The sequence below is a fragment of the Dietzia sp. CH92 genome (genome assembly GCF_032248695.1).
Lineage (GTDB): Bacteria > Actinomycetota > Actinomycetes > Mycobacteriales > Mycobacteriaceae > Dietzia.
The window spans coordinates 1-228,952 of sequence record NZ_JAVHXC010000007.1; the positions used below are offsets into that span (position 1 = coordinate 1).

Here is a 228,952-nt window from a genome sequence, read left to right on the forward strand (position 1 = left end):
ACGCCGTAGGCGGCGACGATCTCGGCGCAGGCGATGTGGAACGGGTCGATGACGGCGTGCTGGGGTTTCAGGTCGAGTTGGGGGTCGTAGCCGGCGGCCAGGTCGCGGCGCAGTTGTTCGTCCTCGCAAACCGAGTACAGCTCGTAGCAGGCGCGTAGCCGGGCGGCGGCGGCGATGTTCTCGGCGTGCAGGGCCCGGACCGCGGCGGCTCCGGCCGCGGCGATCAGCGGAGAGTCCACGGCCGCGGCACCGGCGTCAAGGGCAGGGCCGGGATCGGTGCCGGGTTCGGTGCCGGGTTCGGTGCCGCTGTCGGACTGTGGTGCCTGGCCCATCGCCATCCCCCGTTCGCGCATCGGATGGGGCGCCGCCCGGCGACGCCTCTCGCTCGTGTGTTCGATCAAGTGAACAGTAGCAACGAGATACGACACAATGGGGTCCGACGCCCATGACCAGCGGAGATGCGCGACATCGAGCGGGCTAGCGGGCGCCTCAACAAGCGCCGGGTCTAACCGCCCAGCAGGGCCCGGTAATGCTCGGACAGCCCGGGGTAGTAATCGGGGGAGAAGCGGACCGCCTCCGGATCCCGGCCCGCCTCGGCCTCGACCAACCGATCCATGTAGAAGTCCCACCCGGGACCGATCGAGGCTGCGGACTCGGCGTCCGGAATGTCCTGTTCCAGGGAGATGACGACCTCGTCGTCGTCGCCCTCGATACGGACGGTGAGCACCCACCCGTCGGGGGCGGTGGAGACGACGACGAGGTGAGGCGCCTCGCACCGCACGATCCCCACCGGCACGACGGGCGCGCCGTCCTCGGCGATCATCGTCAGCTCCACGGTGCCCGTCGCCGGGTCGCCCGACCACGGGCCGATCCACGGCGCGGTGCGGGCCGGATCGGTGACCGCGGCCCACCCCTCCTCGACGGACAGCGGCAGGCGTCGCGGGAACACGACCGACCCTGTGGGGGAGAGGTATCCGGAGGCCTTCGGCGTGGTGGGCATGGCGACTCCTCGCGGGGGTGGAGGCGCCGCGGCGGTCAGCGCAGCGCCGGCATCAGCGTATCGCGCATCGGGGCCACGAAACGGCCGAAATTGTCCCAGTTGTGCAGGCCGGTGGGCAGGTAGTCGATCCGCGCGTCGATGCCGAGCTCGTCGAGCCGCCGGTCCATCTCCACGGTGCACGCGTGGGTCGCCATCTCCAGGCCCGCGCCCTGGGTGAAGCGCAGGAGATCGCGGCCGTTGCGGTCCCACTCGGAGGCGTCGGGCATACCGGTGGCGGTGGCGAAGTACAGGGCCTTGCCCTCGAGCTTGTCGGCGTTGAGGAGGCCGTCGTTGGCGAGGTAGTCGGGGTCGGTGCGCGGGCCCCACATGTTGGCGATGTTGCCGCCGCGGGTCTCGGCGACGATCTTGGCGAGGATGAACCCCAGGTCGTCGCGCGCGGTGTAGCAGCCGGCGATCGCTCCCACCGCCTCGTACAGGTCCGGGCGACGCTCGGCGATCGTCACCGCACTGGCCGCGCCCATCGAGAGTCCGGCCATGCCGCGCTTGCCGTTGAAGGGGATGGCCCCGGACTCGAGCAAGGGCGGCAGCTCCTCGGTGAGGAAGGTCTGCCACTTGTTGCGGCTGAGGACCGGGTCGTCCTGCTGCCAGTCGGCGTGGAGCGAGCCGTCGGCGCGGGCGGGCATGACCAGCGTGACGTGCTCGTCCGCGAAGATGCGGTCGACGCCGCCGGGCAGTAGCCAGCCGCTGGGTGAGGGCGAGTCGACGCCGTCGAGCAGGTAGAGCATCGGCGCAGGGGCGGTCGAGGCCGTCCTCCAGATCTCCACCGGCAGAACGCGGTTCATGGACTCCGATGCGACCCACCAGCGCTCGAAGCGGGGGTCGCCGCCGGCCACCAGCGGGTCGCCGACCTCGATCTCGCGTACCTCGGATTCCGTGACGGGCTCGGCCTCCATCCCGATCGGCGGGGTGGCGGAGGTGTTCTGCGAGCCGGTGCCCAGCGGCGGGAGGGTGCCCGAACCGACGAGCGAATCCGTTCCGGTGGAGCCGGTGGAGCCGACGGTCGCCGAACCGGCGGCTGCGCTCGACGGGTCGACGCTGCCTCCCAGCGAGCCCATCACCGACCCGATGTCCGGGCCGGCCGACCCGGGCAGTGACTGCGCACCGGCCGGGGCCACGGCCCCGGCGATCAGGGTCGCGGCCAGCGCGGGCACGAGGAGGGGCAGGGCGAGCGGCGAGCGATGTCGGGGCACCGCTCAACGATAGACGGCGGGCCCCGGCCCCGGAAGGCTCACTCTCTGGTGTCGCGGGGCAGGGTGGGGCCCGACAGGTCCTCGGGGCCGGGCTGGTCGGTGGCCTCGTCGGGGTCGCGCGGGGCCGCGGGATCCGCCTGGTCGGGCGCCCCCGCCGGCTCGGCTCGGTCCGCCTGGCCGGCCTGCCCGTCGGCCTGACCACCTTGCGCGCCGGCCTGGCCGCCCTGACCGCCGGCCTGGCCGTCCTGCCCGCCGGCCCCGCCGCCGTCGGTCAGCTGGCGATCCGCGCCGGCGTCGGACCCGGACGACAGGCCCATCGAGGCGCGGATCTGCTCGAGCTTGGACCGGCCCTCCGACTCGCGCGTGAACGCGGCGGCGTCGAGCTGCGCGGTCGACGGGGCGCCGGTCGCCTCCGCGAGCTCCTGCTTCCCGAGCGCGGTAGTGTAGCGGCCCTCGATCTTGGCGCGGATCTCGTCGAAGGTCGGGGAGTTGCCGCCGCCCGCGCCCTGGAGGGCGGACATCGACTCGGAGGTGCGGTGCTGCATCTCGGCCTGGGTGGCCTGCAGCAGCAGCTGGTCCTCCTGGGCCAGCGTCTCGCGCAGGCGGTGCTCGGACTCCTTGACGGCCTGCTTGGCCTGCTCGGCGGCCTGGACGGCCTGGCCGTGGAGCTGGCGGGTGTTCTCCAGGTCCTGCTCGATAGAGACGAGTCGACCCGCGAGCTGCTCGGCCTGGGACTCGAACTGCTGGGCCCGGGCGGCGTCGCCCTCGGCGCGCGCCTGCTCGGCGACCTGGAGGGTCTGGCGGATCTGGCCCTGCACCTCGTCGAGCTGGCGGGCCTTGGTGCCCATGGCGATCTCGAGCTGCTTGGCGTTGCCGATCACCGCGGCGGCCTGGTCGGCGACGGACTTGTGCTGCTGCCGCGCGTTGTTCATGGCCTGGTGGACGAGCACCTTGGGGTCCGCGTTGTCGTCGACCGACTTGTCCAGCGAGGCCTTGAGGTAGTTCCAGCCTTTGGAGAAGGGGTTCGGCATGGCGGGGTCCTTTTGTCGGCGACGGCGAAGGTGCGTTTCTACCTCTTGACGGTACCGATCAGCGCGGCCACGGGCAGGGCGGTCCGGGGAAGGTACGGCTGACGCCACAGGCCGCCGGACGCGGCGCCGGAGGACTCGTGCTGCCACTGGACGTCGACCTGCGGGCGGCCCACGTTGAGGTCGTGGACCATCAGTGCGGCGAGGAGGGCGGAGGAGGTGTCGGGTTCGAAGATCTCGATGCCGAACGCGTAGGCGCCCTTGTAGGTGCTGGCGAGGATCTTGTTCTTGGTGACCGAGTAGGTGTCGGTGGCGGGCGCGACGTTGACGGAGACGGTGTGGCCGTCGGCGAACGCGGTGGTCGCACGCCAGCGTTGGACGCGCTTGGCGAGTGTGTAGTTGGGGCCCTGCTGGGGGACGAGCGCGTCGTGGACGGCGGGTCCCTGTCCGGCGGGGTAGTTGCGGCAGAACACCTTGTGGCGGGTGAGTGCGCCGACGACTCGCTTGACGTCGGTGATCTTCCGGGAGGCGAGGGCCGCCGTGGCGGCCTCGCGGACGTCGGCGGGGACGACGAAGGTGTCCATCGGGGTGGCGAGGTAGGCCAGCGCGGTGGCCGTGTTGTCGCCCAGGAGGTCGACGACGAGGGCGTCGGCCGCGGACGAGAGCTGGACGTGGGTTCCGCCGTCGGCGTAGAAGTAGCTGCCCACGGTGAGGGGCGCGGGGGCGGCGGCCCGGGCCCACGCGGCCAGTTCGGGGAGCTGGGTGAGCAGGTCGATGCCGGGGCGGCCCTCGGCGTCGGTGGGGATGTGCAGGCGTCCGGCGAAGGTGGCGGATGCGGAGCGGAAGCGGTCCCATGCGGGGCTGGAGGGCAGGTCCACGCCCAGGACGTCGGCGCCCCACTGCAGGAGGCGTCGGGCGGGGCCCATCTCGGATCCGAGGCCCAGAACGAGCATGGCGCGGCCGGGGAGGGACAGCCATTCGGGGTTGTCCTGCACGAGCTTGAGGGCGTCGGCGCAGCTGGGCTCGATGACGCCGGCCGCGACCCAGGTGTCGAGGCGGGCGCGGAGGAGGTCGCCGGTCAGTTCTTCGCCGCGGAAGGGGATGGAGAGTTCGCGGACGGGGGTCGCCGTGCCCTGGATGGTCTCGGTTCCGGGCGTGGAGGTGGGGGCGACGACGGCGAGGTAGTCCGTCATCGGGGTCTCCACGAGTCGGCCGTCCTCCTCGTGGACGCCGACCATGCGGGACTGCAGTGACTGGAGGGCGGCCCGTGCGACGCCGTCCCAGGCGGCGGGGTCGGAGACGCCGACCCGGACGAGTTCGGTGAAGGGCCCGATGTAGCCCTTGCGCCAGTCCTTGATCCGGTGGACGCGCTCGGCCGCGGTGGGGTCGACGGTGGCGAGTGCGTCGGCGACGACCTGCTTGGCCAGCCGGCCCGTGGAGCGGTTTCCGTCGGAATCGGTGGGGAAGAGGACTCCGGTCGTGCTCGGTGCCATGACGCTCCTGGTTCTCGGGGACAGCAATACGAGGTTAACCTCAACTTTCGATGCCGTGGGGGCGGGCTCGAGGACTGGCGCAGGCTATGTGACCCCCGGGGGGTGAAAGAGTGAGGAAATTCACCCAACGAGTTGCACAGCGGCTAAATAAGCGCTATCTCACTTATCAGGTTAAACATAAGTCGAGGTAGACGGCCGAGAACCGTTGTGGCACAACCCCGGGCGCCCCTACCAGCGGAGCAGCTTTACTGGTCCCCATCACCGGCCGGGTGTTCCAACCAAGGGTTCCCTGTAACACGACTTTGAATTGCCCCGATAGAGTGACGACACGATCCGAAGGTGGTGGCCAAGGCCACATGCCGGACCGGGTGGCGTGGGGGAGTCAGAACTCGTCGCCGGGTCGTCAACGACAAAGGAAGGCAATTCCTATGAAGAACTCGAAGCGGATGCTCGCCGTCATCGCGGCCACCGGTCTCGCCCTCGGCGCCATGCCGGGTGTCGCCAACGCGCAGGAGGGTAGCGCCCTCCTCGACCTCGATCTCGGCACCGACCTCATCGGTGGTTCGATCGATCTCGGCCTGGACCTCTTCGTCGGCTCGACCGGCGCGGAGAGCCCGCTCACGGCTTCGCTCGAGGGCATCGGCGGCGAGGGCTCGTCGGAGCTGCCGACCGATTCGCTGGGTGAGGGTTCCTCGGAGCTGCCGACCGATTCGCTGGGCGAGGGCTCGTCGGAGCTGCCGACCGATTCGCTGGGCGAGGGCTCGTCGGAGCTGCCGACCGATTCGCTGGGTGAGGGTTCCTCCGAGCTGCCGACCGATTCGCTGGGTGAGGGTTCCTCCGAGCTGCCTGCCGGTTCGCTGACCAACATCACCGGTTCGCTGACCGAGCTGCCCGCCGGCTCTGACGACCTCGGCGGTTCGCTCGAGGAGTTCGGCACCGAGTCCCTCGGCGAGGGCTCCTCCGACCTGGACCTCGGCTCGGTCACCGAGGGCTCCTCCGACCTGGACCTCGGTTCGGTCACCGAGGGTTCCTCCGATCTGGACTTCGGTTCGGTCACCGAGGGATCCTCCGATCTGGACTTCGGTTCGGTCACCGAGGGATCCTCCGATCTGGACTTCGGTTCGGTCACCGAGGGTTCCTCCGATCTGGACTTCGGTTCGGTCACCGAGGGCTCGTCTGACCTCGACTTCGGTTCGGTCACCGAGGGCTCCTCGGAACTCCCGGGCGCCGGCTCGCTCGACAGCATCCTCGAGGCCATCGAGACCGGGTCGTCCAACGTCGGCTCCGGCGACATCATTGTCGAGGGCTCGCTGGGCGAGGGCGGCTCCGTCGACTCCGAGGACATCATGACCCTCGGCTCGCTGGCCGCCGTCAGCATCGGCATCGGCCTGGCGGTCTCGGGCGGCGTCAACCTGCCCGCCCTTCCCGAGGTCAACCTCGGCTTCGTCTGCCAGTTCCCGCAGGAGGCCATCGACTTCCTGAAGAACAACGGCTCCATGGAGCGCGACGAGTGCCTGCCCGAGGATCAGCAGAACTGATCTTCTGCCCCGCGCTGACTGAGTCAGTGACCGGATAGCACTTCACGGATCCCCCGCCGACCACACGGTCGGCGGGGGATCCGTCGTTTCACCCGCCCGTCTCCGCGGCCGATACGCTCACCGACATGGCCACCCCCGACTTCGTCCTCGAGCTCCGCACGCACGTCGGAAACGCGCCCCTCTGGCTCACCGGGGCCACCGCCGTCATCCGCGACCCCGCCCACGAGCGGGTCCTGCTCGTCCGACGCAGCGACAACGGCTGGTGGACCCCCGTCACCGGCATCGTCGACCCCGGCGAGCACCCGGCCCACACGGCCGTGCGAGAGGCACGCGAAGAGGCCGCCGTGGACATCCGCGTCGACCGCCTCGCCTCCCTCGGCGTCTCCCGCATGGTCACGTACGCCAACGGGGACCGGGCGCAGTACATCGACCACACCTTCGCCTGCACCTATCTCGGCGGCGACCCCCACCCGGCCGACGGCGAGAACACCGACGTCCGCTGGTTCGCGATCGACGACCTCCCGGACATGCGACCCCACATGCTCGAGCGCATCGAGGCGGGCCTGGCCGACGAGGAGCGCACGCGCCTCGCGACCACCACCGAGGGCGCGACCACCGGATAAGGGAACTGTCGTAGTGCCCGCCTAGGATCGGGGTATGCCCGCCGACCGCACCCGCAACGAGGTCCCACCCGCGGTGACCGCGGTCGTGGGCATCGTGGTCGCGCTGGTCAGCGCCGTCTTCGGCATCAGCGCCCACGGCCTCGCCGCGGGCGTCGCGGCGGGCCCGCCCACCGCGGGTCAGATCTTCATGGTCGCCGCCGCCAGCGCCGGGATCGGCGCCGTCACCGCCGCGACGGCCCGGGAGCGCTCGCCGATCCTCACCTCCGGGGCCGGCCTCCTCGCGGGGCAGGGACTCGTCCACCTCGTGCTGGCCTCTGGACACTCGCACGGCGCGGCCGGCCCGCTCGGCCACCACGCGACTGATCCCGCGGCCGTGCGGGCCGCGATGGACGGAGCCGGCCTCCGCCCCGCGGCCTCTGCGGCGGCGCTGCTCACCCCGTCGATGCTGGGCGCCCACCTCGCCGCGATCGTCGTCACGGTCGCTCTGGTGGCGGTCCTCGCCGGGGCGCTGTCCTGGCTGGCCGCCCGGGTGCTGCCCACGCCGGAGACGGCCCACCTCGTCGTCGTCGCCCGACTGCTGTCCTCCTACGACGCCGACGCCCCGCGCGGACGGTTCCTCCTCGCCCGCGGAGGCACCCGGGCGCCACCCGTGGCTGTGTGATCCCACCTCACGCACCGGCGCGCCCCCGCGCTGCCGGGCGCTCACCCACACCACCAAGGACACACACATGCGTACCCACACCCGTGCCGCCTTCGCCGCGGCCACCGCCCTCGCGCTCGCCCTCACCACCGCCTGCGGCACCGACGAGCCCGACACCGGCGACGCGGCCGCCGAGCCCGGCGCCGGCACCACCCTGGTGACCTTCGACGACGGCTGGGCCAAGGCCACCGACACCGAGATGTCCGGCGTCTTCGGGACCATCCGCAACCCCGGGGACGCCGACCTGCACCTCACCGGCGTCGACGGCGACCTCGGCGGCGGCACCGAGCTCCACGAGACCGTCCCCGGCGCGAGCGGCATGATGATGCAGGAACGCGAGGACGGCTTCGTCATCCCCGCCGGTGGCGAGCTCGTCCTGGAGCCCGGCGGCAACCACATCATGCTCATGGACCTCGACGAGCCCATCACCACCGGCCAGCCGATCACGCTGACCCTCGAGTTCGGCGACGCCGAACAGGGCGTCACCGTCTCCGCCCGCGACTTCCAGGGCGGTGAGGAGGAGTACGTCGGCGGCGGCCACGGCGGCCACGGCGGCTCCGGCGGCTCCGGCCATGAGGCGGGCGGAGGCATGAATCACGATGGCTGACCAGGCCCGACGCGGTCTGCCACGGCGTGGTCTGTCCCGGCGGTCGGTGCTCACCGGCGGCGTCGCGGCCGTCGTGGGTGGCGGCGTCATCGGAGGCGCCGCGGGCTACGGGGGGCGGGGGATCGTCGACGACGACGAGGGGGTCACCGACTGGAAGGCCCTCGCCGACTCGCGGATCGTGGGGGCGGCGACCGAACCGTTCCACGGCCCGCGCCAGGCCGGCATCACCACGGTGCCGCAATCGCACGCCGCCTTCGTGGCGTTCGACATCGTCCCCGGAGCGACACGCACCGAGATCCAGGGCGTCCTGCGAGCCTGGTCCCAGGACGCCGCCCGGCTCACCCGGGGCCACGGCGGGCTGGCCGACCTCGAACCCGAACTCGCCGCCGACCCCGCGCGGCTCACCGTGACCATCGGGCTCGGGCCGGGCTTCTTCGACGCCGCCGGGATGCCGGAGAAGCGCCCGTCGTGGCTCGCGCAGCTGCCGGCATTCCCGCAGATCGACCAGCTCGAGGACCGCTGGTCGGAGGGCGACCTGCTCCTGCAGATCTGCGCTGACGACCCGCTGATCGTCTCGCACGCCGCCCGGATCCTCGCCTCCGGAGTGAGGGGGGTCGCCCGGCAGAGGTGGGCGCAACGCGGCTTCCGCAAGGCCGTCGGGACCGACCCCAGCGGCCAGACGCAACGGAATCTGTTCGGACAGATCGACGGCACGGAGAACCCGCGGCCGGACGACATCGACTTCGACCAGATCCTGTTCTCCGACGGCAGCGACCAACGCTGGATGCGGGGCGGATCCTCGCTCGTGCTCCGGCGCATCCGCATGACGATGGACACCTGGGAGGAGATCGACCGCACGTCCCGCGAACTCAGCGTGGGCCGCAGGCTCGACACCGGTGCCCCGCTGACCGGCCGGGACGAACGCGATCCGGCCGACTTCGAGGCGATCGACGACACCGGCCTGCCCGTGATACCGCCGGAATCGCACATCGCGCGGGCCCGCCAGCGGAACCGGGGGGAGGCCATGCTGCGGAGGCCGTACAACTACGACGACCCTCCGGAGGGGGGCGAGATCAGCAACTCCGGGCTGCTGTTCACCGCCTACCAGGCCGACCCGGTACGCACGTACATCCCGGTCCAACAGCGGCTCGCCGAGCAGGACGCGCTCAACACGTGGACGATCCCCATCGGGTCCGCGGTGTTCGCACTGCCGCCCGGCGCACCCGAGGGCGGGTACGTGGGGCAGGGGTTGTTCGAGGGCTGACGCCGAGAGGGGCGCCGTCGCCGGTGAGTCGGCGACGGCGCCCCGTCACGTCGGGCGATCGGCCCCCACGCGCCCGCGCCTCCCTCCACAGCCGCTCCCGGCGATGGCGTCTCGCTCGCGCCTCCCTCCGCAGCCGCTCCCGGCGATGGCGTCTCGCCCGCCCCGCGGAGCGCGCGAGACGCCATCGACAGGGGCGGCTGCAGGGTGGATTGGGAGTGGCTGCGGACTTGGCTGGAGTGGGCGGGCCGGTGCAGCCTCGTCAGAGCGCAGCGGCGATGGCGTCCGCCATGGCCTGCTGGCCGAGTGCGGTGGGGTGGAACGACGCGGCGTTGTTCTCCGAACCGTCGAGGAACACGACCCACCGTTCACTCGCCGGGGCGCAGCCGCTGCGGTCGGTGCTGTCGACGGGGAGTGCCGAGACATGGCCGTTGCGGCGGGCCGCCTCATCGACCGCATCGTTGATCGCCTGCGTGATCTCGCGGGCCCATTCCAGGTTCTCCGTGCCGATGAACTGTGTGAACTGGCAGCCGGCCGCATCGGTGGCGGGCATCAGCGGCAGGTACTGGGTGGCGATCACGGTCGCGCCGGGGGAGCGCTCGGCGATCTCGGCGTAGATTTCGTCGACCGCGCCGTCCTCGCCGTACACGTCAGCGATGAGACCGCTCACCGTCGATCCGAGCTCGCTCTCGCAGTCGCGGGGCGAGCCCGGCGCGCCACCGGTGATGCACCCGACGATCGAACCGAAGCCCACGTCGTTGCCGCCGATGGACAGGGTCACCAGATCGGTGTCCTCGTCGAGGGCCTCGAGCTGGGGGGCGACGCCCGGGTGCTGGGCCTCGAACATATCCGAGGTCACCGCCCCACCGCAGGTCACATCGGTGAGCTCACCGACAGCCGGGCTCTCATCGAGCTGGCCGGGGTAGTTGCTCGCGCTCCTGGCACAGGGGGCCGCCACGTCTGACTGGTCGCCGAAGGCCGCGTACGAATCGCCGAGCGCGACGTACTCGGCATAGGCGGGCTCGGCCAGCGAGCCGAGCGACCCGGCGACGCTGCCGGGGATCTCGTTCGTCGCGCCCAGGGAGCTGACGGCGATCGCGCCATCCGGCTGGGCTGTGGACTGGGCGGAGGCGACGGGCGCCGCGGCCAGCGTGACCGCGGCGGCCAGGGCGAGGGACGTGGTGAGGGGGCCGCGACGGCGGCGATGAGGAGTCGACATCTGCTCAGTGTCTCCTCATCGGCGCCGGTGAGTGGGCGATTCGCCCACGTCCGCCCGAGAATCGGCGGGCGGCGTCAGACGGTGTGGGCGACGTAGACGTCGCAGTTGGCGTGCGCGGTGACGTCGCGGGCGACGCTGCCGAGGACCCGGGTCAGGCCCTGCGCGCGCTTGTTGCCGACGATGATGAGATCCGCTCGCAGGAAATCCGCCAAGCGGACCAGCGCCTCGCCCGGCTTGCCCTCCTCGGCGTCGGCCTTCATCCGGGCGGAGGGGAACTCGGCGCGCAGCCGGTTGACCACGGACCCGGCGACGGAGCGGGCGTCGTCCTCGGTCGAGAGGACGAAGGTCTCCCCGCCGAGCGTGACCGTCTCCCGCTCGAACTTGCCGAACGCGGTCATGACGGTGAGTTCGGCGCCGAGCGCACTCGCCAGCTCGGCTGCGCGATGGGCGGCCGCGAACGCGGTGTCGCTCGAGTCGACCCCGACTACAATCTGCTTGATCATCTACAGGACCTTCTCGGTGTGGTTGGCGCTCGCGGGCGGCACTCTCTATACAGTTCGACCCGGACGCTATACGTCAGAGTTCGCCTCATGCGAGCGCAGACCGCCGAGATCAGCCCCGTTCGGGGCTGGCGGAGCGTCAGGCGTCGCCGCGTCAGTCGTCGCCGAGGGCGGCCAGCACCCGATCCGCGACGTGGGCGTGCCCGGCCGTCGTCGGGTGCACCGGAACGACGCCGGTCTCCAGCCCGGTGAAGTCGACCCAGCGGCGCTCGGGCGCCTCACACATGGAGTGGCCCGGCTCGTCCGGGATGACCACCGCGACATCGTTGCGCTCGGCGGCGTCGCGCACCACGCGGTTGATGCCGTCCTGGAAGCCACGGACCTTGGCGCGCTCCTCGGCGCTGATCCCCATGAACGGCGCGCACGACGGGGACTGCCGGATGATCGCGTCGTCCTCGGGGACGGCCGCCAAGTACCCGACGGTCACGACGCGGGCGTCCGGCGCGCGCCGGGCGATCTCCGCGTAGACCCCGTCCAGGCGCTGGTCGAGCCGCTCCAGGGCCTCGGCGGCCTGGCGGTCGATGACATCCGAGCAGCCGGTCGTGGGATCGAAACCCCGCGACAGGTTCCCGGTGGCGCCGTCGACGAGCGGCAACAGTTCGGGCGCGGTGTTGGGTCGCACCGCACACGCCACGATCACGGCCGCGAAGCCCACATCGTTACCGCCGATGGTCACCGACACCAGGTCCGTGTCGGCGTCCAGGGCGTCGAACTGGGGCGGGGCGCCCGTCCGGCCGACCGCGCTGAAGTCGTCCACCACGGCACCGCCGCAGGTCGCGTTGACGAACGTGCCCACGCCGAGCTCGCGGGCCACCACGGTCGGGTACGCGTCGGAGGTGCGCACACACGCCACCGGACCCGCGCCCCACGCGCCCGGCGCGATCCGGCCGACGGCGGCGTAGGAGTCGCCGAGCGCCACGTACTTCGACGGGCCGGTGCCGGGGCCGGCGAGAACCGACGGGCCCATCCCGGTCCCGGTGACCTGCCCGGCGATGTTCGCGCCGAGGGTCTGCACCGAACCCCCGGCCACCTCGAGCGGCCCCGTCTCCGGGGTGATCGGCGCCGGGATCGCGGGAGCGGGCACGGCACCCGCGGGGGCGGCCAGCACGGGGGACAGCAGGACGGCGGCGGCCGCGGCGGCACCGGACATCAGTCGGCGCGCGGAGCGGCGGGGAAGGGACGTGTGCATGCGTTCAGCGTCTCATGAACACGTGTCTAGATGGGCGCCCTCCCGGGCGCGCCACGAGGGGTCTCGCGGGGCCGGGGAGGGCGCGGGTCGAGCGGGGGAACGCGTCAGCTGGCGGGCGGGGCCGCGGGCAGACGGACCACCTGGCCGGCGTAGGACAGGCCCGCGCCGAAGCCGATGCACAGGGCGATGTCGCCCTCCTTGGCCTGGCCCTCGCGCAGCATGGTCTCCATCGCCAGCGGGATCGAGGCGGCCGAGGTGTTGCCGGTCTGCTCGATGTCGTTGGCGATCGCCACCGTGTCCGGCAGGCCGAGGTGCTTGGCCATCGCGGAGTTGATGCGGCCGTTGGCCTGGTGGGGGATGAAAGCCTGGATCTGGTCGGCCGTCACGCCGGCGGACTCCAGCGTCTCCGCGCACACCTTGGACACCTGCACGGCGGCCCAACGGAACACCTTGGAGCCGTCCATGGTGAGGAACGGCTGGACGACGGCCTCCTCGCCGAGGCCCCGCCCGTCGACCTCGTCGACGTACTGCTTGAAGTCCTTGGTCTGGCGGATGGCCTCGCCCTTCTCGCCGTCCGAACCCCACACGACCGGGCTGATGTCGTTGGTCTCCGACGGGCCCACCACCACGGCGCCGGCGCCGTCGCCGAAGATGAACGCGGTGTTGCGGTCCGTGTAGTCCAGTCCGTCGCTGAGCTTCTCCACGCCCACCACCACCACGTAGCGGGCGCCGCCGCCTCGGATCATGTTGGTGGCCACGGCGAGGCCGTAGCCGAAGCCCGCGCACCCGGCGGTGAGGTCGAACGCCGCGATGCCGTTGCGGCCGAGGGCGGTGGCGACCTGCGGGGCCGCGTGCGGGACCTGGGTCCAGTTGGTGGACGTGCACACGATGAGCGCGTCGATCAGTTCCACGTCGATGCCGGCCGAGGCCACGGCGGCGCGGGCCGCCTCGATCGACATGGACACGATGCCCTCGTCCGGGCCGGCCACGCGGCGGTTGAGGATGCCGGAGCGCTCGTAGATCCACTCCGAGGTGGAGTCGATCTTCTCGCAGATCTCCTCGTTGCTCACGATCCGACTGGGGCGGTACGCCCCGATCCCGAGGAGGGTCGTGCCGGTGGCGCCCTCGCCGGTCGCGATGGTCACGGTCTCGTTGGAATCCGCCATTGGCGATCTCGCTCCTCGTCGGTGGACGGCGCCTCGACGGCGCGCGTGTCATAACTCCCCGCCACCCTACTGCGGTCACAGGGAAGATCGCCCTACCGTACCGCCGCGTTTCCACCACCACCCCCGGCAGCCCCCGGAGTGCCGCCCATGGGCGTAACCGCAGGTCCGGCGCCCGCTAATGCGCCCGCCGGTGCCCCCGCAGGTCAGTCCGCGAGCAGCCCGTCGAGCCAGGAGCGCCAGCGCGGGGCGTCCCACGTGGGCGTGACATCGACCGCCGCGGCACCCAGCGGGCGGCCGTCCCCGCCGGGCGCGTCGACGTACTCGTACACCCGCAACGCCAGCGCCGCACGGCCCGCCGCGTCCTCGTGCGTCTCCCCGGCCGGGAAGGCGAACAACTCGAGCATCCCGTCCACCGGCGCCGACAGGATGAGCGTGCGCGACGCCTCCGACTCGGTCACCACGATGCCGCCGACCTCGCCCGAGCGCGCGACGACGCCGCTGTTGCCCGAACCGCCCCCCGGGCCCCCGGCCGGGTTGTGGCCGGCACCCGCCGCGGGCGCGATGAGCCGCGACGTCACCCGGGCCCACAGCTCGGGCACCGTCTGCCGCACGGGATCGGTGGCCGCGTCCACGGTCACCACCCCGTCGGCCGGGCGATGGGTCAGCCGGTGGGCCAGCACCGTCAGCGCCTGCGCCCACCCGTCGACACTGCCCGACACCGACTGTTCCGCCAGATCCCCGACGGAGGCGAACCCCGACCGCAGGGTGAGCAGGCTGCCGCCCTCGTCGTCGTCGACCACCTCACACGACGTCTCCCACGGCGGCACGGGCACGCCCTCGCCCATCCAGTCCCGCTCCACGTACGCGAACCGGCCCGGCGCGCCCGCGGCGGGCGGCGTGTACTCGGTGATCTCCCCGACGGTCGCGGTGAGCATCGCCTCGGCCGCCGCCTCCGGCCCGGTCGTGGGGTCCGGCGCGCCCGGGTCGGCGAACTGGACGATCCGCCCGCCCACCCGCGGTTCCATCGCGCACGAGACGAACCACGACGCGATGCCCTCCGCGGTGGCCACGGCGTCCCACACGACCTCCGGCGCCACCGGCAGCGGCACGCCGCACACGACCCGGGTGCTGCCGTCGTCCGTCCGGACCTCCGCCGTCACGTCGTACATGTTGCGCTCCCGCCCGTCGGTCGACTCCACGCGCACAACGCTACCGCCGGCCCCCGCGCCGTACCCTGGCGGGCGTGACCTCGACGAGCGCGCCCCACGACGCGGATCGTGCCCGCGGCGTCCGGGGGCCGATCGCCGCGACCGCCCTGCTCTTCGCGGCGAACGGAGCCGTCTTCGGCGCGATCGTGCCCCGCCTGCCCGACCTCAAGGACGCGCTCGACCTGGGCGCCGGCGGGTTCGGTCTGGCGATGGCCTGCTACCCGGCCGGCGCGCTGGTCGGGGGACTGCTCACACCCGTCCTCATGCGGCGCCGCTCCGACGGGGCCGTGGCCGTGGCGATGATGATCGCCGCGTCCGTGGTGGCGGCGCTGGTCGGCTTCTCGCCGGTCGTGGCCGTGTTCGCCGCGCTGCTGCTGGTGTTCGGCGTGTGCGACGCGATCACCGACGTGTCCATGAACGCGCACGGCATCCGCGTGCAGCTGCGTCACGGCCGGTCGCTGATCAACCGCTTCCACGCCCTGTGGTCGCTGGGGGCGGTGCTCGGCGCGGCGGGCGGGTCGGTGGCCGCCGGGGCGGGGGCGTCGGTGCGGGCCCAGATGATCGGTGCGGCGGTGGTGTGCGCGCTGGCGGCGCTGGCCGCGTACCCCGTGCGGCTGGGGCCCGCCGCCGCCGAGGACGAGCGGGGCCGCGACCTCGACGCCGTGCCGGCCGAGCCCGCCCGCGCGCGCGACCCACACGCCAAGGCCGGGCGCCGCTTCCCCGGGGGCCGCGCGCTGCTCCTGGTGATCGCGCTCGGACTGTTCGCGTGCTGCGCCGAGCTCGTCGAGGACTTCGCCCAGACCTGGTCGGCGCTCTACCTGCGCGAGACCACCATCGCGGGCGCCGGGCTCGCCGGGCTCGGCTTCATCGCCGTGCAGGGCGCGCAGCTGGCCGGGCGCGTGACCGGTGACGCCCTGGTCGAGCGGTTCGGCGCCGCGCGGCTGGGTCGAGCGGGAGGCCTGTGCGTGCTGGTGGGCGCGGGCGCGGCGTTCGTCGCGTCGTTCACGCTCGACGGGCCGGCCCTGCTGGTGGTCCTGCTCGCCGGGTTCGTCCTGGCCGGGTGGGGGATCGCCACCGTCATCCCCGGCGCGATGGTCGGCGCCGACTCCATCCCGGGCCTCGCGCCGGGTGCGGGCCTGGCGGTGCTGAACTGGGTGATGCGGCTGGGCTTCCTCGCCTCGCCGCCGCTGGTGGGGCTCATCGCCGAGGTCGCGGGGCTGCGCTGGACCGTGACGCCGATGATCGTGGGCGGCGTCCTCATCGCCGCCCTGGCCGGGCCCCTGCTGGGCCGCGCCGACCGCACTCCCGCCGGCCACACATCCGCCGACCGCGCCCCCGCGCGCGAGAAGGAGACCACGCCGTGAGCGCCGAGGTGTTCGTCAAACGCGGCTCAGGCCACGGGCCCGACTTCTTCCGCCACGAGGCCGCCGGGTTGGCCTGGCTCGCCGCGGCCCCCGGCGGGCCGCGCGTGGTGACGGTGAAGGGGGTCGACGACGACGAGATCACCCTCGAGAAGATCCCCGCCGGTCGCGCCACGGCGGACGCGGCCCTGCGGTTCGGTCGGTCGCTGGCGGCGATGCACGATGCGGGTGCGGCCGCCTGGGGCGCACCCGCCGAGGGCTGGGCGGGCCGGTGCTTCATCGGTAACCGCCCGCAGGACTGCCGGCCGACCGCGTCGTGGGGCGAGTTCTACGCCGAGCAGCGGGTCCGGCCCTTCGTCCGCATCGCGGTGGACCTGGGCGTGGTGGGCGGTGCCGACCTGGCGGTGGTGGAGCGGGCCTGCGACCGCGTCGCCGCCGGCGAGCTCGACGACCCCGACGACGCTCCCGCCCGCATCCACGGCGACCTGTGGACGGGCAACGTCCTGTGGACCCGGGCGGACGCGGCTGACGTCGAGGGCGGGGGCGGCGTGGAGGCGGTGCTCATCGACCCCGCCGCGCACGGCGGGCACCGCGAGACCGACCTGGCCATGCTGGCGCTGTTCGGCGCGCCGCATCTCGAGCACATCCTGCGTGGCTACGACGAGGCCCACCCGCTGCGCGAGGGCTGGCGGGAGCGGGTGCCGCTGCACCAGTTGCACCCGCTGGCCACGCACTCGGCCGGGCACGGCGCCGGCTACGCGGTCGCGTTGGCCGACGCCGCCCGGCGCGTGCTGGCGCTCTGACCCTCGGGGCGCCCGGGAGTCAGGCGCCCGGGGTCAGTCGCCCGGGGTCAGGCGCCGGAGGGGCTGACGCGGAACACCGAGTCGCGACCGTCGCCGTCGGAGGTGGTCACCAGCAGCGAGCCGCCCGGCTCGGGGGCCAGGGACCGAAGCCGGCCGAACTCGCCCTCGAGCAGCACGGAGGCGTCGACCACCGAGCGGCCGTCGTCGCTCAGCCGGAGCAGGACCAGCTTCTGGGTCTTGAGGTTGGCCATCGCCAGCGCGCCGGCCCACTCGCCCCACTCGGGGCCGAGGAACTCGATGTCCGCGGGCGCCAGCGTCGGGGCGCCCGAGGACCAGACGGCCTCGATCGCGTCCGGGAACCTGGCGGTGTCGGTCATCGGCACGTTCTGGTCGTAGCGGCCGCCGACGTCGGGGTTCCAGCCGTAGTTCCCGCCGGGTTCGAGCAGGTTCACCTCGTCGTCGACGTCCGGGCCGTGCTCGGCGGAGTAGATCCGGCCGGTCTCGGGGTGGATCGCCAGACCCTGGATGTTGCGGTGGCCGATCGTGTGGACCACCGAGTCCCCCGTCGCGGGTTCGCCGTCCGGCGTGATGTGCAGGGTCTTGCCGGCCAGCGACTCGGGGTCCTGCGGGGCCGGGCCGGTGAAGGTGTCCCCGGTGCCGATGTAGATCGAACCGTCGGGGGCGGTGAGCAGCCGGCAGCCGCTGTGGAGGCCGTTGTCGCCGAGCGGGATCCCGGTGAGAGTGTCGCGGACCTTCGTCATGGCGGTCCAGTCCTCGTCGACGGCGAAGGTGGTGATCCGGTTGTCACGCTCGCCTCCGAGCGACCGCGACCAGCACACGTGGATCTCGCGGTTCTGCGCGAAGCCCGCGTCCACGGCCATGCCCATCAGGCCGCTCTCGGACTGCCGGAACAGGCCCGGCAGCTCGATGCCGATCTCGCGCTGCTCCTCGCCGGGGCGCTGCACGACCACCCGTCCGCCGCGCTCGCCGGTGAGGAGAGTGCCGTCCGGCGCGCGGACCACGTCCCACGGGATGGTCAGCCCGTCCATGACCGTCTCGGTCTCGACCGCCGGGCCCTCCACCACCGCGACGCCCTCTCCGGCGCCGATACCCGGGGTGGCGGGGAAGAGGCTGCCCGGCGGGATCAGGCTGGTGTCGATCGAGCCGGACGAGCCGCCGGGCAGGCTGCTCTGCGCGCAGGCGGTGAGCGGGACGGCGACGGTGACCGCCGCCGCGGCGGCGAGCCCGGCGAGGGTGCGGGGGAAGGCGGGACTGGGCACGGCTGCTCCTGGGTCGGACGACTCGGGGAAGGGGTGAACCTCCGTCCGTCCGAACCTATTCGACCCCCGGCGCCGGCGACACCGGAACGGCGGCGGGCCGGATCCGGAGCACCTCGTCCCGGCCCTGGCCGTTCGAGGTGGTGGCCAGCAGCGCTCCGCCGGGCTCGGCCGTCAGGGAACGGATGCGGCCGTGCTCGCCGGGGATGACGGCCCCGAGCTCGAGCACGCTGGTCCCATCCTCGTCGAGCCTCATCAGCACGATCTGCTTGGTCTTGAGCATCGCGACCGCCAGCGCGCCGTCCCACTCGCCCCACGCCGGATCGTCCAGGAACGCGATCCCGCTCGTCGCGAGCGTGGGATCGCCGGACGACCACGTCGCCTCGACCGCGTCGGGGAACTTCACCAGATCGGTCATGGGCGAGGCGTCGTCGTGGTCGCGCTCGTTGATCCCGGGCCGCAGCGGGTCCCACCCGTAGTTGCCGCCGGCCCGCAGCTGGTTAATCTCGTCGTCGCGGTGCGTGCCGTGCTCGGCCGAGAAGAGGCGTCCCGTCCCCGGCTGAAGGGCCAGGCCCTGGACGTTGCGGTGGCCGAAGGTGAAGATGCGTGGGTCCGCGCCCGGGATGCGGGCCGGGTCCTGGGTGGGGGAGCCGTCGCGGGTCACGTGCAGGACTTTGCCGCCGAGCGACCGCAGGTCCTGGGGGACCGCGCCGTGGAAGGTGTCACCGGTGCCGATGTAGAGCGTGCCATCCGGGTGGGCGAGAATGCGGCACCCGGAGTGGTGGCCGATGTTCTGCCGGGCGATGCCGGGGACGATCACGTCGGGGTCCTCGAGCGCCGACCAGTCGTCCGCCGCGCGCCAGGCGGTGACGCGGCTGTCGCCGGGCGTGCCGTCGGCGAAGTTCTCCGAGTGGCAGGTGTAGACCTCGCGGCTCCGGGCGAAGTCGTGCGCCAACGCCATACCCATCAGGCCGCTCTCGCCGCCGGTGAACAGGCCGTCGAAATCGGCCGCGACGTCGGTGGTCGTCCCGTCGGGGTGGATCGCCACGACCCTGCCCGTCCCGCGCTCACCGGTCACCACCACGCCGCTCGGGTCGCGGACCACGTCCCACGGGATGGTCAGGCCGCCGACCAGTGTCTCCACTTCGACTTCCGGGCCGGGGGGCAGGGGCTCGTCCGGGTAGCGGTCCTCGGGCCGGGCGGCCGGCGCGCCGAGTGAACCCGCGGACCCGGTCGAGCCGAGGGACCCGGCCGAACCCGATGAACCGGCATCCAGCGACCCGAACAGTGAACCCGGCGCCGCACTCTGGGCGTTCGCGGTCAGCGGAGCCACCATCGCCGCGGCGGCCGCGGTCGCCACCGCACCGGCGGTCAACCCGGCGCGCAGGCCGGCTCGTGAGCGGATACGGGGACGCGAAGGGGACGAGCGGAACACGGGGCCTCCGGGGATAGGCGCGACGGGGTCACGGGCGACGAGCCCCGGCGACCGAAGTCACCGGGGTTCAGATGACGGTATCCGACCCCTACGACACCCCTACGTCACCCCAGAGACGAGGAGCGCCCCGCGCGCCCGCTCACGGGCGGCGCGCGGGGCGCTCCAGTCGCTGGTCGGAGAGGCTAGAGCTCCTCGATCGTCGCGCTCGCGTGTACGGTCCCCAGCTTCTTGGGGTTGCGCACGGTCAGCGACCAGGCCGCGTCGCCGGCACCGCCGCGCCGGGCGTAGATCCCCAGCTTCGCGGGCAGGATCACCGGCTTGCCGAACTCCACCGAGTAGCGGGCGCGCCGGGGGATCTCGCCCTCGACCACGCCGAGCAGCGTCGCGGCGGTCCACATGCCGTGCGCGATGACGTTGGGGAACCCGAACGCCTTGGCGCCCACCCCGGAGACGTGGATGGGATTGCGGTCCCCGGACACGGCCGCGTACTCCGCGATCCGCGCCTCGGACACCGACCTCACCACCGTGGGATCACCGAGCTCGGCCGCGGTCGGCGGCGCGGGCTTCGGCGGGCGCGGGGCGTCCTTCGGCGGGGTGAGAGACGTCCGCCGCTTCGAGAGCAGGCCCGACCGTTGCACCCAGGCGGGCTCGTCGTCGTCGCCCGTCCTGATCTCGGTGACCACATCCAACAGCAACCCCGCCGGGTGCTCGCGCAGGTTCTCCGCGTGCGCGCGGATGCCGAGCTCGTCGCCGACCCGCAGGGGACGGCGCGACTCGATCTCGTTGGTCAGGTGCACCGATCCCATCGCCGGCACCGGGTAGTCCGGGTCCAGCATGAGCTGCATGCTCAGCGGGAAGGCCAGCGTGAACGGGTAGGTCAGCGGCAGCTCGTCGGTCAGGCGCAGGTCGCAGACGCGCGCGTACGCGGCCAGGTTGGCCACGTCGACGCGCACTCCGGTGACCTCGACGCCCTTCGACGGCATCGACGTGCCGTCACGCGAGCCGCCCACGACGGGCAGGGCACCGACCGCGGCCTTGCCGTACTGGCCGAGCAGGTTGGGGATGCCGGGAAGGCGGGTGTACTCCACGGCCGATCACGCCCCCAGCAGCGACTGGCCGCACACGCGGATCACGTTGTTGGTGACCGCGGAGGAGGCCGGGCTCGCGAAGTAGGAGATGGTCTCGGCGACGTCGACCGGCAGGCCACCCTGCAGCATCGAGTTCATGCGGCGGCCGGCCTCCCGCGTGCCGAAGGGGATGGCGGCGGTCATCTGGGTCTCGATGAAGCCCGGCGCCACCGCGTTGACGGTGATGCCCCGCGACGCCAGCTCCTCGGAGGCGCCGTTGACGAAGCCGATCACGCCGGCCTTGGAGGCGGCGTAGTTGGTCTGCCCGCGGTTGCCGGCGATGCCCGCCATCGAGGACACGCCGATCACACGCGAGCCCTCGCCCAGGATGCCCTTCTCGGCGAGCTCGGCGGTGATCCGCTCGGGGGCGATGAGGTTGACCGCCATCACGGACTCCCACCGCGCGGCGTCCATGCCGGCGAGCGTCTTGTCGCGGGTGATGCCGGCGTTGTGGACGAGGATGTCGAGGCGGCCGTCGTGGCGCTCGGTGATGTGCTTGGCCAGGACCTCGGCGGCGTCGGCGGCGGTGACGTCGAGAGGCAGGGAGGTCCCGCCGACCTTGTTGGCGGTCGCCGAGAGCGACTCGCCGGCGGCCGGGATGTCGCAGCAGATCACGTGCGCACCGTCGCGGGACAGGACCGCCGCGATCTCCGCGCCGATGCCGCGGGCGGCCCCGGTGACGACGGCGAGCTTGCCCTCGAGCGGACGGTCCCACGACGACGGGGCGCTGGCGGAACCGGCGCCCACGCGGAACACCTGCGCGTCGACATACGCCGACTTGGCCGACAGGACGAAGCGCAGGGTGGACTCGAGCCCGGAGGCGCCCGCATCGGAGTCGGGGGAGACGTACACGAGCTGGACGGTCGCGCCGCGCTTCATCTCCTTGCCGAGCGAGCGGGTGAAGCCCTCGAGCGCGCGCTGGGCGATGCGCTCGTCGACCGAGCCGGTCTCCTCGGGCGTGGTGCCCAGGACGACGATGCGGCCGCTGGCCATCACGTTGCGCACGACCGGGTTGAAGAACTCGTACAGCGCCACCAGGTCCTCGGGGCGCTTGAAGGAGGTGGCGTCGAACACGAGTCCGGCGAACTTGCCCTCGGCACCCGCCCCGGCCAGCTCGTAGTCCGAGGACAGCATCTCGCGGACCGGCTCGACCAGGCGGCCCTCGCCACCGATGAGGACCGGGCCGTGGAGGGCGGGCTCGCCGGCCTCGTGGCGGCGCAGCTGCTCCGGCTGCGGCAGGCCGACCTTGCCGGCGATGAACGACCCGGGGGCCGAGGTCACGAACTGCGAGTAGAGGTCGAGGTTGCCCTGTGCCATGGCGATCATCTCCTGGAGAGGTGTGCGGTCCTACGGGTCGACAAGTAACTTACCGCTGAGTAACAATACTGCCAGGGCCGCGTTTCGGGCCACCGGACACCGAGAACAAACGGGAGTGACACACGTGACCACCAGCCCCCGCAAGGTCGCCATCGTCGGCGGCAACCGAATCCCCTTCGCCCGCTCGAACGGCAAGTACGCGGACGCCTCCAACCAGGACATGCTCACCGCCGCGATCGACGGCCTGGCCAGCCGCTACAACCTGCAGGGAGAGCGTCTCGGCTCCGTCGTCGCCGGTGCCGTCCTCAAGCACTCCCGCGACTTCAACCTCACGCGCGAGTCCGTCCTCGGTTCGGTGCTCGACTCCTCCAGCCCGGCCTACGACGTGCAGCAGGCCTGCGGCACCGGTCTGGCCGCTGCCATCCAGGTCGCCGACGCGATCGCGCTCGGGCGGATCGAGTCCGGCATCGCCGGCGGCACCGACACCACCTCGGACGCCCCGCTCGCCGTCAACGACGACCTGCGCAAGACCCTCATCAAGCTCACCGCGGCCAAGAGCACCGTCGACCGTCTCAAGCTGCTCGGTGAGATCCGCCCCCAGGGCCTGGTCCCGGAGCAGCCGCAGAACGCCGAGCCGCGCACGGGCCTGTCCATGGGCGAGCACGCCGCGATCACCGCCCGCGAGTTCGGCGTGTCCCGTGCCGACCAGGACGCCCTGGCCGCCACCAGTCACCGCAACCTCGCCGCCTCCTACGAGTCGGGTTTCCAGGACGACCTGGTCACCCCGTACCTCGGCGTGGCGCGCGACGACAACATGCGGCCCGACTCCTCCGAGGAGAAGCTGGCCAAGCTCAAGCCCGTGTTCGGCAAGCGGGACGCGGAGGCCCACGGCACCGAGGCCACCATGACCGCCGGCAACTCCACCCCGCTCACCGACGGCGCCTCCGCGGTGCTGCTGGCCAGCGAGGAGTGGGCGGCCGAGCACAAGCTGCCCGTGCGCGCCTACCTCGTGGACTCCGAGACCGCCTCCGTGGACTTCATCCACGGCAAGGAGGGGCGCAACCCGGACGGTCTGCTCATGGCCCCGACCTACGCGGTGGCGCGCCTGCTCGCCCGTAACGGCCTCACCCTGCAGGACTTCGACTACTACGAGATCCACGAGGCGTTCGCCTCGCAGGTCCTGGCCACCCTGGCCGCGTGGGAGTCCGAGGAGTACTGCACGCAGCGCCTGGGCCTCGACAAGGCGCTGGGCTCGATCGACCGGTCCAAGCTCAACGTCAACGGCTCCTCGCTGGCGGCCGGGCACCCGTTCGCCGCGACCGGCGGCCGCATCCTCGCCGCCACCGCGAAGCTGCTCGAGCAGAACGGCGGCGGCCGCGCCCTCATCTCCATCTGCGCGGCCGGCGGCCAGGGCGTCACCGCGATCATCGAGCGCTGACCGACCCGGCGCACGCCTGACCAGTGCAGCCCCCGCGCCCGGCGCGGGGGCTGCACTCATCGGCACCGGTCGGTCATAGTGGTGTTCACAGTGCTTCGTGCGGGAGTCTTTCAGGCCGGCGCCCCGCCGGGGACCCCGCCCGCTTCATGAGGAGGCGTGACGAGTGGACGAGTCCACCAGCACCGACGGCGGTCCGGCCCGCCCCGTCGCCATCGAGGGCGCCGGCCCCCACCCGGCCGCGTCCGACCGGCGGCGCTACCGCGTGCGGTCGCGGTGGTTGTACACGGGCGTCGGCGTGTTCATGGCGCTGGCGGTGCTGTACGGCTTCGACCTGGTCAACAGCATCGGTCGCGTGCCCCGCGGCACCGAGGTCTCCGGGATCGAGGTCGGGGGAATGACCCTCGCCGACGCCGAACAGCGCCTGGTGGAGCAACTGGGACCGCGGGTCGACGACGAGGTGGATCTGCGCGCCGGGGCCGTGAGCACCACCCTGGACCCGCGGGCGGTCGGGCTGTCCGTGGACTGGCAGGGCACCCTGGACCGGGCCGGCGAACAGCCCCTCAACCCGGTCACCCGGTTGATCAGCCTGGTGTGGTCCACGGACGTCGGGATCGCCAGCGTCATCCCCGACGAGCGGCTGACCGACTTCCTCGAGCGGCTCGCGCTCCAGGCCGACTTCGAGCCCCGGGAGGGCGCGATCTGGTTCGACCGCGACGAGGTGCGCTCGGCCATCCCCCTGGACGGCCAGCGCCTCCAGATCGAGAACTCCCGCGACGCGGTGCTCGAGCACTGGCTCGACGACGACGGCGTGGACCTGCCCGTCGACTACACGCCCACCGAGACCGACGCGGAGCAGGTCCGTGCCCTGATCCGCGACGTGGCCGAACCCGCCGCCTCCCGCGACGTGACGCTGCTGGCCTCCCGGATGCGCGAGGACGGCACCGAGCCCTCCACCGTCACCGTCACCACCCGGATGCCGCCCCCGCCCGTGCCTGCGGGTCGGGAGCGCCCCGAGACTGCCGAGCGGGAGATCGAGATGGTCGACCCCGACGACCCGGGTGCGGTGCCCGTCCTCTTCCCCCGTGACCGGATCGGCGAGTACCTCACGTTCGTCCGCCAGGGTGACGTGCTGGAACCGCGCTTCGACGCCGACGCCGCCAAGGGGATCCTCGAGCCGCTCCTGGCGGAGACCGAGCAGGAGGGCAGGGACGCCACCTTCGAGTTCAGCGGCACGACCGCGACCGTCGTCCCGGCGGTGCAGGGCCGCACGGTCGAATGGGGCCCGCTGCTCGGCGCACTGCCCGGCCAGGTCACGGACACCGAGGGCCCGCGCGTCCTGCCCGTCGGATACGTGGGCCGCGATCCCGAGCTCACCACCGAGGAGGCCGAACGGGCCGGCATCCGGGAGCCGGTGGGCCAGTTCACCGTCGCCGTCGGCGCGAACGGGCAGGCCCAGTCGATGATCGCCGCCCTGGCCGGGCACTTCATCCCCGCGGGGGAGGGCTTCTCGATGGAGGAGGTCACCGGCACGGTGTCCGGGGACCCCTCCGCCGACGCGGTGGCCACCGCCCTGTTCAACGCCGCGTTCGAGGCCGGCGCCCAGGACCCGGTGCGGGCCTCCCGGGGGGTCGACGGTGACGCGTTCCCCGCGGGGCGGGACGCGACCGCGTCGGCGGACGTGGCGTTCCGCAACGCCCAGGACACCGGGCTCGTGATCGACGCCTCCGGCAGCGGCAACTCCGTGACCGTCCGCCTGTGGGGTACGCGCGAGTACACCGTCCGGGTCTCCACCGCCCCGCGCACGGACATCCGGAGGGCGCCGACCCGGGTCGTCACCTCGGCGGGATGCACGCCCGACCCGGGCCGTGACGGCTACACCGCGCGGGTCACCAGGACCGTCCAGCGCGGCGACACCACCGTCAGCACCGACACGGTGGCCTCCACCTACGCCCCGCGCGAGCGGATCGAGTGCCGGTCCGAGCCGCCCGCCGCCGACGCCGCGCCGCCGCCCCCGCCGCCCGGGCCCGGCCCGATCCGCATCCCGGGCCTGCCGGAGATCCGGATCCCCGGCCTGCCCGGCAACTGACCGCGGCCCGCACGCACGCCGCCGCGCACGCCGCCGCGCACGCCGCCGCGCGCGACGCGGCCCGCACGCACGAAATCCGCTACCCCCCGCCCGGATCCGCTACTCCCACGGGGGTAGCGGATCCGGCGTCCGGGTAGCGGATTTCGGTGGGGGCGCTCAGCGCTCGACGACGACCCGCTCGTTGGGCACGCAGTGCGTCATCATCAGGCCCTCGACGTTCCGGGGCCCGTTCTTGCCGAGGTTCGCCAGCCGCTCGAGCTCGGAGTCTGTGAGCTGCTGCTTGGGCAGCGGCTCGAGGTGACGGACGTCGTCGGCCGAGATGCCCAGTCCGTCGCCGACGCGCTGGCCGAGTTCGTCCTCGCAGAGGAAGAAGTGCCAGACCATCCGCTCCTGCACCTCACGGGTGGCCTGCCCGATGTTGTCGATGAAGTTCTTCACCAGGTCGTCGCGCTCCCAGTCCTCCATGAGGCGGAAGCGCTGGCCCGCCTGCATGTAGTCGTTGGTGCGCGGGTACTCGCTGCGGGTGAGGCGTCCCCGCAGTTCCGGGCCCACCTCCTTCTCGCCGGTGGGCCGCGCCTCGCGGAGACCGTTCATCGTCGACGGCTCGTAGTTCACGTGCGGGTTCTGGCCCTGCAGGTCCACCCCGTACGACATCGTGCCGCCGCGCTGGTTGGTGGCGACCGTGGCGTTCTTGGCGCTGTTGACCGGCAGCTGCAGGTAGTTGGCGCCCACGCGGTAGCGCTGGGTGTCGCTGTAGGAGAACGTGCGGCCGACCAGCATCTTGTCGTCGGAGAACTCCAGGCCGTCGACGAGGACGCCGGTGCCGAACGAGATCTGCTCGTTCTCGTTGTGGTGGTCGGTGACGTTGCGGTTGAGCGTCATGGTGCCCACGAGCTTGGGCTCGAACTCGTTCTCCGGCCACGTCTTGGTGTCGTCCAGCGGATCGAAGTCCAGCTCGGGGTGATCGTCGTCCGACATCATCTGCACGACGAGGTCCCACTTGGGGTAGTCGCCGTTCTCGATGGCCTCGTAGAGATCCTTGGAGGCGTGGCCCGTGTCATGGGCCTGGATGTTCGCCGCGTCCTCCTCCGTCAGGCTCTTGACGCCCTGGTGCGGCAGCCAGTGGTACTTCACCAGCCGGCTCTCGCCCTCGGCGTTGACCCAGCGGTAGGTGTTGACGCCGAAACCCTGCATGTGCCGGTAGTCGGCCGGGATGCCGCGGGGGCTGAAGAGGTTGACCAGCATGTGCATCGCCTCCGGCGACTGCGACATGAAGTCGTAGATCCGCGCCGGCTCCTGCCGGAAGGTGACCGGGTCCGGCTTGAGGGAGTGGATCACGTCGGGGAACTTGATCGCGTCGCGGATGAAGAAGACACCGAGGTTGTTGCCGACGAGGTCCCAGTTGCCGTCCTCGGTGTAGAACTTCACCGCGAACCCACGCGGATCGCGCGCCACCTCGGAGGAATCGCGTCCACCGATGACGGTGGAGAAGCGGATCGCCACGTCGGTCTTCTTGCCGGGCTCCTGGAACAGCTTCGCCCGCGTGAACTTCGAGATGGGCTCGTCGCCCCACTTGCCGGTCGCCTCGAACTCGCCGTAGGCGACGAAGCCGCGCGCGTGGACGACGCGCTCCGGGATCCGCTCGCGGTCGAAGTGGCTGATCTTCTCGAGGAACTGGTAGTTCTCCAGCGTCGCCGGGCCGCGGGCCCCGACGGTACGGGTGTTCTGGTTGTCGTGGACCGGGTGGCCCTGACGAGTGGTCAGGGTCGGGTCGTCCTGCCTGCGCTCTTCGGACATCGATTCTCCTCGGGTAGAAGGCTTCGCCCGTCCGGTGGGGCTGGTCGTGGCCCCGACCCTAGGACCCGCGACTCCCGGACACCACCGCTCGCGCATACACGAAATCCGCTACCCGGCCTCCGGATCCGCTACCCGTAGGAGGGGAGCAGATCCGGAGTCGGAGTAGCGGATTCGGTGACCGGTCGGGGTGGTCCCGCCCGTCAGAAGAGCGTCAGAACGCGGCCTCGTCCAGCTCCATGAGCTCGTTGCCGAGCCCCGAGACGATCCCGCGGGTGGCGGTGAGCAGGGGCAGCTCGTTCTTCGCGAACCACCGGGCGGCGGCGATCTTGCCGGTGTAGAAGGCCTTGTCGTCGTCGCTCGCCCCGTCCAGCTTGCCGAGGGCGACCTCGGCGCCGACCAACAGGCGCCAGCCCATCATGAGGTCACCGAACGCCATGAGCACGCGCACCGAGGCCAGCCCGATGGTGTACAGGCGCGTGGAGTCCTCCTGGGAGCCCATGAGGTGCTCGAAGCAGGTGCCGATCATGGCCTCGACGTCGGCCAGCGCGGTCGCCAGCAGCTCACGCTCGGCCGCCAGCCGGCCGTTCGAGGCGTCGCTGGCCAGGAACTGCTTGATCTGCGCCGAGATGTGGCCGACGGCGGTGCCGCGGTCGCGGGCGATCTTGCGGAAGAAGAAGTCCTGCGCCTGGATCGCGGTGGTGCCCTCGTAGAGGGAGTCGATCTTGGCGTCGCGGATGTACTGCTCGATCGGGTAGTCCTGCAGGAAGCCCGACCCGCCGAAGGTCTGCAGCGACTCGGTGAGCAGCTCGTAGGCGCGCTCGGAGCCCACACCCTTGACGATCGGTAGGAGCAGGTCGTTGACCCGGTGCGCCAGCTGCGCGTCGGCCCCCGACGCGCGGACCGCGGTCTCCGGGTCCTGGTGGGCGGCGGTGTACATGTACACCGCTCGCAGGCCCTCGGCGAAGGCCTTCTGGCGGATGAGCGCGCGACGCACATCCGGGTGGTGGGTGATGGTCACGCGCGGAGCGGTCTTGTCGGCCATGTCGGTCATGTCGCCGCCCTGGACGCGCTCCTTGGCGAACTCCAGCGCGTTGAGGTAACCCGTGGACAGGGTGGAGATGGCCTTCGTGCCGACCATCATGCGGGCGTGCTCGATGACGTCGAACATCTGGCGGATGCCCTGGTTCAGCTCGTCGCCGCCGACCATCCAGCCCTTGGCGGGCACACCGTGGCCACCGAAGGTGAGCTCACAGGTGGTCGAGGCCTTGATGCCCATCTTGTGCTCGACGCCCGTGACGAACACCCCGTTGCGCTCGCCCAGCTCGTTCTTATCGAAGTCGAAGTGGAACTTCGGCACGAAGAACAGGGACAGGCCCTTGGTGCCCGGCCCGGCGCCCTCGGGGCGCGCGAGGACCAGGTGGAAGATGTTCTCGAACATGTCGTCCGAGTCGGCCGAGGTGATGAACCGCTTGACGCCCTCGATGTGCCAGGAGCCGTCGTCCTGCTTGACGGCCTTGGTCCGGCCGGCGCCGACGTCGGAACCGGCGTCGGGCTCGGTGAGGACCATGGTGGCGCCCCAGCCACGCTCGACGCAGGTGGCGGCCCACTGCTTCTGCTCTTCGGTGCCGTTCTCGTAGAGCACCGCGGCGAAGGACGGACCGGCCGAGTACATGAACGCGGGCGCGTTGGCGCCGAGCATCATCTCGCCGACGGCCCACACCATGGCGCGGGGCGCCGGCATGCCGCCGATCTCATCCGGCAGGCCCATCGACCAGTATCCGGCGTCGAACCAGGCCCGGAACGACTTCTTGAAGTCCTCGGGGATGGAGACCGAGTGGGTCTCGGGGTCGAACACTGGCGGGTTGCGATCCGCGGAGGCGAAGGAGTCGGCTACCGGCCCCTCGGCGAGAGTGGCGACCTCGCCGAGGATCCCCTTGGCGGTCTCCGTGTCCATGTCGCCGAACTCGCCGGCGTCGAGTGCCTCGTTCATACGAAGGACCTCGAACATGTTGAACTCGAGATCCCGGACGTTGCTCTTGTAGTGACCCATTACGGTCTTCTCCGTTCGGAGTGCGTGTCATGGAATTGGTCGCGCCCGAAGAGTCGGTTGCGCCCTCCGCGGGGCCCTCGAACCTACTCGTCGGTAACAACGCAGATGCTAATGCGTTCCGGGCGAACAGTCCAAGGTGAGGGAAGGCTCTGATTCCCGCAGGCAGTGCATGCCGTGCCGCGCTCGCCGGGGTGCCCACGCCGCGCGGGCCGGTGGGGCAGAATCACCTCATGGCAGAGATCCAGCGGCGGACTCCTCCCGCCACGTCCGTGGTGGGGGCGGCGTTCCGCGTGGTCGAGTGGCAGCTGGGTCTGGCGAGGGAGCTGATGCTCCTGCCCGCCCGGGTGTTGGCGCTGCTCGACGACGTCGAGGTGGTGGTCGAGCGCGTCCAGGTGCTCCTCGACGAGGTGAACAGGACCGTGCGCGCGATCGACGGGATCGTCGTCTCGGCCACGGAGACCGTCGACGAGGTCCGCGGCACGGTGGCCCGGGCCAACGAGATGGTCGACCAGGTGGCCGTGACGGTGTCCGCGGCGGAGCGGATCGTCGGCCGGGTGGACCACACGGTGGACTCCGCCGAGGGCGTGGTGCGTCGGGTCGACGCGACGATCGATTCCGCCGAGGGCGTGGTGCGCCGGGTGGACGCGACCATTGATTCCGCGGAGGGGGTCGTGCGCCGGGTGGACGCGACGATCGATTCCGCCGAGGGCGTGGTCGCCCGCGTCGGCGCGATCGTGGACACCGCGGACGAACTCGTCCTCGACGCCGGTGGGCTCATCGAGCGCGTCGCGCCGCTCGTCGACTTCGCGGACTCCGCGTTGGCCCCGGTCAAGCCCGTCGTGGAGGCGCTGCTCGTCGACGCCGAGCTGGACCCCGAGGTCGCACGGCGGGTCGCGACGCGTCTGACCGAGGTGCTCGTCTGGGCGGACGAGACCGTCGCCCTGCTGGAGCCGATCGCCGGCGAGATCCTCGAGTCCGTGGACCCGGACGAGATCAAGGCGGTCGTGCAGTTCATCGACCACCTGCCGGCGCTGGGCGAGAGCCTGGAGACCGACATCATGCCGGTACTGGCGTCCATGGACACCGTCGCGCCCGAGGTCCACCAGATCCTCGAGGTCGCCCAGCAGTGCCTCGAGGCCGTGGCCGGCATCCCGGGCTTCCAGTTGCTGCGCCGCCGGGGCGGCGAGAACGGCAAGTCCCCGTCCTGAGACGGGCCGCGGCCGCTACCGGGTGGGCCGCGCACCGTCCACGGCTGAGAGGACCACGTCGCCCAGCACCTCGCAGACCGTCAGCGCCAGATGGGTGTCGAGTCGCTTCTCGCCCGGGCCACGCCCCAGCTCGTGCTCGGCCTTGGTCAGCCGGTACTTGACGGTGTTGCGGTGCAGGAGCAACCGGGCCGCGGTGTCGGAATAGTTCTCCGCGGAGTCGAGGAAGACGCGCACCGTCTCCCGCTGGCGGGCGGCGTCCTCGCTGTCCACGGCCAGGCTGCCGAGGACCTCGTGCACCCACCTCCGGGTGGCGGCGACGTCCTCGGCTAGGCGTGCGATCACCGGGATCCCGTCGTCCGAGTACGAGACGACGTGCGCGTCGCCCGTGGTGGAGACCTGGGCGACCGGAGCGGCCTGCCGGGCCTGCGTGCGGGTCGAGCGGAAACCGGTGATCCCGACGGCGGGCGCGCCGAACGAGATGCGGGCCCCGCGGGTCGTCGCCGCCACCGGGGCGACCTCGCGGACGTCGACGGTGTCCCGGCGCCCCTCCATCCCGAACCACACCTCGGCCGTGGCGCGGCCGGTGGCGATCATCAGCGGGGCGCGGGACACCCGGAGGACGCGCGCGGTCTGCTCCACGATGTTCGCGAGCAGGCGGGCCTGATCGGCCACGGAACCGTAGTCGTCGATCCAGACCCGAGCGCCGACGTGGACCTGGTTGAGGCGGTACCCCGTCACCCTCTCGAACTCGGGGGCGCCGACGTCCTCGCCGTCGAGGACACGGTTCACCAGGGAGTTGATGGAGCGCGCCGCCTGGTTGTGTGAGTAGCGCACCTCCTCCTCGTGGGCGGCCATCACGGTCCGGGTGATCTCGTCGACGTACTGGTAGAGCCATCCCGCCAGGTGGTGGTACAGAGGCAGTTTCTCGTGGTCCGCGCAGTCGATCTCCTGCACCTGGTCGAACACGTGGGCCAGGAGGCGGTCGGAGCCGACGTGGTACGCACGGCGCAGCGCCGCGCTCGAGACGCCCCGGCGGGCGAGGACCACGGCGTAGTGCATGGCGTCGGGCAGCGGCGGCAGGTCGTGCGGGTCCCTGGTGTGGGACAGCAGGTCGATGATCACCTCCACGTTGTTCGTGACGCTCGCGTGGAGCGCGGCCCGCATGTCCTCGTCGGTGAGCTCGCCGACGGCGTCCTCGATGGCGGCCGTCATGCTCACGGAGATGACGTCGGTCTCGGGGCTCAGCCGCAGGCCGATCCGGCGGGTGAGCTCGCGGAGTCGCTCCGGGTTCTGTGGCGTGGTGCTGAGCATGTGTGGGTTCGGCGCGTGCCCCTGCCGGGGTCGGGCCGTGCCGTGTCCTTCCTCGCGGATCAACGCCCGGACAGGTAGGTCAGCGCGGAGCGCGCCGCGTTCCACCCGGCCATCCCGTGCGCCCCGGCGCCGGGCGGGGTGGCCGCGGAGCAGATGTAGACGCCCGGCACGCCGGTCGAGTACGGGTCGAGAGCCACCCTGGGGCGGAAGACCAACTGGCGGGGATCGTTGGCACCTGTGACGATATCGCCGCCCACGTAGTTGGGGTTGTGTTCCCAGATCTGTCCGGGCGAGCGTGTGTGGATGTGCAGGACGCGGTCACGGAACCCCGGCGCGAAGCGCTCGATCTGATCGATGATCGTCTGCGTGGCGTCCCCGGTCCATCCGGCGGGGACGTGCGCGTAGGCGTCGACAGGGTGGATCCCGTCGCGGGCGCGGCCCGGGTCGGCCACGGACTGCTGTCCGACGAGGATGAACGGCCGCGCCGGCATCCTGCCGTTCACGACCTGACGTTCGGCGTCGGCGATCTCGGCGAAGCTCCCCCCGACGTGGACGGTGCCCGCGCGACGCGACGGCTCGTGGGCCCACGGGATGGCCCCCTCCACGGCGAAGGCGACCTGGAACGCGGCCGGGCCGTGGCGGAAGCGACGATAGGCGCGCTCGACCCGGCGGGGCAGGACGCCGGCCAGGATCTGGGCGGCGGCGGTCGGGGAGGTGTCGAGCATGACGATGTCCGGGGCGCCCAGCTGGCACACGTCGCGGACGGTGGTCCCGGTCTCGATCCGGCCGCCACGCGCGCGCAGCATCCGGGCCATCGTGGCGGCGATGGTCTCCGACCCTCCGACGGCGACCGGCCACCCGTAGCGGTGGGCGGCGGTTCCGAGGGCCACCCCGATGGCGGAGGACATGAAGGAGCCCAGGGGGCGGAAGGCGTGTGCGGCGACCCCGGCGAACAGGGCGCGGGCCTCGTCGGTCCGCCACCGCCGGGCGAGCATCCCGGCGGGCAGGGCGGCGTAGGTGCCGAACCGCGCCAGGGCCACCGGGTGCTCGGGGACGTGGAGCAGCGGTCGGAGGAAGTCCTCGGTGATCCGGGGGAACCGGTCGGTGAGGGGGCCGAACATCCGCTGGTAGGACGCCGAGTCGGTGCCGAGGCCGGCGGCGGTCCGCTCGACCGACTGCCACACGGCCGCGCCCCGACCACCGTCCAGGGGATGGGAGTACTGGATCTCGGGTAGGGCCCACCGCAGACCGTTCGCCTCGAGGTCGAACCGGCGGCTGAAGCCGGTGTCGAGTGCCAGCGGGTGGAAGCCCGAGCACTGGTCGTGCAGGAGGCCCGGGACGGTCAGCTCGCCCGAGCGGGTCCCGCCGCCGACGGAGTCGGATGCTTCCAGAACGGTCACATCGACTCCGTCGGCGGCGAGGGTCAACGCGGCGGCCAGACCGTTGGGTCCGCTGCCCACGATGATCGCTGTCGGCATGGACTCAGCTCATCCCGACGGTGGACTCGTCGTGACCCGCCGCGGTCGGGGCGGTGGACAGGTCGCCCTCGGCGCCCGGGGAGGACGGCACCGTCGACGAGGCCCGCTCCGCGGCCGGCAGGTACTCCGGATGACGCCAGGTCACGGTGTAGGGGATGGGGCCGTTCGGCAGCCACGGCTGCTCCTTCACCACGTCGCGGACGTCGTAATGGCCGCGCTCGACCACGCCGAGAGCGGCGTCGATCACCCGGTACTCGATGGTCTTCTTGTGCAGCGGCTGCGACTCGGTCCACACGCTGAGGAACTCGCCCGGGGCGAAGTGGCAGCGCTTCTGCACGGCGGCGATCGTCCGCTCGTCGAACAGGTGCCCGTCGCCGAACTGCCAGCCGGAGAAGAAGGTGCACATGACCTCGCCCTCGCGGAACCGGTAGTTCTCCATGCTGTCCACGACGTCCGGGAAGATCGACATGTGGCCGCGGCCCTGGGTGTTCATCATGCGGAACGCGGTGGTCTTCTGGAGGAACATCTCCGCGCCGGCCTCGCCGAACAGGCTCGAGAGCTGGTGCTTGGGCGAGGTCATGGAGGTGACGAACTCGGGGTTGTCCAGCTTGGCCTCGCAGCCGTTGTTCCGGAACGCCATGGTGGAGTTGGCCCAGTTGCCGGCGTACTGGCGCATGGACATGAGGAACGAGATCTTGTCCGGGCGGAAGTTCCCGACGATCGGCAGGGTGAGGGTCAATACCGCGGCGCCCACCACGATCCACGGGCTGCTCGCGTCCCACAGGGCGTAACCGTCGCCGCTGAAGAAGGCCAGGAACACGATCGGCGTCGCGAAGACGTAGAAGAGGTTCCACTCCTGCGGCATGGCCAGGGCGAACATCGAGTAGATGAAGACGTGGAAGCACATCATGAACGCGGCCGCGAGGACCGCGACGGTCCAGTTGGTGGTGAACAGCAGGATGAGCGGGACCACGAACTCGACGACCGTGCCCATGACGTGGGCGGCGAAGAACGCGACCTTGGTGGGCATGAGGTCGTTCGGGGCGTCCCGGTAGAGGGACCTACGGAGTGCCTTGGACCTGATCAGCGGGCCGTTGGTGAGCATAGTCTGCACGGTGGGCGTGAAGTGGACGCCGATCTTGGACAGGAACGCGCCCCACCACACGGCGAACATGGCGATCTTGGCGACGACGATCATGTCCACGTGGCCGCCGCCGTACATCGTGAGCACGCCGAAGCCCAGCAGGATGACCGAGTACTGCTCGGGCCGGGAGGCGAGGAACGTCACCCGGTCGCGCAGGCCCAGGACGAGTTGTAGCGCGACGTAGGCGATGAACGGCCAGGCCGGGACGAGGCCGGCCTCGCTGTAGGCGGCCGCGGTCTGCTGGCCGGGCAGGACCAGTCCGAGGAAGAGGCTGGCGAGCATGCCGAAGTACAGGGCCACGTCGACGGCCTTGCGCTCGTCGCCCCTGGTGAAGGGCACCTTGTCCGGCCACGGCGGGAGCCGGAGCGTCCCGGTGCGCATCCAGTAGCGGTAGCCGGCGGTGTTGGGCTTGAACTTGAACGCGAGCGGGCCCCAGGACTCGTTGAACCCGGTGGCGGACCACAGGACGACCCACAGCATCGCCTTCTGGTAGACGATCAGCTCACCCCACCAGGCCCCGAGGTCGGTCAGGGGGAGGCCGGGCGTGGACAGGCCGATGATCAGCCAGCCCCCGAGGAAAAAGAACAGGCCCTTGACGAGGTAGAGCGAGTGCATGATCTTCGGGGCGCCGAAGCCGTGGTCGACCCAGTGGTGGGCGAGCAGCTTCATGCGCTCCATGACCGGTATCGACTCGAACTTGTCCGGGTCGATATCGGGTACGTCGGCGGTGAGGAATGCCATGGGTACTCCTTGGTGGGCGGGATGAGGGTGAGGGATCGGGTGGGGAGGGCGGGAGGGCCCGGGTCAGGCGGCGAGTGACGCCCGGAGCCCGGGCTTGTCGATCTTGCCGACGGGGTTCTTGGGCAGCTCGGGGGTGATCTCGACGTGCACGGGCACCTTCGCGCGGGTGAGGTGGCGGCGGCAGTGCTCGATCACGGCCTCGGGCGTGAGGTCGGCGTCGGGGTAGGGGACGACGAACGCGACGGGAACCTCGCCCATGACGTCGTCGGGGCGACCGACCACGGCCACCTCGAGTACGCCGGGCAGGCTGCCGATCGCGTTCTCGATCTCCTTGGGATAGAGGTTCTCGCCGCCGCGGATGATCATGTCCTTGAGGCGGTCGACGATCGTGAGGTAGCCGTCCTCGTCGAGTCTGCCGACGTCGCCGGTCCGGACCCAGCCGTCGACGATCGTCTCGGCGGTGGCCTCGGGCCGGTTGAGGTAGCCGGCCATGACGGTCGGGCCGGTGATGAGCACCTCGCCCGTCTGGCCGGTGGGGACGTCGTGGAGGGCGTCGTCGACGACGCGGATGCGTTGGCCGGGCAGGGCCGGGCCGACGGTGCCGGGCTTGCGGGGGCCGTCGATGGGGTTGACGGCCGAGGCGCAGGTGGCCTCGGTCAGGCCGTACCCCTCGAGGATGGGTGCGTCGAGGAACTCCTCGGCCGCGGCGAGCAGTTCGCGGGTGGCCGGGGCGGCACCACATACCGCGAACCGGAGGGAGGACATGTCCGGCCGCCGGCCCTCGGCCCGGCTCAGCAGGAGGGCGTAGATGGTGGGCACGGCGGAGAAGTAGGTGGGGCGTCGCTGTTCGACGGTGTCGAAGAACCTGGTGGCGTCGAAGCCGCCGAGGATCGTGAGCTGGGCGCCCACCCGGAGCGGCGCCAGGAGGCTCACCATGAGCGCGTTGACGTGGAACAACGGCAGGACCAGCAGGCAGTGGTCGTCCGCGGTCATCCGCATGGACTCGACCATCATCCCGGACATCGCCGTGGCGTTGTCGTGGGTGAGCATCACGCCCTTGGGGCGTCCCGTCGAGCCGCTGGTGTAGATCACCAGGGCGAGCTCGTCACCGGCGAGCTCGACGGGGTCGAGCTCCGGTCCCTCCCCGGCGGTCCTTAGGTCATCAACGCTAACCGCGGGGCGGCCTCCTGAGGGGGAGCCGTGCCCGGCGTTGACGACGAGGGCGGCGTCGGCGTCCGCGATCTGGTGGTCGGCCTCGGCGGCGGTGAACTGTGGGTTGATCGGGGTGGCGGCCGCGCCGAGGTACCAGGCGGCGAAGATGGAGATCACCAGCTCGCTGCGGTTGGGCAGCATCACGGCCACCACGTCTCCGCTGCTCACGCCGAGGTCGCGGAACTGTGCGGCGACGGCGGACACCCTCGCGTCGAGCTCGCGGAACGTCAGTTGCGTGTGCTCGTCGCGGATGGCGGGGGCGTCTCCGTAGCGGTCCGCCAGCGCTCTGGGGAGGTATCCGGGTGTCACATCGTCTCCTCGTCACGGCCTGTGTGATCTCGGACACTACTGGCCGCGATCAGGGCGTTCATCGTGAGATGTGACGAAGTTCACCGGAGCGTTTGTGCACCGTGCACTACCGCGGGCGGTCGGGGCGGAAGCCCCGGAGCGGAAAGACCCGAGCGGAGACGGCGGAGCGGAAACGACGAAGGCCCTCCCGGCGGGAGGGCCTTGATCGGTGTGGAGCCGATGACGGGAATCGAACCCGCGCTGTCTGCTTGGGAAGCAGAAGTTCTACCATTGAACTACATCGGCATCGCCTGCTGGAGGCGGTGTTCAGACTAGCACGGCCCCCGACCGGAGTCGGGAACCCGGGTCACTTGCGGGTGGAATCCCGCGCGGACTTCCGCCTCGCCCCGGGCGTCATGGGGCGCTTGGGCTGGTTCAGGGACGCGCGGGGGACGAACCCGAACGCCACGCCGCCGATCACCGCCATCGCGAGTCCGCCGATGATCCACGGGATGACGGAGCCGCCGCTGGTGACCCCCATCAGCACGATGAGCACGCCCACGCCGACGCACACCCACGACCACTGGGTCCAGCGCCAGATGTACTTCGAGGGCTCTTCCCTGAACTCGTCCATGGGCCCATTTCACCACGTCAGCCGCGGTCGGTGCATATCCGTGACGGCGTCAGGGGGAACGCGACGGGCGGGCCCGGCGCCCGATGTGGCAGGTCTCACGTCGATTCCGGGGTGAATCGGGAAGGAACGGGTTCCCTCCGGCGCTGAACTGGAGGATAGTCCGTTTTGCACGGACGGCGCCCGGCGGACGGGCGGCGCTGACAGGAGGTGCGTGATGGACGGCGTGGGGGAGCGGCCCGTCGCGGAACGGGTGAGGACCGTGCTGGCGCGCGGCGCGTCGGGGACCGTCGGGGCGGGGATGCTGCGCCGTCCCCTGCGGTCGGCGCGGGTCCGCGACGACGGGATCGTCGTACTGGTCGTGGACGTCGGCGGGGCGGCGCGCGAGGTGGGCGACGTCGCGCGGGTCGCGGCCCCGGGCGCCTCCGCGACGGTGGAGATCGTGGACATCGTCTGCACGGGCCGGTGTCGTGGCGCCGCGCCGCGCCCCTCGTTCTCCCTCGACGGCCGTCCCGCGCCGTGCGGGGGCCGGGGGAGGGAGTACGACGACGAGTGCGCGGTCGCCCGCGGCATCGTCACCCTCTCGGGGATCGTGACCGCCTCCTCTCCGGCGCGGCGGCGTCGACTGGTCGCGGCGGACGGCGGCGATCACGACGGGAGCGGGGACGTCGGGTCGCTGAGGTTGAGCGAGCTCCAGCCGCTGGAGATCACCTACGTCGGGGCCGACGGGGTGCACGTGGTGCCGCGCTCGGATCTCGCGGCCGCCGGCGTGGACCCGATCGCGGTGGACGAGCAGGCGTGGCTGCGGCGACTGTCCGCGGACCGGGGGTTGGCCGCCCGGCTGGCGCTGCGCGCAGGGCGGCAGATCGCGGGCACCGAGCCCTGCCTCGCCGGGATCGACCGCTACGGGATCGACGTGAACATCGGCTCCGTGCACTCCGGGTTCCGTGAGCTCGTGCGCGTGGCGTTCCCGCAGGTCTGCGACGATTCCGACGACGTCCACCGCGTCCTCGCCGAGCTGTCACGGTGAGCTGCCGCACAAAATTTTCCTGAAAAGCCTTGCCTTTGAGGTAAGCCTTACCTAAGTTCATCGCTGCGGGTAGTCACGTCCCCGCACCCCGCTCCCCGTTCCGGCGCCGTCCCTGAGGCGCCGGAACGGGAGACGGGAACCGCGACGACGAGAGGCGAAGGCATGCGATCACTGGTGGGACCCGTCCCTGAGCCGGCCGAGCGGGCGAGTTCGGCGCTACGCCGTTGCGCGAGGGGCTACCTGGCTCTGCCCACCGCCACGCCCGCGGTCGCCCTCGTGCACCAGACCCCGGGGACCGCCGACCTCAGCCTGGTGATCCCGATGGCCGACGCCGCGACAATCGGGTTCGGCGGGGTCACCGCCCGACTCGAGGTACTCGACGAGGTCGTCGGGGGAGTGGCACAGGGACGCTGCCGCCGCATCGTCGTCGTCGACGGCCGCGTCGAACAGACCGGCACGCGCTCCCAACGGATCACCGCCGCGGACATCGCGCGAGACCTCCCCGACTCCGCCCTCCTGGGGGTCGGATCCGACTCCGCGCTCGTCCGGCTCCGCGCCGAGAAGATCATCCTCACCGACGACGACGGCGTCACCGACATCGCCCCCGACGACCTCGCCACCTCCGGACCCGACCCGTTCACCGACCTCGAGGGACACTGGCTCGACCACCTCAACGACCCCCGCTGCCAGGTCGTCCCCCGCATCGCGATGCGCGTCTGCCGCTGCCTGCCCGCCGTGCGCCCCCTGCTCATCGGCATCGACCGCGCCGGCGTCGACATCGAGCTCGTCGACCGCGAGGGCCGCATCCGCCGCGAGCGGCTGCCCTTCGCCGAGGCGTGCACGGGCGTCACCGAGCTCGGCACCCAGCTCCGGTTGCTGGCAGGGGGCGCGCGGTACCCTCAGGACCGTGCTGCTCTCCGACCGTGACCTCCGTGCCGAGCTCGACGCCGGACGGCTCGGCATCGACCCGTTCGACCCCCAGCTGATCCAGCCGTCGAGCATCGACGTCCGACTCGACCGGCTGTTCCGGGTGTTCAACAACTCCCGCTACACCCACATCGACCCGGCGCAGCAGCAGGACGAGCTCACCGAGCTGGTCGAGGTGGCCGACGGCGACCCGTTCGTCCTCCACCCCGGCGAGTTCGTACTGGGCGCCACCCTCGAGCGGCTCGCCCTGCCCGACGACCTCGCCGGTCGCCTCGAGGGCAAGTCCTCCCTCGGCCGCCTCGGGCTGCTCACCCACTCCACCGCAGGGTTCATCGACCCCGGTTTCGACGGCCACATCACGCTCGAGCTGTCGAACGTCGCGAACCTGCCCATCACGCTGTGGCCCGGGATGAAGATCGGCCAGCTGTGCCTGTTCCGGCTCTCCAGCCCCGCCGAGACCCCGTACGGCAGCGCGCGGGTGGGATCCAAGTACCAGGGCCAGCGCGGCCCCACCGCCTCCAAGGCCTACCTCAACTTCCGGTGAGCTGACCCGCCCCGCCCGCCGTCGGCGGGGCTCGTCGCCTCCGCGGCGCGCGCTGCTCGTCCGCCGTTCACCAGCGCGTTCCCACCGCGCCGCGTGAACGCGGTAGAACGGCGCCATGCGACTGACCGTGTTCGGGACCGGGTACCTCGGCGCCACCCACGCCGCCTGCATGGCCGAGCTGGGCCACGAGGTGTTGGGGGTGGACGTCGACGAGGCGAAGATCGAGCGGCTGCGCCGTGGCGAGGTGCCGTTCTACGAGCCGGGTCTGCCGGAGATCCTGGCGCGGCACGTGGAGTCGGGGCGGTTGCGGTTCACCACCGACTACGCCGAGGCCGCCGGGTTCGCGGACCTGCATTTCATCGGGGTCGGCACGCCGCAGCGCAAGGGCGAGTTCGGCGCCGACACCTCGTATGTGGAGGACGTGGTCGCGCGCCTGGTGCCGCTGCTGACCGCCGATGCGGTGTTGGTGGGCAAGTCCACGGTCCCGGTGGGGACGGCGGCCCGGCTGCAGGGCATCGCGGACTGGCACGCGACCGACGGGGTGCGGGTGGAGGTCGTGTGGAACCCGGAGTTCCTGCGCGAGGGGTTCGCGGTGGCCGACACCCTGACGCCGGACCGGATCGTTATCGGTCTGCCCGGTGGGCCGGACGAGCAGGGGCCCGCCCGCGAGCTGGTCGAGCAGGCCTACGCGCCGATCCTCGAGTCGGACCCGTGCCCGGTGATCGTGACGGACCTGGCGACCTCCGAGCTGGTCAAGGTCAGTGCGAACGCGTTCCTGGCGACCAAGATCAGTTTCATCAACGCCGTGTCGGAGGTGTGCGAGGCGGCCGGCGCGGACGTGACGGTGTTGGCCGATGCGATCGGGATGGACCCGCGCATCGGGCGGCGGTTCCTGAACGCCGGCCTGGGGTTCGGTGGGGGCTGCCTGCCCAAGGACATCCGGGCGTTCATGGCGCGCGCCGGGGAGCTGGGCGCCGATGAGGCGATGACGTTCCTGCGGGAGGTCGACTCGATCAACATGCGCCGGCGCGAGCGGATGGTGGACCTGACCGTCCAGGCGTGCGGCGGCACGGTGATCGGCAAGACCGTCGCGGTGCTGGGGGCGGCGTTCAAGCCGAACTCGGACGACGTGCGTGACTCGCCCGCGTTGAACGTGGCGGGGATGCTCTCGCTCAAGGGCGCCAGCGCGGTGGTGTACGACCCGCAGGCGCTGGACAACGCGCGGGCCCTGTTCCCGACCCTGACCTACGCCGGGTCCGCCCTGGCCGCGTGTGAGGGCGCGGACGTGGTGCTGGTGGCCACCGAGTGGGCCGAGTTCGTCGAGCTCGACCCGCCCGCGGTCGCCGGCGTGGCGCGGGGCCGGATCCTGCTGGACGGGCGCAACTGCATGCCCGCCGACCGCTGGCGCGCCGCGGGCTGGACCTACCGCGCCCTCGGACGCGGGGTCCCCGCGGTCGCCGCGCCGGGTGCGGGGGCGGGTGTCGGGCCGGTCGCCGGTTCGGCCGCCGGGGCGGGCACGGAATCACCGCGGGCGGCGTTCCCGCGGGGCGCCGTGACGACCCCGCTGACGGGGTGACTCCTCGCCCGGGCTACTGCCGGTAGGACGCGAGGAAGTTGCCGATCCGCTCGATCGCCATCCCGAGGTCCCGCGCCGCGGGCAGGGTGACCACGCGGAAGTGGTCCGGGTCCGGCCAGTTGAAGCCCGTGCCCTGGGTGACGAGGATCCGCTCACGCTCGAGCAGGTCCAGAGCGAACAGGCGGTCGTCGTGGATCTCGTGGACGTTCGGGTCGAGACGGGGGAAGGCGTAGAGGGCGCCCATCGGCCGGACGCAGCTCACGCCGGGGATCGAGTTCAGCTTCTCCCACGCGATGCCGCGCTGCTCGTGTAGCCGCCCGCCGGGCTCGATCAGCTCGTTGATCGACTGATAGCCGCCCAGCGCCACCTGGATGGCGTGCTGCGCCGGCACATTCGGACACAGCCGGGTCGAGGCCAGCAGTTCGAGCCCCTCGAGGAACCCGGCGGCGTGCGCCTTGGGCCCGGTGATCGCGACCCAGCCGGCCCGGTACCCGGCCACCCGGTACGTCTTGGACAGGCCGTTGAACGTGAGCACCAGCAGGTCGTGTGCCAGCGTGGCGATCGACGTGTGCTGGGCCTCGTCGTAGACGATCCGGTCGTAGATCTCGTCGGCCAGGATGAGCAGGCTGTGCTCGCGCGCCAGGTCGACGATCCCCTGCAGGACCTCGCGCGAGTAGACCGCCCCGGTCGGGTTGTTGGGGTTGATCACCACGATCGCCTTGGTGCGCGGGGTGATCTTCGAGGCGATGTCCTCCAGCGACGGGTTCCAGTCGTTGTCCTCGTCCGCGAGGTAGTGGACGGGCTTGCCTCCCGCGAGCGACGTCATGGCGGTCCACAGCGGGTAGTCCGGGGCCGGGATGAGGACCTCGTCGCCGTCGTCGAGGAGCGCCTGCATGGTCATGGTGATGAGCTCGGACACGCCGTTGCCCAGGTAGATGTCCTCCACGTCGAGGTGGGGGAAGTCGGGGACGAGCTCATAGCGCGTGAAGATGGCGCGGCGGGCCGAGAGGATCCCCTTGGACTCCGAGTAGCCCTGGGCGTGGGGGAGCGCGGCGATCATGTCGCGCATGATCACGTCCGGCGCCTCGAACCCGAACGGCGCGGGGTTGCCGATGTTGAGCTTGAGGATGCGGTGACCCTCCGCCTCGAGCTGGTTGGCCCGGGCGAGCACGGGCCCGCGGATCTCGTACAGGACGTCCTTGAGCTTGGAGGACTGGTCGAGCGTGCGCGGCTGGCGGAGCGTGCGTCCCGTGGTCTCAGGGGTCATACCTGCCGATTGTGCCACCCGCCTCCTCGTGCCCGGCGCCACATGCCCTGTCGGAGGAGGAGTCGTCGGTCGGAGGAGGAGTCGTCGGTCGTAGGCGGATCGCTGCGGTCAGATCCCGTACCGGAGGTCGATGATCGCCGGGATCTCGGAGTCCGGAAGAAGGTCATCGGGATGTTCCACAGAGAGGTAGTCAACGCACTCGCGCTCGCGCGGACACAGTGAGTAAGGTTGCGAGTCGATCGACAGCCCGGTGAGTTGACGTAGCCGACGAACCTCGCCTCGCACCGTGGTGGTGGCGGACGGGTCCTCGTAGAGGGCTTCAGACAGCGCCCGCGCAGACCACGCCTCGCGGGAGGCCAACAGGGCGAGCAGTTCCGCCCGGCGCGGCGTGAGCGGGATCGAGGTTCCGTCCGCCCGAATCACAGCCGGTTTCCACCCCAGAAGCCGGATCGAGGTGACGGCGCTGGCGTGAGCGGTCCGATCATGGCCCGGGTCTCGGCCTGGGGTGCCGGCGTAGCTCGCCTCGGTACGACTGTCGGAGTCGAATGGCGAAGGCAGCGCGGCGAGGAGGGACTCGGCCAGCCGCGTTCCGCAGCGCACCAGCGCGGCGGTCTCAGCGGACGAGTAGCGCAACGGGTGGGACACGTCGAGGACTCCGACGATGCGGCCCCGAGAGTTCCGGATTGGGCTTGCCGTGCAGGTCCATCCATGGTGGGCGCGGACGAAGTGCTCACCGGCCGTGGCATGGGCGAGAGTGCCGGCTTCCAGTGCCAGCGAGATGCCGTTGGTGCCGATGCTCTTCTCGGACCAGTCCGCGCCCTCCACGAAGGCGATCGAGTCCGCCCGGCGTAACACCTGCGCGTTGCCCGCGCGCCACAGCACACGACCTCGCGTATCGGAGACGACGACGAGGTGTCGCCCGGCGGCCGAGGTGTCCGCTACCGACGCCACGACATCTGCCGCGACCCGGTGCAGCGGCGTCTGACCTCGTGCGTGCGCGATCTCCTCGCGGGACAGAACGCTGGAGGGCGCCTGCTGGTCCGGGGAGATTCCCGCGGCCCCACTACGACGCCATGCGCGCAGGATCCGTGAGTCCAGCGTGCTGGTCGTGCCGCCGGCCAGCGCTATCTCATGAGCCTCGATCGAACGGGCCGCAAAGGTCCCTGGGTCAGAGAACCGCAACGCCGAGTGCAACGACATTGCCACCCCCTTGGGGAGAAAGTGTGATCTGCGTCATGAAAAACGCTACAGCAGAGCGAAGGAGTGGAGATGACCCATACGGCGGAAACGTACGCGCAGGCTGGCGATGCGAACGCAGACCAGATGGTGGAGACGTGGCTGAACGAGTTCGGTGCGGCGCTGAGCGCGGGTGACACGGAGCGAGCGGCCGAGCTGTTCGAGGCCGACGGATGCTGGCGGGACTTCGTGTCCTTCACTTGGAACATCCGCACGCTCGAAGGCCGGGACGAGATCCGGGAGATGCTTGATGCCCAGCTCACCGCAGTCTCGCCCTCGAGTTGGACTCTCGACGAGCCCGCGACCACAGCCGACCATGTGGCCGAGGCGTGGATCCGTTTCGAGACCGCGTCGGGTCGCGGCTGGGGCCATCTCAGGCTGCGCAACGGCCGTGCCTGGACTCTGCTCACCACGCTGCAAGAACTCAAAGGGCACGAGGAGAAGAAGGGCCGCGACCGCGACAAGGGCGTCGAGCACGTCATCACGCGCGGCCGCCGGACATGGCTCGAGCAGAAGGCCGATCGGCAGGAGAATCTCGGCTACACCGAGCAGCCCTACGCGGTGATCATCGGGGGCGGCCAGGGCGGGATCGGGCTTGCGGCCCGACTCAAGCGGCTGGGCGTACCCACGATCGTCATCGAGAAAAACGAACGCGCCGGGGATTCGTGGCGCAAGCGCTACAAGTCGCTGCACCTGCACGATCCGGTCTGGTACGACCATCTGCCCTACATCCCGTTCCCGGACGACTGGCCGGTCTTCCCCGCTAAGGACAAGGTCGGGGACTGGCTCGAGCACTACACCGCGATCATGGACCTCGACTACTGGTCGGGCACGGAGTGCCTGGGGGCCGAGTTCGATGAGGCGACGTCGACCTGGCGGGTTCGGGTCGATCGGAATGGCGAGAAAGTCGAGCTCAGGCCAACCCAGCTCATCTTCGCGCTCGGGGTGTCCGGCTACCCCAACATCCCGCGCTTCGAGGGCGCGGAGGACTTCACAGGAGAGCAGTGGCACTCGTCGGAGTTCACTGGCGAAGGTGATGTCGCGGGCAAGCGAGCCGTGGTGATCGGCTCTAACAACTCCGCCCATGACATCTGTGCCGCGCTGTGGGATCACGGCGCCGAGGTGACGATGGTGCAGCGCTCGTCCACTCATATTTCCCGGAGTGAATCGCTGATGTCGTTGGCTCTTGGCCCGCTCTACTCTGAGGAGGCGCTCGAGGCCGGGGTGACCACTGAAAAGGCGGACATGTTGTTTGCCTCCTGGCCGTACCGGCTGCTCCCCGGCGCACAGATCCCCGTCTACGAGCAGATGGCCGAGCAGGATTCCGAGTTCTACGACAAGCTTCGCGCTGTCGGGTTCGACCTGGATTTCGGCGAGGACGGGTCAGGGCTTTTCCTGAAGTACCTGCGACGCGGGTCGGGGTACTACATCGACGTCGGCGCCAGCCAGTTGCTGATCGACGGCGAGGTGGCCCTGGAGCGAGGGCAGGTGTCACGAATCCTGCCCGACGGGGTCGAACTCGACGGCGAGCGCGTGCTGCCCGCAGACCTCATCGTCTACGCCACCGGGTATGGCTCGATGAACCAGTGGCTTGTGGACCTCGTGTCCCAGGAAGTCGCGGATCGGGTGGGCAAGGTGTGGGGCTACGGCTCTGACACCACCCGTGATCCAGGGCCGTGGGAGGGCGAGCTCCGCAACATGTGGAAGCCGACCAACGTCGACCAACTGTGGATCCACGGTGGCAACCTGCACCAGTCGCGGCACTACTCCAAGTACCTCGCGCTGCAACTCAAGGCTCGGATGGAGGGCCTCGACACTCCGGTGTACCGGGTCCAGGAGACGTACCACACATGCTGACCGGTAGTTGGTCTCTTCCGCGCGAGGCGAAATAGACCGCGGCCCGTGATCAGCGCTGTGATCACGGGCCGCGGTGGCTTCCGGCTGGGTCAGCCCAGGGACAGGCCGTAGCCGCCGGACTTCTTCGCCTTGGGGATGGCACCGCCCGTGGTGGGCGCCGACGCCTCGGCACCGGAGTCGGTGCTCTGGCCCTCGGCCTTGTCGGCCGTCGATGCCTCGGTCGCGGACGCCTCGGTCGCCTCGGTCGCCTCGGCAGGCGCGTCCGCGGCAGCCGGCGTGTCGGCAGCGGGGGTCGCGTCAGCTGGTGCAGCGGCCGGGGCCTGCGCGTCAGCCGGGGACTTCGCGGCGGCCTTCGGCGCGCCGGGTGCCTTGGGCGCACCCGGGGCCTTGGCGCCGCCCTTGAGCCCGAGGCCGACCGTCGGCTTGGCCGGAGCGGTCGTCTCGGCCTCGGCGGTGGACGCGGCGTCGCCCGTCGCGGATCCGGCGGGGGCGGACTCGGCCGGAGCGGTCTGCGCCGCCGCCGACTCGCCCGCGGACGGCTCCGCGGCCGCCGCCTTGGCGCCACCGGGGGCCTTGGCCCCGCCCGGAGCCTTCGCGCCGCCGGGGGCCTTCGCCTTGCCACCGCCGAGCGTGAGCCCGCCCGACCTGGGAGCGCCGGCGCTCGCCTTGGGCGCGCCCGAGGTGGCCGGAGCCGAACCCTGGGCCGCCTCGCGCGTCTCCTCGGTGCGCTCGGCGTCCTTCACCGCGGACTGCTCCTCGACCGCGGCATCGCCACCGGCCTTCGGCGCACCCGGCGCCTTCGCGCCGCCCGGGGCCTTCGCGCCGCCCGGGGCCTTGCCGCCACCGAGCTTGAGGCCACCCGACTTGGGAGCACCCTTCGAGTCGGCGGCCGACGGCCCGGCCTCCGCGGCGCTGACCGTGCCACCGGAACCGGCGGCCGCGACCTCCGCGCCCTCGCCCTCGTCGATGACGGCGTTGTCGGGGGCGGCCTCGGCGGTCTTCGGCTCGGCGGGAGCGGACGCTGCGGCGCGCTCGGCCTCGGCGGCGGCCTGCTCGGCCTGCTCGGCCTCCTTCTCCGCGGACGTCTTCTCGCGCTCGGGCGCCTCCAGCCACTCGGGCTGGCGCGGCTCGGGCAGGCCGCCGTCGCGGGAGACGGACTCCAGCAGCAGCTGGGCGACGTCCACGACCTCGACCTGGCCCTCGAGCTCGGTGCCGTCGGTCTGGGCCGTGGCGCCGTCGGAGAGCATCACGCGGCAGAAGGGGCAGCCCGTGGCGATCTTGGAGGGCGAGGTCGACAGTGCCTCGTCGACGCGGTCGATGTTGATGCGCTTGCCGACCGTCTCCTCCATCCACATGCGCGCGCCACCGGCGCCACAGCACATGGACCGCTGCCCGTGACGGGGCATCTCCTTGAGGGTGACGCCCGAGCCGTCCATGAGCTCACGCGGCGCCTCGTACACCTGGTTGTGGCGGCCGAGGTAGCACGGGTCGTGGTAGGTCACGTTGCCCTCGATCGGCGCGACCGGGATGAGGCGCTTCTCCCGCACCAGGCGGTTGAGCAGCTGGGTGTGGTGGACCACCTGGTAGTCGCCACCGAGCGGCCCGTACTCGTTCTTCAGCGCGTTGAGGCAGTGGGCGCACGTCACCACGACCTTGCGGTGCGACGCGGGCACGCCGTCGAAGGCGTCGTTCATCGTCTCGATGTTCTGCTCCGCGAGCATCTGGAACAGGAACTCGTTACCCGCGCGGCGGGCCGAGTCACCGGTGCAGGTCTCGCCCTGGCCGAGCACCGCGAACTTCACGCCGGCGGTGTGGAGCAGGGTGGCGACGGCCTGCGTGGTCTTCTTGGCGCGGTCCTCGAAGGCGCCGGCGCAGCCGACCCAGAACAGGTACTCGGTGTCGCCGAAGTCCTCGACGTCCTTGCCGATCACGGGGATCTCGAAGTCGAGGGCGTTCATCCACTCGTCGCGGCCGGAGTTGTTCTGGCCCCAGGGGTTGCCCTTGTTCTCGAGGTTCTTGAACAGGCCGGCGAGCTCGGTCGGGAACTCCGACTCGATGAGCACCTGGTAGCGGCGCATGTCGATGAAGTGGTCGACGTGCTCGATGTCCACGGGGCACTGCTCGACGCAGGCGCCACAGGTGGTGCAGGACCACAGGGCCTCCGGGTCGATGATGCCCGCGGCCGTCGGGTCCTCGGAGACGTCGGCGGTGGTGTGGCCGACGAGCGGGCGCTGCGCCTCGAGGCGGGCGGCCTCGGGGATCTTGGCGAGCCGGGCCTCGTCCGGGTTGCCGTCGGCGTCGACCAGGCCGGTCTCCTCACCCATGGTGGTCTGACCACCGGCGAGCAGGTACGGAGCCTTGGCGGTCGCGTGGTCACGCAGCGACATGATCATGAGCTTGGGGCTCAGGGGCTTGCCGGTGTTCCAGGCGGGGCACTGCTCCTGGCAGCGGCCACACTCGGTGCACGTGGTGAAGTCCAGCCAGCCCTTCCACGAGAAGTCCTCGATCGCGCCGGCGCCGAGCTTGGGCTCGAAGTCCTCGTCGGCCTCGGTGAGTTCCTCGATCTTCTCCATGGTCAGCGGGACGCCGTCCATGGTCATGGGCTTGAGGGCGCCCAGCGCGGTGCGGCCGTCGGCCTCGCGCTTGAAGTAGATGTTGAAGAACGCGGAGAAGCGGTGCCAGGCGACGCCCCAGGTGATGTTGCGGCCCACGACGTACAGCCAGATCATGCCGGTGAGCAGCTTGACGAGCGCGAAGATCGAGACCATGAGCTCGTTCGCGGGCAGGATCGTCGAGAGCGGGCCGGAGACCCAGTCGGTGGACCAGTGCCAGTCGTACCCCTGCGCGCTCTTGAGCGAGAGCTTGCCGGCCTTGACGAAGATCATGCCGAGGCCCTCGAGGAGCACGACGGTCTCGACGAAGTAGGCGGCCTTGCGGTCGGAGCCGACGAAGCGGTTGAGGCCGCGGCGCTGGTTGACCTGACGGATCACGATGAGCGCGAGGATGCCGACGACGGTGCCCAGGCCGAGGAACTCGTCGATGGCGTGGTACCAGACCTGATCGGACAGCCAGGGCCAGCCGCCGTAGGGGTTGAACGTCTGGATGTAGGCCTCGAACCAGACGATCGATCCGAGGAGGAAGCCCACCATGACGAACCAGTGGAAGAAGCCCACCGAGCGCTTGCGCGCCATCCGGGTGTGGGCGCCCACCTCGACGATGACATTCTTGAGACGCGGCAGGATCGGCCGGAAGCGGTCGAACCCGTCCTTCTGTCCCAGGAACAGGCCGCGCACCATGCGGTTGACGCCGCCGATGAACGAGGCCCAGCAGAACAGACTGAGCAGGACGCCGATCGTCCCGAGAGTGATGGTCACGCCTGACATGGTTCGCGGCCTTTCGTCGCACTTCTCGACGCACGAGCACTCATAGACCCCTGTGGGCGCCCGTCGACTGTGTCGAGGTCAAAGGTAAGCCACGCGGGCCCCGTCTGCCGAGTTGAGGCTGCCCTTACCGGAGCAGGCTCCACTCGCAGGCGGGGCCCGCGTGTGCTGTGGTGATGGTCAGTTGGTCCGGAGCGTCAGCCCGGGATGGGCCGCGAGGACGTCGGCGATCGGGACCGCCGACAGTCGCGGGGTGAACCCGGCGGCGCGGGCGACCGAGTCCGCGTTGGCGCACGTGCCCGTGTCGGCGACGTTCGACGCGCTCGAGATGCCCAGGGCGCGGTCGCCCGAGAACACGACGCCGCCGCTGTCGCCCGGCAGTGCGCACAGGTCCACTGTGAAGGCGCCGGAGATGGTGCGCGTGCCGGCGACGTCGATCTGCGCGTCGACCTGGGAGATCGTGCCGCAGGAGAAGCCGGTCCGGAACCCCGTCTTGCAGGCCTTCTGCCCCACGACCGGGGCGGCCGTGCCGACGATGCCCTGGGTGCTGCCGTCCCCGGCGCCGACGAGGTTGGTGCGGAACCGGTCCGCGACGTCCTCGTCGACCTCGATGAGGGCCGTGTCGATACCGTCGCGCTGGGTGCGGGTCAGGGTGCCGAACTCCTCGCCGTCGGCGAGGGCCGCGCGCGTGCCGTCGGCGCCGGCGCAGTGGGCGGCGGTGACGACGACGGGCTTGCCCTCGAGCTCACCGTTGAACCCGGTCGAGCACTCGAGGACGCCGTCGGGGACGCGCACCTGGAAGGCGGTACCGCCCACGACCGGCCCCGCGGGGGCGGGGACGGACTGGATGGCGCGGCGCCGGTCCTCCGGCACCGGGGTGGCCTGCGCGGGCGCCCGCTCGGTCATCCCGTCGATGATCGACCCGGTCCCCGGGGTCAGTCCGGCGAGCAGGTCCACGACGGTGCGCAGCGGGCCCTCGGGGATGACACCGGCCTCGTTGAGCAGGCCGAGGCTGCCGAGCGAGCCGGAGCCGCCGGCGCCGCTGCCGGGGGCCGCCTGGGCGTCGAGGCGCTCGTCGGCGCCGGCGCGGGTGGTGGCCGGCTCGAGCCCGTCGACGGTGGGCGTGCCCTCGGACTGCCCGCCGCCGTCGCTACCGAAGGGGGCGGTGTCCCACCGGGGATCGGGGGCCTCGATCATGTCGATCTCGGCGAGGTCGCGGAGGCGGGCGTCGAGGTTGCCGAGCTGCGCGGCCTCGCCGCCGCGGGTGGTGACGACGACGGCGTTGCGGGCGGGGTCGACGCGCACACCGGTGACGAGCCCCTCGAGGTCCTCGGGCATGTCGTCGATGATCTTGCGGACCTGGCGTTCGCGGGCGGCGAGCTCCGATGTGGTGAGCGCCACGTCCCGGACCGTGAACCCGGCTCCGGTGGCCTCCGTCCGGAGGCGGTCGCCGGCCGCTCCGGCGACCACGCCGACGAGGCCGGTGCCGTCGTCGTCCAGCCAGACGCCGCCGAACGCGTCGCGGAACTGCTGCTCCCAGCGCGGGCCGGCCTCGGCGAGTCGCCCGCCGAGATCGGCCTGGGCGAGGAACTGCTCGGGCGTGAGGCCGAGATCGCGGCGCAGTGCCTCGACGAGCGAGGTCAGCTGCGGTGCGAGGGCGTCGGCGAGGGCGGGAAGGGCCGCCGCCCCGGCGGGCTGCGCGGCGGGGGCGGGAGGGGCGACCGGGGTGGGCGAGGGGGCCGCGCCGGCGGGCGACGCGGTGACCACCAACGCCGCGGCGGCGGCGACGGCGGCGAGCTTCGGGCTGATGCGCATGATGGCCTTCTCGTGTTGCACAGACGGACGACCGTCGGTCGACCGATCGCGGCTCGGGTTGATGCCGGTGAGATTACGGACCTGTGATTACTGAGTCCAGTGTGACACGTGTGATTGATGAGAATCGGTCGGCGGTTTCCGGGAGGGGAGTGGAGTCGGAGAATCGCGGACGCTGCCGCTAGGCTGCCTCTTCGGCAACGACGCACGCGTCATCACCAAAGACTTATCGACCGGAGGTCCCATGTCCGACGCTGACGCCGCACTACACGACGCGCTGGAGACCGTGGTGCGACGCAATCCCGGACAGCACCTCTTCCGGCAGGCGGTCCACGAGGTGCTGGAGTCCCTCGCACCCGTGGTCAAGCAGCACCCCGAGTACGTCGAGGGCGGGATCCTCAAGCGGATCATCGAGCCCGAGCGCGTCATCTCCTTCCGCGTGCCGTGGGTCGACGACAACGGGGTCATCCAGGTCAACCGCGGCTTCCGCGTGCAGTTCAGCTCCGACCTCGGCCCGTACAAGGGCGGTCTGCGCTTCCACAAGTCCGTGGACGAGGACACGCTGAAGTTCCTCGGCTTCGAGCAGGTCTTCAAGAACGCCCTCACCGGCCTCGGCCTGGGCGGCGGCAAGGGCGGCTCGGACTTCGACCCCCACGACAAGAGCGACTCCGAGGTCATGCGCTTCTGTCAGTCGTTCATGGCCGAGCTCGCGCACCACATCGGCGCCGACCTCGACGTGCCCGCCGGTGACATCGGCGTGGGCGGTCGCGAGATCGGCTACCTGTACGGGCAGTACCGCAAGATCACCGGCCGCAACGAGGCGGGCGTCCTCACCGGCAAGGGTGTCGGGTACGGCGGGTCCTGGGCCCGCACCGAGGCGACCGGCTACGGCCTCGTCTACTTCGTGCGCGAGATGCTCCGCGACACCGAGTACAGCCTCGAGGGCTCGCGCGTCGTGGTCTCCGGCTCGGGCAACGTCGCCCTCTACGCCGCCAAGAAGGCCGCACAGCTCGGCGCGACCGTCGTGGCCTGCTCCGACAGCCAGGGTTACGTCATCGACGAGGACGGGCTCGACCTGGACCTGCTCTCCGACATCAAGGACATCCGCCGCGCCCGCCTCACGGCGTACGCCGAGGAACGCGGCAACTGCACGTACGTCGAGGGACGGTCGGTGTGGGAGGTGGACTGCGACATCGCACTGCCCTGCGCCACCCAGAACGAGCTCGACGGCGACGCGGCCCGGCAGCTCGCCGACAACGGCTGTCGGGTGATCGCGGAGGGCGCCAACATGCCGCTGACCGAGGAGGCCGTGCAGGTCGTCCACGAGCGCGGCATCCTCTTCGGTCCCGCCAAGGCCGCCAACGCGGGCGGCGTGGCCACCAGCGGTCTCGAGATGCGGCAGAACGCCGGGCGTCTGCAGTGGGACTTCGAGCGCGTCGACTCCGAGCTCGACCGCATCATGACGACCATCCACGCCACCGCGGCCGCGACCGCCGAGGAGTACGGCGTCCCGGGTGACCTCGTCGCCGGCGCCAACATCGCCGCCTTCCGCAAGGTGGCCGACGCGATGCTCGCCCAGGGCGTCATCTAGGACCGCATCCGCCCGGGTGCCGGGGCCCGCGACCGGCCCCGGCGCCCGGCGACGGCGCACCTGGTCGTCGTCGTCCCCACGGTCTTCTTCTCTTCCACGGTCGATCCGAGAGCGTCCCGGACGCCTCCGCCCACGCGGCGGGGCGCCGGGACGCTCTCGTCGTTGAGTCGGCCCGACTCAGGATCTACCGTGATGTGGCTCACGATGGGAATGGATTGTGCTGCGCCCCCGTTGTACGGGTCGAGAAACCTCAGTGGGGCGGACTCAAGTCGGGTTGACTCGCCGGGCAGCCGGAAGGCAGGGTGGAGTCAACGACGCGGCCTTGAGCCGGGTCCACTGAAGACGAGTCATCGCTCGCGGAAGTAGAAAAGGAGATCACCATGGGACGTGCAGTCGGTATCGACCTCGGCACCACCAACTCGTGCGTCGCCGTCCTCGAGGGCGGCGAGGCCAACGTCATCGCCAACGCCGAGGGGTCGCGCACGACCCCGTCGGTGGTCGCGTTCGCCAAGAACGGCGAGGTCCTCGTGGGCCAGCCCGCCAAGAACCAGGCCGTCACCAACGTCGACCGCACCATCCGCTCGGTCAAGCGCCACATCGGCACCGAGTGGAAGTCCGGCGACATCGACGGTAAGGCCTACACGCCGCAGGAGATCAGCGCGCGCACGCTGCAGAAGATCAAGCGCGACGCCGAGGCCTACCTCGGTGAGGACGTCACCGACGCCGTCATCACCGTCCCCGCCTACTTCAACGACGCCCAGCGCCAGGCCACCAAGGACGCCGGCCAGATCGCCGGCCTCAACGTCCTGCGCATCGTCAACGAGCCCACCGCGGCCGCCCTGGCCTACGGCCTGGACAAGGGCGACAAGGAGCAGACCATCCTGGTCTTCGACCTCGGTGGCGGCACCTTCGACGTCTCGCTGCTCGACATCGGCGACGGCGTCGTCGAGGTCCGCGCGACCTCCGGCGACAACCACCTCGGTGGCGACGACTGGGACCAGCGCATCGTCGACTGGCTCGTCGACAAGTTCAAGGCGCAGAACGGCATCGACCTGACCAAGGACAAGATGGCGCTCCAGCGCCTGCGCGAGGCGGCCGAGAAGGCCAAGATCGAGCTGTCCTCGGGCCAGTCCACCTCGATCAACCTGCCGTACATCACCGTGGACGCGGACAAGAACCCGCTGTTCCTCGACGAGACCCTGTCGCGCGCCGAGTTCCAGCGCATCACCCAGGACCTGCTGGACCGCTGCCGTCAGCCGTTCCAGGCCGTCATCAAGGACGCCGGCATCTCGGTCTCGCAGATCGACCACGTCGTGCTCGTCGGCGGTTCGACCCGCATGCCGGCCGTGTCCGACCTGGTCAAGGAGCTCACCGGCGGCAAGGAGCCCAACAAGGGCGTCAACCCGGACGAGGTCGTCGCCGTGGGCGCCGCGCTGCAGGCCGGCGTGCTCCGCGGGGAGGTCAAGGACGTCCTGCTGCTCGACGTGACCCCGCTGTCGCTGGGCATCGAGACCAAGGGTGGCGTGATGACCAAGCTCATCGAGCGCAACACCACCATCCCCACCAAGCGGTCGGAGACCTTCACCACGGCCGACGACAACCAGCCGTCCGTGCAGATCCAGGTCTTCCAGGGCGAGCGTGAGATGGCCGCGCAGAACAAGCTGCTCGGCTCGTTCGAGCTCGCCGGCATCGCCCCCGCGCCGCGCGGTGTGCCGCAGATCGAGGTCACCTTCGACATCGACGCCAACGGCATCGTCCACGTCACCGCCAAGGACAAGGGCACCGGCAAGGAGAACACGATCATCATCCAGGACGGCTCCGGCCTGTCCAAGGAGGAGATCGACCAGATGATCAAGGACGCCGAGGAGCACGCCGCCGAGGACGCCAAGCGTCGCGAGGAGGCGGACGCCCGCAACCAGGCCGAGTCGACGGTCTACCAGACGGAGAAGTTCGTCTCGGAGAACGAGGACAAGATCCCGGCGGACAAGAAAGACTCGCTCAACGCCGCGATCGCCGAGGCCAAGACCGCGCTCGAGGGCTCGGACGTCGACGCGATCAAGGCCGCCGTCGAGAAGGTCAACACCGAGGCCCAGGCCGTCGGCCAGGCGATCTACGAGGCCTCCGCGGCCGAGGGCGCCGAGGCCGGCGACGCCTCCACCGCCGGTGCGGCCGACGACGACGTCGTGGACGCCGAGGTCGTGGACGAGGACGAGGGCAAGGGTGAGTCCAAGTGACCCGCCCCGAGGAGAGCGACGCCGCCGAGACCGCCGCCTGGGCGGGCGCTGACGACGAGGCGCAGCGTGCCGCGGAGTCCGTCGAGGCCGAGGTCGTCGACGACGCGTCCGCCGCGGCCGATGCCGCGGCGGACGTCGCCGCCCCCACCGACGGGACGTCCGACGACGCCGCGTCCGGGGAGGGCGGGGCCGCCGACCCGACCGCGGAACTGCAGGCGCAGCTCGACGAGCGGACCGCGGACCTGCAACGGGTGTCGGCGGAGTTCGCCAACTACCGTCGCCGCGTCGAGCGCGACCGCCAGTCGATCATCGACACCGCCAAGGGCTCGGTCCTCACCGAGCTCCTGACGATCGTCGACGACCTCGACCGGGCCCGCGAGCACGGGGATCTGGAGGAGGGACCGCTCAAGGTCTTCGCCGACAAGGTCCACGCGCTGCTGGCCTCCCAGGGAGTCGAGGCCTTCGGCGAGGAGGGCGACGCGTTCGACCCGGCCGTGCACGAGGCCGTGCAGGACGAGTCCGACGGCTCCGAGCCCGTCCTCGGCACGATCCTGCGCAAGGGCTACCGCCACGGCGAGCGGACCCTGCGGACGGCGATGGTGATCGTCCGCTGAGCCACCCGGCTCGGCGTGCCGAGCCACCCGGCTCCACAGGCGTGCGGGCACGGAACCGACCACCGGTCGGAAGGCCGTGCCCGCACGCCGACCCGCCCCCGGCCCCGCCGGGGAACCTGAGAGAATACGAGACGTGAGGAAAGGAGGCGTCTGGTGAGTCAGCGCGAATGGGTCGAGAAGGACTACTACGCCGAACTGGGCGTCTCCAAGTCCGCCAGCCAGGACGAGATCCGTAAGGCCTACCGCAAGCTCGCCCGCGAGAACCACCCCGACTCCAACCCGGGCAACGCGGCCGCCGAGGACAAGTTCAAGCGGATCAGCGAGGCCAACGACGTCATCGGCGACCCCGCCAGACGCAAGGAGTACGACGCGTTCCGCGCGCAGGTCGGCTCCGGCGGCTTCAGCGGCTTCGCCCCCGGCGGCGGCACCTACACCACGAGCGACTTCGACCTCGGCGACCTGTTCAACGGCGGCGGTCCCGGTGGCGCCGGCGGCTTCTCCGACCTGTTCGGTGGCCTGTTCAACCAGGCCCGCGGCGGCGGCGGTGGCGGCGGACGCGGGCGGGCGCAGCGCCAGCGCGGAGGCCAGGACGTCGAGACCGCCCTCACCCTGACGTTCCGCGAGGCCGCGCTCGGCGAGACGGTGCAGATCAAGCTGTCCTCGCCGTCCCCGTGCCTGACCTGCCACGGCAGCGGCGCCCGGCCCGGCACCAGCCCCAAGGTGTGCGGCACCTGCCACGGCGCCGGCGTCACCCAGCGCACCCAGGGCGCGTTCGGGTTCGCCGAACCGTGCACCGACTGCGGCGGCACCGGGTCCAAGATCGACGACCCCTGCCCCGAGTGCACGGGCAGCGGCGTCACCACCCGCACCCGGACCATCAACGTCAAGGTCCCGGCCGGGGTCCAGGACGGACAGCGCATCCGCCTGTCCGGCCAGGGCGAGGCCGGCTTCCGCGGCGCTCCGTCCGGCGACCTCTACGTCACCGTGACCGTCCAGAAGGACGCGGTGTTCGACCGCGACGGCTCCGACCTGCTCGTGGACCTGCCGGTGTCGTACCCGGAGCTGGTGCGCGGCGCCCAGGTGTCCGTGCCGACCCTCACCGGGCGGGTCACCGTGAAGATCCCCGCTGGATCGCGCGACGGGCAGATCCTGCGCGTCCGGGGCCGGGGCATCGCGACCAAGACCGGAACGGGTGACCTCAAGGTCACCCTCCGGGTGGCCACGCCCCCCGCCGGGATGGCCGAAGCCGAACTGGCCGCCTACGACGACGCGTTGCGCGCGGCGGGCTTCGATCCCCGGTCGGGCTGGGCCGGGGCGACATGAGCCCCCGGCGGGACGTCGGGGAGCTGGGGCCCGACGACAGCGTCCTGGTGATCTCGGTGGCCGCCGAACTGTCCGGCCTGCACGCCCAGACCCTGCGCACCTACGACCGCCTGGGGATCGTCACGCCCGAACGCACCCGCGGCGGCGGCCGACGCTACTCCCTTCGGGACGTGGCCATGCTGCGCGAGGTGCAGCGCCTCAGCCAGGAGGAGGGCGTCAACCTCGCCGGCATCAAACGCATCATGGAACTGACCAACCAGGTCGACGCCCTGCGCGACCGCGTCGCCGAGCTGGTCGAGGAGAACGCCGAGCTGCGGCGCCGCGCCGGCTCCGGAACCCGCACGGGCGGCGAACTGGTCCACGTGCCCCGCTCGACCTCGGTGGTCGTGTGGCGGCCGCGGCACCAGCGCGGGGACCGCGAGGACTGACCCGCCGGGCGGTCCGCCGGGCCCGCGGGTGCGGGTACCGTCGACCGCGACAGGGCCCGGCCGACCGGGCCGGAGCCGAACCAGGAGGACCCGCCGTGCGTATCGCCGCCGCCCAGATCCTGACCGGACGCGACCCGCAGGACAACCTCCGTCTGGTCCGCGAGAGGATCGCCGAGGCCGCCGCGCGGTCGGCCCGCGTCGTGGTGTTCCCCGAGGCCACCATGCGGGCGTTCGGCGCCGGCCGCCTCGACGAGATCGCCGAGCCCCTCGACGGCCCGTGGGCCGGCGCCGTGGCCGAATCCGCCCGTGAGCACGGTGTCCTCGTCGTCGTCGGCATGTTCACGCCCGGTCAGGGCGGCCGCGTCCGCAACACCCTCCTGGTCACCGGACCCACCGGGGCCGGCGAGACGATCCACCTGGGCTACGACAAGATCCACCTGTTCGACGCCTTCGGGTTCGCTGAGTCCGACACCGTCGAGCCCGGCGACGCCACGCGCGTGTTGACGGTCGACGGGGTCGGCATCGGCCTGAGCGTCTGCTACGACATCCGGTTCCCCGGCCAGTTCACGGCGCTCGCGACCGCGGGCGCGCGCATCACCCTGTGCAGCGCGTCGTGGGGCGCCGGGCCGGGCAAGGTCGACCAGTGGCGGCTGCTCGCGCGCGCCCGCGCGCTCGACTCGACGACGTTCGTGCTGGCCGTCGGCCAGGCCGACCCGGCCGTCGAGGGGGTGGAGGTCAAGCGCGGCGCGCCCACGGGCGTCGGTCACTCGCTGCTCGTGGGACCGGACGGGACCGTGCGCGCCGAGGCCGGCCCCGGCGCGGGGGTGATGATCGTGGACGTCGACGACGACGAGGTCACCGACATCCGGAAAGCCATTCCCGTGCTCGCCAACGGACGGGTCACCGAGGCCACGGGCGGGGAGGTCCCGCAGTGACCGGGCCGGGCGGCCCACGCGGGGGCGAGGACCCCGCAGACCCGCCGACCGAGCGGATCCCGCCCGCCGGCTCCGGCCCCGCGGACCCCCCGACCGAGCGGCTGGCGCCGGTCGATCCCGCCACCCGCCACATCCCGCCCGCGGCGGGCGGGCCGTCGAGCGCGGCGTGGTCGCAGTACCCGGCCGACCCCGCCGAGCCCGGTTACCCCGCCGACCCCGCCGCGCCCGGCACCCCGGCCGGCGCCGCGCCTCCGCCCGGCGACGTCCCGCCACCCGGCGGCGGCGACCCGTGGGACGGCGGCCGCGGGGGCGGCGGGCCGACGCCCTGGGTGATCGTCGCCCTCCTCGTGGCCGTCGCCCTGTTGGCATCGCTGGTGGTCTGGCTGGTCACCGCGTCGGGCGGCGAGGACGAGCCGGTCGCCACGCCCACCACCTCCACGCGGACCACCACCCCGACGACGTCGCGGACGACCACCTCGGCCACGCCCACGACGACCGGCCCGCCGAGTGCCACCGAGCGCTGCACCTCGGAGTTCGTCGCGGGTGAACTGGGCCGGGGCACGACCGTCCGGCAGTGCGACGAACGGTTCCTCCTGGTCACCCGCGAGAGCGGCGAGCTGGAGCTGTTCTCGTGGCGGGACGACGCGTGGCGCTTCCTCGCCCGGCCCGCCTCCGAGGTGTGCCGCGAGCAGCTCCAGCAGCTCGGCGTGCCCGACCGCTTCCGCCGCGTGTTCGAGTCGTGTGACGTCGCGACGAGTTCCACCACGTCGTCGACCACGTCCACGAGCCGGACCAGCTCGACCACGACCACCGGCGCCACGACGACCCGCCCCACGACCACCGTCACCACCTCGGAGACCGCGACGTCGACCCCGACCACCGACGACGCCGACGGCACGGACGCGGCCGACGGCGAGGCGAACGGCGGCGACACGGCCGACGACGAGACGACCGTCGTCGGCATCGCGGCGGAGCGCTGACGCGGGCGAAGGGCCCCGGGTCCGTCGACCCGCCCGCGGCTCTCAGGGCCGGTCGAAGCTGATGTTGGCCCGCGGCGTGCCCGCCGCGACCAACCCGCGGACGGTCGCGCGCAGCATCTCCGGGGAGCCCGAGACGATCACCTGCCGGTCGGCCCACGCCCCCCACTGCGTGACGGCCTCGACGAGCGTCCCGGTCTGGCGCCGGTGCAGCGTGCGGGGCAGTTCCTGGCGGGGGCCGGCCCACCAGGGGTCCTCGTCCTCCTCGGCGACGGGCTGGATGGTCAGCCACGGGGCGGTCGCGGCGAGGTCGACAAGCGTCGGGAGATCGTAGAGGTCCCCGGGGAAGCGGGCGCCGTAGAACAGGTGGACGCGCGGGTTCGAGCCGTGGCGCATCATGTCGAGCAGCAGGCAGCGCAGCGGGGCGATGCCGGTGCCACCGCCGATCATGAGCACGTCGCGGAACGGCTCCGACCGGTCGACCTCGAGCAGGCCGAGAGGCCGGGCGAGCACCCAGCGGTCGCCCACCCCGACGCCGCGGACCAGGGCACCGCTCAGCGCGCCGCCGGGCACGTCGCGGACGTGGAACTCGATCTGTCCCGCCGGGTTGGCCGGGATCGACGGGCTGAGCCGCCGCCACACGCCGGGCGAGTAGGGCGTGAGGACGCTGAGGTACTGCCCGGGGTGGTAGTCGACCATCACGTCGGAGATCAGCCGAACCACCACGACGTCGCGGGTGGGCCGGAGGACCTCCACCACGGTGGCGCCGACGCGCGCGGGGCCCTCGCCGGCGGCCGCGCCCTGCTGGAGGGCGGTCGACAGCACTCGGTAGGCGGTGGTCAGGGTCGTCTCGAGGCGGTCGTCCCAGCCCCGCCCGGCGAGGTGGCGCAGGGTGCGGGTGAGCGCCTCGCCGAAGGCCCGGTGGTGGCGGGGCGCGAGCTCGAGCTTGCGGTGGTCGGCGCCGAGGTGCCGGGCGAACTCGACGACCTCCTCGACCTTCGTCCGGTCGCCGCGGGCGTACTCGGTGGTCTCGAACGCCCACGTCATGGCCCGGACGAACTCCCGCAGCACGGGTGTGGCGTCGCGGGGGAACAGCTCGCGGAAGTCGGGGTCGGCGGCGCGCAGGGCCCGGGCGAACAGATCGGGGAAGCGCTCGTCGACCATGAGGTCGCGCAGCGCGAGCAGCGGCGGCGCCTGCGCGCCCACCTCGACGGGCTCGTCGAGCGGTTCCGCCAACGGGTCGTGACGCGGCCCGAGGAACGGGTCGAGGTCGATGTCCGAGACGAGGCGTTCCACGTCGTAGCCGCCGAACGGGTGGTCGGCAGGGTCCGGTCCGGGGCCGTTGCTCACGCTCCGTGCACCTCCCGTCTCGTCGTCGTCGACACCTGACACCCTATCCGCGCGCACCGACACGCCCGCCGGTACGGACTCACCGGGCGGACCGCGCCGCTACCTGCCCAGGGTGATGTCGACGCCCGCGCGCAGTTCGTCCTCGGTGTAGGTCAGCTGGCCCCGGCCGGGCAGTTCCACCACGTAGAAGGCGCCGCCGGCGGGGACCTCCGAGAACCCGAACGTGAACGTGCACGAGGCGAGGTCGCCGCCGGCGTAGGCGAGCCGCGCGGTGTCGACGACCGACGTCGCGCCCTCGAGGAGGGTGATGGTGGTGCCCTCGCCGATGTCGGACAGGGAGACGGGCAGGTCGCAGCCGGTGTCGTCGCCGGAGACCGGGTCGGCGGGCGTGGAGACCACGGTGAAGGTGCCCTCGACGACGAACGACGACTGGTCCGGCGCGCGTTCCGGCAGGGAGAGCGGGGGGAGCGGGCCGGGCGCGGCGCCGGTGCCGCGATCCGACCACGGGCCGGGGAGCACGCCGGCGAGGGCCACCCCCAGGACGACGACAACGACGAGCGCCACCCCCGCGAACACCGCGCCCGTCGCGAGGCGACCCCGGAGGGCGGACCCCGGCTCCGGCGCCCCGGGAGCCTGGCCGGTGCCGGGACCGCCATCGGGGGCCGGGAACGGGGGCTGCTGCGGCGGGCCGTCGGCGTCCGGGCCGGGCACCGGCGATGGCAGGGGTCGGGGCGGGTCCCCGTAGCGGTAGGTGCCGTCGGCGAGCGGCGGGTAGTGCATCGGCATGAGCGCCGCTCCTTCCCGCCCGGTGTCCGGTCGCCGACGTGACGCCGGCCGCGGGTCGATTCTAGTCACCGCACCGGCGGCGGGCGGGCCACGGTCGCGCCCCGTCCCGGGGTGGCGACTGGGTGATCCGGTGGTGCGTCGGGGAAGGTGGAGGTATGTCTGCCCAGCCAGCCCGCCCCGCTCACGACCCCGCGGAGTCGGTCCACCACGACCCGGTGGCCGACTCCGATCTGGATCCCGCCACCCCGGTCCCCACCCGGCCCGGCCCGGTCGAGGCGGTGACGAACGTCGTCCGCGGCGCCCTCATCGGGATGGCCGAGCTGGTACCCGGCATCTCCGGCGGCACCGTCGCGCTGGTCGTGGGCGTCTATCCGCGGCTGCTCGACACGGGTGCGCACATCGTCGACGGCATGCGCTCGGCGATCCTCGGACCGGACCGGCGGGTGCGGACGCGGGCGGCGTTCCGGCACGCCGATCTGTGGCTGCTGGGCCTGCTGGCGGTGGGCATGCTCACGATGGTGTTCACCATGGCCGGCGTCATGGTGGGCTTCGTCGAGGACTACCCCGAGGTCTCCCGCGGGCTGTTCCTCGGCATGGTGGCCATGAGCATCGCCGTCCCGTGGGGGATGGCGCGGCAGGTCCGCGGTGGACGCACCTGGCTGCTCGTCGTGCTGTTCCTCGTGGGCGCGGTGCTGGCGTTCGTCCTGTCCGGGTTGCCGAGCGGCACGATCAGCGACCCGTCCTATCTGCTGGTCTTCGTCGCGGCGGCGGTGGCGATCTGCGCCCTGGTCCTGCCCGGCATGTCCGGCTCGTTCCTGCTCATGGCGATGGGCCTGTACGCGCCCACGATGAGCGCCGTGGAGAACCGCGACCTGGGCTACATCGGCGTGTTCGCCGTCGGCGCGTTCGTCGGGATCGCCCTGTTCGTCAAGGTGCTGGACCGGCTGCTGGAGGATTTCCGCAAGCCGACCCTGATCGTGATGACCGGCCTGATGCTCGGCTCCCTGCGCGCGCTGTGGCCGTGGCAGGACGAGCAGGGCGGCCTGCTCGCGCCGGGCGACAACCTGCTCACGGTCGGCGCGGCCGCGCTGGGCGGCGTGGCGATCGTCGCGGTGGTCCTGGTGGTGGAGCGCAGGCTCTCCGCGACGATCGAGCACGAGCACGCCGAGCATGCCGCGCACGACGCGGCCGGGCGGGCCGCCGCCGGTCAGGCGGGGGACAGCACCTCCGATTCCAGCCTCCGGTAACCGGTCTCCATCCCGTCGACCATCCCGGTGCCGATGATCGTGTCCCGCAGGTCGACGCTCGCGTAGGTGATGACCAGCGTGAGCAGCGTCCCGCCCTCCACGGCGGTGAGCGTGAGCTCGTTGTGCGTGGGCGGCGCGTCCACCCCCTCCATGATCTCGGTGGACACCTCGCGGTGCGGCGGGTCGCTCGCGAGGAGCTGCCCGGTGATCGCGAACTGCTCGCCTTCGACGCCCTCCTCGGGCGCCCATTCGAAGCGGGTGGTGCCGCCGGGTTCGGTGGCGACCTCGCACCCTACGAGGGTCCATCCGTCCGGCCCGAAGAACCAGCGTCCGAGCAGGTCGGGGTCGTGGTGGGCGTCCCAGACCCGCCGCGGGGTGCCGCGCAGGACCCGGCTGAACCGCACGGTCGTGTCGTCGAGGTAGTGCACCTGCGTCCCGGTGTCGGGTGCGAAGGTGTCGTCGTCGGCGACCACCGCGTCGATCTGGCCCATCGCCTCGCGGGTGCCCTCCTCCATGCCCATCTCGACGAGCTGCTCGAGTTCGGTCAGGCTGCCGAAGTGCGAGGTGGTCGTCAGGCGGGAGCCCGTCCCGGTCGTCTCGAACGCGAACACCATGCGGGTGACGGGCAGGTCCGGGTCGGGTGTGCCGTCGTCGCGGCTGAAGCCGTCGAGGACCTCGAACGAGCGGCCCTCGTCCACCGTGAGGAACTCCCAGTAGCCGCACGCGCGGCTGCCGTCCGGGCCGGTCATGTAGTAGTCCGACCGGCCGCCGGGGAAGACGTCGTGCCGGGTGAACGTGGCGGGCCACGTCGGCGGGCCCCAGAACTTCTCGAGTTGCCGCGGGTCGACGTAGGCGTCCCACAGGCGACGCACCGGCACCGTGAACTCGGCGACGATGGTCAGGGTCAGTTGGTCGAGATCTTTGTCCACCGATGTCACCGGCATGACGGGCCTTCTTCCTCGCGGGTGGTGCTCGGATGTGGTGTTACTCGTGGTGCTGCTCGTCGGCGAGGAGGGCGTCGAGCCGGTCGATGCGTCCCCGCCAGATGTCCTCGAACCCGTCGAGCAGGTGCTGCGCTCGTCGGATCGCGTCGACATCGCCCCGGATCCGGCGCTCGCGCCCGATCCGGTGATCACTGATCAGTCCGGCCTCCTCCAGGACGTTGACGTGTTTACGGACGGCCGCGAACGACATGTCGTATCTGTCCGCGAGTTCCGAGAGCGTCGACTCCCCGGCGAGCGTGCGCCGGAGGATGTCCCGCCGCGTGGCGTCGGCCAGGGCGCGGAACAGTCGGTCCACCTCGGTGTCATCGAGGGCCACCTCATCCGTTCGACATGAAACCATGTGGTATCACGTTAGGCCTGTCGCAGCGGGTGGTCAATACCCCGCCGCGGACGGATCCGTGCGGCGGATTCCACAGCCCGCTTGCGTCTCCACAGGGATGGGCACGGGCCCGCCGGTGTGGGTCACCTCGTCGTCGTCGTCCTCTAGCCTGACCGCGTGCAGGCATCGCTCCCCAGGGTCCCCGAATCCCACGTCGCGTCCTTCGTGGGCACGGCGGCGCTCGGGCGCGCCCGCGGTTACGTCGACGGCACCCACATCCGCGACGTGCGCTACGACGCCGGCGCCCGCCGGCTCGACGCCGAGGTCGAGGGCAGCGGCGGACGCGGCGGCCGCGCCCGGTACTCGACGACCGTTCACCTCGCGGCGCCCGACGCGGACGGGTCCTCACACCCGCTGCGCAGCCTGTGCACGTGCCCGGTGGCGCTGAAGTGCAAACACGCCGCCGCGCTGATGCTGTACGCGGCCCAGCTCGCGGATCGTGACGCGGGCGTGCCCGACTGGCGGCGGCAGGCGGAGGAGTCCCTGCGCACGATCGACGCGGGGCGCCCGTACGAGGAGGCGCCGATCGTCGGGCTGCAGCTCACGGTGGTGCCGGACGAGCTCGCCCCGGAGGCGGGGGCGGGCGGACTGCAGCCGGGGCTCGGCAACCGCCTCAAGGCGCGGATCGTCATCCCCGGCAGCGGCGGGCGCTGGAAGTCGGCGGGCGTCGAGTGGGACCGGCTGCGCTACGGCTGGGACGGCGGGCTCTCCCTCGCGCAGGCGTCATGGCTGCGGGCGGTGGACGCGCTCGCCCGTAGCCACCGGCAGGCGCGGGTGTGGCTCGACCTGTGCGACGCCGAGGTCCCCGCCCTGTGGCCGCTCATCGCCACCGCCGCGGAGGCCGAGATGGAGATCGTGCCCGGCGACGGCCTGCGCGACGTCGTGCCCGGGCCGCCGCGCCGCGTGGGGCTCACCGCGTGGAGCCCGGACGGGTCCGAGCTGGTCGTGGTCGCCGCGGCCGAGGTGGAGGAGGGCACGCCCGGGGGCGGCGACGGGAAGAACGACGGGGTCGACGACGACGAGGAGGCCGGCCGCCCCCTGCCCGGCGCCCTCGTGGGCGAGCACGGGGACATGGTCGCGCTGGTCCGTGGCCGGGTGCTGGAGCTCTCCCCGGTGGCGCGGCTCGGGCCCGGCGTGGCGGGGCGGTTGCGGCAGTGGCGCGCCCTGACCGTCCCCTACGAGGCGGTGCCCGAGTTCTGCGCGGACTTCCTGCCCGACCTCCTCGACAGGTTCCCGGTGGTCGACCGCGTCGGGCGGCTCGAACTGCCCCGGCTGGACCGCGTGGAGCTCGAGCTGACGATCCGGCCCGTGGCGGGCGGGGGAGCGGGCGCGGCGGGCGGCGCGGCGAGCGGCGCGGCGAGCGGCGCGGGTGGGTCGGGGGGAGCGGCCGCGGAGCTGGGGCTGATGCTGCAGTGGCACCGCCTCGACGTCATGCGTATGTCCGACGACTCCGAGGTGGCGCGCCGCCGGCCCCTGACCGTGGCCGACATGGGCATCGGCACGCCGCGTCCCGGCGATCCCGCGCTCGTCGCCATGACCACCGCCGTCGCCGACGCCGGCTGGGGCTGGATCCTCGGGGAGGGGAACCTGCGGGTGACGGGCCGCGAGGCCGGCCGCGTCCTCACCGACGGTCTCGAGCAGCTCCGCGCGCTCGAGGGCGTGACGGTGGTGGTGCAGGACGCGGTGCCGCGGATCCGGCGGGCCACCGAGGCGCCGCGCATCCACGTGGCCACCGAGGACGATCGGTCGGGGATCGACTGGCTCGGCCTCACGGTCACCATCACCGTCGAGGGCCGGCCCGTCCCGTTCGCCGCCCTCTTCCGCGCGGTGGTCACGGGGCAGGACGAGTTCGTCACCGAGGACGGGCTGCTCGTGACGGTGGACCTCGAGCGGTTCGGCGAGCTGCGGGAGCTGCTCGACGAGGCGATGGCGGCCTCCGCCGAGCGGGTCGGCAGGGAGCCGAACGCCACCGGCGTGAAGATCGGCCTCGGCCAGGCCGGGGTGCTCGCGGACCTCGCGGCTCTGGCCGACGACCTCGAACCGCCGTCGGGGCGCGCGCAGGCGCTGCTCGACCTGGCCTCCGACACCCCCGCGCCCGTGCCGGTGCCGGCCGCGCTCCGCGCCGACCTGCGGCCCTATCAGCAGCAGGGACTCGACTGGCTGGCCATGCTGTGGCGGCACCGGATCGGCGGGATCCTCGCCGACGACATGGGCCTGGGCAAGACCGTCCAGTCGCTCGCGCTCATCGCCCACGCCCACGAGACCGCCGGCGACCACCCGCCCGGGCCGTTCCTCGTCGTGGCGCCCTCGTCGGTCGTGCCGAACTGGGAGTCCGAGGCCCGTCGGTTCGTCCCCTCGCTGCGGGTGGTGAGGCGGTCGACGACGCAGGCGCGGGCCACGACGACCGTCGCCGAGGACGCGGCCGCCCACGACATCGTGGTCACCTCCGCGGCCGTCCTGCGGCTGGACGCCGACGCGTACGCGGGCGTCGAGTGGGCGGGGGTGATCCTCGACGAGGCGCAGCAGGCCAAGAACCCGACCTCGAAGCTCTTCGCCGCGCTGGCCGGCCTGCGGGTGGACTTCCTGCTGGCCGTGACGGGCACCCCGATGGAGAACAACCTCACCGAGCTGTGGGCGGTCGCGGCGCTGTCCTGCCGGGGCGTGCTGCCCGACGTCAAGGAGTTCCGCGCCCGCTACCGCACGCCCATCGAGAAGGACGGCGACAAGGCCGCCCTGGAGCGGCTGCGTCGGCGACTGCGCCCGTTCCTGCTGCGGCGCCGCAAGGAGCTCGTGGCCGCCGACCTGCCCCCACGCACCGACGCCGTGATGGAGATCGACCTGTCGGCCACCCACCGCCGCATCTACGAGCGGGAACTGGCCCGGCAGCGGGCCGCGCTGCTGGAGCTCCTCGACGACTTCGACTCCAACCGCATCAGCATCCTCGCCGGACTCACCGTGCTCCGGCGGCTCTGCCTGGACGCCTCCCTCGTCGACCCGGACCACGCCGGGGTCGCGTCGGCCAAGACCGACGAGCTCATCGCCGCGCTGCGGGAGGTGGTGGCCGAGGGGCACCGCGCCCTCGTGTTCAGCCAGTTCACCACCTATCTCGACACCGTCGTGGACCGGCTGCGGGACGAGGGGATCACCGTGGCGCACCTGGACGGGCGGACGGCCGACCGCGCCGGCGCCGTCGGCGAGTTCACCGAGGGCGGCGCGCAGGTCTTCTGCCTCAGCCTCAAGGCCGGGGGCGTGGGCCTGAACCTGGTGGGCGCCGACTACGTCTTCCTGCTGGACCCGTGGTGGAACCCGGCGACCGAGGCGCAGGCCGTGGACCGGGCCCACCGCATCGGCCAGACCCGGCCCGTGCTGGTGTACCGGATGGTCGCGCGCGACACGATCGAGGAACGCGTGGTGGAGCTGCAGCAGCGCAAGGCCGAGCTGTTCGCCTCGGTCCTCGACAGCGGCGAGCACTTCTCCGCCGCGCTCACCGCCGACGACCTGCGGGGGCTGCTGGAGTAGCGCCGCGACTCAGCGCGCGGGCGGACCCGGCGGGGCTCAGCGCGTCTCCGGCAGGGCCAGCCCCGCGGCCACGGCCGCGCCGAACAGCGCGGTGTCCCGCGAGGGGGAGAACACCACGCGCGGGGTGGGCACGGAGATCGGCAGGGATTCGAGCTGCTCGGCGACGGGCCCGTGCAGTGCCTCGCCCAACCCGACGATGATCCCGCCGGTGAGCAGGACGGTCCGGGGGCGGAAGAGCTGGACGGTGTCCACGAGGAACGAGCCGAGCCGGTAGGCGTAGATCTCGGGGGCGCCGTCGCCGTGCTCGCGTTCGAGGTCGTAGAGGCCGTGCCCGCCGAGAGCCCACCACGCCTCGGTGTTGGTGCCGTCCCCGACGATCCGCCAGTGCCCCAGGTCCCAGCCGGTGTGTCCGCACGGGTGGATGAGGGCCCCGTGGTGGTTGAGGGCGCCGAACGCCAGCGACGAGCCCAGGGAGATGGCGATCCCGCCGAACTCGACGTCCGGCAGGCGCGTCAGGGCCAGGGCGTGGGCGTCGCCGTCACCGATGACCGAGACGGGCGCGTCGATCAGCGACACCAGTTCGGTCCGCAGGTCACCCTCGGCCCAGGCGGCGGCCCGCGACGTCACGACGCGACCGCGGTCGGCGTCGACGTGGCCGTTGAGGGAGACACCGACGCCGGCGGGGGAGCGGTCGACGGCGAGGATCGCGGCGGCGAGGTCCTCGGCGGTGGCGACCTCGGCTCCGTGGACGCCCACGACGTTGCCGTTCACCACGGCCCCGATCCGCGTCCCACTGCCGCCGATGTCCACGACCACGCCGTTGCGCATCGTCGCACCTCCTTCGTCGCCCTCATCATTCTCTCTACCTGTTCGTAGCGGACGCGCGGCGGGTTTGCCGCCGACCCGCCCGCCGCCCCTCCGGCGCCGAGCGCCCGGTGACCGGGATGTGGCGCAGATCATGCCCGGTCGGGGAAGGAACGCCGCTGGCCCGCGTTAATAGTAGACATGACCACTACTTTCGACACCCGGAATCTCCTCGCCCTCGACGAGCAGGCGCAGGACCTGCTCTTCCGCGAGGCCCGCACGGCCAACGCCTTCACCGACGAGCCCGTCACCGACGAGCAGATCCACGCGATCTTCGATCTGATCAAGTGGGCGCCGACCTCGATGAACATCCAGCCCCTGCGGGTCCTCGTCCTCCGTTCGCAGGAGGCCAAGGCCCGGCTGCTGCCGCTGCTGGCCGAGGGCAACCGCGCCAAGACCGAGGCCGCCCCGGCTGTCGCGCTGCTCGCGGCGGACGTCGACTTCCACGACGAGCTGCCCACGCAGTTCCCGCACTTCCCCGGCGCGCGTGACCTGTTCGCCGACGACGAGCAGGGCCGCGTCGCCACCGCCGAGCTCAACGCCGGCCTGCAGATCGGCTACGCGATCATCGGCATCCGCGCCGCCGGCCTGGCCGCCGGACCGATGACCGGTTTCGACGCCGACGCCATCTCCAAGGAGTTCTTCCCGGACGGCCGCCACCGCGTGCTGGTGGCCATCAATATCGGTAAGCCCGCCGCGGAGGGTGCCTGGTTCGACCGGCTGCCGCGCCTGGAGTACGACGAGGTCGTCCAGACCCTCTGATCACGCACCTGCCACATCCGGACGGGCCGGGCGCTGCGGCGCCCGGCCCGTCGGCGTCTCGGCGTCTCGGTCTCCTGCCGCCGTCAGCCGGTGGCCGACCCCGAGCAGCCCACGACGTGCAGCGCGAACCGGTCACCGTAGCCGAGGAGGGTCTGCGGCGGATGCGCCGAGCGTTCGGCCATGATCTCGGGTGAGTAGGGCGCCGCGTGGGTGATGCCCACCGCGTGCATGAGTTCGTGCAGCGTGAGGCTGCGGGTCCAGGGATCTCCCGGGATCGGGTTGACGCTCTCCGGGCGCAGGGTGACCGCGCCCTGGATGATGAGGCCGCGGGGCAGGACGGCCGGGCCTCCGACGCCCGCGACCTGCGGATCCCAGAAGTCCGGGTGGTCGCCGTAGGTCACCGAGATCGCCCCCTCCCCGTCCCGGTCGGCCTCGGCTCCGGGGCCGAGGTAGCGCAGCGGTAGACCGCTGGAGAACGCGAGCGTCTCGACCGCCCAGGCCAGGTCGGCCTCGCTGCCCGGCGGCGCGTGGAAGGAGCGCACGGGGATCTCGTGCTCGCACGGCCAGTGGGCGACGTGCCCGTCGTCGGTCACGTGGACGCTGTAGTCGTGCCCCGCGGCGAGCCCGGCCGGCGGTGGATAGTCCTCGGGCCGCCGGGCCGCCCACTCGCCGTGCAGCGGGCGGGGTACGCCCGGGATGGTGGTGTCGGCGGCGTTGGCCTCCTGGGAGCGGAAGATGCCGCCGTTGCCACCCGAGAGCCGGACCGCGCCCTCGCCGATCGCCGCGACGGTGTCACGGTGCTCGGCGGGCACCTTCTCCAGCAGCGAGGGGGTCGTGCCGACAACGGCCAGCGCGATCGCGATCGGCACCACCACCGCGAGGACATAGATGACGAACCGGGTGGCGCGGGCCACCGGACTGTAGTGGTCCACCGCGCTACAGGCCCGCCGCAGTCGCCCCGTGCGCGGCCTGGTCCGCGGAGTAGCCGTCGTACCGGAGCTGCTCGATGAGGCCCGAGCGCGGGAACTCAGTGAGAAGGGAGGGGCGTGGTGAGGGGAGATCGGTCACGAGGGCTGCCTGGGGTCGAGGGGAGCGGTCGAGGGAGGGCCGCGGGGTCGAACGGAGTCTACTCAGTTGTGGACATTCGTTCACATCAGTTCGCGGACCTCGTGACGGGATCACGGACTTGAGTGGAATAGACTCAATCTGACAGTCGTTGTAGAGAGTGTCCGGCCGGGAAACGGGTCGGTATTGATTCCAGTACGCTCAACACTACGCCTAGAAAGGACCGGTCGATGAGCCAGTTCAACCCCACGACCAAGACTCAGGCGGCTCTCTCGGCCGCCGTCCAATCCGCGTCCGCGGCGGGCAACCCGGACGTCCGCCCCGGGCACCTGCTCGTCGCGCTGCTCGAACAGCAGGACGGGATCGCCACACCCCTCCTCCAGGCCTGCGGGGTGGACCCGCAGCTCGCCCTGACCCAGGCCAAGGCCCTCGTCGGCGGCTACCCCAAGGCGTCGGGCTCGGGGATGGCCGCCCCCAACTTCAACCGCGACGCCCTCGCCGTCGTCAACTTCTCCCAGACCCTCGCGGCGGAGATGGGTGACGCCTACGTCTCCACCGAGCACGTCCTGGTCGGCATCGCCGCCGGTCACACCGGCGGGGACGCCGCCAAGCTCCTGAACGAGCTCGGCGCCACCGAGGACGCCCTGAAGCAGGCGTTCACCGCCGTGCGCGGCAACACGCGCGTGACCACCGAGAACCCCGAGGACCAGTACCAGGCGCTCGAGAAGTACGCCACCGACCTCACCGCCCGCGCGCGGGAGGGCAAGATCGACCCGGTCATCGGGCGCGACTCCGAGATTCGCCGCGTCGTGCAGGTGCTCTCGCGCCGTACCAAGAACAACCCCGTGCTCATCGGCGAGCCCGGCGTCGGCAAGACCGCGATCGTGGAGGGACTGGCCCGCCGCATCGTCGCGGGCGATGTCCCCGAGTCGCTCAAGGGCAAGACGCTGCTCTCGCTGGACCTGGGCTCCATGGTCGCCGGGGCCAAGTACCGCGGCGAGTTCGAGGAGCGGCTCAAGGCCGTGCTCGACGAGATCACGGCCGCCGAGGGCCAGATCATCACCTTCATCGACGAGATCCACACGATCGTCGGCGCCGGTGCGACCGGCGAGGGCTCGATGGACGCCGGCAACATGATCAAGCCGATGCTCGCTCGCGGCGAGCTGCGACTGGTCGGCGCCACCACGCTCGACGAGTACCGCAAGTACATCGAGAAGGACGCCGCCCTGGAGCGCCGCTTTCAGCAGGTGTACGTGGGCGAGCCCAGCGTCGAGGACACGGTCGGCATCCTGCGCGGGCTCAAGGAGCGCTACGAGGTGCACCACGGTGTGCGCATCACCGACTCGGCCCTGGTCTCCGCCGCCACGCTCTCGGACCGCTACATCACCCAGCGGTTCCTGCCGGACAAGGCGATCGACCTGGTCGACGAGGCCGCGAGCCGACTCAAGATGGAGATCGACTCGCGTCCCGAGGAGATCGACGCGGCCGAGCGGATCGTGCGCCGCCTCGAGATCGAGGAGGTCGCGCTACAGAAGGAGACCGACGCCGCGTCCAAGGACCGGCTCGTGGCCCTGCAGGCGGAGCTCGCCGACGCCAAGGAGAAGCTGTCGGAGCTGACGGCCCGGTGGCAGAACGAGAAGACCGCCATCGAGGGCGTGCAGAAGATCAAGGAGGAACTCGACGCCCTGCGCACCGAGTCCGAGAAGGCCGAGCGCGACGGGGACTACGCCCGCGTGGCGGAGATCCGCTACGGGCGCCTGCCGGAGCTGGAGAAGCAGCTGGCGCAGGCGGAGGAGAGCGAGGCCGCGGCCGGCGCGATGCTCAAGGAGGAGGTCGGTCCCGAAGACGTGGCCGAGGTCGTCTCCGCGTGGACCGGCATACCCGTGGGCAAGATGCTCGAGGGCGAGACCGAGAAGCTCCTGCGCATGGAGGACGAGCTCGGGAAGCGGGTCGTCGGCCAGCGCGAGGCGGTGCAGGCCGTGTCCGACGCGGTCCGGCGTGCCCGCGCCGGCGTCGCCGATCCCGACCGGCCGACGGGCTCGTTCCTGTTCCTCGGCCCGACCGGTGTCGGCAAGACGGAGCTCGCCAAGTCGCTGGCCCAGTTTCTGTTCGACGACGAGCGGGCGATGGTCCGGATCGACATGAGCGAGTACTCCGAGAAGCACTCGGTCGCGCGGCTGGTGGGTGCCCCTCCGGGCTACGTCGGCTACGAGGCCGGCGGACAGCTCACCGAGGCGGTGCGTCGCAGGCCGTACACGATCGTGCTGCTCGACGAGGTGGAGAAGGCGCACCCGGACGTCTTCGACATCCTGCTGCAGGTCCTGGACGACGGCCGCCTCACGGACGGCCAGGGGCGGACGGTGGACTTCCGCAACACGATCCTCGTGCTCACGTCCAACCTCGGCGCCGGCGGCACGCGGGAGCAGATGATGGACGCCGTGAAGCGGGCCTTCAAGCCCGAGTTCATCAACCGGCTGGACGACGTGGTGGTCTTCGACGCGCTCAGTGAGGAGCAGCTCGAGTCGATCGTGGACATCCAGATCGACCAGCTCGCCGACCGGCTCCGGCAGCGTCGCCTGGTGCTGGACGTGGACGACGCCGCCAAGGGCTGGCTCGCGCGGCGGGGCTACGACCCGGCCTACGGTGCGCGCCCGCTGCGTCGACTGGTGCAGAAGTCGATCGGCGACCGGCTGGCCCGGGCGCTGCTCGGCGGCGAGGTCCGCGACGGCGACACCGTCCACGTCTCGGTGGCGGAGGACGGCGAGACCCTGACCCTGCCCTGACACGCTTGACGCACCTGACGCGCTCCCGACGGGCCCGGCCATCTGACGGTGGACGGGCCCGTCGGCGCATCACGGGACGGCGGACACAACCCGGCACTGGACACATATTGTGATGTTCGTCACTCTGGTGTAGCTTTCTTTATGCCGGTGAGTGGCGGCCACGGTCCGGTTGGTCGCCGTGTTCGGAGAAGGAGTGGGATATGGGGTCTTTGGCCGGGTCCGCTGAGGCCGTCGGTGACGACTTTCTGGACAACCTGATGGCGGTGTTGTTCGGTGCCGACGGGCTCGTCGGTGCGCTCTTCGGGTCGATCGGGGAACTGATCGGGGTCGGCGGCGCCGCAACCTGAGCGGTGACCGCCCGCAGCTGAAAGTTCATCCGAAACTCGGACCAGACGAAGGAGTGCACCATGCTATTCGGTTCGATTGACAACATCTTTGGCGTCGTCCAGGGGAGCGTCGAGGCGTTCGGCGGCTCGCTCGGTGGGATCATCGGCGAGGGGTCGGGGAGCGCCCTCGGCTTCGCCGCGCGGCTGATCGAAGTGATCTACTCGGCGAGTGGTCAGCCGATCGTGTCACCTCTGTGATCGACTGCCGTCTCCGAGCGCCCCGGGCCTGACGCCCGGGGCGCTCGCCGCATCTCGCCCCGGAAGCAGGGCCGCCCGCGGGCCGGTTGCGCGGCACCGACACTTCCCGCCCGATGTGTACAGAACGCACTTGTGGACGGGGGTGCCCACCCGGGCGTGAGGCCCGTCACCGCGGCCGGATCGTGCCGCCCACCTCGTCCGCAGAAGGACTATCCTTGCGACGTGACCAGCGATCCCGTCCCCTCGACCGACCGTCCCGACAGTCCCCTCCTCGTCACGGCACGCGAGCTGATCAACGACGTCTCCAACCTGCCGGTCCCGCCCGTCATCCTCGACGTGCGCTGGCAGCTCGGAGACGCGCGCGGGCGTGAGCACTACTGGTCCGGGCACATCCCGGGCGCGCAGTACCTGGACCTGCCCGGTGACCTCGCGGGGCAGCGCAACGTCCGCGAGGGTCGACACCCGCTGCCGGCACCGGAGGACTTCGAGGACGCGATGCGCCGCGTGGGCATCGACGACGACAGTCGCGTGGTGATCTACGACGACTTCGGCAACACGTCCGCGGCCCGCGCGTGGTGGCTCATGCGGTGGGCCGGCAAGAAGGACGTGCACCTGCTCGACGGCGGTCTCAAGGCGTGGATCGCGGAGGGCGAGGACCTCGCGGTGGGGCCGGGCAACCCGGTCTCGCGCGGGAACTTCACGTTCGACCCGGACCACATGGCCACGGTGGGGATCGAGGACGCCGCCGCCTGGCCGGAGCGGGGCGTGCTCATCGACGCGCGCACGCCGGAGCGTTACGAGGGGCGGACCGAGCCGATGGACTCGCGTGCGGGCCACATCCCGGGCGCGGTGAACCTGCCCACGATGACGTTCATCGACGATCGGGGCCGCTTCCTGCCGTCGGAGCAGATCCGGAAGATGTTCGCCGACGTGGGCGTGACGGAGGGCGGGGACGCGGTCGTGTACTGCGGCTCGGGCATCCACGCGTGTCACACGTTGGCGGCGATGGAGGTCGCGGGTCTGGACGCGGGGCGTCTGTTCCCGGGCTCGTGGTCGGCGTGGTCGGCGGACCGCAAGCGCCCGGTCGCGATCGGCCCGAACCCCCGCTAGCCACCCCCTCCGGTCGGCCCGGGCGCGCCGGCTACCCCGCGCGGTCGGCCGGGACGCGCCCACGCGCCGCGCCACCTGGACGGCCGTGTCGCAGTCGCTGACTACCCTTCAGGGCATGGTCTGGATCTGGTTCCTCGTGGCCCTCGTGCTGCTCGTCGCGGCGATCGTCCTGCTGCGCCTGGACGCCAAGCAGCGCGGCGGTGGCGCCGGGCGTGGGGTGTCACGCGACGCGGGGCTCCCCGGCGCCGGTGTCCTTCCGCCTGCGGCGGGGGGCGAAGCGGCTGCGGGGGAGCCGTCCGGGGTCGACGACGACGAGGACCAGCACACGTCCGTGCCGGCGGACGGGGACGGTCAGGAGCCCGGGTCCGCGGAACGGTCGGGGGAGCCGGTTCTCGCCCCGTTCCAGCGGTCGCACGGGTCGGACGTCCCGGGCCCGACGGCCGCGACCCGCGAGGAGCCCGAGGTGGACACGCTGGCGGCTCCCGCCGAGGCCGTCGAGTCGCCGGAGCCCCGGCCGACCCCCGCCGCCGAGCCCGAGCTGCAGCATCAGCCCGAGCCCGAGCCCGAGCCCGAGCTGCAGCCCGAGCCCGGCCTCGCGCCGCTCGACCCGACCGAGCCGACGGTGGAGTCGTCACCGCGGCTGCTCGACAAGGTGCGGGCGCTCCTGCCCGCCCGCCGGGGGAGGGGGGCGACCCCCGCGCCGGTGGAACAGCCCCCGGTCGACCCGTTGGCGGATTCGCCGGTGGTGCGGTGGTTGGAGGACCGCGAGTTCGAGCCCACCCCGACCCCGGCGCCCGAGTTCCGCCACGGCGACTTCGCGGGCGGGCTTAGTGCGCTCGGCACGGTCTCGCACGGCGTGTTCCGGGGTCGTCGGGCGATCATGGGCGTCACCGGCGGTCGGACCGTCCTGGCGCTGCGTCGCGACACGGCCTCCGACGTGGTGCTGGACCTGAGCCGCCCGGACGTCGACGCCGAGCCGGGATTCCACGACGCGGGTGAGGTCGGCGCGCTCGAGGCGCGGACGTCGGACTTCGGTCGACTCGACCTCCTCGACCGGGATCGGCTCTCCGAGGCCGTCCGTGAGGTGCCCGCCGACGTGCGCCGCGTCTGGGCGGAGGGCGAGTGGGTCGCGGCGACCATCGACGGCGTCGACGACCCGTCGTCGTGGGACGACGTGGTGATGGCGTTGCACGGGGCGGCCGATGTGCTGGCGCCGTTCCCGCCGATCGGTGGCCGCGCCCGCGCGCTGCCCGCCGAGATCGATCCGGGCGCCCCCGCCGCCGCGGCGGGACCCGAGGCCGATCCCACCGTGGGTATGGACGGCGAGGTCGGGACCGGCACGCACGGACTCCCCGCGGCCGCGGGGCTGCCGGGGCCGGAGAACCTCGTCGTCGTCGACAACACCCGCCCCGCCCCCGCCGACGCTGACACCCCCGCCGAGACCGCCACCCCGGCCGCCGATGACGCGGCAGGCGAGGCGACCGACAGCGCGGGCGAGGCGCCGACCGCGTCGGTTCCCGAGCCGCGCCGCGGCGGTCACCTCCGCCTCGTCCCCGACCGGTCGGGGGCGCGCGACCTGACCGATGAGCCGGTCGTGGCCGACCGCGGCGACGCGGACGCCGCCTCCGACACCGACGGCCCCGCCGGCTCGGGCGCCGACGCCACCGACGGGCCGGCGGCCGAACCCGAGCCCGACCCCTTCGCGGACATCATGGAGCCCACGGGCCCGGTCCCCGCCCGCGGGGACGTCGCGGCCGACCACCTCGCCCCGCGGCCGCCGCTGTCGCGCCCGACCCGCGGCGTCGGCCAGGCGTACCCGGAGGACGCGTCGGTGCCGCCGCTCGCGGCGGGCGCGGTCAGCGGGGAGGCTGCCATCAAGCCGCTGGGCTCGGAGGACGACGAGGACGAGATCCGCGACGAGGTCGAGCGGTTCGACGCGGCCCGCATCGACGGCGGCTCCGACCTCGGGCGCGCCCCGGCCGGCCGCCACGGCTCGGCGGACGCCCGGAGCCCGGAGGACACGGGCCGGTTGTCGGTCGCGGAGCTCGCCGCGAAGGTGGGCGCCACACCCACGACGGGCCGCCGCCGCCGACGCCGCGCGGAGGACGACGACCGCGCCGAGATCCCCGACGAGGAGACCTCCAACGAGGAGGCCCCCGGCGAGGAGAGCCCCGACGAGGCGCCCACCGGCCGCGAGCGGCCCGGCGTTGACCCCGACGTCGAGCAGACCGCCCGCCTCCAGCTGCCGCCCGACATCCGGGACTGACACCGGCCGCGGCGGGGCAAACCGGTCGTGACGTGGACCGATCCGAGGGCGACTAGAGTCGGGGGCACCGGCGGCGGACCGGCCCGCCCGCCACGACCGCCGCGCCCACCGTGTCCACGCACGCCGTCCCGCGAGGAGTCCCATGACCGAGCACGCCCCCGTCGACGCCCAGGCCCGCACGCGCCTGGCCGAGCTGGTCGCAGAGCTGGCCGTCGTCCACGGCCGCGTCACCCTGTCCTCGGGGCGCGAGGCCGACTACTACGTGGACCTGCGCCGCGCGACCCTGCACCACGAGGCCTCCCCGCTCATCGGGCGCCTGCTGCGCGAGCTCACCGCGGACTGGGACTTCGACGCCGTCGGCGGGCTCACGCTGGGCGCGGACCCGGTCGCCACCGCGATCATGCACGCGCCGGGCCGCCCGATCGACGCGTTCGTCGTGCGCAAGGAGGCCAAGAAGCACGGCATGCAGCGGCGCATCGAGGGCCCGGACATCGTCGGGCGCCGCGTGCTCGTCGTGGAGGACACCACGACCACCGGGAACTCGCCGCTGACCGCGGTGGCCGCCCTGCGGGAGGCGGGCGCGGAGGTCGTGGGCGTGGCCACTGTGGTGGACCGCGCGACCGGGGCCGACGAGGTGATCCGCGCCGAGGGCGTCGAGTACCGGGCCCTGTTGGGCCTGACCGACCTGGGATTGGAGTGACCGTGACGACCAAGGCGACGACGACGAGGTCCGCCCTCGACCGCGTGCGGCAGGCTCTCACGGAGCGCGTGGGCGTGCTCGCCGACACGTCCCGCCCGGAGGGGCCGGCGTTTCTCGCGGCCACCGCGGGGACGGAGATCGCCAAGGCCACCGGCATCGGTGTCCTGGAGAAGCTGTCCAAGCCGCTCATCGTCCCGGCGGCCCTGACGATCGCGTTGCGGGACGGCCGGCGGGACGGTCTGCCCCTGCGGCCGGTGGACACCGCGCTGCTGTCGGCCACGGCGGCGGCGTACACGACCGGCGACGTGATCCTCATGCTCGGCGACGGCCACGCGAGCCGGGAGGTGGGCAGGCTGGCCGCGGGCGCGGCGGCGTTCGCCACCGGGCACCTCGCGCTGGGTGCGCTCATGCTGCGGTCGGGGCTGCGGTTCAAGCCGGTGCAGTCCGCCGTGCACGGGGTGGTCGCCGGGACGGCGGCCGCGGTGCTCCTCGCCGAGGGCCGCGAGAACGCCCCGCTGGCCGCGTACGGCGGGCTGCTCGCGACGCTGTCCGCGCTGGCGACGTCGGTCGACCGTTCGCACGGCCGCGGCGCGGCGGTGCTGGCGGTGGCCGGGCCGGTGTTCCTGCTCAGCGACTCGCTGATCCTCGCGCGCCGCAAGGTCGAGGGCGGCACCGCGCCGGCCCGCGCCCTCGACGTGGGTGTGATCGACACCTACGCCACCGCCGCGCTGCTGCTGCTCACGGGCACCGCGGCCGCCGCGCGCCACGCGGGGAGCCGGGCGTGAGCGCCGTGCGCACCGTCCTGGTCACGGGCGCCGGCCGGGGGATCGGCGAGGCCACCGCCCGCCGCTTCGCCGACGCCGGGTACCTCGTCGGTGCGTACGACCTGGAGCCCTGCGCGTGGGCGTCGGGCGACGACCGGATCGTCACCGGCGCGCTGGACGTCACCGACCCGGCCGCGTGGGAGACCGCGCTCGCCGAGCTCACCGCCCGCAGCGGCGGGGCGTTGGACGTGCTCGTCAACAACGCCGGGCTGCTCTACGGCACCCCGTTCATGGACGCGAGCTACGAGAAGGACTCGGCCCTGGTCGACGTCAACGTCAAGGGCGTCCTCTACGGCTGTCGTGCGGCGTTCCCGTACCTGCGGGAGGCGTCCGCGCCGACGGTGATCAACCTGTGCTCGGCGTCGGCGATCTACGGGCAGGCCGAGATGGCCACCTACTCGGCCACCAAGTTCGCCGTCCGCGGCATCACCGAGGCCCTCGACCTGGAGTGGGCCGACCACGGGATCCGCGTGTGCTCGGTGTGGCCGCTCTACGTGGGCACCGCGATGCTCTCGGGCGTCAACACCGCCGGTATGCGGAACATGGGCGTGCGCCTCACCGAGGGCGACGTCGCCGGGGAGATCCTCGACCTCGCCGAGCAGACCCGCCGCGCCCCGCGCGGCCTGCTGGGGCGGATCCGAGGCGCCCTCGGTCGCGAGGTCCACCGGCCCGTCGGCGCCCAGGCCACCGCCATGTACCTGGCCTCCCAGGTGGCCCCCGGTCGCCTGACCCGGCTGACCAACAAGCGCCTCACCTCGTGACGACCCCGGAGCCCACAGCGCCGGCCGACGCCGCCGACGCGCCCGGTCCCACCGAGTGGGGCGACGGAGCGGTGGGCGTGGGCCCGTGGGAGGTCGAGCACCCCGGTGAGCCCCGTCCCGCCGGCGACCACTGGGATCCCGAACTGCTGGACGCCGGTGACCGGCGCAACGTCGTGGACCGCTACCGCTACTGGCGGCGCGAGGCGATCGTCGCCGACCTCGACACCCGGCGGCACCCGTTCCACGTGGCGATCGAGAACTTCGGCCACGACGCCAACATCGGCACCGTGGTCCGCACCGCCAACGCCTTCCTCGCCGCCGAGGTGCACATCGTGGGCCGTCGCCGCTGGAACCGCCGCGGAGCCATGGTCACCGACCGCTACCAGCACCTCCGGCACCACGACGACGTCAGCGCGCTCATGGAGTGGGCCGCCGCCGAGGGACTGCCGGTCGTGGCCGTGGACAACCTCCCCGGCGCCGAACCGCTCGAGACCGTGAGCCTGCCGCGGGAGTGCGTCCTGCTGTTCGGGCAGGAGGGGCCCGGCGTCAGCGACGACGCCCGCCTGCGCGCGGCGCGCACCGTGTCGATCGCCCAGTTCGGGTCCACACGCTCGATCAACGCCGGGGTCGCTGCCGGCATCGCCATGCACGCGTGGATCCGCGAGCACGCCGCGCCTATTGATTTTCGATAGGTATCAGTCCATAGTCGTTGTATGAACATCGAAAGACGGGCGGTTCTGCCACTTCGCATCTGTCTCGTGGTGCTGTTCGCGGTCCTCGTCCTGCTCGAGGTGATGTCCCTGCCGGGGCAGTTCGCCCACATGGCCGAGACGAACCCCGACTCCGCCCACCTGCGGTGGCCGCTCACGGCGGTGTCGATCTTCCTGGTGGTCTGCATCCAGGTCGTGGTGGTGGCCACCTGGAAACTGCTCTCCCTCGTCGAATCGGACCGCATCTTCACCGAGGCCTCTCTGATCTGGGTGGACGTGATCCTCTGGGCGATCGTCGCCGCCTGGGTGGTGCTCGTGTCCGTGCTCGGCCTCGTCGGGTTCACCGCGGACGATCCCGGGCTGCCGCTGCTGCTCTTCGTCGTCGTCGTCATCATCACCGTCGCCGCACTGCTCATGGTGGTCATGCGCGCCCTCCTCCGGCAGGCCACCGGCTTGCGCTCCGAGATGGACACGGTGATCTGATGCCGATCGTCGTGCGCATCGATGTGGAACTCGCCAAGCGCAAGATGAGCGTGGGCGAGTTCGCGGAACGGGTGGGGCTCACGCCGGCCAACGTGTCGGTGCTGAAGAACGGGCGCGCCAAGGCCGTGCGGTTCAGCACCCTCGAGGCCATGTGCCGGGTGCTCGAATGCCAGCCCGGTGACCTGCTGGAATGGGTGGAGGACGAGGAATGAGGCGCGCGGTGCGGTTCGCCGCGGCGTTGGCCGTCGTCCTGGCGTTGCTCGCGCTCGGCGGCGCGGCGATTGTCCTCGGCGAGGCCGACGATTCCCCGGGGCTGCAGGGGATCGGCGTGCTGGTCGTCATCGCGGCCGCGGTCGGCGCGCTGCGCTGGCGAGGGGTGGATTAGGGCGCGGGTCCCGGGGCTGGGCCCCTCGCTGGTCGCGGGCTGGGTCCCGCCTCGTTTCCCGCCCCGGCGCTACGGTGGGGGCGTGGCACCCACCGATCTGCCGGACACCCTCCGGTTGTCCCTGCTGGATCGGTCCCGGACCCGTCACGGCGAGTCCCACGCCTCGGCGGTCGAGTCGACACTCCGGCGCGCCGAACACGCCGACCGCCTGGGGCTGCACCGCTACTGGACCGCCGAACACCACGCGGTGCCCGGCATCGCGAGTGGCAGCCCGCCGCTGCTCATCGCGGCCGCTGCCGCCCGCACCGAGCGCATCCGCCTGGGTTCCGGCGGGGTGATGCTGCCCAACCACCGACCAATCGTCGTCGCGGAGCAGTTCGCCACGCTCGAGGCGATGCACCCGGGTCGCATCGACCTCGGCGTCGGCCGCTCGCTCGGGTTCACCGCTCCGGTCCGCGAGGCGCTCGGCGTCAGTAGGTACGACACCGACGATTTCGGGCGCGACATCCTCGCCGTGCGGGACTTCCTCCACGGGTGGGGGCCGGTCACCGCGTTGCCGGTCGTGGACAACCCGCCGCCGGTGTTCGTCCTGGCGACCGGCCGCGGTCTCGAGGTCGCCGCGCGCGCCGGGCTGCCGGTGGTCGTGGGGGGACCGCGGTTGTTGGCCGACCCCACCCCGCTCGAGAGGTACCGCGAGTCGTTCGTCCCCGGCGATCGGGCGGCGGCGCCCTATGTGGTGGTGAGTCTCGAGGTGATGATCGCCGACTCGACCGCCGCCGCGCGGGAACTGCTGCTGCCGGAGGCGTGGGCGATGGCGGAGTCCCGCGAGACCGGGGCCTTCGGCCCGCTGCGGTCGGTCGAGGAGGTGCTGGACCGGAAGTTCCGACCCCAGCAGCTGCGGCGGATGGAGGAGTGGATGGGCACCGCCGTCCACGGTGACGCCGAGAAGGTGGCGGCGGACCTCGCGGCGCTGGTCGAGCGGACGGGCGCCGACGAGATCATGGCGTCCACGTCGACGTTTGACCGTGACGCGCTGGCCCGGGCCGACGCCGCGTTCGCCGACCTGCTCCGGGCGTGATCGGCTGGGCCGGAGGGGCGCGGCGGTCCGGTGGGGCGCGGCGGCCCGGAGGATGGCCAGGGTCGCGCGGCGGGCCCGATATCGCCCTGTCGAGGGAGGTGCCGCGCGGCTCGCGGGTGCGCGAGGTGGGGCTGGCCTAGGCTGGAGGGGTGCGCCCGGCCGTCGCAGGCGGCCCCGGCGCCCAGACTGATGCCAGTCGCACGGAACGACATACCGGAGGAGAACACATGCCCATCGCAACTCCCGAACAGTACAAGGACATGCTCGACCGAGCCCGCCGGGAGGGTTTCGCGTACCCCGCGATCAACTGCACCTCCTCGGAGACCATCAACGCGGCCATCAAGGGCTTCGCGGACGCGGGTTCCGACGGCATCATCCAGTTCTCCACCGGTGGTTCCGAGTTCGGCTCCGGCCTGAACGTCAAGGACATGGTCACCGGCGCGGTGGCCCTGGCGGAGTTCGCCCACGTGGTGGCGGCGAAGTACGACATCCTCGTCGCGCTGCACACCGACCACTGCCCCGAGGACAAGCTGGACACGTTCGTGCGCCCGCTCATCGAGATCTCGCAGGAGCGCGTCGACCGCGGCGAGAACCCGCTGTTCCAGTCGCACATGTGGGACGGCTCGGCCACCCCGCTCGACCGCAACCTCGAGATCGCCAAGGAGCTCCTCGAGAAGACGGCCAACGCCAAGCAGATCCTCGAGATCGAGATCGGCGTCGTCGGCGGCGAGGAGGACGGCGTCGAGAACGAGATCAACGAGAAGCTCTACACCACGCGTGAGGACTTCGAGGCCACCATCGACGCCCTCGGCGCCGGCAACACGGGTCAGCGCTACCTGCTGGCCGCCACCTTCGGCAACGTCCACGGCGTCTACAAGCCGGGCAACGTCAAGCTCAAGCCCGAGGTGCTGAAGATGGGCCAGGAGGTCGCGGTCGAGAAGCTGGGCCTGAACAAGGGTGACCTGCCCTTCGACTTCGTCTTCCACGGCGGCTCCGGCTCGGCCAAGAGCGAGATCGAGGAGGCCCTGAGCTACGGCGTCATCAAGATGAACGTCGACACCGACACCCAGTACGCCTTCACGCGTCCCGTCGCCGCGCACATGTTCTCCAACTACGACGGCGTCCTCAAGGTCGACGGCGAGGTCGGCAACAAGAAGACCTACGACCCCCGGTCGTACCTGAAGAAGGCCGAGCAGTCGATGTCCGAGCGCGTCGTCGAGGCGTGCAACGACCTGAAGTCGGCCGGCAAGTCCCAGGGCGCCTGACGCCCCTCCGCGCGCTCGCGCACACGCGTCATCAGCGGCGTCCCTCCCGGGTGGAGGGGCGCCGCTGACGTCCACGGGCGTGGTGAACGGCGGGCATATCGAACTCTTGTGCGATCACCGCGGCATTGGTATAATCGACCACAAGTTCGAAATAGTTGCAGCGCGGGCGGGGGGTGACCGGGGTGGATACGACGACGACGAGGGTGTTCGGCCTCGGGGCGCTGCGCGCGGTGGACGAGCCGTTGGAGTCGTTGGACGCCTCGGCGCTCAGCGACGTGGCGCGGTCGGCGACCCTGGCGCAGAACCTGGCCGGGGCGACCCGGCTCCACGCCGCGCACTTGCTGGTCGAGAGCTTCAAGGCTCTGGATGAGGCCACCCACGGCGAGCCCGGTACCGATACCCGTCCCGCGCACGCCCGCCTGGACCCGGCCGACCGGGCCCGCCACCACCTGAGCGCGGCGCTGGCGATGACCGGCTGGCACGCCGGCCACCTGGTCACCGCCGGCGTCCAGATCCACACGCGCCTGCCGCGCCTGCGCGAGGCCGTCGAACGCGGCCTACTGCCCGAGCAGTTGGCCATCGACGCCGCCTGCCGCCTGGCCCAGATCCCCGACGGCATCATCGGTGGCGTCGAATCCGATGTCGTGGCCCGCTTGACCGGCGACCTGGCCGGCGGGCACCGGCCCAGCCGCACCGCCCTGGACGACGCCGTCGACGCCTCCCGCGAGCGCCACGACCCTGCAGGGGCCGGCGATGCCGTCGACGCGGCCGCCGAGAAACGCACCGTCAGATTCCGGCCCGAGCGCGACGGCATGACCAGCATGTGGGCGCACTTGCCCTCCGGGGACGCCGAGAAACTGCGCCGCCGCATCGACGCCGCCGCCCGCGCCGCCGCCGAGACCGGCCATCCCCGCACCCGCGACCAACTCCGCGCCGACGCCCTGGTCGCCCTCGGCGATCCCAACACCACCGAGATCGCCGACCCCCTGCCCGACCACCCCGGCGACGACGGCGCGACCGGCCCGGCCACCGCAGGCAGCACCGAGGCCGCCGACGCCGCGGCCGATCGTGCGCCGCTGGGTGTCTCGTGGGGCACCGACCAGCCGATCCGCATCTCCGTGGTCAACAGCATCACCCAGGGTCTGCCCAACCGGGTGGAGTTCGTCACCGGCGCCTACGCCAGCTTCGACTGGCTCTGCGAAGAACTACTTTCCGGCGGCGACGCCACAATCCGGTTCGAACTGGTCGACCCCCAACCCGGCACCGAGGACAGCCCCGAGGCGGCGTTGAAGTACCGCGTCAGCCCCGCCCTGGCCGAACGGATCCGGCTACGCGACGGCACCTGCCGCCACCCCGGCTGCACGGTCGACGCCCACGACTGTGAGATCGACCATGTCATCGCCTTCGACCACCAACGCCCCGACCTGGGCGGACCCACCGCCGAATGGAACCTGGTGTGCCTGTGTCGCAAACACCATCGGGAGAAAACCTTCGGCCACTGCGCCTACCGACCCGGCCCCCTCGGGGAGCTGACCATCATCACCGAAACCGGCCACGAACACCGCACCCTGCCCCACGGCCCCCTGGCCCAGGCCCGCGACCGCATCCTCGACCACGCCTGGCGCCAACACCTCGACCGCCTCATCACCGACGACGGCCACCTGACCAACCCACCCGGCATCGACCGCACCCTCCGCACCCGCAACCGCGGCCGCAACAACCGGGACGAAGCGGGCTAGTGAACGCGGCCCCGGTGACCTCGGCGACCTCGGTGCCCCCGGTGGCCCCGGCGACCCCGGCGGCTGCCGTGACCAGGCCGGGATGGTCAGCCCGGCTGCTGGCCCTCCGGGACCGAACCCATCCCCACGCCGGGCTGGCAGAGTTTCCACGCACCGTCCTCGTCGCGCATCCGCACCTGCTCCGGACCCGCGCCGTCGGACTCGGACTCCACCGTGGCAGTCGCCTCGGAACCGTCGGCCGAGATCTCCACCCCGAGCACCTCGAGGTCCTGGGGGAACGAGCCGGCGATCGACTCGCGGAACATCGAATCGAGATCCGGCCCCGTCGCCTCGCTCGACGCGGCGATAGTGTCGACCAGATCCTGCGGGACCCTGTTCTCCACGCACATGTGACCGTTGAAATCGCCGAACGACTCCGCCGAACTCATCCGCTCCAGCGTCTCCGCGACCGCCCGCTCCGCACGCGCCGACGAGGACAACGGCCCGGCAAGGAACGCCCACGCCACGACCGCGACCAGGACCAGCGCCACCACGGCCACCGCCGCGAGCACACCGCCCCGAGCCGGGCGACCGCCCTGCCCGACACCCGACGGACGTGCCCCACCCTCCGGGCCACCGCCCTGACGCGAGGTCGGACCCGGATCACCCGCGGGCGGCTGCTGGCTCGTCGTCGTCATCCACTACTCCCGATACACCCGTCACCGACCCCCGACGGGCCGTGTCGACCCGCCACGGTAGCCCAGCGACCTGAGTCCCAGGGGGTGCAGGGGCCCGGCCTCAGGGCAGTGGACCCGCCGGCTCGAGGCGATCCGAACCGTGCGGGGAGCGCCAACTCGCGAGCGGATACACACCGCTCGCCGGATCCTCCCGGGCGACCAGTGCCCAGAAGTCCGCGTGCGCGTAGTCGCGCGTGAACTCCACCACCGCGAACCCGTGCCGGTCCAGGTCGGCCCATCGGACATGACGGTTCACGCCGATCAACGCCCCCTGCGCCGCCAGCGACAGGGGGTTGTCCTCGGGCAGACCGACCATGTCGTTGATGTTGTTGCTCGTGATGGACGGCGTGACGAACTCGACCGCGCCCGTACCGGCGCCCGGGTAGTCCGCGGGATCGAGCGGCACCTCGTTCGCCCACGACGTGTGGATGTCGCCGGTGAGGAAGACGTGATTGCGGTTCCCGGTCGCCCGGATCACCTCGAACAGCCGGCGACGCTCACCGGCGTACCCGTCCCACTGGTCCGAGTTGTACGTGATGCCCTCCCGGGGGATGCCCAGCAACTCGGTGAGTGCCCCGGTCGTGCGCACATCCAACGGCGGGATGAGCACCGGCGTGACCATCACCGAGTTACCGATGACGTTCCAGCGCGCGGTCGACGACGCCAGGCCGCGCGCCAACCAGTCGAACTGCTCCGCGCCCGTCATGGTGCCCGTCTGATCGGTCGCCCGGCCGTTGAACCGCCCCGGGTCCTCCGAGCGGTACGACCGGAGATCCAGCATGCTCAGCTCGGCCAGCGCGCCCCACCGCAGTCGCCGGTACAGGTGCCCGCCGTCGCGCAGTGCCTCCGGACGCACCGGCATCCACTCGAAGTAGGCCTGCGCCGAAGCGGCCTTGCGGTCGGCGAACGGGCCCTCGTGCGGCTGGTGGTTCTCCGCCCCGTGCTCCCACGAGTTGTTCGCGAGCTCGTGGTCGTCCCACGTACAGATCCACGGCACGTGCGCGTGCAGGGACTGCAGGTCGGGGTCGGTGTGATACTGCGCCAGCCGGATCCGGTAGTCGGCCACCGTGACGATCTCGTGGGGCGGGTCGTGCGGGCGGACCGCACCGGCGGCGGCCGTGTACTCGCCGCGGCCGTACTCGTAGATGTAGTCACCCAGTTCGATGATCGCGTCCAGGTCGCCGCGCGCCTCCAGGTGGCGGTAGCCGGAGAAGAACCCGGCCTCCCAGTTGGAGCAGGACACCACACCGACGCGCCAGCGGCCCGAGGCGGGCATCGCGCCGTCGGCGGGGGCGGTGCGCGTGCGACCGGTGCGCGAGGTCTGCCCGAGCGCGCGGAACCGGTAGTGGTACCAGCGGTCCGGGTCCAGGCCGGTGCAGTCGAGCTGAACTGTGTGATCGCGGCCGGCGTCGGTGGTGAACGAGCCCGCCCGGATGACGGTGGTGAAGTCCGGGTCGGTGGAGACCTCCCAGTCGACGACGACGACGCCGCCGATCCCGGAGCCCGGGGTCGCCTGCTCGGAGGGCGTGACCCGCGTCCACAGGATGACGCGGTCCGCCATCGGGTCACCGGAGGCGACGCCGTGCCGGAAGACGGCTCCTCCGGACCCGCCGCCGGTGTCCCCGGCCGCGGCCGTGCCCGTCGCCCCCGCCGCGGCGGCGGCCGAGGCGATGTGGCCGGTGAGAGCGCCGGAGCCGACAGCGGCCCCGGCCAGCACCCCCGCCTTCAGGACGGAGCGCCGGTCGGGGCCGGGGCGGGACCGGGTGGGGCGACCGGATGACTCGGGCATGCGTCCAGCGTGACGGATCCGCCGTGGTGAGAAGACCGTTATCGCTGAGACGTCACCGAGAGTTCACCCGGGGCGCCCGGGCGTCACCGCGTGGTGGACTCGGCGGGCGCGCCGTCCTCCACCATCTGCTCCAGCTCGGAGCGCTCGGGGGACGACAGGAACCGCTCCATGGAGTCGTCCAACTCCCGCAGCCACGGGGTGTGGTGCTCGGCGGCCATCGTCCCGGTCATGACCGACCGGTGCGGCTTGTCGCGGTACGTGAGGATGTTGGCGGCCTTGTCCTTCTTCCACGCGAGGAAGATCCGGACGACCTCGTCGAGGTCGAACGTGGGGTAGTCGGTCGCGTCGATGAGGTCGCGGATGTAGTCGGCCTGGAACCGCACCTGGTCGGCGTCACCGCCGAGCTGCTGGAAGCGGTCCCGCCAGGCGCGCATATGCGCCGCGCGGTCCTGCGCCGACGGCAGCGGGGCGCGACCGAGGATGAGATCTCGCACGTACCAGGCCTGGGCGTCGAACATGTTGAACGTGAACCACTGGTCCTGGGCGCCCAGGTAGTAGACGCGCGGGTTCTTCTGCCACACCACGCCCCGGTACAGCCCCGAGGGGTAGATGTTGTTTGGCGACTGCAGCGCGAGATCCGCCGGCAGGAACGGGTACTTGTGCAGGTAGCCCGTGCACAGGATCACCGCGTCGAACTCCCGCGTCTCGCCGTTCGTGAAGTGGACGGTGCTGCCGACGAACCGGTCGATGAGTGGCAGTTCCTCCATGCCGTCGGGCCAGTCGTAGCCCATCGGCCGGGTGCGGTAGGACATGGTCACCGAGCGGGCGCCCATCTTGAACGCCTGCACACCGATGTCCTCGGCGGAGTACGAGGCGCCGATGAGCAGGACCCGCTTGTCGGCGAGGTTCTCGGCGCCGCGGAAGTCGTGGGCGTGCTGGACCGAGCCGGGGAAGGTGTGGATGCCCTCGAACTCGGGGACGTTGGGGAAGCTGAAGTGGCCGGTGGCGACGATGATCCGGTCGAACTCGGACGTCGTGGTGCGGCCCGAGCGCAGGTTCTCCACGGTCACCGTGAAGTTGTCCTGGTCGCGGTCGTAGTCCACCCAGCGCACGGCCGTGGAGAACTGCACCTTGTCCTTGACCTTGGAGCGGCGGACGCGGCCGTCGATGTAGTCCCACAGCACCTCGCGCGGGGGGTAGGACGAGATGGGGCGGCCGAAGTGCTCGTCGAACGTGTACTCGGCGAACTCCAGGGCCTCCTTGGGGCCGTTCGACCACAGGTTGCGGTACATCGAGGAGTGGACCGGCTCGCCGTACTTGTCGATGCCGCTGCGCCAGCTGTAGTTCCACTGCCCGCCCCAGTCGTCCTGCTTCTCGTAGCAGACGATCTCCGGGATCGTGGCGCCCGCGCGCTGCGCGGACTCGAAGGCCCGCAGTGCGGCGATGCCGCTGGGGCCGGCTCCGAAGATCGCGATGCGTTGGTTAGACAACTAAATTCCTCCCGGCCGTCACCGGCCACTCGTGTCGTCTCCTGAGGAGACGCCCGGTGGAGGCGGGGCGTCGGCGGGGGTCCCCGCGCGCTCCGGGCCTCGACACCGGTCCTTCGATTCCCGCATCGCGGCGGCGGTCAACGGCGCCTGCGGCAATGCGGCGCGGCGCCCGTTCTCGAGCGCCGCAGGGCTCTCACCTTAGCAAACGCGCCGTGTTCGCTGTCCGCACGGTCCGCGCGCACCTCCCGCGGGAGCGGTTCGCGCGATTCGTGGACAATGGTTCGCATGACCCAGTTCGGAGATCTCCTCGGCCCCCCGCCCACCCGTCTGACCGGCGATCCGGAGGCGGAGGACGCACTCGCCGCCGGCGAGGACCCCCGTAAGGTCGCCGCCGATCACCCGGCCGCCTCGATCGCGTGGGCGGAGCTCGCGGAACGCGCGCTCGACGGCGGGGACGCCGTCACCGCGTACGCCTTCGCCCGCACCGGCTACCACCGTGGACTGGACCAGCTGCGTCGCCACGGCTGGAAGGGGTTCGGCCCGGTGCCGTACGACCACGAGCCCAACCGTGGATTCCTCCGCGCGGTCGCGGCGCTGGCCCGCGCCGCGCAGACCATCGGTGAGGAGGATGAATACATCCGTTGCCTGGATTTGATCAATGAGTCAGACCCGCACGCCGCCGCGCCTCTCGGCCTGGCGTGATCGACTAGACGCCCGCGCGCAGGGCGTCTACGCCGCCCTCCCGGTTCCGCTGCGTACGCGGACCCGGCGTCTGGCGTACGCGCTGCTCCCGATCCTGCAGTGCGGCCTGGCCGCGGGCATCTCGTGGTTCATCGCGTTCGACCTGCTCGGCCACCCCGCGCCGTTCTTCGCGCCCATCGCGGCCGCCATCGCGCTGGGCACCGGCATGGGGCGGCGGGTGCGACGTGGCATCGAGCTGGTGATCGGCGTCGTCGTGGGCGTCGGCCTCGGCGATCTGCTCATAGCGCAGATCGGCTCCGGGCCGTGGCAGATCGCCGCGGTCGTGGTGCTGGCGATGTCGGCGGCGGTGTTCCTCGACCGCGGCGCGCTCGTCGGGACACAGGCGGCGTCGTCGGCGATCCTCGTGGCCACGATCCTGCCGCCCGGCTCGGCGGGCGGGTACGAGCGGATGCTCGACGCCGCCGTCGGTGGTGCGGTCGCGCTGGCGGCCATGGCACTGATCCCGGTGCACCCGCTGCGGCGGGCCCGGCGGGAGGCGGCGTCCCTGCTGGGCGTGGCCTCGTCGGTGCTCGCGGAGGTCGCCGACGGGCTGGAGCGGCGCGACTCCGACCTCATCCGTGAGGCGCTGCAGGACGCCCGCGACACCCAGCCGGCGATCGACGCGGTGGAGGAGCAGTTGGCGGGCGCCCGGGAGCTGGTCCGGATCTCGCCGTTCTACCGCCGGAGGCGGCCGGAGGAGGTGGAGCTCGCGCGGATCCTCAACCCGCTCGACAACGGCATCCGCAACATCCGGGTGCTGGCGCGGCGGGCGATCGTGGCCGTGGACGACCAGGTCGACGTGCCTCCGGCGCTGAGCTCGCTGCTCGCGGCGCTGGCCGACGCGGTGGAGCTGCTCGCGCAGCGGGTCGCGGCCGACCGCGACGCCCCGAGTGCGGCGACGGTCCTGCGGGAACTGCGCGCGGTCTCGGCGCGGGCCAAGAGGGAGCTGGTGATCGGTTCCGGGCTGACCGAGACGGTGATGCTCGCGCAGATCCGGTCGGTCCTGGTGGACGTGATGCAGGTGGCGGGCCTGAGCAAGATCTCGGCGCTGGCCACGCTGCCGCCGACGGTGCGCACCCCGGCCGTGTCGCCGGAGATGCTCACGGAGGAGTGGCCGGATTCGCCCGACCGTCCGGCGCCGGGGATGCCGCCGTTCAGGGCGACACGAGCCTCCATGGCTCGGTATGACGGTAGAAGGTCGTCCTCTTGATGGCCCGCCGGCCGGTCACCCCGTCGCGGGTGAGCAGGCCGGCCTCGGTGCCCAGCTGGACCGCGCGCGCGGCGAGCCAGGGCCGGCGGCGCAGCCAGCGGGGGCGGGCGGCCGTGGCGATGACGCCCGGCAGGTCGCGCGTCGGGCGGACGGTGAGGGTGTCGATCTCGCCGGAGAAGACGCGGGCGTCGTCGGCGTAGGCCTCGCCCACGAGGTGGCCGCCGTCCGGGCCGCGGACGGTGGCCTCGCCCACCAGGGCGGTGCCGGTGTCGTCGCGGACGAGCGGCGTCTCGCGGGCCTCGCCCCGGACGCCGAGTTTGGCGGCCTCGGAACCGGTGGGTAGGCCGTACGCCCTGGTGGCGGGCGTGGGCTCGTCGGCGACGTAGGCGATCTCCACGTCGAGGTTCTCGGTCCGCATGAGGCGGGTGAGCAGGGCGGCCAGGGCGGCGTCGGTGCCGCACACGACCAGGCGGCGGCGGGTGCCCACCTCGTAGAGCGCGCGGTTCACCTCGTCCTTGGTGGGGACCGCACTGACCTCGACGCGGGGGTGTTCGCCGAGGACCGTCGGAACCGGCGCGGAGCCGCAGCGGATGACGATCATGACCTCCATCATGACCGCACGGGCCCTGTGGGGCGAACCTGGGGCAGGATGGAGGTGTGCATCCACGGGCGCGCGGCATCGGTTCCCCCAGGATCGATCTCAACTGCGACCTCGGCGAGGCCCGCCGGGGCACTCCGCGCTGGTCGGCGTCGCTCGCGCCCGACGCCGGCCCCGATCCGGACGACGCCGCACTGCTCGACGTGGTGACCTCCGCGAACGTCGCGTGCGGGTTCCACGCCGGTAACCGGCCCACGATGAACGCGACGGTCGTGGCGGCCGCCGAGCGGGGCGTGGCCGTGGGCGCGCACCCCTCCTACCGCGATCCGGCGAACTTCGGTCGGGTCGAGCAGGACCTGGACCGCGAGGAGGTCGCACAGATCGTGGCGTTCCAGCTGGTGGAGCTGGACATGGCGGCGCGGCGGCACGAGTCGCGGGTGCGGTACGTCAAACCGCACGGGGCCCTCTACAACCGCATCGTCCACGACCGCGAGCAGGCGGCCGGGGTGGTCGACGCGATCCTGGCGTACGCCGCGGTCGCCGACGAGGAGCCGTTGCCGATCCTGGGCCTGCCCGGCGCGATAGTCCTGACCGAGGCCGCGTCGGCAGGTGTCCCGACGGTGACCGAGGCGTTCGCCGACCGTGGGTACCGGCCCGACGGGACCCTCGTGCCGCGCGGGGAGCCGGGCGCGGTGATCACCGACGCCGACGAGGTCGCCGAGCGCGTGGTGGCGATGGCGACGGGGCGGGAGATCACCGCGTCGGACGGGTCGCCGGTGGTGGTCGGCGCGGCGTCGATCTGCGTGCACGGTGACACGCCCGGGGCGGTGGACCTGGCGCGTCGCGTCCGGGCGGCGGTCGAGGCGGCGGGGGTGGAGCTGGCGCCGTTCGCGGCCGGTGGCGCGCGGGGCGCGGTCGGGGGATAGATGACGACGACGAGGATCCGCCCCTGCGGAGAGGCGGCGCTGTTGCTCGAGTGTGCGGATCTGGCGGAGGCCGTGCATTTGGCCGGGAGGGTCGGGCGGTTGCGGCCCGAGGCCGTCGACGTGGCCGCGGCGGCCCGCACGGTGCTGGTGACCGCGCGAGATCGCGAGGCGCTGCCCGGTCTGCGGCGGCGGGTGGAGGAGCTCCTGGCCGAGGGCCCGCCCCCCACCCCGGAGACGCCCACCCCGGAGACGCCCACCCCGTACCCGCCCACCCCGTACCCGCCCACCCCGAATCCGCTACCCGGAGAACGGATCCGCTACCCCGGTGCGGGTAGCGGATCCGGAGGGGGAGTAGCGGATCCCGGCGATGCGGACGCGGACGGCGATGCGGACGCGGGCGCGGACGGCGATGCGGGGGCGGGTCCGGGCGCGGGCGGGGTGGTCGAGGTGATCCTCGACGTCCGTTATGACGGTCCCGACCTGTCCGCCGTCGCCGACCTCGCCGGCCTGTCCGTCGAGGCGTTCGTGCGGACGCACACGTCGATCACGTGGCGGGCCGCCTTCGGGGGCTTCGCGCCGGGCTTCGCCTACCTCGTCGACGAGCGGGAGCTGGGGACCCGGGAGCGCGGCGGCGGCGCCGGCCCGCGGCCGCTGCCGACGGTGCCGCGGCTGCCGACCCCCAGGCCGCGGGTGCCGGCCGGATCGGTCGGCCTGGCCGATCGGTTCTGCGCCGTCTACCCGGGCGTCTCGCCCGGCGGGTGGCAGCTCGTCGGCACCACCGACGCCCGGCTCTGGGACGTCGACCGCGACCGGCCCGCCCTGATCACGCCCGGGACGACCGTGCGGTTCCGCGACGTCGGCGGCGCCGACAGCCCGAGCAGTTCCGCCGACTCCGGCGGTGCCGGCTCAGACGACCCGGGCGCGCACCGATGAGCCTGCTCGTCCTCCGCGCCGGGCCCGCCGCGCTCGTGCAGGACCTGGGCCGGCCCGGGCACGCCGCCCTCGGGGTCACGGCCTCCGGGGCCGCCGACCGCGCCGCCGCCGCGACCGCCCTGCGCGCTGTCGGCACCGACCCCGCCGCCGCCGTGCTCGAGGTACTGCTCGGCGGGCTCACCGTCCTCACGGACGAGCCCGCGATCGTGGCGGTCACCGGGGCGGAGGCCCTCGTCGTCGTCGTCACCCCCGACGGTTCCCGCCGCACCGCCGCCACCGGCGACGTCCTCCGACTCGACGCCGGGTCGACACTCGAGATCGGGCGACCCGTCGCCGGGGTCCGCAGCTACCTGGGCGTGCGCGGCGGGATCGACGTCCCACCGGTGCTCGGCAGCCGCTCACGCGACACCCTCTCCGGGCTCGGTCCCGCGCCGCTCACGGCCGGGGACGTCCTCGACGTGGGCGATGCGGTCGTGGGCCCGTGGGCGGACGGGTGGCACGCCGCCGTCGCCGGGGAGGGCGCGGTGGCGGACACCGGGCGGCCCCTCGACCTCGACGTGATCCCCGGCCCCCGCGACGACCTGTTCCCACCCGAGGCGTGGGACGTGCTCGCCGCGACCGGGCACGTCAGCGGCCACGCCGACCGCGTGGGCGTGCGCCTCGACCCCGCCCGCCCCGTACCCCGGCTGACCAGGGGCGAGATCCCCAGCGAAGGGATGGTGCGCGGCGCGGTCCAGATCCCCGCCGACGGCTGCCCCGTGGTGTTCGGCCCCGACCACCCCGTCACCGGCGGCTACCCCGTGATCGGCGTCCTCACCTCCCGTTCCGCCGACCGGATCTCGCAACTCCTGCCCGGAACACCCGTGAGACTGCGCAGGACGCGGGGGGTCGGCGACTAGGGTGAGAGGGCACGAGCGACTAATCTTGTGCGCTGGTGTGCGCGGAATCACGAGAAGGTATCCGTCCCTCACCGTGTAGACGACTCTTTCGAGGTGAAAGCGAACCATGCCAGCGATCGTTCTGATCGGCGCCCAGTGGGGCGACGAGGGCAAGGGTAAGGCCACCGACATCCTGGGCGGCCGCGTGGACTACGTGGTCAAGCCCAACGGCGGGAACAACGCGGGCCACACCGTGGTCGTCGGCGGTGAGAAGTACGAACTCAAACTCCTGCCCGCCGGCATCCTCTCGCCGACCGCCGTGCCGGTGATCGGCAACGGCGTCGTGGTGAACCTCGAGGCGCTCTTCGCCGAGATCGAGGGCCTGCAGGCCCGCGGCGCCGATACCTCCCGGCTGCGCATCTCCGCCGACGCCCATCTCGTCGCGCCGTACCACCAGGCGCTCGACAAGGTCACCGAACGGTTCCTCGGCAAGAAGGCCATCGGCACCACCGGCCGCGGCATCGGCCCCACCTACGCCGACAAGGTCTCCCGCGTCGGCATCCGCGTCCAGGACGTGTTCGACGAATCCATCCTGCGGCAGAAGATCGAGGGTGCGCTGCACCTCAAGAACCAGATCCTGGTGAAGATCTACAACCGGCGCGCGGTCGAGGTGGAGGAGATGGTCGAGTACTTCCTCTCCTACGCCGACCGGCTCCGGCCCATGGTCTGCGACACCACCCTCATGCTCAACGAGGCCCTCGACCGCGGACAGTCCGTCCTCATGGAGGGCGGGCAGGCCACCATGCTCGACGTCGACCACGGCACCTACCCGTTCGTCACCTCGTCCAACCCCACCGCCGGTGGCGCCTGCGTGGGATCCGGGATCGGGCCCACCAAGATCACCCACTCGCTGGGCATCGTCAAGGCGTACACCACCCGCGTGGGCGCCGGCCCGTTCCCCACCGAGCTGTTCGACAAGTGGGGCGAGTACCTGCAGGTCACCGGCGGTGAAGTGGGCGTCAACACCGGCCGCGTGCGGCGCTGCGGCTGGTACGACGCCGTGATCGCCCGCTACGCGGCGCGCGTCAACGGCTTCACCGACTACTTCCTCACCAAGCTCGACGTGCTCACCGGGATCGGCGAGATCCCCATCTGCGTGGCCTACGACGTGGACGGCGTGCGGCACGACGAGATGCCCATGACGCAGACCGACTTCCACCACGCCACCCCGATCTACGAGACCATGCCCGGCTGGGACGACAACATCCGCGGCGCCCGGAAGTTCGGCGACCTGCCGCCCGAGGCCCGCGACTACGTCCTGCGGCTCGAGGAGCTCGCCGGCACCCACATGTCGTACATCGGCGTGGGCCCCGGGCGCGACGAGAACGTGGTGCGGCGCGACATCCTGGGCTGAGGCGCCGGGCGGCGCGGCACGCTCGGTCGTGGGGCGGGTGTTGTGCGTGTTGCCTGTGGGGCCTGTTGGTCGACGAAGGGCGTGAACGTACGACACCTGTCGGGCGAACGGGTGACAACATCGGCGTCGAAAGTGCGGTGGAGTGGCGATCAGGTGGCCGCCCGGTCGCCGTCCCCTCGGAGTCATGGAGCACTCATGCGCACTCTCACCCGATTCGGAATCGCCACCGCGGCGGCCGCCATCGCCTCAGCCACAGCTCTCGCCGGAGCCGGCGTCGCGGGCGCTCAGACGTTCCCCGACACCGGCAGCGTTGCGGGCGACAACTTCACGATGTCTTCGAGGTCCAGTCTCACCGCGGAGCGGACGTCCGACGGGGTGGACGTCACATACACGAACCGGACTGACAGGACTGTGAGCTGCAGTGGGGTTTCCGCCCCGTCCGTCGTGATCGCGGCCTTCGACGCCCACGTGAAGAAGTATGGCGAGCGGTCGCTGGCGGAGGGCCCGCTGGGTGAGTTGGACGAGAAGCTCGGCGGTTTCGAGAGCGATCCCACCCTGCTCGGTCGGATCTTCAGCCTTTCTCCCGACGGTCAGGTCATCCCTGCGGACGCGGACGGCGTCGAACTCGTGCCCGGGCAGAACGACCCGCTGGTCGCCCCCGGTGGGACGCTCCGGTGGGACGTGCCCGCGCCGACGGGCTACAACGCGGGGGCGTTCGTGCTGTGCTACGAGGTCAATTCGGATGCGACCGACCTCGGGGATCTGTTCTCCTATGCGGAGTACCTGTCCACCGGCACCTCAGGTGGGGGCGGTCTCCTGGGCTCGCTCGATGCGGGCGGTTCGCTCGGTAGCCTGACCGGTTCGCTCGGAAGCTGACGCCCGGCGGGTCGCGGTCCACCCGCGGGCACGCGCCTTCCGTCTCGCCCCCGGCCGACTTCGTGTCGTCCGGGGGCGTTGTCGTTGGCGTGACCGGGGAAAGGTCAGAACGGCAGGCCGGGGATCTGCGGCAGCTCGAACGCGCCACCGGCGACGCCTGCGCTCACGGCCAACGCCACCGAGACGCCCACGCCTGCGAGGAGGACGAGCCCGGCACCGATGACCGGATTGTTCAGGGAACCGCCCTCGAGTGATCCCGAATCCTGGGCGAGGTAGTGGACGCCGGCCGGGGCGGGCGACACCGGGGCGGCATGGGCGGGCGCGGCGGCGACGGCGGTCGCGGCGGTCAGCGTGAGCGCGGCAGCGACGGTCTTGATGTTCCTCATGGCTCTCACTATCGCATCCGAACGGGAGCGGGGTCCGGCGGCCGACGAGGCGTGTGGGGCGAGGGTTTCGTTAGGTGCGCAAGGGGCGGCCCCAGCGGGGTGTCGCCGCCCCGACGGCGCGCCGATCCGCTGCTTACAGGCGGCGTCGACCGCGCACCGCTACCGTCAGAGGCTTATCACTTGTGAAGTGTTGCTGAGGCCTTGACTCACGAAATTCCTAAGTTAGCATCGCTCACAGTGCTGAGAGTCGGCTGCTGGAGCACTTCGCAAGGAGGCACATCTCATGCGTCTTTCCACCAGGATCGGTGCGACCATCTCCACCGCGGCCCTCGGGGTGGCTGCCGCACTCGGCGGCGCGGGCGTGGCCCAGGCTCAGTCTCTGGGGTCGCTCGGGCCCTCTGAGGAGGCCGAGCTCGAGCTGGCTCTGACCGCGGCGGGTGACGCGGCGGCCGAGGGCACGCTCGCGAACAACACCGAGACCGACCTCGTGTGCTACGTCGGCGTCGCCGATGCGGCGACCGTCGCCACCGCGGAGGCGGGCGCCGAGGACGTCGACGACCTCGGCGCCTACTTCGCGGGACTGGCCGCGGGCTCGGCCGTCACCCCGCCCCTGTCCGTCGAGGCCGGGGCGTCGGTGCAGTGGAGCGTCGTCCTCGACGCGGAGGAGGACTTCCGGGCCGGGGCCCTCGCCTACTGTGAGGGGGGCGACGTGGAGGCGTTCACGGTCGACTTCGAGTCCGGCGGCCTCCTCGGGTCGCTCGACATGGGCTCGCTCGGTAGCTGATAGCCCGCGCGCCCGGGCTATGCGCGGAGTGCCCCGTCACCGACAGTCGGTGGTGACCCGCCTCGACCTGATGACACCGCTGAGCCGCGTGTGGCGAGTGATTCCAGGTCACGCGTCTTGGACGCGTGTGGTCATACGAACGTGCGACAGCGAAGAGCGGGAGATAAGAGTCTAATCATCGGACCAGTGGCCGTCCGGCCGCGTTCGTTCGCCGATCGGAGCTCATCATGCGACATCTCAGACGCCTCGGCATCCTCGGTGCAACGGCAGTCCTCGCGGGAACGACGGCGCTCGTCGGTGCCGGGGTGGCCAGCGCGCAGGATGCGATCCCCTGGACGCTCGACAGTCCCAGCAGGGTCACCGTCGAGCGTGGCGGGGGCGGCGGGATCGTGGTGTCATACGACAACCGCTCGGGTCATGATCTGCTCTGCTATGCGTACGTCGGAACACCCAAGACAGTGCAGAACATCTACGGAGCCAACATCAAGTGGGGGCTCAGGGGTCGGCTGAAGGTGATCGCGCCCCCGTCTGACATAGGGGTGATCGGTGAGGAACTCCACAACGGCCGCGGAGACGTCGTAGCGTTCGCGTTCGCGGCCGGGGCGTCGGGTCCGGTGACGTCCGTCAGCCCGGTGGAGGGCGAGAACGGTGAGGTCGTGCTGGAGCCCGCACCGCCCGCCGAGTTGTCGGACACGAGCTTCCGGCCCGAGGCGGTCGCCGCATGCGCAGCCACCGAGGACGGCGCGGAGGGGTACACCTACGCCGAGCTCGAGAAGTCCCCGTCGGGCGGTGACGGTGGCGGGCTCCTTGGATCTCTGGCGGGCCTGACGTCGGCGTTCGGGTCATAAGGCGCGGGGCGGTGGTGCGACCGCCGGGGCGCCGTAATAAGGCGGGTCAGCCGCGGTGGGCGAAGGCCGTGCGGACGGCGTCGACGGCGTCCTCGACCTCCGCACCGGCGGCCGCGGCGCGATCGACGAACTCCTCCGCCGCGCGGGCGAGGGCGGCGGCCGCGGCGTCGGTCTCGGCGACGAAGGTCCCCGAGCGGCCGCGGCCCTCGAGTACACCGCCCTCCTCGAGCTCACGGTAGACCTTTGCCGCGGTGGCCGAGGAGATCCCCGCCTCCGCCGCGAGCGTGCGTACCGCAGGCAGCCGCGTGCCGGGCGTGAGGAGTCCGCGGCGGGTCGCCTCGACGATCTGCGACATGAGTTGGCGGAACGGGGGCTCGGTCGACTGCGGGTCCACCGCCAGCACGATCCCGCCGACCCGCGATCCCGCCCCCGCCCCGCCCATACTCAGGCCCAGACCGTGTCGATCGCGGTGGCCTCGCGCGGCGGCTCGGCCGGGACGGCGGGAGCCGGGGTACGCGAGAAGCGCGGGGCGGGCGCCGGCCCGACGTCCCCGGCGACCTCGACGAACGTCTCGCGGGCCGCGTTGTGGGGATGGTCGAGCGCCTCGGTGTACGACAGGACCGGGGTGGTGCAGGCATCGGTGCCGTAGAACAGCTCGGCCCACTCGTCACGCGTCCTGGAGGCGAACTTGCCGGCGATCAGCTCGCGCAGCTCGTCCCACCGGTCGATGTCGAACTGGCCGGGCATGCCCTCGCCGTCGATCTCCAGCAGCCGCGCGAACTCGGCGTAGAACTGGGGCTCGAGGCAGCCCACGGCCATGTACTTGCCGTCGGAGCACTCGTAGACGTCGTAGAACGGGTAGCCCGTGTCGAGCATGTTGGTCCCGGCGACGTCCGACCACTGACCGCGGGCACGCATCGCCCACTGGAACTGCCCGAGCACCGAGGCGCCGTCGGTCATGGCGGCGTCGATGACCTGCCCCTTGTCCGAGGTCGACCGCTCGATGAGGGCGGCGAGGATGCCCTGGACGAGGAACATCGAGCCGCCGCCGAAGTCGCCGACGAGGTTGAGCGGCGGGACGGGGCGCTCACCCTTGCGGCCGATGGCGTTGAGATGGCCGGTCAGCGAGATGTAGTTGAGGTCGTGACCGGCGGTGTGGGCGAGCGGCCCGTGCTGGCCCCAGCCGGTCATGCGGGCGTAGACCAGACGCGGGTTGAGCTCGAGGCACTCGTCCGGGCCCAGGCCCATGCGCTCGGTGACGCCGGGGCGGAAGCCCTCCACCAACACGTCCGCCTTGCCGATGAGCGTCCGGACCTGCGCCAGTCCCTCCTCGCTCTTGAGGTCCGCCTCGACCACGGTCCGGCCGCGCCGCGTGATGTGCGCCCAGCCGTCGACCGATTTGGCCAGCTCGCCGGGGCGCATGACGGTCACCACGTCGGCGCCGAGGTCCGCCAGCATCATGCAGGCGTGCGGGCCGGGGCCGATGCCGTTGAGTTCGACGACGCGGATGCCGGCCAGGGGGCCGGAGGAGGGAGTGGTCACGGGAATATGCCCTTTCGTGTGGCTTCGCACACACGTTATCGCCTCACCGTCGCCGTGGGCGGTGGACGTCGCGGGGCTCGCCGCCGCAGGTCCACAGCCGCAGGTCTACTAGCGTGGGAGCCATGACCGAAGCGCCCGTCCCGCCAGCGCACGATCCCTACGCCCCGCCCTCCGTGGACCGCGTCGGCACCCCGGGCTCGCCGGGCGCGACGCGGGTGATGCTGCTCGGCTCGGGGGAGCTGGGCAAGGAGGTGGCGATCGCGTTGCAGCGGCTCGGTGTGGAGGTCGTGGCCGTGGACCGCTACGACGGCGCACCCGCCCACCAGGTCGCCCACCGCGCGCACGCGATCGACATGACGGACCCCGACGAGGTGCGACGGGTCGTCGAGCTGGAGAGGCCGCACGTGATCCTGCCGGAGATCGAGGCCATCGCCACCTCCGCGCTGGAGCAGATCGAGCAGGACGGACTGGCCCGCGTGGTGCCCACCGCGCGGGCCGCCCGGCTGACCATGGACCGCGAGGGCATCCGGCGCCTCGCCGCCGAGGAGTTGGGGCTGCCGACCAGCGGGTACGCCTTCGCCTCCTCCGTGGAGGAACTGCGGGACGCGTGCACCGCGATCGGCTTTCCCTGCCTGGTCAAGCCCACGATGTCGTCGTCGGGTAAGGGCCAGTCCACCCTCCACGGTCCCGAGGACGTGGAGGCGGCGTGGACCGCGGCGCAGTCCGGCGCGCGCGTGGCGGGCGCGCGGGTGATCGTGGAGTCGTTCGTCGACTTCGAGTACGAGATCACTCTCCTCACCGTCCGCAGCGTCGACCCGGAGACCGGGCGGATCCGCACCGATTTCTGCGAGCCGATCGGCCACCGTCAGGAGCGCGGCGACTACGTCGAGTCGTGGCAGCCGCAACCCATGACGCAGGACGCCTACGACTCCGCCCGGTCGGTGGCCGCGCGGATCACCGGCGCCCTCGGCGGCGTCGGCGTGTTCGGCGTGGAGCTGTTCGTCAACGGTGTCGACGTCTACTTCTCCGAGGTCAGCCCCCGGCCGCACGACACGGGCCTGGTGACGCTGCGCAGTCAGGTCCTCAGCGAGTTCGAGATGCACGCCCGCGCGGTGCTGGGCCTGCCGGTGGTCACGACCATGGCGAGTCCGGGTGCGTCGGCGGTGATCTACGGCGGGTCGGCGACCGGTGACGGCAGCGTCGAGGGGGTCGGTTTCGAGGGTGTGGCCCGCGCCCTGGCGGTTCCGGAGTCCGACGTGCGGCTGTTCGGCAAGCCGTCGGCCAGCGAGTTCCGCCGGATGGGCGTGGCGGTGGCGACCGCCGAGGACGTGGACACCGCCCGCGCGAGGGCGGGCGAGGCGGCCTCGAGGGTCCGGGTCGTGGTGTAGGTGGGAAGGTCGGGGATATGACGACGACGAGCTCCGCGGCCGACGACGCACGCGATCTGCCGGCCGAGCCGACCGCTCCGTGGATTCTCGTGCTGGCCGGGGGAGTGATCCTGGCGTGGCTGGGCGTGCTGGCCTGGCAGGTCGCCGTCCTGCCCGAGCGGGTGCCGACGCATTTCGCCGCCGACGGGCGGGCCGACGGCTGGTCCAGCCGCACCGGCGCGCTGGCCTTCTCAGCCCTCATCCCGTTGCTCGTCGTGCTGCCGATACCGCTGCTGTCCCGGTTGGTGTTGTGGGCGCCGGCCCACATCAACGCCCCCAACAAGGAGTGGTGGACGGCGACGGGCCCGCGGCTACGGCGGTTCGAGCGGCTGATGCGCGAGGACCTGTGGCTCATCACCACCGCCACGATGGTCCTGCTGGTGGCGGGGCAGGTGGGCATCGTGCTCGCCGCACGGTCGGGCGGTGAGGCGATGCCGGGGTGGGTCCTCCCGGTCGCCCTGGGGGTCTTCCTCGTGGCGATCGCCGCGGTGACGGGCCGGATGTTCGTCGGCGGCCGGTACGCGGCGCAGCCCGACCTGGACTGAGCGATGAGCCGACGCACCGCGGGGCACGGAGGCGCCCACGAGGTCTCCGCCACCGGGCCCCGGCCCGCACCGGTGCGCCGGGGAGGAGCGCTGGCCTGGCTGTTGGCCCGGGCGTTCACGGGCGGTCGCGTCGCGGCGGCCCTGGCGACACCCGCCGCGCTGCTCATTCTGGTTCCCTATCTCCTCCGCCGCGCGGTGTACGAGTCGGACGACCGGAACGGGATGGTGCTGTTCTGTCGCCACCGCCCGGTCGTGGACGTGGTGCTGGTCCTCGTGGTGGGGGCTCTGCTTTTGACGTTCGGGAGCCTGGTGGAGCTGGTGCTGCCGGACGGCTGGCGGGGTGGCCTGGTGTTCGCGGGCCTCGTGTTCGGTGCGGTCGCGCTGGGGGCGGTGCTCATGAGCCGGGGGATGCCGCTGGTCGACGTGGTGGGGCCCGAGACCCCGGCCGGTCCCAGGTGGGCGCTCATGGGGCTCGCGCAGCGGCCGGGCACCCGCTACTCGGCGCTGCTGCTGACCCGGCGACTGCTCCGGGGACTGCGGCCCGGCGACGTGGTGGTGGCCGCGGCGGCGGACGAGCGCCTCGCGGAGGCCTACGAGCGGTTCGGCTTCACGCGGACGCGGCACAGGCGGGTGCACAGGGTCATCCCGTGACCCTGTGGATGGTCGTCGACCCCGTCCACAGGCCCCCGTCGCCGGCGCGGCCGTGTCGGGGTCGGCCCCTAGCGTGACCTCCCGAGCGGCGTGGCGTCGCCGGCGGGAGGGGAGCGGGGTCGATGACAGGTCAGGACGGGGGAGCGGGTCGCGCGGCCGTGGCGGGTGCGGCGGCCGGTGCGGGGCCGGGGCCGCTGGGGGCGGTCGTGCTGGCGTTCGAGCAGGTGGCCGTGACGGCGGAGGCGGCCCGCGTCCGCGAGGTGGGCCGCGCGCTCGCGGAGTGCGGGGTCCCGCTGAGCGCGGCGCTCGAGGAGGCGTCCGCCGTGGCGGCCGCAGTGCAGACGGGAGGGTACGGCGGGCTGCTCGCCGGCGGCGCGCTCGCCGAGTGCGCGGCTCTGCTCGCGCGGCGGGCCCGCGACCTCGAGCGGCAGACGGACCGCGCGGCGGACGGGATGGCGCGGGCCGCCGGCCTGCTGGTCGCGGCGGACGAGGGGGTGGCCGGCCGTGTCGCCGACGCCGCGGGCTGACGCGCTGGCCGACGCGATCGGTCTCGCGGAGGCCCGGGCGGCGGAGGCGGGTCGCCGGGTCGCCGACTGCGCCGAGGATCTGGACGCGGTCGCCCGCAGGCTCGGCGGACCCGCCGCCGACGGTGGGTGGTCGGGGCCCGCCGGGGCCCGTGCCCGGGGCGAGGCCGCCGACGCCGGCGCCGGGGCCCGGATGCTCTCCGCGAACTGCCTCTACCTGGCGGACGTCCTGCGGGTCGAGGGCGGCCGCCTGGCCGGTGCGCTGACCGCGTGGGCCGCCGCCGTCGAGGCCCGGCCGGGCTCGGGGGAGGACACCGCCGCGGAGGAGCTCGCGGTGCGGGACGCCGACCGCGTCCTGACCGCGCGGCTGCGGGAGGCGGCGGACGGTCTCGCCGGCCGGGTCGACCCCGCGACGACCCCGTGCCTCGACCTGCCGGGATCGACCGGGGACGACCCCCGCGAGGTCGCCGGGCTGTGGCACTCGCTCGGGCCCGCCGAACGCGCCCGGCTCGCACGAGACCACCCCGAGCTCGGCTCGGTCGACGGGGTGTCCTCGGCGACGCGGGACGCGCTCAACCGGACGCGGCTGCGGCGTCTGCTCGACGCGGTGGGGTCCGCGACCGCGACCGGCCCCGCGGCCGGTGGGCCCGTGTCGGCGGAGGCCGCGCGGGACCTGGCCGCGCTGGCCGCGTACCTCGAGGCCCACCCCCGGCGGCACCTGCTCGACCTGCACCCCGACGGCCGGGCGGTGGTCGCGAGCGCCGACCCCGATTCCGCCGAGCGGGTGGTGACGCTCGTGCCGGGCACGGGGTCCTCGCTGACCGGGCTCGGGCGGACCGGCGAGCGGGCGGACGCGATGTGCGAGGCCGCGGGCGGGGAGTGCGTGGCGGTGTCCTGGCAGGGCTACGACGCGCCGGACGGCGTGGTCTCCGCCGGGTCGTCCGCGCACGCGGCGTGGGCACACGCGGACGACCTGCGCACCCACGCGGCCGGGCTCGACGCGGTGGAGTCACTCGACGGTGTCGACGCGCCGCACGCCGCCGTGGGCTACAGCTACGGCTCGGTGGTCCTGGGCGCGGCCGCCGCGGACCCGGAGGGGCTGGCGGCCGACCTCCTGATCCACGTCGGCAGCCCAGGAGCGGCGGTGGAGTCACTCGGCCGGCAGTGGGTGGACGAGGGCGGTGTGAGCCGCCCGGCGGTCGAGGACGACGTGGTGTCCGTGGTCTCCCGCTGGGACCCGGTGCCGTGGTGGTCGGTCACCGGCGTACTGGGCGAACGTCCCGGCACGGACGAGTTCGGCGGGCGCCTCGTGGACGTCACCGAGCCCGGCGCGGGACCGGGGTCGGTGCGGACCGCCCACTCGCGCTACTTCGACCCGGGCACGGTCTCGCTGACCGAGATCGGCCGGCTCCTGGGCGGGATCGACCGATGACGGACGTCAGGCGCGACTGCGCGAGGCGCGGGCGATGTCGAGCATCTCCGCGCGGCCCGGCAACTTGGTGCGCTCGCGCCCGGCGGCCTCCCCGAGCTCGCGTTCCCGGGCGTCGATCGCCAGCCACGCCTCACCATCGACCACGTCGACACCGCGGTCCGCCAGCAGGTCCCGCACGGCGGAGGGCTCCGGCTCGCCGGGCTCGGGCAGCGATCCCGACTCGAGCTCGGTGGTCAGATGCCCCACCGTCTCCACGGCGCACGACCGGTTGGTCCCGATCACCCCGGTCGGACCGCGCTTGACCCACCCCGCCGTGAACAGTCCCGGCAGGTGCTCGCCGCCCGGCGCGTCGAGCACCCGGCCACCGTCGTTGGGGATGGTCGCGGAGGCGGGGTCGAACGGCACGCCCTCCAGCGCCGCGGAGCGGTACCCCACGGCCCGGTACACGGCCTCGACCGGCAGATCCTCGAGGCGACCGGTGCCGCGGACACGGCCGACGGCTGTACCGGTGTCCGCCGGCGCGGGTTCGGTGACCTCCAGGCGCAACCCGGACACCCGGCCGTCGGAACCCAGGATCTCGACCGGGGACCGGTGGAAGCGGAACCGCACCACCTTCTCGCCGGCCGCGAGTGCTGCGGACTCCGCCTCATCCGCCGTCCCGAGCCCGGCCTCACGCTGCGCCCCGACCCATTTCTCGAGCTGTGCGCACACCTGCCCCACCCGGCGATCGCGGTCGCGGAGTGCGCGAGCCTCGTCGTCGTACTCGAGGTCGTCGGGGTCCACCACCACGGTGACCCCCTCCACCTTCGCCATCTCCCGCAGCTCCAGGGGCGTGAACCTCGCGTGCGCCGGCCCGCGGCGCCCGATCACCGACACCACCCGCGTGACGTTGGTGCCGAACCCGCCACGCACGTGCTCGGGGATGTCGGTCGGTTCGAGCTGCTCGGGGCTGCGCACCAACATGCGCGCCACGTCCAGCGCCACGTTCCCCACCCCCACCACGGCCGCCCGCTCGGCGGTGAGCGCCCACTCCGGGTGCGCATCCGGATGGCCGTCGTACCAGGTGACGAACTCGGCCGCGCCGTACGACCCCTCGAGATCCTCGCCCGGGATCCCCAGACGGCGGTCCGCCAGCGCGCCGGTCGAGAACACCACCGCGTGGTAGTGACGCCGCACGTCGTCCACCGTGAGGTCGCGGCCGAACTCCACGTTGCCCAGGAACCGGATGCGCGGATCCGCCGCGATCCCCTCCAACGTGCGCGCGATCCCCTTGATGCGGGGGTGATCGGGGGCCACACCGTGGCGCAACAACCCGTACGGCACCGGGAGGCGGTCGATCAGGTCCACCACGATGCCCCGCCCCGTGGGGTCGCGCACGTCGCTCCAGTCCAGCAGGGCCTCGCAGGCGTACACACCCGCCGGGCCGGAGCCGATGACGGCCACGCGGAACGGGGACTCTGTGATCGGCGTCATACCCGGATCGTCGCACAGAACGACCACCGGGGTACCTCGACCCCGTCGATCAGGCGTCGGGGGAGCATAATCGACATCCATGAGCGACTACGCCGGGGACCTCCCGCCCCGCCAGGCCTGGGACCTGCTCGCCTCCGACCCCGACGCCGTGCTGGTGGACGTCCGCACGAGCGCCGAATGGCAGTGGGTCGGCGGCGCCGATCTGTCGGAGCTCGGCAAACGCACGCTGGGCATCGAGTGGATGACCTCGGCCGGGCAGCCCAACGCCCGGTTCGTGGAGCAGCTCGGTGAGGCCGGGGTCGAGCCCGGCGCCCCCGTCCTGTTCCTGTGCCGCAGCGGACACCGCTCCGCGGCCGCCGCACGCCTCGCCACCGCCGCCGGCTACACCGCCGCCTACAACGTCGCCGGGGGATTCGAGGGCGACCCCGACCCCGAGGGGCACCGCGGCACGGTCAACGGCTGGAAGGTCGCGGGCCTGGCCTGGCGTCAGTCCTGACCCCCACCCCCCCCCCCGACGCCCCGGTCCGCCCGGTCCGGTCGCGCCCACACGAACGCACGCACGCACGAGTAGAAGAAAGCAGCGGATGAGAAACAACGAGCTCCCCGACGGTCTCCACCCCGACACCCTGGGGGTCCGCGCCGGGCAGATGCGCACGGCCTTCGAGGAGACCACCGAGCCGATGTTCCTCAACTCCGGCTACGTCTACGAGTCCGCGGAGGCGGCCGAGGCGTCGTTCAACGGTGAGAAGCAGCGCTTCGTCTACTCCCGCTACGGCAACCCCACCGTCGCGATGTTCCAGGAGCGGCTGCGTCAGATCGAGGGCGCCGAGGCGTGCTTCGCCACCAGCTCGGGCATGTCCGCGGTGTTCGTCGCGCTGGCCGCCCTGTGCGGTAACGGCTCCCGGCTCGTGGCGTCCCGCGCGCTGTTCGGCTCCTGTTACGTGATCTGTGCGGAGATTCTGCCGCGGTGGGGCGTGGAGACGGTGTTCGTCGACGGCGCCGACCTCGACCAGTGGCGCGAGGCGCTGTCCGAGCCCACCGACGCCGTGTTCTTCGAGACGCCCTCCAACCCCATGCAGGAGCTGGTCGACGTCCGCGCGGTGAGCGAGCTCGCCCACGCCGCCGGCGCGCAGGTCGTGGTGGACAACGTCTTCGCGACCGTCCTGCACCAGAAGCCGCTCGAACTGGGCGCCGACATCGTGGTCTACTCCACCACCAAGCACATCGACGGCCAGGGCCGCGTCCTCGGCGGCGCCGTCCTGGGGACCGAGGAGTACATCACCGGCCCGGTGCAGAACCTCATGCGCCACGCCGGGTTCGGCATGAGCGCGTTCAACGCGTGGGTGCTGGTCAAGGGGCTGGAGACCATGGGCCTGCGCGTCGAGCGGATGTCCGCCAACGCCCTCGAGGTGGCGCGGTTCCTCGAGTCGCACCCGGCCGTGGACTGGGTGACCTACCCGATGCTCGAATCCCACCCCCAGTACGACCTGGCGCGCGCGCAGATGTCCGGCGGCGGGTCCGTGGTGACGTTCGGGCTGAAGTACGACGACGACGAGGGGAGCAACGGCAAGAAGGAGTGCTTCGCGCTCCTCAACGCCCTCGAGGTCATCGACATCTCCAACAACCTGGGCGACGCCAAGACGCTGGTGACCCATCCGGCGACGACCACCCACGCGTCCATGGAGCCCGAGGCCCGCGCCGCGGTGGGGATCGGCGACAACGTCATCCGCCTCTCGGTGGGCCTCGAGTACGCCGGCGATCTGATCGAGGACCTGCGCCGCGGTTTACACTGATCAACATGAGCGTCCTGGATGGGGGGTCGCGGACGAGGGTGGCGGTGCTTCCCGCCGCACACCCGGCCGTCCGCCGCATCACCGGACTGGACGTGGCGGACCACGTCGAGCTGGTGCCCGTGCGGCCCGGCGTGGCGGGCGGGCAGACCCCACCCGAGGCGGTGACCCCCGCCGAGTTCGACCCTGACTCGGACGCCTCCGGCGAGATCCACCGCGACCGCGATCCCCTGAGCGACGTCGACCTGGCGCACGTGCACTTCGGCTACGACTACCTCGCCCCGGAGAGCGTCGACGGGGTGGTGGAGCACCTCGCGGCGGCGGACGTGCCGTTCGTGCTCACCGTCCACGACATCGTCTACCCGTCGCCCGAGGACGAACTGCCGCACCGCGACCACACCGGCACCCTGGTGGAGGCCGCCTCGGCGGTCATCACCCTGACCGAGGTCGCCGCCCACGAACTGTGGGTGCGGTGGGGCGTGGAGCCGGTCGTGGTGCCGCACCCGCGGCTGCTGGACGAGGCGGAGATCTCCACCGCCGTGCGGGCGGGTCGGCACCTGCGCGGGCCGGACGACCCGGTGGTGGTGGGTGTGCTGTTGGAGCGGATGGGCGAGAACATCGAGGGCCCGGAGCTGCTGGATCAGCTGGCCGCGGTCTCGCACGGGCGGCGAGGGGCGCACCTGCGGATCGTCGTGGAGGCGCAGGCGTGGCGCGACGCGTGCGGCGAGGACCGCGGGGCCGGCGGGCATCACCTGGTGGCGGAGCTGGCGGCCGAGGGCGGCTGGGAGTCCGTGCGGTTGGTGCGCTACGAGTCACTGGACCTGGGACCGGTGCTGCCGGAGTTCGCCGCGCTCGACGTGTGTGTCCTGCCGTACCGGTTCGCCACGCACTCCACCTGGCTGGAGCTGTGCCGTGATCTGGGCGTGGCGCCGGTGTTCCCGGCGGTCGGGTTCCTGCGCGACCAGTGGTTCGACCGGTGCGACGAGGCCGGGCATTCCGGCGAGGTGTACGACCCGCGGGATCCGGCGGGGGTCGCGGTGGCGGTGCGGGCGGCGTTGGAGGATCCGCGGGCGGTGCCGCCGCGGGTGGCGGGGGCCGATCCGGAATCCGTGGTGGCCGCGCACGCACGGATCTATCGGGACGCCGTGCGCGCCTGACGGGTCAGGCGGCCGCGTCGCTGCGGGCGATCTCCACCGGCCAGGCCAGGGTGAGGGTGGAGTCCGGCACCGGGGAGTCGGCGTCCATGCTCAGCTCGAGGCACACTGTGACGGGCGCGCCGGGCGTGGTCCGGGTGGCGCCCGGCAGGATGAGCGGTTCGCCGGAGGTGGGCGCGTCGACGGGGACGGGCTCCTCGCCGTCGCCGGCCAGGATGTTGGCGGAGGCGGGACCGAACGTCGGCGCGGCGCACGCCCCGCCGCGGGAGGCGACCGCGCGGATCCGCACGTCCGCGGCGGTGGCGGGGTCGCCGTCGACGAGGACCCCCTCGCCGATCTCGACGCGGGCGTCGGCCCGCGAGTCGACGCTCGTGCGCAGGGTGAGCGGCTGGTAGGCGGAGCGGTCGCGCAGGCCGGCGGTGTCCACGCGGACGGGGAAGTGGCCGCCGTAGGAGGAGATGGGGGCGGTCCAGGTGGTGCCGAAGTCGGTGGAGGCCTGCACGGACCAGGCGGAGCTGCGGAGTTGGGATTCGCGGGCCTCGTCCTCGCGGTCCTGGAGGACCACCGTCGTGCCGAGGGCGCAGGCGGAGGACGCGGCGAGGGCCACCAGGGCGGTGGCCGCGTGCCGAATCCGCATGGCTCCTCCGAAAGCGCGCTCACCCGAAAGGTCGGTACAGGGGAGGGACCCTGCTCACGCGCTGCGCGTTGCCTTCCGGTTCACCAACCTTATTGCCGGTCCGGGCCATTTCGTTACAACTCCTCCCGGTGAGTGGCCAATCTCACTCTGGTCACCCGTGGCGGCGGCGGGGCGGGTGCGCAGGGTGGGTGCGCGGGGTGGGGTCCGCCGACGTCAGGGCGTCAACGGATGTACACGACCGCCCCGGTCCGCCGGTTCACCGCGGCCCAGCGCCAGCCGTCGGAGGTCGGGTCCGTCGCGGCGAAGGTGGTCCAGGTGGAGCCCGGATCGCCGCCGTTGAGCCAGATCTCCAGCGCCGCGAGTCCCTGCCGCGCGTCGGCGCGGGCGGTGTCGGACGGGGCGACGACGACGAGCTCGTCGCCATCCACGGTTGCAGTTCCCACCTCTTCGAGTCGGGCGGCGGGTGAGAGGGGCCCCGGAGCGTCAGGGATCTCGGTCGCGGGCGCCGCCGACGTCGAGGTGGTGACCTGCGTGGCCGGCGGGGTGGTGGGGCTCGTGGGCGCGGCCGTCACGGTGGGCACCTTGCTGGTGACCGTGGTGGTGCGACGGGTCGTGCTGGTCGCCGCGGTGGTGCTCGTTCCCGCCGCTGGCGACTCGTCCTCCCCGGACGGGTTCGGCGGCGCCGAGGTGGTCACTGCGGGGGTGCGAGGCGCGGTGGTGTTTTCCTCGAGGTGGGTCGCCCCATCAGCTCCGACTTGTTCGGGGAGAACATTTTCCAACCTCTGTGCCGTGACTCCCGGCGACGCAGCACCGGTGACGACGCCGCCTGAAAGGGGTTGGGATAGGCCGCATTCTGCTCGGGCGAGGAGAACATCGAGAGTCCAGTGGGTCAGGACGCCATAATCCCTTGCGACGACCTTGAGTCGAACCTCCGCCCGGGCGAAGTTGCGACTCCTCTCCAAAATCGAAGTGATGGTCGTGGTGTACCTGACGCCACCGGTGTACGACCCGTCAACCGGAGAGGTCGTGCCGTTGCTGGCGGGCACAGCAATCGTCGTGTAGTCGTTTGTGCTGAGTCCGGTTCTCAACCGGATACCGGCGCCACCAGAAATCGCCGGAGTTCCGTCAGCCCCGAGTGTGCAGTTTGCGGTGGTTCGGATCGGGTTGGAACCGCCTCCCAGGTATCGGACGAGCCAGGCGTCACTAGGAAGTCTGAGTTCCATCGTATTGAACGCCGACTCAGCGAATGCGGGAACGGCTGGCGGCCCGCTGGGATCGGTGGGGCACAAGCTAGTTGCAACACGCGCGCATGAACGCGCAGACGAGTCGAATTCAAGGATGGAGGCGAATGTAGTGACGCTGACGGGCTTGTCGCCGGAATCTACGAGTGGCTCCCCAGCGAGAGTGTTGACCTCCGATACAGTTCCGGTGATCGGATATGTCCGGGTCCAGATCATGTTTCCATTGGACGATGCAGCTCTCGCGTAATTAATCCCTGCGTCGTTGCTTGCTGCGAAAGTTGCGTGGGTGTGAACGTTGTCGGCCCAGGCCGCCTCCGTCAGCGTGATGGGGGGCGCACTAACAGTTGTGGCTCCGAGCGCGGTTGCCGCGAAGGCAATGACCACGGTCCTCCATTTTTCTGGGCGCCGTCTCATTGCGTTTCCTCCTCGCGGTGAAGGTGGTTTCTGCGCGGCCAGAAGGCCCACACCACCAACAGCGCCGCCGCGACCGTGATCCCTGCCATGTTCCCGGGTCGACTGGCCGCCGACACCACGTAGGCGAGACCGGGTGCGTGCCAGAGGACCTTCTTGACCTCGGTCACCTCGTATGGCTGGGAGTCGGGTGAGTCGTTGGCGTCACCCTTCAATTCGATCGAGTACACGCCGTTTCCGACTGGCGTGGTGGAGACGACACGGTGCGTCACGGGAAGCCGATCCTCGCCGCGAGACACCGTCGTCACATCGCCGACGCGGATGTCGGACGCCGGGATCTGCCGGACGACGGCGAGCGAGCCGGTCGGAATGGTCGGTGACATCGATCCGGTCTTGAACATGATCAGGCTGATGTTGAGGGCGAACGCGGCGATCGTCGCGATGATGCATATCGCGCCCAGGGTCGCGAGAACCGTGAGTATCCCGTCTACGACGGCGGACCAGATGTTCTTGCGGGTCGCGGCCGGGGCGGTGAAGCTTGCCTTCCCCGTGGCATCCCCTGTCGGTCGGGACATGGCGACGCTCATGTCGACGTTCCGAGAGGTCGCAGCGCGGGCCTCGTCGCGGGCGGCACGGGCGCCTCCGCTAAGCCCGCGTGTCGGGTCCGTGTCAACAGGCACGACTTCGTTGTCGACAAGTCATCACGTCCTTCGGGAAGCAGCGGCAAGGTGTGGTGGTGGGCGAATCCTGGTCAGACGGACTTGGCGTCGAATTTCCACACCAGCTGGCCGGTAGTACCGCCCCGCACATCCGCCGGTGCGGTGGCATTCAATGTGATCTTGAAGCAGAGAGCCCGCGGAGTCGTCTCTGGTGATGCGGTCTTCGAAAGAGTGAAGAACGGAGTCGTGTTGTACGTGGTGTTCAATCCCCCGGTGACCACCGGAGTGGCTGCAACCGTTCCCGCGGCGGTGCAGGAGGCGGGCGGCAGCGTGTAGATGGCGACGCTGAGGTTCGAGAACAGTGCGTTGTTGGCCGGGCTGGAGACTGCGGCACTCGTCGGCGCGGTCGAGAGCCTGATCTCGGCGTCGTAGCTGTTCGCGTTCTTGTCCATCCTGAAGTTGATCGGGGCGTACACGGAGTCGCCGGGTGTCATCAAGGCCGCAGTCACGGGTGAGAGTGCGGTGAAGCTCAACGCGCCGCCGGGCGATGCCGAGTGTTCAGCCCAAACCGTTCCAGCGCTGTCGACTGCAGCTTGGACGTTGAACTTTCCCGACGAGAAGGTGCTGTTCACCCATACGTCATCCGTCCAGGCGGCAAGAGTCATGGTGGCACCGAGGCCCAGGACGACTCCGCCGGCGAGAAGCGCACGCCATTTGCGGCTGCGGCCCGCAAGGTCGATCGGCTCGCGGTGGGTCATCAACGTTCTCCAATGTGCTATACGGACATGAACTGCAGGGAATCAGTAACGTGTTGCGCCGAGTCGGCGAGAGAACCCAGTGATGTCCTCCCGCCGACTGCGCGTCGACTAACTGTCCTGCACGCCGTAGAAGTCCCAGGTGACCGTCGTGGGATCGGTGCCGGGGGCGACGACCGCGTTCTTAGCGGAATCGGTGTTGGGGAAAGTGACAGCGACACACAGCTGCACGACGTCGCCAGCCGTGCCGCCGGCGTTCGACTCGAGATCGAGATCGGCCCCAGTTGAAGCGCCGGAGTTGACGCCCTTGTCGGAGACCCACGCAGTGCCGTTGTCTTCCCCACCGCTTGCGCACGTGGTAGCACCGCTGGTCACCGAGTACGTCAGCGCACCAGCCATCGGGCCAGTGGCGGTGGCGGTGACCTTGTTAAGCACGCCGTCCAGCGTGGAGGCCACGGTGAGCCGAATGGCAAGCGGGGCGTAGGCGGTATCGCCCGGGGTCAGCGGATTGACCGCATCCGCGGTGCTGAACAGCAGTGGGATCGCGCCGGCGGAATTTTCGGCCACGACCCAGCCGGATGTGGCCGGGAGGGAAGTCGTCTCCGGCGAACCTTCGAGCCGGAACACGCCGCCTGTGTTGAAGACCCCGTCTGCGAACACGTCATCCGACCACGCCGCGAGAGTCACCGCGGCGCCGAGGCCGAGGACCACGCCGCCGGCGAGGATCGCCTTGCGCTTCCGGCGACGGTCCTCCCGCTTCTGGTGGTTCTGGGGGGTCATGGGGTTGCCGGCGTCCATTGCGCCACACCTTTCCGAGGGGGAGACCGTTGTGGTGATCCCGGGGGATGGATCGTGTCGACCTCGTCAGGCTGTGATCGTGAACGACACCGGGCCGAGGGGGACGGCCCGTCCGTGACATTACGAAACTGTTATCAAGTGCGCAACTCCTAAATCTGTATTAATCACTGCAGGCAGAATGGCAGATCGACCGCTCGGTCTGCGGGACATTAGCCCCGGAAACCATGTTCGAGTAGAACGTTCGATCAACTTGAGCAGGGGTTTTGACTGACCGTCAGTACAGAGGGCCCCCGCGTGTCAAGTGGAGTACCTGTGTCCGAGCGCGCTGGCATACTCTCCGCAGTGCCCCGCACGCGCCGGAAGTGAATCTGGTCACGCGCCTACATGCAGGAGAAGCCGATGCCCGCCACCCCATCCCTCAAGCTCGGATACAAGGCCTCCGCCGAGCAGTTCGGGCCCCGCGATCTGGTGGAGTTCGCCGTGATGGCGGAGCAGGCGGGCATGGACTCGGCCACGGTCTCCGACCACTTCCAGCCCTGGCGCCACGACGGCGGTCACGCCCCGTTCTCCCTGTCCTGGCTCACGGCCGTGGGGGAGCGGACCGAACGCCTCCAGCTGGGCACCTCGGTGCTCACGCCCACTTTCCGGTACAACCCGGCAGTGCTCGCCCAGGCGTTCGCCACCATGGCGTGCCTCTACCCGGGCCGCGTCTTCCTCGGCGTCGGTACCGGTGAGGCGCTCAACGAGATCGCCACCGGTCACCAGGGCGAGTGGCCGGAGTTCAAGGAGCGCTTCGCGCGCCTGCGCGAGTCGGTGCGCCTCATGCGCGAGCTGTGGACTGGCGAGACCACCAGCTTCGAGGGTGACTACTACTCCACCAAGGACGCCTTCCTCTACGACGTCCCGTCCGACGGTGTGCCCGTCTACATCGCCGCCGGCGGCCCGGTCGTGGCGAAGTACGCAGGCCGCGTCGGCGACGGCTTCATCTGCACCTCCGGCAAGGGCATGGAGCTCTACACCGACAAGCTGCTGCCCGCGGTCGAGGAGGGCGCGCGCCTCAACGAGCGGGACTCCTCGACGATCGACCGGATGATCGAGATCAAGATCTCCTACGACCCCGACCCCGCGGCGGCGCTGGAGAACTGCCGCTTCTGGGCGCCGCTGAGCCTCACGCCCGAGCAGAAGCACTCGGTCGATTCCCCGCGCGAGATGGAGCGCCTGGCCGACGAGCTGCCGATAGAGCAGGTCGCCAAGCGGTGGATCGTCGCCTCGGATCCGGACGAGGCCGTCGAGCAGGTGAAGCCGTACGTCGACGCAGGTCTCAACCACCTCGTCTTCCACGCCCCCGGCCACGACCAGAAGCGCTTCCTCGATCTGTTCAAGTCCGACCTCGAACCGCGTCTGCGAGCCCTGAAATGAGCCAAGAGAACATCCCCGCCGGCCCGGACGTGGCCGACCTCTCCGGCCTCGAGGGCATCCTCGGTGGCAAGGACAAGGTCCGGGTCCTGCGGTACCCGCACGAGACCGAGCCGGACGAGGAGGGGAAGACCACCGAGTGGCACTGCGACATCGTCGTCGTCGACGACGTCCCGGCGCCCGGGTTCTCCACCTACGCCACCGTCGGCGCACGCGAGCTCCCCACCAACGTCACGACGCCCGAGGGGCGCCAGATCCGCAGTGAGTTCGTCACCGTCGGCCGCACGGGGCACCGCGCCATGGCCGACGTGCTCGACGCGTGCGCCCTGGCGGTGGCAAGTGGATCCATCCACGTGGCGCCCGGCGCGGTGATCCCCAACGCGGTCGGCCTCGTCGACCCGGGGCGCAGGTGCGAACACCTGGTGCTCACCCCGCCGTTCCTTTGGCCGGAACTGCAGGTCGTCGACGAGACCGGCGGCCCCGACGGCACCGGACCCCTGCTCACGCGGCTGCAGGCCGTGCCCATCACCACCGCCGAGATGTCCGCCATCGGCCGCGACGGCGCCGACGCCCTGTTCGAGAAGCTCGACACCGCCAACGCCGACGTGACCAACCCGGACCGCCCGAGCGTGGTGTGACCGTGCGCGCCGCGCGGACCCCCGGCGTCGCCGCGCGGCTGCTCGAGACCGCGGCGGGCCTGATGATCGTCGAGGCCACGCCGGTCGGGGTGTCGCGGTTGCAGCAGGTCGACGCCGCCGAGCTCCACGCCGCCGAGGCCGCAGACGCCGCGGAGGCCACCGGGGACGGCACCGCCGCGGGATGGTTCGACGTGAAACATCGCGACGACGACGAGGTCCCCCACCCCGGGCCCGGCGGAGCGGGTGAGCACCTGGACCGCCTGGCGGAACAGGTGGAGGCCTACCTGGCCGGGGAGCTACGCGACTTCGACGTCCCGCTGGACTGGGCCGCGGCCGGGGTCCACGATGACTTCTCGCGTGAGGTCTACCGCGAGATCCGGCGCATCGGATACGGCGAGACGTCCACCTACGGGCAGATCAGCGTGGACGCCGGACGGCCACGTAACGCCCGGCGGGTCGGCCGGCTGTGCAGCATCGTGCCGGTGCCGTTCGTCATCCCCGTCCACCGGGTGATCCGCGCTGACGGCGGCATGGGCAACTGCCCCGAGTACCGGCTGCGGCTGCTGGAACACGAGCGCCGCAACGTCGCCGCCGCCCGCCGAGGCTCCTCGGCGCCGATCCCGTTCGTCTGATCGTCCGCGTCCGCCGCCGGGCCGGCGGCTCCCCGAGACCGGTGGGCGGCCTCCCCCGTCGCGTCTAGGGTGGCGGCAACGCCGGGGACCGACCGGTCCCTCGCCTCAGACCGCCTGCCGTCGACCAGGAACCCCGGGGGGAACCCATGACAGTCGGATCCGTCAGCACCGGCCCGAACACCGCGGGCGTCGGCCCGAACGCGGCGAGCACCGCCGCCGACGCCCCCGCGACCACCGTCGAGCGGTTCCTCAAGGTCCGCCGGCTCACCGATCTCCTGGCGTCGAGGCTCAGTCCCGAGGACCAGATCCCCCAGTCCATGACCGCAGCCAGCCCCGCGGCGTGGCACCGCGCGCACACCACGTGGTTCTTCGAGGAGTTCGTGCTGGGCCGCGTGCCCGGATACGTGGCGCCCGAACCGGTGTTCCGCTTCCTGTTCAACTCGTACTACGAGGCGGTCGGGCCGCGGCAGCCCCGCCCGGAGCGTGGGCTCATCACGCGGCCGTCGGTCGCGGAGATCGGGGACTTCCGGGCGCGGGTCGACGAGGCGGTGGTCGCGGCGCTCGAGGCGGGCGATGTCGACGAGCGTGGCCTCGAGCTGCTCGAGCTGGGCTGCCACCACGAACAGCAGCACCAGGAGCTGCTGCTCATGGACGTCAAGCACCTCTTCTCGCACAACCCGACCGATCCGGTCTACGTCGACAGGTCCGCGGACCCGGCCGAGGCGAAGCCGGGCGAGACGGGATGGCTCGCCGTCGTCGAGGGGGTCGCGCAGGTCGGCGCACCGGACCCCGCGGGCGGCGACGCCTCCGACGCCACGGGGGGCGACCACTCCGACCTCGCCGGCGGCGCCCCCACCGACCGCACCGGGCGCGGTTTCTCCTACGACAACGAACGGCCCCGCCACCGCGTGTGGATCCCGGGCGGCGAGGTCGCCACCCGCCAGGTCACGGTGGGGGAGTGGAAGCGGTTCATGGCCGACGGCGGGTACTCGCGACCCGAGTTCTGGCTCTCGGACGGGTGGGCCACGGTCCAGGCCGAGGGGTGGGACGCGCCCGGGTACTGGCGCCGCGAGGACGACGGCCCCGCGGAGACCGCGGTCGACGGTGAGTGGACCACCTTCACGCTCAGCGGGCGACGTCCGGTCGTCGACGCCGAGCCCGTCGTGCACGTCTCGTTCTACGAGGCCGACGCCTATGCGCGCTGGGCCGGGGCGCGCCTGCCCACGGAGTTCGAGTGGGAGGTCGCCACGGCCGGGTGGGAGATCCGCGACGAGCTTGACCCCGACCGGTGTCACCCGCGGACCGTGGCCGACCGTGCGCTCGGCGGCGTGTGGGAGTGGACCTCGAGCGCGTACCTCCCGTACCCCGGCTTCGTCACCGAGGAGGGCGCGGCCGGCGAGTACAACGGCAAGTTCATGTCCGACCAGCACGTCCTGCGCGGCGGCAGCGCCCTCACGCCCGCCGGTCACACGCGGCACACGTACCGCAACTTCTTCCCCGCCGCGTCGCGGTGGGCGGCCGCGGGCCTGAGGCTCTCGCGGTGACCGGCGCGCACCGGGTCGACGCGGGCCGGACCGACGGGGGCGGGGCCGCCGGGGGCGGGGCCGCCGGGGGCCGGACTGACGGGGGCGGGGCCGCCGCGCCGAGCACCCTCGCGGGGCCGTCCGACGGGGCGCATGACCCCGGTCCGACGGCGACGACGACGAGCTCCGCCGATCCCGACACCGCCGCCCTCGAATCGGATCTTCGCGAAGGGTTCTTCTCGGACCCGCCGACGGTGCCGCCGCGGTGGTTCTACGACGAGAAGGGCAGCCTGCTGTTCGATCGGATCACCCGGTTGGCGGAGTACTACCCCACGCGGGCCGAGGCCCAGATCCTGCGTTCGCGGGCGGGCGACATCGTGAGCGGGGCGAGCTCGATGGTCGAGCTCGGGGCGGGGACCTGCGAGAAGACGCGGGTGCTCCTCGACGTGCTCGCGGCCGCTCCCGCCGGTGCCGGTGCCGGTGGCGCTCCCGCCGGGCGGGCGCCACTGTTCGTGCCCGTCGACATCAGCACCGAGATGCTGTTCGACTCCGCCCGCGCCCTCACCGCCGAGTACCCGGGCCTTCGCGTCGAGCCCGTGGTCGCCGACCTCACCGCGCTCGACGGGCACCTCCCCGGTGAACCGGGCGGCCGCCTGGTGCTGTTCCTCGGCGGCACCGTCGGCAACTTCAGCGAGACCCAGCGCGCCGAGTTCCTCGACATGCTGCGCGCCGTCATGGACCCCGGCGACCGCCTGGCGCTGGGCTTCGACCTCGTCAAGGACCCCGCCCGTCTCGTCGCGGCCTACGACGACGCAGAGGGCGTCACCGCCGAGTTCAACCTCAACATGCTCGACGTGATCGCCCGTACCGTCGAGTGCACCGGCCTGGACCGCGCCGACTTCCGGCACGAGGCCGTGTGGAACGCCGCCGAGAGCAGGATCGAGATGTGGCTGCGGGCCGTCCGCGACGTGCGGATCGACTTCCCGACGCTCGGGCGGTCCCGGGCCCTGGTGGAGGGGGCGGGCATCCGCACCGAGATCGCGCGGAAGTTCGAGCCCGACGCCCTCGTCGACGAACTCGCGGGCCACGGGTTCCTCCGCGGGCCCGTGTGGACCGACGACGCCGACGACTTCGGGCTGGCCCTCGTCGTCGTCGACTAACAGGAGGCCCGCATGACCACCCCGGACGGTCTCGATCTCGCCGCGCGCGCCGGCGACCTGCTCGACGACGCGCGGGTTGTCGGGGGTGCCGTCGACGAGGCCGCGGTGACGCTGTTCCGGCTGGGCGGCGACGTCGCGCGGGCCGGCACGCGACGCGAGGCCGCCCGCAGCGGTGCCCACCTGGCCGCCGAGCGCGACCGGGTGGGTGGCCTGCTCGACGACCTCGCCGTCCTCACCGCGGCGGCGGACCGGCTGGACGCCGAACTGGGCGCCGCAGGCCCCTCTCACGGGACTCCGGCCGGCGCTGCTGCGCGCGGCGAGGCCGTGGCCCTGCTCGAGTCGGTGCGGCACGTCCTCGCCGCGGCGCGTGAACGCGGCCGGGAGTGCGTGTGGATCGGCGACCTCGCGCGGGACCGCGTCCACGATTTCGCCGAGTTCGACCTGCTCTACTCGCGGGCTGAGCGGCACCTCGACCACAGCGACCCCGACGCCGCCGCAGCGGACCTGGCCAGGCTCGTCACGCTGGAGCGCGCGCTGGTGAGTTCCGAGGTCGCGGCCATGCTCGACGAGCTGCGGTTCCGGCTGCTCACCGAGCGCGGCTGACGCGTCACGACAGGCGGCCGGGTGCGGGTCGCGTACCCGCTGATCGCCGACGTGGAGCCCCACTGTGTCGTACACCTGTTCTATACTTCGAGGCATGGACCAGGGAGTATCGGGCAGGGACGGTGAGGACGGCCACGGCGCCGCCGTGCCCCCACTGGTCGATGTCCTCGCTCTCCTCGAGGCCTCGGTCGAGGCGCTGTGCGCGGTCGACTGGTCGGCCCACGGTGCCGACGCCCTCGCGGACGCGGTGGGGCGCATCGAGGTCCTGGCACGTCGGCTCGAGGCGGGCAACTGCCGGGCGACCGCCGAGCTCGCGGGGCTACACGCGCAGAAGGGGCGCACCCCCGGCGGCGTCGCCGCGATGCTCGCCCAGAAGCTGGGCCTGGCCCGGGGCACGGTCCACGGCCGGATCGAGGCCGGCGGGCGCCAGGCCACCCCGGCGGGCCGCGCGTCGGCGAGCGGACAGATCACCGGTGAGCACGAGCGGATCATCGCCAAAGCGGTCTCGTCCCTCCCGGGGGCGATGGGCGGGGAGGCGAAGATCGCGTTCGCCGAGGAGCTCACGCGGTTCGCCAGGTCCGCGTCCCCCGCGGACCTGCGCGCGGAGGCCGCACGGCGGGTGGCGGAACTGTGCCCCGCCCGGGGCCGGGACCGCGAGGAACATCAGGAGCGTCAGCGGTCCGCCCGGCTCGGCGCGGTCCGCGCCGACGGCACCAGCACCCTGACCATGACGCTCACCCCGCGCGGCCGTGCGCTGGTGGAGCGGGCCCTGTGCGACTTCGGCGGCCCGGGAGGCGCCGTGGCGTGCGAGCCCGGCTCGGATGATCGCGCGCCGGAGCAGCGCGCCCACGACGCCCTGGTCCACCAGTGGGCGCTCGGCTCGACCGTCGACCCGGCGCGCCCCAAGGGCGTCGCGACCATCGTGGTCCGGCTGACCCCCGAACAGCTCGAGGACCCGCACGCGGTCGTGGAGACCGACTCCGGCACCCAGCTCAGCGTCCGGCAGGCCGTGTCCATGGCCGGGACCATGCCCTGGTTCGTCTCCCTGCTTCGCGACGGACGCGAGGAACTGCACCGGATCGACGTCGACGCGCACCCGGAGCGGCGGATCGCCTCGGCGATCCAGCGGCTGGTCCTCTACGCCGCCCACGGCGGGTGCACCTTCCCGGGGTGCACCACACCAGCGCGACGAAGTCAGTTCCACCACGTGAGGGAATGGTCCCGCGGCGGACCCACGACCATCGCGAACGGGGCGCTCGGCTGCCCCGTCCACCACGGGTTCGTCGGCGACGGGCCGGCGGGTTGGACGACCATCGCCGACCCCGCCACACCCGGGTCGTGCACCTGGCTGCCACCGGGTGTCGACAGGCTCACCGATGTCTGACGTCCCGCCCCGCAACGGGGTGGCGGACCCGTCCGTCAGGGGTGTACCAGATGTGCCGCGCCGCTCTCGCTGTCACAATGCCCCCGTGCCCGATTCCCTTCCTCCCGCTTCCGCCCTGCCCCCGTCGTCCGAGTCGTCCGGGGCCGAGCCGCCCGAGGCCGACGTCGCAGCACTGACCATCCCCTCGCAGAGCGCCGGCGGACCGCTCTCCACCTCCGCCGTCTACGTGGCCGCCCCCGAGGGCGATACCGGCAAGTCGACCGTCGCGCTGGGCCTGCTGAGGATCCTCGCCGGAACCGTCCAGAGGGTCGGCGTGTTCCGTCCCGTCACGGTCGCCCCGCGCCCTGTCGTCGGCGAACCCACCGAGACCGAACCGGCCCGCGACCGCATCCTGGAGATGCTGCTGCAGCACACGACCGTGGAGCTCGAGTACGAGGACTGCGTCGGCGTCACCAACATCCGCGTCCACGAGGACCGCGACGCCGCCCTGGGCGAGATCGTCGACCGGTATCACGCGGTGGCCCGCCAGTGCGACGTCGTGGTGGTCCTGGGGACCGACTACACCGGGGTCCCCAGCCCGACGGAATACGACTTCAACGCGACGATCGCGGTGAACCTGGGCGCCCCCGTCCTCCTCGTGCTCCGCGGCACCGACCGCTCCCCGGCCGAGATCGCCACCAACGCCCGCCTCACCCTCGATGAACTGCGCGCCGAGCACGCACACCCCGTCGGGGTCGTCGCCAACCGGTGCGACCCCGACGCCCTGTCCGAGATCCGGGCGGAGCTCGACACCCTCGACGTCCCCGCGTGGACCCTGCCCGCGCAGCCACTTCTCACCGCACCCACCATGGGTGAGCTCATGGAGGCGGTGGACGGCACGCTGTACTCCGGCGACCCCGCCCTGCTCGACCGCGAGGCGATGGCCGTGATGGTCGGCGGCATGACCGGGGACCGGATCCTCGAGCGGCTCGTCGACGGGATGGTGGTGATCGTGCCCGCCGACCGCACCGACGCGGTCCTGGCGATCCTCACCGCGCACGCCGCCGACGGATTCCCGTCGCTGGCCGGGATGATCTGGAACGGCGGGGTGACGCCGAACCCGGCCCTGGACAAGCTCGTCCGTGGCATGCATTCCACCCTGCCGATCGTCTGCACGCAGCACGGCACCTACGACACCGCCCGGCTGGCGGCCGAGACCCGCGGCCGCGTCTACTCCGGGTCCGGTCGCAAGGTCGAGACCGCGCTGAGCCTCATGGAGAAGTACGTCGACACGGAGGAGCTGCTCGCCCGGCTGCGCGTCGACACCCCCGACGTGATGACCCCGCAGATGTTCGAGCACCAGCTCCTCGAGCGGGCCCGCGCGGACAAGCGGCACATCGTCCTGCCCGAGGGGGACGACGACCGCATCCTCCACGCGGCCGGTCGTCTCCTGCGCCGCGACGTCGCCGACCTGACGATCCTCGGGGACCCCGAGGCGATCCGCCGTCGCGCGGACGAGCTCGGCATCGACCTCAGCGGTGCGCAGCTGCTCGACCCCCGCACGAGCGAGCACGCCGACCGGTTCGCCGAGGAGTACGCCGAGCTGCGCAAGCACAAGGGCATGACCCTCGACGTGGCCCGCGACCGCGTCCTCGACATCTCCTACTTCGCCACCATGATGGTGCACACCGGTCTCGCCGACGGCATGGTCTCCGGCGCCGCCCACACCACCGCTCACACCATCCGTCCCGCGTTGGAGATCATCCGGACCCGGCCCGATGTCGAGACGGTCTCCAGCGTCTTCCTCATGTGCCTGGCCGACCACGTCCTGGCGTTCGGCGACTGCGCGGTGGTGCCCGATCCCACCGCCGCGCAGCTCGCGGACATCGCCCTGTCGTCCGCGGAGACCGCCGCGCGGTTCGGCGTCGAGCCCCGCGTCGCGCTCCTGTCGTACTCCACCGGGGACTCGGGCTCGGGCGCCGACGTCGACAAGGTGCGTGAGGCCACCGAGCTGGTCCGCTCGCGGATCGCCGGGGCCGCGGGCCCGGACGGTGCCGACGCCGCGCCCCCGGTGGCCGGCCTCGTCGTCGACGGTCCCCTCCAGTTCGACGCCGCCGTCGACCCCACCGTCGCGGGTAAGAAGATGCCCGATTCCGAGGTCGCCGGGCGCGCCACGGTGCTGGTGTTCCCCGACCTCAACACCGGTAACAACACGTACAAGGCCGTTCAGCGGACGGCCGGCGCCGTCGCGATCGGGCCGGTCCTGCAGGGCCTGCGCAAGCCGATCAACGACCTGTCGCGTGGCGCGTTGGTCGAGGACATCGTCAACACGGTCGCCATCACGGCGGTCCAGGCGCAGGGCGCCGCCGACTCCCAGGAAGGCGACAAATGACCCGCGTGCTCGTCATCAACTCCGGCTCGTCCTCGCTCAAGCTGCAGATCCTCGACACGGCCGTCGAGGCTGAGCTGGCGTGGGCGCTGGTCGAGCGGATCGGAGAACCGGTCGGCACCCTGAGCGTGCGCCGCAGCGAGCTCACCGGATCGCCCGCCGAGGAGCGGAACGCGGAGGCCGGGTTCCCCGACCACACCGCAGCACTGGCCCGGGTTCTGGAGCTGGCCGAGGAGCTGCGCGTCCACCCCACGGATCTGGGCGTCGAGGCGATCGGTCACCGGGTGGTCCACGGCGGGCCCGCGTTCCACGAGCCGGTCGAGGTCACGCCGGAGGTGGAGGCGGACATCGAGAAGCTCGAGCTGCTCGCCCCCCTCCACAACCCGGCCAACCTGCGGGGCATCCGCGTGGCTCGCGAACTGCTGCCCGGCCTACCGCACGTCGCGGTGTTCGACACCGGCTTCTTCCACACGCTGCCCGCCGCGGCCCACACCTACGCGATCGACCGCGAGACGGCCCGGAAGTGGGACCTGCGCCGGTACGGCTTCCACGGGACCAGTCACGAGTTCGTGTCCCACCGTGTCGCGGAGCTGCTGGACCGCCCCTACGAGGATCTCGACCAGATCGTCCTGCACCTCGGTAACGGGGCGTCGGCGTCGGCGATCGCGGGCGGTCGGCCGATGGACACCTCCATGGGTCTGACGCCGCTGGAGGGCCTGGTCATGGGCACTCGACCCGGAGACCTCGACCCGGGCCTGATCATCCACCTCATCCGGGACCGGGGGATGTCACCGGAGGAGGTGTCCACGCTGCTCAACCGCGGCTCCGGGCTGGAGGGTCTGGCGGGGGCGCGTGACTTCCGTGAGCTGCTGACCCGGGTGGACGACGGCGACGAGGACGCCCTGCTCGCCTACGAGGTGGTGATCCATCGCCTACGCCGCTACATCGGCGGCTACTGGGCGGTCCTCGGCGACGTCGCCGCGATCACGTTCACCGCCGGGGTGGGGGAGAACGTCGCGCGCCTGCGGGCCGACGCGTTGGCCACCATGCGCGGCTGGGGCGTCGAGATCGACAGCGAGGCCAACGAGAACGGCACCGGCGAGCGGGTCATCTCCACGCCGGAGAGCCGGGTCGCGGTGCTCGTGGTGCCCACGGACGAGGAGCTGGCGATCGCGCGGGCCTGCGACGAGGTGCTGGGGTTGAGCTGATCGGTCGACGTGACCGGTCGGCGTGAACGTTCGGGAAGGCGGGGCCGAGACCGATAACCCCGACCACCTGTCATAAAGACTGTCTTAGATATAGGGTTCGGTAGATCCCGGGAACCGACCCCGGGCGTGACGAAGCCGGACCATGCCCCACGCCTCAACCACCACTGCGGTCACCCTGCCCGCACAGGCCACGACCCGTCATCGCGGTCTCGTGCCTCTCGTCCTGGCCGCGATCATCACCCTCGTACTCGGCGGGGCGGCAGTCTCACGGGCCGTGTCCGCGCCGGCCCTGGACGCTCACTCGGATCTGCAGTTCTCGCTGGACGGGGCCACGTGGGCGGACGCTCCCCAGCTCGTCCTGGGGATGTGGGGCTGCGACGTCGGGTCCGGGGCCCCGGGCCCCGGTGGGTCGACCTCCGGTATCCCCGGGGTCGACCCGTGCGCGATGAACCCGGGCGAGGCCATCGACCGCACCTATTACGTCCGGAACACCACCGACTCCGGCCGGACCGGCCGGTACGAGGTGGGCGTCGGCGACTTCGTGGTGTCCGATAACGCGCAGTTCGCGGTGGGGTCGACCATCACCGGGGCACGGGCCTCCGACTCCGGGTCCGTGATGCTCTACGGCGCGGGAACGGGGTGGGGCGGGGATTCGCCTGCGCGTGGGGCCGCCGTGGCCGCCCTCGACCTGGCGCCGGGCGAGACGGCGAGGGTGGTGGACGAGGTGTCCGTGCCCCGCGACGTCACCGGCCTCGCCCAGCGGCAGAGCGTGAGCCCCAGGATCTGGGTGTCGTTCTCCGACATCGCGGACGCCGACCGCGACGGCGACGGGCTGCCCGACACCGTGGAGGCCGAGCTCGGCACGGATCCCGACGACCCGCTCAACCGGTTGCCCTCCGCCACCACCGGCCGCACGTACGGACCGGTCGCGGTCCTGCCGACCCCACCGGCCGGGGCGGTCCTCTCGGTGGATCCGGCCACACTCCCGCCCGGGATGCGGATCAGCGAGGGGGCGCTGAACGGGACGCCCTCGCGGGCCGGGACGTACGACCTGGGGTTCACCGTCACCATGCCCGGCGGCGCCACCTATTCCCCGGTGCGCCGGGTGGTGGTCGACCCCGCCCCCGGAGGCGGCTCCACGGACCTGCCGGACCTCGCGTGGCCGATCCTCGTGGGAGGCCTGATCGGCGTGGTGGTCGGGATCGCGGGCCCCGACCTCGGTTCTCTGGCGGGCTCCCTCGACGGGGCCCTGACGGGGTCCACGGCCGGCTCCGGGACGGGCTCGACGGCCGCGACGGGCTCGGCCTCCGCGACCGGCGTCCCCGCGACGGCAACTCCGTCGGTCCCCGGCCGTCCGCGTCCCGGCGGGCAGGATGACGCGGCCGACGCCGTAACCGGTGCCGATACCGGCCGGGTGGACGGACGGGCGCTCACCCACCGGGAGGGCGCACCCTCTGACGAGTGGATCCGGGCGAACTCCGAGGTCCGCGGACCGCTGGCGACGACCGGCGTGGAGGCGGCCGAGCTCGTCCTGTGGGCTCTCACCGCGGCCGCGGCCGGCGCGACGCTCATCCTGTTCGCCCGGCGGCGCCACCGTGACCACGACGAGGGCGACACCTCGCCGGACCACGTCGGCTGAACGAGCCCGGCACCACCCGGTCGGACCGCAGCGGATGCTCGAGCCCGGTGCCCGCCTCAGAACAGGGTGCGTGGCCGGATGCTGTTGGCCTGGTCGACCAGCCGGAATCGCTGGGCCCGTGTCTCGGTGGACCGGGCGAGGGTGCGCAGGACGGTCTCGGCGCCCGAGCGGAGGCCGAACTCGGTGAACGGCACGCCCCGCATGAGCGGGGACGGGGAGGGCTCGTTGCCCGGCAGCTGGATCCACGCGAGGGCGGTGGTGAGGACGGTGAGCCGGATCTGGAAGGCGCGGTGTTCGCCGGCGGACAGGTTGGTCACCCGCCGTGCGGCTTCCCGCAGGTGCGACTCCTCGGTCTCTTCCAGGGGGCGCCCCTGGCACAGCAGGAGGATCGCGGTGAGGTTGGCCAGCGAGGAGTAGCGGGAGTTGGGCGGGACGCGGTCGAGTTCCTCGATGGCGGCCGTGACCTCACCGCGCCGCTGGAGCTGACGGGCCAGGCCGAAGGCGGAACTGATCACGGAGCGGTCGACCGACCACACTGTGCGGTAGAAGTGTTCGCTCGAGCGGGCCCAGCGGGCGCGGTCGCGCTCGGGGCACACGTCGAGGATGAGTTCGGCGGTGGCGGCGAGGGCCAGTTTGGGGCCGTTCTCGCCGGGCATGGCCGAGAGCACCTGCTGGAACTTCGGGTAGGCGCCGACGGGGTCGCCCTTGAGCAGCGCGACGATCCCGTCGTACCAGACGAGTCGCCATTCGGCGCGTCGTCGGTGGGCGTTCTCGTCGAGGAGTGCCTCGGCGGCGGCGAGGTCTCCGCTCTCGAGGTAGGCGCGGGCCAGGGACATGATGACGCCGACGCTCTCGTGCGCCTCGGACTCGGTGTCCGAGTACAGCTCCTTGAGCGTGTCGATGCGCTGCTCGACCGAGGTGTAGGAGGTGGCGGCGAGGATACGGCTGGCCGGGTCGGAGGACTCCATGAGCGGCACGGGGAGCGCGTCGACGAGCTCGGCGCCGGTGAGCGTGGTGTCGCGGGCGCGGCCGTCGACGAGGAAGTCGGTCGGCTCGACGGTGAACAGGGTGCCGAACGTGGACCGCTGCGGGGAGAACACGGACGAGAACGCCGGGTGGGGTACGCCCGTCCTCAGGGCCAGCACCTCGCGGAGGACGCCCATGAGCTGGTTGGCCATCCCGGTCGCGCTCCGGAACCGCATGTCGGGGTCCTCGTGCGTGGAGCGCAGGAGGAACCGGTAGAGCGAGTCGTACCGGCTGAACACCGGCTCCTCCATGGGGGAGGGGATCCCGTCGGCGTAGCGTCCGTCGACCACGGGCAGTCGGACGATGAGCGAGGCCAACGTCCGGCCGACGGTGTACAGGTCGGAGTAGACGGTCGGGCCGGTCTCGGGGATCTCCGGAGCCTGGAAGCCGGGGGTGCCGTAGATGTGCCCGAAGTCGCCGACTCCGGACACGGCTCCCATGTCGATCAGCTTCACGTGGTCCTCGGTGAGCATGATGTTCTCGGGCTTGAGGTCGTTGTAGACCAGCCCCACGGAGTGCAGGTACGACAGCGCCTGGAGGACCTCGAGGACGTACGCGATGGCCTTCTCGACCGGCAGGACGCGGCCGGGGGCGGCGCGCCGGACGTCGCGCAGGCTGGGGCCGCCGACGTATTCCATGACGATGTACCCGCCGTGGGTGGGCGAGGTGGCCCAGTCGTCGTGGATGAAGTTGTAGATTCGCACGATCGAGGGGTGCGACAGCTCGGCGAGGATCTCCCGCTCGGCGACCGCGACCTCCTGCGCCTCGGCCTGGTCGGCGTGCAGCAGGCCCTTGAGGACCACCCAGCGGTCGGAGACGTTGTGGTCCACGGCGAGGTAGACCCAGCCCATGCCGCCGTGGGCGAGCGCGCCGCGGACCTCGTACTGGTCGGCGACGATGTCGCCGGGTCGCAGCTCCGGCCGGGGGAGGCGGCCGTTCGAGGCCTCACACTCGGCCTCGATCTCTTCCGGCGAGAGCATCGCGGAGGTGGGGTCGATCGGGATGATGTACGGCAGGTCGACGAGGCCCTCGGCGGCCTGACTCGGTCGGTCCTCGGGCTTCGTCGGGTGACGCAGGCGGAACGGTGCGGAGGTGGAGCGTTCCCCCGTGGCCGTCGCGGTCCGACCGGACGGCCGCGCCCCGGGAACGGACTCGGTGCGTGATTCGGGATCGGGTCCCGGCCGGTCGACGGCGTGGGTGCCCGGGCCGGCGTCGGGATCCGTGTCGGCGAGGAACCCGGTCATGGACACCGCGCCGGTGGCCGCGACGGCCCCGGTCTCGGCCAGGCCCCCGGTTGCGGCCATCCCGCCGGTGGCCTGCACGCCCCCGGTCGCGGCTGCCCCCGTCTCGGCGGCCCCTGTCGCCGCCGCGCCTGTCGCGGCCGCGCCGGTGTCCGCCGCCCCCGTGACCGTGGCGGCCTGGGTCACCGCGACCGCCTCGGTCCGCATCGTGGCCTGGGTGCCGACGGTGGGTTCGCCGTCTTCGAGAGGGCCGTCGCCCCTGCGGTAGCTCATCGGGGCTCCTCGATGTACCTCGGCTCCGGCATCCCGGGGTTCGGCCCCAGCCCGGACAGCCACGTGGAGTACATGCGGTTCCACGTGCCGTCGGATCGGATCCGCTCGAGGGTCGAGTTCACCTGCCGGACGAGCCCGTCCGTGTTGTGCTGGGGGGTCGACTTGGCGATGCCGACCCCGTACGGCTCGGCGTCGAGCTGGGGGCCGACGATCTGCAGGTACGGGTCCTGCGCGGTGATGCCCACGAGGATGGCGTCGTCGGTCGTGATGGCGTCCACCTGGTTCTGTTGGATGGCGACCAGGCAGTCAGCCCACGTGTTGACCGACAGCACGGTGATCCGCTCCAACTCCGCCCACAGGCGCGACGCCGACGTGGTCCCCGCCGCCACGCATACCCGCCGGCCCTCGAGGTGTCCGATCTCCGTGATGCCCGACCCCCGCACGGTGAGCACGCGCTGGTAGGCCCGGTAGTAGGGGACCGAGAAGGTGACCCGCTCGCGCCGGGCGCACGTGATGGACATCGAGCGGATCACCACGTCCACCTGGTCGCTCTCCAGCGCCTGGAGCCGGTTCGCCGAGGTCAGGGACCGGAATTCCACCTGGCGTGGGTCGCCGAAGATGTCCGTGGCGATCTCCCGGGCCAGGTCCACGTCGAAGCCGGTGAGCTGGCCGCTGGCGGGGTCGCGGAAGGAGAACAGGTTGGAGCCCTGGTCGAGTCCGACGATCAGCCGGCCCCGCTGCAGGATCCGTGGCACTCGCTCCTCGGGCGGGGCGTCGTCGGGGCGGAGGCTGGGCAGGGGGTCGCAGTTCTCGTCCTCCTCGCGCGGCAGGTTGACGGGGACGTCGGTGCTGACCACCGCGCCGGCGGGCAGTGGCATGACGGCCTCGACCTCCGGGATCCCCGCCCCCACGGATTCGGCGAACCCGGCCGCGGTGTCCTGTTCCGGCCCGCCCACGCCGGGACGCACCTCGCCGTCGTCGACCCCACACGCGGTGCCGAACGCCAGGGCGGCCACCAGGACGGCCCCCAGCCCCACTCGCCCGATCCGGCCCCCGCGCCCGCCCCGCGCCCTCACAGGTACTCCCTGATCCTGGGCGCGATCCCCACGATCACCGCGAACGCGGCGAGCGTCGACAGCGCGATGATGAGGTCCGGGCCGCTGGAGGAGGTGCGGCGGGCGTTGTCGATGCGGGTGCGCAGGGTGTCGCGCGCCTCGTCGATGGCGGCCTGCATGGACTCGTCGAACTCGTCGAACGCGGCCCCCGAGTCGCCCGCGTCCTGCCCGGACGAGATCTCGATGGCGCCCTGGTAGTCACCCTGCTGGTACAGCGAATCGGCCCGGTTCTGGGCGGCCATCCACTGGTCGAGGGCCGAGATCGCGTCGGTCACCGCGCCGTGCGAGTCCAGGGTGATGTCGCTGCCCGTCTCCTCCTCGTCGTCGAGGTAGACGGTGAGGGTGTCGCGGACGCCGCCGAGGGTCGCCGCGCGTTCGGCGGCCGAGCCCTCGGGGTCGGTACGGCGCACGAGGTTGAGCGTCTCCTGGGCGCGCACCTTCTGGGCGTTGATGCGCTGACGGGTGAGCTCGTTCATCGGCGCCGCGCCCTCGGACAGGCCCTTGGCGTTGTCGTTGGCGGCGAGGAACCCGGCGATCATCGTGAGCAGGAACGTGGCCACCATGAGCAGCGACGCCACGCCGAGCGCGGGGTTGATGCGTCGCCCGGTGAGGCGCCACAGCCACTGCTGCAGCAGCACCAGCACCGCGATCGCCAGGCCGAGCAGGAAGAACGAGCCCCAGGGAGGCGACGACCACTCGCGGTCCGACTGGCCCACGGACGTGGACTGGCGGTCGTACAGGTCGGCGGCCGCGGGCAGGATGGTGTCCTGCATGAGCGTCGACGCCGACGCGAGATACGCCGAGCCGACCGGGTTGGCGACGCGGTTGTTGGTGCGCGCGGTCTCCACGAGGCCGGTGTAGGTGGCCAACTGCGCGTTGATGTGGGCGAGCTGGTCGATGGACTCGGTGTCGGCGCGGTCGAGGCCCTGGGCCGCGGCGATGATCGACGACGACGAGTCGGCGATCGCCTGCAGGTAGCGTTCGCGCAGCTCGGCGGGTTCGATCCCACCGGTGATGAAGGCGGTGTTCGCGGCGGAGTCGGCGATGGTGAGGGAGCTGTACAGCGTCTGCGAGGCGTTGGCGACGGGCTCGACCTCGGCGAGCAGGGTCTCGTGGTAGCTCTGCCGCTGGGTGATCGTGGAGGAGGCCACGATCCCGCCCGCCAGCACCGTGACCAGGGCCAGCAGCGCGAACACCGACATCCGGCCCGGGGTGGTGAGGACGTCGCTCCAGAAGCGGGCGGCGCGGCGGCGCACGGGATGGCGGGGGGCGAGCGCCGCGCCGGCGTCACCGGACCCGGCGGTCCCACCGGACCGACCCGAGCCGCCGCCACGACCCCGGCGGCCGGCGCCGCGACCGTCACCGCGGCCGCCGAGGGCGCCGGAGGTCGTCGCCGAACCGGGCGTCGACCCGGGCGTGGGTGTGGACGCGCTGGCGGTCGAGTCGGAGGCCCCCGGAGGGCCGCCCCGCGAGAGGGCTCGGGCGCGCATCGCGTGGCTCACCTCCCCGGTCCTGACCCGCCGAGCCGACGCACACGGCGGGAGTGTGTCCCAGGTTAGTGAAGTGACGGCGCGGAGTCGGGCAGACTGGTCGACGAGGACTCGAGGTCCCGCCCGATCCGGGGGTGGGCGGTGTCCGTGGAGGTGGAGGACCAGTGGCGGCGAGCGAGGGTGACGGCAACGGCTGGGTGGTGTCCGCGGGCGGTGATCGCCGGTGGGGGCGGTTCGGCGCCGCCGGGCTGCTCCTGCGCGCCGCCGACCCCTCCGACCCCGACACCCCGCTGGTGTTGCTGCAGCATCGCGCGGTGTGGACCGCCTCCGGGGACACGTGGGCCCTTCCGGGCGGCGCGCGCGACTCCTACGAGGACGCGCCCGGCGCGGCGCTACGCGAGACCGAGGAGGAGGCCGAGATCCGGCCCGCCGACGTCGTGGTGCGCGCCGAGGTCGTGACCTCCCGCATGCCCGGCACGGTGTGGCACCGCCCGGGCCTGGACATGCGGCACGCCGCCGAGATGCTGCGGCGGCTGCGGCCCGACCAGAGGCACGACGAGGAACTCGACGAGTCCGGCCCCGGGGGCGCCGACGACTCCGCGGCCGACGCGGTCTCCGGTGCCGTCCGCCGCCCCCGCGTCCTGCCGCCGCTCGTGCAGGAGTCGACCGACGCGGTGGAGTGGACGTACACCACCGTGATCGCCGACGCGCCGCGCCCGCTGGAGACGGTGCCGAACAACGAGAGCCTCGAGCTGCGGTGGGTGCCGGAGACGCGCGTGGCCGAGCTGCCCCTGATGCCGGCGTTCGCCCAGGCGTGGGCCAACGGGCTGCGCTCGGAGCCGGTCGAGCTGGTGGTGGACGTGGCCAACGTGCTCGGTTCCCGCCCCGACGGCTGGTGGCGGGACCGGGCCGGCGCGACCGGGCGACTGCTCGACGAGCTGGGCGCCGGTATGCCCCGCACCCTCGAGCTGCCCGCCGCGGACTCCGCGCCCCCCGCGGCCGCGTTCGGCTGGGTGGCCCGCGCGCACGCCGTGATCGAGGGCGCCGCCCGCGCCGCCGAGCACTCGGGCCCGTTCGAGGTGCACCGCGCGCCGGGGTCCGGGGACGACGCGATCGTCGAGCTGGCCACCGAGCTGGATGGCGGGCCGCGACGGGTGGTGGTGGTCACGGCCGACCGGGGACTGCGGGACAGGCTGCCGGGGAACGTCCTCGTCGTCGGGCCCCGGACCCTCCTCGGGTAACCCGCCAGGCCCCGCCGCGCGCCCCGCGCGCCACCCCGCCCACCGAACCGGTGCCGCCCACCCGCCGCGCGGGTGCACACTGGTGCGCATGACCGCATCCGCCCGCACACCCGAGCTCGTCCTGGGCCCGCTGCTCCGGTACGTCGACAGCACCGACGCGACGGTGTGGATCGAGGTCTCCGCCCCCTGCGAGGTTACGATCCGCGCCGGCGACGAGGTGGCCACCGAGCGGACGTGGGGCGTGTACGGCCACCACTTCGCGGTGCTGCACCTGTGCCACCTGCACGAGGGCGAGGAGACCCCGTACAGCGTGGAGCTCGACGGGGTGCCGGTGTGGCCGGTCGACGCGGGCCGGCCCAGCGTGATCTGCACCCCGTGCGCGGACGACACGGTGCGGTTGGCGTTCGGGTCGTGCCGTCGCGGCGAGAGCCAGACGCCGGAGGCGCTCCGCGAGATCGGGGCGGACGCGCTGGTCGCGCTGTCGCACCGGATGGCGTACACGCCGCGGACCGAGTGGCCGGACGCGATGCTGCTGCTGGGCGACCAGGTGTACGCGGACATCCCCAGTCGCGAGATCTCCGAGCGGCTCGCCGAACGCCGCGACGCGGGGCAGGGCCCCCAGTCGGTGCGGGACTCCGCCGGCGCGGGCGGTGACCGGGACGTCTCGGACGAGATCTGCGACTTCGAGGAGTACTCCTGGCTGTACCACGAGTCGTGGCGGGACCCGGACGTGCGCTGGCTGCTGTCGACCGTGCCGAGCTGCATGATCCTCGACGACCACGACCTGCGCGACGACTGGAACTCCTCGTACTCCTGGCGCCGCGAGATGACCGCCCAGCCGTGGTGGCGCGACCGGGTGATCGGCGCGTTCTCCAGCTACTTCGTCTACCAGCACCTGGGCAACCTCGCGCCCGACGAGCTCGAGGCGAACGAGACCTACCAGGGGCTGCGCCGCGCCTCCTCGGACGCCGAGCGCGAGCGCCTGCTGGAGGACTTCGCCCTGTCCGCCGACGCCGAGCGCGGGGCCGTCCAGTGGAGCTTCAAGCGCGATTTCGGGCGGGTGCGGGTGGTCATGCTCGACGTGCGGGCGTCGCGGCACCTCGATCCCGACGACCGGCGGGTGATGGACGCCGAGGAGTGGGCGTGGACGCGCGACGCGTGCCTGGACGCGGAGGTGGACCACCTCGTGATCGGCTCGTCGCTGCCCGCGTTCATGCTGCCGGCGCTGCACCACGTGGAGGGGTGGAACGAGGCGGTGGCGCGGCACCGCCCCGACATGCCGGTGACCGCGCGACTCGGGGAGTGGACGCGCCGCGCCGTGGACCTGGAGCACTGGGGCGCGTTCCGCAACAGCTTCGACGACCTGGTGGGGTTGCTCACCGAGGTCGCGGCGGGGGACGGGCGGTCGGTGCCGGCGTCGATCCTGCTGCTCGGCGGGGACGTGCACTGCTCCTACATCGAGGAGGTCGAGCTCACCGCCGACCGGGTGGCGGGCTCGCCGACGCGGGTGCACCAGCTGGTGATGTCGCCGTTCCGCAATCCTCTACAGAAGTCGATCAGGGCGGTGAACCGGCTGTCGGTGCGGGAGCCGGTGCCGGCGTTGACGCGACGCCTCGCGCGCGCGGTGGGCGTGCGCGACCCGGAGGTGCGCTGGCGGGTGTCCGACGGCGTGTGGTTCGACAACGGCGTGATGACCCTGGTGCTGCGCGGCCGCCGCGCGATGGTGCAGGTCGACCACGCGCGTGTCGAGTGGCCGGCGTGGGGGCTGGGCAAGGCGCTCGCCCTGGTGCCGGGGCTGGCGCCCGCGACGTGGGGGAGGCGGTCCGGGGACGACGGCGGCCGCGACGCGCAGCGGCCGGGTCGGGGAGGGGGACGACGACGAGGTGGGGATTCGCTGGAGCGTAAACCCCGTCAGGTGTTGCGAAGGACCCTGACCAGGCAGTTGACGGACGTGGGCCCGCCGGGCGCCGGGGCGGCCGCGCGGCCGCGGGAGCAGGCCGCGGGGCCGGCGGGATCGGTCGTCTAGGGCGGGGCCGCGGTCGGTCAGCGCGCAGCGGAGGCCGCGGTCAGCTCAGCGCCGAGCGGAGGCCGCGGGCGGCGGCGGTCGGGTCGTCCGCGTCGGTGATCGCCCGGACCACCACCACCCGGCCGGCTCCCGCGGCGAGCACCTCGGGCAGGGTCGTGGCGTCGATCCCGCCGATCGCGAACCACGGCGTCGTCGCCCCCAGTTGCGCGGCGTGGCGTACCAGGTCGAGGCCCGGCGCGTGGCGGCCGGGCTTGGTCGGGGTGGGCCACACCGGGCCGGTGCAGAAGTAGTCGACCAGCGGATCCGCGGCGGCGACGTCGACCTCCCCCGGGGCGTGGCACGAGATGCCCAGGATCATCTCGTCCCCGATGATCCGTCGCGCCCACTCCTCGGGCAGGTCGTCCTGGCCGATGTGCAGCACGTCGGCCCCGGAGGCCACGGCGACGTCGGCGCGGTCGTTGACCGCGAGCAGCGCACCGCGGGCGTCGCACACCTCACGCATCACCGCGAGCGCGCGCAGTTCGGGCCCGGCCTCCAGGGGCCCGAGGTCGCGGTGACCGGGGGAGTTCTTGTCCCGCAGTTGGACGATGTCCACGCCGCCGGCCAGAGCCGCGGTGACGTCGCGGCGCAGGGCGGGGAACTCGCCCGTCCAGCCCTCGTCGCGGGCGGCGTCGTCGAGGTGCCGGCGCGCGTCGATACACAGGTAGAGGCGGGCGTCGGCGAGGCGGGCACGGAGGCGGTCGGCGCGGGCGGTCATGTGCTCAACCGTAGGGGACGGCCCGACTAGGCTGGTCGGCATGACCGTCGACCCCTCCCCGTCCGCCGCTCGTGCCGGGGTGGGACGGGTCGCGGTGGTCGGCGGCTCGGTGATCGGGCTGGCCTGCGCGTGGGCGGTCGCGCGCTCCGGTCTCGCCGACGAGGTCGTGGTCCACGAGCCCGACGACTCCGGCCCCGAGGGCGTGCCCACCGCGGGTGCGGCGTGGGTCGCCGGCGGGATGCTCGCGCCGTTCAGCGAGGCGTGGCCGGGCGAGGAGTCGGTGTTCGCGCTGGGGGTGGACTCGCTGCGGCGGTGGCCCGGGTTCCTCGACGCGCTCGCCCCGCACGTCCCGCCCGGCCCGCCCGTGCGCACGGCCGGGCACACGCACATGCTGGCCGTCGACGAGGCCGACGCCCGTGACCTCGACATGGCCATGGAGTGGGCGGCCCGCCAGCCCGACCCCACCGGCGCCACCGGCGGCGTCACCGAGGCCGACCTGCGTCGCGTCACCCGCCGCGAACTGCGCGCGGCCGAACCGTCCCTGGCCCGGGTCGCCCGCGTGGCCTACCGGATGGACTCCGAGGGCGCGGTCGACAACCGCGTCCTGCTCGCCTCCCTCGCCCGGGCCTGCCGGGCGGAGGGCGTGACGTGGGTGCGGGGCGCCGTGGGGGTTCTCGACGACGTCGACGCCGACCGCGTCGTCCTGGCGGCCGGCACGGGCTCCGCCGAACTGGCGGGCCTGCCCGTGCGCCCGGTCAAGGGCGAGGTGCTGCGACTGCGGTCCCGACCCGGCTGCGAGGACCCGCCGCGGGGGGTGGTGCGGGCGTTCGTCCGCGGCCGGCCGTTGTACCTGGTCCCGCGCGAGGGCGGGCTCGTCGTGGGCGCCACCCAGTACGAACACGGGGACGACCGGAAGGTCACCGTCGCGGGCGTGCGGGATCTGCTCGCGGACGCCGAGACGATCTTCCCCGGCGTGGGGGAGTACGAGCTGGCGGAGATGATCGCCGGGTTGCGGCCGATGTCCCCGGACAACCTGCCGGTCCTCGGCCCCGACCCCGCCGATCCGCGCCTCGTCCACGCCACCGGGCACGGCCGCAACGGCATCGCCCTGACCCCGGTGACCGTCGCGACCGTCGTGGCGGCCCTGTCCGGCGGAGCGGTCCCGGCGGCGGCGCGCGTCGCCACGCCCGCCCGCTTCGCCCGCCCCTGACCCGGGCCGTGCGCGGCGGCTACGGTGGGTGCCGTACGTCACGACTTCCTGCAGGAGGCCCCATGATCGTCACCGTGAACGGTGAGGACCGCACTCTGGCCGACGGTGCGACCGTCCGCGCGCTGGTCACCGAGCTCGACCTGCCCGACGAGGGCGTCGCGATCGCCGTCGACGGCGTGGTGGTGCCCAGTTCGGGGTGGGACGACGCCGCGCTCGGTGCGGGTGCGGAGATCGACGTCCTCACGGCGGTCCAGGGTGGCTGATGTCTCCGCGGTGCTGGACTCGCCGCTGGTCATCGCCGGTGAGGAGATCGGTTCCCGACTCATCACGGGCACGGGCGGCGCCGGCAACCAGGAGGTCCTGCGCGAGGCCCTGATCGCGTCGGGCACGGCCCTGACCACCGTGTCGATCCGCAAGGTCGACCTGCGGCTCGGCTCGGACGGCCTCGGGCTGCTCGGGCTGCTGCGCGAACTCGGGATCCGGCCCCTGCCCAACACGGCCGGCTGCCGGGGCGCCGCCGAGGCCGTGAAGACGGCCCGCCTCGCCCGCGAGGCCCTCGGGACGAACTGGGTCAAGCTCGAGGTGATCGCCGACGAGCGCACGCTCCTGCCCGACGCTGTGGAACTCGTCGAGGCGGCCGAGGACCTGGTCGACGACGGGTTCGTGGTGCTGCCCTACACGACCGACGACCCCGTGCTGGCCCGCCGCCTGGAGGACGTCGGCTGCGCGGCGGTCATGCCCCTGGGCGCGCCTATCGGGACCGGGCTCGGGATCTGCAACCCCCACAACCTGGAGATGATCGTCGAGCGGGCCGGTGTGCCGGTGATCTGCGACGCCGGGATCGGCACCGCCTCCGACGCCGCGTTGGCCATGGAACTGGGCTGCGACGGGGTCCTGCTGGCCACCGCCGTCACGCGCGCCGAGAACCCGCCGCTCATGGCGGCCGCGATGCGCGAGGCCGTCCGCGCCGGGCACGCCGCCCGCGTCGCCGGTCGCATCCCCAAGCGGTTCTGGGCCCAGGCCTCGAGCCCGCCGATCGACTGATCAGTCCTCGTCAGTCCTCGGCGCGCGGTACCCGCCGGATCTCCACCCCGCCCATCAGCGCCAGGCCCGTGATCCGCACGACCGGCGCGCCGGGCGGGGCCTGACGGACCGGGCGGGAATCGGACTTCCAGGGGCCGACCTCCTCGGCGAAGGCGCCCATGACGCCGATCCCGTCGATCTCGACGTGGACGTCGTCGGGCACGAGGATCTCGATCCCGCCCATGATCGCGAACGCCCGGATCACGCTCTCGTGGGACTGCAGGGCCGCACGCCGCAGGTCGATCTGGACCCCGCCCATGAGCGCCAGCGCGGTGTGCTCGGCGGGCAGGGTCCAGTTCCCGCGGCGTTCGACCCCGCTCATCAGCGCGATCGAGGTCGACGGCCCGTCGCCCCCGGTCACCCGTCGCGCCGGTGCCCGCTCGGCGTGGATCTCCAACGCGGACTCGAGCTCCCGCCGGGCGAGCGGGAGGTCGTGCGTCAGCTCGATCAACTCGTGCCGGAACCGGGCGCCGTACGCGGCGGCGGTCCGCTCGTCGAACTCGGCGAGCGTCAACCGGCCCTCCGTGTACGACTCCTGTAGCGCCCTCGCGGTGGCCTCGCGCTCGGCATCCGAGGCGCGGACCGAGGGCGTCGGGCGCTGTGGATCGGGCGTCGGGTCGTCCATGGTCACGAGCCTAGACCCGCCGCACCTGTACGCGGGCTGAGTAGGTGGACGCACGCCGTGTCGACCCCGGCAGGCACACTGGGGGCCATGATCGAGGTACGGAATCTCACCAAGCGCTACGGCGGCTCGACCGCCGTCGACGACCTCAGTTTCACCGTCCGCCCCGGCGTCGTCACCGGCTTCCTCGGCCCGAACGGCGCCGGCAAGTCCACCACGATGCGCATGATCGTCGGCCTGGACAACCCGACGTCGGGCGAGGCGCTCGTCAACGGCCGGCCGTACCGCGACCTCGAGCAGCCCGCCCACACGGTCGGGTGCCTGCTCGACGCGTCCTGGACGCACGCCAACCGCTCGGCGGGCGCGCATCTGAAGATGATCGCGGCGGCGGCCGGCGTACCCGCGACCCGCGTGGACGAGGTCCTGGCCCTGGTGGGCCTGACCGACGTCGCCGGCCGCAAGGTGGGCGGCTACTCGCTCGGGATGCGACAGCGCCTCGGGCTGGCCACCGCCATGCTGGGCGACCCCGAGGTGCTGCTGTTCGACGAACCCGTCAACGGGCTGGATCCCGAGGGCATCCTGTGGATCCGCCGCTTCATGCACGCCCGCGCCGCCGAGGGCCGCACGGTGCTCGTCTCGTCGCACCTGCTGTCGGAGATGTCCCAGACCGCCCAGGACCTCGTCGTGATCGGCCGCGGGAAGCTGCGCGCGCAGACCTCGGTCGAGGAGTTCCTCTCGGCCGCCAGGTCCTCGGTCGTTCTGCGCACGCCGCACGTCGAGGAGTTCACCGAGGCCGCGCGGGCCGAGAACATCGAGGCCACGTTCGACCCGCAGCAGGGCGTGTTCCTCATCGACGGCCTGCGGGCCCCCCAGGTGGGCGACCTCGCCGCCGGCCTGGGCATCACCGTCCACGAGCTGCACGAGAAGCGGGCTTCCCTGGAGGAGGCCTTCATGGCCCTCACCGATCAGGACGTCGAGTACCACGGTCAGGAGTCCACCCGATGAACCTGCTGAAGTCCGAGTGGATCAAGGTCACCACCACCAAGAGCGCCTACTGGCTGTACGCGATCGGGATCGGGCTGGCGGTGGCCCTGGCCGTGATCATCGGCCAGTTCGACCAGTCGGCCACGGAACCCGTCGCGGGTGAGGCCGGCGGTGGGAGCGACCCGCTGTTCGCCATCCTCGGGGTCTCCGCGTTCACGGTGCTGCTGGTGTGGATCGCCGCGATCGTCGGCGTCACGGGCGAGTACCGCTATCACACGATCAAGGCGACCTACCTGACCTCGCCGTCGCGCTGGCCCGCGATCGTCGCCAAGACCGGGCTGTTCGTCGTGCTGTCGGTCGTCGTCACGGCCGTCGCGGTGATCGTCGCGCTGCTGGTGGCGGGGGCGCTGTCCGGGAACGAGTCGTGGACCCCCTTCTCCGGCGACGGGCTGACCTACCTCTGGCGGTTCCCCGTCTACGCCGCGCTCGGCACCCTGGCCGTGATGGGACTGGCGTACATCATGCGCAACGCCGCCGGGACGATCTCCCTGTTCCTCGTGTGGATCCTCGCCCTCGAGGGCATGGTCTCGCTCATCCCGAAGGTCGGTCAGGACATCGCCGGGTGGATGCCGTTCGCCAACGGTGACTACTGGACCCAGGGGGAGTCGGCCCGTGGCTACATCACGTGGGGAGAGTGGCCGGCCCTGGCGCTCTACGCCGCCGTCTGCGTGGCCCTCTGGGTCGCGGGCCTGGTGACGACCATGCGGCGCGACGCCTGAGTCCCGCCCGCGGGACCGACTCCCGCGATGCACCGAACGGCGCCGCCCTTCAGGGGTAGGGTCGGAACCGATACTGGGTCGGCCCTAAGGAGTCGAGATGTCCGGCGGAACTTCGCTCAAGCTCGTCCACAACACCGATAGAGACCGTTTCGAACTCTGGGACGGCGAGACCTTCATGGGGCTGGTCGGGTATGAGAAGGACGGCGAGGTCTACATCCTGCTGCACACCGTGATCGAGGAGCGGTTCGGGCAGCAGGGCATCGCCCGGCTGCTGGTGAGCCTGGTGCTCACCCGCCTCCGACTCGACGGGCTGAAGATCCGGCCGGTGTGCAGCTACGTGCGCCGGTTCCTGGTGCGCTTCCCCGAGTACCAGTTGCTCGTCGCCGCCGGCTGAGACGTCACGGCGGACGGTGTCGGAGCACTTCCGTAGTGTGAGCGACGGAAGACCGGCCAGCGAACAGGACTGCTCATGACTCACCCGCAGGGCGACAACGCCGACAACACCTCCCCGTCCGGGTACCCGGACTACTCCGCTCAGTCGGGATACGGCGGACACTCCGGGGCGGGACAGGGTGCCTACGGGACCGGCGGGTACGGGCAGGATGCCTACGGCCAGCAGGCGTACGGTCAGGGCTCGTTCGGCCAGAGCTCGTTCGGCCAGGAGTCCTACGACCAGGGCGGCTACGGCGCGCAGACGCCGGCGTACGCGGCGACGGGCGGATTCGCCGCGGCGCCCGGGGCACGTCCCGGCCCGCCGTCGAACGTCGGCTGGGCCGTGGCCTCGATCCTGTTCTTCTGGCCCCTGTCGTTCATCGCGATGACCCGCGCGCTGGAGGTCTACCCGCTGTGGGCCGCCGGGCGGCACGCCGAGGCGGAGGCCGCCAGCGCCACCGCCAAGCGGCTCGGCATGATCTCGCTGGCGATCGTGGCGGTCCTGATCGTCCTGTACGTCGTCTTCATCTTCGCGATGGTCGGACTCGCCTCGAGCGGCTTCTAGGACCCGGGCCGAGCCGACGGTCGTCCCGCCACCGGCCCCGGCCGGGGCGGGTGGCGCGAGCGTGGGGTCAGGCGAGGCCCAGTCGCGGTGCCTCGATCGCCGGGCACGCGTCCATCACCACGTCGAGGCCGGCCTTCTCCGCCCGCTCCGCGGCGGCCTCGTCGATCACGCCCAGCTGCAGCCAGACGGCCTTCGCGCCCCGGGCGATCGCGTCGTCGACCACGCCGCCGGCGAGCTCGGAGTTGACGAACACGTCCACCACGTCGATCTCGCCGGGGACCGACGCCAGGTCCGGGTAGCCCTGCTGACCGTGGACCGTCTCGGCCTTCGGGTGGACCGGCACGATCTCGTGGCCGAGGTCGCGGACGAACGCGCCGATGCGGTACGCGGTCCGCGAGGTGTTCGAAGACAGGCCGACGACGGCCCACCGACCCTTCCGGGACAGCAGACGCTCGATGACGGCCGGATCATTGGTGTGGCTCATACTCCGTGCAAGGCGCTGAGGCGCCGAGACATTCCCGCAGCCCTCCGCCCGCCGGCACAGCACGGGGCCCGCTGCCACAGCACGGTGCTCGCCGCGCCCGTCAGTCCCCGACGGCGTCCTTGCCGCGCTGGACGATCTTCGGGTCCGGCTCGAACACCACCTGGTGGTCCTTCTCCGGGTAGTCGAACTGGTTGAGGAAGTAGCGCATCGCGTTGATGCGGGCCCGCTTCTTGTCGTTGGACTTGATGGTCGTCCACGGGGCGCACTCGGTGTCCGTGCGGCGGAACATCTCTTCCTTGGCCTCGGTGTACTCGTCCCACTTGCCCAGCGACTCCAGGTCCATCGAGGAGAGCTTCCAGCGGCGGACGGGGTCCAGCTGGCGGATCGCGAACCGGGTCTTCTGCTCCTCGCGGGTCACCGAGAACCACAGCTTGGTCAACCCGATCCCCGAGTCCACGAGCATGCGCTCGAACATCGGGGCCTGCTCCATGAACGTCTCGTACTGGGCGTCTGTGCAGAAGCCCATCACCCGCTCGACGCCGGCGCGGTTGTACCAGGAGCGGTCGAACAGGACCAGCTCACCGCGGGTGGGCAGGTGCGCGACGTAGCGCTGGAAGTACCACTGGTACAGCTCGGTCTCGGTGGGCTTGACCAGCGCCACGACGCGGGCCTGCCGGACGTTGATGTACTCGGTGAACCGCTTGATGGTGCCGCCCTTGCCGGCGGCGTCGCGGCCCTCGAACACGATGACCTGCCGGTGGCCGGACTCGGCCTGCCAGTTCTGGAACTTCAGCAGCTCGATCTGCAGCAGGTACTTCTCGACCTCGTACTGGTTGCGGTCCATCCGGCGGTCGTACGGGTAGTTCTCCCGCCACGTGTCGACGGCGCGGCCGTGGATGTCGATGAGGTCGGGGTCCTCACCGTGGTCGTCGCGGACGGTGAAGCCCTCGGCCCGCAGCCGGTCGATGTAGTGCCGCAGTTGGAAGGTCGACATGGGCCGCTAGCCGAGATCCACCACGACGGGCGCGTGGTCGGACGCACCCTTGCCCTTGCGCTCCTCGCGGTCGATGAACGCGCCGGTGACGCGGGCGGCCAGCGCGGGGGAGTGCAGCTGGAAGTCGATGCGCATGCCCTTGCGCTTGGGGAAGCTCAGCCCGGTGTAGTCCCAGTACGTGTAGACCCCGGGGCCGGGCGTGTGTTCGCGGGTGACCTCGCGGAAGCCGGCGCCGTCGAAGGCCGCGAAGGCGAGGCGCTCGGGCGGGGAGACGTGGGTCTTGCCCTCGAAGACCTCCATGTCCCACACGTCCTCGTCGAGCGGCGCGACGTTCCAGTCGCCCACCAGGGCCACCTGGGCGTCGGGGTCGGCGGCGAGCTCGGCGGACGCGTGGTCGCGCAGCCGGGCCAACCACTCGAGCTTGTAGGTGTAGTGCGGGTCGGACAGCTCGCGGCCGTTGGGGACGTAGAGGCTGTAGACGCGGACGCCGTCGCACACGGCGGAGATCGCGCGGGCCTCCGGGTCCTGGGACTGCTCGGGGTCCTTGTGGAACCCGGGCATGCCGTCGAAGCCCAGGCGGACGTCGTCCAGTCCGACGCGGGAGGCCACGGCGACCCCGTTCCACTGGCTCAGACCGTGGTGGGCGACCTCGTAGCCGAGCTCCCGGAACTCCTCGTGCGGGAACTGCTCGTCCTTGCACTTGGTCTCCTGCATCGCCAGGACGTCGACGTCGGTCCGGTCGAGCCAGGCGAGCACGCGGTCCTTGCGGGCTCGGATCGAGTTCACATTCCAGGTGGCCAGGCGCATGGCCGCGAGTCTATTGCGCGTCGCGCGGCGCCGTCACCGCAGGAGGGCGGGACTGGTCGACGACGACGAGGTGGCGCAGCGAATGGTGGGGTTCGAGTCCGAGCTTGGCCCACAGGCCGCGCCCGGCGGTGTTGTCCGCGAACACGTGGAGGTGACACTCGGCGGCGCCGAGACCGCGCCCCCAGGCGACGAGCGCGCCGGTGACGATCTCGGCCAGGCCGCGGCGGCGGTGGCCGTCGGCGGTCTGGACGCAGGACACGGCGATGCGGGCCCGCCCGTCGGGGCCCGCGGTCACGGCGCCGCGGGCGATGGCGGCGAGCTCGCCGCCGGATTCGAGGCGGGCGAACACGACGTGACCGCCGGGGCCGGGTTCGCCGGCGTCGGGGCCGTCGGCGACGATCCCGGCGGTGGCGAGCATCGCCGGGCGCACGCGCTCGGGGTCGAGGTCGGCGGTGGCGTGGTAGAGCGCCAGCCAGTCGTCGTCGGGGCGCTCGGCCAGCGTGACGGCGGGTCGGGTGTCGGCGGGGAAGGCGGCGTCGACCACGGCGAGCAGCGCCTCGCTGTCGGCCGTGCAGAGGAACAGGTCGCGGTCGGCGTGGATGCGCGCGGGGTCCACGGGCGCGCCGTCGAGCATCATCCGCTCGACCTTCACGAGCCGGTCGACGTCGACCAGCCGCAGCGGCAGGCCGCGGGCGGCGTACCAGTCGCGCACCCCGTCCAGGTCCTCGCAGCTCGCCCACGGCAGGACGGGCACCGCGGAGTTCCCGCGGTAGGACCAGTCGTCGCCGGCGCGGCAGAACCAGCCGTCGACCAGTTCGTACTCGCCGCACGGCCACGCCAGGGCGCCGGCGTACTCGTGGGCCCGGACGTCGCGGGCCCGCACCGGCCGCGGCGGGAGGACCTTGAGCACGGCGATGTCGGCGTCCGGGATCCGCAGCTCCTCGCCGGACTCGCGGCGCACGACCAGTTCCGGCTCGAGCGTCACCACGTGACCGATGACGTCGGTGTACAGGTGCGAGGACTCACCGGGCGCCAGATGGCGACGCACCACCACGCGCATGCCCACCGCCACCTGGCGGCCGGAGTTCCACCGGGACCGTTCCGCCAGGTCCCGGTCCTGCTCAGCCATGGTCGGTGTCGACCTCGTCGTCGTCGCCGTCCCAGTCGTCCTCGTCGGCGAAGGGGTCCGGGTCCGTGGCGGGGTCCCAGCTCAGGCCCGGCACGCCCCACCCGGCGTCGCGGATGTGGCGCTTGGCCGCCTTCTTGTTCCGGCCGATGAGGTGGTCGGTGTAGACGAACCCGTCGAGGTGCCCGACCTCGTGCTGCAGGCACCGCGCGAACAGGCCGTAGCCCTCGACCGACACGGGCTCGCCGTGCTCGTCGGTACCGGTCACGCGCGCCCACCACGCGCGCCCGCGCGGGAAGTTCACGCCGGGCACGGACAGGCAGCCCTCGAGGTCGTCCTCGGGGTCGGGCATGGTCTCGGGGATCTCGGAGGTCTCCAGGACGGGGTTGATCACGCAGCCGCGGCGGTTGAGCCAGCCGCCGCGCGCCTCGACCTCCTCGCGGGAGACGCCCTCGCCGTCCTCGGTGTCCAGGTCGGGGCAGTCGTAGACGAACAGGCGCTTGCGGACGCCGATCTGGTTGGCGGCCAGGCCCACCCCGTTGGCCGCGTCCATGGTCTCGTAGAGGTCCCGGACGAGGTCCGCGATCTCCTCGGGGGACTCGGTGACGGGCTCGGTGGGCGCGTGGAGCGCGGGATCGCCGAGGATGACGATGGGACGGACGGCCATGCACCCGATTCTAGGTGGACGGCCGCCCCGTCGATGACGAGCGGTGTCCCGACCCGCGGGCCGCGCGCACGCCGCCGGCGCTGGCAGGCTGTCGGACCCCTGTGGGACACTGGCGGTGAATCACAACGGTGTGATCCGCCAGCCACCGGGAAGGAGCTCGCACATGGGCCGGACCGCCACCACGGCACGCGAGGAGCGGGCCGAGAGCAGCGCGAGGGACGCGGCCGAGCTGCACTCCGCCGAGCTGCACGCCGCCGACCCGGCCCTGTCCGAGCGGGACCGGAAGATGCTCGAGTTCGAGCGGCAGTGGTGGAAGTTCGCCGGCTCCAAGGAGGAGGCGATCCGGCAGCAGTTCGACATGTCAGGGACCCGCTACTTCCAGATCCTCAACGATCTCATCGACCGGCCCGAGGCCCTGGCCGCGGACCCGCTCCTCGTCAAGCGCCTGCGTCGCATGCGGTCCAGCCGGCAGAAGGCTCGCGCGGCGCGCAACCTGGGAATGCGGCTCGACTGACCTAGACTCGGGCGCGTGAGCTCCCAGTCCGAGAACCCGCAGCACGCCCCGCAGCCCGGCGATCCCGATCACGGCGATCCGCGGTACGACGACGCACCGTACGGCGACCCCCGCGAGGGCGACGCCCACGGCGACCCGTACGGCCCGGGCGCGGGCGGTCCCGACGAGCCCAGCGGCCCGCCGTACCGCGCCATCGCCATGGTGCTGCTGTCGGCGGTCGTGCTCGCCGTGGGCATCGGGCTGGTGCAGCTGTTCGGGGGCGACGACGACGAGGCGGCCACCACCGCCGGCGAGGGCACCTCCCAGGTGGAGCCGAACGGTCAGGACGGGCAGGACGCGTCCGGTCAGCCCGCGCAGGGCGAGGCCGGCGCGGCCGGCGACGCCCCGGCAGAGGGCGGCGCCCCCGCCGGGCAGGACGGCGCCCAGGGTGCGCCCGGCCAGGACGGTCAGCCCGCCGACCCGGCGGCCCCCGGCCAGCCCGGCGATCAGGCGCCCGCGGGTCAGCCCGCCGGCGCCGGGCCCGACGTGACGGCCGTGCCGGTGCAGATCTTCAACAACAGCACCGTCACCGGCCTGGCCGGTCGGACCGGTGAGGCCCTGCGGGAGAGCGGCTTCGCGGTGGGGGACGTGGCCAACATGCCGTCCAACCGCGGTGTGGTGGCCCAGTCGACCGCGTTCTTCGGCAGCGGGCCGGGGGAGCGGGAGGCCGCGGAGGCGATCGCCGCCCAGCTGGGGATCACCGCCAAGCCGCGGCCGGCGGACCTGGCGGGGGAGGCTCCCGGGGTGATCGTGATCGTCACCCAGGATCTCGACCGCTGACCCCTGAGGATATGATGAGCCCACGCGTCCCGCCCGCCCGCGGGGCGCCCGCTCTGTAGCGACTTGCAGCTTCCCGAGATCGAAGGAGCCCCCATGGCCCCGCGTCAGACCGCCCGCCGCCTCCTGGTCGCGGCTCCCGCACTCGCCCTCGCGTTCGCCGTGGCCGCGTGCAGCCCGCCCAATCAGCAGCCGGCCGAGGCCGACGCGCCGTACACGCTGCCCACGTACTCCGAGGAGTCCGCGCCGGGGCACGCCACCTCGATCCCGGAAACGCAGGAGACCGACGACCCCGACACGATCGAGGACTTCCGGGGCGGCACCACCGCGACCGGCATCCCGGGCGAGGGCGGCGACGAGGGTGGCGGCCAGGCCACCACCGATGACGGTCTGCCCGTCCCGGGTGCCGAGCAGCAGGCCGGCAGCGCGGTCCCCACGCAGCCCGCTCCCTGATCCCTCGTCCCGGCCCCGCCCGGCCCGGACGCCACGAGCCCCGCACCCGTCGAGAACGGTGCGGGGCTCGCGTGTTCCCGCGGGCGGCGTCGTCGGGTAGTGGCTCAGGCGTCGCGACGGCGGGCGTCGCGGCGGCCGTCGATGCCGGGCCCGGTGTACTGCTCGAGCACGGGCGCCTCGTGGGTGATGGTGCCGTCCTCCACGCTCTCGCGGTAGGCGAGATTGCCCACGCGGTTGGCGATCACGGGGGCGGCGCACACGGCGACCATGCCCGCGACCACGAGCATCCCGAGGTCGATGTCGGGGTAGACGCGGATGCCCGCCCCGATCAGGATGAGGACGAGCCCGAGCACCTGGGGCTTGGCGGCGGGGTGCATGCGGCTGAGCGTGTCGCGGAATCTCAGCAGGCCGATGGCGCTGCACAGTGTCAGCAGCGCGCCCGCGAGGACGAACAGCGCGGAGATCGTCTCGATGACGTCGTTGCTCATGTGAAGGCCTCCTCGGGGGTGCCGACGTTGTCGCTGACGCGGAAGCGGGCCACGGACACCGAGCCGAGGAACGCCACCAACGCGAGAGCGACCAGGGCCGCGGCGGGGGTGGTGTCCTTGGTCCACGCGATGTAGACGGCGATGCCGCCCTGGGCGACGGCGACCAGCGTGTCGAGCGAGATGAGTCGGTCGAGGGTGCTGGGGCCTCCGACGAGGCGGACCGTGGTGACGAACAGGGCCGCCGTCAACGCGATGATGGCGAGGATCCAGAGGACGAGTGTGACGGTCACCAGGGTCCCTCCTCTTCCGTGGTGGGGTCGTACGGCTTCTCCGCGCCGGCGGGGGTGCTCGCCGCGTCGGCGTCGGCCTCACCGGGGCGGGACCCGTCGGCGTCGCCCGGATTCTCCGGGTCGGTCCCGCCGGCGGGGTCGACCGGGTCCCCGGGGGTCGTGGTGCCCGCGGTGGTCGGGGCGCTGTCGGCGGGGGCCGAGTAGTGCTCGGGGCTGGGGCGCCAGTCCTCGTCCCGTTCGAAGGCGCGGAGGTAGAGCTTCTCCACGTGGGCGGTCTGGCGCCGGAACTGCTCCACGGCCTCGTCGGTCCCGGCGTCCAGGACGTGGACGTACACGTAGCGGGCGACGGGGTCGACCCGGACGACGATGCCACCGGGCAGCAGGTTGAGGGTGTTGACGGCCAGGGCGAGGGTGAAGTCGGACTTCAACCGCATGGGCGCCCGCAGCACCGCGGAGCGCGGCGGCGCCGTGGGGCGGATCGAGAGCCAGGCGACCACGATGGAGGACCGGATCAGGTAGTAGGCCACCACGAGCACGAGCCACACCGTGGACAGCGGCCGGAGCAGACCCTCCACGGGCACCCGGGGCAGGGGCAGGACGACCATCACCACGGTCGCCACGATGAGGCCCGAGACGATGGTCCCCACCTCGACGCTGCCCCACAGCAGCACCCAGGCGAACGCCAACCACAGCGTCATGCACACGCGGGCCCCGAGGACACGCGGGTCGAGTTTCACCGTGCGGGCCATGTCAACGCACCCCCGTCACGGAGTCGACGAACCGCCCGGGGGAGCCGTCGGTGGGAACGGTGTACAGGTACTCGGCCCGCTCGCGCAGGGAGGTGGCGGCGTCGTCGGTGACCTGCAGGAGCGGGCCCGCGAACACCGTCATGAGGATGGACACCACGATGAGCGCCCAGGTCGGGGCCAGCATGCTCCACGGCATCTTGCCCACCTCCTCGCGCTCGTCGAACTCCACGTACTCGTCGGACGGCAGGAGGGACAGCGGCCTGGCCAGCGCGAGCGCGCCCTCGGGGGCGTCGGCCCGGGGGCGCCAGAACGCCTTCGACCACACGCGGGCGATCACGTAGAGGGTGAGCAGGCTGGTCACCATCGCGCCGGCGATGAGGATCCACATGAGGGCGCCTCCCGACTCGGCACCGGCCTGGACCACCGCGAGCTTGCCGATGAACCCGGAGAACGGCGGGATGCCGCCCAGGTTGAGCGCCGGGATGAGGAAGGTGACCGCCAGGACCGGGCTGGCCACGCCGAGGGAGCCCAGTCGACGCAGCGACGAGGACCCGGCCTGCCGCTCGATGAGGCCCACCACCAGGAACAGCGTGGTCTGGACGATGATGTGGTGGCCGACGTAGTAGATCGCGGCGCTGAGGCCGGACTCGCTGGACAGGGCGACGCCGAAGATCATGTAGCCGATGTGACTGACCAGGGTGAACGACAGGATCCGCTTGATGTCGGACTGGGCGATCGCGCCGAGGATGCCCACGACCATGGTCAGCAGACCGGCGACGAGCAGGACCCCGTCCATGTCGCCCCCGGGGAACACGAGGGTGTGGAACCGGATGATCGCGTAGACGCCGACCTTGGTGAGCAGCCCGGCGAACACGGCGGTGACCGGCGCGGGCGCGGTCGGGTACGAGTCGGGCAGCCAGGTCGAGAGCGGGAAGACGGCGGCCTTGATGCCGAACGCCACGAGGAACACGGCGAAGATGGTGTTGCGCAGGCCGTCCGGGACCTCCGCCATCCGCGTGGCCACCTGGGCGAGGTTGAGGGTGCCGACCGCCGAGTACGTCAGCGCGATGCCCAGCAGGAACACCATCGACGACACCATCGACACGACGGTGTAGGAGACACCGGCGCGGACGCGTTCCTGGCTGGCGCCGAGGGTGAGCAGCACGTAGGACGCGGCCAGCAGGATCTCGAACCCGACGAACAGGTTGAACAGGTCGCCCGCGATGAACGCGGCGTTCAGACCGGCCGCGAGCGCGAGGTAGGTGGGCAGGAAGATCGAGGTGGGCTGGTCCCCGTCGCCGTCGCGCACACCCTGCCCGACCGCGTAGATGATGACCGTCAGCAGCACGATGGCCGAGACGCACAGCATGAGGGCACTGAGCCGGTCGGCGACGAGCGAGATGCCGACGGGGGCGTCCCAGCCGCCCACCTGGACGGTGTGCATGCCGTGGGAATCGGTGAGGACCAGCAGGAGGCCCGAGATGACCAGCAGGGCGGTCAGGGTCGTGATGGTGATGACGTTCTGCACCTGCGGCCGACGCGAGACGACCAGGCACAGTGCGGCGGCGAGCAGCGGGAGCAGGACGACGGAGGGGATGAGGTAACCGAAGAGGTCGGGGGAGATCACAGGTCCTCCTCCTTCCCGGCCTTCTTGTACCGCCTCTCGCGTCTGTCGACCCTCCGCGCCTCGGCCTCCGCCTTGGCCCTGGCCTCGGCGCGGGCCTCCGCCCGGGCTTCGGCTTCGGCCTCCGCCTCCTCGAGGTCCTCGTCGTCGTAGTCCACGTGGTCGCCGAGCTCTGTGGGCTGGCCCGTGGTGTGGTCGTCCGAGGCGTCGCGGTCCGGTGCGGACCAGGCGTCGGTGGGGGAGCGCTGGGCGATCTTGGTGTCCTCGGCGTCGTCGGCGACCTCGTCCACGGTCGTGAACTGGTACGAGCGGTAGGCCAGCGCCAGGATGAACGCGCCCACCCCGGCGGTGATGACGATGGCGGTGAGGATCATCGCCTGGGAGAGCGGGTCGGAGTCGACGGTGTTGTCGCCCCACGAGCGGCCGCGGATGGGCGGGTTCCCGGGGGCCCCGCCCGAGGCGAGGATGAGCAGGTTGACGCCGTTGGACAGGATCATGATGCCGAGCAGGATCTTGATGATCGCGCGCTCGAGCAGCAGGTAGACGCCGGCCGCGCTGAGGACGCCGGCCATGAGGAGCAGTGCGAAGTCGGCGGTCATGGCATCCCCTGGGGAGTGGTGCCCTGGTTCTCGGCGGCCTCGAGGCGGGCGGCCCGGCGCGCGGCCAGGTCGGACCGCGGTGCCTGGCCGTCGACGCCGGGGACGCGGCGCAGGGCGGCGGTGGAGGGCGAGTCGGTGGCGTCGACGTAGACGGCCCGCAGTTCCTCGAGGTCCTCGGCGTCCAGGTCGAGCCGGGCGCCGAGGCTGCGGAGGATGTCCAGGACGAGGCCGACGACGATGAGGTACACACCCGCGTCGAAGAACAGTGCGGTGACGAGCTTGACCTCGCCGAACACGGGAAGCGTCCACTCGAGGGTCGCACTGGACAGCGGGGGAGCCCCGAAGGCCATGGACGTGGCGGCCGTGCCCGCGGCCAGCAGGAGGCCGGCGCCGAGGATCCGGCCGGCGTCGATCGGGACGGCCTCGCCGAGCTCGTAGCGGCCGCCGGCGATGTACCGCAGCACCAGCGCCAGTCCCGCGACGAGTCCGCCGGCGAAACCGCCGCCCGGATTGTTGTGTCCCGCGAAGAAGAAGAACAGGCTCAGGATCATCATCGTGGGGAAGATCAGCCTGGTGGTGACCTCGAGGACGAGGGAGCGGGCGCGGGGGTCGCGGACGGTCGCGCCGACAAGCCAGCGGCCGGGCGAGGCGCCCGGCGCCTCGATGACGATGCGGGCGGCCTCGATCCCCCGGCGCCCCGAGCGGGTCTTGTCCGCGTCCGCGATCCTCGGGCCGGACCCGTAGCGGCGGTTCCGGAACACGAGGCTCGCCACACCGGTGGCGGCGACGAGCAGGACGGTGATCTCGCCGAGGGTGTCCCAGGCGCGGATGTCGACGAGCGTGACGTTGACGGCGTTCGCGCCGTTGCCGATGTCGTAGGCGATGTCGGGGAAGACCGCCGACACGGCCGGGTCCTGGCGGGCGTTGATCGCGTAGGCGCCGACGATGACGACGAGCAGGCCCACCCCGATCCCGAGCCAGGCCCGCAGCCTGCGGAAACCGTCGGACAGCGGGACCTCGGCGGGCATCGTGCGCAGGACGAGGACGAACGCCACCATCATCAGCGTCTCGACGAGGACCTGCGTCAGCGCGAGGTCCGGTGCGCCGTGGAACGCGAAGATCACGGCCACGCCGTAGCCGGTCACGGACATGGCCACGACCGCGGCGAGGCGGTTGCGCAGCACGGTGGCCGCGACGGCCGCGACGGTCATGGGGATCATGACGAACAGCACGACCGGGTTCGCCGACAGCTCCATCCGCAGGCCCTCGCGGGTGCCCACCATGAGCGAGACGAACGGGAATAGGACCAGCGTGAACAGGATGATCCCGAGGGTCAGCGGGAGCGATCCGCGCTGGATGCTGGCGGTCAGGCGCAGCGACAGGATGTCGAAGAAGCGCAGGACGGCGTCGTAGATGCGGTCGGCGTTACCCAGGGCGGGCGACTCGAACTGCATCTTCTCGACGGTCCGCTGCGCGACGTACAGGATGGTGCCGAGCAGGTACACGACCCCGGTGAGCGCGAGCGGGACGCCGATGCCGTGCCACAGGCCGAGGTGGTACGGCTCGTCGCCGGCCCAGGGGCTGCCGGGCGGGAACGCGGTGTCGACGAACCGGCTGAGCAGGGACTCGACCGGGGCCGACCACAGTCCCAGCACCAGGCCGGCGGTGGCGAGCAGGGCGGGGACCGAGAGGAAGAACGGGTTGACCCTCCCGGCCCCGGCGACCGCGGGGCTGACGCCGTCGGGGAAGAACGACTTGGACCGGAAGGCGCCCATGACCAGGCGGGCGGTGTAGGAGAAGGTGAGGACCGACCCGGCGACGAGGCCGGCGGTGACGACGAGTGCGGGCATCCCGTGCAGGCGGTCCTCCGCCAGGGCGGTGGCGAACGCGGCCTCTTTGCCGACGAACCCGAGGAACGGCGGCAGGCCCGCCATGGAGGCGGCGGCGAGGGCGAAGAACAGGGCCAGGGCGGGGCTCTTGCGGCCGAGCCCGGACAGTTCGCGGATCTCCCGGGTGCCGGTGGTCTTGTCGATGACGCCGACCGCCATGAACAGCGCGGACTTGAACAGCGAGTGGGCCAGCAGCATGGTGAGCCCGGCGAGCATCGTGTCCCGGGAGCCGATGCCCACCAGCACGAGGAGGAAGCCCAGCTGGGAGACGGTGCCGAAGGCGAGGACCAGTTTGAGGTCGGACTCACGCAGGGCACGCCATCCGGCCATGAGCAGGGAGACCAGGCCGAGGGCGATGAGCGGCAGCTGCCACGTCGTGGAACCGGACATGCCCGGGCTGAACGCCGCGACCAGGAACACGCCGGCTTTGACCATGGCGGCCGAGTGCAGGTAGGCGCTCACCGGCGTCGGTGCGGTCATGGCGCCGGGGAGCCAGAAGTGCAGTGGCGCGATGGCGGACTTGCTCGTGGCGCCGACGATCACCAGGACGAGCGCCCAGTGCACGAGGGTCCCGGACGGCGGGGACGCCACGATGTCGCTGACCCGGTACGACCCCGCCTCCTGGGCCAGGATGATCATGCCGACGAGCATCGCCAGGCCACCCAGGGTGGTGACCAGCAATGCCTGGGTGGCCGCCCGGCGCGAGGAGGCGCGCTCGGCGTAGTGGCCCACGAGCAGGAAGCTCAGGACGGAGGTGATCTCCCAGAAGATGTAGAGCAGGATCATGTTGTCGGCCACCACCAGGCCGAACATGACCCCGGCGAACGCGACCATCTCCGCGGCGAACAGGTGCAGCCGCGGCTCGGAGTCGTCGAAGTACCAGGTGCAATAGAACAGCACCAACGCACCCACGCCGAGCGCGATGAGGGACATCAGCGCGGACAACGCGTCCATGCGCAGGTCCAGCGTCAGGTGGATGCCGGGCGCCCACTGGAAGGTCTCCGTGGGCACGTGGTGGAGGTTGGCCGCCACCCACACCGCTCCGGCGGCGGGGACGAGGGCCAGTAGGGGGAAAGCTCGGCGTCCGAGCCTCAGCACCAGTGGGATCGCGATCAGGGCGGCCACGGCGTGGGCCGCGAGGATCACGATCACCGGCGGCTCCTCTCCTTGCGTCGTTCGGACGACGACATGCGGACGGACCCGCCGCGTGCGAGGCGGGCAGCCGGTGTCGACCGGGGCGTGGTTACCGGGTTCACTTTACAGAACAGCGTTTCGAGCCGCTTTCATCGCAGGTGGAGGCGGGTCGCGGCGCTGAGCAGGGCGGCGATGGAGGCTTCGGGGGCGGTCCGGCCGAAGCCGAGGGCCCACGTCTCGCGGCGGCCGTTGGTGGCCCGCAGGATGGTGCACCACGACCCGGCGCCGTCGAAACCGGGTCCCTCGTACTGGTGGAAACGCTCGATCTCCGCGGGCGCGCCGACCTGGCTCAGCATGTCCGACATCGCGGTGAGGTCGCCGCACGACTCCGTGGTGAGGCGGTGGGCGGTGAACTCGCCCGGGGCGTCCGCCGCGGTGCGGGTGGCCAGGATCGCCTCGTAGGCGGTGATCCCACGACCCAGCGGGCGGCGGGTGAAGTCCGCCAGGTGGAAGTGGTCGGACGACGGGGCGTAGGTGTCGACCAGGGTGCGCCAGCTCAGGCCGGCGGCTTCGTCGGCGAACCCGCGGGGCAGGCGCCGCCCGAAACGCTCGGCGAAGGGGCAGGAACCGGTGGCGCCCGAGGCGCGGGTGGCGGGGCGTGCGGCGGTGGGGTTCGCGGTGGCGGGGTGCGTGGTGGCGTTCATCGTGATCTCGCTTCTCGACGTCGGTGCGCGACCGACGGAAAAGCAGTAACCACGCAACGGGGGTGCCGGTCTGTCAGGCCCCGTTACGTCCGGTTACTACGAGAATCATCCGCATGGCGCCCACCTTAGGCGCTCGCGGCGGGGCCCGGCAAGGCCCCGCGTGCCCCGGGGGTCAGTCGGCGCGCCGCTCGGCGTACAGGCGCAGGTTCTCGACCTGATCGGGGTCCAGCGAGGGGCGCACCGCGCGGCGGGCCCGGGCCACGTCGTCGGCGGTGACCTCGGCCGCGTCGATGTCGCGGCGCATCGCGGTCAGCGCGGACTCCCGCAACAGGGCGGCGCAGTCGGCCGCGGAGTAGCCGTCCAGGTCCTCGGCGAGCTCGGCCAGGTCCACGTCGTCGGCCAGTGGGACGTCGCGGCCCGCGGCCCGCAGGATGTCGGCGCGTGCCTGCGCGTCGGGCGGCGGGACGAACACCAGGCGCTCGAGCCGGCCGGGACGCAGCAGCGCCGGGTCGATGAGTTCGGGACGGTTCGTCGCCCCCAGGATCACCACGTCACCCAGGGGCTCCGCACCGTCGAGCTCGGTGAGCAGTGCGGCCACCACGCGGTCGCCGACACCCGAGTCGCCGGTCTGACCGCGGCGTGGTGCCAGCGCGTCGATCTCGTCGAGGAAGACAAGCGACGGCGCCGAATCGCGGGCCTTGCGGAACAGGTCACGGACCGCCTTCTCCGATGACCCGACCCACTTGTCCATGAGCTCGGCGCCCTTGACCATGTGGACCGTCAGGCGGCCGCTCGCCGCCAGCGCGCGCACGACGAAGGTCTTGCCGCACCCGGGCGGGCCGTACAGCAGGACGCCCCGCGGCGGCGTCACGCCGAGACGCTCGAAGGAGTCGCGGTGCTGCAGCGGCCACAGCACGGTCTCGGTGAGCGCCTGGCGCACCTCCTCCATGTCGCCGACGTCGTCGAGCGTGATCGAGCCCAGGCTCAGCTCCTCCGTCCCCGACCGCGACAGCGGGCGGATGACGCTGATCGCGCCGAGGAGATCCTCCTGCTCGAGGCGCGCGTCGACCCCGCCCGGGGCGTCGGGCCCGCCCGGGGCGTCGACCCCGCCCGCGTCGGCGGCCCGGGCGGCCGCGCGCAGCGCCGCCTCGCGGGTCAGCGCCCGCAGGTCGCCGGCGACGTACCCGGGAGTGCGATCGGCCACCGCGCGCAGGTCCAGCCCCGAGGTCGGCACGCCCCGCAGCATGACCCCCAGCAGCGCCGCCCGGTCGGCGGCGTCGGGCAGCGGCAGGTCCAGCACGCGGTCGCAGACGTCGGGCTCCCGCAACCGGGCGTCGGCGTCCTCGGGTCGCACGCACGTCGCGACCAGCGCCGCACCGGGCGCCGCGACGACCGACCGCAACCGGTCCAACACCAGCGTGGAGACCGGCTCGACCTGCGCGGGCAGCAGCGCGTCGACATCGGTGACCAGCAGGATCCCGCCCTGCTCGCGCGTGCGCTCGGCGGCCGCCCGCACCGCCTCCAGGCGCGACGCCGGATCGAGCGAGCCCACCGAGGGACCGTCGACCACCTCCAGCCGGCGCGACCCCGCGACCGACCGGACGAGCGTCGCCTTGCCCACCCCCGGCGGGCCCGCGACCAGCACCCCGAGATGGGGCGAGGCGCCCAGCGTGCGCAGCAGCTTCGAGCGGTCCAGCGCGAGCGAGAGCCACTGCTCCAGCACCTCGGCCTGGTCCGACACGCCCACCAGATCCTCCCGCGCGACGGCCGCGATGGCCGTCCCCGCGGCCACATCCGAGGTCCCGGCCTCCGCGGGACGCCCGGCAACCGCCCCGCCCGAGGATTCCCGCGCGGTCACGGAGCCGGCCGCGGGGGCGGTGGGGGAGGCGGAGCTCGTCGTCGTCGCCCCCGTCACCACCGCGGTGGTCGGCTGCACCGACACGATGCCGTCGGGGACGGTCGCGGTCACGGTGAGCAGCTCCGTGCTCCACTGCGCGCCCATCGTGTTGCGCAGGGTGCGCGTGGTGTCCCCGGTGGGGAAGTCGGGGCCGAGATCGCGCGGCAGCAACGTCACCGAGTCCCCGACGCGCACCACCTTGCCGAGCAGCGCCGACCGCAGCACCCGCTCGGCCACGCCCCGGCCCGCCGGCGGCAGGCCCTGCACCTCGATCGAGAGCGCCCCCGTGACCTGCGCCGCCCGCACGGTGACGCGCGCGTCCTCGCCGAGACCACAGTTGGCGGCCACGACCTCGTCCACCACGAGGATCCCGCTCGGCGACCCGGGCGTCGCGGCGGCCACCACGGCGCCCGTGGTGCGCGCGCCCACGATCTCGATCGCGTCCCACTCCCGCATCCCCAGCGCGAGGATCACCTCGGGGTGCGCCCGCACGATGCCCCGGCGGGAGTCCGCCGCGGAGGCGGACAGTCGCAGGGTCAGATCCAGATCCGGGCGCGCGTTCACGCTGCCGAGCCTATCGGCGCCCGCGGGGGAGCCGTCTACAGACCGACGCTGGACTTGACGGCGTTCCAGGCGACCGGGATCTGCCGCGAGTAGTAGGACCAGTTGTGCATGCCCGTCGGCAGGTGGTCGACGCGCGCGGGGATCCCCAGCTGCCGCAGGCGACGGTCGGCGTCCCACGTGCACCTGTCGGTGGCCTGCTCGAGGGCCATGCCGGCGACGAAGTTGGCGGCGTCGTTGTTGTACGCCTCCCAGTCGCCCGGGTTGGCCACGCCCGTGCTGGAGGACAGGTAGATGGCCTTGCCCCGCAGCTTCTCGGCGTTCAGCAGCGCGTCGTGGGCGGCCCACTGCGCGTTGCCCGGCTCGCCCCACATGTTGGTCAGCGTCGCTCCGCGGCTCTCCACGGTGTAGCGGGTGAGGATCTGCCCGAGCGCGTCGGTGGAGTAGCAGCCCGAGACGCCGAACACGCCGTTGTACAGGTCCGGGTGGCGGGTCGCGATGGTCACGGCCGCGCCCGCGCCCATCGAGATGCCGCCGATCGCACGGTTGGTGTTGGCGCTGAGGCGGGGCTCGACGATCGCCGGCAGGTCGCGGGTGATGAACGTCTCCCACTTGCTGATGCCCAGCACCGGGTCGGGGGTGTTCCAGTCCGACCACATGGAGCCCTGGCCGCCGGTGGGGATGACGAGGTTGACGTTCTGGTCCGCGAACTGCTCGGCCGCGCCCCACTGCATGAAGCCGCTCGGCAGCTCGGACCCGACGCCGTCGAGGAGGTAGAGGAACGGTGCGCCGGCGCCGCCGCCCGGGGCGCGGTACACCTCGACGGTGATGCCGCGCTGCATGTCCGCGGAGTCGATGAGCCAGCGCTCGTAGCGGCCGTTCTTCTCCAGCACCTCGACGAACCGCGTCTCGCGGATGTTCGGGTTGGGCTGCGGTGCCGGCGGCGGCGGGCCGGCGAACATGTTGGGCGAGAACCCGAGCCGGTGGGCGATGTTCATCATCGACGAGCCCGAGGAGCCGGGGAGGTTGCCGAAGTAGAGGAGCTGGCTCAGGCTCTCGGGCGAGATGGTGCCCAGCGCGTCGTTGGCGATCTGCTCGGGGCTGATCGACCCGGGCAAACCCTGGGCCTGCGCTGACGCGGGGACGAGGCCGACGCTCAGGGCCGCGGCGGTGGCGGTGGCCAGCAGGGCACGTCCGGCGCGACGCGTGCGGGGGGCGGCGGGACCCCGCCGGGGCCGTGTCCGGGTGACGGGTGCGGGGTCGGTCATGGCGGCTCCTTGCTTCGGGCAGCCGGGACTGGACAGCCGCCACTGCCTCCACTATCGCCCACTTCCGTCACACTGTTACCGCGGTTGGCGAACCCCGGCCGGCCACCGCCCCCGTTCAGCGGTAGCGCTGCAGGAACGCCGCCTCGGCGAGCGCGATGCGTTCGATCTCCCGCGGGTCGACGCTCTCGTCGGGGGAGTGGATGGCCGCTGCCGGGTCCTCGACGCCGAACAGGGCGATGCTCGCCTCGGGGTGCGCCCGCTGCAGCGCGGTGCACAACGGGATCGACCCGCCCGAACCGACCTCCGCGACCTCGGCGGCGCCGTAGGCCTGCGCAAGGCACTGTGAAAGCAGGTCGTGCACGGGGTCCGAGCCCCCGGCGGGCACGGACCGGAACGGGTGGCCGACGGCCTCGGGCTCGATCGTCACCCGCGCGTTCCACGGCCGCCGGCGCTCGATGTGGGCGGTGAGCAGCTGCTGCGCCTCGACGGGGTCCATCCCGGGCGGCACGCGCAGGTTGATCAGGGCGCGCGCGTGGGGCTGGACCGCGGCGATGGACCCCTCCACCGGCGGGCAGTCGATGCCCAGCACCGTCACCGCGGGGCGGGACCACACCAGGTCGGCGGGCGGCGCGGCCGAGGAGAGCTCGACCCCCTCGAGGACCCCGGCGTCGGCGCGGAACGTCTCCTCGGGGTACGGCTGACCGTCCCACTGGCCGGAGAAGTCCAGTCCGTCCACGGTGGTCGCCCCGGTGTGCGGGTCGCGCATCGAGGCGAGGAGGGAGATGAGCGCGGCGAGGGCGTCGGGCGCCGCGCCCCCGAACTGGCCGGAGTGGACCCCGGCCTCGAGGGTGTCGACGGCGACGACGACGTTCGCGATCCCCCGGAGGCTGGTCGTGAGCGTGGGCGTGCCCACCGAGACGTTGCCCGAATCGGCGATGAGGATCGCGTCCGCCGCCACGAGGTCGGGCCGGGCGTCCACCAGATCGTCCAGCCCCCCGCCCCCGGTCTCCTCGGAACCCTCCACGACGATTCGGATCCCCAGGCCGTCCAGCGGGTCCGGTCCGGGGGAGCCGCCCTCGTCGTCGTCCCCGCTCCCCACCGACGCCAACGCGCGCAGGGCGGTGAGGTGGACGACCAGGTTGCCCTTGCAGTCGGCCGCACCGCGGCCGTACCACCGGCCGCCGCGCTCGGTGAGCTCCCACGGCGAGGACGTCCACGCGTCGACGTCACCGGCCGGCTGCACGTCGTAGTGGCTGTACAGCAGTACCGTCGGCCGGCCCGGCGCGGCGGGGCGGTGCGCGAACACCGCCCGCGAGCCGTCGGAGGTCTCGACGACCTCCACCGACTCCGGCCCGAGGCCCGGCACCGGCAACTCGGAGAGCAGATCGCGGACCATCTCGCACGCCTGCGCGCACGCCTCCGGCTCCGCCCCGTGCACCGAGGGCAGCGCCACGAGGGCGGCCAGGTCCGCGCGGGCGCGGTCGAGCTGGGCGCCCATCGCGGAGGCCAGCGGTGCGAGCTCGGCGTGGGGATCGGCGAACACGGGGGAGTCGGTCATGGGCAACAGGATAGAGCCCAGCTCCGACACGGCCGCTCAAGATGAACAGCAAGTGAACGAGGAATGAAGTATGGTCTGAGTCATGAGCAGCTTTGTGATCGTCGTCACCCCGGCGGAAGAGGAGTTCCGCGAGCTGTCGCACGTCGACCAGCTCCCACCGCGCCTGCGCGCCGACCTCGAGGCCCTTCGCGACGAGGTCGCCGCGCGGTTCCCCGAGGCGGACGCCGTCGGCGAGACCGGCGCCCTCTGCGCGCGGCCGGAGATCGAGGGCGTCAGCGTGGTGATCCGCCCGGAGGTCATCACCCGCCCCCTCGTGGTCAACGCCGTGATGCGGTTCGCCGCCCCGCGCCAGCTCCGCGTCACCGCCCCCGAACTGGGACTGGCCGCCGACCCCCGTGAGCGCATCGACATCGACGTGCACCGGCGGCCCACCATGGCCGGCGCCGGGATCGCCGACCACGCGGTCCGCGGACGGCCCCGCGGCACCCTGCCGTGGGTCTCCCACGAACTGCTCGGCCAGCTCGTCGACCTGTTGGAACTCGACGGGGACCGGCTCGAGCTGGAGGTCGACGACGAACGGTGGTTCCGCTACGAGCGCTCCGGCGGCGCGCTGATCGTCGAGGCGGCGGACGGGCCCGGTGTCCCCGTCCGACGGGTCATGGTCCCCGTCGACGCGGCCGCCTCCGCGGCGGACGCGGGGTGGGCGTGGGCCCGCTGTGACGCGGACTGGGCATCGCAGCTCCAGGCGGACGTCGGCACGGCGACCGGGGACGGCGACGGTGCCGGCCCGGTCGACCCCGCCGGCCCGGCGCCGCAGGGGATCGCACCGCACCGGCCCGCGACGGCCGCCTGAGCAGGCGGCGGCCTGGGCCGGCGGCGGACCAGGGCCGGCGCCCGGGGCGCGGATCGGCCCGCTACACGGAGTTGTCGTACCGCAGTGACGCCACGACGGCGTCGATCGTCTCCGTCGGTTGCACGCCGGGTTCACCCTCGTCGGTCATGAGCACGAACACGATCGACGCCGGCGCCCCGTCGGGGGTGCGGGTGGAGACGGCGACCGTGTCGAAGCGGATGACCGGCGGGGTGCAGGCGTTGCGCGGCGGTCGCACGCGACCCCGCAGGGAGACGTACCAGGCGGGGACCCCGGAGACCCCGATGCTGCGCGCCTCGGGCACCGGGACGTCGGCACCGGCCTGGGTGAAGCGTCGGTCGATGGAATCGGCCATCGCACGCGAGGCCGACTCGGCCTGCTCGCGGGCCTCGCCCGGCAGCGAGGTCGCGCTGATGCCGACCAGGGTGCGGAAACTCAGGCCCCCGAGCGCGCAGTAGTCCCGATCCGCGATGGCGTTGGCGGTGGTGACGTACCCGGATCCCCAGTCCGATCCGGGGTCGGTGCCGTCCTCCTGAACGCCGAACGGGTCCCCGACCTCCCACTCGGGCGGCACCGAATACACGAGACCGGTCGCGCTGCGCACGTCCTGCCAGCCCGCCGGCGGGGGCCCCGCCGCCAGGGTGGGGCCGGGCTCCTCCCGGCTGGGCCCGTCCCGGTCGTCCTCCTCGCCGGACCACAGCGCGCACCCCGTGAGCGCCGCGACGAGCGACCCGGCGAGCAGCGTGGCGGCGGTCCGGGCCACGACGGCCTCAGCCCCGCTCGACGAGGGCCTTGATGCGCTGCAGCGAGGTGGACACGCCCCGGTCCATCTCGGCCGTGAACGACTTCTGCCCGCCGAAGAGCCTGTCGGTGAGGAACCGGGAGATGAACGTCAGCCCCTCCGGCACCTCGCGGCGCTCGGTCAGACGCGTCCCGCCGGTGGCGGTGGGCTCGAGCTCGAACACCCACACGGTGGTGTTCTCGTTGATGCGGTTGGCGAACCGGCGGCCGGGCTCGAACTCCACCACCCGGCTGGTGGTGGGCCACACGACGGGCCCGCGCTTGTTGAGGTTGAGCGCCCAGGTCCCCTTGGTGGTGCGCTTGCCGGGGGAGAAGATCTTCCACGCCTGGCTGCTCCACTCGGTCGCGTTGCGGACCTCGGAGACGACCTCCCACACCCTGGCCGGCGGGGCGTCGATCTCGATGGAGCTCTCGATGGCGCCTACGGCGGTGGGTTCGGTGGGCATTCGACGGCCTTTCGACACGGGCGGGTTGTGAGGGCGTCTCGATGGTAGGGCAGCGGTCGTGTCGGCGAGGGATGTTCGTGTGGGGCGTTCGCCGGTCGCGAACCCGCCCGGATCCTTTGCACTCGTGGGGGGCGAGTGCTAGAAAAGCGATTGGCACTCGGCTACCCTGAGTGCCAGCAAGATCTGAAACTGAGGTCGCAAGGTGAGGTGCGGATCCGACACGGTCCGCTCCGTCCGTCGCGGGCACCGACGCTGACCACACGCGTGTCACCCCATACCCGGAGGATGATTCACCCCATGGCAAAGATGATCGCGTTCGACGAAGAGGCCCGGCGCGGCCTGGAGAGCGGTCTCAACCAGCTCGCCGATGCCGTCAAGGTCACCCTCGGCCCCAAGGGTCGCAACGTCGTGCTGGAGAAGAAGTGGGGCGCCCCCACCATCACCAACGACGGTGTCTCCATCGCCAAGGAGATCGAGCTCGAGGACCCGTACGAGAAGATCGGTGCCGAGCTGGTCAAGGAGGTCGCCAAGAAGACCGACGACGTCGCCGGCGACGGAACCACCACCGCCACCGTCCTGGCCCAGGCGCTCGTGCGCGAGGGCCTGCGCAACGTCGCCGCCGGTGCCAACCCCATGGGCATCAAGCGCGGCATCGAGAAGGCCGTCGAGGCCGTCACGAAGCACCTCATCGACTCCGCCAAGGAGATCGAGACCAAGGAGCAGATCGCCGCGACCGCCGGCATCTCCGCCGCCGACCCGGCCATCGGTGAGCTCATCGCCCAGGCCATGGACAAGGTCGGCAAGGAGGGCGTGATCACGGTCGAGGAGTCCCAGACCTTCGGCCTGGATCTCGAGCTGACCGAGGGTATGCGCTTCGACAAGGGCTACATCTCGCAGTACTTCATGACGGACCCGGAGCGCCAGGAGGCGGTCATGGAGGATCCGTACATCCTCCTCGTCTCGGGCAAGGTCTCCACCGTCAAGGACCTGCTCCCGCTGCTCGAGAAGGTCATCGGCGAGAACAAGTCGCTGCTGATCATCGCCGAGGACGTCGAGGGCGAGGCCCTGTCGACCCTGGTCGTGAACAAGATCCGCGGCACCTTCAAGTCCGTCGCCGTCAAGGCCCCGGGCTTCGGCGACCGCCGCAAGGCCATGCTGCAGGACATCGCCATCCTCACCGGTGGCCAGGTCATCTCCGAGGAGGTCGGCCTCTCGCTCGAGACCGCCGACATCTCCATGCTCGGTAAGGCCCGCAAGGTCGTCGTGACCAAGGACGAGACCACCATCGTCGAGGGCGCCGGCGACCAGGGCCAGATCGAGGGCCGGGTCAACCAGATCCGTGCCGAGATCGAGAACTCCGACTCGGACTACGACCGCGAGAAGCTCCAGGAGCGCCTCGCGAAGCTCGCCGGCGGCGTCGCCGTCATCAAGGCGGGCGCGGCCACCGAGGTCGAGCTCAAGGAGCGCAAGCACCGCATCGAGGACGCCGTGCGTAACGCCAAGGCGGCCGTCGAGGAGGGCATCGTCGCCGGCGGTGGCGTCGCCCTGGTGAAGTCCGAGGCCGCGATCGAGGGCCTGTCCCTCGAGGGCGAGGAAGCCACCGGCGCGAACATCGTCAAGTTCGCCCTGAGCGCCCCGCTCAAGCAGATCGCCCTCAACGCCGGCCTCGAGCCGGGCGTCGTGGCCGAGAAGGTCCGCAACCTCCCCGGTTCCGAGGGCCTTAACGCGGCCACCGGCGAGTACCAGGACCTCCTGGAGGCCGGCATCAACGACCCGGTCAAGGTGACCCGCTCGGCGCTGCAGAACGCCGCGTCGATCGCCGCGCTGTTCCTCACCACCGAGGCCGTCGTGGCCGACAAGCCCGAGCCCGCCGCCCCGGCGATGCCGGGTGGCGACGAGATGGGCGGCATGGGCTTCTGATCTGAGCCCACGCACCACTCCTCGCGCCTGCCGCGCGAACACACAGGGCCGTGGCCCGCACCGGTACGCCGGTGCGGGCCACGCCCCATTTGGGGCACCTGCACGCCGCCGAACTCGTAACACGACGGATACCTACGCCCGTGCGCGTAAAAGGTCCGTGACCTGCCGTAAACGAGCTGTTTCAGCTCTGGTGGCCGGGGCGATCGCTTCTTAATGTCCTCATCAGGCGCCTCGACAGGCGTCGCGAGTCACTGAGAACGGAGCACTCCATGCCCAACTTCGGCCAGCTGTCCGACCTCTTCGGGGGAATCACCGACGTCCTCGGCGCCCTCGTCTACTTCACCGGCTCCCTCGGCGGAGAGGGCGGGGTGAACGACTTCGTCGGCGCGATCACGAGCATCAGCGCCGAGTAGCCGTCCCCGACCCGCCACCACCGCACAGCCACAGACACAAGGAGCAGACAATGACCTTTCCCGAGTTCGGATCCCTCGCCGGCGTCAGCGGAGCCCTGGGCTTCCTCAACGACTTCCTCGGGGCCTTCGGAGACCTGTTCTCCGGCCTCGACTACTTCACCGGAGGCGATTTCCAGGAGGCCCTGACGGGAGGCTTCCTCCAGTGACGCCGTGAGCGGCGACGGTTGAGCCCCGTCGAGGGTGGCGACTCTCCCCGACGGTCACGATGCGGCTCGCGCGACATCTCCCTCGCGCGGGCCGCATCGTCGTGTCCGAGGGGTAGGCGCTCGCTCAGCGGGACACAGAAGTGAACGCCGGGGGGCGAGGGTGAACTCCTGACCAGCGCATTTGCGCGGGGGAGTGTCCGGCAAAAAAATTCTTCTCAAAGTGCCGCGATTAATGAGACTTCTTAAGGGTCCGTGGTTTACAGTGACTCAGGGCACACGCCCGGCGCGAAGCAAGGCCAGCGCCGAAGGGGCGGGGTTGAGACGCATATCACGATTGACATCAATGCGTCTTAGGTTAGCCTTACCCGGGGCCCCGCGAGGGGCGACATCACAGTTAAAGGGAGATACACATGCCTGACTTCAGCGCCATCAGCGCCGCCATCACCGCGGTCACCAACGCCATCAGCGGCATCGTCGGCCTGACCGGCTCGCTGACGGGCGAGAAGACCCTCACCGCGCTCGAGGGTATCGGCAGCAGCTTCGGCGCCGCCGAGTAATACGGCCCCCGGGGCGGGCCTCGGCCCGTCGCGGAAGCGGCCCATCGTGGCCCGTCTCCCCGCTACGTAAGCGGGCAACATCAATTCTTCCGGCCCGGAGGCTAACCGGGCCGAATTCCTCAAGGAGTACAGCATGGGTATCGAACTCGGTTCCGTCGGTAACGCCCTGGGCACCGATGGCGTCCTCGACCTGGGCGGCAAGCTGCTCGGCAACATCAACAACCTCATCAAGGCTGTCGGCTACTTCGTCGGCGGCGACTTCCAGAAGGCGATCGACGCGGGCTTCATGAAGGCCTGAGTCGGACGACTGACTCGAGAGAGGGCTCCGGGCTGCGGCTCGGGGCCCTCTCTCGTGTCTCGGGCCCGCGCAGACTCTCTGCGGCGGCCGGCGTGTGGCGACGCCAGATATGGATTCGTTCATATCCGTAACGCGGGTGGGGGACGGGCCGATAATGTTGACGTGAGCCGCATGGGTGGCTCCGTGGTTCCCACCGGCGCGGGTCGGTGTGCGATCCTCGGGGGAGCGCCCAGCGGGTGAACTCCTCTAGTCTTAAAGGCGCACCGGGGATACCTGTGTGCCTAATGGGACTTGTGTGACTACTGGGAATCGGGTTAGCGTTCTCCGCGAGAAGGTGCCCGGGTCCGTCTGTGAACAACGAGAATGTAAGGCGTCGGAATATGCGTTCAGTGAAGCGGTTCGGCACGAAGGTCGCGGCTGCGGCCCTCGCCGCGGCCATGGTCCCCGTCGTCGCCACGGGCACGGCTCAGGCCCAGGGCGGCACGATCCAGTACACCAAGGCCACGGCCACCAACAAGGTCGTCGAGACCAAGCTGCCGGACGGTCGCATGATCGTGTCGGTGTGGTCGGACAAGATGGCCATCGAGGTGCCGAACATCGTCCAGCCGCCGCGTGACGGCAACGCCGGCGCCCCGGTGCTGTACCTCATCAACGGCGCCGGTGGTGGCGAGGACTCCGCCACCTGGCAGGCCCAGTCCGACGTCAAGCAGTTCATGTCGGACAAGGACGCCTGGACCGTCACCCCGATCGGCGGCGCGTTCTCGTACTACACGGACTGGCAGAAGCACGATCCCAACGTCCAGACCCGCTTCGCCCGCGAGACCGACCGCCCGATGGCGTTCGAGACCTACCTCGCCAAGGAGCTCCCGGACCTCTTCGAGAACCGCTACGGCGGCAACTACCAGGGCCGCAAGCGTGGCCTCGCGGCGATCTCCATGACCGCCACCTCGGTCCTGACGATCGCCCAGAAGCACCCGGGCAAGTTCCAGGCCATCGGCTCGTACTCCGGCTGCGCCGAGACCTCCACCCCGATCGGCCACGAGTTCATCAACATCGTCACCGGCATGCGTGGCGGCGCCGACCTGAACAACATGTGGGGCCCGTTCCCCGGTCCGGGCTGGACCGACAACGACCCGGTCTGGGGCGCCTGGCGCTTCCAGGAGCAGATGAAGAACAACCAGCTCCCCGCGATGTTCATCTCCACCGGCAACGGCCTGCCCGGGCCCCACGAGTCGCTCGAGAACTGGCGCCTGCGCAACAGCATCCCCGCGCTCGCCAACCAGGCGATCGTCGGCGGCGTCATCGAGGCGGCCACCCAGTACTGCACCGCCAACCTGGCCCGCCGCTTCGGCGAGCTCGGCATCCCCGCCCACTTCGACTTCGCGCCCAACGGCACGCACTCGTGGGGCTACTGGGAGGACGACCTCAAGCAGTCCTGGCCGATGATGGCCCAGGCCATGGGCGCCCGCTGGGGCGCGATCTGATCGCCTGACGCCACGGCGACCCACGCGCGCCCGGCGCACCGCGGACCCCGTCCCACCCTCACCGGTGGGGCGGGGTCCGTTCTCGTCGGGCCTGATTCCACGAACGGAGCGTAGTCCGGCATTCTGTACCCATGACCACGATCGAGGACCCGGCCCGGGTCGAACTGCGCCACCCGGACGGCAGCACGAGTCCGCTGCTGATCGTGGAGACCGATCGGCGGGACGCGCGTCGCCCGTCGGTCCTGGTGCTGCCGGGCATCGCTGTCGGCGCCCGCTACTACCTCCCGCTCGCCCGCGCCCTGGCGGCCGAGGGCGTCGACGTCGCGATCACCGAGCTCCGCGGGCAGGGTGAGAGCACGTACCGCATCGGGCGGCGCGGCGCCCCGGCCGGCTACCACGAGAGCGCCGCCGAGGACGTCCCTCTCGCGCTCGACGCGATGGAGCGGCGACTCGGCCGGCGCCCCGTGATCCTGCTGGGGCACAGCATGGGCGCGCAGATCGGCGTGTACCACCTCGCGCGTCACGACCCGCGCGTCGCCGGGCTGGTCGCGGTCGCCGCCCAGTCACCGTTCCACCGCGGGTTCCCGGGCCCGGTGGGCCGCAAGCTGCGCGCGGGGTCGGTGATCCTGCCGGCGCTGGGCTGGCTGTCCGGGCACGTGCCGGGCCAGTTCTTCGGCGCGAAGGGCCGCATCCCGGCCGACCGGGTCCGCGACTGGGCCCGGCTCGCGGGCGCGGGCGTCATGCAGCCGGCCCGCGCGGACCTCGACTACCGGGCAGGCCTGGCGCGCGTCACCGTGCCCGCGTTGGCCGTGGTGATCGCCGACGATCCGCTCGCCCCCGCGAGCGCCGCCCGCAACCTCCTGGCCATGCTGCCGTCGGCGCGCACGACCCTCGAGCTGGAGCCGGAGGCGTTGGGCCACAACTCGTGGGCGCGCCACCCCGCGCAGGTGGTCGCCCGCGTGCTGGCGTGGACGGACCGGGAGGTCGTCAAGCCTGAGGGGGACGACGACGAGGTAGGCGACGCCTGAAGAATTCGTACGTGAGGACCGCTTTCCGGGCCTCCTGCGTGTTGTCGGCGGCGCCGGCGTGGCCACCCTCGACGTTCTCGTAGTACGCCACCTCGTGGCCGGCGGCCTCCAGTGCCGCCGTCATCTTCCGCGCGTGGCCCGGGTGGACGCGGTCGTCGCGCGTCGAGGTGGTCATGAGCACGGGCGGGTAGCGCACCTCCGATGCGGGGCGGATGTGCTGGTACGGGGAGTACGCGCCGAGGAAGTCGTCCCAGTCGGAGGAGTCGGGGTCCCCGTACTCGGCCATCCACGACGCCCCGGCCAGCAGCAGGTGGTACCGCTTCATGTCGAGGAGCGGGACGGCGATCGCCAGCGCGCCGAACAATTCCGGGTAGCGAGTGAGCATGACGCCCATGAGCAGCCCGCCGTTGGAACCGCCGGTCGCGCCGAGCTGGTCCCGGGTGGTCACGCCCGTCTCCACGAGGGCGCGGGCGACGGCGGCGAAGTCCTCGTAGGCCCGCGGGCGCTTCTCGCGGACGGCGGCGCGGTGCCAGGCGGGGCCGTACTCGCCGCCGCCGCGGATCCCGGCCACCACGTACACGCCGCCCTCCTCGAGCCACAGCGCGCCGCGCAGGGCGGCGTAGGAGGGCCGCATGGACACCTCGAAGCCCCCGTAGCCGTAGAGGATGGTCGGCCGGGGTCCGTCCGGGCCGGGGCCGCGCATGACGGTGTACGGGACCTCGGTCCCGTCGTCGCTCACGGCGGTGTGGCGGGAGACCTCGACGCCGGAGGTGTCGAACCGGTGCGGGGTGGAGCCGAGCGTCGTGGTGCTGCCGTCGGCCCGGAGCAGGACCAGGGACGGGGGCACCACGGGCCCGGAGACGGCGAGCACGGCGTCGTCGGGGTGCGGGCGGTCGCCGGGCGTCGGATCGCCGTCCGCCAGCCGGTCGCAGGACAGCACGTCGATCGACACGTGCTCCGGCAGCCCCTGCACCTGTAGCGGGGTCCAGTCCCCGTCGGCGGTCGCGGGGATGGTGTACGCCTCGATGCGGGACTCGGTGTCGTCGAGGATCGTCAGCAGGATGCGACCGCGGCCCCACGTGATGTCCTCGACGGTCGTGGACGGGGTGGGGGAGAACAGGACGACCGGGGCGGGCAGGCGGTCGGGCTCGGCGTCGACGGCGGACCACGGCACGACGAGCACCGAGCCGCCGGGGTGCGTGCGGCCGGAGACCTCCAGATCAGTGCGCGGCCGGAGGAGCAGCCAGTCACCGCACGAGGTTACGTCGCAGTCCTCGGGTACCGGCACGAGCCGGGGTGCGGTCGAGGTGGGGTCGGTCCCCGGGGTCCAGAACACCTCCTGAGAGGTGTGGAAGTCGGGGGCGCGGCTGGCCATGATCCGGCCCGTCACGGGGTCGTGGGACGCGCCCACCGCGACGTCGTCGCCGCGGCCCTCGAACACGACGGGGGCCTGCGCCGGGTCGGTCCCGCGCCGCCACAGCCGCACCACGCGGGCGTAACCCGAGTCGGTCGCGTCGGAGCCCTCCGGGTCGAGGGGCGCGGTGAGCAGCACGGTGTCACGGTCGACCCACGAGACCGAGCACTTGGCCTCCGCGAGCCGGAACCCGCCCTCGGACGCGGGGACGAAGCGGCGGTCGACGAGGTCGAACTCCCGGACCTCCACGGCGTCCGCCCCGCCCCGGGACAGCCGGATCAGAGCGCGGTCGTCGGCAGGGCGGCGGACGACCGTGCCCGAGTACACCCAGTTGACGCCCTCCGCGTCGGCGAGGGCGTCCACGTCGACGAGCGTCTCCCACGCCGGGTGGTCGACGCCCGGCGCGCCCTCCGCGAGGACGGACCACGGGACGCGGCGCCACAGCCCCCGGCGATGGTCGCCGTCCTTCCACAGCGTGTAGGCGTAGCGGCCGCGCAGGACGGGCCACGCGATCCGGTCGGTGGCGTCGAGGATCTCCAGCGCCCGGCTGTACGAGGCCTCGGCGTGGGCGCCCGCCGCGAGGTCCGCCGTGGTGCGGTCGCTGCGCTCGCGCACCCACTCCAGGACCTCGGGCGCGTCGACCTCCTCGAGATGCAGGTACGGATCGGGGCTCACGGGTAGGGACATACCCCCGATGATGCCGTGACCAAGCCGACATGTCGGCAGGTGGTCCAGTTTCTCACAGGCTCTTGTTATGACTCGGGCCCGTCAGTAGCATCAACACCGCGCTCGGGTCGTCTGACCCGGCCATTCTCGGGAACCCGGGAATGCACCCTCAATAAACGGAGACACATAATGGGTTCTCTCAATCTCGGTTCGGTCACGGAGTCCCTCGGCGGCGGCACGGGCAGCTCCACCAAGACCATCACCGACCAGATCGCCTCGACCGTCGCGGACCTGGTCGAGACCGCGCTGAAGCAGGTCCTGGGCAACCTGTCCTGACGGCGCCCGCACGCGGCACGACGCCGCCCCTTCCGCGTGGAGGGGGCGGCGTCGGGCATTTCGGGTGCGATTAGGGACGGCTCGGCGTGCCTGCGCAACGCGTTGCGCATACTCTGTGTGTCGTGGCTGACACTCATTTCGATCTGATCGTCCTCGGCGCGGGCCCCGGTGGCTACGTCGCCGCTATCCGCGCCTCGCAGCTCGGCCTCAAGGTGGCCGTGGTCGAGGAGAAGTACTGGGGCGGCGTATGCCTCAACGTGGGCTGTATCCCCTCCAAGGCGCTGCTGCGCAACGCGGAGCTGGCGAACACCGTCCAGCGGGACGGCAAGATGTTCGGCATCTCCGGCGACGTCTCGTTCGACTTCGGTGCCGCCTTCGACCGCAGCCGGAAGATCTCGGACGGCATCGTCAAGGGCGTCCACTTCCTCATGAAGAAGAACAAGATCACCGAGATCAACGGCTACGGCACCTTCACCGACGCCAAGACGATCGAGGTCGACGGCACCGAGTACACCTTCGACAACTGCATCATCGCCACCGGCTCCGTGGTCAAGACCCTCCCCGGCATCGAGCTGAGCGAGAACGTGGTCAGCTACGAGGAGCAGATCCTCTCCCGTGAGCTGCCGGACTCGATCGTCGTGGTCGGCGCCGGCGCGATCGGCATGGAGTTCGCCTACGTGATGAACGCCTACGGCGTCGACGTGACGATCGTCGAGTTCATGGACCGCCTCCTGCCGAACGAGGACGAGGAGGTCTCCAAGGAGATCCACAAGCACTACAAGAAGCTCGGCATCAAGCTCCTCACCGGCCACAAGACCACGTCGATCACCGACAACGGTGACTCCGTGGACGTGGAGATCGAGTCCAAGGACGGCGGGGACACCCAGACCGTCACCGTGGACAAGGTCCTCATGGCCGTCGGCTTCGGCCCCCGCGTCGAGGGCTTCGGCCTGGAGAACACGGGCGTCGAGCTGACTGACCGCGGTGCGATCGACATCGACGACAACATGCGTACCAACGTCGACGGCATCTACGCCATCGGCGATGTCACCGGCAAGCTGCAGCTGGCCCACGTGGCCGAGGCGCAGGGCGTCGTGGCCGCCGAGACGATGGCCGGCGCGGAGACCCAGACTCTCGGCGACTACCGCATGATGCCGCGCGCCACCTTCTGCCAGCCGCAGGTCGCCTCCTTCGGGCTCACCGAGGCGCAGGCCAAGGACGAGGGCTACGACGTCAAGGTCGCCAAGTTCCCGTACTCCGCCAACGGCAAGGCGCAGGGCCTCGGCCACGCGGTCGGGTTCGTGAAGATCGTCGCCGACGCCACGCACGGCGAGCTGCTCGGCGGCCACCTCATCGGCCCCGACGTCTCCGAGCTCCTGCCCGAGCTGACCCTCGCGCAGATGTGGGACCTCACCGCCGCCGACGTCGCCCGCAACGTGCACACGCACCCGACGCTGTCCGAGGCCATGAAGGAGGCCGTCGAGGGCATCGCGGGTCACATGATCAACCTCTGACGCCGCGCACCCGGCCCGCTGCGGCTGCTCGCCCGGCCGCGTACCGCGCACCCGGCCCGCGGCGGCCGCGTGCCAGGCCTCATCGCTCCGCCCCGCTGCTCCCCGGCCCGTCCGGGTGGGTGGCGGGGCGGAGTCGTCGTGTCTGCCGTGCGATCCACCAGCACACCCGGGCCCGGATGCGCTGCCTGATGGGCTCGCGCTGGCGGAATGGACCGCGGTGCCAGCGCAACCGCGCCGGATTCGTACACGGCGCCAGCGCGGGTCACGGGGCCAGCGCATCTGCGGGGACTCGCGCTGGCGCAGTGCCCGGTGGGCGCCTCCGCTGGGGACCCGACCCCCGGCCGTCAGCGCGATCGGGCCCCAGGGCGACCGGGCCCCGGAAATCGAGAAGACCGTTCCGCACGGGCCCACTCGGGCGATGTGCGCGGAACGGTCTTCTCGACGGCGGTGGGCCGGGCGGCCCGGGCTGGTGGCCCGGCTGCGGGCGGCCCGACGGCGGCGGGCCCGGCGGCCCGCAGCGGGGTCACTCGGCGTTGACGAGCTTCTCCATCTGCGTGATGTAGATGGCGTCGAGCGCGCCGGCCGCGGTCGGCAGCACCGGGTCGACGGCCGGGTCCTCGCCGCGGGCCGCGTACTCCACGCTCACGGTGGTGTCACGCGAGTAGCCGTGGAGCGCGATGGCGCGGCTCAGGGTCTTGGAGCCGTCCGGCTGCGTGGTGATGAAGTCGCTCGTCACGCGGAAGCCCTCGGCGCCGTCGACCGTGGGCGCGTCCTGCACGGTCATGACCAGCTCGACGTTCGGGTTGGACGTGCTGCGGGAGGTCGTGCACGCCTCGTACAGGGAGCGGTCCATGAACTCGTCGAGCCTGCCGCCCACCATGCCGATGCCGAAGCGGTGCTCGGTCTCGTCGGTCTCGGACTGCTTGTAGCGCACCGCGGCGGTCACGCCGTCCGTGGTGGCGTGGTTGGAGACCGTCTCCAGGCGCGAGACCTTGTCACACGCCGGGTCCTCCATCAGCTGGCGGCCCTGGTCGGCCACGAGCTTGTCGACGGCGTCCTTCAGCATCGGCCGGTCGAGCACCTGGACGATGCCGCCCCCGGGCGCCTCACCCTCGGCCAACACGAGCTCCTCGACGGGCGCCTGCGGGGCCGTGTCGTCGACGGTCGGCGTGGCCGACGCCGAGGCCGACGTGTCGTCCGACGGCTGGGCGTCGGAACCGCCGTCGTCCGACGAACAGGCCGTGAGAGCTGCCGCGGTGGCCAGCGCGAGACCGGCGATCGCGACGCGGCGGGGGGTGCGGGTGCGGAGGCGCATCTCTCTCCTTTGTATTCGGTTACCCACATAGTGCCACCGTCGTACCGCCAGCTGTGCATCGTGCCCCGCGTGGCAGTCGGCGGGGAAAAGCCCGCAGGCGCGGCCGTGGAACGGCGGAAACATCAAAAACGTGGGCGGGGGCCCGAAGTCGGGGGCAGCGACCCCGCGGGTGGAAGCGGTGTAACGGGCCCGGTGTGACTACCCTTGGTCCCGCGCACGGGCGGAGCCTCGCGTCGCCGACGACCCCCTGATATAGGACAACGATATGGACCATGACGGTGTGGACGCCGTGCTCTTCGACCTCGACGGGGTCATCACCCCGACGGCGGAGAAGCACATGGAGGCGTGGAACCGGATGTTCAGCGCGTACTTCGACGCCCGCGGGATCGACCCGTACTCGGACGAGGACTACTTCCGGTACATCGACGGCAAGCCGCGCGTCGAGGGCATCGCGTCGATGCTCGCCGCGCGGGGCCTCACCCTGCCCGAGGGGAGCGACGACGACGAGGCCGGGCCGGATGCGGACACGATCCACGGACTCGGTACGCGCAAGAACGTGATCTTCCGTGAGCTGCTCGACGAGGGGATCGAGGCGTACCCGGGGTCGGTCGCCTACCTCGACGCGCTCGACGCCGCCGGGATCGCCTCCTGCGTCGTCTCGAGTTCCAAGAACGCGGAGGCCGTGCTCACCGCGGCGGGGCTGCGGGACCGGTTCGAGGTCATCGTGGACGGCCTGGTCGCCGCGGCCGAGGGCATCCCCGGCAAGCCGCGGCCCGACACGTACCTGCGGGGCGCCGAACTGCTGGGCGTGCCCGCCGACCGCTGCGTCGTGATCGAGGACGCCGTCTCCGGGGTGCAGGCCGGTGCTGCCGGCGGGTTCGCGCGGGTGGTCGGCGTGGACCGCGGGGCCGGGCGCGAGACCCTGCTCGCGGAGGGGGCCGACCTCGTCGTCGTCGACCTCTCCGAGCTCATCCCCGGACTCCAGGAGGCCCCCCGGTGACACGTATCCCCATCTCCCGTGGCCCCGTGCACGACACGGTCGGCCAGTCGGTGCCCGGCAACATCCGGACCACCTACGGCGTCAACCTCCGCAGCCACCTCGAGGTGCCGGAGATCAACCGCTCCACCCACCCCGCCGACCCGTGGCGCTGGGTCGAGACCAGCCCCAAGGCGTCCCCGCTCGGCGTGTCCGAGACGCAGTTCGCCGTGGCCAACGGCTACCTCGGCATGCGCGGCAACCCCGAGGAGGGGCGCGACTCCTCCCAGCACGGCACGTTCGTCAACGGGTTCCACGAGACGTGGCACATCCAGCACGCCGAGGACGCCTACGGCCTCGCCCGCGAGGGCCAGACCATGATCCAGGCCCCCGACACCAAGACGATCCGCATCTACGTCGACGACGAACCGCTCCGACTGGGCGTCGCCGACCTCGAACACTACGAGCGCAGCATCGACTTCCGCGACGGCATCCTGCGCCGCGAGGTCGTCTGGCGCACCCCGGCCGGCAAGAAGGTCGTCATCCGCTCCAGCCGCATGGTGTCGATGGTGGAGAAGCACCTCGCGGTGATGACCTACGAGATCGAACTGCCCGACGAGCCCGCGCCCGTCGTGATCTCCTCGCAGGTGCTCAACCGCCAGGACGGCGAGGACGAGTACAGCAGCTCCACCGACCCCGTCGCGGAGGAGGGCTTCGACCCGCGGCGCGCCGAGGGCCTCGACCACCGCGTGCTCGAACCGCAGCTCACCGAGGGCCAACGCGGCTACCACGTGCACGGCTACCGCTGCGCCAACTCCGGCATGACCATCGCCGTGGCCGTGGACCACCTGCTCGAGACCGAGGACGACGTGGCCATGAGCCACGAGATCGGCGACGACTCCTCCAAGGTCGTCTACCACGCCCACGTCACCCCGGGCCGGACCCTCAAGCTCACCAAGCTCGCCGCGTACCACACCTCCGAGGTCGTGCCCGCCAGCGAGCTGGCCGACCGGTGCTCGCGCACCCTCAGCCGGGCCCGCGAGCGCGGCGTGGAGGATCTGCACCGCACGCAGCGGGACTGGTACGACCACTTCTGGGAGCGGGCCGACGTCGAGGTGGACGGCCCGGTCGAGACCCAGCAGGCCATCCGGTTCAACCTGTTCCAGCTGGCCCAGGCCTCCGCGCGTGCCGAGTACAACGGCATCGCCGCCAAGGGCGTCACCGGCAGCGGCTACTCCGGCCACTACTTCTGGGACACCGAGACCTACGTCCTGCCGTTCCTCACCTACACCATGCCGCGGTTCGCCCGGAACGCCCTGCGCTTCCGCTACAACATGCTCGACAAGGCCCGCGAGCGCGCCAAGTATCTCTCCGTCAAGGGCGCCCTCTACCCGTGGCGCACCATCAACGGCGAGGAGGCCTCGGCCTACTACGAGGCGGGGACCGCGCAGTACCACATCAACGCCGACATCGCGCACGCCCTCGTCAAGTACCTGTGGGCCACCGAGGACCAGGAATTCATGATCCGCGAGGGCGTGGACATGCTGGTCGAGACCGCCCGCATGTGGGTCTCGCTCGGGTTCTTCGACGGCGACGGCATGTTCCACATCCACGGCGTGACCGGGCCCGACGAGTACACCACCGTGGTGGACAACAACCTGTTCACCAACGCGATGGCCCGGTTCAACCTCGTCGCCGCGGCGATCGCGTGCAGGCGGATCGCCGAGCTGGGCGGCGGCCAGTGGGAGGCCATCTGCCGTCGCCTGAAGATCCGCGACGACGAGATCGCCGAGTGGAAGCGCGCCGCCAAGAACATGGTGATCGCGTTCGACGAGGGACTGGGGGTGCACCCGCAGGACCAGGACTTCCTGGCCAAGGAGGTCTGGGACCAGGACCTCGAGGAACCCCGCCGGCCGCTGCTGCTGCACTTCCACCCGCTGGTGATCTACCGCCATCAGGTGCTCAAGCAGGCCGACGTGGTGCTGGCGATGTTCCTGCGCGGCGACGAGTTCACCGAGGCCGAGAAGCGGGCGAACTTCGAGTACTACGACCCGTTGACCACCGGCGACTCCACGCTGTCCGCCGTGGTGCAGGCGATCATCGCCGCGGAGATCGGCTACTGCGACGAGGCGTTCGAGCATTTCCAGAAGGCGCTGGTCGTGGACCTGGCCGATGTCCACGGCAACGCCGCCGACGGCATCCACGTGGCCTCCACCGGCGGGGTCTGGTCGGCACTGGTCAGCGGGTTCGGCGGGATGCGCGACTACCGGGGTGAGATCTCCTTCGACCCGCGGGTGCCCGCCGAGTGGTCGGGGATCACCTTCCGGCTCACCGTGCGGGGCACGCACGTGCGGGTGCGGTGCACGCATGCCGACATCACGATCGAGAACCTCAACGGCGCCGACTTCGACTGCACGGTGCAGGGCCGCGCGGTGCACGTGCCGGCGGGTCAGACCGTCACGGAGGGCCTCGACGACCGCGCCCGCGTCTGCCTCTCCTGCCCCGAGAAGGTCTGACCCGCGGCTCGCCGGGTCGGCCCGGTCGGCGGTCCCGTCGGTGATCCCGTAGGGGAGACTGCCGGCCGGGAGGCTCGGTCCCGGGGCGGCGTGCAGATTCGCAGCGTGACTGCCCCGACTCGCGCTGCCTGTGCGGCCTGCGCTGGCTGAATGCTCGCTGCAGGCCCGGGTGTGCTGGGCAGATGGACCATTCGTCCAGCGCATGTCCGACAGCCAGCGCACCTGAGGGGTGCTTGCGCTGGCGCAGTGCTCATTCCGGGGCGTGCCAGCGACTCCGGCGGCCGTGAATCCCACATCCTGAGCACCGGCGTGCAGGGGTGCAGCGTGAACGCCCCGACTCGCGCTGGCCGTCTGCCCAGAGAGCGTCGCCACGGCCGGCCGCGTGCAGGCGTGCAGCGTAACTGCCCCGACTCGCCGCTGGCAGGGTGTCCGCCGGCCGCCCTCGGCCGCAATCCACAGGCGATGCCCTCTCCACAGGGGCCCGCACCGGGCGGCGGAATCGGGAGGGTCCGTCGGACAGGCGGGTGATGATCGCCGGCATGAGGGGCATCCGAAGCGACGACCGATACGACAGCGACCAGGACATCCGGGACGGCAACCATCCGGTGCTGGCCCTCGCGCGGCTGAGCCATGAGCTCGCCGACATCCCGCGGCGGCGGCGCGAGCGGGAGTACCGAAAAGTCGCGGACGGGCTGTGGCTACCGGTGGGCACCGCGCCGGACCTCGAGACGCTGTCGGTCGCGTATTCCCGGCTCTATCCGGACGCCGTGCTGACAGGCTGGTCAGCGGCGGTCTTACACGGGATCGAGGCGCCCGACGACGCGGTCCCGGAACTCTGCGTCGGGCCACACGGCCGGGCACGCCGCGGCCTGCGGATGCGGCGGTACGTGGTGCCGGATCGGGCGGTGACCAGCATCCGGGGTGTGCGCGTCACCGCCCTGCGCTGGACCGCGTTCGATCTCGCGAGGTTCACCGACCACGTCGAGGGAGTGCTCGCGATGGAGAAGTTCTTCCATCGGGGCGTGACGCGGGCCGCGATGCACGAGACGGTCGCCTACATGTCCGGCAGCTGGGGGGTGTCGCGGGTGCGGCGGGTGCTGGCGGACGCGGACCCCCGGTCGGAGTCGCCGCGGGAGACCGAGACCCGGCTGTTCCTCAGAGCTGCCGGCTTCACGGGGTTCGTGCCGCAGGTGGACGTCCCGGAGCTCGGCTACCGCCTGGATCTGGCCGATCCCGTTCACAAGATCGCGGTCGAGTACGACGGGGCGCACCACGACGATCCCGAGCAGCAGTCGCGGGATCGCCGGCGGCGGAACCGACTGCAGGCGGCCGGGTGGCTCGTCGTGGTGGTCGACCGCCGGCTGTTCGCGCATCAGCGGGCCGAGATCCTCCAGCAGGTCGAGGCCGCCTATCGGGTCCGCCGGTTCGCGGCGTGACCGGGCGCGGATCTCCGACCCGGCCGCGGCTGCCCGGCCGGCCGGGAAATGCCCTGCATTCGGCGGCGGGGACCGGGCCGTCCGGCGGGTGCTCGGGCGTCCGGCAGGGCTCGGCCGTCCGGCGGGTGCTCGGGCGTCCGGCAGGGCTCGGCCGTCCGGCAGGGCTCGGGCGTCCTGCGGGGGCGAGCAACGTCGCAGCGCGAGTGCCTCCAGGTGCGCTGCGAGAGTGATCTGCGATGCGAGTGTGGACCAATCAGCCAGCGTAACCCGGTCGGAACCGGGCACTCGGCCAGCGCGGGTCAGCGTCGCAGCGCATGTGGAGGCACCCGTGCTGGCGCGGGGTACGCGAGGCGGAGCGTGCGGCTCGGAAAGGCAGCCCGGCGGTGGGGCGGCTGCTCGGCAGGGGAGGGCTGCCCGGCGAGGCGGAGTGCGTGGCGGGGGAGGCCGCCGCCCGGGTCAGCGGGGCCGGTCCGGCTGGATGCGCAGCGCCTGCAGCGAGGTGGCCAGGCCGTCGTACTGCGTCACCAACTGGACCAGCGCGACCAGCTCACCCCGGCTCAACTGGTCGGCCAGCGCCGCCCACGCCTCGTCCGAGATGTCCTTGGTCAGCACCAGCTCGTCCACCGCCCGCATCAGCACCTCCAGCCGGTTCGGCCATCCCGCTGTGGCGGGGTCGCGGGTGGTGCGGGCGATGTCGTCGTCGTCCAGTCCGACCCGCGCGCCGATCCGCTCGTGGTGCGCCCGCTCGTACACGCTGCCCCGCAGGTGCGCGACGCGCAGGATGACCAACTCCGTGGTGCGGCGGTCGAGGATCCCGAACGGCATCATCATCCCCGAGTACGCGAGCCATGCGGGGAACAGCCGACGGGCGTGGCCGAGAGTGGCGAACAGGTGCACGTCGCGGGAGCCGGTGACGCGCGCGCCGATGCGGTTGACCGCCCAGCCGAACGGGCCCAGGTCTCGGAACCCGCCCGGCGAAATCCTCGGTGACTGGCTCATGGCCGTCAGGGTAGGTCAGCCGGCGCGGCGGCGGAGGCGGGTTCGCCGAGGAGGTACGGCGAGAGCGACGAGCGGTGGGCGTCCACGCGCAGTTCGTGATTGAGCGGCGGGAAGGCGCGCTGCGGGCAGGCGGGGCGGTCGCACATGCGGCAGCCGGAGCCGATCTTGGTGGCGGCGTCCACGTCGTCGAGGTCCAGGCCCTGCGCGTAGACCGTGCGGTGCGCGTGGCGGGCCTCGCAGCCCAGGCCGATCGCGAAGGTCTTGCGCGGCTGCCCGAACCGCATCGGCCGCGTGGTGACGGTGCGCGAGACCCACAGGTGCAGGCGACCGTCGGGCATCTGTGCGACCTGCCGCATGATCTTGCCGGGGAACGAGAACGACTCGTAGATGTTCCACAGCGGGCAGGTGCCGCCCGAGGTGGTGAAGTGGAACCCCGAGGCGGACTGCCGCTTGGACATGTTGCCGGCGCGGTCGACGCGCACGAAGCTGAACGGCACCCCCGACGCGCCCGGCCGCTGCAGGGTCGACAGGCGGTGGCAGACCGTCTCGTAGCCGGTGGCGTGGAAGGCCATGAGCCGCTCGACGTCGTAACGGAAGTCCTCGGCGGTGTCGAGGAACCGCTGGTACGGCATGAGGACGGCGGCGGCGAAGTAGCTGGCCAGGCCCCGCAGGCCCAGGGCGACGGCGGCGGGGGAGCTGAACGAGCCCTCGTCGACCAGGCTCTCCAGCAGTTCGCGGTGCTCGAGGAACGCCAGCTCCGAGGCCACGCGGAACGCCTGCTGCCCCGGCGTCATGTGCGCGGACAGCTCGAGCCGGCGCTCGTCGGTGAGGTAGCGGTGCCACAACCCGTCGGGCAGGTCGACGCGGCGGACGATGCGCACGCCGTGCGCCTCCGCGAGGCGGTGTTCGAGCTCGGCGCGGACGTCACCGCGGTTGAGGCGGATGCGGGTGGTGAGCTCCTCGGCGGCGGTGTCGAGGGAGTCGATGTAGTTCTGGCGCTGGTAGAAGTAGTCGCGCACCTCCTCGTGCGGCATGGACAGCACGGTGCGGTCGACCGGCGTGTCGGGCGCGTTGCGGGTCTCGGTGAGCGCGGCCAACAGGTCGGCGGAGTTGCGGTAGCGCTGGTGCAGCAGCGTGAAGGCGCGGGCGAGCGAGGGGTGCGCGCGGACGAGCTCCACGACCTCGGCGGCGGGGACCTCGGTCGACAGCTGCGTGTCGGTGAGCGCCTCGGTGACCGAGGCGATGAGGCGCGTGTCGGAGTCGGAGGCGAAGAACGTCGAGTCGACCCCGTAGACCTCGGAGACCCTGACCAGGACCCGGGAGGTGACGGGGCGGGTGTCCTTCTCGAGTTGGTTGAGGTACGACGACGACAAGCCGAGCGACTGGGCGAACGCGGACTGGGTCAGGCCGTGCTCCTCGCGCAGTCGGCGCAGGCGCGCTCCCATATGTGAGGCCGTCATCGGCTTTCCCCTCCCGATCCGTGTCGTGCTCCACAATCTTCGCAAACTTTGCAAAAGTCTCCAAGAAACTCGCGATATTTGCATTACCTGCAGGTAGACGGGCTGTCCGCGATGTGGCACGCTAGGCGACGAACAGGGCCGGTGGCTCGCAAGGATGCGAATCCCGACCCGCCCCCGAAGACAGGAAAGAGTCGCGATGTCGAACGTCGGAAAGCCTCGTACCGCCGCGGAGATCCAGCAGGACTGGGACACCAATCCCCGGTGGAAGAACGTCACGCGTGAGTACACCGCCGAGCAGGTCGCGGAGCTCCAGGGCAGCGTCGTCGAGGAGCACACCCTCGCCCGCCGTGGCGCCGAGATCCTCTGGGAGGGCGTCAACGCCGGGGACGACAGCTACATCAACGCGCTCGGCGCCCTGACCGGCAACCAGGCCGTGCAGCAGGTGCGCGCCGGCCTCAAGGCCATCTACCTCTCCGGCTGGCAGGTCGCAGGTGACGCCAACCTCTCGGGCCACACCTACCCGGACCAGTCGCTGTACCCGGCCAACTCGGTGCCGAACGTCGTGCGTCGCATCAACAACGCGCTGCTGCGCGCCGACGAGATCGCCCGCGTCGAGGGCGACGACTCGGTCGACAACTGGGTCGTGCCGATCGTGGCGGACGGCGAGGCCGGCTTCGGTGGCGCCCTGAACGTCTACGAGCTGCAGAAGGCCATGATCGCCGCGGGCGCCGCCGGCACCCACTGGGAGGACCAGCTGGCGTCGGAGAAGAAGTGCGGCCACCTCGGCGGCAAGGTGCTCCTGCCCACGCAGCAGCACATCCGCTCGCTGAACTCGGCCCGCCTCGCGGCCGACGTCGCGAACGTGCCCACCGTCGTGATCGCCCGCACCGACGCCGAGGCCGCCACGCTCATCACCTCCGATGTCGACGAGCGCGACCGCCCGTTCATCACCGGTGAGCGCACGGCCGAGGGCTACTACAACGTCAAGAACGGCATCGAGCCCTGCATCGCGCGGGCCAAGGCCTACGCCCCGTACTCCGACCTCATCTGGATGGAGACCGGCACCCCGGACCTCGAGGTGGCCAAGCAGTTCGCCGAGGCCGTCAAGTCCGAGTTCCCGGACCAGCTCCTGGCCTACAACTGCTCGCCGTCCTTCAACTGGTCCAAGCACCTGGACGACGACACGATCGCCAAGTTCCAGAACGAGCTCGGCGCGATGGGCTTCAAGTTCCAGTTCATCACCCTGGCCGGCTTCCACTCGCTCAACTACGGCATGTTCGACCTGGCCCACGGCTACGCCCGCAACCAGATGAGCGCGTTCGTCGACCTGCAGCGTCGCGAGTTCAAGGCCGCCGAGGAGCGTGGCTTCACCGCCGTCAAGCACCAGCGCGAGGTCGGCGCCGGCTACTTCGACACCATCGCCACCACGGTCGACCCCAACAGCTCCACCACGGCGCTCAAGGGCTCCACCGAGGAGGGCCAGTTCCACTGAGAAGTGGGCCTGACCTGACGTGACACCCGGGGGCCGCGGCCGTCTCGACGAGGCGGCCCGGCCCCCGGTCGTCTCTCCCGCCCGACCGGGTGGCGGCGTGCACCGGCACGCCCGACCCGCCGACCTCCCCCGAAGGACGCAGGACACCATGCCCAGCAGCCGCGACGCCGCCACGGACCCGGGGCGGATCACCCGGGTCGGCGTGGTCGGCGCCGGCCAGATGGGCGCCGGCATCGCCGAGGTCTGCGCCCGCGCCCACGTCGACGTCCTCGTGTGGGAGTCCACCCGCGAGCTCACCACCGCCGGCCGCGCCCGCATCCTGCAGTCCCTCGACCGCGGCGTGTCCTCCGGCAAGATCACCGAACGCGAACGCGAACAGGCCGCCCTGCGCCTGCGCTTCACCACCGACCTCGACGACTTCTGCGACCGCCAACTCGTGATCGAGGCGGTCGTGGAGGACGAGGCCGCCAAGTCCGCCGTGTTCCGCCGCCTCGACGAGGTCGTCACCGACCCCGGGGCCGTGCTCGCCACCAACACCTCCGCCGTCCGCGTCGCCACCCTCGGCGCGTGCACCACCCGCCCGCAGCGCGTGATCGGGATGCACTTCTTCAACCCGGTCCCGGTGCTCCCGCTGGTTGAGCTCGTGAGCACGCCCGACACCGCCGCGGACACCCGCGACCGCGCCGAGGAGTTCGCCCACCACGTCCTGGGCAAGCAGGTCGTGCACTCCGCCGACCGCGCGGGAGCCGTCGTCAACGCTCTGCTCGTGCCGTACCTGCTCTCCGCCATCCGCATGGCCGAGTCCGGCCACGCCACCGCCGAGGACATCGACCGCGCCATGGTGCTGGGCTGCGCCCACCCCATGGGGCCGCTCGCGCTGGCCGACCACGTGGGGCTCGACACCGTCAAGACCGTCGCCGAGGCGATGCACGCCGAATTCGGCGAGCCCCTGTACGCCCCGCCCACGCTGCTCGTGCACCTCGTCGAGTCCGGCCGGCTGGGTCGCCGCACGGGCCACGGATTCCACCGCTATCCCGTGCCCCGGGCCACGGCCCGCGCCGACCGCTGATGACCTCGTCGTCGTCGTCGACCCCCGCGCCCACACCCGCCGCGCAGACCCCCGCGCCCACGCCCGCCGCGCAGACCCCCGCGCCACCTCACGCCGCGCCGCACCTCGAACCCACGCGCGCCTCCTCGGTCCTGGGCTACCCGCGCATCGGGCCGCGCCGCGAGCTCAAACGCGCCCTCGAGCGGTACTGGCACGGCGACGGCACCCGCGCGGAACTGCTCGCCACCGGGCGTCGCCTGCGCGAGGCCACGTGGCACGACCTGCGCGCCGCCGGTCTCACCCAGATCCCCGGCAACACCTTCAGCTTCTACGACCACATCCTCGACGACGCCCTGCTGTTCGGCGCGATCCCCGCCCGGTTCCGCGACCTCACCCGCGGCCTCTCGCCCGTCGACACCGTCTTCGCCCTGGCGCGCGGCCGCGCCGACGTCCCCCCGCTCGAACTCGTGCCGCTGCAGGGGACCACCTACCTGTACCGCCAACCCGAGTTCGACGAGACCTCCGAGCTGGGGCTGCGGCCGGACGAGCTGGTCGCCGAGATCGCCCGCGGCCACGAGCTGGGCTTCGAGCTGCGCCCCGTCATCACCGGGCCGGTCTCCCTGCTGCTGCTCGGCAAGGCCGCACCCGGCGCCGCGCCCGGATTCACGCCGCTGGACCTGCTCGACCGCCTGCTGGAGCAGTACGCGGCGCTGCTCGGCGTGCTCGCCGACGCGGGTGTGACGTGCGTGCAGTTCGACGAGCCGTGCATGACGATGGAGCGCACGCCCGCCGAGATCGCCCGGCTGCGCGAGGCCTACGACCGGCTCGCCGCGGTGGCCGGGCGGCCGCGGATCCTCGTCACCGGCGAGTACGGCGACCTCGCCGACGCGCTGCCCGCGCTCGCGGCCACCGGCATCGAGGCGATCGGGCTGGACCTCGTGTACGGGCGCCGGTCCGCCGCCGAGCTGGCCGCGATCCCCGGGCTGCCGGCCAAACGCCTCTACGCCGGCGTCGTGGACGGCCAGAACGTGTGGCGCACCGACAAGTTCGCCACCCTGGACCAGCTGCGCGAGCTCAGGGCCGTGTTCGCGGACGTGGTGGTGTCGACCTCGTGCACGCTGCTGCACGTGCCGTACGACGTCACTGCCGAGACCGACCTGCCGGCCGAGCTCGTGGACTCGCTGGCGTTCGCGCGGCAGAAGGTCGCCGAGGTGGTGTCGCTGGCGCACGCCCTGGAGGACGGCCCCACGCCGCGCTGGCGCCCGCTGCCGGTGCTGCCCAGCGCGCGCCGCGAGGACGTGCGGGCGAGGACCGCCCGGGTGGACGACGACGACAAGGTCCGCGCCCCCTACGGTGAGCGGGCCGCCCGGCAGGCCGACAGGCTGGGACTTCCCGTGCTCCCCACCGCCACCCTCGGCTCGTTCCCGCAGACGGTGCAGATCCGGCGGGCCCGCCGGGACCTGGCGGAGGGGCGGATCGACTACGACCGGTACCGCGACTACCTGCGGGCGGAGATCGCCTCGGTGATCCGGCTGCAGGAGGACATCGGCCTCGACGTCCTGGTCCACGGCGAGGTCGAGCGCAACGACATGGTGCAGTACTTCGCCGAACTGCTCGACGGGTTCGCCGCCACCCGCCACGGCTGGGTGCAGTCCTACGGCTCGCGCTGCGTGCGTCCGCCCATCCTCTACGGGGACGTGGCCCGGCCCGCGCCGATGACGGTCGAGTGGACGGGCTACGCGCAGTCGCTGACCGACCGGCCCGTCAAGGGGATGATCACCGGACCGGTGACGATGCTCGCGCGGTCGTTCTGCCGCACCGACCTCGCGCTGCCCGAGGTCGCCACGCAGCTCGCGCTGGTGGTGCGCGACGAGGTCGCGGACCTCGAGGCCGCCGGCACGGCGATCATCCAGATCGACGAACCGGCCATCCGCGAGTTGCTGCCGCGCCGCGGCGCCGACCGGCGCGCCTACCTCGACTGGGCGGTGGACACCTTCCGCCTCGCCTCCGCGGGGGCCCGGCCCGACACCCAGATCCACACCCACATGACGTACTCGTCGCTGCAGGTGATGAAGGAGGCGATCGAGGAGCTCGACGCCGACGTCACCAACATCGTCGCCACCCGGTCGATCGAGTGGGTTCTGGACGCCCTGACCGACCACACCCTCACGCGGCAGGTCGCGCCCGGCGTGTACGAGTCGCGCTCCGGGTTCGTGCCGGACATCGACCTGCTGCACGAGTGGCTGCTGCGCGCGGCCGACGCGGTGGGGGTGGAGCGGCTGTGGGCGGTGCCCGACGGCGGGCTCAAGAGCCGCTACACGTGGCAGCTCGAACCCAGCCTGCGCAACCTCGTCACCGCCGCCCGCCGGATCCGACGGGCGGTTGCCCGCCGGGACGCGGTGTCTAATAAGATCGATGACGTGCAAGTCCCGGGCCGCGCGCCCGGGATCGGTAGTTGACGAAAGAGGACGACATCATGGCCGGTCAGACGCTCGAGCACACTGGTGCCGCCATCGTCGAGGAGTACTACCCCGAGTACGCGACGACGGTCGCCCCGACCTACCCGCTGTACTCCACCGAGATCTACGTGGGCTCCGCCATCCTCCTGCTGAGCATGAGCATGCTGGGCCTGCCCATCACCGCGATCGGCTACTACACGCAGGACGCCGGTGTCTCGCTCGGGATGGCCGTCGCCGCGGTCGTGGCCACCACCGTCGTGTTCCTCATCGGCCTGTTCGTGTGCATGTACGGCTTCCGTAAGCACGGCCGCGAGGACTCGCACTGACGCTCGACCCGGTGGTCGCCGCCGGGGGACCTGCGCTCAAGGCGGGTGACCCGGCGACCGACGCCGAGCGGAGGTCCGCCCTCCGTCGCATGAAGATGGTGGCGACGGGGTTCCTCGTCGTGGCCGGGGTGATCTACCTCGTCGCCGAGTACGCCCTGCACAACGGCGCCCCGTCCTGGGTCGGGTACGTCCGCGCCGCCGCCGAGGCCGGCATGGTCGGCGGCCTGGCCGACTGGTTCGCCGTCACCGCCCTGTTCCGCCACCCCCTGGGCATCCCCATCCCGCACACCGCGCTCATCCGGCGCAAGAAGGACCAGCTGGGCACCTCCCTCGGCGGGTTCGTGGGGGAGAACTTCCTCGACCCCGAGATGGTCAGCGAGAAGGTCCGCGGCGCCCGCATCCCGGAGCGCGCCGGCGAGTGGCTCGCCGAGACCGACAACCGCGCCCTCGCCTCCGACCAGGCCGCCAAGGCCATCCGCTCCGTCCTGGCCGTCCTGCGTGACGAGGACGCCGTGGCGATCATCGAACGCACCATCGTGGCCCGGATCGCCGAGCCCGAGTGGGGGCCGCCCGCGGGGCGCATCCTCGCCGAACTGCTCGACGAGGGGCGCCACCTGCCGGTGCTGGACCTCATGGCCGACCGCGCCCACGAGTGGGTCGAGGCCAACCCGGAGACCATCGACCGCTGGGTCCGGGAGAAGGCGCCCACGTGGGCCCCGCAGTTCGTCAACGAGCTGCTCTCCGACCGCGCCTACCGCGAGCTGCGCGAGTGGACGTGGCAGATCAAGGTCGACAAGCAGCACGCCGTGCGCCTCGCGCTGATCGGGTTCGTCGAGGACTTCGCCCGCGACCTGCAGCACGACCCATCCACCATGGCCAAGCTCGAGTCGTTCAAGCACGAGGTCATGAACCGCGAGGAGGTGCGCCGCGCCGCCGGGTCCGCGTGGGCGGCCGCCAAGCGGATGATCGTCGAGGCCACCGAGGACACCTCCTCCACGCTGCGGGTCAAGATCGACGACCTCCTGCGGCGCCTCGCCGACATGCTCGTCTCCGACGAGACCGTGCGCACGCGCCTCGACGACTACATGACCCGCACCGCGCGCTACGTCGCGGAGAACTACGCCGGGGAGGTCACCTCCATCATCTCCGACACGGTCGAGCGCTGGGACGCCGACGAGGCCTCCGACAAGATCGAGCTGCTCGCCGGTAAGGACCTGCAGTTCATCCGCATCAACGGCACGGTCGTGGGCGCCCTCGCGGGCCTGGTCATCCACGCCGCCACCGAGCTGCTCTTCTGATCCCCGGGGTGCCGCCCCGCCCTCTCGTGTGATACATCCCACCGGATCGTCGTGCACATAGTGCTTGCTGGAGTTAGCACTCGTTGCTAGCGTTGGTGGCAGCCGAGGAGAGACGGACACGAGGCGTGGGGAGGTGACTCCGATGGCCGCACGCGGTGGTGCCGGACGCACCGACCCGACCCGCGCCGGCGCGGAGAACGTCGGCGCACCGGTCGAGGAGCCGACCGCCGCCACCCTCGCCCGCAGGAACAAGCCGACGGGTGAGATGCCGCGCCACAGCGACGTCACCGCGCTCGTCGAGGGTGATCGCCGTCCGTCCGAATCGCAGGACATCGGGGCGTTCATCCGCGCACAGCGGGAGGCCGCGCAGGTGTCCATTCGGCAGCTCGCCGAGCGTGCCGGCGTCTCCAACCCGTATCTGAGCCAGATCGAACGCGGGCTGCGTAAGCCGTCCGCCGAGGTGCTGGGGCAGATCGCCCGAGGTCTGAGGCTGTCCGCCGAGGTGCTCTACGCCCGCGCCGGGATCCTCGAACTCAAACAGGGGAGCCCGGTGAGGGACGCGATCCTCACCGCCCCGGACCTCACAGAGCGACAGAGGGAGGTGCTCGTGGAGATCTACGAGTCGTTCCTGGCGAACAACGCGACCGCAGCCGACCAGGTCGTCGACGTCCCCTGATCCGGGACCTGCCGACGGCGGCCCGCCGGGCCACGTGACCGCTTCGAGGAAGCACCCGCACGACACGAGACGAGGAGTCGAGATGAGCAAGAAGACCACAGGAAAGAAGTCCGCCACCACGGCCGCGGACACCGCGGCCGGGACCCCCGCGAAGGATCCGGTCGGCGGCCCGCTCGGGCACGCGATCGCGGCCGTGCGGACCCCCGTCTACGCCTATGTCGGGGCCAACGACCTGGCCATCCAGGCCGTGTCCGACCTCGTGAACGACCTTCGCCGCCGCGCCGAGGATGCCGTCTCCGACGCCCAGTCCAAGGTCACCGAGCGCGTCTCCGACGTGCAGAACCGCATCACCGAGCGGGTGGCCGGCGCGCAGGAGCGCGTGACCGAGGTCCCCGAGCGCGTGCAGTCGCTGCCGCACGAGGTGGAGGAGCTGGTCAACCGCTTCCGCCCCGACGAGCTGCGCAAGGTCGCGGACGCGTACGTCCAGGTGGCCGCCGGGATCTACAGCGGACTCGCCGCTCGCGGCGAGGACGTGGTGAGCCGCCTGCGCGAGGAGAACCCGCAGCTCGAGGCCGGGCTGGCCCGCGTGAACGAGCAGGTCGCCCGCGCCGCCGGGGCCGTCGAGGAGCAGCGCGAGCTGGGCGAGGAGGCCCTCGGCACCGTCGCCCGCCAGACCCGGTCGATCGGCGTGAAGGCCGCCGGGCGCGTCTCCAAGGCCGCCCGCCAGGCCGCCGAGTCCGCCGGGGACGCCGCCGACACCGCCGCCGAGCGGGTCGACGAGGTGGCCGACCGGGTCGACCGGACCGCCGACAAGGCCGCCGACCGGGTCGACGAGGCCGCCTCCACGGTCTCCGCCGAGGTCGCACGTGGCACCGCCGAGGTGGAGGCCCGGACGGCCCCGGCCGCGAAGGCGCCCGCGAAGAAGGCTCCGGCCAAGAAGGCCCCGGCCAAGAAGGCGGCGGCGGCCAAGGCGCCCGCGAAGAAGGCCCCGGCCAAGACCACCACCAAGGCCACGGCCACCGCGTCGGGCACGGCGTCGGGCACCGAGAAGCCGGTGGCCGCCAAGCCGACGGCCGCTGAGTCCGCGGCGGCCAAGGCCGCGGCCAAGACCACCGCCAAGAAGCCCGCGTCCACCACGTCGTCGTCCGCCAAGCCGACCGCGAGCAAGTCCACCGCGGGCACGCCCGCCGCGAAGCCGGCCGGCTCCGGCTCTGCCGGCTCGGACTCGGACGCGCCGTCGCCGATCGAGCTCGCCGACAACGACCCGGCGCTGACCACCGCGGACACGCCGCTGCCGCCCGCGGGCACCGATCGCCCGTGAGGTGAGAGGGCCCCGCGCCCTCCCGCTCCGCGCACTGCCGCCCCGGCCCGCTCCCTCGGGAGCCGGCCGGGGCGGCTGCGTTCTGCGGACACCTGTGAACATCGCCACGCGGGGGTGTCCGACCCGCCCACTACACTGGGCACCGTGATTGAGACGATTTCCGGCACGTGGGGCATGGTCCAGCTCGTCATCCAGGGCGCGCTCGTCATCTGGGCGCTGGCCGGGCTGGTGCTGGCCGTGCTGCCGCCGGCCTCGGCGTACTCCGTCGAGGGCAAGTGGCCCAAGCCCGCGTGGATCGCCATCTGCGCCGTGGCCGCCCTGTTGTTCGCGATCCGGCCGCTCGGGTTCCTCAGCATCATCGCCATGGTGGCCGTGGGCGTCTTCTTTGCCGACGTGCGGCCGGCGGTGGGCGGTCGACGCAGGTGAAGCAGCCGGAGGCCGGGCCGCTGCAGCGGATCGAGGAACTGGCCGAGGACTCCGGCACCACCGTGCGCAACATCCGCGTCTATCAGGAACGCGGGCTGCTGCCGCCGCCCGTGCGCCGTGGCCGCACCGCCTTCTACGGGCCGGAGCACAAGCGCCGGCTGGGGCAGATCCTTCGGCTACTCGACCGGGGCTACACCTTCGCGACCATCGAGGAGTTGTTCATCGCCGAGCGGCACGGCTTCACGCTCGCCGAGTTGCTCGAGCTGGAGGCCGTCCGGCCGGCCCGGCGGGCGAGCGGCCGACGGAGGCTGCCGCGCGGGGGAGTGGAGGCGGTGGCCGGGTTCGAACTCCCCGAGGAGCTGCTCGACCGCGGCGAGTCGATCGGCCTGGTCAGCGACTCGGCCGCCGCGGACCACTTCTTCGCCGACCGCTACATGCTGGAGCTGTTCCGCGAGCTCATCGTGCTGGGGGTCGGCGAGGAGGGCATCGACAAGATCGGCCACCTGTTCATGGAGGGCCAGAGCACTGCCGCCGAGGCGATCGACGTGCTCGTGCAGACCATGAAGGACGCCGGCATGGACCAGTCGGTGATCGTCAAGCGGGTGACCGGGATCCTGCCGCGCGCCGGCGCGGCCGCCCGGCTGATCTTCCTGTCCGCCGCGCAGACCCTCCTGGTCGACCGTCACGGTTTCCCCAAGGGCTGACCGCTCGGCGAGCCGGGCGCGCCTCTGCCGGGCATCGGCGTGCCGGGCCTCCCGGGCGTTCTAGGTGAAGACCACCGTGCGGGCGCCGTGGACCAGCACCCGGTCCTCGAGGTGCCAGCGCAGCCCGCGGGCCAGCACCAGCTTCTCGGCGTCCCGGCCCTGCCGCACCATGTCCTTCACCGTCGCCGTGTGGTCGACGCGGATGACGTCCTGCTCGATGATCGGCCCCTCGTCGAGGTCCGCCGTCACGTAGTGGCAGGTCGCGCCGATGAGCTTGACCCCGCGCACGTGCGCCTGGTGGTACGGGCGCGCACCCACGAAGCTGGGCAGGAAGCTGTGGTGGATGTTGATCGCGCGGCCGGCCCACCGGGTGCACAGGTCGTCCGGCAGCACCTGCATGAAGCGGGCCAGGACGATCGCGTGCGGGTCGATGTCGTCGACCAGCCCCGCGACCTGCTCGAACGCCGGGCCCCGCTCGGCGGGGTCGGTCGGGAACGGGACGTGGTGGAACGGCGCGCCGTGCGCCTCGGCCATCCCGCGGAGGTTGTCGTGGTTGCCGATCACCGCGCGGATGCGGGCGGGGTAGTCGCCGCTCTCGACCCGCCCCAGCAGGTCGTGCAGGCAGTGGCCCTCCTTGGAGACCAGGACGACGACGTCCTTGGGCTCGGACGAGTCGGAGATCTGCCAGTCGGCCTCCGGGCCCAGCTCCGCGGCCACGCGCTCGAACCGGCGGCGCAGCTCGTCGATCTCCATGCCGATCGACTCGGCGTCCACGGACTGGCGGGTGAAGAACCAACCGGTGTCCTCGTCCGCGTGGTAGGCCGCCTCCACGATGGTTCCGCCGAGCTCGGCGAGGAAGGTGGCGATCCGGGCGACGATACCGATGCGATCGGGACAACCCAGCGTGAGGACGAAGCGTCGTGACATGGGTGTTCATTGTGCCACCAGGCCCGTCATGGGCTGCCGCTAGGCTGGCCCGCATGGACGCCACCCCGACCGATCAGCTGACCCGTGCCCGTGTCGCCTCGATGATCGACCACACGCTGCTCTCTCCCGACGCGTCTCGGGAGGACGTGCAGGCCCTGCTCGACGAGGCGCGCGAGCTCGGGGTCAAGGCGGTGTGCGTGAGCCCGGCGATGCTGCCGGTGCGGGCCGGGGACCAGATCGTGGCCACGGTCGCGGGTTTCCCGTCGGGCAAGCACCACTCGCTGGTCAAGGCCATGGAGGGCCGTCTCGCCGTGGACCAGGGTGCGCGCGAGGTGGACATGGTGATCGACGTCGGCGCCGCCATCTCGGGCCTCGTCGACGAGGTGATGTCCGATGTGCTGGCGATGCGGGATGCGGTCCCGCCGCCGGTCGTGATCAAGGTGATCCTCGAGACCGCCGCCATCCACAAGGCCCTCGGCGAGGAGGCGGGCGATCAGCGGATCGAGGAGCTCTGTCACGCCGTGGCCCGCGCCGGCGCCGACTTCGTCAAGACCTCCACCGGGTTCCATCCCGCCGGCGGCGCCAGTGTGCGCGCGGTCGAGGCGATGCGCCGGGCGGTGGGCGGACAGTTGGGCATCAAGGCCTCTGGCGGGATCCGCGACGCCGACACCGCCCGCGCGATGATTGCCGCCGGCGCCACCCGGCTCGGCCTCAGCGGCACCCGCGCCGTCCTCGAGGGCTTTCCCGAGTAGGCGGCGGGGGCGTTCCGGGGCGTCCGCGGTTCCCAGCGCGGTCAGAAGGCTCTCTCTGGGGCGGCCGCGGTGCCCAGGGCGGTCAGAAGGCGCTCCCCGGGACGTCAGCGGGCAATCAGCCAGCGCACCCACCCCCTGGATGCGCTGGCTCGCTGACCTACGCTGCCGCCGCGCCCGGTTATGGCCGGGTCACGCTGGGCGAATGGACCACAGAGGCAGCGTAAGCCGATACCGCAGCGCGACTGCGGGCACTCATGCTGCCGAATTGCCAGGACGCCCGGCGCTGGCCTGCCTCCCCGGCGCTGGCCGCTCGGCCCGGCGCTGCCTGCCTCCCCGGCGTTGGCCGCCCGGCCCCGCCCCGCCCGGCCCCGCCCGGCGCTGCCTGCGCGCCCAGCCCCGCCCGGCGCCGCCCGCCTCAGCGGGTCGTGAGCACCATCTTCCCGGTGGTGCGGCCGGTCTCCCCACGTCGGTGCGCCTCGGCGGCCTGCTCCAGCGGGAAGACGTCCGCGATCGTGGCCCGCAGCTCACCCTTCTCGACGAGCTCGGTGATCGAGACCAGATCGTGGCGCGAGGAGTCCACCAGCATCCGGATCGCCCGCACTCCGAGCTGCTCGGCCTGGCGATAGAAGTCGTCGGAGCCCACGGGCAGGATCGACACCACCACTCCGCCGGGCTTCAGCGTGCGCAGTGAGGCCAGCGAGGTCGTCCCGCCGATGGTGTCGAGCACGGCGTCGACGTCGCTCACCGCCTCCGCGATGTCGACCTCGCGGTAGTCGATCGGCTCGTCGACACCGATCTCGCGCAGGAAGTCGTGCTTGGCCGAGCTGGCGGTACCGATCACGTGGGCGCCGCGGGCCTTGGCGATCTGCACGGCCACGTGACCGACCCCGCCGGCGGCGGCGTGGATGAGCACCCGCTGCCCGGGTTGGATATCCGCGTTCTCGACGAGCGCCTGCCACGCGGTGAGCGAGACCAGCGGCAGGGCGGCGGCCTGCACGTGGTCGAGCGAGGGCGGCTTGGGGGCGAACCAGGCGGCGGGGGCGGCGACGTACTCGGCGTGGGCGCCGTGGCCGAACGGGTAGGAGAGCATGCCGAACACCTCGTCGCCGGGGGCGAACCGGGCGACGCCGATGCCGACCTCCTCGACCACGCCGGACAGGTCCCAGCCCAGCACGAACGGTGGTTCGCCGAGGAATCCGCCGTTGCCGCGGTGCTTCCAGTCGGTGGGGTTGACGCTGGCGGCCTCGACGCGCACGAGGACCTCGTTCGTCCGCGGGGTGGGCTTGGGGAGGTCGACGACGGCGAGGACGTCGGGCTCCCCGAGGGACTGCTGCTGCACGGCTCGCATGGTGGTGTCGTTGCTCATGGCTCCCAGGGTGGCAGATTCCCGGACCCGCCGTTCGGCACGACGACGAGGGGCGGCGGTCGCTAGAGCGTGTGCAGTGTGACGTCGCGGAGGGCGCCGCCGGTGATGGCGGCGGTCATGTAGGTGTGGTGCGGTTGGCGGCGGCGGTCGGTGGGCGATCCGGGGTTGAGCAGGCGGAGCTCGCCGGCGCCGGATGCCGCCGGGGTGGTGGTGTCCCACGGGATGTGGGAGTGGCCGAAGACCAGGACGTCGGTGTCCGGGTACGCCCGGGCCATCCGGCGCTCCCGTCCCGGGGAGGCGCCGGCCTCGTGGGTCACCGCGATCCGCACGCCGTCGAGGGTCGCGCGGGCCACCTCGGGGAGGCGGTCACGCAGCTCGGGGCCGTCGTTGTTGCCCCAGCAGGCGAGGAGCCGCGTGGCGCGGTCCTCGAGGGCGTCGAGGAGTGCGACGTCCATCCAGTCCCCGGCGTGGATGACCACGTCCGCGGCGTCGACCTCGTCCCACACCCGGTCCGGCAGGTCGCGGGCGCGGGTGGGGACGTGGGTGTCGGAGATGAGGAGCAGGCGCATGCGCCCAGTGTGCCGCTAGCGGGTCGACTCCAGGATCACGTCGGTGCCGGCGAGGTCGACGGTCATCCCGCCCGGCACGACGCGCACGCCGGTGAGCTGGACGCCCTCGGGCATCTCGGCCAGTGCGGAGTCCATCATCGAGATGGTGCCGCCGAGCAGTTCGGAGGGCAGGGGGAAGCCCAGGATCGACGCCTGCTCGGGCTGCATCTCGAGGTCGCCGCCCACGAGGCGTGGGGTGACGACGGCCTCGGCGAGTCCGCTGATCGACACGCGCAGGGTGCCGGCGTCCGGGTCGGAGGTGATGCCCTGCACCTGGACCAGCCCGCCGAGGAGGCTGTCGCCGGCGACGCTCTCGGACTGTGCGGCGGCGGTCATGGCCTGGTCGGAGACGAACGCGGTGCCGGAGAGGGTGTCGACGCGGGTGAGGTCGCCCTCGGATCGGACGCCGTCGGCGCGGATGTCGATCTGCGGGGCGGGGCTGGTGGTGCCGGCGGCGGTGGAGCCGTCGGTGGTGATGTGGACGGAGCCGAGGTTGCCGTCGAGGTAGGACAGGATCACGGGGCGGGCGCCGAGTTCGACCTGCGCGGGGGAGCCGAGGGTGGCGGTGATCTCCTCGCCCATGCGCTCCTTGATCGCGTTGCGCATCCCGAGTTCCAGGCCCACGAGCGCGGCGATGAGCGCGACCACGACCAGGCCCACGATGAGGGCGAGCTTCGGACCACGGCGTCGGGGAGTCGCCCGCGAATCGGGCGATCCGGCGCCGGGGGCGGCGGCGAACTGCTCGGTCCGGGCGTCCTGGACGCCGGGCCGGTCGTGGACGGGGAGTCGCTGCGTGTCGTGCGGCTGCTGCATTCGTCCGATTGTCACCGATACCGGCCCCCCGTGCAGGGGCCACCCGCCCCGCTGCTGGTCAGCGGGTGGACGCCCAGCGGTTGAGGTGGGCGTACTCGGCCTCGAACAGCCGGTCCAGGTGCGCGATGACCATCTTCTCGAGCTTGCCGCCGAGCAGTGGCACCGTGACCTTGACTCGGCCCGAGACGGATTCCACGGCCCCGCCGTCGCGGTCGGAGGCCTCGGCCTCGCCGTCGATGAGCCCGAGTCCGCCGGCGGCCTCCGCGCGCGCGGATCCGGTGAACCGGCGGCCGTCGAACCCGGTGTAGGTGCTGGTCCGCACGATCACCAGCTGCCCGTTGAGGAGCTTGCGGGCGGCGTCGGGGATGTCGTCCTCGGGGATGTGCTGGGTGACGGTCACGGTGATCGTGTCGTCGGTGGCCGCGAAGTCGTCGAGGGTGTCGCGCGCGCTGCCGACGGCGGCGATGCGGTCGCGCCAGTAGGCCTCGTCGCCGTAGGAGGTGAACACGGCCTCGACGGGGGCGTCGATGCGTGCCGAGTGGGAGAAGCGGGTCGCCATGGGGTCCGACCCTACAAGCCGCCGGTTACCCTCGGACGCGTGAACCCGTCCCCGTCCGACCCAGTGGACCCCGCCGCGCCGCAGGCCGTGGCCGCCGACGCCGCGCCGCACCCCGCCGACCCGGTCGTCGCCGAGCTGACGACCGTCGCCGGCGTCACGGCGGGCCCCGACGCGCGGCTGGCCGACCTCACCACCCTGCGGATCGGCGGCCGCCCGCGAGCCCTGCTCGAGTGCGCGTCCGCGGACGCGGTGGTCGCGGCGGTGCGCGCCCTCGACGCCGCCCGGGTGCCGGTGCTGGTGCTCGGCGGCGGGTCGAACCTGGTGGTCGCCGGCGGGGACCTCGACCTGGTGGTGGTGGCCGTGCGCAACCGGGAGGTCGAGTACCTCCCCGGCACCCGCGAGGGCCAGCTCGTCGTACGCGCTGGCGCCGGCCTGACCTGGGACGATCTGGTCGCCGACACCGTCGGGCGCGGGTACGGCGGCCTGGAGTGCCTGTCCGGGATCCCCGGGTCCGTGGGCGCCACGCCGGTGCAGAACGTCGGCGCGTACGGCGTGGAGGTGGCCCAGATCCTGCACCGCGTGCGGTGGTACGACCGCGCGACGGGCGTCGACGAGTGGGTCACCCCCGACGCCCTGGGACTGGCCTACCGCACCTCCGTGCTCAAGAACACCGACCGCGCGGTGGTGCTGGAGGTGGAGTTCCGCCTCGACGCGGCGGGACGCAGCGAGCCGATCCGCTACGCCGAACTCGCCGGCCGCCTCGCCGTGACGCCGGGGGAGCGGACCGACCCGGCCGTGGTGCGGCGTACCGTGCTCGAGCTGCGGCGCGGCAAGGGGATGGTGCTCGACGACGACGACGAGGACACCTGGTCGGCCGGGTCCTTCTTCACCAACCCGGTGATCGGCGAGGACGAACTCCCCACCGTGCGGTCCCGGGTGGCCGCCCGCCTCGGGTCCGCGCCGGCCGAGCAGATGCCCGCCTTCTCCGCGCCCGGCGGGGTCAAACTATCGGCCGGCTGGCTGATAGAGCGGGCCGGTTTCGGCAAGGGACACCCCTCGTCGTCGTCGCCCGCCCGCCTGTCCACCAAACACACGCTGGCGCTGACCAACAGGGGGGCGGCCACCTCCGACGACATCATCGCGCTCGCGCGCGAGGTGCGTGACGGCGTGCGGGAGGCGTTCGGCGTGGAGCTGCACCCCGAGCCCGTGTGGGTGGGCTGCCACATCTGACCGGCGCCCCCGCCGCCCCCGCCCCGGGCGCCCCGCGCGCGCCGGCCGCCCCGGCCCGCCCCGCCCTGACGCGCCCCGCCCTGATGCGCCCCGCACCCGGCGCGTGACCCCCGCACCCGCCGCGGGCGCCCGCCCTGGCACGCTGGAACTCGCCTAAGCTCATACCGCCCCCGCGCCGGCGTCGGCGCCACCCGACCCTCCTGGAGATTCCCCCGTGGACCTGTTCGCGTACCCGGTGTCGCTCGTCATGAAGTTCTGGCACTGGGTTCTCAGCTTCGTGGTGGATCCGAACTCCGGCATCGCGTGGGTCGGCTCCGTGCTCCTGCTGGTGGTGACCGTGCGCCTGCTGCTGCTGCGCTCGATGTGGCGGCAGCAGTACTCGATGCGGAAGATGGCGCAGCTCGCCCCCAAGATGAAGGAGCTGCAGCTCAAGTACAAGGACCGCAAGTCTCCCGAGGACCGCCAGGAGCAGGCCAAGGAGATGCAGGCCCTGTACTCGGGCGCCGGCGTCAACCCCGCCGCCGGCTGCCTGCCGCTGCTCGTGCAGATCCCCGTGTTCCTGGGCCTGTACTACGTGCTGCTCAACTTCTCGCCCCCCGGCAAGTCGATCGAGGAGGCGCAGCAGATGAGCAACGGGGCGTTCGGCCCCGAGCAGGTGTCCTCGTTCCTCAACGCCGAGATCTTCGGCGTGCCGCTCGCCTCCTACATCCGGATGCCGCAGGACGTCATGGACTCGCTGCACCCGGGGCTGGTGCGCGAGGACATCCTCATGCTGGCCGTGCCGCTGTTCGTGCTGGCGGGCATCGCCACGTTCATCAACATGTGGAACTCCTTCCGCCGCCAGAAGGCCGCCAAGGCCGCGGAGAAGGCCGCGATCGCGCAGGTGGAGGCCGAGGACCGCGCCGGCGGGCCGTTCGTCGACGGAGAGGTCGTGGAGATCGACGGCGAGGCGGTCGTCGACGGCACGCCCACCGCGCCCGGCGTGGACCCCGCCGACCGCGACCCCGCCGGCACCCCGGAGACCCCCGTGAGGCCGGGCGCCGCCGGTGCCGCCGCCACTGCCGGCGCCGCGGGAGCGACCGGGGCCGCGGGCGCGACCGGCGCTGCGGGCGCTGACAAGCCGCAGGACATCCAGTCGATGGCCGAGCAGATGACCGAGTCGATGAACCAGTCGATGAAGATCATGATGTACCTGTTCCCGTTCTTCCCGATCGTCGGCGCGTACTTCTTCAACTTCCCGATCGCGATCGGCCTGTACTGGCTCACCAACAACATCTGGACCGCCGTGCAGTCGCACATCTTCATGGAGAAGCTGGAGAAGGAGCTGCCCATGACCAGCCGCGAGGGCCTCCCGCCCAGCGCGTTCATGTAGTCCGGCCCCCGCACCCGCCTCGGCTGGCCTCCGCTCCTCGCGCTGGGCCGCCCCGCCCGCCCCCGCCGCACCCGCCCCCGCCGCCGGCCCCCGCGCCCGCCCGCACCCCGCCGCGCCCGCACCCCGCCCAGCCCCGCCCCGCCGCTCCGGCCGCGCGTCTGGACGCACTCAAGGCGAAATTGGACGAGACCACGGAGGCGATTCGGCAGGCTTACCGCCATAGCTGCGTCCAAAACGGTCCCCCCTGAGAGGGCGCAGGCCCGCCGCCCGCCGCGGCCCGCCGCGCGGGTGGACGCACTCAAGGCGAAATTGGACGAGACCACGGAGGCGATTCGGCAGGATTACCGCCATAGCTGCGTCCAAAACGGTCCCCCATGAGAGGGCGCAGGCCCGCCGCCCGCCGCGGCCCGCCGCGCGTGTGGACGCACTCAAGGCGAAATTGGACGAGACCACGGAGGCGATTCGGCAGGAGTACCGCCATAGCTGCGTCCAAAACGGTCCCCCAGGAGAGGGCGCAGGCCCGCCGCCCGCCGCGGCCCGCCGCGCGTGTGGACGCACTCAAGGCGAAATTGGACGAGACCACGGAGGCGATTCGGCAGAAATTCCGCCATAGCTGCGTCCAAAACGGTCCCCCGGAAACCTCAGCTCGGCGTCGCACGGCCATTGCCACCGCCGCGCGCCGGGCGTAGGCTCCTGAGCCGTACGTCGGCAGCTGCACGGCGCGGCCGCGGGGAGACCCGCCGCCGTGAGGGGCACGGCCGAGAGCCCGAGACGAGGAGACCCGAGGACAGTGCTCGACCCCAGGTGAGACCCGGCCCATCCGCCACCTCCCTGGAGCACGCATGTCATCCCTCGTCCTGTCGGACGTCGCGTACGCGTTTCCCGACGACACCCCACTCTTCGACGGCCTCGACCTGACTCTCGGGCCGGGCCTGACCTCGCTCGTCGGCCGCAACGGCGCGGGCAAGAGCACACTGCTGCGTCTCGTCGCCGGCGAGCTGCGCCCGTCGCGCGGGTCGATCAGCGTCGACAGCGAACCCGCCCGGCCGCCTGCCGTCGCCTACCTGCCGCAGTTGCTCGCCGACGCGCCGCCCCGGCGCACCCTCGCCGACGAGCTCGGCATCGGCGGCACGCTCGCGGCCCTGGCCCGGATCGAGGCGGGAGAGGGCGACGACGACGACTTCACCCGCATCGGCGACGACTGGTCGATCGCCGAGCGCACGACCGGGCTGCTCGCCCAGCTGGGCCTGCCGACGGACCTCGACCGACCCGTGCTCGCGCTGTCCGGCGGGGAGAGAACCCTGGCGGCGGTGGCGGGTCGGCTCCTCGGCCGGCCCCGGGTCCTGCTGCTGGACGAGCCGACCAACAACCTCGACGGTCGCGCGAGGGAGCGGTTGTTCGCGGCGCTCGACGCGTTCACCGGCGGTGGGGACCGCGTCGCGCTGATGGTCAGCCACGACCTCGAGCTGCTGGACCGCGTCGGGACCACGGTGGAACTCCGCGACGGCACGTGCCGCGTATTCGGTGGGACGTACACGCACTACCGGCAGGTGATCGACGCCGAGCAGGCGGCCGCGCGACAGTCCCTGACCGCGGCCCGCAACGACCTGCGCGCCGAGAAGCGTGACAAGGCGGACGCGCAGATCGTGCTGGCCCGACGTGAGCGCTACGGCCGGAAGATGGAGGCGACCAAGCGGGAGCCGAAGATCGTGATGGGGATGCGCAAGCGTCAGGCTCAGGAGTCGGCGGCGCGCTACCGGGCCACGCACGAGAAGGGCGTGGAGCAGGCGCGCGAGCGGATGCGTCGGGCCGACTCGGCGGTCCGCCGCGAGGAGCTGCTGCGGGTCGACCTGCCGGACCCGGGACTGCCGACGGGGCGGGTGGTCCTGGACGCGGACGATCCCGTCGCCGGGCGGATCCAGCTCGTCGGCCCGGCCCGCGTGCGGCTCGCCGGGCCGAACGGCAGCGGCAAGACGACCCTGCTGCGGCGGCTGTTCGGGCCGGGCGGCGGGGGCTCGCCGGGACTGGGACGTGCATCAGTCGCGGGGGCGCCGGATCGGGGCGACGACGACGAGGTCGTCCATGTCCCGTGGGCCCTGCTACCGCAGGATCTGCAGGTGGGGCGTCCGGAGTGGTCGGTCGTCGACGCGATCCGGGCGGTACGCCCGGACTCCGATCCGGCGGAGGTCCACGCGCACGCGGCACGGATGCTGTTCGTCGGCGACGCGGGGTTCCGCGGACTCGGGGACCTGTCGGGCGGCGAGCGTCTCCGGGCGGCGCTGGCTGCGGCGCTGTTCGCCCGGCCGGTCCCGCAGTTGCTGGTCCTCGACGAGCCGACCAACAACCTGGACCTCGACGGGGTGCGGGTCCTCGCTGACGCCCTCGCGCGGTGGCGGGGTGCTCTGCTGCTGGTCAGCCACGACGACGGCTTCTGCGCGCGGGTGGGGGTGGACGACGTGATCCGGCTGCCGTGACGCGGACCCCCGGGCTGCGCGGCCCCGCGCAGACCCCACCCGACTCCACGAGGAGACCACCCATGCGAAAGCTCATCTACTACGTCGCCGTCACCGTCGACGGCTTCATCGCCGGACCCGAGGGCGAGACCGACTTCCTGCTTGCCGAGGGAGACCACATGACACGGCTGATCGAGCGCTACCCGGAGACGGTCCCGGGTCACCTACGTGCCGCGTTCGGCCTGGAGGACACCCCGCCACGCGAGTTCGACACGGTCCTCATGGGACGTGCGACCCATCAGGTGGGGGTGGACCTGGGCGTGACCAGCGGCTACCCGCATCTGCGCCAGTACGTGTTCACGCATCGGCCGCAGGATCTGCCCGCCGAGGACGGGTTGACGATCTGCGACGAGGACCCGGTCGCCCTTGTCCGCCGACTCAAGGCGGAGGACTCGCCGCTGGACATCTGGCTGTGCGGCGGCGGGGTGCTGGCCGGTCAGCTTCTCGACGAGATCGACGAGTTCCGGCTCAAGGTCAGCCCTGTTCTGCTCGGCGGCGGGATCCCCCTGGTCGCCGCCGCGGGCCCCGCCCCGCTCCTGCTCACCCAGCGGAGGCGCAGCGATTTCGGGAGCGGGGTGAGCTACGTGGAGTACATCCGCGGCTGAGCCCGCCGCGCCCGCGCCAGCTGAGCCCGCCGCGCCCGCGCCGGCTAAGCCCGCCGCGCCCGCGCCAGCAGCCCCCGCCTCCTCCCGGTGGCGGGGGCCGCTGGTCGCGCGGAGGTCAGACCGCGCCGCCGGCCACCGACGGCGGGGTGCCGGTGTTGGTGGAGGAGTCGGTCTCGCGGGCGAGGTACTCCTCGATGCGGAACCAGTCGTCGGCCGCGCGCTCGGCGATCGTGACGAGGGTGCTCATGTTGGCGACCTCCTCGACCTGCTCGCGCAGGAACCACAGCATGAACTGCTCGCCGAGCGGATCCGACTCGGCGCGGGCGGCCTGGAACATGGCCTCGATCTGCCGGGTGACCTGCTTCTCCTGCTCGAGTGCGAGGCGCAGCGCGCCGATGGGGCCGGTGAAGTCGGCCTGTGGGGCGGGGACGGCGGGGATCGTGACGGGGATGTCGCGGTCGAGCATGTACTGGACCATCATCATCGCGTGGTTCCGCTCGCCGAGGCTGTGGGAGTAGAAGCGCGCGGCGAGCTGCGGCAGGTCCTGCGCGTCGGCCCACACGGCGATCGCGATGTACTGCTGGCTCGCGGCGAACTCGTGACCCACCTGGGCGGAGAGGAGGTCGACGAACGAGTTCTTGTTCCTGGCCATGGTGATGGCGCCTTTCGCTGGGGGACGGCCTCGACGGCTGTCGAGATCCGGGCGGGGCATGTGGCGCCCCGAGGAGTCCGACAGTAGGCGCGATTCCAGCGTTTTTCCAGGTCAGTGAGGCTAACCGAACTCTGTGATGGGCAGCCTTCCCTGTGTTTCCGGGGCTCAGTTCCGGTGCGCTCGCATGGCCGAGTGCTGATCCCGCGGCTTCACCACGATCTGGTCCAGATTGACGTGCGAGGGCCTGCTTGCGACGAAGCCGACGATCTCCGCCACATCGTCCGCGACCATCGGGGTCAGCCCACGGTAGACAGCGGCCGCCTTGTCGTCGTCCCCGTCGAACCGCACGCGCGAGAACTCGGTCTCGACCATGCCGGGCGCGATCTCGGTGAACCGCACCGGCTGCCCCAGATGCTCACCGCGCAGGGTGCGGTGCAGCACGGCCTGGGCGTGCTTGGCGGAGGTGTAGCCGGAGCCGTTGTCGTACGACTCCAACGCGGCGATCGAGGTGATGGTGATGACGAGTCCGTCGCCGGTGGAGACCAGCACCGGCATGAGCCCCCGCACCATGCGCAGCGTGCCGAGGACGTTGGTCTCCCACATCCAGCGCCACTGGTCCTCGTCGGCGTCCATCACGCTGGTCGTCCCCTTGGCGCCGCCGGCGTTGTTGACGAGGACGTTCAGCCGGGGGATGGCCGCGCAGAACGCCTCGCACGAGGCGGCGTCGGTGACGTCCAGCGGCATGGCGGTACCGTCGATCTCCGTGGCCAGGGCCTCCAGCCGCTCGACCCGCCGGGCGCCGATCACCACGTGGAACCCCAGCCGCGCCAGCTCGCGGGCGCTCGCCTCACCGATCCCGGAGGAGGCCCCCGTCACCACCGCGACGCGGGTGTCGGAGGGCAGGGCGGACAGGCGGTCGCGGGCGTCGGAGTGCTCGGTGCTCATGGCACCGACACTAGTGGGCCGTTCCGACCACGCGCACGCTCGCCAGACGGGATGCTGGACCGGATGCGCGTGATGACGGTGATGCTCGGTGCGGTACTGGCACTGTCCGTGTGCGCCGCGTGCGGACAGGGAAGGGAGTGCGACGTGGCCGAGGCGCCGCTGACCACGGCGGGCGACGTGTGCCCGCGGTTCGGCGTGAGCACGCCCGGAGGCCCCGACGCCACTGTCGAACACCGCGCGGTCGTCGGCACGGTGGGGCGGCCCCCGGAGGTCGAGATGTGGTTCGTCGACTTCGCCTCCCCACCTCCGATCGGCGCCCTCGAGACGGTGCGCGCCCGCGGCGCCGAACCCGTCGTCACCTGGGAGCCCTGGCGTGCGCTCGGGCCGGACCGCTACGACCGTGACGCGTTCCCCATGGAGCAGATCGCCGCCGGCGTGCACGACGACCACCTCTACAGGTGGGCGGACGAACTGCGGGACTGGGGCGGCACCGTGTACCTGCGGTTCGCCCACGAACCGAACGGGGACTGGTACCCGTGGAGTCCCGCGGGTGGGACGTCGCCGGAGACCTACGTGGCGGCGTGGCGGCACGTGCACGAGTTGTTCCGGGTCAAGGCGGCGCACAACGTCAAGTGGGTGTGGACGGTCAACGTGCCGCACCCCGGGAGCAGTCCGATCGGGCCGCTCTTCCCCGGCGCCGGATACGTGGACGTCGTCGGAGTCGACGGATACAACTGGGGGACCACCCGGGAGTGGAGCCGCTGGCAGTCGCCGGTGGAACTGTTCGACCGGACACTGGAGGAGGTGGGCCGCATCGCACCGGGACTCCCCGTGGCCGTCACCGAGGTGGCCAGCGCCGAGGCCGGCGGGTCCAAGGCGCAGTGGATCGGGGATCTGGTCGACTACCTTGACTCCCGTGAGGAGGTGTCGGCGTTCGTCTGGTTCGACCACCTCAAGGAGACCGACTGGCGCCTGGCCAGTTCCCCTGCGTCCGCGACCGCGGCCGCGGACGCGATGAGTAGAGAGCACAGGGCGCGATGACCGGCCACCCGTGGAGTATCCCCGCCGATGTGGAGGCCCGGCGGGCCCGGGACGTCGACAGGCTCGGTCTCCTCGACACCGTCCCCGAGGACCGCTTCGACCAGGTGACCCGCATGGCCCGGCGGGTGCTGGGTGTGCCGGCCGCGTCCCTGTCACTCATGGACGAGGGTCGGCAGTGGATGAAGGCCATCGAGGGGCTCGACCTGACAGAGGTGCCGCGAGAGAAGACCGTGTGCCGCACCACCATCGCGCGCGCCTACCGACGCCCCGATGACCCCGCGCTGGTCATCCCGGACGCGGCGGCCGACCCCGAGTTCGCGGAGATCCCCGGCATCGGCGGTGAGGGTGGGATCCGCTTCTACGCCGGATACCCGCTGTACGGGCCCTCGGGACACCCCGTGGGGACGTTCTGCCTCTACGACTTCGAGCCGCGGCACCTCGACGAGGACGAGTTCGAGACGTTCGTCGAGCTCGCCGAGTGGGCGCAGCGCGAACTGGAGCGCACCGACGAGATTGATAAGGCCGCCGAGATCCAGCGACGGATGCTGCCCCGCCCCCTCGAGGGCCCCGAGGGGTACCGGGTCTCCGCCGTCTGCCTGCCCGCCTTCACCGTGGGAGGGGACTTCTACGACCACTTCCTCCTGGGCGACACGCTCGGGCTCACCGTCGCCGACGTGATGGGCAAGGGGCTCGGCGCGGCGATCGTCGCCTCGGCCGTCCGGGCCTCCGTCCGCGGGTCCGCGCGCTACCTGCTCGAGGCCCGGACGGAGGCGGGGATCCCGGACACGAGCGAGGTCGTGAGGATGGCCGCCGCCCACCTCGAGCAGGACTTCGAGCACACCGAGACGTTCGTCACCACCCTGGTGGCGACCATCGACCTGGGGACCGGGCGGATCAACTACGTCGACGCCGGCCACGGCCTGGCGATGATCCGCCGCGCCGACGGGCGGGTGGACTCCCTCACCGGCGGTGGGCCCCCGATCGGGATCCTGCCCGGGACGGAGTGGGAATCGGCCACCGAGGAGCTGCACCCCGGTGACATGCTGGTCATCTGCTCGGACGGGCTTCTGGACCTGCTCGACGAGGTCAGCGACCGCACCGCGCTGCGACACTTCGTCGCGGCGCACGAGTGCCCGTCCGCCCTCACCGAGGCCGCCCACGCACTGGCGGCGGGGCTGCCCCCGCTCGACGACGTCACCGTGGTGGCCGTCCGCCGGGAGGACGCGTGACCGCCGTGACCCCGGCGCCACCGGTGCCGCGCAGGGAGTACCCGTCGCCGTACCTGCGCCTGCTCATCGTGCTCACGGTCATCGTCGGGATGAACTACATCGTGTGGCGGTGGCTGTTCTCGATCAACTGGGACGCCTGGTGGATCGCCGTGCCGCTGGTCCTCGCCGAGACGTACAGTCTGATCGACTCGCTGTTGTTCGCTTTCACGATGTGGCGACTTCGTCGTCGTCCCCCTCCGCCCCCGGCGCCGGACGGACTGACCGTCGACGTCTTCATCACCACCTACAACGAACCGATCGACCTGGTCCTCCGCACCGCCGAGGCCGCGCAGCGCATCCGGTACCCGCACCGGACGTGGATCCTCGACGACGGCGCCCGCACCGAGCTCGCCGACGCCGCCCGCGAACGCGGGATCGACTACCTCACCCGTGCCGCCAGCTGGGCGGGCAAGCCCCGCCACGCCAAGGCCGGCAACCTCATCAACGCGTTGCTGCACACCGACGGCGAGTTCCTCCTCATCCTCGACGCCGACCAGGTGCCCGAGCCCGAGATCCTCGACCGCACGCTCGGCTACTTCTCCGACGAGGGCATGGCGTTGGTCCAGACCCCGCAGTACTTCGTCAACGTCCCCGACTCCGACCCGCTCGGCAGCCAGGCTCCCCTGTTCTACGGGCCCATCCAGCAGGGCAAGGACGGGTGGAACTCCGCGTTCTTCTGCGGCTCCAACGCCGTCCTGCGGCGCGAGGCGCTCATGCAACTGGGCATCACCGGGTACGTCACCGCGGTCGAGGACGGGGTCGCGCGCGCCCTGCGGACCGCCGACCGGGTGGTGCGGCGCGCCCAGCGGTCGGTGCCGGCCGGGCAGCCCGAGGTGGCCGCCGCGCTGGGGTCCGTGCGGCGGGCCGTGCGGGCCGCCCGCGCCGACCTGCGCGCGGGGCGGCCGCTGGCCGAGGTCACCTACCGGTTCCAGCAGGAGGTCGACGCCGCGGCCCGCACGGTCGTCGACGCCGACCTCGGCGCCATCCGGGCCGACCTGGACGCGATCGCCGCCCTCGACGAGCACGCGTCCGAGACGGTGATCCTCGACGAGGCGGTGCTCGACGACCTGGCCGACCGCGAGTGGTCGCCGCTGGGCGCGATCGAGTCGGTGCGGGCCCTCATCAGCGCCGTCGACGTGGACCGGGCCGACGAGGCCGAGCCCACGCAGGCGTTGGCGACCATCTCGGTGACCGAGGACATGGCCACGGCGATGCGCCTGCACGCCGCCGGCTGGCGGACGGCCTACCACCACGAGGTGCTCGCCTACGGACTCGCGCCCGAGGATCCCAAGACCATGCTCACCCAGCGACTGCGGTGGGCGCAGGGCACCATCCAGGTGATGTTGCGGGAGAACCCGCTGGTCCAGAAGGGTCTGACCCTGGCGCAGCGGCTCATGTACTGGTCCACCATGTGGAGTTATCTCTCGGGGTTCGCCGCGCTGGTGTACTTCGCCGCGCCGGTGATCTATCTGGTGTTCGGCGTGCTGCCGGTGCAGGCCTGGAGTGTGGACTTCTTCGCCCGCCTCATCCCGTTCCTCATCCTCAGCCAGCTGTTGTTCTTCGTGGTGGGCCGCGGCACCCCCACCTGGCGGGGGCAGCAGTACAGTCTGGCGCTCTTCCCCGTGTGGATTGCGGCAGTGTGGACGGCGGTGCGCAACGTGTGGTTCGGCAGGCCGCTGGACTTCGCGGTGACGCCCAAGACCCGCCAGGGGGAGGACTCCGTCCCGTGGTACCTCTTCCGCCCACAGCTGGCGGTCATGGCGCTCCTCGTGGTGGCCGCCGTGATCGGCGTCGTGCGGCTGTACTTCGGCGCCATCTCGGTGCTGGGAGTGGTGGCCAATCTGGTGTGGGTGGTGTTCGATCTGTTCATCCTCTCGGTGGTCGTGCAGGCCGCGCGCTATCGGGGGCCGCGACGTGAAGGAGAAGAATGACCGCCTTTGACACCCGACTGATCGGCGAGACCGTGGTCGTGCAGCCGACCGGCCGGTTGAACATGGTCGCCGCGCCCCGACTGCGCGAGCAGCTGCGCGGACTCGTGGACGGCGGCGCGCGGCGACTCGTGGTGGATCTGGCGGAGACCGAGTTCATCGACTCGTCGGGCCTGGGCGCGCTGATCAGCGGGCTCAAGGCCGCCCGTCAGGCCGGTGGTGATCTGCGCATCGCCGCGCCCACCGAGCAGGTCCGCCGCGTCCTGAAGCTCACCAAACTGGACAAGGTCCTCACCGCGTACGGCTCCGCCGAGGACGCCTTCGATGGCTGACGGGGCGCGGTGGGAGCTGTCCGCCACCACGGACGAGGGCACCCTCGACCGGATCCTCGACCTGGTGGGGGAGATGAGCGCGGCCGAGGACGTCGACGAGGACACCCGCATGCGGTTCGAGGTGGCGGTGGCGGAGATCGCCGCGAACGTCATCGAGCACGCCGGTGACGGCGGACCGGTCGGACTGCGCTTCGAGCTCACGGCCACCCCGCAGCGGCTGGAGGCGCGGTTCAGCGACGACGGCACCCCGGCGCGGGTGAACCTGCGGGGCGTGGAGATGCCGGACGTGTTCGCCGACCGGGGTCGCGGCCTGGCGATCGCGCTGGCCGCGCTCGACGAGCTCGACTATCGCCGCAAGCACGGCAACAACATGTGGCACCTCGTGTGTTACCGCGGGGACGAGGGCGGCGGCGACGGAGCCGACGGGGAGAGTCGCCGCGGCGGCGACGACGAGGTCTAGCGGCCCCGAGGTCGACGACGACGACGAGGTCTAGCGGCCCCGGCCGGTGATCATCCCGACGAGCCCGCGCACCGCGCCCCTGGCCATGTCGGCCTTGGAGAAGTAGTCCTGCCAGCCGCACACCCGGCCATCGCGGACCTCGAGGCGCCCGCACACCCAGAACCCCACCCGCAGCGGGCCGACGCCCAGGTAGTCGGTGCGTTCGGTGAGCACCACGACGGGGGCCTGCGGGTCGGTGGGGTCCGCGGGGGCCGACACGGCGAGGTGGTGGATGTCCACGCCGAAGTCGATGCTCCGGTCCATGGCGGACAGTGCGCCCACGACCGCGCGCTTGCCGCGCATGGTCGGCAGGCCGACGTTGGCCCACCAGACGTCGTCGGTGAGCAGGTCCGCGGCGGTAGCGGTCGAGCCCGACACGAGGGCGTCGAAGAAGGTCCGGACGACCACGTCCGGGTCGGTCGCGGTGCTGGTGACTGCCATCTCCCCACGGTAACCGCCGGGGGCGGCGCGCGGGTCCTGTATCGAGCCGCCGGTTGCGCTGCATTCAAGGCCCGCGCTGCCCGCGGCTGGCACGATGAGCCGTATGAGCTCCGACGCGACCCCCGCCACCACCGACGCACTCTCCGGCCAGCCCGCCCACGGCCAACCCGCCCCGGGCAGGGCCTACGCCACGGACCGGCCCGGCGCCGCGCAGTCGGTCGCCTCGGCCGTGTCCTCCGACGGCACGACCATCGCCTATCGCGTGCTCGGGGACCCGGCCGCGCGGCCGCTCGTGCTGATCCACGGCTGGGCGCAGTCCAGTTCGAGCTGGGGCGCCGACCTGCTGGGGGAGCTGGCGCAGCGGTTCCGGGTGGTGGCGGTCGATCTGCGCGGGCACGGTCACTCCGACGTCCCGGGCGGGGGCTATGACTCGCCGCAGCAGTGGGCGGATGACGTCGAGGCGGTCCTGGACGCCGAGGGCATCGGCGACGGCGCGGGGGCGGTCCTGCTCGGCTGGTCGTACGGTGGGGTCGTCGTGTCGGACTACCTGGCCGCCCGCGGGGAGGGCCGCGTGGCCGGGATCGTCCTGTGCGGGGCCGTCACCTCGCTGTCACGCTCGGCGGGTGGCGCGATCGGCCCCGCGATGAAGGAGGTCACCTCGGGCGGGGCGTTCGACGAGAAGCCCGCCCGCGCACTGGAGGCGTTCACCGGTTTCGGCAGGGCGATGATGGTCAACGGCGCCGGCGCGGACGGGCAGCGGATCCTCGGGCTGTCGCTGTCCACACCGCCGGCGGTCCGGCAGGCGCTGCTCACCCGCCGGGTGGACAATGACGAGGCCCTCCGGGCCCTGACCGTCCCCGCCCTGGTCATCCACGGCGCCCACGACGGGGTCGTGCTGCCCTCGGCGGGGCGGGCCAACGCGGAGATGATCCCCGGCGGCCGCTATGTGGAGTTCGCCGAGTCGGCCCACGCCCCGTTCCTGGAGGAGACGCCGCGGTTCCTCGCCGAACTCGACGCCTTCGCCGCCGGCCTCTGAGCAGACCCCGGCGGACCCCACCCGCAGGTCACCCGGCCGACGTGCACGCCCGCGCGGGCGGGGGCACAATCGGACGGGTGACCGTCTCCGAGCTCGACCGCGGCGTCGCGCATCCGTTGCCCCGACGCATCGCCGTGTTGTCCTTCCACACCTCGCCGCTGGCCCAGCCGGGCACCGGGGACGCGGGTGGACTCAATGTGTACGTGCTGCAGACCGCTCGCCGGTTGGCCCGCCGTGGTGTGGAGGTCGAGATCTTCACCCGGGCCACGCATTCGTCGCAGCCGCCCGTGGAGGAGGCCGGCGACGGTGTCCTGGTCCGCAACATCGTCGCGGGGCCGTTCGAGGGTCTGCGCAAGGAGGACCTGCCCACGCAGCTGTGCCCGTTCGTCGCCGGGGTGATGCGCGCCGAGGCCGGTCACGCGCCGGGCCACTACGACCTCATCCACTCGCACTACTGGCTCTCGGGCCAGGCCGGACTGGTTGCGTCCGAGCACTGGGGTGTGCCGCTGGTGCACACCGCGCACACGTTGGCGGAGGTGAAGAACGCCGTGCTCGCCGCCGGCGACACCCCCGAGCCCGAGTCGCGCCGCATCGGTGAGCAGCAGATAGTGGACGCCGCGCACCGCCTGGTCGTCAACACCGTCGGGGAACGTGACGAACTCGTGCGTTTCTACGACGCGGACCCGGCGGACATCGACGTCGTCTCGCCCGGCGCGGATCTCGAGCAGTACACGCCCGGTACGCAGCGGGGGACCGAGCGGGCCCGCCGCGCGCTGGGCCTGGCGCAGCGTACCGAGGTCATCGCGTTCGTCGGCCGGATCCAGCCGCTCAAGGCCCCTGATGTCATCGTGCGTGCGCTCGCGGAGATCGTCCGCACGCAGCCGCATCGTGACGTGCGGTTGCTCGTGGTGGGCGGGCCGAGCGGCACCGGGTTGGACCGGCCGCAGTCACTGGTCGAGCTGGCCGAGGAGCTGGGGGTGGCCGACCGGGTGAGTTTCCTCGCGCCGCGGCCGCCGTCCGAGTTGGTGGACGTGTACCGCGCCGCGGACGTCGTGGCGGTGCCGTCGTACTCGGAGTCGTTCGGGCTCGTCGCGCTCGAGGCGCAGGCGTGCGGGACGCCCGTGGTCGCCGCTGCGGTGGGCGGGCTGCCGACGGCGGTCGCTAACGGCCGGACCGGGCTCACCGTGGACGGGCACGATCCGCGCCGGTGGGCGGGTGTGTTGTCGGGTTTGTTGGACGACGACGAGCTGCGCCTGTCGATGTCGCGGGCCGCCCCGGTCCACGCCTCCGGGTTCAGCTGGGATTCGACGGCGGACGGGTTGCTGGCGTCGTATGCCGGCACGATGGCCGCCTACCGGGCCCGGCGTGCGGAGGCCGCGGCGTCCTGACCGGGCGTCGTCCCGCCGCGCCCGCCGCGGCGGCCGTCGTCTTTCCGCAGCCGCTCGTCTCGATGGCGTCTCGCCCCGACCGATGCGCAGGCCGGACGCCATGCCGAGGAGCGTCGGCCGCCAGCGGCGGCGCCGGCCCCGGTCGCGGCGTGTGGGCGGGCCCCATCCGCCGCTGTGCGGGCATCGAATCCCCGGTGGGCGTCGTTCGAGTAGACAGAAGGGCGAACCGCCCCACCGCCGAAGGAGTCACATCATGAGCGACGAGACCCGCGAGCCCGACTTCGACCAGCCCACCGTGGAGCGGATCCGCGCGTTCCTCGTGGAGCGCGAGATCGAGTCCACGCTGGCCGACGGCCACACCTTCGTCGTGCAACTGCCGGGGGAGAAGCGCCTCAAGACCGCCTGCCATCTCACGGTGAACAAGGAGAGCGTGCGCGTCGAGGCGTTCGTGTGCCGCAATCCGGACGAGGACTTCGAGAAGGTCTACAAGTACCTGCTGCGCCGCAATCGGCGGCTGTACCAGGTGGCGTACACGCTGGACAACAACGGCGACATCTACCTCGTGGGCCGGCTGCCTCTGGTCGCGGTGACCGAGGAGGAGCTCGACCGCGTACTGGGTCAGGTGCTCGAGGCGGCCGATCACGACTTCAACATCATCCTCGAGACGGGCTTCCACACCTCGATCCGCCGGGAGTGGGAGTGGCGGGTCTCGCGCGGTGAGCCGCTGCGCAACCTCGAGGCCTTCCGGCACCTCACCGAGGACCTGCCCCAGCCGGAGTAGGCGCCGGTCGACTCCCGCCGCACCCGCCGCGCTGCCGCACCCGCCGCCGTGGAGTCGCTGCGCGCAGCGCTTTCCCAGCCGCGTTAGGCGAAGTCCCCGACAGAGTGACTCAACGCGACTGGGCGAGCTGTTCGGCGACCTTCTTGCGCAGGACCTTGCCCATCGGGTTGCGGGCCAGGTCGTCGACCTCGATGAACTCGCGCGGCACCTTGTACCCGGCCAGGGATGCCCGGCAGTGTGCGCGGACCGCGTCGACGTCGAGCGTCGCGCCGGGCTCCGTGACCACGGCGGCGACGACCTTCTCGCCCCCGTCGCCGGCGGGCCGACCCACCACGGCGCAGTCCGCCACGCCCGGCCCGGTACGCAGAACCGCCTCGACCTCGGACGGGTAGACGTTGAACCCGCCGGTGACGATCATCTCCTTGATGCGGTCGACCACGCGGAGGAAGCCGTCGGGGTCCTGCACCACGATGTCGCCGGTGCGCAGCCAGCCGTCGTGGAAGGTCGCGGCGGTGGCCTCGGGGTTGTTCCAGTACCCGGCGAACACCTGCGGCCCCTTGACCAGCAGTTCACCGGGTTCGCCGGCGGGGACGTCGCGGGCGGGGTCGTCCTGGTCGGCGATCCGGATGTCGGTGTCGGGGAAGGGCACGCCGATCGCGCCGGCCCGCCTGGCCGTCGACATGGGGTTGCCCACGATGATGGGGGAGGTCTCGGTCATCCCGTAGCCCTCCACCAGCAGGCCTCCGGTGGCGGACTCCCACTTCTCGATGAGGTCGGCGGGCAGGCTCATCGCGCCGGAGAACGAGAACCGCACGCCCTGCAGGGAGATCTTGCGCGTGGCGGCCTCCTCGAGGATGCGGGTGTAGATCGGCGGGACGGCGGGGATGAAGGTCGGCGGGTTCTTGGCGAAGATCGGCATGACGAGGTCCATGTCGGGGGTCGGCACGAGTTGCAGCCGGGCGCCCTGGGAGATGCCGAACACCACGCACATCGTGACCCCGTAGGCGTGGAACATGGGCAGGGAGGCCAGGAAGCGTTCGCGGCCGGGCTCGAGGTCGGGGACCCACGCGCGTCCCATCGTGCCGTTGGCGACGAGGTTGGCGTGGGTGAGCGTCGCGCCCTTGGGGGTTCCGGTGGTGCCGGAGGTGTAGAGGATGAGGGCGGGGTCCGAGGCCGCGGGCCGCGGGTGGGAGAAGTCGAGTTCGGGGCCGGTCTCGAGGTCGGCCCAGTCGAGGGTGCCCGGGGCGGGTCGGCTGAGCTTGGCTCGGGAGGCGCGCAACGCGGGCACGGGTAGGTGTCGCAGGGCGAGTCGCTTGGCGGTGGGGAAGGCGTCGAGGAGGTCGACGGCGAGGACGTGCTCGATCCGGGTGCCGGGGCGGTCCGCGAGGTCGCGGACGATGTCGGCGACGACGTTCCACGTCACGACGACCTTCGCTTCGTGGTCGGTGAAGGGCCCTTCGAGTTCGTCGGCGGTGTATAGGGGGTTGTGCTCCACGACGATCGCGCCGATGCGCAGGGCCGCGTAGAAGACGGCGACGCCCTGCGGGCAGTTGGGCAGGAGCACGGCGACGCGGTCGCCGGGCCGGACGCCGAGGCGGCGCAGGCCCTCGGCGGCGCGACGGACGCGGCTGGCGAGGTCCGAGTAGCTGGTGAGGCGGCCGAAGAACTCGGTGGCGGGCCGGTCGGCGTGGGCGGTGACGGCCGAGTCGAACTGGTCGACGAGGGTGGTGGTGCCGTAGTCGAGGTCGTGCGTGGTGCCGGGGGTGTAGTGCACGGTCCACGGCCGGTCGGGGTGGTCGGGGGTGTCGGCTCCGGCGTGTGTGGTCATGTCTGCACCGTAGTCCTCGGGCGGCAGGTCATAATGAGCGTATGGCTTACGGAACACTCGTCCTCCTGCGTCACGGGCAGTCCCAGTGGAACGCGTCCAACCAGTTCACGGGCTGGGTCGACGTCGACCTCACCGATCTGGGACGAGAGGAGGCGGTCCGCGGTGGCACGCTCCTCGCGGAGGCGGGGATCCTGCCCGACGTGCTGTACACCTCGCTGCTGCGGCGTGCGATCACCACGGCGAACATCGCGCTGGACGCGTGCGATCGTCACTGGGTGCCGGTCATCCGGCACTGGAAGCTCAACGAGCGCCACTACGGCAAGCTGCAGGGGCTGAACAAGGCGGAGATCAAGGAGGAGTTCGGCGACGAGCAGTTTATGCTGTGGCGCCGCAGCTACGACACGCCGCCGCCGGCGATCGACGCGGACAACCAGTACTCGCAGACGTCCGACGTGCGTTACGCCGACCTGCCGGAGGTGCCGCTGACCGAGTGCCTCAAGGACGTGGTGGACCGGTTCATCCCGTACTACGCGGCGGAGATCGCCCCCAAGCTCGCGGAGGGCAAGACGGTCATGGTGGCCGCGCACGGTAACTCGCTGCGCGCGCTGGTCAAGCACCTCGACGGCATCTCGGACGAGGATATCGCGGAGCTGAACATCCCGACCGGCATCCCGCTGGTGTACCGGTTCGACGAGGCCGGGCTGGTCGCCAACCCGGGCGGGACGTACCTGGACCCGGAGGCCGCCGCCGCCGGTGCGGCCGCGGTCGCCAACCAGGGCGGTAAGTGACCGACCCGGTCTGAGGCGTCGGCCGACTCCGGCTTCGGGGTCGGCGCCTCCGCCCCCCGGACCACGACGATCGTCGGCTGTGCCCCCGGGACCACGACGGACCGTCGGCTCCGCTCCTCGGCCCGGCTGCGCCCCTCGGCCGGGTGTAGATGAAGGCCCGGTGAACACGCCGTGAACCCCCGTCCACCTGCGGACTTCCCGCCGGTGGACGGGGGTTCGTCGATTCGGGCGGCGGGACGGGGCACCGTAGGATCGGAGCCGTGCAGGTCAGTCTGGGGATCTTCCTCGCGATCGTCGCCGGGGTCATCGGCTTCATCGTGGGCGGCTTCGTCGTTCCGCTGATCAACCGGCGCAACGAGCGTCGCCGCGCCGAGCAGGCGGGGCCGAGCCGGTTGGAGGTGCTGCAGGGCGTCTACCTGCAGGCGCCCTACGCGCTGGCCGTAGTGGACCGCCACCAGGACGTGGTGCTCTACAACCGTCGCGCAGCGGACCTCGGCATCGTCGACGATCGGCTGCTCGTGGATCCCGTGTGGTCGGCCGCCCAGCGCACGTTCCTCACCGGGGAGCCCTCGCCGTTCGACCTGCCCGCCAAGATCCTCACCGGCCGCCGGCGGATCCCCTCGGTGAGCGGGCGCAGCGAGATCCTCGGCGAGTACGGCGAGCAGTTCGTGGTGGTGTTCGCCGACGACGATTCCGAGCAGCGCCGCATGGAGGCCGCGCGCCGGGACTTCGTCGCCAACGTCTCCCACGAGCTCAAGACCCCGGTGGGCGCGATGGCGGTGCTCGCCGAGGCGCTGCTGGAGTCCAAGGACGACCCGGACTCCGTGGAGTACTTCGGTGGGCGCGTGGTCGGCGAGGCCCAGCGGCTGGGCAAGATGGTCTCCGAGCTCATCGAGCTGTCCCGGCTGCAGGGGGCGGAGCGGATCCGCGACCCCGAGCCGGTGGACGTGGACGACGTGGTGGACGAGGCCCTGCGCCGATCCGCGTCGACGGCGGAGGCCGCCGGGATCGAACTCATCACCGACGCCCCGTCCGGGCTCGAGGTGAAGGGCGACCGGACACTGCTCGTCACCGCGTTGACGAATCTCGTCTCCAACGCGATCAACTACTCGCCCGAGCGCACGCCCGTGTCGATCACGAGGGGCATCGACGGCGACACCGTGATGCTGCGGGTCACCGACCGCGGCATCGGTATCGCGCCCGAGCACCAGACCCGCGTCTTCGAGCGGTTTTTCCGTGTGGACAAGGCCCGCTCGCGGGCGACCGGCGGGACGGGCCTCGGTCTGGCGATCGTCAAGCACGTCGCCCAGAACCACAACGGCGCCGTGGGACTGTGGAGCCGGCCCGGCACGGGATCGACCTTCACCCTCGAACTGCCGGCTCACGTGGAACCGGGGATCGACGAACCGGGCCCCGTCGCGGAGTCCGCGGCGAAGGGCGACACGGCCAGGAAGCCGGAGTCCGCGGCGAAGGGCGACACGGCCAGGAAGCCGGAGTCCGCGGCGAAGGGCGACACCGCCAGGAAGCCGGAAACCGTCCGGACGCCGGAACCGGACGCGAGAACCCGNCGCCAGGAAGCCGGAAACCGTCCGGACGCCGGAACCGGACGCGAGAACCCGGACCACGCTGATCGACCAGACCGACCAGACCGACCGGGCCGACCAGGCCACAGAGAACATCGCTCAAGGAGAGGACCAGGTGCCGTGACCAGGGTGCTGATCGTGGAGGACGAGGATTCGTTGGCGGATCCGCTCGCGTTCCTGCTCCGCAAGGAGGGGTTCGAGGTCGGCGTGGCGGGGGACGGTCCCACCGCGCTGGAGAGCTTCGAGTCCGAGGGCGCGGACATCGTGCTGCTCGACCTGATGCTGCCCGGCATGTCCGGCACGGACGTGTGTAAGCGTCTGCGGATGACCTCGAGCGTGCCGGTGATCATGGTGACCGCGCGCGACAGCGAGATCGACAAGGTCGTGGGCCTGGAGTTGGGCGCCGACGACTACGTGACCAAGCCCTACTCGGCCCGCGAACTCATCGCCCGCATCCGGGCGGTCCTGCGGCGCGGGGCGGAGGCCGAGGCCGAGCCGGTCGAGGAGATCGGCGTCCTCGAGTCCGGCCCGGTGCGGATGGACATCGACCGGCACACGGTGCTGGTCCGGGGTGAGCCCGTCACGCTGCCCCTCAAGGAGTTCGACCTGCTCGAGTACCTGCTGCGGAACTCGGGCCGCGTCCTCACGCGGGGTCAGCTGATCGACCGCGTGTGGGGTTCGGACTACGTGGGCGACACCAAGACCCTCGACGTCCACGTCAAGCGGCTGCGGTCGAAGATCGAGACCGACCCGGGCAAGCCCGTGCACCTGGTGACCGTCCGCGGGCTGGGCTACAAGTTCGAGCCCTGAGCCGACCCACCCACGATCCGCTACCCTCCGTCCGGATCCGCTCCCCGCCCAGGGGTAGCGGATCCGGAGCCGGGGTAGCGGATTTCTGCGTTGCGCCCCGTCAGGCCGCGCAGGCCCCGGCGCGGGCTCCCGTCAGGCCTCGCCGGCGGCCCGCTCGGTCGCCGGGTGGACGGCCACGATCCCCAGCTGCCGCCGCCGCCCGCACGCCGCGGCCAGCACCTCGTAGACCTCGGCGCCGAGCAACTCGACCAGCTCGTCGCGCAGGGAGACGTACACGGGCTCGGTACCGACGTGCGCCTCGGGCGAGCCGGTGCAGTACCAGTCCAGGTCGAGTCCTCCGGGGCCCCAGCCACGGCGGTCGTACTCGCCGACGCGGGTGTGGAGGATCTCCACCTCGTCGGCGCGGGTCTCGTGCTCCTGCGTGAGCCGTATCGGCAGCTGCCAACACACGTCGGGCTTGGACTCGGGAAGGCTCTTCCCCGTCCGCGCGGCCAGGTGGTGCAGGGCGCAGCCCGACCCGGTCGGCCATCCGACGTCGTTGAAGAACACGCACCGCCCGCCCAGGCGTCGGGTCCGGAGAGCGGGCTCCATCTCGCCGTCGTCCCCGGTCAGTTCGTCCTCCTCGAGCCACGACTCGAGGGCGGCTCCCTCCCGGGACGCCGCGCGCTCGGCGGCCTCGCGGTGCTGCCACTCCTCGGGCCGGAGCAGCGCGACGTTGGCCCGCAGGCGTCGGCGGTCGGAGTCGTCGGCGAGGAACGCCCCGTGGGTGCAGCAGCCGGAGTCGGGCTGGTCGGCCTCGATGCCGTGGCAGGCGGGCGTGCCGAAGACACACGTCCACGAGGACAGCAGCCAGGTCATGTCGGCGGAGATGAGGTGGCGGTCGTCCGCGGGGTCGGGGAAGGTGTACCACTCGCGGGGGAAGTCCAGCGGCACCTCGGGCAGAGGGGTGCCCGGGGTCGAGGGGCGGTCGGTGGCGGTCACAACCTGCGACCGTAGACCGTTTAGGGTGGGCGTGTGAGATTAGGTGTCCTGGACGTGGGCAGTAACACGGTCCACTTCGTGGTGGTCGACGCCCACCGTGGTGGCCACCCCACCCCGATGAACGATTCCAAGACGCGGTTGCGGCTCATCGAGTACCTGGACGCGGACAACAACATCTCCAAGACCGGCATCGCGCGGCTCGTGGACGCGGTGAACGAGGCGGCGGAGCTCGCGCGGGCGACCAAGTGCCGTGAGGTCATGGCGCTGGCCACGTCCGCGGTGCGTGACGCGGCGAACTCGGACGAGGTGTTGGAGAAGGTCACGCGGGAGACCGGCATCGAGCTGCGCGTGCTGTCCGGGGAGGACGAGGCGCGGATGACGTTCCTCGCCGCTCGCCGCTGGTACGGCTGGTCCGCGGGCCGGATCGTTAACCTCGACATCGGCGGTGGGTCGCTGGAGATGACGTCCGGCGAGGACGAGTTGCCGGAGCAGGCGTTCAGTCTGCAGCTGGGTGCGGGCCGGTTGACGCACGACTGGTTCAAGACCGATCCGCCGGAGCGTAAGCGCATCAACCAGCTGCGCGACTACATCGATGCCGAGCTGGACGGCCCGGCGCGGGCGATCCGCGCGGCGGGGGAGCCGGACCTGGCGTGCGCGACCTCCAAGACGTTCCGGACGTTGGCCCGGTTGACGGGGGCGGCGCCCTCGTCGGAGGGGCCGCGGGTGGAGCGGATCCTCACGGCGGCGGGTCTGCGGCAGGTGATCGCGTTCATCTCCCGCATGACGGCCGCGGACAGGGCAGAGTTGGAGGGCATCAGCGCGGATCGTTCGCATCAGGTGGTGGCGGGAGCGTTGGTGGCGGAGGCGTCCATGCGTGCGTTGGGCTTGGAAAGTGTGAAAATCTGTCCGTGGGCCCTGCGAGAGGGGCTGATCCTGCAGCGTCTCGACCGGGACGTGGGCGGCGACGGGAAGGGGAGCTGACGATGGCCGAGGATTCTGAAGGCCAGCAGATCACCGTGGCGGAGCTGCTCAAGCGCATGGGCGCAGAGCAGCAGGCCGCGCCGGGCGGGCGTCGACGTCGCCGTGCCGAGGAGGGGGGCGTCAGCGTCTCCGAGCTCACCGGCGAGATCCCGCGCATCACCGACGACACGGTGCTGAGCAGCAGGGCCGCGCGCCGTCGGGCGCGTGAGGCGGAGGAGGCCGCCGAGGCCACCGGCGGCGCGGGTGCCGCCGGTGACGCCCAGGGTGGTGACGCCGCCGGTACTGCAGCGGCCGGCGCCGGTGGCGCTGACAAGGGCGGTGCGGACGCTGGTGCGCGATCGGCGGGCCCTGCCGCGAAGGACGGGGGGAAGACCCCGGGGTCGACGACGACGACGAGTCCCGCCGCACCGCGCCCGACGCAGTCCGCGACGACCCCGCCGGCCTCGCAGCAGCCCACCACTCGGATCCCGGCCGCGCCGCAGTCGCCGGGGCCGGCCGCGCCGCCGCCGGTGTCGTCGTCGATGCCCGGCGCCCCGACCCCGCCGCCTGGCCGGCCGTCGGCACCGTCCGCGGAGTCGGGTGACGCCGAGGGGCCGCAGAAGAAGGGCCTGCGCGGGCTGTTCGGCCGTAAGCGTAAGGACCAGGAGCAGTCCGGGCTCGACGCTCCGGCGGGGCGCCCGGTCTCGGGGGATCAGCCCACCGTTCCCGCGGCGGGACCGCTCGCCGGCTCCGCTCCCGGAGGCACTGTCGGCGATGCCGGCGTGACGGCGGTCGGGGCCGCGGGTGCGGGCCCTGCCGCGAACCGGTCCGCCGACACGGACACGGCCACCACGCCGCAGCCCGCCGTCCCCGCCGCGGGGGCCGCCGCGGCTGCGGCCGGCACGTCCGCCGCCGGCAAGTCCGCGGCCGAGAAGCCCGCGGCCGGCAAGCCCGCGGCCAGTGAGTCCGCGCCCGGTAAGCCCGGGGCCGAGAAGCCCACCTCCGAGAAGACCGCGGCCAGCGAATCCACGCCCGGCAAGCCCGAGGCCGAGAAGCCCACCGCCGACAAGTCGGCGGCCGGCAAGCCCACCGCCGGCAAGCCCGCTGCCGACAAGTCCGCGCCCTCCAGCCCCTGGACCGGCGTGATCCCGGGCTCCACCTCGCCCGCGGCCGGGAAGTCCGCCACCGGGACCCCGGCAACCCCGGCCGCCCCGGCTGCCTCCGCGGGCAGCGCCGCCGAGGCCCCGGCCGGCAAGCCCGCAGGCACCGCGCCCAGCAAGGCAACAGACGCTGCGCCCGGCGCGGCGGGCACCGCCGCAGCTACTGCGGGCGGCGCTGCCGCCGGCGCGGCGGCCCCCACGTCGGCGACCGCTCCGGAGCAGACCCCCCAGTGGGGCGTGCCGTCGGGCAGCGGCTCGACCGCCCACCGCGCCCCCGAGGCCCCCGCCGAGCAGACCGACGACTCCGCCCCGGCCGACTCGGACAAGCGCGAGGGCGTCCTCGGCGCGGCGACCGCGGCGGCCGCCGGGGGAGCGGGCGTGGCCGGCATGACCGCGGCCGCCGTGGGCGCGGGCACGGCCGGCGCCCGGCCCGGAACGGGAGAGCAGCCCGGCGCGCAGTCGACCGCAGGGGCGACGACCCCGGCCGGTGCTGACGAGCGCGCCACCGACCACCCGGACGGACGCCGCGACGGCGAGTACGCCCCGGGCGGAGCCGACGTGGAACGGTCGTCGGCCTCGCAGTGGCTGATCCTCGTCGCGCAGGTGCTGGCCTCGGCCGTCGCCGGCGCCGCCCTGTTCATCGGGTTCCAGCTGCTGTGGAACAACCTCACCTGGGTGGCGTTCGCGCTGGCTATCGTCGTGATCGTCGGGCTCGTCGCCATGGTCCGCGTGCTGCGCCGGTCGAACGACACGGTGAGCATCGCGCTGGCGGTGATCGTCGGCCTCGGCGTGACCTGCGGCCCGCTGCTGCTGAGGCTGGTCACCTAGACGCCTCCGCCCGGACGCCCGCCTGACTCCGCCCGCACCTGAACGAGGTGCGGGCGGAGTCGTCTGTGCCGGGGCTCCCTCGCGGAACCCCCGCTATGCCCACCTCCGGACTCCGCGCCGCCTATCCGATGACGCGCCACCCTCGGGGGCCCATAGGCGTAGGCGAATCCGATGGGCGGCGTGCGGCGGGTGCGGGCGCCGGCGAGGGGGACGGGTGCGGGCGCCGGCGCGGGTGCGGGGGCGGCCCGGCACGAGCGGGGCGGCGGCGCGGGGAGAGGCGCCGCCGGGTGTGGCACTGTTGTGCGCATGACGAGAATCGCAGTGGTCGGAGGCGGGCGCATCGGTGAGGCCCTCATCGCGGGACTCCGCGAGTCGGGGACCGAACCGTCGGACATCGTGGTGATCGAGGCCGTGCAGGCCCGCGCCGACGAACTGGCCAAGAAGTACAACATCCTCGCGACCAGCCTCGACATCGGCTGCGAGGGCGCCGACGTGATCGTGGTGGCCGTCAAACCGCAGGACGTGCCCGCGGTGGTCGACCGGATCGGCGACGCGATCTCCGACAGCGTCCACGAGTCGATCGTCGTCTCCCTGGCGGCGGGCGTCCCCACGCAGGTGCTGGAGAACAAGCTCAGCGCCGGCTCGCCCGTCCTGCGGGTCATGCCCAACACGGCGATGCTCGTGGGGCACGGCGTCTCCGCGGTCTGCAAGGGCCGCTATGCGCGCGACGAGCACCTCGAGCAGGTCGTAACGATCATGGAGAGCGTGGGCCTCGTCGTCGTCGTCACCGAGGCCCAGATGGACGCCGTGACCGCGATCTCCGGATCCGGCCCCGCCTACTTCTTCCTCCTCGCCGAGGCGCTGGTCGACGCCGGCGTCGAGCGCGGCCTGCCGCGCGACGTGGCGCTCACCCTCGCCACCGGTACGGCCCTCGGCGCGGGCGCCATGCTCACCGGCGGCGGCGAGGGCCCCGCCGAGCTGCGCTACAACGTCAGCTCGCCGGGCGGCACCACCGCGGCGGCGATCCGCAGGCTCGAGGCCAACGGACTGCGCGAGGCCGTGGCGGACGCGGTGGAGGCGGCGGCGTCCCGATCGCAGTCGCTGGCGCAGGCGGCCACCTCCGACGACGACGACGAGAACAGCTGACCCCGCGCGGCCCCGCCCGTCGCCGGATGCGACGGAACGGGCCGCGCGTGCGCCTACCGAACCGACCCGCCGGGCAGAGATCTCTGCCGCCCGGCGGGTCGCGCTTTTAACACAACCCCAGCTCAGAACGGGTGAAGGCCGGTCGCGGCGGCGTGTCGCAGAAGTTAATCCCCCACTCCCGTCGCATTGATCACACCATTCACGCTAGGCTCATACCCAGCACGTGCGTGTCCGTACCGCAGGAGGGGAAGCCTGCGGCACGACGCGTGCCACGAAGGGTTGTGAGATGGCGACTACCGACAAGACCGATGGCGGCTCGCAGGCGGCGGGGGGTTCCCAGTTCCTCACCGTTGCCGAGGTCGCCGCGCTGATGCGCGTGTCGAAGATGACGGTCTACCGACTCGTCCACTCGGGCGAGCTCCCCGCGGTGCGGGTGGGTCGGTCGTTCCGCGTGCACTCCAAGGCCGTGCACGAGTACCTCGACACCTCGTACTTCTCCGCGGGCTGACCCGCGCGGTCCCCGGGCCCACGGCCGGACCGGGGCACGTCCGGGCCCGTGCCCCGGTTTTTCCGGGGCGGGGCGGGAAGGTAGTCTGGACGGGTTCCGTCCCGGCTCCCGAGCCCCGATCGGACGCCGGAGCGAAGTAAGGCCCGTGGCAGTACGGCCCGTGACAAGGCCCCAGACCAGTAGTCGACAGGTAGGTGACCCCGATATGGGTTCTGTGATCAAGAAGCGCCGCAAGCGGATGTCCAAGAAGAAGCACCGCAAGATGCTCCGCCGGACCCGCGTGCAGCGTCGCAAGCTCGGTAAGTGAGTCACGCGGCGCCGCGATAGCGCCCGGACTCACGCCTGTAGCGGATGCCCGTCACCAGCAGTGGTGGCGGGCATCGGTGTATTTGCAGCGGGCCCGGCCGGCGCGCTGGGCCTGCAGTCGCGTGCAGCCGACCGCGGCGCCCGCAGCCGCTCCTCTCCCTGGCGTCTCGCCCGCCCCGCAGTGAGCGCGAGACGCCAGGTTGGCGTGCGGCTGTGGTCGGGGGCGGCGACGGAGGCGGCGTGAGGAGTGCGCACATGGGGGCGCGGGGCCGCGGCTAGACTCGGCCGGGTGAACACCGAAGCGCCAGCCAGTCGACCGGCTCGCGCCGTCGCCGTGGTCGGCGGCAGCCGGTACCTCGGCGCGCACCTGGTGGGCATGCTCCTGCGTAACGACTCGGTCGAGCGCGTGATGGCGATCGACTCGGTCAAGCCCTCGCCGCAGCACCGCAGGCGCATGCGTGACGCCGAGTTCGTGCGTCTCGACCCCCAGTCACCGCGCCTGCAGGGCATCCTGCGCGACGCGGACATCGACACGGTCGTCCACGCGGGCCTGCACCACACGGACTTCGCTCCCGGCGGCCGGGCGGCCGTCAAGGAGTCCAACATCATGGGGTCGATGCACGTGATCGCCGCGTGCCGGCGGGCCGCGTCGGTGAAGCGGTTCGTGCTCATCTCCTCGACGTCCGTCTACGGCTCCTCAGGTGTCGACCCGGCCATGTTCACCGAGGACATGGCCGCGCGCCGCCACGCCAGCGGCGGGATCCCGCTCGATCACCTCTCGGTGGAGGGCTACGTGCGGGGCATGTCCCGCAAGCGCCCGGACATCGACGTGACCATCCTGCGCATCCCCGCGATCCTCGGCCTGCCCGAGCCGACGGTGGTGGGGGAGTTGCTGCTGCCGTCGGTCGCGCCGGTCCTGGCCGGGTACGACCCGCGCATCCAGCTGCTGCACCCGCAGGACGCGCTCGACGCGCTGCTGCACGCCACCCTGGGCGCCACGCCCGGCACGTACAACGTCGCCGGGGACGGGGTGCTCACCCTGACCCAGGCGATCCGACGCGCCGGGCACATCCCGCTGCCGGTGATGCCGGCGACGTTCAAGCTCGCCGCGCGGCTGCTGTCGAGTCAGGGGCTGCGGGACATCGGCCCCTCGCAGCTGCGCTTCCTGCGGTACGGCCGGTCCATGGACACCACCCGGATGCGCACCGTGTTCGGCTTCACGCCGCGCTACACCACCGAGGAGGCGCTGCAGGCGTACCTCGTGGACTCGGGTGCCGAGCCGCTGGTCACCCGGGACGCGGTCCAACGCAAGGTCGCGCGGGTCGCCGCGCTGCTGCCGGGGCCGGTGGCCGAGCGCCTGCGGGCGGGCGTGGACACGACCCTCGACGAGCTCGAGGCGCTCGGCGCCCTCGCGGAGCCGGGCGACGGAGTCCCCGCGGCGCCGCACCGCGGTGAGCCCGCCGCGCCGCAGCCCGCCGCGCCGCAGCGCGGCGGTGCCGACCGCAGCGAATCCGACCGCATCGAGGAGGAGGCGCCGTGAAGGGCCCGGAATTCGACCTGAGCCAACCCCTCGGCGGACCCCGCTGGGGCGAGGGCCGCCGCGACTCCCGCAGCGACCGCGTGGTGGGGGAGGGCTTCCTCGGCGACACCACTGGCAGCGATGCCGCCGCCACCGAGATCGGCCGCATCATCGACCGGTTCCTCACATCCATGCGCGCCTCGATCGGGCAGGTCGCCGAGGCCCTCCCGATCGACGCCGAGGTCCTGGCGCCCGTGCGTGACCTCGCCCGGAGCGTCGACACGATGCTCGCGACCGGCGACGTCAGCGCGCTGACCAGCCTGGCCGACGCCGTCAACCACGCCGGGGAACTGCTCGCCACCCGCATCACCGGCGGGTACGAGGTCGACGAGTTCGGGTTCGACGAGCACTTCCACACCCACGTCTGGCTCCCCCTGTGGCGTCCGCTGTTCGAGCACTGGTTCCGCGTCGAGGTGATCGGCGCGGAGAACATCCCCGCCGAGGGCGCCGGCCTGCTCGTGTCCAACCACGCGGGCGTCCTGCCGCTCGACGGGATGATGACCACTGTCGCCGTCCACGACCACGCCGGTCGCGCCCTGCGCCTGCTCGCCGCCGACCTCGCCATGAGCCTGCCGGTGTCCGCGCCGCTCGCCCGGCGGGCCGGCGCCACCCTGGCGTGCACCGCCGACGCGGAGCGACTACTGGAGGCCGGCCACGTGGTGGCGGTGTGGCCCGAGGGGTTCAAGGGCCTCGGCAAGCCGTTCGCCGACCGCTACCGGCTGCAGCGCTTCGGCCGCGGCGGGTTCGTGGCGACCGCCCTGGCCGCCGGGGCGCCGATCATCCCCTGCTCCGTGGTCGGCTCCGAGGAGATCTACCCCAAGATCGGCGAGATCCCCGCGCTGGCCCGGCTGCTCGGCCTGCCGTACATGCCCGTGACCCCCGCGTTCCCGCTGCTCGGGGCGCTCGGCGGGGTACCGCTGCCCACCAAGTGGACGATGGAGTTCGGCGAGCCCATCGAGACCTCCCACCTGGGGCCCGACGCCGCCGACGACCCCATGGTGGTCTTCGAGATCACCGATCAGGTCCGCGAGACCATCCAGAACACCCTGTTCCGCAACCTCGCACGGCGCGGCAGCGTGTTCTTCGGCTGAAGAGCCCGGTCAGAACATGCGGCGGATCGAGCCCACCGCGCGCACGCCGTACGACGACCGCGCCGCCGCCCGCGCCCCCGCGAGCCCGCCGACCGCCAGCACGCCCGGCATCGCCTTCTTGGCCGCCTTGCGCACCGTCCGGAAGTCCTTGACGTCCCAGCCGTTCTCCGAGGCGTATTTGCGCAGCTTGGAATCCGGGTTGATGGCCACCGGGTTGCCGACCATCGTCAGCATGGGCATGTCGTTGAAGCTGTCCGAGTACGCGTAGCAGCGGGACAGGTCGAACCCCTCGGCCTCGGCGAGCCGGGAGATCGCGTGCGCCTTACCGGGCCCGTGCAGGATGTCGCCCACCAGGCGGCCCGTGTAGACGCCGTCGTGCTCCTCCGCGACCGTGCCCAACGCGCCCGACAGGCCCAGCCGGGTGGCGATCACACGCGCCAGCATCACGGGCGTCGCGGTCACCAGCCAGACCTGCTGCCCGGCGTCGAGGTGCATCTGCACGAGCGAGCGGGTGCCGGGCCAGACGCGGTCGAGCATCGACGTGTCCACGACCTCCTCGCTCAGCTCGGTCAGCTCGGTGACGGTGCGCCCCTTGACGAAGCTGAGCGCCTTGTCCCGGCCCGCCGCGACGTCGTCGGCGTTCTCCTCGCCGGAGATGCGGAACTTCGCCTGCGACCACGCCAGCCCGGCGAGGTCGCGGGCGGTGAAGAAGCGGTGCTTGGCCAGGCCGCGCGCGAGCAGGATGATCGACGCGCCCTGGATGAGGGTGTTGTCCACGTCGAAGAACGCGGCGACCCGCGGGTCGGCGACGAACGGCTCGGCGTCGGCCGCGTCCGCGGAGGGGGCGGCGGGTGCGGTGACCTCGGTGTCCGGCTCGAGCTTGACGGCGTGCTCGGCAGAGGCCTCACCGGCGACCCGCTGGACCCGCGCGTCGCGGCGGCGCCACACGAGCCGCCCCAGCAGGGAGACCACATCGGCCCGACCGGGCAGGCGCCGGCGGCGCGACGGGGCGGCGGGATCGGCCGGTTCCGCAGGGTCGGTGGCGGCCGCGGCGTCCGGGGCGGGCGGGACCTCGTCGTCGTCCCCCGGGGCGCCGTGCCCGGGCCCGTCGGTGCGGGGCTCGTCGGCGCGGTCGTCGTGGTTCTCCGGGCGGGAGTCGTTCACCGGGCGGGACCTCCTCGGGGGCTGCGACCCCATCCTAGGGGAGCCGCGAACGGGTGGTGCACTATCGAGGCATGGTGCACACGGTGACCCTGTTGACCCGCGAGGGCTGCGGCAGTTGCGTCCGCGTCCACGGCCAGTTGCTGCCCCTGTGCGAGGGTGCCGGCGCGCGGCTCGAGGTGGTCGACGTGGACCGCGCCGACGACCCCGAACTCGCCCCGGAGTACGGGGACCGCCTGCCGGTGGTGTTGGTCGACGGTGCGGAGCACTCGTGTTGGGAGGTCGACGACGACGAGCTCCTGGCCACCCTCGCCGGGGCCCGCCCGTTCGCGGGGTGGGACTGAACCGGCCGGGAGGTAGGCCGGGTTCCGGGCGTGGTCAGTCCGCGGCGCCGGCGGGCCGGTCGCGCAGGGCCCGCAGGATGGTCGCGTGCCGGAGCAGGAAGGCGCCCTCGTCCAACTTCTTGCGGCGCAGCCAGCCGGTGACCTCGCTGTTGTGCTTGCTCGCGTTGCACGAGGCGCAGGCCGGCACCACGTTCTCCAGGGTGTAGCGCCCGCCCCGGGAGATCGGCTGGACGCAGTCGCGCTGCAGGGCCGGGCCCTCGGCGAGGCAGTAGGCGCAGCCGCCCCACGCGTCGAGGAGGGCGGTCCACTGCAGGTCGGTGAGGTCGTTGTCGACGCGGGCCAGGCGGCGGCGCCGGCGGGTGGCGTACCGGGCGCGGGTGGCGGCGGACATCGTGGCGGAGGACCTGCGACGCGGGGGCACGCAGGACAGCCTACGTCGGCCGGGGGTGCGGGTCCGCGCTGTTCACGGGCGGTGTGAGGCGCTGCACGGATATACCATCCGGGGTGGTGACGGTTTTGTCCCGGGGTGTCATGCGGGTTACGGTGGATCCCGTTACGGGTCGTACGCAGGCTTGCACGCCACGGCCGTCCCGGCAGGGCGTTCCCGATCCGGGTGTGCCCTGTGCACAGCCGTGAACACCGACAGGAGACGACCGACTGTGGACCAGCGTTCCGCGTGTTCGTCCTGCGGGGCCGCGTCCTCCGCCCGAGTGGTGTCTCCCCGAGTTGACGAGCTGGCATCCATTCTGGCATGGGCCCGTCCGGCCCTGACGTCCGGGGGTCGGTTGTGAGCATTCTCCTGGTGGGTGTGTCCCACCACAGTGCGCCGGTGGCGCTGCTCGAGGCCGTGGCGGTGTCCGAGGTCGACCGGGACGCGCTGACCGAGGAGCTCATCGCCGGGGAGAACGTCGACGAGGCGATGATCGTCACCACCTGCAACCGCGTCGAGGTGTACTCGGCCGTGGACGCGTTCCACCCGGCGCTCGACGACGTGGTGACCCTGCTCTCGCGCCACTCCGGCCTGCCCGTTGACGAGCTCAGCCGCCACCTGTACGTCCGGTACTCCGAGTCCGCGGCCGAGCACCTGTTCTCCGTCGCCTCGGGACTCGACTCCATGGTCGTGGGCGAGCAGCAGATCATCGGCCAGATCCGCACCGCGTACCAATCCGCGTCCGAGATCGGCGCCGCCGGGACGACCCTGCACCGCCTCGCCCAGCAGGCCCTGCACGTGGGCAAGCGCGTCCACACCGAGACCGGCATCGACTCGGCGGGCGCGTCCGTGGTGTCGGTGGCGCTGGACCGGGCGGCCGAGATCCTCAACGCGAGCGCCGCCGAGCCCGCCACCGACGGCACCGGCGCGGCCGCCGACGCCGGCCCCGCCACCGACACCCCGGCCTCGCGCCGGCTCGACGGGCGCCGTGCGGTCGTGCTCGGCGCCGGCGCCATGGGCGGCCTCGCCGTGGCCCACCTCGGCCGCGGCGGGATCTCCCACATCGACATCACCAACCGCACCCCCGAGCGCGCCGACCGCCTCTCCGAGATCGCCCGCGACTCCGGCACCCCCGCCGCGGCGTTCCCGCTCGAGGAGCTCGCCTCCGCGGTCGCCCGCGCCGACATCCTCTTCACGTGCACCGGCGCCGTCGGCACGGTCGTCACGCTCGGCGACATCCACACCGCGCTGGCGCGCCGTGCCGACCGCGGGCCGCTCGTCATCTGCGACCTCGGCATGCCGCGCGACGTCGACCCCGCCGTCGCCGGCCTGCCCGGCGTCACCGTGCTCGGCATCGAGGCGCTCAAGGCCGACCCCGCCACCTCCTCCGCCGCCGCGGACGCCGACGCCGCCCGCACGATCGTCGACGCCGAGCTCACCTCGTACGTGCAGGCCGAGCGCATGGCCGGCGTCGGGCCGCTCATCGGACAGCTGCGCGGCCGCGGCGGGCAGGTCGTCGCCGCCGAGATGCGTCGACTCGAGTCCCGGCTGCCCGACCTCGACGACAAGGTCCGCGACGAGGTCGCCAACACCGTCCGCCGCGTCGTCGACAAGCTCCTGCACCCGCCCACCGTGCGGTTCAAGGAACTCGCCGCCCAACCGGACGGGGAGAACTACGCGGCGGTCGTACGCACCCTGTTCGACCTGGACCGCGACGTGGACGAGGAGGCCTCATGAGCAGCAGGACCCTGAAGGTGGGCACTCGCGGCAGCACCCTGGCCACCACCCAGGCCGGGCACGTGCGCGACGCCCTCATCGCCGCCGGGTACCCGGCCGAGCTGGTGATAGTGCAGACCAAGGGCGACGTCGTGATGGCCCCCGTCGAGCGCATCGGCGTGGGCGTGTTCACCCTCGAACTGCGCGCCGCCCTAGAGCGTGGCGACTGCGACATCGCCGTCCACTCGTACAAGGACCTGCCGACCGCGCGCGACGACCGGTTCGCCCCGATCGCCGTGCCGCCGCGGGTGGACCCCTCCGACGTGCTCATCGCCCGCGACGGGCTGACCATGGAGACGCTGCCGCAGGGCGCCCGCGTCGGCACCTCCGCCCCACGCCGGCGCTCCCAGCTGGCGGCCCTGCGGCCCGACCTGGACCTGCACCCCCTGCGCGGGAACATCGACACGCGGATGGGATACGTCACCAGCGGCGACCTCGACGCCGTCGTCCTGGCCGCCGCCGGGCTCGACCGCACACGGGTCGGCGACCGCGCCACCCACCGGTTCGGCATCGACGAGATGTTGCCGGCCCCGGCGCAGGGCGCCCTCGCGGTCGAGGCGCGGGCGGACGACGCGGAGGCGATCGCGGCCCTCGCCGTCGTCGAC

Annotated in this window: 207 protein-coding genes, 1 tRNA gene and 3 pseudogenes (1 of these 211 cut by a window edge); 127 read left to right on the forward strand and 84 right to left on the reverse strand. The window is 72.2% G+C overall.

What is annotated here, in order from left to right; translation table 11 throughout:
• From RWK90_RS13980 to RWK90_RS14000, 5 genes and pseudogenes are all read right to left on the reverse strand, one after another.
• Positions 1–332: pseudogene (locus RWK90_RS13980) on the reverse strand (hypothetical protein); the annotation flags it as partial.
• Between the two features lie 173 nt (positions 333–505).
• Entirely contained in the window at positions 506–1,000 is a 495-nt protein-coding gene (locus RWK90_RS13985; protein WP_314038228.1) for a transcriptional regulator, read from the reverse strand.
• Positions 1,001–1,035: 35 nt separating this feature from the next.
• Positions 1,036–2,250, reverse strand: coding sequence for an alpha/beta hydrolase family protein (locus tag RWK90_RS13990; protein WP_314038229.1), 1,215 nt, complete (start codon positions 2,248–2,250; stop codon positions 1,036–1,038).
• Between the two features lie 38 nt (positions 2,251–2,288).
• Positions 2,289–3,281: a PspA/IM30 family protein gene (locus tag RWK90_RS13995; protein WP_314038230.1), complete on the reverse strand. Its 993-nt coding sequence runs from the start codon at positions 3,279–3,281 to the stop codon at positions 2,289–2,291.
• Between the two features lie 38 nt (positions 3,282–3,319).
• Positions 3,320–4,771 carry a hypothetical protein gene (locus RWK90_RS14000; protein ID WP_314038231.1) on the reverse strand — a complete coding sequence of 484 codons (1,452 nt, stop codon included), beginning with the start codon at positions 4,769–4,771 and terminating at the stop codon, positions 3,320–3,322.
• A 428-nt stretch (positions 4,772–5,199) separates the two neighbouring features.
• Between RWK90_RS14000 and RWK90_RS14005 the strand changes: the two genes are divergently transcribed.
• The 5 genes from RWK90_RS14005 (at position 5,200) to RWK90_RS14025 (ending at position 9,503) form a co-directional block, all read left to right on the forward strand.
• Positions 5,200–6,309, forward strand: coding sequence for a hypothetical protein (locus RWK90_RS14005; RefSeq protein ID WP_314038232.1), 1,110 nt, complete (start codon positions 5,200–5,202; stop codon positions 6,307–6,309).
• A 125-nt stretch (positions 6,310–6,434) separates the two neighbouring features.
• Positions 6,435–6,932 (forward strand): NUDIX domain-containing protein, encoded by a 498-nt coding sequence (locus RWK90_RS14010; RefSeq protein WP_314038233.1) that lies wholly within the window; start codon positions 6,435–6,437, stop codon positions 6,930–6,932.
• 34 nt (positions 6,933–6,966) lie between these two features.
• Positions 6,967–7,593 carry a hypothetical protein gene (locus tag RWK90_RS14015; RefSeq protein WP_314038234.1) on the forward strand — a complete coding sequence of 209 codons (627 nt, stop codon included), beginning with the start codon at positions 6,967–6,969 and terminating at the stop codon, positions 7,591–7,593.
• A 67-nt stretch (positions 7,594–7,660) separates the two neighbouring features.
• A complete protein-coding gene (locus tag RWK90_RS14020) occupies positions 7,661–8,239 on the forward strand; it encodes a copper chaperone PCu(A)C (RefSeq protein ID WP_314038235.1) in 579 nt (192 codons plus the stop codon).
• The gene (locus RWK90_RS14025; RefSeq protein WP_314038236.1) at positions 8,232–9,503 is read left to right on the forward strand and encodes a Dyp-type peroxidase; all 1,272 of its coding nucleotides are present in this window, start codon (positions 8,232–8,234) and stop codon (positions 9,501–9,503) included. The genes RWK90_RS14020 and RWK90_RS14025 overlap by 8 nt, the downstream gene beginning before the upstream one ends.
• A gap of 259 nt (positions 9,504–9,762) precedes the next feature.
• On the opposite strand, the gene RWK90_RS14030 is transcribed toward RWK90_RS14025, so the two are convergent.
• The 5 genes from RWK90_RS14030 to RWK90_RS14050 all read right to left on the reverse strand — a co-directional run bounded on the left by RWK90_RS14030 (position 9,763) and on the right by RWK90_RS14050 (position 14,833).
• Positions 9,763–10,719 (reverse strand): SGNH/GDSL hydrolase family protein, encoded by a 957-nt coding sequence (locus tag RWK90_RS14030; protein WP_314038237.1) that lies wholly within the window; start codon positions 10,717–10,719, stop codon positions 9,763–9,765.
• Between the two features lie 74 nt (positions 10,720–10,793).
• Positions 10,794–11,222, reverse strand: coding sequence for a universal stress protein (locus RWK90_RS14035; RefSeq protein ID WP_314038238.1), 429 nt, complete (start codon positions 11,220–11,222; stop codon positions 10,794–10,796).
• A gap of 151 nt (positions 11,223–11,373) precedes the next feature.
• Positions 11,374–12,468, reverse strand: a complete 1,095-nt coding sequence (locus RWK90_RS14040; RefSeq protein WP_314038239.1) for an SGNH/GDSL hydrolase family protein — start codon at positions 12,466–12,468, stop codon at positions 11,374–11,376.
• A gap of 104 nt (positions 12,469–12,572) precedes the next feature.
• On the reverse strand, positions 12,573–13,634 hold the full coding sequence (locus RWK90_RS14045) for a beta-ketoacyl-ACP synthase III (RefSeq protein ID WP_314038240.1): 1,062 nt from the start codon (positions 13,632–13,634) through the stop codon (positions 12,573–12,575).
• A 203-nt stretch (positions 13,635–13,837) separates the two neighbouring features.
• Positions 13,838–14,833, reverse strand: coding sequence for an SRPBCC domain-containing protein (locus tag RWK90_RS14050; RefSeq protein ID WP_314038241.1), 996 nt, complete (start codon positions 14,831–14,833; stop codon positions 13,838–13,840).
• A 44-nt stretch (positions 14,834–14,877) separates the two neighbouring features.
• Here RWK90_RS14050 and RWK90_RS14055 point away from each other — a divergent pair, with 44 nt between their 5' ends.
• Together RWK90_RS14055 and RWK90_RS14060 are read left to right on the forward strand one after the other, a co-directional pair.
• Positions 14,878–16,206 (forward strand): MFS transporter, encoded by a 1,329-nt coding sequence (locus RWK90_RS14055; protein ID WP_314038242.1) that lies wholly within the window; start codon positions 14,878–14,880, stop codon positions 16,204–16,206.
• Positions 16,203–17,006 (forward strand): fructosamine kinase family protein, encoded by an 804-nt coding sequence (locus RWK90_RS14060; protein WP_314038243.1) that lies wholly within the window; start codon positions 16,203–16,205, stop codon positions 17,004–17,006. Before RWK90_RS14055 ends, RWK90_RS14060 begins: the two co-directional genes overlap by 4 nt.
• A 47-nt stretch (positions 17,007–17,053) precedes the next feature.
• Here RWK90_RS14060 and RWK90_RS14065 read toward each other — a convergent pair whose 3' ends face one another.
• The 4 genes from RWK90_RS14065 to RWK90_RS14080 form a co-directional block, all read right to left on the reverse strand.
• Positions 17,054–18,286 (reverse strand): PQQ-dependent sugar dehydrogenase, encoded by a 1,233-nt coding sequence (locus tag RWK90_RS14065; RefSeq protein ID WP_314038244.1) that lies wholly within the window; start codon positions 18,284–18,286, stop codon positions 17,054–17,056.
• Between the two features lie 55 nt (positions 18,287–18,341).
• Positions 18,342–19,718 carry a PQQ-dependent sugar dehydrogenase gene (locus RWK90_RS14070; RefSeq protein WP_314038245.1) on the reverse strand — a complete coding sequence of 459 codons (1,377 nt, stop codon included), beginning with the start codon at positions 19,716–19,718 and terminating at the stop codon, positions 18,342–18,344.
• A gap of 182 nt (positions 19,719–19,900) precedes the next feature.
• Positions 19,901–20,806 (reverse strand): MaoC/PaaZ C-terminal domain-containing protein, encoded by a 906-nt coding sequence (locus RWK90_RS14075; protein ID WP_314038246.1) that lies wholly within the window; start codon positions 20,804–20,806, stop codon positions 19,901–19,903.
• A gap of 6 nt (positions 20,807–20,812) precedes the next feature.
• A complete protein-coding gene (locus RWK90_RS14080) occupies positions 20,813–22,162 on the reverse strand; it encodes a 3-oxoacyl-ACP reductase (RefSeq protein ID WP_396230347.1) in 1,350 nt (449 codons plus the stop codon).
• 124 nt (positions 22,163–22,286) lie between these two features.
• Here RWK90_RS14080 and RWK90_RS14085 point away from each other — a divergent pair, with 124 nt between their 5' ends.
• Positions 22,287–23,600 (forward strand): acetyl-CoA C-acetyltransferase, encoded by a 1,314-nt coding sequence (locus RWK90_RS14085; RefSeq protein WP_314038247.1) that lies wholly within the window; start codon positions 22,287–22,289, stop codon positions 23,598–23,600.
• A 163-nt stretch (positions 23,601–23,763) separates the two neighbouring features.
• The gene (locus RWK90_RS14090; protein ID WP_314038248.1) at positions 23,764–25,686 is read left to right on the forward strand and encodes a peptidoglycan binding domain-containing protein; all 1,923 of its coding nucleotides are present in this window, start codon (positions 23,764–23,766) and stop codon (positions 25,684–25,686) included.
• A gap of 156 nt (positions 25,687–25,842) precedes the next feature.
• Here the strand turns inward: RWK90_RS14090 and RWK90_RS14095 are convergent, their stop codons facing one another.
• A complete protein-coding gene (locus tag RWK90_RS14095) occupies positions 25,843–27,483 on the reverse strand; it encodes a catalase (RefSeq protein ID WP_314038249.1) in 1,641 nt (546 codons plus the stop codon).
• 211 nt (positions 27,484–27,694) lie between these two features.
• The gene (locus tag RWK90_RS14100) at positions 27,695–29,533 is read right to left on the reverse strand and encodes an acyl-CoA dehydrogenase (protein WP_314038250.1); all 1,839 of its coding nucleotides are present in this window, start codon (positions 29,531–29,533) and stop codon (positions 27,695–27,697) included.
• A 230-nt stretch (positions 29,534–29,763) separates the two neighbouring features.
• Between RWK90_RS14100 and RWK90_RS14105 the strand changes: the two genes are divergently transcribed.
• Positions 29,764–30,741 carry a methyl-accepting chemotaxis protein gene (locus RWK90_RS14105; RefSeq protein WP_314038251.1) on the forward strand — a complete coding sequence of 326 codons (978 nt, stop codon included), beginning with the start codon at positions 29,764–29,766 and terminating at the stop codon, positions 30,739–30,741.
• Between the two features lie 15 nt (positions 30,742–30,756).
• Here RWK90_RS14105 and RWK90_RS14110 read toward each other — a convergent pair whose 3' ends face one another.
• From RWK90_RS14110 to RWK90_RS14135, 6 genes are all read right to left on the reverse strand, one after another.
• Complete coding sequence (locus RWK90_RS14110; protein WP_314038252.1) at positions 30,757–32,052, reverse strand: helix-turn-helix domain-containing protein; 1,296 nt, start codon at positions 32,050–32,052, stop codon at positions 30,757–30,759.
• A gap of 59 nt (positions 32,053–32,111) precedes the next feature.
• Positions 32,112–33,530 (reverse strand): NAD(P)/FAD-dependent oxidoreductase, encoded by a 1,419-nt coding sequence (locus RWK90_RS14115; RefSeq protein WP_314038253.1) that lies wholly within the window; start codon positions 33,528–33,530, stop codon positions 32,112–32,114.
• 4 nt (positions 33,531–33,534) lie between these two features.
• Positions 33,535–35,415: a DUF3556 domain-containing protein gene (locus tag RWK90_RS14120; protein WP_314038254.1), complete on the reverse strand. Its 1,881-nt coding sequence runs from the start codon at positions 35,413–35,415 to the stop codon at positions 33,535–33,537.
• 63 nt (positions 35,416–35,478) lie between these two features.
• Positions 35,479–36,936 carry an AMP-binding protein gene (locus RWK90_RS14125; protein WP_314038255.1) on the reverse strand — a complete coding sequence of 486 codons (1,458 nt, stop codon included), beginning with the start codon at positions 36,934–36,936 and terminating at the stop codon, positions 35,479–35,481.
• 211 nt (positions 36,937–37,147) lie between these two features.
• Positions 37,148–37,221: transfer RNA gene (locus tag RWK90_RS14130), tRNA-Gly, on the reverse strand.
• A 61-nt stretch (positions 37,222–37,282) separates the two neighbouring features.
• Complete coding sequence (locus RWK90_RS14135) at positions 37,283–37,549, reverse strand: hypothetical protein (protein WP_314038256.1); 267 nt, start codon at positions 37,547–37,549, stop codon at positions 37,283–37,285.
• A gap of 214 nt (positions 37,550–37,763) precedes the next feature.
• On the opposite strand from RWK90_RS14135, the gene RWK90_RS14140 reads away from it, so the two are divergent.
• The 4 genes and pseudogenes from RWK90_RS14140 to RWK90_RS14155 form a co-directional block, all read left to right on the forward strand.
• On the forward strand, positions 37,764–38,576 hold the full coding sequence (locus RWK90_RS14140; protein ID WP_314038257.1) for a DUF2470 domain-containing protein: 813 nt from the start codon (positions 37,764–37,766) through the stop codon (positions 38,574–38,576).
• 162 nt (positions 38,577–38,738) lie between these two features.
• Complete coding sequence (locus tag RWK90_RS14145) at positions 38,739–39,503, forward strand: hypothetical protein (RefSeq protein ID WP_314038258.1); 765 nt, start codon at positions 38,739–38,741, stop codon at positions 39,501–39,503.
• Complete coding sequence (gene dcd, locus RWK90_RS14150; protein WP_314038259.1) at positions 39,484–40,047, forward strand: dCTP deaminase; 564 nt, start codon at positions 39,484–39,486, stop codon at positions 40,045–40,047. Before RWK90_RS14145 ends, dcd begins: the two co-directional genes overlap by 20 nt.
• 115 nt (positions 40,048–40,162) lie before the next feature.
• A pseudogene (locus RWK90_RS14155) lies at positions 40,163–41,500 on the forward strand (UDP-glucose dehydrogenase family protein); the annotation flags it as partial.
• Positions 41,501–41,636: 136 nt separating this feature from the next.
• On the opposite strand, the gene RWK90_RS14160 reads toward RWK90_RS14155, so the two are convergent.
• Both RWK90_RS14160 and RWK90_RS14165 read right to left on the reverse strand, forming a co-directional pair.
• Entirely contained in the window at positions 41,637–42,890 is a 1,254-nt protein-coding gene (locus tag RWK90_RS14160) for a pyridoxal phosphate-dependent aminotransferase (RefSeq protein WP_314038260.1), read from the reverse strand.
• A gap of 108 nt (positions 42,891–42,998) precedes the next feature.
• A complete protein-coding gene (locus RWK90_RS14165; protein WP_314038261.1) occupies positions 42,999–44,090 on the reverse strand; it encodes a GAF domain-containing protein in 1,092 nt (363 codons plus the stop codon).
• A gap of 69 nt (positions 44,091–44,159) precedes the next feature.
• Here RWK90_RS14165 and RWK90_RS14170 point away from each other — a divergent pair, with 69 nt between their 5' ends.
• Positions 44,160–45,983 carry an NAD(P)/FAD-dependent oxidoreductase gene (locus RWK90_RS14170; RefSeq protein ID WP_314038262.1) on the forward strand — a complete coding sequence of 608 codons (1,824 nt, stop codon included), beginning with the start codon at positions 44,160–44,162 and terminating at the stop codon, positions 45,981–45,983.
• 89 nt (positions 45,984–46,072) lie between these two features.
• On the opposite strand, the gene RWK90_RS14175 is transcribed toward RWK90_RS14170, so the two are convergent.
• Entirely contained in the window at positions 46,073–49,366 is a 3,294-nt protein-coding gene (locus RWK90_RS14175; RefSeq protein WP_314038263.1) for a heterodisulfide reductase-related iron-sulfur binding cluster, read from the reverse strand.
• A gap of 177 nt (positions 49,367–49,543) precedes the next feature.
• Positions 49,544–51,178 (reverse strand): S1 family peptidase, encoded by a 1,635-nt coding sequence (locus RWK90_RS14180; RefSeq protein ID WP_314038264.1) that lies wholly within the window; start codon positions 51,176–51,178, stop codon positions 49,544–49,546.
• A 241-nt stretch (positions 51,179–51,419) separates the two neighbouring features.
• Between RWK90_RS14180 and gdhA the strand changes: the two genes are divergently transcribed.
• From gdhA to RWK90_RS14215, 7 genes are all read left to right on the forward strand, one after another.
• On the forward strand, positions 51,420–52,766 hold the full coding sequence (gene gdhA / locus RWK90_RS14185; protein WP_314038265.1) for an NADP-specific glutamate dehydrogenase: 1,347 nt from the start codon (positions 51,420–51,422) through the stop codon (positions 52,764–52,766).
• 380 nt (positions 52,767–53,146) lie between these two features.
• Positions 53,147–55,000, forward strand: a complete 1,854-nt coding sequence (gene dnaK, locus RWK90_RS14190) for a molecular chaperone DnaK (protein ID WP_314038266.1) — start codon at positions 53,147–53,149, stop codon at positions 54,998–55,000.
• Positions 54,997–55,614 carry a nucleotide exchange factor GrpE gene (gene grpE / locus RWK90_RS14195; protein ID WP_314038267.1) on the forward strand — a complete coding sequence of 206 codons (618 nt, stop codon included), beginning with the start codon at positions 54,997–54,999 and terminating at the stop codon, positions 55,612–55,614. The genes dnaK and grpE overlap by 4 nt, the downstream gene beginning before the upstream one ends.
• 153 nt (positions 55,615–55,767) lie before the next feature.
• Positions 55,768–56,937 (forward strand): molecular chaperone DnaJ, encoded by a 1,170-nt coding sequence (dnaJ, locus tag RWK90_RS14200; RefSeq protein ID WP_314038268.1) that lies wholly within the window; start codon positions 55,768–55,770, stop codon positions 56,935–56,937.
• Positions 56,934–57,365 (forward strand): heat shock protein transcriptional repressor HspR, encoded by a 432-nt coding sequence (locus RWK90_RS14205; protein WP_314038269.1) that lies wholly within the window; start codon positions 56,934–56,936, stop codon positions 57,363–57,365. Before dnaJ ends, RWK90_RS14205 begins: the two co-directional genes overlap by 4 nt.
• A gap of 95 nt (positions 57,366–57,460) precedes the next feature.
• Positions 57,461–58,300, forward strand: a complete 840-nt coding sequence (locus RWK90_RS14210) for a carbon-nitrogen hydrolase family protein (RefSeq protein WP_314038270.1) — start codon at positions 57,461–57,463, stop codon at positions 58,298–58,300.
• Positions 58,297–59,280: a hypothetical protein gene (locus RWK90_RS14215; protein ID WP_314038271.1), complete on the forward strand. Its 984-nt coding sequence runs from the start codon at positions 58,297–58,299 to the stop codon at positions 59,278–59,280. Before RWK90_RS14210 ends, RWK90_RS14215 begins: the two co-directional genes overlap by 4 nt.
• 42 nt (positions 59,281–59,322) lie before the next feature.
• Here the strand turns inward: RWK90_RS14215 and RWK90_RS14220 are convergent, their stop codons facing one another.
• Together RWK90_RS14220 and RWK90_RS14225 are read right to left on the reverse strand one after the other, a co-directional pair.
• Positions 59,323–60,627, reverse strand: a complete 1,305-nt coding sequence (locus tag RWK90_RS14220; protein ID WP_314038272.1) for an FAD-binding oxidoreductase — start codon at positions 60,625–60,627, stop codon at positions 59,323–59,325.
• A gap of 99 nt (positions 60,628–60,726) precedes the next feature.
• Positions 60,727–61,413, reverse strand: a complete 687-nt coding sequence (locus RWK90_RS14225) for a hypothetical protein (protein WP_314038273.1) — start codon at positions 61,411–61,413, stop codon at positions 60,727–60,729.
• Between the two features lie 155 nt (positions 61,414–61,568).
• On the opposite strand from RWK90_RS14225, the gene RWK90_RS14230 reads away from it, so the two are divergent.
• Positions 61,569–62,660, forward strand: coding sequence for a DUF368 domain-containing protein (locus tag RWK90_RS14230; protein ID WP_314038274.1), 1,092 nt, complete (start codon positions 61,569–61,571; stop codon positions 62,658–62,660).
• Here RWK90_RS14230 and RWK90_RS14235 read toward each other — a convergent pair.
• Positions 62,621–63,604 carry an SRPBCC family protein gene (locus tag RWK90_RS14235; protein WP_314038275.1) on the reverse strand — a complete coding sequence of 328 codons (984 nt, stop codon included), beginning with the start codon at positions 63,602–63,604 and terminating at the stop codon, positions 62,621–62,623. The genes RWK90_RS14230 and RWK90_RS14235 overlap by 40 nt on opposite strands.
• Before the next feature lie 40 nt (positions 63,605–63,644).
• Positions 63,645–64,004 carry a helix-turn-helix domain-containing protein gene (locus RWK90_RS14240; protein WP_314038276.1) on the reverse strand — a complete coding sequence of 120 codons (360 nt, stop codon included), beginning with the start codon at positions 64,002–64,004 and terminating at the stop codon, positions 63,645–63,647.
• Between the two features lie 156 nt (positions 64,005–64,160).
• Here RWK90_RS14240 and RWK90_RS14245 point away from each other — a divergent pair, with 156 nt between their 5' ends.
• Positions 64,161–67,562 (forward strand): DEAD/DEAH box helicase, encoded by a 3,402-nt coding sequence (locus RWK90_RS14245; RefSeq protein ID WP_314038277.1) that lies wholly within the window; start codon positions 64,161–64,163, stop codon positions 67,560–67,562.
• Positions 67,563–67,598: 36 nt separating this feature from the next.
• Here the strand turns inward: RWK90_RS14245 and RWK90_RS14250 are convergent, their stop codons facing one another.
• Positions 67,599–68,390: an ROK family protein gene (locus RWK90_RS14250; RefSeq protein ID WP_314038278.1), complete on the reverse strand. Its 792-nt coding sequence runs from the start codon at positions 68,388–68,390 to the stop codon at positions 67,599–67,601.
• 177 nt (positions 68,391–68,567) lie between these two features.
• Between RWK90_RS14250 and RWK90_RS14255 the strand changes: the two genes are divergently transcribed.
• Positions 68,568–69,188, forward strand: coding sequence for a malonic semialdehyde reductase (locus RWK90_RS14255; RefSeq protein WP_063973799.1), 621 nt, complete (start codon positions 68,568–68,570; stop codon positions 69,186–69,188).
• An 83-nt stretch (positions 69,189–69,271) separates the two neighbouring features.
• Here the strand turns inward: RWK90_RS14255 and RWK90_RS14260 are convergent, their stop codons facing one another.
• Both RWK90_RS14260 and RWK90_RS14265 read right to left on the reverse strand, forming a co-directional pair.
• Positions 69,272–70,120 (reverse strand): hypothetical protein, encoded by an 849-nt coding sequence (locus tag RWK90_RS14260; protein ID WP_314038279.1) that lies wholly within the window; start codon positions 70,118–70,120, stop codon positions 69,272–69,274.
• Positions 70,121–70,124: 4 nt separating this feature from the next.
• On the reverse strand, positions 70,125–70,256 hold the full coding sequence (locus RWK90_RS14265) for a hypothetical protein (protein ID WP_314038280.1): 132 nt from the start codon (positions 70,254–70,256) through the stop codon (positions 70,125–70,127).
• Positions 70,257–70,483: 227 nt separating this feature from the next.
• Here RWK90_RS14265 and clpB point away from each other — a divergent pair, with 227 nt between their 5' ends.
• The 15 genes from clpB (at position 70,484) to RWK90_RS14340 (ending at position 84,941) form a co-directional block, all read left to right on the forward strand.
• On the forward strand, positions 70,484–73,036 hold the full coding sequence (gene clpB, locus RWK90_RS14270) for an ATP-dependent chaperone ClpB (protein WP_314038281.1): 2,553 nt from the start codon (positions 70,484–70,486) through the stop codon (positions 73,034–73,036).
• A 200-nt stretch (positions 73,037–73,236) separates the two neighbouring features.
• Positions 73,237–73,383 carry a hypothetical protein gene (locus RWK90_RS14275; RefSeq protein WP_314038282.1) on the forward strand — a complete coding sequence of 49 codons (147 nt, stop codon included), beginning with the start codon at positions 73,237–73,239 and terminating at the stop codon, positions 73,381–73,383.
• A 60-nt stretch (positions 73,384–73,443) separates the two neighbouring features.
• Positions 73,444–73,620 carry a hypothetical protein gene (locus tag RWK90_RS14280; RefSeq protein WP_314038283.1) on the forward strand — a complete coding sequence of 59 codons (177 nt, stop codon included), beginning with the start codon at positions 73,444–73,446 and terminating at the stop codon, positions 73,618–73,620.
• A gap of 222 nt (positions 73,621–73,842) precedes the next feature.
• Entirely contained in the window at positions 73,843–74,730 is an 888-nt protein-coding gene (locus RWK90_RS14285) for a sulfurtransferase (protein WP_314038284.1), read from the forward strand.
• Positions 74,731–74,845: 115 nt separating this feature from the next.
• The gene (locus RWK90_RS14290; RefSeq protein WP_314038285.1) at positions 74,846–76,996 is read left to right on the forward strand and encodes a hypothetical protein; all 2,151 of its coding nucleotides are present in this window, start codon (positions 74,846–74,848) and stop codon (positions 76,994–76,996) included.
• Positions 76,997–77,138: 142 nt separating this feature from the next.
• Positions 77,139–77,696 (forward strand): orotate phosphoribosyltransferase, encoded by a 558-nt coding sequence (pyrE, locus tag RWK90_RS14295; protein WP_314038286.1) that lies wholly within the window; start codon positions 77,139–77,141, stop codon positions 77,694–77,696.
• A 2-nt stretch (positions 77,697–77,698) separates the two neighbouring features.
• Positions 77,699–78,481 carry a lysoplasmalogenase family protein gene (locus RWK90_RS14300; RefSeq protein WP_314038287.1) on the forward strand — a complete coding sequence of 261 codons (783 nt, stop codon included), beginning with the start codon at positions 77,699–77,701 and terminating at the stop codon, positions 78,479–78,481.
• Positions 78,478–79,281 carry an SDR family oxidoreductase gene (locus RWK90_RS14305; protein ID WP_314038288.1) on the forward strand — a complete coding sequence of 268 codons (804 nt, stop codon included), beginning with the start codon at positions 78,478–78,480 and terminating at the stop codon, positions 79,279–79,281. Before RWK90_RS14300 ends, RWK90_RS14305 begins: the two co-directional genes overlap by 4 nt.
• The gene (locus RWK90_RS14310; RefSeq protein ID WP_314038289.1) at positions 79,278–79,973 is read left to right on the forward strand and encodes an RNA methyltransferase; all 696 of its coding nucleotides are present in this window, start codon (positions 79,278–79,280) and stop codon (positions 79,971–79,973) included. The genes RWK90_RS14305 and RWK90_RS14310 overlap by 4 nt, the downstream gene beginning before the upstream one ends.
• Before the next feature lie 21 nt (positions 79,974–79,994).
• Positions 79,995–80,474, forward strand: a complete 480-nt coding sequence (locus RWK90_RS14315) for a DUF2975 domain-containing protein (RefSeq protein WP_063973794.1) — start codon at positions 79,995–79,997, stop codon at positions 80,472–80,474.
• Positions 80,474–80,686, forward strand: a complete 213-nt coding sequence (locus tag RWK90_RS14320; protein WP_131885875.1) for a helix-turn-helix transcriptional regulator — start codon at positions 80,474–80,476, stop codon at positions 80,684–80,686. The genes RWK90_RS14315 and RWK90_RS14320 overlap by 1 nt, the downstream gene beginning before the upstream one ends.
• On the forward strand, positions 80,683–80,859 hold the full coding sequence (locus tag RWK90_RS14325; RefSeq protein WP_314038290.1) for a hypothetical protein: 177 nt from the start codon (positions 80,683–80,685) through the stop codon (positions 80,857–80,859). Before RWK90_RS14320 ends, RWK90_RS14325 begins: the two co-directional genes overlap by 4 nt.
• A gap of 82 nt (positions 80,860–80,941) precedes the next feature.
• On the forward strand, positions 80,942–81,937 hold the full coding sequence (locus RWK90_RS14330; protein ID WP_314038291.1) for an MsnO8 family LLM class oxidoreductase: 996 nt from the start codon (positions 80,942–80,944) through the stop codon (positions 81,935–81,937).
• Between the two features lie 227 nt (positions 81,938–82,164).
• Positions 82,165–83,202, forward strand: a complete 1,038-nt coding sequence (gene fbaA, locus RWK90_RS14335) for a class II fructose-bisphosphate aldolase (RefSeq protein WP_314038292.1) — start codon at positions 82,165–82,167, stop codon at positions 83,200–83,202.
• Between the two features lie 182 nt (positions 83,203–83,384).
• A complete protein-coding gene (locus tag RWK90_RS14340) occupies positions 83,385–84,941 on the forward strand; it encodes a DUF222 domain-containing protein (RefSeq protein ID WP_314038293.1) in 1,557 nt (518 codons plus the stop codon).
• A gap of 86 nt (positions 84,942–85,027) precedes the next feature.
• Here RWK90_RS14340 and RWK90_RS14345 read toward each other — a convergent pair whose 3' ends face one another.
• From RWK90_RS14345 to RWK90_RS14355, 3 genes are all read right to left on the reverse strand, one after another.
• Entirely contained in the window at positions 85,028–85,618 is a 591-nt protein-coding gene (locus tag RWK90_RS14345) for a hypothetical protein (RefSeq protein ID WP_314038294.1), read from the reverse strand.
• Positions 85,619–85,718: 100 nt separating this feature from the next.
• Complete coding sequence (locus RWK90_RS14350; RefSeq protein ID WP_314038295.1) at positions 85,719–87,446, reverse strand: alkaline phosphatase D family protein; 1,728 nt, start codon at positions 87,444–87,446, stop codon at positions 85,719–85,721.
• An 83-nt stretch (positions 87,447–87,529) separates the two neighbouring features.
• Positions 87,530–88,936, reverse strand: a complete 1,407-nt coding sequence (locus RWK90_RS14355; RefSeq protein WP_314038296.1) for an NAD(P)/FAD-dependent oxidoreductase — start codon at positions 88,934–88,936, stop codon at positions 87,530–87,532.
• A 285-nt stretch (positions 88,937–89,221) separates the two neighbouring features.
• Here RWK90_RS14355 and RWK90_RS14360 point away from each other — a divergent pair, with 285 nt between their 5' ends.
• Complete coding sequence (locus RWK90_RS14360) at positions 89,222–89,638, forward strand: DUF3151 domain-containing protein (protein WP_314038297.1); 417 nt, start codon at positions 89,222–89,224, stop codon at positions 89,636–89,638.
• A complete protein-coding gene (locus RWK90_RS14365) occupies positions 89,595–90,887 on the forward strand; it encodes an FUSC family protein (RefSeq protein WP_314038298.1) in 1,293 nt (430 codons plus the stop codon). Before RWK90_RS14360 ends, RWK90_RS14365 begins: the two co-directional genes overlap by 44 nt.
• Here the strand turns inward: RWK90_RS14365 and RWK90_RS14370 are convergent.
• Positions 90,832–91,488, reverse strand: coding sequence for a hypothetical protein (locus tag RWK90_RS14370; RefSeq protein WP_314038299.1), 657 nt, complete (start codon positions 91,486–91,488; stop codon positions 90,832–90,834). The two genes, RWK90_RS14365 and RWK90_RS14370, sit on opposite strands and share 56 nt — an antisense overlap.
• A gap of 56 nt (positions 91,489–91,544) precedes the next feature.
• Here RWK90_RS14370 and RWK90_RS14375 point away from each other — a divergent pair, with 56 nt between their 5' ends.
• From RWK90_RS14375 to RWK90_RS14395, 5 genes are all read left to right on the forward strand, one after another.
• A complete protein-coding gene (locus tag RWK90_RS14375) occupies positions 91,545–92,411 on the forward strand; it encodes a 5-oxoprolinase subunit PxpA (RefSeq protein ID WP_314038300.1) in 867 nt (288 codons plus the stop codon).
• On the forward strand, positions 92,412–93,344 hold the full coding sequence (locus RWK90_RS14380) for a carboxyltransferase domain-containing protein (protein ID WP_314038301.1): 933 nt from the start codon (positions 92,412–92,414) through the stop codon (positions 93,342–93,344).
• Complete coding sequence (locus RWK90_RS14385) at positions 93,341–94,243, forward strand: biotin-dependent carboxyltransferase family protein (protein ID WP_314038302.1); 903 nt, start codon at positions 93,341–93,343, stop codon at positions 94,241–94,243. The genes RWK90_RS14380 and RWK90_RS14385 overlap by 4 nt, the downstream gene beginning before the upstream one ends.
• Positions 94,244–94,349: 106 nt before the next feature.
• A complete protein-coding gene (locus RWK90_RS14390) occupies positions 94,350–95,636 on the forward strand; it encodes an adenylosuccinate synthase (protein ID WP_314038303.1) in 1,287 nt (428 codons plus the stop codon).
• Between the two features lie 444 nt (positions 95,637–96,080).
• Positions 96,081–96,512, forward strand: coding sequence for a hypothetical protein (locus RWK90_RS14395; protein ID WP_314038304.1), 432 nt, complete (start codon positions 96,081–96,083; stop codon positions 96,510–96,512).
• Between the two features lie 104 nt (positions 96,513–96,616).
• Here the strand turns inward: RWK90_RS14395 and RWK90_RS14400 are convergent, their stop codons facing one another.
• Positions 96,617–96,898: a hypothetical protein gene (locus tag RWK90_RS14400; protein WP_314038305.1), complete on the reverse strand. Its 282-nt coding sequence runs from the start codon at positions 96,896–96,898 to the stop codon at positions 96,617–96,619.
• Between the two features lie 283 nt (positions 96,899–97,181).
• Here RWK90_RS14400 and RWK90_RS14405 point away from each other — a divergent pair, with 283 nt between their 5' ends.
• Together RWK90_RS14405 and RWK90_RS14410 are read left to right on the forward strand one after the other, a co-directional pair.
• A complete protein-coding gene (locus RWK90_RS14405; RefSeq protein ID WP_314038306.1) occupies positions 97,182–97,682 on the forward strand; it encodes a hypothetical protein in 501 nt (166 codons plus the stop codon).
• 227 nt (positions 97,683–97,909) lie between these two features.
• Positions 97,910–98,530, forward strand: coding sequence for a hypothetical protein (locus tag RWK90_RS14410; protein ID WP_314038307.1), 621 nt, complete (start codon positions 97,910–97,912; stop codon positions 98,528–98,530).
• A 46-nt stretch (positions 98,531–98,576) separates the two neighbouring features.
• Here RWK90_RS14410 and RWK90_RS14415 read toward each other — a convergent pair whose 3' ends face one another.
• Positions 98,577–98,972, reverse strand: a complete 396-nt coding sequence (locus RWK90_RS14415; RefSeq protein ID WP_314038308.1) for a GntR family transcriptional regulator — start codon at positions 98,970–98,972, stop codon at positions 98,577–98,579.
• A 2-nt stretch (positions 98,973–98,974) separates the two neighbouring features.
• A complete protein-coding gene (locus tag RWK90_RS14420; protein WP_314038309.1) occupies positions 98,975–100,072 on the reverse strand; it encodes a CaiB/BaiF CoA-transferase family protein in 1,098 nt (365 codons plus the stop codon).
• 122 nt (positions 100,073–100,194) lie between these two features.
• Between RWK90_RS14420 and purT the strand changes: the two genes are divergently transcribed.
• The 5 genes from purT (at position 100,195) to RWK90_RS14445 (ending at position 104,651) form a co-directional block, all read left to right on the forward strand.
• The gene (purT, locus tag RWK90_RS14425) at positions 100,195–101,460 is read left to right on the forward strand and encodes a formate-dependent phosphoribosylglycinamide formyltransferase (protein WP_396230345.1); all 1,266 of its coding nucleotides are present in this window, start codon (positions 100,195–100,197) and stop codon (positions 101,458–101,460) included.
• A 17-nt stretch (positions 101,461–101,477) separates the two neighbouring features.
• Positions 101,478–102,044 (forward strand): DUF1648 domain-containing protein, encoded by a 567-nt coding sequence (locus tag RWK90_RS14430; protein ID WP_314038310.1) that lies wholly within the window; start codon positions 101,478–101,480, stop codon positions 102,042–102,044.
• Between the two features lie 3 nt (positions 102,045–102,047).
• Complete coding sequence (locus RWK90_RS14435; protein WP_314038311.1) at positions 102,048–102,695, forward strand: hypothetical protein; 648 nt, start codon at positions 102,048–102,050, stop codon at positions 102,693–102,695.
• Positions 102,696–102,817: 122 nt separating this feature from the next.
• The gene (locus RWK90_RS14440; protein ID WP_314038312.1) at positions 102,818–103,222 is read left to right on the forward strand and encodes a hypothetical protein; all 405 of its coding nucleotides are present in this window, start codon (positions 102,818–102,820) and stop codon (positions 103,220–103,222) included.
• A complete protein-coding gene (locus RWK90_RS14445) occupies positions 103,200–104,651 on the forward strand; it encodes an alpha/beta hydrolase (protein ID WP_314038313.1) in 1,452 nt (483 codons plus the stop codon). The genes RWK90_RS14440 and RWK90_RS14445 overlap by 23 nt, the downstream gene beginning before the upstream one ends.
• A gap of 6 nt (positions 104,652–104,657) precedes the next feature.
• Here RWK90_RS14445 and RWK90_RS14450 read toward each other — a convergent pair whose 3' ends face one another.
• Positions 104,658–106,124: an FAD-dependent oxidoreductase gene (locus RWK90_RS14450; RefSeq protein ID WP_314038314.1), complete on the reverse strand. Its 1,467-nt coding sequence runs from the start codon at positions 106,122–106,124 to the stop codon at positions 104,658–104,660.
• Between the two features lie 79 nt (positions 106,125–106,203).
• On the opposite strand from RWK90_RS14450, the gene RWK90_RS14455 reads away from it, so the two are divergent.
• The 3 genes from RWK90_RS14455 (at position 106,204) to RWK90_RS14465 (ending at position 109,071) form a co-directional block, all read left to right on the forward strand.
• Positions 106,204–106,620 (forward strand): rhodanese-like domain-containing protein, encoded by a 417-nt coding sequence (locus tag RWK90_RS14455; RefSeq protein WP_314038315.1) that lies wholly within the window; start codon positions 106,204–106,206, stop codon positions 106,618–106,620.
• A gap of 88 nt (positions 106,621–106,708) precedes the next feature.
• Entirely contained in the window at positions 106,709–107,917 is a 1,209-nt protein-coding gene (locus tag RWK90_RS14460) for an O-succinylhomoserine sulfhydrylase (RefSeq protein ID WP_314038316.1), read from the forward strand.
• Between the two features lie 5 nt (positions 107,918–107,922).
• Entirely contained in the window at positions 107,923–109,071 is a 1,149-nt protein-coding gene (locus RWK90_RS14465) for a hypothetical protein (protein ID WP_314038317.1), read from the forward strand.
• 4 nt (positions 109,072–109,075) lie between these two features.
• Here RWK90_RS14465 and RWK90_RS14470 read toward each other — a convergent pair whose 3' ends face one another.
• The 5 genes from RWK90_RS14470 to RWK90_RS14490 all read right to left on the reverse strand — a co-directional run bounded on the left by RWK90_RS14470 (position 109,076) and on the right by RWK90_RS14490 (position 113,569).
• Positions 109,076–109,705 carry a hypothetical protein gene (locus RWK90_RS14470; RefSeq protein ID WP_314038318.1) on the reverse strand — a complete coding sequence of 210 codons (630 nt, stop codon included), beginning with the start codon at positions 109,703–109,705 and terminating at the stop codon, positions 109,076–109,078.
• Positions 109,706–109,926: 221 nt separating this feature from the next.
• Positions 109,927–110,400, reverse strand: coding sequence for a hypothetical protein (locus RWK90_RS14475; protein ID WP_314038319.1), 474 nt, complete (start codon positions 110,398–110,400; stop codon positions 109,927–109,929).
• 956 nt (positions 110,401–111,356) lie between these two features.
• A complete protein-coding gene (locus RWK90_RS14480; protein WP_314038320.1) occupies positions 111,357–111,944 on the reverse strand; it encodes a signal peptidase I in 588 nt (195 codons plus the stop codon).
• Positions 111,945–112,108: 164 nt separating this feature from the next.
• Positions 112,109–112,774, reverse strand: a complete 666-nt coding sequence (locus RWK90_RS14485; RefSeq protein ID WP_314038321.1) for a SipW-dependent-type signal peptide-containing protein — start codon at positions 112,772–112,774, stop codon at positions 112,109–112,111.
• 108 nt (positions 112,775–112,882) lie between these two features.
• Entirely contained in the window at positions 112,883–113,569 is a 687-nt protein-coding gene (locus RWK90_RS14490) for a SipW-dependent-type signal peptide-containing protein (RefSeq protein WP_314038322.1), read from the reverse strand.
• Between the two features lie 399 nt (positions 113,570–113,968).
• Between RWK90_RS14490 and fgd the strand changes: the two genes are divergently transcribed.
• From fgd to RWK90_RS14540, 10 genes are all read left to right on the forward strand, one after another.
• Complete coding sequence (gene fgd, locus RWK90_RS14495; protein ID WP_314038323.1) at positions 113,969–114,988, forward strand: glucose-6-phosphate dehydrogenase (coenzyme-F420); 1,020 nt, start codon at positions 113,969–113,971, stop codon at positions 114,986–114,988.
• On the forward strand, positions 114,985–115,623 hold the full coding sequence (locus tag RWK90_RS14500; protein ID WP_314038324.1) for a suppressor of fused domain protein: 639 nt from the start codon (positions 114,985–114,987) through the stop codon (positions 115,621–115,623). Before fgd ends, RWK90_RS14500 begins: the two co-directional genes overlap by 4 nt.
• Positions 115,624–115,625: 2 nt before the next feature.
• Positions 115,626–116,255 (forward strand): methylated-DNA--[protein]-cysteine S-methyltransferase, encoded by a 630-nt coding sequence (locus RWK90_RS14505; protein WP_314038325.1) that lies wholly within the window; start codon positions 115,626–115,628, stop codon positions 116,253–116,255.
• A gap of 146 nt (positions 116,256–116,401) precedes the next feature.
• Positions 116,402–117,799, forward strand: coding sequence for an ergothioneine biosynthesis protein EgtB (gene egtB, locus RWK90_RS14510; protein WP_314038326.1), 1,398 nt, complete (start codon positions 116,402–116,404; stop codon positions 117,797–117,799).
• Complete coding sequence (gene egtD, locus RWK90_RS14515) at positions 117,796–118,938, forward strand: L-histidine N(alpha)-methyltransferase (RefSeq protein WP_314038327.1); 1,143 nt, start codon at positions 117,796–117,798, stop codon at positions 118,936–118,938. Before egtB ends, egtD begins: the two co-directional genes overlap by 4 nt.
• Before the next feature lie 12 nt (positions 118,939–118,950).
• Positions 118,951–119,541: a hypothetical protein gene (locus tag RWK90_RS14520; RefSeq protein ID WP_314038328.1), complete on the forward strand. Its 591-nt coding sequence runs from the start codon at positions 118,951–118,953 to the stop codon at positions 119,539–119,541.
• Positions 119,542–119,635: 94 nt separating this feature from the next.
• A complete protein-coding gene (locus RWK90_RS14525; protein ID WP_314038329.1) occupies positions 119,636–120,925 on the forward strand; it encodes a DUF222 domain-containing protein in 1,290 nt (429 codons plus the stop codon).
• 85 nt (positions 120,926–121,010) lie between these two features.
• Positions 121,011–123,296 carry a phosphate acetyltransferase gene (gene pta, locus RWK90_RS14530; RefSeq protein ID WP_314038330.1) on the forward strand — a complete coding sequence of 762 codons (2,286 nt, stop codon included), beginning with the start codon at positions 121,011–121,013 and terminating at the stop codon, positions 123,294–123,296.
• Positions 123,293–124,501 (forward strand): acetate kinase, encoded by a 1,209-nt coding sequence (locus RWK90_RS14535; protein WP_314038331.1) that lies wholly within the window; start codon positions 123,293–123,295, stop codon positions 124,499–124,501. The genes pta and RWK90_RS14535 overlap by 4 nt, the downstream gene beginning before the upstream one ends.
• A gap of 142 nt (positions 124,502–124,643) precedes the next feature.
• Positions 124,644–126,140: a thrombospondin type 3 repeat-containing protein gene (locus RWK90_RS14540; protein WP_314038332.1), complete on the forward strand. Its 1,497-nt coding sequence runs from the start codon at positions 124,644–124,646 to the stop codon at positions 126,138–126,140.
• Positions 126,141–126,196: 56 nt separating this feature from the next.
• On the opposite strand, the gene RWK90_RS14545 is transcribed toward RWK90_RS14540, so the two are convergent.
• The 3 genes from RWK90_RS14545 to RWK90_RS14555 are packed head-to-tail and all read right to left on the reverse strand — an operon-like array spanning position 126,197 to position 131,285.
• Positions 126,197–128,680 (reverse strand): tetratricopeptide repeat protein, encoded by a 2,484-nt coding sequence (locus tag RWK90_RS14545; RefSeq protein WP_314038333.1) that lies wholly within the window; start codon positions 128,678–128,680, stop codon positions 126,197–126,199.
• Entirely contained in the window at positions 128,677–129,717 is a 1,041-nt protein-coding gene (locus tag RWK90_RS14550; RefSeq protein WP_314038334.1) for a glutamate ABC transporter substrate-binding protein, read from the reverse strand. The genes RWK90_RS14545 and RWK90_RS14550 overlap by 4 nt, the downstream gene beginning before the upstream one ends.
• A gap of 35 nt (positions 129,718–129,752) precedes the next feature.
• Positions 129,753–131,285, reverse strand: a complete 1,533-nt coding sequence (locus tag RWK90_RS14555) for a hypothetical protein (protein ID WP_314038335.1) — start codon at positions 131,283–131,285, stop codon at positions 129,753–129,755.
• A 164-nt stretch (positions 131,286–131,449) separates the two neighbouring features.
• Between RWK90_RS14555 and RWK90_RS14560 the strand changes: the two genes are divergently transcribed.
• Complete coding sequence (locus RWK90_RS14560; protein ID WP_314038336.1) at positions 131,450–132,526, forward strand: NUDIX domain-containing protein; 1,077 nt, start codon at positions 131,450–131,452, stop codon at positions 132,524–132,526.
• An 88-nt stretch (positions 132,527–132,614) separates the two neighbouring features.
• The gene (locus RWK90_RS14565; protein ID WP_314038337.1) at positions 132,615–134,552 is read left to right on the forward strand and encodes an alkaline phosphatase D family protein; all 1,938 of its coding nucleotides are present in this window, start codon (positions 132,615–132,617) and stop codon (positions 134,550–134,552) included.
• 40 nt (positions 134,553–134,592) lie between these two features.
• Here RWK90_RS14565 and thiE read toward each other — a convergent pair whose 3' ends face one another.
• The gene (gene thiE / locus RWK90_RS14570) at positions 134,593–135,309 is read right to left on the reverse strand and encodes a thiamine phosphate synthase (RefSeq protein WP_314038338.1); all 717 of its coding nucleotides are present in this window, start codon (positions 135,307–135,309) and stop codon (positions 134,593–134,595) included.
• A 40-nt stretch (positions 135,310–135,349) separates the two neighbouring features.
• Here thiE and thiO point away from each other — a divergent pair, with 40 nt between their 5' ends.
• From thiO to RWK90_RS14585, 3 genes are all read left to right on the forward strand, one after another.
• On the forward strand, positions 135,350–136,519 hold the full coding sequence (gene thiO, locus RWK90_RS14575) for a glycine oxidase ThiO (RefSeq protein ID WP_314038339.1): 1,170 nt from the start codon (positions 135,350–135,352) through the stop codon (positions 136,517–136,519).
• A gap of 62 nt (positions 136,520–136,581) precedes the next feature.
• Positions 136,582–136,782 carry a sulfur carrier protein ThiS gene (gene thiS / locus RWK90_RS14580; protein ID WP_043566308.1) on the forward strand — a complete coding sequence of 67 codons (201 nt, stop codon included), beginning with the start codon at positions 136,582–136,584 and terminating at the stop codon, positions 136,780–136,782.
• The gene (locus RWK90_RS14585; RefSeq protein ID WP_314038340.1) at positions 136,775–137,563 is read left to right on the forward strand and encodes a thiazole synthase; all 789 of its coding nucleotides are present in this window, start codon (positions 136,775–136,777) and stop codon (positions 137,561–137,563) included. Before thiS ends, RWK90_RS14585 begins: the two co-directional genes overlap by 8 nt.
• 10 nt (positions 137,564–137,573) lie before the next feature.
• Here the strand turns inward: RWK90_RS14585 and RWK90_RS14590 are convergent, their stop codons facing one another.
• On the reverse strand, positions 137,574–138,227 hold the full coding sequence (locus RWK90_RS14590) for a DUF1707 domain-containing protein (protein WP_314038341.1): 654 nt from the start codon (positions 138,225–138,227) through the stop codon (positions 137,574–137,576).
• 87 nt (positions 138,228–138,314) lie between these two features.
• Between RWK90_RS14590 and RWK90_RS14595 the strand changes: the two genes are divergently transcribed.
• The 4 genes from RWK90_RS14595 (at position 138,315) to RWK90_RS14610 (ending at position 140,984) form a co-directional block, all read left to right on the forward strand.
• Complete coding sequence (locus RWK90_RS14595; protein WP_314038342.1) at positions 138,315–139,229, forward strand: ABC transporter ATP-binding protein; 915 nt, start codon at positions 138,315–138,317, stop codon at positions 139,227–139,229.
• Positions 139,226–139,987, forward strand: coding sequence for an ABC transporter permease (locus RWK90_RS14600; RefSeq protein ID WP_314038343.1), 762 nt, complete (start codon positions 139,226–139,228; stop codon positions 139,985–139,987). Before RWK90_RS14595 ends, RWK90_RS14600 begins: the two co-directional genes overlap by 4 nt.
• Positions 139,988–140,084: 97 nt before the next feature.
• Positions 140,085–140,381 carry a GNAT family N-acetyltransferase gene (locus RWK90_RS14605; RefSeq protein WP_314038344.1) on the forward strand — a complete coding sequence of 99 codons (297 nt, stop codon included), beginning with the start codon at positions 140,085–140,087 and terminating at the stop codon, positions 140,379–140,381.
• Positions 140,382–140,456: 75 nt separating this feature from the next.
• The gene (locus RWK90_RS14610) at positions 140,457–140,984 is read left to right on the forward strand and encodes a CD225/dispanin family protein (protein ID WP_314038345.1); all 528 of its coding nucleotides are present in this window, start codon (positions 140,457–140,459) and stop codon (positions 140,982–140,984) included.
• A gap of 67 nt (positions 140,985–141,051) precedes the next feature.
• Here the strand turns inward: RWK90_RS14610 and RWK90_RS14615 are convergent, their stop codons facing one another.
• From RWK90_RS14615 to RWK90_RS14635, 5 genes are all read right to left on the reverse strand, one after another.
• Positions 141,052–141,468: a CoA-binding protein gene (locus tag RWK90_RS14615; protein ID WP_314038346.1), complete on the reverse strand. Its 417-nt coding sequence runs from the start codon at positions 141,466–141,468 to the stop codon at positions 141,052–141,054.
• A gap of 100 nt (positions 141,469–141,568) precedes the next feature.
• Positions 141,569–142,462 carry a polyphosphate kinase 2 gene (ppk2, locus tag RWK90_RS14620; protein ID WP_314038347.1) on the reverse strand — a complete coding sequence of 298 codons (894 nt, stop codon included), beginning with the start codon at positions 142,460–142,462 and terminating at the stop codon, positions 141,569–141,571.
• Between the two features lie 6 nt (positions 142,463–142,468).
• Positions 142,469–143,269, reverse strand: coding sequence for an exodeoxyribonuclease III (locus tag RWK90_RS14625; RefSeq protein ID WP_314038348.1), 801 nt, complete (start codon positions 143,267–143,269; stop codon positions 142,469–142,471).
• Between the two features lie 10 nt (positions 143,270–143,279).
• The gene (locus tag RWK90_RS14630) at positions 143,280–144,398 is read right to left on the reverse strand and encodes a GNAT family N-acetyltransferase (protein WP_314038349.1); all 1,119 of its coding nucleotides are present in this window, start codon (positions 144,396–144,398) and stop codon (positions 143,280–143,282) included.
• Entirely contained in the window at positions 144,391–145,062 is a 672-nt protein-coding gene (locus RWK90_RS14635) for a peptide deformylase (protein WP_314038350.1), read from the reverse strand. The genes RWK90_RS14630 and RWK90_RS14635 overlap by 8 nt, the downstream gene beginning before the upstream one ends.
• A 163-nt stretch (positions 145,063–145,225) precedes the next feature.
• Here RWK90_RS14635 and RWK90_RS14640 point away from each other — a divergent pair, with 163 nt between their 5' ends.
• The 3 genes from RWK90_RS14640 (at position 145,226) to RWK90_RS14650 (ending at position 146,845) form a co-directional block, all read left to right on the forward strand.
• Positions 145,226–145,576, forward strand: a complete 351-nt coding sequence (locus RWK90_RS14640) for a DUF3263 domain-containing protein (RefSeq protein WP_314038351.1) — start codon at positions 145,226–145,228, stop codon at positions 145,574–145,576.
• Between the two features lie 15 nt (positions 145,577–145,591).
• On the forward strand, positions 145,592–146,395 hold the full coding sequence (locus RWK90_RS14645; RefSeq protein WP_314038352.1) for a LytR C-terminal domain-containing protein: 804 nt from the start codon (positions 145,592–145,594) through the stop codon (positions 146,393–146,395).
• 93 nt (positions 146,396–146,488) lie between these two features.
• The gene (locus tag RWK90_RS14650) at positions 146,489–146,845 is read left to right on the forward strand and encodes a hypothetical protein (RefSeq protein WP_314038353.1); all 357 of its coding nucleotides are present in this window, start codon (positions 146,489–146,491) and stop codon (positions 146,843–146,845) included.
• A gap of 104 nt (positions 146,846–146,949) precedes the next feature.
• On the opposite strand, the gene RWK90_RS14655 is transcribed toward RWK90_RS14650, so the two are convergent.
• The 10 genes from RWK90_RS14655 to RWK90_RS14700 all read right to left on the reverse strand — a co-directional run bounded on the left by RWK90_RS14655 (position 146,950) and on the right by RWK90_RS14700 (position 159,606).
• Positions 146,950–147,333, reverse strand: coding sequence for a monovalent cation/H(+) antiporter subunit G (locus RWK90_RS14655; protein WP_314038354.1), 384 nt, complete (start codon positions 147,331–147,333; stop codon positions 146,950–146,952).
• Positions 147,330–147,623, reverse strand: coding sequence for a monovalent cation/H+ antiporter complex subunit F (locus RWK90_RS14660; RefSeq protein WP_314038355.1), 294 nt, complete (start codon positions 147,621–147,623; stop codon positions 147,330–147,332). Before RWK90_RS14660 ends, RWK90_RS14655 begins: the two co-directional genes overlap by 4 nt.
• Entirely contained in the window at positions 147,620–148,372 is a 753-nt protein-coding gene (locus RWK90_RS14665; protein ID WP_314038356.1) for a Na+/H+ antiporter subunit E, read from the reverse strand. The genes RWK90_RS14660 and RWK90_RS14665 overlap by 4 nt, the downstream gene beginning before the upstream one ends.
• Before the next feature lies 1 nt (position 148,373).
• Complete coding sequence (locus RWK90_RS14670; RefSeq protein ID WP_314038357.1) at positions 148,374–149,999, reverse strand: Na+/H+ antiporter subunit D; 1,626 nt, start codon at positions 149,997–149,999, stop codon at positions 148,374–148,376.
• Entirely contained in the window at positions 149,996–150,595 is a 600-nt protein-coding gene (locus RWK90_RS14675) for a Na(+)/H(+) antiporter subunit C (RefSeq protein WP_314038358.1), read from the reverse strand. The genes RWK90_RS14670 and RWK90_RS14675 overlap by 4 nt, the downstream gene beginning before the upstream one ends.
• Positions 150,592–153,636, reverse strand: a complete 3,045-nt coding sequence (locus RWK90_RS14680; protein ID WP_314038359.1) for a Na+/H+ antiporter subunit A — start codon at positions 153,634–153,636, stop codon at positions 150,592–150,594. The genes RWK90_RS14675 and RWK90_RS14680 overlap by 4 nt, the downstream gene beginning before the upstream one ends.
• Before the next feature lie 131 nt (positions 153,637–153,767).
• Complete coding sequence (locus RWK90_RS14685) at positions 153,768–154,322, reverse strand: hypothetical protein (RefSeq protein ID WP_314038360.1); 555 nt, start codon at positions 154,320–154,322, stop codon at positions 153,768–153,770.
• A gap of 172 nt (positions 154,323–154,494) precedes the next feature.
• A complete protein-coding gene (locus tag RWK90_RS14690; protein WP_314038361.1) occupies positions 154,495–156,783 on the reverse strand; it encodes an AAA family ATPase in 2,289 nt (762 codons plus the stop codon).
• A 35-nt stretch (positions 156,784–156,818) separates the two neighbouring features.
• Positions 156,819–158,048: an alpha/beta hydrolase family protein gene (locus RWK90_RS14695; protein ID WP_314038362.1), complete on the reverse strand. Its 1,230-nt coding sequence runs from the start codon at positions 158,046–158,048 to the stop codon at positions 156,819–156,821.
• Between the two features lie 115 nt (positions 158,049–158,163).
• The gene (locus RWK90_RS14700; RefSeq protein ID WP_314038363.1) at positions 158,164–159,606 is read right to left on the reverse strand and encodes a M20/M25/M40 family metallo-hydrolase; all 1,443 of its coding nucleotides are present in this window, start codon (positions 159,604–159,606) and stop codon (positions 158,164–158,166) included.
• A gap of 82 nt (positions 159,607–159,688) precedes the next feature.
• Between RWK90_RS14700 and RWK90_RS14705 the strand changes: the two genes are divergently transcribed.
• Complete coding sequence (locus RWK90_RS14705; protein ID WP_314038364.1) at positions 159,689–160,459, forward strand: hypothetical protein; 771 nt, start codon at positions 159,689–159,691, stop codon at positions 160,457–160,459.
• A 61-nt stretch (positions 160,460–160,520) separates the two neighbouring features.
• Here the strand turns inward: RWK90_RS14705 and RWK90_RS14710 are convergent, their stop codons facing one another.
• Positions 160,521–161,240, reverse strand: a complete 720-nt coding sequence (locus tag RWK90_RS14710; RefSeq protein ID WP_314038365.1) for a hypothetical protein — start codon at positions 161,238–161,240, stop codon at positions 160,521–160,523.
• A gap of 7 nt (positions 161,241–161,247) precedes the next feature.
• Positions 161,248–161,724: an SRPBCC family protein gene (locus RWK90_RS14715; RefSeq protein ID WP_314038366.1), complete on the reverse strand. Its 477-nt coding sequence runs from the start codon at positions 161,722–161,724 to the stop codon at positions 161,248–161,250.
• A 297-nt stretch (positions 161,725–162,021) separates the two neighbouring features.
• Here RWK90_RS14715 and groL point away from each other — a divergent pair, with 297 nt between their 5' ends.
• From groL to RWK90_RS14750, 7 genes are all read left to right on the forward strand, one after another.
• Positions 162,022–163,644, forward strand: coding sequence for a chaperonin GroEL (gene groL / locus RWK90_RS14720; RefSeq protein ID WP_314038367.1), 1,623 nt, complete (start codon positions 162,022–162,024; stop codon positions 163,642–163,644).
• Positions 163,645–163,913: 269 nt separating this feature from the next.
• Positions 163,914–164,057 carry a hypothetical protein gene (locus tag RWK90_RS14725; protein ID WP_314038368.1) on the forward strand — a complete coding sequence of 48 codons (144 nt, stop codon included), beginning with the start codon at positions 163,914–163,916 and terminating at the stop codon, positions 164,055–164,057.
• Positions 164,058–164,107: 50 nt separating this feature from the next.
• Positions 164,108–164,263 carry a hypothetical protein gene (locus tag RWK90_RS14730; protein ID WP_314038369.1) on the forward strand — a complete coding sequence of 52 codons (156 nt, stop codon included), beginning with the start codon at positions 164,108–164,110 and terminating at the stop codon, positions 164,261–164,263.
• A 410-nt stretch (positions 164,264–164,673) separates the two neighbouring features.
• Positions 164,674–164,820 (forward strand): hypothetical protein, encoded by a 147-nt coding sequence (locus RWK90_RS14735; RefSeq protein ID WP_314038370.1) that lies wholly within the window; start codon positions 164,674–164,676, stop codon positions 164,818–164,820.
• Between the two features lie 133 nt (positions 164,821–164,953).
• Entirely contained in the window at positions 164,954–165,118 is a 165-nt protein-coding gene (locus tag RWK90_RS14740; RefSeq protein WP_314038371.1) for a hypothetical protein, read from the forward strand.
• A 380-nt stretch (positions 165,119–165,498) separates the two neighbouring features.
• The gene (locus RWK90_RS14745; RefSeq protein ID WP_314038372.1) at positions 165,499–166,602 is read left to right on the forward strand and encodes an alpha/beta hydrolase family protein; all 1,104 of its coding nucleotides are present in this window, start codon (positions 165,499–165,501) and stop codon (positions 166,600–166,602) included.
• A gap of 131 nt (positions 166,603–166,733) precedes the next feature.
• Positions 166,734–167,630, forward strand: coding sequence for an alpha/beta fold hydrolase (locus RWK90_RS14750; protein WP_314038373.1), 897 nt, complete (start codon positions 166,734–166,736; stop codon positions 167,628–167,630).
• On the opposite strand, the gene RWK90_RS14755 is transcribed toward RWK90_RS14750, so the two are convergent.
• On the reverse strand, positions 167,590–169,731 hold the full coding sequence (locus RWK90_RS14755; protein ID WP_314038374.1) for a prolyl oligopeptidase family serine peptidase: 2,142 nt from the start codon (positions 169,729–169,731) through the stop codon (positions 167,590–167,592). The two genes, RWK90_RS14750 and RWK90_RS14755, sit on opposite strands and share 41 nt — an antisense overlap.
• Positions 169,732–169,899: 168 nt before the next feature.
• On the opposite strand from RWK90_RS14755, the gene RWK90_RS14760 reads away from it, so the two are divergent.
• Together RWK90_RS14760 and lpdA are read left to right on the forward strand one after the other, a co-directional pair.
• Positions 169,900–170,046 carry a hypothetical protein gene (locus RWK90_RS14760; protein ID WP_314038375.1) on the forward strand — a complete coding sequence of 49 codons (147 nt, stop codon included), beginning with the start codon at positions 169,900–169,902 and terminating at the stop codon, positions 170,044–170,046.
• Between the two features lie 122 nt (positions 170,047–170,168).
• Positions 170,169–171,560 (forward strand): dihydrolipoyl dehydrogenase, encoded by a 1,392-nt coding sequence (gene lpdA / locus RWK90_RS14765; RefSeq protein WP_314038376.1) that lies wholly within the window; start codon positions 170,169–170,171, stop codon positions 171,558–171,560.
• 523 nt (positions 171,561–172,083) lie between these two features.
• On the opposite strand, the gene RWK90_RS14770 is transcribed toward lpdA, so the two are convergent.
• Positions 172,084–172,875, reverse strand: a complete 792-nt coding sequence (locus tag RWK90_RS14770; protein WP_314038377.1) for a hypothetical protein — start codon at positions 172,873–172,875, stop codon at positions 172,084–172,086.
• Positions 172,876–173,140: 265 nt separating this feature from the next.
• Here RWK90_RS14770 and RWK90_RS14775 point away from each other — a divergent pair, with 265 nt between their 5' ends.
• From RWK90_RS14775 to RWK90_RS14785, 3 genes are all read left to right on the forward strand, one after another.
• On the forward strand, positions 173,141–173,875 hold the full coding sequence (locus RWK90_RS14775; RefSeq protein ID WP_314038378.1) for a beta-phosphoglucomutase family hydrolase: 735 nt from the start codon (positions 173,141–173,143) through the stop codon (positions 173,873–173,875).
• Positions 173,872–176,367 carry a glycosyl hydrolase family 65 protein gene (locus RWK90_RS14780; RefSeq protein ID WP_314038379.1) on the forward strand — a complete coding sequence of 832 codons (2,496 nt, stop codon included), beginning with the start codon at positions 173,872–173,874 and terminating at the stop codon, positions 176,365–176,367. The genes RWK90_RS14775 and RWK90_RS14780 overlap by 4 nt, the downstream gene beginning before the upstream one ends.
• Positions 176,368–176,906: 539 nt before the next feature.
• Complete coding sequence (locus RWK90_RS14785) at positions 176,907–177,803, forward strand: DUF559 domain-containing protein (protein ID WP_314038380.1); 897 nt, start codon at positions 176,907–176,909, stop codon at positions 177,801–177,803.
• Between the two features lie 456 nt (positions 177,804–178,259).
• Here the strand turns inward: RWK90_RS14785 and RWK90_RS14790 are convergent, their stop codons facing one another.
• Together RWK90_RS14790 and ramB are read right to left on the reverse strand one after the other, a co-directional pair.
• Positions 178,260–178,802, reverse strand: coding sequence for a carboxymuconolactone decarboxylase family protein (locus RWK90_RS14790; protein WP_314038381.1), 543 nt, complete (start codon positions 178,800–178,802; stop codon positions 178,260–178,262).
• A gap of 5 nt (positions 178,803–178,807) precedes the next feature.
• Positions 178,808–180,262 (reverse strand): acetate metabolism transcriptional regulator RamB, encoded by a 1,455-nt coding sequence (gene ramB, locus RWK90_RS14795; RefSeq protein WP_314038382.1) that lies wholly within the window; start codon positions 180,260–180,262, stop codon positions 178,808–178,810.
• A gap of 196 nt (positions 180,263–180,458) precedes the next feature.
• On the opposite strand from ramB, the gene aceA reads away from it, so the two are divergent.
• The 9 genes from aceA (at position 180,459) to RWK90_RS14840 (ending at position 190,012) form a co-directional block, all read left to right on the forward strand.
• Positions 180,459–181,754 carry an isocitrate lyase gene (gene aceA / locus RWK90_RS14800; RefSeq protein ID WP_314038383.1) on the forward strand — a complete coding sequence of 432 codons (1,296 nt, stop codon included), beginning with the start codon at positions 180,459–180,461 and terminating at the stop codon, positions 181,752–181,754.
• 148 nt (positions 181,755–181,902) lie between these two features.
• Positions 181,903–182,823, forward strand: a complete 921-nt coding sequence (locus RWK90_RS14805) for a 3-hydroxybutyryl-CoA dehydrogenase (RefSeq protein ID WP_314038384.1) — start codon at positions 181,903–181,905, stop codon at positions 182,821–182,823.
• Positions 182,823–185,261 (forward strand): 5-methyltetrahydropteroyltriglutamate--homocysteine S-methyltransferase, encoded by a 2,439-nt coding sequence (gene metE / locus RWK90_RS14810; protein ID WP_314038385.1) that lies wholly within the window; start codon positions 182,823–182,825, stop codon positions 185,259–185,261. The genes RWK90_RS14805 and metE overlap by 1 nt, the downstream gene beginning before the upstream one ends.
• 17 nt (positions 185,262–185,278) lie before the next feature.
• On the forward strand, positions 185,279–185,587 hold the full coding sequence (locus RWK90_RS14815; protein WP_314038386.1) for a hypothetical protein: 309 nt from the start codon (positions 185,279–185,281) through the stop codon (positions 185,585–185,587).
• Between the two features lie 11 nt (positions 185,588–185,598).
• Positions 185,599–186,885 (forward strand): DUF445 family protein, encoded by a 1,287-nt coding sequence (locus RWK90_RS14820; RefSeq protein ID WP_314038387.1) that lies wholly within the window; start codon positions 185,599–185,601, stop codon positions 186,883–186,885.
• A gap of 265 nt (positions 186,886–187,150) precedes the next feature.
• The gene (locus RWK90_RS14825; RefSeq protein ID WP_314038439.1) at positions 187,151–187,561 is read left to right on the forward strand and encodes a helix-turn-helix transcriptional regulator; all 411 of its coding nucleotides are present in this window, start codon (positions 187,151–187,153) and stop codon (positions 187,559–187,561) included.
• 82 nt (positions 187,562–187,643) lie between these two features.
• Positions 187,644–188,882, forward strand: coding sequence for a hypothetical protein (locus RWK90_RS14830; RefSeq protein WP_314038388.1), 1,239 nt, complete (start codon positions 187,644–187,646; stop codon positions 188,880–188,882).
• A gap of 144 nt (positions 188,883–189,026) precedes the next feature.
• Positions 189,027–189,308 carry a DUF2516 family protein gene (locus RWK90_RS14835; protein WP_314038389.1) on the forward strand — a complete coding sequence of 94 codons (282 nt, stop codon included), beginning with the start codon at positions 189,027–189,029 and terminating at the stop codon, positions 189,306–189,308.
• Complete coding sequence (locus RWK90_RS14840) at positions 189,305–190,012, forward strand: MerR family transcriptional regulator (RefSeq protein WP_314038390.1); 708 nt, start codon at positions 189,305–189,307, stop codon at positions 190,010–190,012. Before RWK90_RS14835 ends, RWK90_RS14840 begins: the two co-directional genes overlap by 4 nt.
• Positions 190,013–190,072: 60 nt before the next feature.
• Here RWK90_RS14840 and purU read toward each other — a convergent pair whose 3' ends face one another.
• Positions 190,073–190,939 carry a formyltetrahydrofolate deformylase gene (gene purU, locus RWK90_RS14845; RefSeq protein ID WP_314038391.1) on the reverse strand — a complete coding sequence of 289 codons (867 nt, stop codon included), beginning with the start codon at positions 190,937–190,939 and terminating at the stop codon, positions 190,073–190,075.
• Between the two features lie 53 nt (positions 190,940–190,992).
• Between purU and deoC the strand changes: the two genes are divergently transcribed.
• Positions 190,993–191,691 carry a deoxyribose-phosphate aldolase gene (gene deoC, locus RWK90_RS14850; protein WP_314038392.1) on the forward strand — a complete coding sequence of 233 codons (699 nt, stop codon included), beginning with the start codon at positions 190,993–190,995 and terminating at the stop codon, positions 191,689–191,691.
• 415 nt (positions 191,692–192,106) lie between these two features.
• Here the strand turns inward: deoC and RWK90_RS14855 are convergent, their stop codons facing one another.
• The 4 genes from RWK90_RS14855 to RWK90_RS14870 form a co-directional block, all read right to left on the reverse strand.
• Positions 192,107–193,057 (reverse strand): NADP-dependent oxidoreductase, encoded by a 951-nt coding sequence (locus tag RWK90_RS14855; protein ID WP_314038393.1) that lies wholly within the window; start codon positions 193,055–193,057, stop codon positions 192,107–192,109.
• A gap of 62 nt (positions 193,058–193,119) precedes the next feature.
• A complete protein-coding gene (locus tag RWK90_RS14860) occupies positions 193,120–193,626 on the reverse strand; it encodes a metallophosphoesterase (protein ID WP_314038394.1) in 507 nt (168 codons plus the stop codon).
• Positions 193,627–193,641: 15 nt separating this feature from the next.
• Positions 193,642–194,478 carry an LmeA family phospholipid-binding protein gene (locus RWK90_RS14865; RefSeq protein ID WP_314038395.1) on the reverse strand — a complete coding sequence of 279 codons (837 nt, stop codon included), beginning with the start codon at positions 194,476–194,478 and terminating at the stop codon, positions 193,642–193,644.
• 58 nt (positions 194,479–194,536) lie between these two features.
• Entirely contained in the window at positions 194,537–195,037 is a 501-nt protein-coding gene (locus RWK90_RS14870; RefSeq protein WP_314038396.1) for a DUF2505 domain-containing protein, read from the reverse strand.
• Between the two features lie 135 nt (positions 195,038–195,172).
• On the opposite strand from RWK90_RS14870, the gene RWK90_RS14875 reads away from it, so the two are divergent.
• The 4 genes from RWK90_RS14875 to RWK90_RS14890 all read left to right on the forward strand — a co-directional run bounded on the left by RWK90_RS14875 (position 195,173) and on the right by RWK90_RS14890 (position 200,757).
• Entirely contained in the window at positions 195,173–196,267 is a 1,095-nt protein-coding gene (locus tag RWK90_RS14875; protein ID WP_314038440.1) for a UDP-N-acetylmuramate dehydrogenase, read from the forward strand.
• Between the two features lie 214 nt (positions 196,268–196,481).
• Positions 196,482–197,639 (forward strand): membrane protein insertase YidC, encoded by a 1,158-nt coding sequence (yidC, locus tag RWK90_RS14880; RefSeq protein WP_314038397.1) that lies wholly within the window; start codon positions 196,482–196,484, stop codon positions 197,637–197,639.
• Positions 197,640–198,481: 842 nt separating this feature from the next.
• The gene (locus tag RWK90_RS14885) at positions 198,482–200,113 is read left to right on the forward strand and encodes an ATP-binding cassette domain-containing protein (RefSeq protein WP_314038398.1); all 1,632 of its coding nucleotides are present in this window, start codon (positions 198,482–198,484) and stop codon (positions 200,111–200,113) included.
• Between the two features lie 62 nt (positions 200,114–200,175).
• Positions 200,176–200,757: a dihydrofolate reductase family protein gene (locus tag RWK90_RS14890; RefSeq protein WP_314038399.1), complete on the forward strand. Its 582-nt coding sequence runs from the start codon at positions 200,176–200,178 to the stop codon at positions 200,755–200,757.
• 115 nt (positions 200,758–200,872) lie between these two features.
• Here RWK90_RS14890 and RWK90_RS14895 read toward each other — a convergent pair whose 3' ends face one another.
• Together RWK90_RS14895 and RWK90_RS14900 are read right to left on the reverse strand one after the other, a co-directional pair.
• Positions 200,873–201,409 (reverse strand): ferritin, encoded by a 537-nt coding sequence (locus RWK90_RS14895; protein WP_314038400.1) that lies wholly within the window; start codon positions 201,407–201,409, stop codon positions 200,873–200,875.
• Positions 201,410–201,574: 165 nt separating this feature from the next.
• Entirely contained in the window at positions 201,575–202,354 is a 780-nt protein-coding gene (locus tag RWK90_RS14900) for an SDR family oxidoreductase (protein ID WP_314038401.1), read from the reverse strand.
• A 63-nt stretch (positions 202,355–202,417) separates the two neighbouring features.
• Here RWK90_RS14900 and RWK90_RS14905 point away from each other — a divergent pair, with 63 nt between their 5' ends.
• Genes RWK90_RS14905 through RWK90_RS14925 form a run of 5 tightly spaced genes read left to right on the forward strand, consistent with a single transcriptional unit; the run spans position 202,418 to position 207,383 of the window.
• Positions 202,418–203,395, forward strand: coding sequence for a glycosyl hydrolase (locus RWK90_RS14905; RefSeq protein WP_314038402.1), 978 nt, complete (start codon positions 202,418–202,420; stop codon positions 203,393–203,395).
• Positions 203,392–204,624, forward strand: coding sequence for a SpoIIE family protein phosphatase (locus tag RWK90_RS14910; RefSeq protein WP_314038403.1), 1,233 nt, complete (start codon positions 203,392–203,394; stop codon positions 204,622–204,624). The genes RWK90_RS14905 and RWK90_RS14910 overlap by 4 nt, the downstream gene beginning before the upstream one ends.
• Entirely contained in the window at positions 204,621–206,594 is a 1,974-nt protein-coding gene (locus tag RWK90_RS14915) for a glycosyltransferase family 2 protein (RefSeq protein ID WP_314038404.1), read from the forward strand. Before RWK90_RS14910 ends, RWK90_RS14915 begins: the two co-directional genes overlap by 4 nt.
• On the forward strand, positions 206,591–206,923 hold the full coding sequence (locus RWK90_RS14920) for an STAS domain-containing protein (RefSeq protein ID WP_314038405.1): 333 nt from the start codon (positions 206,591–206,593) through the stop codon (positions 206,921–206,923). The genes RWK90_RS14915 and RWK90_RS14920 overlap by 4 nt, the downstream gene beginning before the upstream one ends.
• Positions 206,916–207,383, forward strand: coding sequence for an ATP-binding protein (locus tag RWK90_RS14925; RefSeq protein WP_314038406.1), 468 nt, complete (start codon positions 206,916–206,918; stop codon positions 207,381–207,383). Before RWK90_RS14920 ends, RWK90_RS14925 begins: the two co-directional genes overlap by 8 nt.
• A gap of 30 nt (positions 207,384–207,413) precedes the next feature.
• Here the strand turns inward: RWK90_RS14925 and RWK90_RS14930 are convergent, their stop codons facing one another.
• Entirely contained in the window at positions 207,414–207,863 is a 450-nt protein-coding gene (locus RWK90_RS14930; protein WP_314038407.1) for a limonene-1,2-epoxide hydrolase family protein, read from the reverse strand.
• A 103-nt stretch (positions 207,864–207,966) separates the two neighbouring features.
• Between RWK90_RS14930 and RWK90_RS14935 the strand changes: the two genes are divergently transcribed.
• The 3 genes from RWK90_RS14935 to RWK90_RS14945 all read left to right on the forward strand — a co-directional run bounded on the left by RWK90_RS14935 (position 207,967) and on the right by RWK90_RS14945 (position 211,068).
• Positions 207,967–208,899, forward strand: coding sequence for an alpha/beta hydrolase (locus RWK90_RS14935; RefSeq protein WP_314038408.1), 933 nt, complete (start codon positions 207,967–207,969; stop codon positions 208,897–208,899).
• Positions 208,900–208,976: 77 nt separating this feature from the next.
• Positions 208,977–210,287, forward strand: a complete 1,311-nt coding sequence (gene mshA, locus RWK90_RS14940; protein ID WP_314038409.1) for a D-inositol-3-phosphate glycosyltransferase — start codon at positions 208,977–208,979, stop codon at positions 210,285–210,287.
• Positions 210,288–210,540: 253 nt separating this feature from the next.
• Positions 210,541–211,068, forward strand: coding sequence for a YbjN domain-containing protein (locus RWK90_RS14945; RefSeq protein WP_314038410.1), 528 nt, complete (start codon positions 210,541–210,543; stop codon positions 211,066–211,068).
• A gap of 109 nt (positions 211,069–211,177) precedes the next feature.
• Here RWK90_RS14945 and RWK90_RS14950 read toward each other — a convergent pair whose 3' ends face one another.
• A complete protein-coding gene (locus RWK90_RS14950) occupies positions 211,178–212,896 on the reverse strand; it encodes a long-chain-fatty-acid--CoA ligase (RefSeq protein ID WP_314038411.1) in 1,719 nt (572 codons plus the stop codon).
• A gap of 41 nt (positions 212,897–212,937) precedes the next feature.
• On the opposite strand from RWK90_RS14950, the gene RWK90_RS14955 reads away from it, so the two are divergent.
• The 3 genes and pseudogenes from RWK90_RS14955 (at position 212,938) to RWK90_RS14965 (ending at position 216,077) form a co-directional block, all read left to right on the forward strand.
• Entirely contained in the window at positions 212,938–213,684 is a 747-nt protein-coding gene (locus RWK90_RS14955; RefSeq protein WP_314038412.1) for a phosphoglyceromutase, read from the forward strand.
• Between the two features lie 260 nt (positions 213,685–213,944).
• A pseudogene (locus tag RWK90_RS14960) lies at positions 213,945–215,069 on the forward strand (sensor histidine kinase); the annotation flags it as partial.
• A gap of 318 nt (positions 215,070–215,387) precedes the next feature.
• Entirely contained in the window at positions 215,388–216,077 is a 690-nt protein-coding gene (locus RWK90_RS14965) for a response regulator transcription factor (RefSeq protein WP_314038413.1), read from the forward strand.
• A gap of 132 nt (positions 216,078–216,209) precedes the next feature.
• On the opposite strand, the gene RWK90_RS14970 is transcribed toward RWK90_RS14965, so the two are convergent.
• Positions 216,210–217,058: a hypothetical protein gene (locus RWK90_RS14970; protein ID WP_314038414.1), complete on the reverse strand. Its 849-nt coding sequence runs from the start codon at positions 217,056–217,058 to the stop codon at positions 216,210–216,212.
• Between the two features lie 33 nt (positions 217,059–217,091).
• Between RWK90_RS14970 and RWK90_RS14975 the strand changes: the two genes are divergently transcribed.
• The 7 genes from RWK90_RS14975 (at position 217,092) to RWK90_RS15005 (ending at position 224,636) form a co-directional block, all read left to right on the forward strand.
• On the forward strand, positions 217,092–218,039 hold the full coding sequence (locus RWK90_RS14975) for a Ppx/GppA phosphatase family protein (RefSeq protein WP_314038415.1): 948 nt from the start codon (positions 217,092–217,094) through the stop codon (positions 218,037–218,039).
• A 2-nt stretch (positions 218,040–218,041) separates the two neighbouring features.
• A complete protein-coding gene (locus RWK90_RS14980; protein WP_314038416.1) occupies positions 218,042–220,006 on the forward strand; it encodes a hypothetical protein in 1,965 nt (654 codons plus the stop codon).
• 306 nt (positions 220,007–220,312) lie between these two features.
• The gene (gene proC, locus RWK90_RS14985) at positions 220,313–221,152 is read left to right on the forward strand and encodes a pyrroline-5-carboxylate reductase (RefSeq protein WP_314038417.1); all 840 of its coding nucleotides are present in this window, start codon (positions 220,313–220,315) and stop codon (positions 221,150–221,152) included.
• 286 nt (positions 221,153–221,438) lie between these two features.
• Positions 221,439–221,660 carry a helix-turn-helix domain-containing protein gene (locus tag RWK90_RS14990; protein WP_314038418.1) on the forward strand — a complete coding sequence of 74 codons (222 nt, stop codon included), beginning with the start codon at positions 221,439–221,441 and terminating at the stop codon, positions 221,658–221,660.
• 205 nt (positions 221,661–221,865) lie between these two features.
• Positions 221,866–221,967 carry a 30S ribosomal protein bS22 gene (locus RWK90_RS14995; RefSeq protein ID WP_003855542.1) on the forward strand — a complete coding sequence of 34 codons (102 nt, stop codon included), beginning with the start codon at positions 221,866–221,868 and terminating at the stop codon, positions 221,965–221,967.
• Between the two features lie 288 nt (positions 221,968–222,255).
• Positions 222,256–223,506 carry an NAD-dependent epimerase/dehydratase family protein gene (locus RWK90_RS15000; protein ID WP_314038419.1) on the forward strand — a complete coding sequence of 417 codons (1,251 nt, stop codon included), beginning with the start codon at positions 222,256–222,258 and terminating at the stop codon, positions 223,504–223,506.
• Positions 223,507–223,676: 170 nt separating this feature from the next.
• A complete protein-coding gene (locus tag RWK90_RS15005) occupies positions 223,677–224,636 on the forward strand; it encodes a lysophospholipid acyltransferase family protein (protein ID WP_396230348.1) in 960 nt (319 codons plus the stop codon).
• Between the two features lie 9 nt (positions 224,637–224,645).
• Here RWK90_RS15005 and RWK90_RS15010 read toward each other — a convergent pair whose 3' ends face one another.
• Positions 224,646–225,800, reverse strand: a complete 1,155-nt coding sequence (locus RWK90_RS15010; RefSeq protein ID WP_396230346.1) for an HAD family hydrolase — start codon at positions 225,798–225,800, stop codon at positions 224,646–224,648.
• Between the two features lie 71 nt (positions 225,801–225,871).
• Between RWK90_RS15010 and RWK90_RS15015 the strand changes: the two genes are divergently transcribed.
• Complete coding sequence (locus tag RWK90_RS15015) at positions 225,872–226,141, forward strand: glutaredoxin family protein (protein ID WP_314038421.1); 270 nt, start codon at positions 225,872–225,874, stop codon at positions 226,139–226,141.
• A gap of 34 nt (positions 226,142–226,175) precedes the next feature.
• On the opposite strand, the gene RWK90_RS15020 is transcribed toward RWK90_RS15015, so the two are convergent.
• Positions 226,176–226,532 carry an HNH endonuclease signature motif containing protein gene (locus tag RWK90_RS15020; protein WP_314038442.1) on the reverse strand — a complete coding sequence of 119 codons (357 nt, stop codon included), beginning with the start codon at positions 226,530–226,532 and terminating at the stop codon, positions 226,176–226,178.
• 396 nt (positions 226,533–226,928) lie between these two features.
• Here RWK90_RS15020 and RWK90_RS15025 point away from each other — a divergent pair, with 396 nt between their 5' ends.
• Together RWK90_RS15025 and hemC are read left to right on the forward strand one after the other, a co-directional pair.
• Complete coding sequence (locus RWK90_RS15025) at positions 226,929–228,308, forward strand: glutamyl-tRNA reductase (RefSeq protein ID WP_314038422.1); 1,380 nt, start codon at positions 226,929–226,931, stop codon at positions 228,306–228,308.
• Positions 228,305–228,952, forward strand: partial view of a hydroxymethylbilane synthase gene (hemC, locus tag RWK90_RS15030; RefSeq protein ID WP_314038423.1) — the 5' portion only. 417 nt of this gene lie beyond the right edge of the window; 648 of the gene's 1,065 nt are visible here — the first part of the coding sequence; the start codon lies at positions 228,305–228,307; its stop codon lies off the right edge, out of view. The genes RWK90_RS15025 and hemC overlap by 4 nt, the downstream gene beginning before the upstream one ends.

Bases quoted from the DNA above. Each gene is read 5' to 3' on its own strand.
- RWK90_RS14630 (WP_314038349.1), bottom strand. From the start codon at position 144,398: ATGGCTGAGCAGGACCGGGACCTGGCGGAACGGTCCCGGTGGAACTCC.
- RWK90_RS14105 (WP_314038251.1), top strand. From the start codon at position 29,764: ATGGCAGAGATCCAGCGGCGGACTCCTCCCGCCACGTCCGTGGTGGGG.
- groL (WP_314038367.1), top strand. From the start codon at position 162,022: ATGGCAAAGATGATCGCGTTCGACGAAGAGGCCCGGCGCGGCCTGGAG.
- RWK90_RS14860 (WP_314038394.1), bottom strand. From the start codon at position 193,626: ATGCGCCTGCTCCTCATCTCCGACACCCACGTCCCCACCCGCGCCCGC.
- RWK90_RS14590 (WP_314038341.1), bottom strand. From the start codon at position 138,227: ATGGACGACCCGACGCCCGATCCACAGCGCCCGACGCCCTCGGTCCGC.
- RWK90_RS14705 (WP_314038364.1), top strand. From the start codon at position 159,689: ATGAGCAGCTTTGTGATCGTCGTCACCCCGGCGGAAGAGGAGTTCCGC.
- RWK90_RS14100 (WP_314038250.1), bottom strand. From the start codon at position 29,533: ATGGGTCACTACAAGAGCAACGTCCGGGATCTCGAGTTCAACATGTTC.
- thiS (WP_043566308.1), top strand. From the start codon at position 136,582: ATGATCGTCACCGTGAACGGTGAGGACCGCACTCTGGCCGACGGTGCG.
- RWK90_RS14360 (WP_314038297.1), top strand. From the start codon at position 89,222: ATGACCCAGTTCGGAGATCTCCTCGGCCCCCCGCCCACCCGTCTGACC.
- RWK90_RS14980 (WP_314038416.1), top strand. From the start codon at position 218,042: ATGGCCGAGGATTCTGAAGGCCAGCAGATCACCGTGGCGGAGCTGCTC.
- RWK90_RS14135 (WP_314038256.1), bottom strand. From the start codon at position 37,549: ATGGACGAGTTCAGGGAAGAGCCCTCGAAGTACATCTGGCGCTGGACC.
- proC (WP_314038417.1), top strand. From the start codon at position 220,313: ATGACGAGAATCGCAGTGGTCGGAGGCGGGCGCATCGGTGAGGCCCTC.
- RWK90_RS14790 (WP_314038381.1), bottom strand. From the start codon at position 178,802: ATGAGCCAGTCACCGAGGATTTCGCCGGGCGGGTTCCGAGACCTGGGC.
- RWK90_RS14675 (WP_314038358.1), bottom strand. From the start codon at position 150,595: ATGACCGCCGACTTCGCACTGCTCCTCATGGCCGGCGTCCTCAGCGCG.
- RWK90_RS14595 (WP_314038342.1), top strand. From the start codon at position 138,315: ATGATCGAGGTACGGAATCTCACCAAGCGCTACGGCGGCTCGACCGCC.
- RWK90_RS14640 (WP_314038351.1), top strand. From the start codon at position 145,226: ATGGGCCGGACCGCCACCACGGCACGCGAGGAGCGGGCCGAGAGCAGC.
- RWK90_RS14555 (WP_314038335.1), bottom strand. From the start codon at position 131,285: ATGCGCGCCCGAGCCCTCTCGCGGGGCGGCCCTCCGGGGGCCTCCGAC.
- RWK90_RS14470 (WP_314038318.1), bottom strand. From the start codon at position 109,705: ATGCGGATTCGGCACGCGGCCACCGCCCTGGTGGCCCTCGCCGCGTCC.
- RWK90_RS14275 (WP_314038282.1), top strand. From the start codon at position 73,237: ATGGGGTCTTTGGCCGGGTCCGCTGAGGCCGTCGGTGACGACTTTCTG.
- RWK90_RS14400 (WP_314038305.1), bottom strand. From the start codon at position 96,898: ATGAGGAACATCAAGACCGTCGCTGCCGCGCTCACGCTGACCGCCGCG.
- RWK90_RS14665 (WP_314038356.1), bottom strand. From the start codon at position 148,372: ATGGCCCGCACGGTGAAACTCGACCCGCGTGTCCTCGGGGCCCGCGTG.
- RWK90_RS14045 (WP_314038240.1), bottom strand. From the start codon at position 13,634: ATGGCGGATTCCAACGAGACCGTGACCATCGCGACCGGCGAGGGCGCC.
- RWK90_RS14935 (WP_314038408.1), top strand. From the start codon at position 207,967: ATGAGCTCCGACGCGACCCCCGCCACCACCGACGCACTCTCCGGCCAG.
- clpB (WP_314038281.1), top strand. From the start codon at position 70,484: ATGAGCCAGTTCAACCCCACGACCAAGACTCAGGCGGCTCTCTCGGCC.
- RWK90_RS14205 (WP_314038269.1), top strand. From the start codon at position 56,934: ATGAGCCCCCGGCGGGACGTCGGGGAGCTGGGGCCCGACGACAGCGTC.
- RWK90_RS14325 (WP_314038290.1), top strand. From the start codon at position 80,683: ATGAGGCGCGCGGTGCGGTTCGCCGCGGCGTTGGCCGTCGTCCTGGCG.
- RWK90_RS14175 (WP_314038263.1), bottom strand. From the start codon at position 49,366: ATGTCAGGCGTGACCATCACTCTCGGGACGATCGGCGTCCTGCTCAGT.
- RWK90_RS14775 (WP_314038378.1), top strand. From the start codon at position 173,141: ATGGACCATGACGGTGTGGACGCCGTGCTCTTCGACCTCGACGGGGTC.
- RWK90_RS14650 (WP_314038353.1), top strand. From the start codon at position 146,489: ATGGCCCCGCGTCAGACCGCCCGCCGCCTCCTGGTCGCGGCTCCCGCA.
- RWK90_RS14315 (WP_063973794.1), top strand. From the start codon at position 79,995: ATGAACATCGAAAGACGGGCGGTTCTGCCACTTCGCATCTGTCTCGTG.
- RWK90_RS14240 (WP_314038276.1), bottom strand. From the start codon at position 64,004: ATGGTTTCATGTCGAACGGATGAGGTGGCCCTCGATGACACCGAGGTG.
- purU (WP_314038391.1), bottom strand. From the start codon at position 190,939: ATGTCACGACGCTTCGTCCTCACGCTGGGTTGTCCCGATCGCATCGGT.
- RWK90_RS14280 (WP_314038283.1), top strand. From the start codon at position 73,444: ATGCTATTCGGTTCGATTGACAACATCTTTGGCGTCGTCCAGGGGAGC.
- RWK90_RS14600 (WP_314038343.1), top strand. From the start codon at position 139,226: ATGAACCTGCTGAAGTCCGAGTGGATCAAGGTCACCACCACCAAGAGC.
- RWK90_RS14020 (WP_314038235.1), top strand. From the start codon at position 7,661: ATGCGTACCCACACCCGTGCCGCCTTCGCCGCGGCCACCGCCCTCGCG.
- RWK90_RS14700 (WP_314038363.1), bottom strand. From the start codon at position 159,606: ATGACCGACTCCCCCGTGTTCGCCGATCCCCACGCCGAGCTCGCACCG.
- RWK90_RS14755 (WP_314038374.1), bottom strand. From the start codon at position 169,731: ATGTCCCTACCCGTGAGCCCCGATCCGTACCTGCATCTCGAGGAGGTC.
- RWK90_RS14485 (WP_314038321.1), bottom strand. From the start codon at position 112,774: ATGACCCACCGCGAGCCGATCGACCTTGCGGGCCGCAGCCGCAAATGG.
- RWK90_RS14250 (WP_314038278.1), bottom strand. From the start codon at position 68,390: ATGCGCAACGGCGTGGTCGTGGACATCGGCGGCAGTGGGACGCGGATC.
- RWK90_RS14910 (WP_314038403.1), top strand. From the start codon at position 203,392: ATGACCGGCCACCCGTGGAGTATCCCCGCCGATGTGGAGGCCCGGCGG.
- RWK90_RS14385 (WP_314038302.1), top strand. From the start codon at position 93,341: ATGAGCCTGCTCGTCCTCCGCGCCGGGCCCGCCGCGCTCGTGCAGGAC.
- RWK90_RS14825 (WP_314038439.1), top strand. From the start codon at position 187,151: ATGCCGCGCCACAGCGACGTCACCGCGCTCGTCGAGGGTGATCGCCGT.
- RWK90_RS14015 (WP_314038234.1), top strand. From the start codon at position 6,967: ATGCCCGCCGACCGCACCCGCAACGAGGTCCCACCCGCGGTGACCGCG.
- RWK90_RS14725 (WP_314038368.1), top strand. From the start codon at position 163,914: ATGCCCAACTTCGGCCAGCTGTCCGACCTCTTCGGGGGAATCACCGAC.
- RWK90_RS14140 (WP_314038257.1), top strand. From the start codon at position 37,764: ATGGACGGCGTGGGGGAGCGGCCCGTCGCGGAACGGGTGAGGACCGTG.
- RWK90_RS14030 (WP_314038237.1), bottom strand. From the start codon at position 10,719: ATGTCGACTCCTCATCGCCGCCGTCGCGGCCCCCTCACCACGTCCCTC.
- RWK90_RS14925 (WP_314038406.1), top strand. From the start codon at position 206,916: ATGGCTGACGGGGCGCGGTGGGAGCTGTCCGCCACCACGGACGAGGGC.
- egtB (WP_314038326.1), top strand. From the start codon at position 116,402: ATGACAGTCGGATCCGTCAGCACCGGCCCGAACACCGCGGGCGTCGGC.
- RWK90_RS14365 (WP_314038298.1), top strand. From the start codon at position 89,595: ATGAGTCAGACCCGCACGCCGCCGCGCCTCTCGGCCTGGCGTGATCGA.
- RWK90_RS14540 (WP_314038332.1), top strand. From the start codon at position 124,644: ATGCCCCACGCCTCAACCACCACTGCGGTCACCCTGCCCGCACAGGCC.
- RWK90_RS14610 (WP_314038345.1), top strand. From the start codon at position 140,457: ATGACTCACCCGCAGGGCGACAACGCCGACAACACCTCCCCGTCCGGG.
- RWK90_RS14035 (WP_314038238.1), bottom strand. From the start codon at position 11,222: ATGATCAAGCAGATTGTAGTCGGGGTCGACTCGAGCGACACCGCGTTC.
- RWK90_RS14605 (WP_314038344.1), top strand. From the start codon at position 140,085: ATGTCCGGCGGAACTTCGCTCAAGCTCGTCCACAACACCGATAGAGAC.
- RWK90_RS14735 (WP_314038370.1), top strand. From the start codon at position 164,674: ATGCCTGACTTCAGCGCCATCAGCGCCGCCATCACCGCGGTCACCAAC.
- RWK90_RS14525 (WP_314038329.1), top strand. From the start codon at position 119,636: ATGGACCAGGGAGTATCGGGCAGGGACGGTGAGGACGGCCACGGCGCC.
- fgd (WP_314038323.1), top strand. From the start codon at position 113,969: ATGCCCGCCACCCCATCCCTCAAGCTCGGATACAAGGCCTCCGCCGAG.
- RWK90_RS14890 (WP_314038399.1), top strand. From the start codon at position 200,176: ATGCGAAAGCTCATCTACTACGTCGCCGTCACCGTCGACGGCTTCATC.
- RWK90_RS14635 (WP_314038350.1), bottom strand. From the start codon at position 145,062: ATGGCCGTCCGTCCCATCGTCATCCTCGGCGATCCCGCGCTCCACGCG.
- dnaK (WP_314038266.1), top strand. From the start codon at position 53,147: ATGGGACGTGCAGTCGGTATCGACCTCGGCACCACCAACTCGTGCGTC.
- RWK90_RS14225 (WP_314038273.1), bottom strand. From the start codon at position 61,413: ATGCCGATGCACTACCCGCCGCTCGCCGACGGCACCTACCGCTACGGG.
- RWK90_RS14520 (WP_314038328.1), top strand. From the start codon at position 118,951: ATGACCACCCCGGACGGTCTCGATCTCGCCGCGCGCGCCGGCGACCTG.
- RWK90_RS14565 (WP_314038337.1), top strand. From the start codon at position 132,615: ATGACCGCATCCGCCCGCACACCCGAGCTCGTCCTGGGCCCGCTGCTC.
- RWK90_RS14110 (WP_314038252.1), bottom strand. From the start codon at position 32,052: ATGCTCAGCACCACGCCACAGAACCCGGAGCGACTCCGCGAGCTCACC.
- RWK90_RS14950 (WP_314038411.1), bottom strand. From the start codon at position 212,896: ATGACCACACACGCCGGAGCCGACACCCCCGACCACCCCGACCGGCCG.
- RWK90_RS14380 (WP_314038301.1), top strand. From the start codon at position 92,412: ATGACGACGACGAGGATCCGCCCCTGCGGAGAGGCGGCGCTGTTGCTC.
- RWK90_RS14490 (WP_314038322.1), bottom strand. From the start codon at position 113,569: ATGGACGCCGGCAACCCCATGACCCCCCAGAACCACCAGAAGCGGGAG.
- RWK90_RS14390 (WP_314038303.1), top strand. From the start codon at position 94,350: ATGCCAGCGATCGTTCTGATCGGCGCCCAGTGGGGCGACGAGGGCAAG.
- RWK90_RS14345 (WP_314038294.1), bottom strand. From the start codon at position 85,618: ATGACGACGACGAGCCAGCAGCCGCCCGCGGGTGATCCGGGTCCGACC.
- RWK90_RS14460 (WP_314038316.1), top strand. From the start codon at position 106,709: ATGAGAAACAACGAGCTCCCCGACGGTCTCCACCCCGACACCCTGGGG.
- RWK90_RS14830 (WP_314038388.1), top strand. From the start codon at position 187,644: ATGAGCAAGAAGACCACAGGAAAGAAGTCCGCCACCACGGCCGCGGAC.
- RWK90_RS14870 (WP_314038396.1), bottom strand. From the start codon at position 195,037: ATGGCGACCCGCTTCTCCCACTCGGCACGCATCGACGCCCCCGTCGAG.
- RWK90_RS14895 (WP_314038400.1), bottom strand. From the start codon at position 201,409: ATGGCCAGGAACAAGAACTCGTTCGTCGACCTCCTCTCCGCCCAGGTG.
- RWK90_RS14405 (WP_314038306.1), top strand. From the start codon at position 97,182: ATGCGTCTTTCCACCAGGATCGGTGCGACCATCTCCACCGCGGCCCTC.
- thiE (WP_314038338.1), bottom strand. From the start codon at position 135,309: ATGACCGCCCGCGCCGACCGCCTCCGTGCCCGCCTCGCCGACGCCCGC.
- thiO (WP_314038339.1), top strand. From the start codon at position 135,350: ATGACCGTCGACCCCTCCCCGTCCGCCGCTCGTGCCGGGGTGGGACGG.
- pyrE (WP_314038286.1), top strand. From the start codon at position 77,139: ATGACCGAGCACGCCCCCGTCGACGCCCAGGCCCGCACGCGCCTGGCC.
- RWK90_RS14815 (WP_314038386.1), top strand. From the start codon at position 185,279: ATGGCCGGTCAGACGCTCGAGCACACTGGTGCCGCCATCGTCGAGGAG.
- RWK90_RS14025 (WP_314038236.1), top strand. From the start codon at position 8,232: ATGGCTGACCAGGCCCGACGCGGTCTGCCACGGCGTGGTCTGTCCCGG.
- RWK90_RS14480 (WP_314038320.1), bottom strand. From the start codon at position 111,944: ATGAGCGTCGCCATGTCCCGACCGACAGGGGATGCCACGGGGAAGGCA.
- purT (WP_396230345.1), top strand. From the start codon at position 100,195: ATGACCGAAGCGCCCGTCCCGCCAGCGCACGATCCCTACGCCCCGCCC.
- RWK90_RS14170 (WP_314038262.1), top strand. From the start codon at position 44,160: ATGACCCATACGGCGGAAACGTACGCGCAGGCTGGCGATGCGAACGCA.
- RWK90_RS15015 (WP_314038421.1), top strand. From the start codon at position 225,872: ATGGTGCACACGGTGACCCTGTTGACCCGCGAGGGCTGCGGCAGTTGC.
- RWK90_RS14350 (WP_314038295.1), bottom strand. From the start codon at position 87,446: ATGCCCGAGTCATCCGGTCGCCCCACCCGGTCCCGCCCCGGCCCCGAC.
- RWK90_RS14235 (WP_314038275.1), bottom strand. From the start codon at position 63,604: ATGCCGGTGACATCGGTGGACAAAGATCTCGACCAACTGACCCTGACC.
- RWK90_RS14165 (WP_314038261.1), bottom strand. From the start codon at position 44,090: ATGTCGTTGCACTCGGCGTTGCGGTTCTCTGACCCAGGGACCTTTGCG.
- RWK90_RS14115 (WP_314038253.1), bottom strand. From the start codon at position 33,530: ATGCCGACAGCGATCATCGTGGGCAGCGGACCCAACGGTCTGGCCGCC.
- RWK90_RS14785 (WP_314038380.1), top strand. From the start codon at position 176,907: ATGAGGGGCATCCGAAGCGACGACCGATACGACAGCGACCAGGACATC.
- RWK90_RS14120 (WP_314038254.1), bottom strand. From the start codon at position 35,415: ATGGCATTCCTCACCGCCGACGTACCCGATATCGACCCGGACAAGTTC.
- RWK90_RS14435 (WP_314038311.1), top strand. From the start codon at position 102,048: ATGAGCCGACGCACCGCGGGGCACGGAGGCGCCCACGAGGTCTCCGCC.
- RWK90_RS14625 (WP_314038348.1), bottom strand. From the start codon at position 143,269: ATGCGCCTGGCCACCTGGAATGTGAACTCGATCCGAGCCCGCAAGGAC.
- deoC (WP_314038392.1), top strand. From the start codon at position 190,993: ATGGACGCCACCCCGACCGATCAGCTGACCCGTGCCCGTGTCGCCTCG.
- RWK90_RS14885 (WP_314038398.1), top strand. From the start codon at position 198,482: ATGTCATCCCTCGTCCTGTCGGACGTCGCGTACGCGTTTCCCGACGAC.
- RWK90_RS14955 (WP_314038412.1), top strand. From the start codon at position 212,938: ATGGCTTACGGAACACTCGTCCTCCTGCGTCACGGGCAGTCCCAGTGG.
- RWK90_RS14230 (WP_314038274.1), top strand. From the start codon at position 61,569: ATGTCTGCCCAGCCAGCCCGCCCCGCTCACGACCCCGCGGAGTCGGTC.
- metE (WP_314038385.1), top strand. From the start codon at position 182,823: ATGACCTCGTCGTCGTCGTCGACCCCCGCGCCCACACCCGCCGCGCAG.
- RWK90_RS14990 (WP_314038418.1), top strand. From the start codon at position 221,439: ATGGCGACTACCGACAAGACCGATGGCGGCTCGCAGGCGGCGGGGGGT.
- RWK90_RS14450 (WP_314038314.1), bottom strand. From the start codon at position 106,124: ATGACGCCGATCACAGAGTCCCCGTTCCGCGTGGCCGTCATCGGCTCC.
- RWK90_RS14410 (WP_314038307.1), top strand. From the start codon at position 97,910: ATGCGACATCTCAGACGCCTCGGCATCCTCGGTGCAACGGCAGTCCTC.
- RWK90_RS14440 (WP_314038312.1), top strand. From the start codon at position 102,818: ATGACAGGTCAGGACGGGGGAGCGGGTCGCGCGGCCGTGGCGGGTGCG.
- RWK90_RS14740 (WP_314038371.1), top strand. From the start codon at position 164,954: ATGGGTATCGAACTCGGTTCCGTCGGTAACGCCCTGGGCACCGATGGC.
- RWK90_RS13985 (WP_314038228.1), bottom strand. From the start codon at position 1,000: ATGCCCACCACGCCGAAGGCCTCCGGATACCTCTCCCCCACAGGGTCG.
- RWK90_RS14455 (WP_314038315.1), top strand. From the start codon at position 106,204: ATGAGCGACTACGCCGGGGACCTCCCGCCCCGCCAGGCCTGGGACCTG.
- RWK90_RS14615 (WP_314038346.1), bottom strand. From the start codon at position 141,468: ATGAGCCACACCAATGATCCGGCCGTCATCGAGCGTCTGCTGTCCCGG.
- RWK90_RS14900 (WP_314038401.1), bottom strand. From the start codon at position 202,354: ATGAGCACCGAGCACTCCGACGCCCGCGACCGCCTGTCCGCCCTGCCC.
- RWK90_RS14730 (WP_314038369.1), top strand. From the start codon at position 164,108: ATGACCTTTCCCGAGTTCGGATCCCTCGCCGGCGTCAGCGGAGCCCTG.
- RWK90_RS15020 (WP_314038442.1), bottom strand. From the start codon at position 226,532: ATGTCCGCCGCCACCCGCGCCCGGTACGCCACCCGCCGGCGCCGCCGC.
- RWK90_RS14545 (WP_314038333.1), bottom strand. From the start codon at position 128,680: ATGAGCTACCGCAGGGGCGACGGCCCTCTCGAAGACGGCGAACCCACC.
- RWK90_RS14805 (WP_314038384.1), top strand. From the start codon at position 181,903: ATGCCCAGCAGCCGCGACGCCGCCACGGACCCGGGGCGGATCACCCGG.
- RWK90_RS14750 (WP_314038373.1), top strand. From the start codon at position 166,734: ATGACCACGATCGAGGACCCGGCCCGGGTCGAACTGCGCCACCCGGAC.
- RWK90_RS14145 (WP_314038258.1), top strand. From the start codon at position 38,739: ATGCGATCACTGGTGGGACCCGTCCCTGAGCCGGCCGAGCGGGCGAGT.
- RWK90_RS15005 (WP_396230348.1), top strand. From the start codon at position 223,677: ATGCGCGCCTCGATCGGGCAGGTCGCCGAGGCCCTCCCGATCGACGCC.
- RWK90_RS14430 (WP_314038310.1), top strand. From the start codon at position 101,478: ATGACGACGACGAGCTCCGCGGCCGACGACGCACGCGATCTGCCGGCC.
- RWK90_RS14005 (WP_314038232.1), top strand. From the start codon at position 5,200: ATGAAGAACTCGAAGCGGATGCTCGCCGTCATCGCGGCCACCGGTCTC.
- fbaA (WP_314038292.1), top strand. From the start codon at position 82,165: ATGCCCATCGCAACTCCCGAACAGTACAAGGACATGCTCGACCGAGCC.
- RWK90_RS14865 (WP_314038395.1), bottom strand. From the start codon at position 194,478: ATGCAGCAGCCGCACGACACGCAGCGACTCCCCGTCCACGACCGGCCC.
- RWK90_RS14535 (WP_314038331.1), top strand. From the start codon at position 123,293: ATGACCCGCGTGCTCGTCATCAACTCCGGCTCGTCCTCGCTCAAGCTG.
- RWK90_RS14770 (WP_314038377.1), bottom strand. From the start codon at position 172,875: ATGCGCCTCCGCACCCGCACCCCCCGCCGCGTCGCGATCGCCGGTCTC.
- RWK90_RS14715 (WP_314038366.1), bottom strand. From the start codon at position 161,724: ATGCCCACCGAACCCACCGCCGTAGGCGCCATCGAGAGCTCCATCGAG.
- RWK90_RS14255 (WP_063973799.1), top strand. From the start codon at position 68,568: ATGACCACTACTTTCGACACCCGGAATCTCCTCGCCCTCGACGAGCAG.
- RWK90_RS14180 (WP_314038264.1), bottom strand. From the start codon at position 51,178: ATGCGCATCAGCCCGAAGCTCGCCGCCGTCGCCGCCGCCGCGGCGTTG.
- gdhA (WP_314038265.1), top strand. From the start codon at position 51,420: ATGTCCGACGCTGACGCCGCACTACACGACGCGCTGGAGACCGTGGTG.
- RWK90_RS14995 (WP_003855542.1), top strand. From the start codon at position 221,866: ATGGGTTCTGTGATCAAGAAGCGCCGCAAGCGGATGTCCAAGAAGAAG.
- ppk2 (WP_314038347.1), bottom strand. From the start codon at position 142,462: ATGTCGACCTTCCAACTGCGGCACTACATCGACCGGCTGCGGGCCGAG.
- RWK90_RS14370 (WP_314038299.1), bottom strand. From the start codon at position 91,488: ATGATCGTCATCCGCTGCGGCTCCGCGCCGGTTCCGACGGTCCTCGGC.
- RWK90_RS14320 (WP_131885875.1), top strand. From the start codon at position 80,474: ATGCCGATCGTCGTGCGCATCGATGTGGAACTCGCCAAGCGCAAGATG.
- RWK90_RS14685 (WP_314038360.1), bottom strand. From the start codon at position 154,322: ATGAACGCCACCACGCACCCCGCCACCGCGAACCCCACCGCCGCACGC.
- RWK90_RS14095 (WP_314038249.1), bottom strand. From the start codon at position 27,483: ATGTCCGAAGAGCGCAGGCAGGACGACCCGACCCTGACCACTCGTCAG.
- RWK90_RS14290 (WP_314038285.1), top strand. From the start codon at position 74,846: ATGGTCTGGATCTGGTTCCTCGTGGCCCTCGTGCTGCTCGTCGCGGCG.
- RWK90_RS14930 (WP_314038407.1), bottom strand. From the start codon at position 207,863: ATGGCAGTCACCAGCACCGCGACCGACCCGGACGTGGTCGTCCGGACC.
- RWK90_RS14465 (WP_314038317.1), top strand. From the start codon at position 107,923: ATGAGCGTCCTGGATGGGGGGTCGCGGACGAGGGTGGCGGTGCTTCCC.
- RWK90_RS14160 (WP_314038260.1), bottom strand. From the start codon at position 42,890: ATGACCCCTGAGACCACGGGACGCACGCTCCGCCAGCCGCGCACGCTC.
- ramB (WP_314038382.1), bottom strand. From the start codon at position 180,262: ATGACGGCCTCACATATGGGAGCGCGCCTGCGCCGACTGCGCGAGGAG.
- RWK90_RS13995 (WP_314038230.1), bottom strand. From the start codon at position 3,281: ATGCCGAACCCCTTCTCCAAAGGCTGGAACTACCTCAAGGCCTCGCTG.
- aceA (WP_314038383.1), top strand. From the start codon at position 180,459: ATGTCGAACGTCGGAAAGCCTCGTACCGCCGCGGAGATCCAGCAGGAC.
- RWK90_RS14655 (WP_314038354.1), bottom strand. From the start codon at position 147,333: ATGAGCAACGACGTCATCGAGACGATCTCCGCGCTGTTCGTCCTCGCG.
- RWK90_RS14080 (WP_396230347.1), bottom strand. From the start codon at position 22,162: ATGGCACAGGGCAACCTCGACCTCTACTCGCAGTTCGTGACCTCGGCC.
- RWK90_RS14415 (WP_314038308.1), bottom strand. From the start codon at position 98,972: ATGGGCGGGGCGGGGGCGGGATCGCGGGTCGGCGGGATCGTGCTGGCG.
- RWK90_RS14920 (WP_314038405.1), top strand. From the start codon at position 206,591: ATGACCGCCTTTGACACCCGACTGATCGGCGAGACCGTGGTCGTGCAG.
- RWK90_RS14745 (WP_314038372.1), top strand. From the start codon at position 165,499: ATGCGTTCAGTGAAGCGGTTCGGCACGAAGGTCGCGGCTGCGGCCCTC.
- RWK90_RS14695 (WP_314038362.1), bottom strand. From the start codon at position 158,048: ATGACCGACCCCGCACCCGTCACCCGGACACGGCCCCGGCGGGGTCCC.
- RWK90_RS14855 (WP_314038393.1), bottom strand. From the start codon at position 193,057: ATGAGCAACGACACCACCATGCGAGCCGTGCAGCAGCAGTCCCTCGGG.
- RWK90_RS14760 (WP_314038375.1), top strand. From the start codon at position 169,900: ATGGGTTCTCTCAATCTCGGTTCGGTCACGGAGTCCCTCGGCGGCGGC.
- RWK90_RS14040 (WP_314038239.1), bottom strand. From the start codon at position 12,468: ATGCACACGTCCCTTCCCCGCCGCTCCGCGCGCCGACTGATGTCCGGT.
- RWK90_RS14010 (WP_314038233.1), top strand. From the start codon at position 6,435: ATGGCCACCCCCGACTTCGTCCTCGAGCTCCGCACGCACGTCGGAAAC.
- RWK90_RS14905 (WP_314038402.1), top strand. From the start codon at position 202,418: ATGCGCGTGATGACGGTGATGCTCGGTGCGGTACTGGCACTGTCCGTG.
- RWK90_RS14500 (WP_314038324.1), top strand. From the start codon at position 114,985: ATGAGCCAAGAGAACATCCCCGCCGGCCCGGACGTGGCCGACCTCTCC.
- RWK90_RS14000 (WP_314038231.1), bottom strand. From the start codon at position 4,771: ATGGCACCGAGCACGACCGGAGTCCTCTTCCCCACCGATTCCGACGGA.
- RWK90_RS14945 (WP_314038410.1), top strand. From the start codon at position 210,541: ATGAGCGACGAGACCCGCGAGCCCGACTTCGACCAGCCCACCGTGGAG.